General features: G+C 55.1%; 226 protein-coding genes, 3 tRNA genes and 4 rRNA genes (2 of these 233 cut by a window edge). 155 read left to right on the top strand and 78 right to left on the bottom strand.

All coding sequences use genetic code 11. The features are described 5' to 3' along the window. From ftsY to BMF08_RS04240, 8 genes are all read left to right on the top strand, one after another. Nucleotides 1-616 carry the final stretch of a signal recognition particle-docking protein FtsY gene (gene ftsY / locus BMF08_RS04275; protein ID WP_072571181.1) on the top strand. The gene continues 803 nt to the left of window position 1, outside the view, so 616 of the gene's 1,419 nt are visible here — the last part of the coding sequence; its start codon lies off the left edge, out of view; it ends in the stop codon at nt 614-616. Nucleotides 617-618: 2 nt separating this feature from the next. Then, the gene (gene ftsE, locus BMF08_RS04270) at nt 619-1,287 is read left to right on the top strand and encodes a cell division ATP-binding protein FtsE (RefSeq protein ID WP_072571182.1); all 669 of its coding nucleotides are present in this window, start codon (nt 619-621) and stop codon (nt 1,285-1,287) included. Beyond that, nucleotides 1,280-2,335, top strand: a complete 1,056-nt coding sequence (gene ftsX, locus BMF08_RS04265) for a permease-like cell division protein FtsX (protein WP_072571183.1) — start codon at nt 1,280-1,282, stop codon at nt 2,333-2,335. Before ftsE ends, ftsX begins: the two co-directional genes overlap by 8 nt. A gap of 267 nt (nt 2,336-2,602) precedes the next feature. After that, a complete protein-coding gene (gene rpoH, locus BMF08_RS04260) occupies nt 2,603-3,457 on the top strand; it encodes an RNA polymerase sigma factor RpoH (RefSeq protein ID WP_072571184.1) in 855 nt (284 codons plus the stop codon). Between the two features lie 153 nt (nt 3,458-3,610). Then, the gene (locus tag BMF08_RS04255; RefSeq protein WP_072571185.1) at nt 3,611-4,876 is read left to right on the top strand and encodes a 4-aminobutyrate--2-oxoglutarate transaminase; all 1,266 of its coding nucleotides are present in this window, start codon (nt 3,611-3,613) and stop codon (nt 4,874-4,876) included. 145 nt (nt 4,877-5,021) lie between these two features. Further along, nucleotides 5,022-6,125 (top strand): branched-chain amino acid ABC transporter substrate-binding protein, encoded by a 1,104-nt coding sequence (locus BMF08_RS04250; protein ID WP_158684875.1) that lies wholly within the window; start codon nt 5,022-5,024, stop codon nt 6,123-6,125. 145 nt (nt 6,126-6,270) lie between these two features. Next, nucleotides 6,271-6,501, top strand: a complete 231-nt coding sequence (locus BMF08_RS04245; protein ID WP_072571186.1) for a TA system antitoxin ParD family protein — start codon at nt 6,271-6,273, stop codon at nt 6,499-6,501. Further along, complete coding sequence (locus BMF08_RS04240; RefSeq protein ID WP_072571187.1) at nt 6,476-6,805, top strand: type II toxin-antitoxin system RelE/ParE family toxin; 330 nt, start codon at nt 6,476-6,478, stop codon at nt 6,803-6,805. The genes BMF08_RS04245 and BMF08_RS04240 overlap by 26 nt, the downstream gene beginning before the upstream one ends. Nucleotides 6,806-6,834: 29 nt before the next feature. Here the strand turns inward: BMF08_RS04240 and panM are convergent, their stop codons facing one another. Beyond that, nucleotides 6,835-7,218 (bottom strand): aspartate 1-decarboxylase autocleavage activator PanM, encoded by a 384-nt coding sequence (gene panM, locus BMF08_RS04235; RefSeq protein WP_072571188.1) that lies wholly within the window; start codon nt 7,216-7,218, stop codon nt 6,835-6,837. Nucleotides 7,219-7,699: 481 nt separating this feature from the next. Between panM and livK the strand changes: the two genes are divergently transcribed. The 10 genes from livK to ugpQ all read left to right on the top strand — a co-directional run bounded on the left by livK (nt 7,700) and on the right by ugpQ (nt 17,707). Continuing rightward, complete coding sequence (livK, locus tag BMF08_RS04230; RefSeq protein ID WP_072571189.1) at nt 7,700-8,809, top strand: high-affinity branched-chain amino acid ABC transporter substrate-binding protein LivK; 1,110 nt, start codon at nt 7,700-7,702, stop codon at nt 8,807-8,809. A 47-nt stretch (nt 8,810-8,856) separates the two neighbouring features. After that, nucleotides 8,857-9,783: a high-affinity branched-chain amino acid ABC transporter permease LivH gene (gene livH, locus BMF08_RS04225; protein WP_072571190.1), complete on the top strand. Its 927-nt coding sequence runs from the start codon at nt 8,857-8,859 to the stop codon at nt 9,781-9,783. Next, nucleotides 9,780-11,060 carry a branched chain amino acid ABC transporter permease LivM gene (gene livM / locus BMF08_RS04220; RefSeq protein WP_072571191.1) on the top strand — a complete coding sequence of 427 codons (1,281 nt, stop codon included), beginning with the start codon at nt 9,780-9,782 and terminating at the stop codon, nt 11,058-11,060. The genes livH and livM overlap by 4 nt, the downstream gene beginning before the upstream one ends. After that, nucleotides 11,057-11,824, top strand: coding sequence for a high-affinity branched-chain amino acid ABC transporter ATP-binding protein LivG (livG, locus tag BMF08_RS04215; protein WP_072571192.1), 768 nt, complete (start codon nt 11,057-11,059; stop codon nt 11,822-11,824). The genes livM and livG overlap by 4 nt, the downstream gene beginning before the upstream one ends. 1 nt (nt 11,825) lies before the next feature. Further along, the gene (gene livF / locus BMF08_RS04210; RefSeq protein WP_072571193.1) at nt 11,826-12,539 is read left to right on the top strand and encodes a high-affinity branched-chain amino acid ABC transporter ATP-binding protein LivF; all 714 of its coding nucleotides are present in this window, start codon (nt 11,826-11,828) and stop codon (nt 12,537-12,539) included. Between the two features lie 200 nt (nt 12,540-12,739). Next, nucleotides 12,740-14,056: a sn-glycerol-3-phosphate ABC transporter substrate-binding protein UgpB gene (gene ugpB / locus BMF08_RS04205; protein WP_072571194.1), complete on the top strand. Its 1,317-nt coding sequence runs from the start codon at nt 12,740-12,742 to the stop codon at nt 14,054-14,056. A gap of 109 nt (nt 14,057-14,165) precedes the next feature. Further along, nucleotides 14,166-15,053, top strand: coding sequence for a sn-glycerol-3-phosphate ABC transporter permease UgpA (gene ugpA, locus BMF08_RS04200; RefSeq protein ID WP_072571195.1), 888 nt, complete (start codon nt 14,166-14,168; stop codon nt 15,051-15,053). After that, nucleotides 15,050-15,895, top strand: coding sequence for a sn-glycerol-3-phosphate ABC transporter permease UgpE (gene ugpE, locus BMF08_RS04195; RefSeq protein ID WP_072571196.1), 846 nt, complete (start codon nt 15,050-15,052; stop codon nt 15,893-15,895). Before ugpA ends, ugpE begins: the two co-directional genes overlap by 4 nt. Nucleotide 15,896: 1 nt before the next feature. After that, a complete protein-coding gene (locus BMF08_RS04190; RefSeq protein ID WP_072571197.1) occupies nt 15,897-16,970 on the top strand; it encodes a sn-glycerol-3-phosphate import ATP-binding protein UgpC in 1,074 nt (357 codons plus the stop codon). After that, nucleotides 16,967-17,707: a glycerophosphodiester phosphodiesterase gene (gene ugpQ / locus BMF08_RS04185; protein ID WP_072571198.1), complete on the top strand. Its 741-nt coding sequence runs from the start codon at nt 16,967-16,969 to the stop codon at nt 17,705-17,707. The genes BMF08_RS04190 and ugpQ overlap by 4 nt, the downstream gene beginning before the upstream one ends. Here the strand turns inward: ugpQ and BMF08_RS04180 are convergent. Continuing rightward, entirely contained in the window at nt 17,704-18,144 is a 441-nt protein-coding gene (locus BMF08_RS04180) for a DUF2756 family protein (RefSeq protein WP_072571199.1), read from the bottom strand. The genes ugpQ and BMF08_RS04180 overlap by 4 nt on opposite strands. Before the next feature lie 124 nt (nt 18,145-18,268). Here BMF08_RS04180 and ggt point away from each other — a divergent pair, with 124 nt between their 5' ends. Continuing rightward, nucleotides 18,269-20,014: a gamma-glutamyltransferase gene (gene ggt, locus BMF08_RS04175; RefSeq protein WP_442778381.1), complete on the top strand. Its 1,746-nt coding sequence runs from the start codon at nt 18,269-18,271 to the stop codon at nt 20,012-20,014. 99 nt (nt 20,015-20,113) lie between these two features. Here the strand turns inward: ggt and yhhY are convergent, their stop codons facing one another. Both yhhY and BMF08_RS04165 read right to left on the bottom strand, forming a co-directional pair. Further along, nucleotides 20,114-20,602 (bottom strand): N-acetyltransferase, encoded by a 489-nt coding sequence (yhhY, locus tag BMF08_RS04170; RefSeq protein WP_072571201.1) that lies wholly within the window; start codon nt 20,600-20,602, stop codon nt 20,114-20,116. Nucleotides 20,603-20,679: 77 nt separating this feature from the next. After that, the gene (locus tag BMF08_RS04165) at nt 20,680-21,462 is read right to left on the bottom strand and encodes a DeoR/GlpR family DNA-binding transcription regulator (protein ID WP_072571202.1); all 783 of its coding nucleotides are present in this window, start codon (nt 21,460-21,462) and stop codon (nt 20,680-20,682) included. A 309-nt stretch (nt 21,463-21,771) separates the two neighbouring features. Here BMF08_RS04165 and BMF08_RS04160 point away from each other — a divergent pair, with 309 nt between their 5' ends. The 7 genes from BMF08_RS04160 to gntK all read left to right on the top strand — a co-directional run bounded on the left by BMF08_RS04160 (nt 21,772) and on the right by gntK (nt 29,942). Beyond that, entirely contained in the window at nt 21,772-23,181 is a 1,410-nt protein-coding gene (locus tag BMF08_RS04160) for a PTS transporter subunit EIIC (RefSeq protein WP_072571203.1), read from the top strand. A 70-nt stretch (nt 23,182-23,251) separates the two neighbouring features. Beyond that, the gene (locus BMF08_RS04155; RefSeq protein WP_072571204.1) at nt 23,252-24,694 is read left to right on the top strand and encodes a M81 family metallopeptidase; all 1,443 of its coding nucleotides are present in this window, start codon (nt 23,252-23,254) and stop codon (nt 24,692-24,694) included. 38 nt (nt 24,695-24,732) lie between these two features. Continuing rightward, the gene (locus tag BMF08_RS04150; protein ID WP_072571205.1) at nt 24,733-26,151 is read left to right on the top strand and encodes a M24 family metallopeptidase; all 1,419 of its coding nucleotides are present in this window, start codon (nt 24,733-24,735) and stop codon (nt 26,149-26,151) included. 178 nt (nt 26,152-26,329) lie between these two features. Further along, complete coding sequence (locus tag BMF08_RS04145) at nt 26,330-27,367, top strand: oxidoreductase (protein ID WP_072571206.1); 1,038 nt, start codon at nt 26,330-26,332, stop codon at nt 27,365-27,367. Between the two features lie 122 nt (nt 27,368-27,489). Next, nucleotides 27,490-28,185 carry a pirin family protein gene (locus tag BMF08_RS04140; RefSeq protein WP_072571207.1) on the top strand — a complete coding sequence of 232 codons (696 nt, stop codon included), beginning with the start codon at nt 27,490-27,492 and terminating at the stop codon, nt 28,183-28,185. 102 nt (nt 28,186-28,287) lie between these two features. Beyond that, nucleotides 28,288-29,283, top strand: a complete 996-nt coding sequence (gene gntR, locus BMF08_RS04135) for a gluconate operon transcriptional repressor GntR (protein ID WP_072571208.1) — start codon at nt 28,288-28,290, stop codon at nt 29,281-29,283. 137 nt (nt 29,284-29,420) lie between these two features. Beyond that, nucleotides 29,421-29,942, top strand: coding sequence for a gluconokinase (gene gntK / locus BMF08_RS04130; RefSeq protein ID WP_072571209.1), 522 nt, complete (start codon nt 29,421-29,423; stop codon nt 29,940-29,942). A 67-nt stretch (nt 29,943-30,009) separates the two neighbouring features. Here gntK and BMF08_RS04125 read toward each other — a convergent pair whose 3' ends face one another. Beyond that, the gene (locus BMF08_RS04125; RefSeq protein WP_072571210.1) at nt 30,010-30,603 is read right to left on the bottom strand and encodes a YhgN family NAAT transporter; all 594 of its coding nucleotides are present in this window, start codon (nt 30,601-30,603) and stop codon (nt 30,010-30,012) included. A 176-nt stretch (nt 30,604-30,779) separates the two neighbouring features. On the opposite strand from BMF08_RS04125, the gene asd reads away from it, so the two are divergent. The 6 genes from asd to glgP all read left to right on the top strand — a co-directional run bounded on the left by asd (nt 30,780) and on the right by glgP (nt 41,571). Beyond that, a complete protein-coding gene (gene asd, locus BMF08_RS04120; RefSeq protein ID WP_072571211.1) occupies nt 30,780-31,886 on the top strand; it encodes an aspartate-semialdehyde dehydrogenase in 1,107 nt (368 codons plus the stop codon). Between the two features lie 239 nt (nt 31,887-32,125). Then, the gene (gene glgB / locus BMF08_RS04115; protein WP_072571212.1) at nt 32,126-34,312 is read left to right on the top strand and encodes a 1,4-alpha-glucan branching enzyme; all 2,187 of its coding nucleotides are present in this window, start codon (nt 32,126-32,128) and stop codon (nt 34,310-34,312) included. Beyond that, the gene (glgX, locus tag BMF08_RS04110) at nt 34,309-36,285 is read left to right on the top strand and encodes a glycogen debranching protein GlgX (protein WP_072571213.1); all 1,977 of its coding nucleotides are present in this window, start codon (nt 34,309-34,311) and stop codon (nt 36,283-36,285) included. The genes glgB and glgX overlap by 4 nt, the downstream gene beginning before the upstream one ends. A 14-nt stretch (nt 36,286-36,299) precedes the next feature. After that, complete coding sequence (glgC, locus tag BMF08_RS04105; protein ID WP_072571214.1) at nt 36,300-37,583, top strand: glucose-1-phosphate adenylyltransferase; 1,284 nt, start codon at nt 36,300-36,302, stop codon at nt 37,581-37,583. 88 nt (nt 37,584-37,671) lie between these two features. After that, nucleotides 37,672-39,105 carry a glycogen synthase GlgA gene (gene glgA, locus BMF08_RS04100; protein WP_072571215.1) on the top strand — a complete coding sequence of 478 codons (1,434 nt, stop codon included), beginning with the start codon at nt 37,672-37,674 and terminating at the stop codon, nt 39,103-39,105. Nucleotides 39,106-39,123: 18 nt separating this feature from the next. Beyond that, a complete protein-coding gene (gene glgP / locus BMF08_RS04095) occupies nt 39,124-41,571 on the top strand; it encodes a glycogen phosphorylase (protein ID WP_072571216.1) in 2,448 nt (815 codons plus the stop codon). A 39-nt stretch (nt 41,572-41,610) separates the two neighbouring features. Here glgP and glpD read toward each other — a convergent pair whose 3' ends face one another. After that, nucleotides 41,611-43,116: a glycerol-3-phosphate dehydrogenase gene (gene glpD / locus BMF08_RS04090; protein WP_072571217.1), complete on the bottom strand. Its 1,506-nt coding sequence runs from the start codon at nt 43,114-43,116 to the stop codon at nt 41,611-41,613. A 205-nt stretch (nt 43,117-43,321) separates the two neighbouring features. Here glpD and glpE point away from each other — a divergent pair, with 205 nt between their 5' ends. The 3 genes from glpE to BMF08_RS04075 are packed head-to-tail and all read left to right on the top strand — an operon-like array spanning nt 43,322 to nt 45,302. Beyond that, nucleotides 43,322-43,651: a thiosulfate sulfurtransferase GlpE gene (gene glpE / locus BMF08_RS04085; protein ID WP_072571218.1), complete on the top strand. Its 330-nt coding sequence runs from the start codon at nt 43,322-43,324 to the stop codon at nt 43,649-43,651. 44 nt (nt 43,652-43,695) lie between these two features. Continuing rightward, nucleotides 43,696-44,526: a rhomboid family intramembrane serine protease GlpG gene (gene glpG, locus BMF08_RS04080; RefSeq protein WP_072571219.1), complete on the top strand. Its 831-nt coding sequence runs from the start codon at nt 43,696-43,698 to the stop codon at nt 44,524-44,526. 17 nt (nt 44,527-44,543) lie between these two features. Next, nucleotides 44,544-45,302 carry a DeoR/GlpR family transcriptional regulator gene (locus BMF08_RS04075; protein ID WP_072571220.1) on the top strand — a complete coding sequence of 253 codons (759 nt, stop codon included), beginning with the start codon at nt 44,544-44,546 and terminating at the stop codon, nt 45,300-45,302. 11 nt (nt 45,303-45,313) lie between these two features. On the opposite strand, the gene malT is transcribed toward BMF08_RS04075, so the two are convergent. After that, nucleotides 45,314-48,019, bottom strand: a complete 2,706-nt coding sequence (gene malT, locus BMF08_RS04070) for an HTH-type transcriptional regulator MalT (protein WP_072571300.1) — start codon at nt 48,017-48,019, stop codon at nt 45,314-45,316. 588 nt (nt 48,020-48,607) lie between these two features. Between malT and malP the strand changes: the two genes are divergently transcribed. Together malP and malQ are read left to right on the top strand one after the other, a co-directional pair. After that, nucleotides 48,608-50,998, top strand: a complete 2,391-nt coding sequence (gene malP / locus BMF08_RS04065) for a maltodextrin phosphorylase (protein WP_072571221.1) — start codon at nt 48,608-48,610, stop codon at nt 50,996-50,998. 8 nt (nt 50,999-51,006) lie between these two features. Then, on the top strand, nt 51,007-53,094 hold the full coding sequence (gene malQ, locus BMF08_RS04060; RefSeq protein ID WP_072571222.1) for a 4-alpha-glucanotransferase: 2,088 nt from the start codon (nt 51,007-51,009) through the stop codon (nt 53,092-53,094). A 46-nt stretch (nt 53,095-53,140) separates the two neighbouring features. On the opposite strand, the gene gntT is transcribed toward malQ, so the two are convergent. From gntT to gntX, 3 genes are all read right to left on the bottom strand, one after another. Then, nucleotides 53,141-54,457, bottom strand: a complete 1,317-nt coding sequence (gene gntT, locus BMF08_RS04055; RefSeq protein WP_072571223.1) for a gluconate transporter — start codon at nt 54,455-54,457, stop codon at nt 53,141-53,143. A gap of 391 nt (nt 54,458-54,848) precedes the next feature. Beyond that, nucleotides 54,849-55,424 carry a Fe-S biogenesis protein NfuA gene (nfuA, locus tag BMF08_RS04050; protein ID WP_072571224.1) on the bottom strand — a complete coding sequence of 192 codons (576 nt, stop codon included), beginning with the start codon at nt 55,422-55,424 and terminating at the stop codon, nt 54,849-54,851. Nucleotides 55,425-55,482: 58 nt separating this feature from the next. Beyond that, nucleotides 55,483-56,166: a DNA utilization protein GntX gene (gene gntX, locus BMF08_RS04045; RefSeq protein WP_072571225.1), complete on the bottom strand. Its 684-nt coding sequence runs from the start codon at nt 56,164-56,166 to the stop codon at nt 55,483-55,485. 37 nt (nt 56,167-56,203) lie between these two features. On the opposite strand from gntX, the gene bioH reads away from it, so the two are divergent. Together bioH and BMF08_RS04035 are read left to right on the top strand one after the other, a co-directional pair. Then, nucleotides 56,204-56,977 (top strand): pimeloyl-ACP methyl ester esterase BioH, encoded by a 774-nt coding sequence (bioH, locus tag BMF08_RS04040; protein ID WP_072571226.1) that lies wholly within the window; start codon nt 56,204-56,206, stop codon nt 56,975-56,977. Between the two features lie 118 nt (nt 56,978-57,095). Next, a complete protein-coding gene (locus BMF08_RS04035; RefSeq protein WP_072571227.1) occupies nt 57,096-57,365 on the top strand; it encodes a YdgH/BhsA/McbA-like domain containing protein in 270 nt (89 codons plus the stop codon). Nucleotides 57,366-57,398: 33 nt separating this feature from the next. Here the strand turns inward: BMF08_RS04035 and feoC are convergent, their stop codons facing one another. The 5 genes from feoC to greB all read right to left on the bottom strand — a co-directional run bounded on the left by feoC (nt 57,399) and on the right by greB (nt 63,476). After that, on the bottom strand, nt 57,399-57,635 hold the full coding sequence (feoC, locus tag BMF08_RS04030; RefSeq protein ID WP_072571228.1) for a [Fe-S]-dependent transcriptional repressor FeoC: 237 nt from the start codon (nt 57,633-57,635) through the stop codon (nt 57,399-57,401). A gap of 11 nt (nt 57,636-57,646) precedes the next feature. Beyond that, on the bottom strand, nt 57,647-59,968 hold the full coding sequence (gene feoB, locus BMF08_RS04025) for a Fe(2+) transporter permease subunit FeoB (RefSeq protein ID WP_072571229.1): 2,322 nt from the start codon (nt 59,966-59,968) through the stop codon (nt 57,647-57,649). Nucleotides 59,969-60,000: 32 nt separating this feature from the next. Continuing rightward, nucleotides 60,001-60,228 (bottom strand): ferrous iron transporter A, encoded by a 228-nt coding sequence (feoA, locus tag BMF08_RS04020; protein WP_072571230.1) that lies wholly within the window; start codon nt 60,226-60,228, stop codon nt 60,001-60,003. Between the two features lie 342 nt (nt 60,229-60,570). Next, nucleotides 60,571-62,904 carry a Tex family protein gene (locus BMF08_RS04015; RefSeq protein WP_072571231.1) on the bottom strand — a complete coding sequence of 778 codons (2,334 nt, stop codon included), beginning with the start codon at nt 62,902-62,904 and terminating at the stop codon, nt 60,571-60,573. A 98-nt stretch (nt 62,905-63,002) separates the two neighbouring features. Continuing rightward, nucleotides 63,003-63,476 (bottom strand): transcription elongation factor GreB, encoded by a 474-nt coding sequence (gene greB, locus BMF08_RS04010; protein WP_072571232.1) that lies wholly within the window; start codon nt 63,474-63,476, stop codon nt 63,003-63,005. Between the two features lie 160 nt (nt 63,477-63,636). On the opposite strand from greB, the gene ompR reads away from it, so the two are divergent. Next, nucleotides 63,637-64,356: an osmolarity response regulator transcription factor OmpR gene (gene ompR, locus BMF08_RS04005; protein WP_006177890.1), complete on the top strand. Its 720-nt coding sequence runs from the start codon at nt 63,637-63,639 to the stop codon at nt 64,354-64,356. After that, nucleotides 64,353-65,705 carry a two-component system sensor histidine kinase EnvZ gene (gene envZ, locus BMF08_RS04000; protein ID WP_072571233.1) on the top strand — a complete coding sequence of 451 codons (1,353 nt, stop codon included), beginning with the start codon at nt 64,353-64,355 and terminating at the stop codon, nt 65,703-65,705. The genes ompR and envZ overlap by 4 nt, the downstream gene beginning before the upstream one ends. Before the next feature lie 58 nt (nt 65,706-65,763). Here envZ and pckA read toward each other — a convergent pair whose 3' ends face one another. The 5 genes from pckA to BMF08_RS03975 form a co-directional block, all read right to left on the bottom strand. Then, the gene (pckA, locus tag BMF08_RS03995) at nt 65,764-67,383 is read right to left on the bottom strand and encodes a phosphoenolpyruvate carboxykinase (ATP) (protein ID WP_072571234.1); all 1,620 of its coding nucleotides are present in this window, start codon (nt 67,381-67,383) and stop codon (nt 65,764-65,766) included. A gap of 303 nt (nt 67,384-67,686) precedes the next feature. Further along, the gene (hslO, locus tag BMF08_RS03990) at nt 67,687-68,565 is read right to left on the bottom strand and encodes an Hsp33 family molecular chaperone HslO (RefSeq protein WP_072571235.1); all 879 of its coding nucleotides are present in this window, start codon (nt 68,563-68,565) and stop codon (nt 67,687-67,689) included. 24 nt (nt 68,566-68,589) lie between these two features. Then, on the bottom strand, nt 68,590-68,991 hold the full coding sequence (gene hslR / locus BMF08_RS03985) for a ribosome-associated heat shock protein Hsp15 (protein WP_072571236.1): 402 nt from the start codon (nt 68,989-68,991) through the stop codon (nt 68,590-68,592). Continuing rightward, nucleotides 68,988-69,671, bottom strand: a complete 684-nt coding sequence (yrfG, locus tag BMF08_RS03980; protein ID WP_072571237.1) for a GMP/IMP nucleotidase — start codon at nt 69,669-69,671, stop codon at nt 68,988-68,990. The genes hslR and yrfG overlap by 4 nt, the downstream gene beginning before the upstream one ends. Nucleotides 69,672-69,734: 63 nt before the next feature. Continuing rightward, nucleotides 69,735-71,870 (bottom strand): intracellular growth attenuator family protein, encoded by a 2,136-nt coding sequence (locus tag BMF08_RS03975; protein WP_072571238.1) that lies wholly within the window; start codon nt 71,868-71,870, stop codon nt 69,735-69,737. Between the two features lie 321 nt (nt 71,871-72,191). Here BMF08_RS03975 and nudE point away from each other — a divergent pair, with 321 nt between their 5' ends. Further along, nucleotides 72,192-72,752, top strand: a complete 561-nt coding sequence (nudE, locus tag BMF08_RS03970; RefSeq protein ID WP_072571239.1) for an ADP compounds hydrolase NudE — start codon at nt 72,192-72,194, stop codon at nt 72,750-72,752. A gap of 37 nt (nt 72,753-72,789) precedes the next feature. Here the strand turns inward: nudE and mrcA are convergent, their stop codons facing one another. Then, nucleotides 72,790-75,342 carry a peptidoglycan glycosyltransferase/peptidoglycan DD-transpeptidase MrcA gene (gene mrcA, locus BMF08_RS03965; RefSeq protein WP_072571240.1) on the bottom strand — a complete coding sequence of 851 codons (2,553 nt, stop codon included), beginning with the start codon at nt 75,340-75,342 and terminating at the stop codon, nt 72,790-72,792. A gap of 120 nt (nt 75,343-75,462) precedes the next feature. On the opposite strand from mrcA, the gene BMF08_RS03960 reads away from it, so the two are divergent. The 12 genes from BMF08_RS03960 (at nt 75,463) to trpS (ending at nt 85,572) form a co-directional block, all read left to right on the top strand. After that, nucleotides 75,463-76,245, top strand: coding sequence for a DNA utilization protein HofM (locus BMF08_RS03960; RefSeq protein WP_072571301.1), 783 nt, complete (start codon nt 75,463-75,465; stop codon nt 76,243-76,245). 2 nt (nt 76,246-76,247) lie between these two features. Continuing rightward, nucleotides 76,248-76,784 carry a PilN domain-containing protein gene (locus BMF08_RS03955; protein WP_072571241.1) on the top strand — a complete coding sequence of 179 codons (537 nt, stop codon included), beginning with the start codon at nt 76,248-76,250 and terminating at the stop codon, nt 76,782-76,784. Continuing rightward, complete coding sequence (locus tag BMF08_RS21125) at nt 76,768-77,229, top strand: HofO family protein (protein ID WP_072571242.1); 462 nt, start codon at nt 76,768-76,770, stop codon at nt 77,227-77,229. Before BMF08_RS03955 ends, BMF08_RS21125 begins: the two co-directional genes overlap by 17 nt. Further along, the gene (locus tag BMF08_RS21310; RefSeq protein ID WP_072571243.1) at nt 77,219-77,674 is read left to right on the top strand and encodes a HofP DNA utilization family protein; all 456 of its coding nucleotides are present in this window, start codon (nt 77,219-77,221) and stop codon (nt 77,672-77,674) included. Before BMF08_RS21125 ends, BMF08_RS21310 begins: the two co-directional genes overlap by 11 nt. After that, on the top strand, nt 77,559-78,779 hold the full coding sequence (gene hofQ / locus BMF08_RS03945) for a DNA uptake porin HofQ (protein WP_234007210.1): 1,221 nt from the start codon (nt 77,559-77,561) through the stop codon (nt 78,777-78,779). Before BMF08_RS21310 ends, hofQ begins: the two co-directional genes overlap by 116 nt. A gap of 352 nt (nt 78,780-79,131) precedes the next feature. Beyond that, nucleotides 79,132-79,653, top strand: coding sequence for a shikimate kinase AroK (gene aroK / locus BMF08_RS03935; RefSeq protein ID WP_072571245.1), 522 nt, complete (start codon nt 79,132-79,134; stop codon nt 79,651-79,653). Nucleotides 79,654-79,707: 54 nt separating this feature from the next. After that, nucleotides 79,708-80,796, top strand: coding sequence for a 3-dehydroquinate synthase (aroB, locus tag BMF08_RS03930; protein WP_072571246.1), 1,089 nt, complete (start codon nt 79,708-79,710; stop codon nt 80,794-80,796). A gap of 90 nt (nt 80,797-80,886) precedes the next feature. Next, complete coding sequence (damX, locus tag BMF08_RS03925) at nt 80,887-82,224, top strand: cell division protein DamX (RefSeq protein ID WP_072571247.1); 1,338 nt, start codon at nt 80,887-80,889, stop codon at nt 82,222-82,224. Between the two features lie 67 nt (nt 82,225-82,291). After that, complete coding sequence (gene dam, locus BMF08_RS03920; protein ID WP_072571248.1) at nt 82,292-83,104, top strand: adenine-specific DNA-methyltransferase; 813 nt, start codon at nt 82,292-82,294, stop codon at nt 83,102-83,104. A gap of 39 nt (nt 83,105-83,143) precedes the next feature. Continuing rightward, the gene (rpe, locus tag BMF08_RS03915; protein ID WP_072571249.1) at nt 83,144-83,821 is read left to right on the top strand and encodes a ribulose-phosphate 3-epimerase; all 678 of its coding nucleotides are present in this window, start codon (nt 83,144-83,146) and stop codon (nt 83,819-83,821) included. Continuing rightward, a complete protein-coding gene (gph, locus tag BMF08_RS03910) occupies nt 83,814-84,575 on the top strand; it encodes a phosphoglycolate phosphatase (protein ID WP_072571250.1) in 762 nt (253 codons plus the stop codon). The genes rpe and gph overlap by 8 nt, the downstream gene beginning before the upstream one ends. Beyond that, nucleotides 84,568-85,572, top strand: a complete 1,005-nt coding sequence (trpS, locus tag BMF08_RS03905) for a tryptophan--tRNA ligase (RefSeq protein ID WP_072571251.1) — start codon at nt 84,568-84,570, stop codon at nt 85,570-85,572. The genes gph and trpS overlap by 8 nt, the downstream gene beginning before the upstream one ends. A 69-nt stretch (nt 85,573-85,641) precedes the next feature. Here the strand turns inward: trpS and BMF08_RS03900 are convergent, their stop codons facing one another. The 6 genes from BMF08_RS03900 to tsgA all read right to left on the bottom strand — a co-directional run bounded on the left by BMF08_RS03900 (nt 85,642) and on the right by tsgA (nt 92,681). Then, nucleotides 85,642-85,812 carry a YhfL family protein gene (locus BMF08_RS03900; RefSeq protein WP_072571302.1) on the bottom strand — a complete coding sequence of 57 codons (171 nt, stop codon included), beginning with the start codon at nt 85,810-85,812 and terminating at the stop codon, nt 85,642-85,644. Nucleotides 85,813-86,011: 199 nt separating this feature from the next. Next, complete coding sequence (gene cysG / locus BMF08_RS03895) at nt 86,012-87,385, bottom strand: siroheme synthase CysG (protein ID WP_072571252.1); 1,374 nt, start codon at nt 87,383-87,385, stop codon at nt 86,012-86,014. 18 nt (nt 87,386-87,403) lie between these two features. Continuing rightward, nucleotides 87,404-88,210 carry a nitrite transporter NirC gene (gene nirC / locus BMF08_RS03890; protein ID WP_072571253.1) on the bottom strand — a complete coding sequence of 269 codons (807 nt, stop codon included), beginning with the start codon at nt 88,208-88,210 and terminating at the stop codon, nt 87,404-87,406. A 115-nt stretch (nt 88,211-88,325) separates the two neighbouring features. Next, nucleotides 88,326-88,652 carry a nitrite reductase small subunit NirD gene (gene nirD / locus BMF08_RS03885; RefSeq protein ID WP_072571254.1) on the bottom strand — a complete coding sequence of 109 codons (327 nt, stop codon included), beginning with the start codon at nt 88,650-88,652 and terminating at the stop codon, nt 88,326-88,328. After that, nucleotides 88,649-91,192: a nitrite reductase large subunit NirB gene (gene nirB / locus BMF08_RS03880; protein ID WP_072571255.1), complete on the bottom strand. Its 2,544-nt coding sequence runs from the start codon at nt 91,190-91,192 to the stop codon at nt 88,649-88,651. The genes nirD and nirB overlap by 4 nt, the downstream gene beginning before the upstream one ends. Before the next feature lie 304 nt (nt 91,193-91,496). After that, entirely contained in the window at nt 91,497-92,681 is a 1,185-nt protein-coding gene (gene tsgA, locus BMF08_RS03875; RefSeq protein WP_072571256.1) for an MFS transporter TsgA, read from the bottom strand. 279 nt (nt 92,682-92,960) lie between these two features. Here tsgA and ppiA point away from each other — a divergent pair, with 279 nt between their 5' ends. The 5 genes from ppiA to argD all read left to right on the top strand — a co-directional run bounded on the left by ppiA (nt 92,961) and on the right by argD (nt 96,383). Then, nucleotides 92,961-93,533 (top strand): peptidylprolyl isomerase A, encoded by a 573-nt coding sequence (gene ppiA, locus BMF08_RS03870; protein ID WP_072571257.1) that lies wholly within the window; start codon nt 92,961-92,963, stop codon nt 93,531-93,533. A 105-nt stretch (nt 93,534-93,638) separates the two neighbouring features. Then, nucleotides 93,639-93,809, top strand: coding sequence for a YhfG family protein (locus BMF08_RS03865; protein ID WP_072571258.1), 171 nt, complete (start codon nt 93,639-93,641; stop codon nt 93,807-93,809). Continuing rightward, on the top strand, nt 93,799-94,401 hold the full coding sequence (locus BMF08_RS03860) for a putative adenosine monophosphate-protein transferase Fic (protein WP_072571259.1): 603 nt from the start codon (nt 93,799-93,801) through the stop codon (nt 94,399-94,401). Before BMF08_RS03865 ends, BMF08_RS03860 begins: the two co-directional genes overlap by 11 nt. Before the next feature lie 111 nt (nt 94,402-94,512). After that, nucleotides 94,513-95,076, top strand: coding sequence for an aminodeoxychorismate synthase component 2 (gene pabA / locus BMF08_RS03855; protein ID WP_072571260.1), 564 nt, complete (start codon nt 94,513-94,515; stop codon nt 95,074-95,076). A gap of 86 nt (nt 95,077-95,162) precedes the next feature. Beyond that, nucleotides 95,163-96,383: a bifunctional acetylornithine/succinyldiaminopimelate transaminase gene (gene argD / locus BMF08_RS03850; RefSeq protein ID WP_072571261.1), complete on the top strand. Its 1,221-nt coding sequence runs from the start codon at nt 95,163-95,165 to the stop codon at nt 96,381-96,383. A gap of 77 nt (nt 96,384-96,460) precedes the next feature. On the opposite strand, the gene BMF08_RS03845 is transcribed toward argD, so the two are convergent. Together BMF08_RS03845 and crp are read right to left on the bottom strand one after the other, a co-directional pair. Further along, on the bottom strand, nt 96,461-98,545 hold the full coding sequence (locus BMF08_RS03845; RefSeq protein WP_072571262.1) for a YccS/YhfK family putative transporter: 2,085 nt from the start codon (nt 98,543-98,545) through the stop codon (nt 96,461-96,463). 53 nt (nt 98,546-98,598) lie between these two features. Further along, a complete protein-coding gene (gene crp, locus BMF08_RS03840; protein WP_000242758.1) occupies nt 98,599-99,231 on the bottom strand; it encodes a cAMP-activated global transcriptional regulator CRP in 633 nt (210 codons plus the stop codon). A 305-nt stretch (nt 99,232-99,536) separates the two neighbouring features. On the opposite strand from crp, the gene BMF08_RS03835 reads away from it, so the two are divergent. Beyond that, nucleotides 99,537-99,941 (top strand): OsmC family protein, encoded by a 405-nt coding sequence (locus BMF08_RS03835; protein WP_072571263.1) that lies wholly within the window; start codon nt 99,537-99,539, stop codon nt 99,939-99,941. A 122-nt stretch (nt 99,942-100,063) separates the two neighbouring features. Here BMF08_RS03835 and BMF08_RS03830 read toward each other — a convergent pair whose 3' ends face one another. Genes BMF08_RS03830 through BMF08_RS03820 form a run of 3 tightly spaced genes read right to left on the bottom strand, consistent with a single transcriptional unit; the run spans nt 100,064 to nt 102,192 of the window. After that, on the bottom strand, nt 100,064-100,933 hold the full coding sequence (locus BMF08_RS03830) for a phosphoribulokinase (RefSeq protein ID WP_072571264.1): 870 nt from the start codon (nt 100,931-100,933) through the stop codon (nt 100,064-100,066). A gap of 23 nt (nt 100,934-100,956) precedes the next feature. Further along, nucleotides 100,957-101,175: a YheU family protein gene (locus BMF08_RS03825; protein WP_072571265.1), complete on the bottom strand. Its 219-nt coding sequence runs from the start codon at nt 101,173-101,175 to the stop codon at nt 100,957-100,959. Next, nucleotides 101,176-102,192: a hydrolase gene (locus BMF08_RS03820; protein ID WP_072571266.1), complete on the bottom strand. Its 1,017-nt coding sequence runs from the start codon at nt 102,190-102,192 to the stop codon at nt 101,176-101,178. Nucleotides 102,193-102,464: 272 nt separating this feature from the next. Between BMF08_RS03820 and mdcA the strand changes: the two genes are divergently transcribed. The 8 genes from mdcA (at nt 102,465) to mdcH (ending at nt 109,528) form a co-directional block, all read left to right on the top strand. Next, entirely contained in the window at nt 102,465-104,120 is a 1,656-nt protein-coding gene (mdcA, locus tag BMF08_RS03815; RefSeq protein ID WP_072571267.1) for a malonate decarboxylase subunit alpha, read from the top strand. Next, nucleotides 104,120-104,980, top strand: a complete 861-nt coding sequence (locus BMF08_RS03810) for a triphosphoribosyl-dephospho-CoA synthase (RefSeq protein WP_072571268.1) — start codon at nt 104,120-104,122, stop codon at nt 104,978-104,980. The genes mdcA and BMF08_RS03810 overlap by 1 nt, the downstream gene beginning before the upstream one ends. Before the next feature lie 9 nt (nt 104,981-104,989). Then, nucleotides 104,990-105,289: a malonate decarboxylase acyl carrier protein gene (gene mdcC / locus BMF08_RS03805; protein ID WP_072571269.1), complete on the top strand. Its 300-nt coding sequence runs from the start codon at nt 104,990-104,992 to the stop codon at nt 105,287-105,289. After that, entirely contained in the window at nt 105,282-106,118 is an 837-nt protein-coding gene (locus tag BMF08_RS03800; RefSeq protein WP_072571270.1) for a biotin-independent malonate decarboxylase subunit beta, read from the top strand. The genes mdcC and BMF08_RS03800 overlap by 8 nt, the downstream gene beginning before the upstream one ends. Then, entirely contained in the window at nt 106,115-106,915 is an 801-nt protein-coding gene (mdcE, locus tag BMF08_RS03795) for a biotin-independent malonate decarboxylase subunit gamma (RefSeq protein ID WP_072571271.1), read from the top strand. The genes BMF08_RS03800 and mdcE overlap by 4 nt, the downstream gene beginning before the upstream one ends. A 127-nt stretch (nt 106,916-107,042) precedes the next feature. Further along, nucleotides 107,043-108,002 carry an AEC family transporter gene (locus BMF08_RS03790; protein WP_072571272.1) on the top strand — a complete coding sequence of 320 codons (960 nt, stop codon included), beginning with the start codon at nt 107,043-107,045 and terminating at the stop codon, nt 108,000-108,002. Nucleotides 108,003-108,005: 3 nt separating this feature from the next. Continuing rightward, entirely contained in the window at nt 108,006-108,626 is a 621-nt protein-coding gene (locus BMF08_RS03785; RefSeq protein ID WP_072571273.1) for a malonate decarboxylase holo-ACP synthase, read from the top strand. Then, nucleotides 108,626-109,528: a malonate decarboxylase subunit epsilon gene (gene mdcH / locus BMF08_RS03780; protein ID WP_072571274.1), complete on the top strand. Its 903-nt coding sequence runs from the start codon at nt 108,626-108,628 to the stop codon at nt 109,526-109,528. The genes BMF08_RS03785 and mdcH overlap by 1 nt, the downstream gene beginning before the upstream one ends. 151 nt (nt 109,529-109,679) lie before the next feature. Here the strand turns inward: mdcH and BMF08_RS03775 are convergent, their stop codons facing one another. Both BMF08_RS03775 and BMF08_RS03770 read right to left on the bottom strand, forming a co-directional pair. After that, a complete protein-coding gene (locus tag BMF08_RS03775) occupies nt 109,680-110,615 on the bottom strand; it encodes a LysR family transcriptional regulator (protein WP_072571275.1) in 936 nt (311 codons plus the stop codon). Between the two features lie 2 nt (nt 110,616-110,617). Beyond that, nucleotides 110,618-112,522, bottom strand: coding sequence for an ABC transporter ATP-binding protein (locus BMF08_RS03770; RefSeq protein WP_072571276.1), 1,905 nt, complete (start codon nt 112,520-112,522; stop codon nt 110,618-110,620). Nucleotides 112,523-112,673: 151 nt separating this feature from the next. On the opposite strand from BMF08_RS03770, the gene kefG reads away from it, so the two are divergent. The 4 genes from kefG to slyD all read left to right on the top strand — a co-directional run bounded on the left by kefG (nt 112,674) and on the right by slyD (nt 115,925). Then, nucleotides 112,674-113,225, top strand: a complete 552-nt coding sequence (gene kefG / locus BMF08_RS03765) for a glutathione-regulated potassium-efflux system ancillary protein KefG (protein WP_072571303.1) — start codon at nt 112,674-112,676, stop codon at nt 113,223-113,225. Beyond that, nucleotides 113,225-115,030, top strand: coding sequence for a glutathione-regulated potassium-efflux system protein KefB (gene kefB, locus BMF08_RS03760; protein WP_072571277.1), 1,806 nt, complete (start codon nt 113,225-113,227; stop codon nt 115,028-115,030). The genes kefG and kefB overlap by 1 nt, the downstream gene beginning before the upstream one ends. Nucleotides 115,031-115,039: 9 nt before the next feature. Next, a complete protein-coding gene (locus tag BMF08_RS03755) occupies nt 115,040-115,240 on the top strand; it encodes a YheV family putative zinc ribbon protein (RefSeq protein ID WP_072571278.1) in 201 nt (66 codons plus the stop codon). Nucleotides 115,241-115,334: 94 nt separating this feature from the next. Further along, the gene (gene slyD, locus BMF08_RS03750) at nt 115,335-115,925 is read left to right on the top strand and encodes a peptidylprolyl isomerase (protein ID WP_072571279.1); all 591 of its coding nucleotides are present in this window, start codon (nt 115,335-115,337) and stop codon (nt 115,923-115,925) included. Between the two features lie 61 nt (nt 115,926-115,986). Here slyD and BMF08_RS03745 read toward each other — a convergent pair whose 3' ends face one another. Continuing rightward, nucleotides 115,987-116,205, bottom strand: a complete 219-nt coding sequence (locus BMF08_RS03745) for a protein SlyX (RefSeq protein WP_072571280.1) — start codon at nt 116,203-116,205, stop codon at nt 115,987-115,989. A 229-nt stretch (nt 116,206-116,434) separates the two neighbouring features. Between BMF08_RS03745 and fkpA the strand changes: the two genes are divergently transcribed. From fkpA to bfr, 13 genes are all read left to right on the top strand, one after another. Then, nucleotides 116,435-117,256, top strand: a complete 822-nt coding sequence (gene fkpA, locus BMF08_RS03740) for an FKBP-type peptidyl-prolyl cis-trans isomerase (RefSeq protein WP_072571281.1) — start codon at nt 116,435-116,437, stop codon at nt 117,254-117,256. A gap of 210 nt (nt 117,257-117,466) precedes the next feature. Then, nucleotides 117,467-118,189, top strand: a complete 723-nt coding sequence (locus tag BMF08_RS03735) for a helix-turn-helix transcriptional regulator (RefSeq protein ID WP_072571282.1) — start codon at nt 117,467-117,469, stop codon at nt 118,187-118,189. Beyond that, a complete protein-coding gene (gene tusD / locus BMF08_RS03730; RefSeq protein ID WP_072571283.1) occupies nt 118,189-118,575 on the top strand; it encodes a sulfurtransferase complex subunit TusD in 387 nt (128 codons plus the stop codon). The genes BMF08_RS03735 and tusD overlap by 1 nt, the downstream gene beginning before the upstream one ends. After that, entirely contained in the window at nt 118,575-118,934 is a 360-nt protein-coding gene (gene tusC / locus BMF08_RS03725) for a sulfurtransferase complex subunit TusC (RefSeq protein WP_072571284.1), read from the top strand. The genes tusD and tusC overlap by 1 nt, the downstream gene beginning before the upstream one ends. 7 nt (nt 118,935-118,941) lie before the next feature. Continuing rightward, nucleotides 118,942-119,229 (top strand): sulfurtransferase complex subunit TusB, encoded by a 288-nt coding sequence (tusB, locus tag BMF08_RS03720; protein WP_072571285.1) that lies wholly within the window; start codon nt 118,942-118,944, stop codon nt 119,227-119,229. Between the two features lie 123 nt (nt 119,230-119,352). Next, entirely contained in the window at nt 119,353-119,727 is a 375-nt protein-coding gene (gene rpsL / locus BMF08_RS03715) for a 30S ribosomal protein S12 (protein ID WP_003023654.1), read from the top strand. Between the two features lie 95 nt (nt 119,728-119,822). After that, the gene (rpsG, locus tag BMF08_RS03710; protein ID WP_072571286.1) at nt 119,823-120,293 is read left to right on the top strand and encodes a 30S ribosomal protein S7; all 471 of its coding nucleotides are present in this window, start codon (nt 119,823-119,825) and stop codon (nt 120,291-120,293) included. A gap of 94 nt (nt 120,294-120,387) precedes the next feature. Further along, the gene (gene fusA / locus BMF08_RS03705; protein ID WP_072571287.1) at nt 120,388-122,502 is read left to right on the top strand and encodes an elongation factor G; all 2,115 of its coding nucleotides are present in this window, start codon (nt 120,388-120,390) and stop codon (nt 122,500-122,502) included. Between the two features lie 70 nt (nt 122,503-122,572). After that, nucleotides 122,573-123,757 carry an elongation factor Tu gene (gene tuf, locus BMF08_RS03700; RefSeq protein ID WP_105310573.1) on the top strand — a complete coding sequence of 395 codons (1,185 nt, stop codon included), beginning with the start codon at nt 122,573-122,575 and terminating at the stop codon, nt 123,755-123,757. Nucleotides 123,758-124,196: 439 nt separating this feature from the next. Further along, nucleotides 124,197-126,428 (top strand): glycosyl hydrolase family 18 protein, encoded by a 2,232-nt coding sequence (locus BMF08_RS03695; RefSeq protein ID WP_072571592.1) that lies wholly within the window; start codon nt 124,197-124,199, stop codon nt 126,426-126,428. 140 nt (nt 126,429-126,568) lie between these two features. Further along, entirely contained in the window at nt 126,569-126,763 is a 195-nt protein-coding gene (bfd, locus tag BMF08_RS03685; protein WP_072571590.1) for a bacterioferritin-associated ferredoxin, read from the top strand. Between the two features lie 462 nt (nt 126,764-127,225). Further along, nucleotides 127,226-129,511 carry a glycoside hydrolase family 18 protein gene (locus BMF08_RS03680; RefSeq protein WP_072571589.1) on the top strand — a complete coding sequence of 762 codons (2,286 nt, stop codon included), beginning with the start codon at nt 127,226-127,228 and terminating at the stop codon, nt 129,509-129,511. Nucleotides 129,512-129,625: 114 nt separating this feature from the next. Further along, on the top strand, nt 129,626-130,099 hold the full coding sequence (gene bfr, locus BMF08_RS03675; RefSeq protein WP_072571588.1) for a bacterioferritin: 474 nt from the start codon (nt 129,626-129,628) through the stop codon (nt 130,097-130,099). 38 nt (nt 130,100-130,137) lie between these two features. Here bfr and BMF08_RS03670 read toward each other — a convergent pair whose 3' ends face one another. Genes BMF08_RS03670 through BMF08_RS03615 form a run of 12 tightly spaced genes read right to left on the bottom strand, consistent with a single transcriptional unit; the run spans nt 130,138 to nt 140,884 of the window. Then, nucleotides 130,138-130,917 carry a prepilin peptidase gene (locus BMF08_RS03670; protein WP_072571587.1) on the bottom strand — a complete coding sequence of 260 codons (780 nt, stop codon included), beginning with the start codon at nt 130,915-130,917 and terminating at the stop codon, nt 130,138-130,140. Then, on the bottom strand, nt 130,910-131,377 hold the full coding sequence (gspM, locus tag BMF08_RS03665) for a type II secretion system protein GspM (RefSeq protein WP_072571586.1): 468 nt from the start codon (nt 131,375-131,377) through the stop codon (nt 130,910-130,912). The genes BMF08_RS03670 and gspM overlap by 8 nt, the downstream gene beginning before the upstream one ends. Continuing rightward, a complete protein-coding gene (gspL, locus tag BMF08_RS03660; RefSeq protein ID WP_072571585.1) occupies nt 131,374-132,492 on the bottom strand; it encodes a type II secretion system protein GspL in 1,119 nt (372 codons plus the stop codon). The genes gspM and gspL overlap by 4 nt, the downstream gene beginning before the upstream one ends. 13 nt (nt 132,493-132,505) lie before the next feature. Then, on the bottom strand, nt 132,506-133,492 hold the full coding sequence (gspK, locus tag BMF08_RS03655) for a type II secretion system minor pseudopilin GspK (RefSeq protein ID WP_072571584.1): 987 nt from the start codon (nt 133,490-133,492) through the stop codon (nt 132,506-132,508). Next, nucleotides 133,489-134,058, bottom strand: a complete 570-nt coding sequence (locus BMF08_RS03650; protein ID WP_072571583.1) for a type II secretion system protein GspJ — start codon at nt 134,056-134,058, stop codon at nt 133,489-133,491. The genes gspK and BMF08_RS03650 overlap by 4 nt, the downstream gene beginning before the upstream one ends. Continuing rightward, entirely contained in the window at nt 134,042-134,425 is a 384-nt protein-coding gene (gspI, locus tag BMF08_RS03645; protein WP_072571582.1) for a type II secretion system minor pseudopilin GspI, read from the bottom strand. The genes BMF08_RS03650 and gspI overlap by 17 nt, the downstream gene beginning before the upstream one ends. Next, a complete protein-coding gene (gene gspH / locus BMF08_RS03640) occupies nt 134,422-134,910 on the bottom strand; it encodes a type II secretion system minor pseudopilin GspH (RefSeq protein ID WP_072571581.1) in 489 nt (162 codons plus the stop codon). Before gspH ends, gspI begins: the two co-directional genes overlap by 4 nt. A 2-nt stretch (nt 134,911-134,912) precedes the next feature. After that, on the bottom strand, nt 134,913-135,356 hold the full coding sequence (gene gspG, locus BMF08_RS03635) for a type II secretion system major pseudopilin GspG (protein WP_072571580.1): 444 nt from the start codon (nt 135,354-135,356) through the stop codon (nt 134,913-134,915). An 11-nt stretch (nt 135,357-135,367) separates the two neighbouring features. Next, nucleotides 135,368-136,579, bottom strand: coding sequence for a type II secretion system inner membrane protein GspF (gspF, locus tag BMF08_RS03630; protein ID WP_072571579.1), 1,212 nt, complete (start codon nt 136,577-136,579; stop codon nt 135,368-135,370). Continuing rightward, nucleotides 136,576-138,075 carry a type II secretion system ATPase GspE gene (gene gspE / locus BMF08_RS03625; RefSeq protein ID WP_072571578.1) on the bottom strand — a complete coding sequence of 500 codons (1,500 nt, stop codon included), beginning with the start codon at nt 138,073-138,075 and terminating at the stop codon, nt 136,576-136,578. Before gspE ends, gspF begins: the two co-directional genes overlap by 4 nt. Before the next feature lie 12 nt (nt 138,076-138,087). Further along, on the bottom strand, nt 138,088-140,091 hold the full coding sequence (gspD, locus tag BMF08_RS03620) for a type II secretion system secretin GspD (RefSeq protein WP_072571577.1): 2,004 nt from the start codon (nt 140,089-140,091) through the stop codon (nt 138,088-138,090). After that, on the bottom strand, nt 140,069-140,884 hold the full coding sequence (locus BMF08_RS03615; RefSeq protein ID WP_072571576.1) for a type II secretion system protein N: 816 nt from the start codon (nt 140,882-140,884) through the stop codon (nt 140,069-140,071). Before BMF08_RS03615 ends, gspD begins: the two co-directional genes overlap by 23 nt. Before the next feature lie 254 nt (nt 140,885-141,138). On the opposite strand from BMF08_RS03615, the gene BMF08_RS03610 reads away from it, so the two are divergent. From BMF08_RS03610 to BMF08_RS03455, 32 genes are all read left to right on the top strand, one after another. Beyond that, nucleotides 141,139-142,524 (top strand): peptidoglycan-binding protein, encoded by a 1,386-nt coding sequence (locus tag BMF08_RS03610; RefSeq protein ID WP_234007209.1) that lies wholly within the window; start codon nt 141,139-141,141, stop codon nt 142,522-142,524. Then, nucleotides 142,521-142,967: a hypothetical protein gene (locus BMF08_RS03605; RefSeq protein WP_083581001.1), complete on the top strand. Its 447-nt coding sequence runs from the start codon at nt 142,521-142,523 to the stop codon at nt 142,965-142,967. Before BMF08_RS03610 ends, BMF08_RS03605 begins: the two co-directional genes overlap by 4 nt. 240 nt (nt 142,968-143,207) lie before the next feature. After that, entirely contained in the window at nt 143,208-143,519 is a 312-nt protein-coding gene (rpsJ, locus tag BMF08_RS03600; protein ID WP_001181005.1) for a 30S ribosomal protein S10, read from the top strand. A gap of 32 nt (nt 143,520-143,551) precedes the next feature. Next, entirely contained in the window at nt 143,552-144,181 is a 630-nt protein-coding gene (gene rplC / locus BMF08_RS03595; protein WP_072571574.1) for a 50S ribosomal protein L3, read from the top strand. Nucleotides 144,182-144,191: 10 nt separating this feature from the next. Continuing rightward, a complete protein-coding gene (gene rplD / locus BMF08_RS03590; protein WP_072571573.1) occupies nt 144,192-144,797 on the top strand; it encodes a 50S ribosomal protein L4 in 606 nt (201 codons plus the stop codon). Beyond that, the gene (gene rplW, locus BMF08_RS03585; RefSeq protein WP_072571572.1) at nt 144,794-145,096 is read left to right on the top strand and encodes a 50S ribosomal protein L23; all 303 of its coding nucleotides are present in this window, start codon (nt 144,794-144,796) and stop codon (nt 145,094-145,096) included. The genes rplD and rplW overlap by 4 nt, the downstream gene beginning before the upstream one ends. A gap of 17 nt (nt 145,097-145,113) precedes the next feature. Next, complete coding sequence (rplB, locus tag BMF08_RS03580; RefSeq protein ID WP_000301869.1) at nt 145,114-145,935, top strand: 50S ribosomal protein L2; 822 nt, start codon at nt 145,114-145,116, stop codon at nt 145,933-145,935. Between the two features lie 16 nt (nt 145,936-145,951). Beyond that, nucleotides 145,952-146,230: a 30S ribosomal protein S19 gene (gene rpsS / locus BMF08_RS03575; RefSeq protein WP_001138115.1), complete on the top strand. Its 279-nt coding sequence runs from the start codon at nt 145,952-145,954 to the stop codon at nt 146,228-146,230. 13 nt (nt 146,231-146,243) lie between these two features. Further along, the gene (gene rplV / locus BMF08_RS03570) at nt 146,244-146,576 is read left to right on the top strand and encodes a 50S ribosomal protein L22 (RefSeq protein WP_002919773.1); all 333 of its coding nucleotides are present in this window, start codon (nt 146,244-146,246) and stop codon (nt 146,574-146,576) included. Nucleotides 146,577-146,593: 17 nt separating this feature from the next. Beyond that, nucleotides 146,594-147,295: a 30S ribosomal protein S3 gene (gene rpsC, locus BMF08_RS03565; protein WP_000529945.1), complete on the top strand. Its 702-nt coding sequence runs from the start codon at nt 146,594-146,596 to the stop codon at nt 147,293-147,295. 12 nt (nt 147,296-147,307) lie between these two features. Beyond that, the gene (rplP, locus tag BMF08_RS03560) at nt 147,308-147,718 is read left to right on the top strand and encodes a 50S ribosomal protein L16 (RefSeq protein WP_015962145.1); all 411 of its coding nucleotides are present in this window, start codon (nt 147,308-147,310) and stop codon (nt 147,716-147,718) included. Next, a complete protein-coding gene (gene rpmC / locus BMF08_RS03555) occupies nt 147,718-147,909 on the top strand; it encodes a 50S ribosomal protein L29 (RefSeq protein WP_000644742.1) in 192 nt (63 codons plus the stop codon). Before rplP ends, rpmC begins: the two co-directional genes overlap by 1 nt. Continuing rightward, nucleotides 147,909-148,163 (top strand): 30S ribosomal protein S17, encoded by a 255-nt coding sequence (gene rpsQ / locus BMF08_RS03550; RefSeq protein ID WP_017460070.1) that lies wholly within the window; start codon nt 147,909-147,911, stop codon nt 148,161-148,163. Before rpmC ends, rpsQ begins: the two co-directional genes overlap by 1 nt. Nucleotides 148,164-148,326: 163 nt before the next feature. After that, complete coding sequence (rplN, locus tag BMF08_RS03545) at nt 148,327-148,698, top strand: 50S ribosomal protein L14 (protein WP_015960712.1); 372 nt, start codon at nt 148,327-148,329, stop codon at nt 148,696-148,698. Between the two features lie 10 nt (nt 148,699-148,708). Beyond that, on the top strand, nt 148,709-149,023 hold the full coding sequence (gene rplX / locus BMF08_RS03540) for a 50S ribosomal protein L24 (protein WP_003031122.1): 315 nt from the start codon (nt 148,709-148,711) through the stop codon (nt 149,021-149,023). A 14-nt stretch (nt 149,024-149,037) separates the two neighbouring features. Then, on the top strand, nt 149,038-149,577 hold the full coding sequence (gene rplE, locus BMF08_RS03535; protein WP_072571571.1) for a 50S ribosomal protein L5: 540 nt from the start codon (nt 149,038-149,040) through the stop codon (nt 149,575-149,577). 14 nt (nt 149,578-149,591) lie between these two features. Further along, entirely contained in the window at nt 149,592-149,897 is a 306-nt protein-coding gene (gene rpsN / locus BMF08_RS03530) for a 30S ribosomal protein S14 (RefSeq protein WP_039076814.1), read from the top strand. A gap of 33 nt (nt 149,898-149,930) precedes the next feature. Continuing rightward, the gene (rpsH, locus tag BMF08_RS03525) at nt 149,931-150,323 is read left to right on the top strand and encodes a 30S ribosomal protein S8 (protein ID WP_072571570.1); all 393 of its coding nucleotides are present in this window, start codon (nt 149,931-149,933) and stop codon (nt 150,321-150,323) included. Nucleotides 150,324-150,335: 12 nt separating this feature from the next. Further along, complete coding sequence (gene rplF / locus BMF08_RS03520) at nt 150,336-150,869, top strand: 50S ribosomal protein L6 (protein WP_072571569.1); 534 nt, start codon at nt 150,336-150,338, stop codon at nt 150,867-150,869. Between the two features lie 9 nt (nt 150,870-150,878). Next, nucleotides 150,879-151,232 (top strand): 50S ribosomal protein L18, encoded by a 354-nt coding sequence (gene rplR / locus BMF08_RS03515; RefSeq protein WP_000358960.1) that lies wholly within the window; start codon nt 150,879-150,881, stop codon nt 151,230-151,232. A gap of 14 nt (nt 151,233-151,246) precedes the next feature. Then, nucleotides 151,247-151,747, top strand: a complete 501-nt coding sequence (gene rpsE / locus BMF08_RS03510; RefSeq protein WP_002438697.1) for a 30S ribosomal protein S5 — start codon at nt 151,247-151,249, stop codon at nt 151,745-151,747. A gap of 6 nt (nt 151,748-151,753) precedes the next feature. Continuing rightward, entirely contained in the window at nt 151,754-151,933 is a 180-nt protein-coding gene (gene rpmD / locus BMF08_RS03505; protein WP_001140434.1) for a 50S ribosomal protein L30, read from the top strand. A 3-nt stretch (nt 151,934-151,936) separates the two neighbouring features. Next, nucleotides 151,937-152,371: a 50S ribosomal protein L15 gene (rplO, locus tag BMF08_RS03500; RefSeq protein WP_072571568.1), complete on the top strand. Its 435-nt coding sequence runs from the start codon at nt 151,937-151,939 to the stop codon at nt 152,369-152,371. 7 nt (nt 152,372-152,378) lie between these two features. Beyond that, nucleotides 152,379-153,710 carry a preprotein translocase subunit SecY gene (gene secY / locus BMF08_RS03495; RefSeq protein ID WP_072571567.1) on the top strand — a complete coding sequence of 444 codons (1,332 nt, stop codon included), beginning with the start codon at nt 152,379-152,381 and terminating at the stop codon, nt 153,708-153,710. Nucleotides 153,711-153,740: 30 nt separating this feature from the next. Next, nucleotides 153,741-153,857, top strand: coding sequence for a 50S ribosomal protein L36 (gene rpmJ, locus BMF08_RS03490; RefSeq protein ID WP_000868187.1), 117 nt, complete (start codon nt 153,741-153,743; stop codon nt 153,855-153,857). 146 nt (nt 153,858-154,003) lie between these two features. Beyond that, the gene (gene rpsM / locus BMF08_RS03485) at nt 154,004-154,360 is read left to right on the top strand and encodes a 30S ribosomal protein S13 (protein ID WP_042396003.1); all 357 of its coding nucleotides are present in this window, start codon (nt 154,004-154,006) and stop codon (nt 154,358-154,360) included. Nucleotides 154,361-154,376: 16 nt separating this feature from the next. Then, a complete protein-coding gene (gene rpsK, locus BMF08_RS03480; protein ID WP_034899652.1) occupies nt 154,377-154,766 on the top strand; it encodes a 30S ribosomal protein S11 in 390 nt (129 codons plus the stop codon). A 31-nt stretch (nt 154,767-154,797) separates the two neighbouring features. Continuing rightward, nucleotides 154,798-155,418 (top strand): 30S ribosomal protein S4, encoded by a 621-nt coding sequence (rpsD, locus tag BMF08_RS03475; RefSeq protein WP_002438686.1) that lies wholly within the window; start codon nt 154,798-154,800, stop codon nt 155,416-155,418. A 25-nt stretch (nt 155,419-155,443) separates the two neighbouring features. After that, nucleotides 155,444-156,433: a DNA-directed RNA polymerase subunit alpha gene (locus tag BMF08_RS03470; RefSeq protein ID WP_002438685.1), complete on the top strand. Its 990-nt coding sequence runs from the start codon at nt 155,444-155,446 to the stop codon at nt 156,431-156,433. Between the two features lie 40 nt (nt 156,434-156,473). Further along, nucleotides 156,474-156,860: a 50S ribosomal protein L17 gene (rplQ, locus tag BMF08_RS03465; RefSeq protein WP_004106324.1), complete on the top strand. Its 387-nt coding sequence runs from the start codon at nt 156,474-156,476 to the stop codon at nt 156,858-156,860. A gap of 162 nt (nt 156,861-157,022) precedes the next feature. After that, nucleotides 157,023-157,454, top strand: coding sequence for a Zn(2+)-responsive transcriptional regulator (zntR, locus tag BMF08_RS03460; RefSeq protein ID WP_072571566.1), 432 nt, complete (start codon nt 157,023-157,025; stop codon nt 157,452-157,454). A gap of 50 nt (nt 157,455-157,504) precedes the next feature. Beyond that, on the top strand, nt 157,505-157,723 hold the full coding sequence (locus BMF08_RS03455; protein WP_072571565.1) for an alternative ribosome-rescue factor A: 219 nt from the start codon (nt 157,505-157,507) through the stop codon (nt 157,721-157,723). On the opposite strand, the gene mscL is transcribed toward BMF08_RS03455, so the two are convergent. From mscL to def, 5 genes are all read right to left on the bottom strand, one after another. Further along, a complete protein-coding gene (gene mscL, locus BMF08_RS03450; RefSeq protein WP_072571564.1) occupies nt 157,720-158,139 on the bottom strand; it encodes a large-conductance mechanosensitive channel protein MscL in 420 nt (139 codons plus the stop codon). The two genes, BMF08_RS03455 and mscL, sit on opposite strands and share 4 nt — an antisense overlap. A gap of 148 nt (nt 158,140-158,287) precedes the next feature. Then, complete coding sequence (gene trkA, locus BMF08_RS03445; RefSeq protein WP_072571563.1) at nt 158,288-159,664, bottom strand: Trk system potassium transporter TrkA; 1,377 nt, start codon at nt 159,662-159,664, stop codon at nt 158,288-158,290. Nucleotides 159,665-159,686: 22 nt separating this feature from the next. Next, entirely contained in the window at nt 159,687-160,976 is a 1,290-nt protein-coding gene (rsmB, locus tag BMF08_RS03440; protein ID WP_072571562.1) for a 16S rRNA (cytosine(967)-C(5))-methyltransferase RsmB, read from the bottom strand. A 51-nt stretch (nt 160,977-161,027) separates the two neighbouring features. Beyond that, a complete protein-coding gene (gene fmt, locus BMF08_RS03435) occupies nt 161,028-161,975 on the bottom strand; it encodes a methionyl-tRNA formyltransferase (protein WP_072571561.1) in 948 nt (315 codons plus the stop codon). A gap of 14 nt (nt 161,976-161,989) precedes the next feature. Then, a complete protein-coding gene (gene def, locus BMF08_RS03430) occupies nt 161,990-162,499 on the bottom strand; it encodes a peptide deformylase (protein ID WP_072571560.1) in 510 nt (169 codons plus the stop codon). 128 nt (nt 162,500-162,627) lie between these two features. On the opposite strand from def, the gene dprA reads away from it, so the two are divergent. The 6 genes from dprA to BMF08_RS03400 are packed head-to-tail and all read left to right on the top strand — an operon-like array spanning nt 162,628 to nt 166,420. Further along, nucleotides 162,628-163,752 (top strand): DNA-protecting protein DprA, encoded by a 1,125-nt coding sequence (gene dprA, locus BMF08_RS03425; protein WP_072571559.1) that lies wholly within the window; start codon nt 162,628-162,630, stop codon nt 163,750-163,752. After that, nucleotides 163,724-164,197 (top strand): DUF494 family protein Smg, encoded by a 474-nt coding sequence (gene smg / locus BMF08_RS03420; RefSeq protein ID WP_072571558.1) that lies wholly within the window; start codon nt 163,724-163,726, stop codon nt 164,195-164,197. Before dprA ends, smg begins: the two co-directional genes overlap by 29 nt. 27 nt (nt 164,198-164,224) lie before the next feature. Continuing rightward, entirely contained in the window at nt 164,225-164,782 is a 558-nt protein-coding gene (locus tag BMF08_RS03415) for a DNA topoisomerase family protein (RefSeq protein ID WP_072571557.1), read from the top strand. After that, a complete protein-coding gene (gene tsaC / locus BMF08_RS03410; RefSeq protein WP_072571556.1) occupies nt 164,772-165,344 on the top strand; it encodes an L-threonylcarbamoyladenylate synthase type 1 TsaC in 573 nt (190 codons plus the stop codon). Before BMF08_RS03415 ends, tsaC begins: the two co-directional genes overlap by 11 nt. A gap of 3 nt (nt 165,345-165,347) precedes the next feature. Beyond that, nucleotides 165,348-166,166, top strand: a complete 819-nt coding sequence (gene aroE, locus BMF08_RS03405) for a shikimate dehydrogenase (RefSeq protein ID WP_072571555.1) — start codon at nt 165,348-165,350, stop codon at nt 166,164-166,166. Beyond that, entirely contained in the window at nt 166,163-166,420 is a 258-nt protein-coding gene (locus BMF08_RS03400) for a DUF1488 domain-containing protein (protein WP_072571554.1), read from the top strand. Before aroE ends, BMF08_RS03400 begins: the two co-directional genes overlap by 4 nt. Here the strand turns inward: BMF08_RS03400 and BMF08_RS03395 are convergent. Then, nucleotides 166,396-166,950 carry a gamma carbonic anhydrase family protein gene (locus BMF08_RS03395; protein WP_072571553.1) on the bottom strand — a complete coding sequence of 185 codons (555 nt, stop codon included), beginning with the start codon at nt 166,948-166,950 and terminating at the stop codon, nt 166,396-166,398. The genes BMF08_RS03400 and BMF08_RS03395 overlap by 25 nt on opposite strands. A gap of 483 nt (nt 166,951-167,433) precedes the next feature. On the opposite strand from BMF08_RS03395, the gene BMF08_RS03390 reads away from it, so the two are divergent. The 7 genes from BMF08_RS03390 to rrf (BMF08_RS03360) all read left to right on the top strand — a co-directional run bounded on the left by BMF08_RS03390 (nt 167,434) and on the right by rrf (BMF08_RS03360) (nt 172,937). Next, nucleotides 167,434-168,973 (top strand): 16S ribosomal RNA (locus tag BMF08_RS03390). Between the two features lie 71 nt (nt 168,974-169,044). Next, nucleotides 169,045-169,121: transfer RNA gene (locus tag BMF08_RS03385), tRNA-Ile, on the top strand. Between the two features lie 72 nt (nt 169,122-169,193). After that, nucleotides 169,194-169,269: transfer RNA gene (locus tag BMF08_RS03380), tRNA-Ala, on the top strand. 198 nt (nt 169,270-169,467) lie between these two features. Next, nucleotides 169,468-172,374, top strand: a 23S ribosomal RNA gene (locus tag BMF08_RS03375). Nucleotides 172,375-172,573: 199 nt separating this feature from the next. Then, nucleotides 172,574-172,689 (top strand): 5S ribosomal RNA (gene rrf / locus BMF08_RS03370). A 14-nt stretch (nt 172,690-172,703) separates the two neighbouring features. Further along, nucleotides 172,704-172,779 (top strand) — tRNA-Thr (locus tag BMF08_RS03365). Nucleotides 172,780-172,821: 42 nt separating this feature from the next. Next, nucleotides 172,822-172,937: ribosomal RNA gene (gene rrf, locus BMF08_RS03360) — 5S ribosomal RNA — on the top strand. Together the 16S, 23S and 5S rRNA genes with 3 tRNA genes alongside form the textbook arrangement of a ribosomal RNA operon. Nucleotides 172,938-173,051: 114 nt before the next feature. Here rrf (BMF08_RS03360) and BMF08_RS03355 read toward each other — a convergent pair. The 6 genes from BMF08_RS03355 to BMF08_RS03330 all read right to left on the bottom strand — a co-directional run bounded on the left by BMF08_RS03355 (nt 173,052) and on the right by BMF08_RS03330 (nt 178,637). Next, entirely contained in the window at nt 173,052-173,810 is a 759-nt protein-coding gene (locus BMF08_RS03355; RefSeq protein WP_072569509.1) for an amino acid ABC transporter ATP-binding protein, read from the bottom strand. A gap of 8 nt (nt 173,811-173,818) precedes the next feature. After that, entirely contained in the window at nt 173,819-174,922 is a 1,104-nt protein-coding gene (locus tag BMF08_RS03350; protein WP_072569510.1) for an amino acid ABC transporter permease, read from the bottom strand. Nucleotides 174,923-174,931: 9 nt separating this feature from the next. Further along, nucleotides 174,932-176,113 (bottom strand): amino acid ABC transporter permease, encoded by a 1,182-nt coding sequence (locus tag BMF08_RS03345; protein WP_072569511.1) that lies wholly within the window; start codon nt 176,111-176,113, stop codon nt 174,932-174,934. A gap of 81 nt (nt 176,114-176,194) precedes the next feature. Continuing rightward, on the bottom strand, nt 176,195-177,220 hold the full coding sequence (locus tag BMF08_RS03340; protein WP_072569512.1) for an amino acid ABC transporter substrate-binding protein: 1,026 nt from the start codon (nt 177,218-177,220) through the stop codon (nt 176,195-176,197). A gap of 385 nt (nt 177,221-177,605) precedes the next feature. Next, nucleotides 177,606-177,827 (bottom strand): hypothetical protein, encoded by a 222-nt coding sequence (locus BMF08_RS03335; RefSeq protein WP_072569513.1) that lies wholly within the window; start codon nt 177,825-177,827, stop codon nt 177,606-177,608. A gap of 129 nt (nt 177,828-177,956) precedes the next feature. Then, entirely contained in the window at nt 177,957-178,637 is a 681-nt protein-coding gene (locus tag BMF08_RS03330; RefSeq protein ID WP_072569514.1) for a TetR family transcriptional regulator, read from the bottom strand. A gap of 221 nt (nt 178,638-178,858) precedes the next feature. Here BMF08_RS03330 and BMF08_RS03325 point away from each other — a divergent pair, with 221 nt between their 5' ends. The 3 genes from BMF08_RS03325 (at nt 178,859) to BMF08_RS03315 (ending at nt 186,509) form a co-directional block, all read left to right on the top strand. Continuing rightward, nucleotides 178,859-181,960, top strand: coding sequence for an efflux RND transporter permease subunit (locus BMF08_RS03325; protein WP_072569515.1), 3,102 nt, complete (start codon nt 178,859-178,861; stop codon nt 181,958-181,960). Between the two features lie 243 nt (nt 181,961-182,203). Beyond that, entirely contained in the window at nt 182,204-183,349 is a 1,146-nt protein-coding gene (locus tag BMF08_RS03320) for an efflux RND transporter periplasmic adaptor subunit (protein ID WP_072569516.1), read from the top strand. Between the two features lie 46 nt (nt 183,350-183,395). Further along, nucleotides 183,396-186,509 (top strand): efflux RND transporter permease subunit, encoded by a 3,114-nt coding sequence (locus BMF08_RS03315; RefSeq protein WP_072569517.1) that lies wholly within the window; start codon nt 183,396-183,398, stop codon nt 186,507-186,509. 41 nt (nt 186,510-186,550) lie between these two features. Here the strand turns inward: BMF08_RS03315 and BMF08_RS03310 are convergent, their stop codons facing one another. The 13 genes from BMF08_RS03310 to msrP all read right to left on the bottom strand — a co-directional run bounded on the left by BMF08_RS03310 (nt 186,551) and on the right by msrP (nt 198,457). Continuing rightward, complete coding sequence (locus BMF08_RS03310) at nt 186,551-188,611, bottom strand: putative bifunctional diguanylate cyclase/phosphodiesterase (protein ID WP_072569518.1); 2,061 nt, start codon at nt 188,609-188,611, stop codon at nt 186,551-186,553. 159 nt (nt 188,612-188,770) lie between these two features. Continuing rightward, on the bottom strand, nt 188,771-188,935 hold the full coding sequence (locus BMF08_RS03305; protein WP_072569519.1) for a DUF2556 family protein: 165 nt from the start codon (nt 188,933-188,935) through the stop codon (nt 188,771-188,773). A gap of 164 nt (nt 188,936-189,099) precedes the next feature. Then, nucleotides 189,100-189,396, bottom strand: coding sequence for a DNA-binding transcriptional regulator Fis (fis, locus tag BMF08_RS03300; RefSeq protein WP_003855228.1), 297 nt, complete (start codon nt 189,394-189,396; stop codon nt 189,100-189,102). Between the two features lie 25 nt (nt 189,397-189,421). Then, nucleotides 189,422-190,387, bottom strand: a complete 966-nt coding sequence (dusB, locus tag BMF08_RS03295; protein WP_072569520.1) for a tRNA dihydrouridine synthase DusB — start codon at nt 190,385-190,387, stop codon at nt 189,422-189,424. Nucleotides 190,388-190,740: 353 nt separating this feature from the next. After that, on the bottom strand, nt 190,741-191,481 hold the full coding sequence (locus tag BMF08_RS03290) for a carbonic anhydrase (RefSeq protein WP_072569521.1): 741 nt from the start codon (nt 191,479-191,481) through the stop codon (nt 190,741-190,743). A gap of 157 nt (nt 191,482-191,638) precedes the next feature. Continuing rightward, complete coding sequence (gene prmA, locus BMF08_RS03285; protein ID WP_072569522.1) at nt 191,639-192,520, bottom strand: 50S ribosomal protein L11 methyltransferase; 882 nt, start codon at nt 192,518-192,520, stop codon at nt 191,639-191,641. Between the two features lie 11 nt (nt 192,521-192,531). Further along, entirely contained in the window at nt 192,532-193,983 is a 1,452-nt protein-coding gene (gene panF / locus BMF08_RS03280) for a sodium/pantothenate symporter (RefSeq protein ID WP_072569523.1), read from the bottom strand. After that, the gene (locus tag BMF08_RS03275) at nt 193,973-194,215 is read right to left on the bottom strand and encodes a YhdT family protein (RefSeq protein WP_072569524.1); all 243 of its coding nucleotides are present in this window, start codon (nt 194,213-194,215) and stop codon (nt 193,973-193,975) included. The genes panF and BMF08_RS03275 overlap by 11 nt, the downstream gene beginning before the upstream one ends. 101 nt (nt 194,216-194,316) lie before the next feature. Continuing rightward, nucleotides 194,317-195,666: an acetyl-CoA carboxylase biotin carboxylase subunit gene (gene accC / locus BMF08_RS03270; RefSeq protein ID WP_072569525.1), complete on the bottom strand. Its 1,350-nt coding sequence runs from the start codon at nt 195,664-195,666 to the stop codon at nt 194,317-194,319. A gap of 10 nt (nt 195,667-195,676) precedes the next feature. After that, nucleotides 195,677-196,147 carry an acetyl-CoA carboxylase biotin carboxyl carrier protein gene (accB, locus tag BMF08_RS03265; RefSeq protein ID WP_072569526.1) on the bottom strand — a complete coding sequence of 157 codons (471 nt, stop codon included), beginning with the start codon at nt 196,145-196,147 and terminating at the stop codon, nt 195,677-195,679. A 21-nt stretch (nt 196,148-196,168) separates the two neighbouring features. Then, nucleotides 196,169-196,621: a type II 3-dehydroquinate dehydratase gene (aroQ, locus tag BMF08_RS03255; protein WP_072569527.1), complete on the bottom strand. Its 453-nt coding sequence runs from the start codon at nt 196,619-196,621 to the stop codon at nt 196,169-196,171. Between the two features lie 234 nt (nt 196,622-196,855). Beyond that, a complete protein-coding gene (gene msrQ, locus BMF08_RS03250; RefSeq protein ID WP_072569528.1) occupies nt 196,856-197,455 on the bottom strand; it encodes a protein-methionine-sulfoxide reductase heme-binding subunit MsrQ in 600 nt (199 codons plus the stop codon). After that, a complete protein-coding gene (gene msrP / locus BMF08_RS03245; protein ID WP_072569529.1) occupies nt 197,456-198,457 on the bottom strand; it encodes a protein-methionine-sulfoxide reductase catalytic subunit MsrP in 1,002 nt (333 codons plus the stop codon). A 182-nt stretch (nt 198,458-198,639) separates the two neighbouring features. Between msrP and csrD the strand changes: the two genes are divergently transcribed. From csrD to tldD, 8 genes are all read left to right on the top strand, one after another. Beyond that, entirely contained in the window at nt 198,640-200,580 is a 1,941-nt protein-coding gene (gene csrD, locus BMF08_RS03240; protein ID WP_072569530.1) for an RNase E specificity factor CsrD, read from the top strand. Nucleotides 200,581-200,887: 307 nt separating this feature from the next. Then, complete coding sequence (gene mreB, locus BMF08_RS03235) at nt 200,888-201,931, top strand: rod shape-determining protein MreB (protein WP_006818047.1); 1,044 nt, start codon at nt 200,888-200,890, stop codon at nt 201,929-201,931. Between the two features lie 68 nt (nt 201,932-201,999). After that, nucleotides 202,000-202,995, top strand: a complete 996-nt coding sequence (mreC, locus tag BMF08_RS03230; RefSeq protein WP_072569531.1) for a rod shape-determining protein MreC — start codon at nt 202,000-202,002, stop codon at nt 202,993-202,995. Continuing rightward, nucleotides 202,995-203,483: a rod shape-determining protein MreD gene (gene mreD, locus BMF08_RS03225; protein WP_072569532.1), complete on the top strand. Its 489-nt coding sequence runs from the start codon at nt 202,995-202,997 to the stop codon at nt 203,481-203,483. Before mreC ends, mreD begins: the two co-directional genes overlap by 1 nt. 9 nt (nt 203,484-203,492) lie before the next feature. Beyond that, a complete protein-coding gene (locus BMF08_RS03220; RefSeq protein WP_072569533.1) occupies nt 203,493-204,086 on the top strand; it encodes a Maf family protein in 594 nt (197 codons plus the stop codon). Beyond that, nucleotides 204,076-205,545: a ribonuclease G gene (gene rng / locus BMF08_RS03215; RefSeq protein WP_072569534.1), complete on the top strand. Its 1,470-nt coding sequence runs from the start codon at nt 204,076-204,078 to the stop codon at nt 205,543-205,545. The genes BMF08_RS03220 and rng overlap by 11 nt, the downstream gene beginning before the upstream one ends. Before the next feature lie 58 nt (nt 205,546-205,603). Beyond that, the gene (gene yhdP / locus BMF08_RS03210) at nt 205,604-209,398 is read left to right on the top strand and encodes an AsmA2 domain-containing protein YhdP (RefSeq protein WP_072569535.1); all 3,795 of its coding nucleotides are present in this window, start codon (nt 205,604-205,606) and stop codon (nt 209,396-209,398) included. 81 nt (nt 209,399-209,479) lie between these two features. Continuing rightward, nucleotides 209,480-210,928: a metalloprotease TldD gene (gene tldD, locus BMF08_RS03205; RefSeq protein WP_072569536.1), complete on the top strand. Its 1,449-nt coding sequence runs from the start codon at nt 209,480-209,482 to the stop codon at nt 210,926-210,928. Between the two features lie 47 nt (nt 210,929-210,975). Here tldD and aaeR read toward each other — a convergent pair whose 3' ends face one another. Further along, a complete protein-coding gene (gene aaeR / locus BMF08_RS03200) occupies nt 210,976-211,905 on the bottom strand; it encodes an HTH-type transcriptional activator AaeR (RefSeq protein WP_072569537.1) in 930 nt (309 codons plus the stop codon). A 177-nt stretch (nt 211,906-212,082) separates the two neighbouring features. On the opposite strand from aaeR, the gene aaeX reads away from it, so the two are divergent. The 5 genes from aaeX (at nt 212,083) to BMF08_RS03175 (ending at nt 217,060) form a co-directional block, all read left to right on the top strand. Beyond that, nucleotides 212,083-212,286 carry a p-hydroxybenzoic acid efflux pump operon protein AaeX gene (aaeX, locus tag BMF08_RS03195; RefSeq protein WP_072569538.1) on the top strand — a complete coding sequence of 68 codons (204 nt, stop codon included), beginning with the start codon at nt 212,083-212,085 and terminating at the stop codon, nt 212,284-212,286. Nucleotides 212,287-212,293: 7 nt separating this feature from the next. Then, nucleotides 212,294-213,226, top strand: a complete 933-nt coding sequence (gene aaeA / locus BMF08_RS03190; RefSeq protein ID WP_072569539.1) for a p-hydroxybenzoic acid efflux pump subunit AaeA — start codon at nt 212,294-212,296, stop codon at nt 213,224-213,226. A 5-nt stretch (nt 213,227-213,231) separates the two neighbouring features. Then, nucleotides 213,232-215,199: a p-hydroxybenzoic acid efflux pump subunit AaeB gene (gene aaeB / locus BMF08_RS03185; RefSeq protein ID WP_072570126.1), complete on the top strand. Its 1,968-nt coding sequence runs from the start codon at nt 213,232-213,234 to the stop codon at nt 215,197-215,199. 84 nt (nt 215,200-215,283) lie between these two features. Next, nucleotides 215,284-216,738 (top strand): NAD-dependent succinate-semialdehyde dehydrogenase, encoded by a 1,455-nt coding sequence (locus tag BMF08_RS03180; protein WP_072569540.1) that lies wholly within the window; start codon nt 215,284-215,286, stop codon nt 216,736-216,738. Nucleotides 216,739-216,784: 46 nt separating this feature from the next. Continuing rightward, nucleotides 216,785-217,060 carry a barstar family protein gene (locus tag BMF08_RS03175; RefSeq protein WP_072569541.1) on the top strand — a complete coding sequence of 92 codons (276 nt, stop codon included), beginning with the start codon at nt 216,785-216,787 and terminating at the stop codon, nt 217,058-217,060. A gap of 52 nt (nt 217,061-217,112) precedes the next feature. Here the strand turns inward: BMF08_RS03175 and yhcN are convergent, their stop codons facing one another. Both yhcN and argR read right to left on the bottom strand, forming a co-directional pair. Beyond that, a complete protein-coding gene (gene yhcN / locus BMF08_RS03170; protein ID WP_072569542.1) occupies nt 217,113-217,376 on the bottom strand; it encodes a peroxide/acid stress response protein YhcN in 264 nt (87 codons plus the stop codon). Nucleotides 217,377-217,745: 369 nt separating this feature from the next. Continuing rightward, nucleotides 217,746-218,216, bottom strand: coding sequence for a transcriptional regulator ArgR (argR, locus tag BMF08_RS03165; protein ID WP_072569543.1), 471 nt, complete (start codon nt 218,214-218,216; stop codon nt 217,746-217,748). Between the two features lie 417 nt (nt 218,217-218,633). On the opposite strand from argR, the gene mdh reads away from it, so the two are divergent. After that, on the top strand, nt 218,634-219,572 hold the full coding sequence (gene mdh, locus BMF08_RS03155) for a malate dehydrogenase (RefSeq protein WP_072569544.1): 939 nt from the start codon (nt 218,634-218,636) through the stop codon (nt 219,570-219,572). A 61-nt stretch (nt 219,573-219,633) separates the two neighbouring features. Here the strand turns inward: mdh and degS are convergent, their stop codons facing one another. The 3 genes from degS to zapG form a co-directional block, all read right to left on the bottom strand. Then, nucleotides 219,634-220,701 (bottom strand): outer membrane-stress sensor serine endopeptidase DegS, encoded by a 1,068-nt coding sequence (degS, locus tag BMF08_RS03150; RefSeq protein WP_072569545.1) that lies wholly within the window; start codon nt 220,699-220,701, stop codon nt 219,634-219,636. 89 nt (nt 220,702-220,790) lie between these two features. Beyond that, entirely contained in the window at nt 220,791-222,161 is a 1,371-nt protein-coding gene (degQ, locus tag BMF08_RS03145; RefSeq protein ID WP_072569546.1) for a serine endoprotease DegQ, read from the bottom strand. A 171-nt stretch (nt 222,162-222,332) separates the two neighbouring features. Continuing rightward, nucleotides 222,333-222,731 (bottom strand): Z-ring associated protein ZapG, encoded by a 399-nt coding sequence (gene zapG, locus BMF08_RS03140; protein WP_072570127.1) that lies wholly within the window; start codon nt 222,729-222,731, stop codon nt 222,333-222,335. 193 nt (nt 222,732-222,924) lie between these two features. Between zapG and zapE the strand changes: the two genes are divergently transcribed. The 8 genes from zapE to BMF08_RS03090 form a co-directional block, all read left to right on the top strand. Further along, nucleotides 222,925-224,049, top strand: coding sequence for a cell division protein ZapE (zapE, locus tag BMF08_RS03135; protein WP_072569547.1), 1,125 nt, complete (start codon nt 222,925-222,927; stop codon nt 224,047-224,049). 244 nt (nt 224,050-224,293) lie between these two features. After that, nucleotides 224,294-224,722, top strand: a complete 429-nt coding sequence (gene rplM / locus BMF08_RS03125) for a 50S ribosomal protein L13 (protein WP_017374839.1) — start codon at nt 224,294-224,296, stop codon at nt 224,720-224,722. 14 nt (nt 224,723-224,736) lie between these two features. After that, the gene (gene rpsI / locus BMF08_RS03120) at nt 224,737-225,129 is read left to right on the top strand and encodes a 30S ribosomal protein S9 (RefSeq protein WP_003025138.1); all 393 of its coding nucleotides are present in this window, start codon (nt 224,737-224,739) and stop codon (nt 225,127-225,129) included. Between the two features lie 313 nt (nt 225,130-225,442). Further along, nucleotides 225,443-226,081, top strand: coding sequence for a stringent starvation protein SspA (gene sspA / locus BMF08_RS03110; protein ID WP_072569548.1), 639 nt, complete (start codon nt 225,443-225,445; stop codon nt 226,079-226,081). Nucleotides 226,082-226,086: 5 nt separating this feature from the next. Next, nucleotides 226,087-226,584 carry a ClpXP protease specificity-enhancing factor gene (gene sspB, locus BMF08_RS03105; RefSeq protein WP_072569549.1) on the top strand — a complete coding sequence of 166 codons (498 nt, stop codon included), beginning with the start codon at nt 226,087-226,089 and terminating at the stop codon, nt 226,582-226,584. A gap of 123 nt (nt 226,585-226,707) precedes the next feature. Beyond that, complete coding sequence (nanR, locus tag BMF08_RS03100; protein ID WP_072570128.1) at nt 226,708-227,490, top strand: transcriptional regulator NanR; 783 nt, start codon at nt 226,708-226,710, stop codon at nt 227,488-227,490. A gap of 148 nt (nt 227,491-227,638) precedes the next feature. Then, nucleotides 227,639-228,532: an N-acetylneuraminate lyase gene (gene nanA, locus BMF08_RS03095; RefSeq protein WP_072569550.1), complete on the top strand. Its 894-nt coding sequence runs from the start codon at nt 227,639-227,641 to the stop codon at nt 228,530-228,532. 65 nt (nt 228,533-228,597) lie between these two features. Beyond that, on the top strand, nt 228,598-230,073 hold the 5' portion of the coding sequence (locus tag BMF08_RS03090) for an MFS transporter (RefSeq protein ID WP_072569551.1). The gene runs 24 nt beyond the window's last position; 1,476 of the gene's 1,500 nt are visible here — the first part of the coding sequence; it begins with the start codon at nt 228,598-228,600; the stop codon falls past the right edge of the window.

The following is a 230,073-nucleotide window of genomic DNA, read 5'->3' as shown; positions in this document are numbered from 1 at the left end:
ATTTGTTATTCTGATGGTTGGCGTTAACGGCGTGGGTAAAACCACCACCATCGGCAAGCTGGCGCGTCAGTTTGAGCAGCAGGGCAAATCGGTGATGCTGGCGGCAGGGGATACCTTCCGTGCGGCAGCGGTGGAACAGCTTCAGGTATGGGGCCAGCGTAACAACATTCCGGTGATCGCCCAGCACACCGGTGCGGACTCCGCCTCGGTGATTTTCGATGCCATCCAGGCGGCGAAATCCCGTAAGGTGGATGTGCTGATCGCCGATACCGCAGGGCGCTTGCAGAATAAAGCGCACCTGATGGAAGAGCTGAAGAAAATTGTCCGCGTGATGAAAAAGCTCGATGTCGACGCGCCGCATGAAGTGATGCTGACCATCGACGCCAGCACCGGACAAAATGCGGTAAGCCAGGCCAGACTGTTCCACGAAGCCGTCGGGCTGACCGGGATCACCCTGACCAAACTTGATGGTACCGCCAAAGGCGGCGTGATCTTCTCGGTAGCCGACCAGTTCGGTATTCCGATCCGCTATATCGGTACCGGCGAACGTATTGAAGACTTACGTCCGTTTAATGCGGGCGATTTTATAGAGGCACTTTTTGCCCGAGAGGATTAACAATGATTCGCTTTGAACATGTCAGCAAGGCTTATCTCGGCGGGAGACAGGCGTTGCAGGGGGTGACATTCCACCTGCAACCGGGCGAGATGGCGTTTCTGACCGGCCACTCCGGCGCAGGTAAAAGTACGCTGTTAAAGCTGATCTGCGGTATCGAGCGGCCAAGCGCCGGGAAAATCTGGTTTTCCGGGCATGAGATCAGCCGTCTGAAAAACCGCGAAGTGCCGTTTCTGCGTCGGCAGATCGGCATGATTTTTCAGGATCACCATCTGTTAATGGACCGTACGGTCTTTGACAACGTGGCGATCCCGCTGATTATCGCCGGGGCCAGCGGTGAAGACATTCGTCGTCGCGTATCGGCGGCGCTGGATAAAGTCGGGCTGCTCGACAAAGCGAAAAACTTTCCCATTCAGCTTTCCGGCGGTGAACAGCAGCGCGTGGGCATTGCCCGTGCGGTAGTGAACAAACCTGCGGTGCTGCTGGCGGACGAACCGACCGGTAACCTGGACGACGCGCTGTCGGAAGGGATTTTGCGTCTGTTTGAAGAATTCAACCGCGTTGGGGTAACGGTACTGATGGCCACGCACGACATGAGTCTGATTGCGCGCCGCTCGTACCGCATGCTGAGTCTGAGCGACGGTCATTTGCATGGAGGCCTGACGGGTGAATAAACGCGACGCAGTCAATCAAATCCGCCAGTTCGGCAATAAACTGGACCGCTTCCGTAAACCGGGACAGGGCAGCGGCGGCAACCGTGGCGGTTCCGGCCGCAGCAAAACGCCGCCGAAGCCTGGCTCGCGCAAGACCAACGTTTTTAATGAACAGATGCGCTACGCCTGGCAGGGCGCGGTGCAGGATCTGAAAAGCAAACCGCTGGCGACTCTGCTGACGGTGATGGTGATCGCCATCTCCCTGACGCTGCCGAGCGTCTGCTATATGGTGTACAAAAACGTTCACCAGGCCTCATCGCAGTATTACCCGTCGCCGCAAATTACCGTCTACTTCGATAAGACACTGGACGACGGCGCCGCGCAGCAGGTGGTCGGGCAGTTGCAGGCGGAACAGGGCGTCGAGAAGGTGAACTACCTGTCGCGGGAAGACGCGCTGGGCGAGTTCCGCAACTGGTCAGGCTTTGGCGGCGCGCTGGATATGCTGGAAGAAAACCCACTGCCCGCTGTGGCGGTCGTGGTGCCGAAAATCGACTTCCAGAATACCGAATCGCTGAATACCCTGCGCGACCGTATCACCCGCATTAACGGCATTGATGAAGTGCGGATGGACGACAGCTGGTTTGCGCGTCTGGCTGCGCTCACCGGGCTGGTGGGCCGCGTGTCTGTGATGATCGGCATTCTGATGGTGGCGGCGGTATTTCTCGTCATCGGTAACAGCGTGCGTCTGAGCATTTTCTCCCGTCGCGACAGCATCAACGTGCAGAAACTGATCGGCGCAACGGATGGCTTTATTCTACGTCCGTTCCTCTACGGCGGGGCGCTGCTCGGCTTTAGCGGGGCATTCCTGTCGCTCATTCTGTCGGAGATCCTGGTGATGCGGCTGTCATCGGCGGTGACGGAAGTGGCGAAGATTTTCGGCACCCAGTTTGAGCTAAGCGGCCTCTCATTTGACGAGTGTTTATTACTGCTGCTGGTGTGCTCAATGATTGGCTGGCTGGCCGCGTGGCTGGCAACGGTGCAACATTTACGTCACTTTACCCCCGACTAAAAATTCTCTGATATACTCTTTCCCTGCTGCATCGGATGTCTGTTAGCAGGGAAAGAGTCCCTGATCTCTCTTTTCTCCTGCTTAGCCTTTATCATAGTAATGTCACATTTTGTGCGTAATCTATTCACAACGTTGCATGGAACTTGTGGATAAAATCACTGTCTGATAAAAGTGTGGATGATATTCTCGCTGCTCATAAGCGCTGGCATGTTTGTTGCCTGAAGGGGACAAGCCGCCGCCAGTAAGAAGTACATTGAGAGGATTTGAATGACCAAAGAAATGCAAACTTTAGCTTTAGCCCCTGTTGGTAACCTGGAATCTTATATCCGGGCTGCGAACGCATGGCCGATGTTGACGGCTGATGAAGAGCGGGAGCTTGCTGAAAAGCTGCATTACCAGGGTTCACTGGAAGCAGCTAAAACGCTGATCCTGTCGCACCTGCGCTTTGTTGTTCATATTGCTCGTAACTACTCGGGCTATGGCCTTCCGCAGGCAGACCTGATTCAGGAAGGTAATATCGGCCTGATGAAAGCTGTGCGCCGCTTCAATCCGGAAGTGGGTGTGCGTCTGGTCTCTTTCGCCGTGCACTGGATCAAAGCCGAAATTCACGAATACGTGCTGCGTAACTGGCGTATTGTGAAGGTCGCCACCACTAAAGCGCAGCGTAAGCTGTTCTTTAACCTGCGTAAAACCAAGCAGCGTCTGGGCTGGTTTAATCAGGACGAAGTGGAAATGGTCGCCCGCGAGCTGGGTGTTTCCAGTAAAGACGTGCGTGAGATGGAATCCCGTATGGCCGCCCAGGACATGACCTTTGACATGTCGTCGGACGATGAATCCGACAGCCAGCCAATGGCGCCGGTACTCTATCTCCAGGATAAAACCTCTAACTTTGCCGACGGCATTGAAGACGATAACTGGGAAGAGCAGGCCGCGAACAAACTGACCGATGCGATGCAGGGTCTCGACGAGCGTAGCCAGGCGATCATTCGCGCCCGCTGGCTGGACGAAGACAACAAGTCTACATTGCAGGAACTGGCCGACCGCTATGGTGTTTCCGCTGAGCGTGTGCGCCAGCTGGAAAAGAACGCCATGAAAAAACTGCGTATCGCCATCGAAGCCTGATCTCCGCAAACCGCTTTTTGTGGTTTGACGTCAAAGACCCCTGGATGAAAGTCCGGGGGTTTTGTTTTTTTACGCCTGCTCTGGCGATTTTTTACCCTGTGGCAAACACTTACAGATGCGCATTTCGTGTTTATGGCATCTCAGGGGGTCAGGGTGAAAAATAACGAACTCAATGAAAGACGTTTACAGGCCACGCCGCGCGGCATTGGCGTGATGTGTAATTTTTATGCGGATAAAGCCGAAAACGCCACGCTGTGGGACGTGGAAGGCAACGAGGTGATCGACTTCGCCGCGGGCATTGCCGTGCTCAATACCGGGCATCGTCATCCGAAAGTGATGGCCGCCGTGGAAAAACAGCTGCACGCCTTTACGCACACGGCGTATCAAATCGTGCCCTATGAGAGTTACGTCGCGCTGGCGGAAAAAATCAACGCGCGCGTGCCAGTCGCAGGGCCTGCCAAAACCGCCTTTTTCTCGACCGGCGCTGAAGCGGTGGAAAACGCGGTGAAAATCGCCCGCGCGTACACTCGCAGGCCGGGTCTTATCACCTTTGGCGGCGGCTTTCATGGCCGCACCTATATGACGATGGCGATGACCGGCAAAGTCGCGCCCTACAAAATCGGCTTCGGTCCCTTCCCCGGATCGGTGTTTCACGCGCAGTACCCTAATACGCTGCATGGCGTGAGTACAGCCGATGCGCTGAACAGCCTTGAGCGTATTTTCAAAGCAGACATCGCGCCGGATCAGGTGGCGGCCATCGTGCTGGAGCCGGTGCAGGGTGAGGGCGGATTTGTCATCGCACCGGATGATTTCATGCAGGGACTGCGCGCCCTGTGTGATACCCACGGCATTCTCTTGATTGCCGACGAAGTGCAGACCGGCTTTGCCCGTACCGGCAAACTTTTTGCCATGGAGCATTTCAGCGTCAAACCCGATCTCATCACCATGGCGAAAAGCCTCGCCGGTGGGCTGCCGCTGTCGGCGGTAGCGGGACGCGCAGAGGTGATGGACGCGCCTGCGCCGGGCGGGCTGGGCGGCACCTATGCCGGAAACCCGCTGGCAGTGGCGGCAGCCCTGGCGGTGCTGGAGGTGATCGACGAAGAAAACCTGTGCCAGCGCGCGGCCCAACTGGGACAGCATCTGGTGGAAGTGCTGGAAAAAGCCAGAGCGGAGTGCCCGCAGATTGCCGGGATCCGCGCGCTGGGTTCCATGGTGGCGGTGGAGTTCGCCGATCCGCACAGCGGCGAGCCGTCGCCGGAATTTACCCGTCAGGTACAGGCGCGGGCGCTGGAGGCCGGACTGCTGCTGCTCAACTGCGGCGTGTACGGCAACGTGATACGTTTCCTCTATCCGCTGACCATTCCGGAAGCGCAGTTCCGGCAGGCGCTGGATATTATTCACGCGTCGCTAACCCGGTAAAAATGTTGTTACATATTCTGAAAAATGGGGTATGTTTTAGCAGAGTATGCTGCTAAAGCACGGGCGGCAGACCAATAATCGAAATAAAGTGCTGAACAACAACATCACAACGAATGTAATAACCACAATAATGGGGATTCTCAGGATGAAAATGAAGGGTAAAGCGTTACTGGCAGGATGTATCGCGCTGGCAATGAGCAACGTCGCATTCGCGAAAGACATTAAAGTTGCGGTGGTGGGCGCGATGTCCGGCCCGGTAGCGCAGTATGGCGACCAGGAATTTACCGGCGCGAAACAGGCGATCGAAGACATCAACGCCAAAGGCGGTATCAAAGGCGACAAGCTGGTTGCGGTACAGTACGACGATGCCTGTGACCCGAAACAAGCCGTTGCCGTTGCCAACAAAGTGGTTAACGACGGTATCAAATACGTGATCGGCCACCTGTGTTCCTCCTCTACCCAGCCAGCGTCTGACATTTATGAAGACGAAGGCATTCTGATGATCACGCCAGCTGCCACCGCGCCGGAACTGACCGCACGCGGCTATAACATGCTGCTGCGCACCACCGGTCTGGACTCTGACCAGGGCCCGACGGCTGCAAAATACATTCTGGAAAAAGTGAAGCCGCAGCGTATCGCCGTGATCCATGACAAACAGCAATACGGTGAAGGCCTGGCGCGTGCCGTGCAGGAAAACCTGAAGAAAGGCAACGCGAACGTGGTGTTCTTCGACGGTCTGACTGCGGGTGAGAAAGACTTCTCCACGCTGGTGGCGCGTCTGAAGAAAGAGAATATCGACTTCGTTTACTACGGTGGCTACCACCCGGAAATGGGGCAGATCCTGCGCCAGGCGCGTGCTGCCGGTCTGAAAACCCAGTTTATGGGCCCGGAAGGCGTGGCGAACGTCTCCCTGTCTAACATTGCCGGTGAATCTGCCGAAGGTATGCTGGTTACCAAGCCGAAGAACTACGATCAGCTGCCGGTGAACAAACCTATTGTTGACGCGATCAAAGCGAAGAAACAGGATCCGAGCGGTGCATTCGTATGGACCACCTACGCGGCGCTGCAATCCCTGAAAGCGGGGCTGGAGCATTCAGAAGATCCGGCAGAGATCGCCAAATACCTGAAAGCCAACTCTGTGGAAACCGTAATGGGGCCACTGAGCTGGGATGAGAAGGGCGACCTGAAAGGGTTTGAGTTCGGCGTGTTCACCTGGCATGCGAACGGTACGGCGACTGACGCGAAATAAGAAAACCGTCAAATACCATCCTTCCTGTAAACCCGCTGCGGCGGGTTTTTTCATTTGATTGCGTTACGCGACAAAATGTCGCAAACTTGAGATGTTTAAAAAAACCATTGTTCCAAAACGATGGCCACAAAACTGGAGTACCGATATGGCAATTAGCATCCGGCTGGATGATGATTTTGTTGAAAAAGTGAAGGTTCATGCCGACGCGCAGAGCCGTAGCGTGCCGAAGCAAATTGAACACTGGGCAAAAATAGGACGCATTGCGGAAGCGAATCCTGAAATGTCCTGGGCGCTTATTAACGAAATCCTGCTGGCTAAATCAGAAATCGACAACGGACACGTCACCAAATATGTGCGCAAAAAAGACAGGACCTGAAATTGAGGTATATCAGTCACGTCGTTTTGAAAAGAAATTTGCCGCGCTGACTGAACAGGAACAGAAAGATGTCGATGAGCAAATCGAACTGATCCTGGACGATCCAGAACTTGGCGAACGCAAGAAAGGGGATCTCAGTTTCCTGCGCGTACATAAGTTCAGAATGAATAACCAGCTGTACCTGTTAGGTTACAGCTGGATTGAAGGAAAGCTGGAGCTGTATCTTCTAAGCATTGGCTCCCACGAAAATTTTTATGACGAGCAGAAACGTCATCGCAAAGCCGATCTGAAGCTCATCGTATAGTCTGCTTCCCCTTGCGCCGGTGAGGGGATTTACCGCTTCTGCCAGCCGTCCGCGCGGGCGCTGAAACCTGCCGACTGCATAAACGCATCCATCACCGTTTTATCTTCGACCGCAATATCAGACATCCACCAGACGCTGATCTCCGGGTGTGCGCGCAGCACTTCCTCCAGCAAATACTTGCCCACGCCACGGCGGCGGGTGACGTCGCGTACGCGCAGCGAATCCAGCGCTCCGTCTTTGCCGCTTAAGGTGACGCGCACCGCAGCCAGCAGACGATCGTTAAACCGTGCGGCATAGATGCAGTGGCTGTCGTCAACCGCCAGGGAGTCCGGGGAGTACTCCGGCCAGATTTTGCCTAAATCGATATGATCCTGTTCGCTGAATGTGTTCAGACGGATGATAGTCAGTTTCATTTACTGCGGGTCCAGATCGTCAAGTGAGGGTGCAGTGTACTCAATTTTTGCGCTCAGGCGCTTTCACTTTTTAAATCCATTCATCAGGCGATTACTTCTGACTCAGCCGTCAGAGTAGTTTTAAACGTCAGGGATCGAAAAATAAGCAGTATTTTAACCTGACAGGCAGTGATTTATTCCACGCTTTGTACCATTATTTTATGCTGGCAAGGGCACTTTTTTTGTTTATCTCTGAATAAATACAGAATATTATCTGTTCTTAATCGCCTGAAAAATAGGGAATTTAGTGTGGTTTTCAGTAAAAAACTACGCTAAACCATTAAAGGCACAGGTAAAAATAGCATTGTGCATTAAATCGTCAGCGTTATTTTTAACCATTAACAAACAAATTTTATACACAATTATTATGAGCCGCCGCGGGGTCTTCCTTCGCCGGTGGCCAGACGTGTAAACACGACATCACGAATGGGGATTTTCAGGTATGAACAGGAACGCGAAGACGTTGATCGCGGGGATGATCGCACTGGCGATGTCGCAAACCGCTATTGCTGCCGATATTAAGGTAGCGGTGGTCGGGGCGATGTCCGGTCCGGTTGCCCAGTGGGGCGATATGGAATTCAACGGTGCCCGTCAGGCCATCAAAGATATTAACGCCAAAGGCGGTATCAAAGGCGACAAGCTGGTCGCGGTGGAATATGACGACGCCTGCGATCCAAAACAAGCGGTGGCGGTGGCCAACAAAATCGTTAATGACGGTATTCAGTATGTTATCGGTCATCTCTGCTCATCATCCACCCAGCCCGCGTCGGACATTTATGAAGACGAAGGCATCCTGATGATTTCGCCGGGCGCCACCAATCCCGAACTGACACAGCGCGGCTATCAGCACATTATGCGTACCGCAGGCCTGGACTCCTCACAAGGGCCGACCGCCGCAAAATACATTCTGGAAAAGGTGAAGCCGCAACGCATCGCCATTATTCATGACAAGCAGCAATACGGCGAAGGTCTGGCGCGCTCGGTGCAGGACGGCCTGAAAAAAGGCGGCGCGAATGTGGTCTTCTTTGACGGTATTACCGCCGGTGAGAAAGATTTCTCCGCGCTGATCGCCCGTCTGCAAAAAGAAAATATCGACTTCGTGTATTACGGCGGCTACTACCCTGAAATGGGGCAGATGCTGCGCCAGGCGCGCGCAAGCGGTCTGAAAGTACAGTTTATGGGACCGGAAGGCGTGGGCAATTCGTCGCTGTCGAATATCGCGGGCGAGGCGGGCGAAGGCATGCTGGTGACGATGCCAAAACGCTATGACCAGGATCCGGCAAACAGCGCTATCGTTTCCGCGCTGAAAGCCGATAAAAAAGATCCGTCCGGCCCGTACGTATGGATCACCTATGCCGCTGTGCAGTCGCTGGCGACCGCGCTGGAACGTACCGGCAGCGATGAGCCATTAGCGCTGGCAAAAGATTTAAAAGCAAACGGTGCTAAGACCGTGATTGGGCCGCTGAACTGGGATGAGAAAGGCGATCTGAAGGGATTTGAATTTGGCGTCTTCCAGTGGCACGCCGACGGTTCATCCTCGGTAGCCAGATAACACTCCCACCGCCCGGCACTGTCGGGCGGGAATAAAAAGGTTTCCCTATGTCCGAGCAGTTTCTCTACTTCATGCAGCAGATGTTTAACGGCGTTACGCTGGGAAGCACCTACGCGCTTATTGCCATCGGTTACACCATGGTTTACGGCATTATCGGCATGATCAACTTCGCCCACGGCGAGGTGTATATGATCGGCAGTTATGTCTCCTTTATGATCATCGCCGCGCTGATGATGATGGGCATCGACAGCAGCTGGCTGCTGGTGGCCGCCGGCTTTGTCGGGGCGATTGTCATCGCCAGCGCCTACGGCTGGAGTATCGAACGGGTGGCCTATCGCCCGGTGCGCAGCTCCAAGCGCCTGATTGCGCTGATCTCCGCCATCGGGATGTCCATCTTCCTGCAAAACTACGTCAGCCTGACGGAAGGGTCGCGCGATGTGGCGCTGCCAAGCCTGTTTAACGGCCAGTGGGTGGTGGGCAGCAGTGAAAACTTCTCCGCGTCCATTACCACCATGCAACTGGTGATCTGGGTGGTGACTTTCGTCGCCATGCTGGCGCTGACGCTCTTTATTCGCTACTCCCGCATGGGCCGCGCCTGTCGCGCCTGTGCCGAAGATCTGAAGATGGCGAGCCTGCTCGGCATCAACACCGACCGCGTGATCGCCCTGACCTTTGTCATCGGCGCGGCGATGGCGGCGGTGGCGGGCGTCCTGCTCGGTCAGTTCTACGGCGTAATCAACCCGTACATCGGCTTTATGGCCGGGATGAAAGCCTTTACGGCGGCGGTGCTGGGCGGTATCGGCAGCATTCCGGGCGCGATGATCGGCGGCCTCATTCTGGGCGTCGCGGAATCGCTCTCTTCGGCGTACCTGAGCACGGAATATAAAGATGTGGTGTCCTTCGCGCTGCTGATTGGCGTGCTGCTGGTGATGCCGACCGGGATCCTCGGCCGTCCGGAGGTAGAGAAAGTATGAAACCGATGCATTTTGCGATGGCGCTGCTGTCGGCGGCGATGTTCTTCGTACTGGCTGGCGTCTTTATGGGCGTGCAGCTGCAGCTGGACGGCACCAAACTGGTGGTCGGACACGCGGCGGATATCCGCTGGCAGTGGGTGTTTGTCGGCACCGCAGTGGTCTTTTTCTTCCAGCTGCTGCGTCCGGTATTCCAGAAAAGCATGAAGGGCATCTCCGGCCCGAAGTTCGTGCTGCCGGCCATTGATGGCTCCACGGTAAAACAGAAACTGTTCCTGCTGGCGTTGCTGGTGCTGGCAGTGGCCTGGCCGTTTATGGTGTCGCGCGGCACGGTGGATATCGCCACCCTGACCATGATTTACATCATTCTCGGTCTGGGGCTGAACGTGGTGGTGGGGCTGTCCGGCCTGCTGGTGCTGGGCTACGGCGGCTTCTACGCCATTGGCGCGTACACCTTCGCGCTGCTCAACCACTATTACGGCCTCGGCTTCTGGACCTGCCTGCCGCTGGCAGGGCTGGTATCGGCGGCGGCAGGTTTCCTGCTCGGCTTCCCGGTGCTGCGTCTGCGCGGCGACTATCTGGCGATTGTCACCCTCGGCTTCGGCGAAATTGTGCGTATTCTGCTGCTCAACAACACCGAAGTGACCGGCGGGCCAAACGGTATCAGCCAGATCCCAAAACCGACGCTCTTTGGTCTGGAGTTCAGCCGTACGGCCCGTGAAGGCGGCTGGGATACCTTCAGCAACTTCTTCAACGTGAAATACGATCCAAGCGACCGCGTGGTGTTCCTCTACCTGGTGGCGCTGCTGCTGGTGGTGCTGAGCCTGTTCGTCATTAACCGTCTGCTGCGTATGCCGCTGGGCCGCGCGTGGGAAGCGCTGCGCGAAGATGAAATCGCCTGCCGTTCTCTGGGCCTGAATCCGACCCGCATCAAGCTGACCGCGTTCACCATCAGCGCCGCCTTTGCCGGTTTTGCCGGTACGCTGTTTGCTGCGCGTCAGGGCTTTGTCAGCCCGGAATCCTTCACCTTTGCGGAATCCGCCTTTGTGCTGGCGATTGTGGTGCTCGGCGGCATGGGCTCGCAGTTCGCGGTGATCCTGGCGGCTATCCTGCTGGTCGTCTCCCGTGAATTAATGCGTGATTTCAATGAATACAGCATGTTAATGCTCGGTGGCCTGATGGTGCTGATGATGATCTGGCGTCCGCAGGGCCTGCTGCCCATGACCCGTCCACAGCTGAAACTGAAAACCGGGGAAGCCGCGAAAGGAGAGCAGGCATGAGTCAGCCTTTATTGTCCGTTAATGGCCTGATGATGCGCTTCGGCGGTCTGCTGGCGGTGAATAACGTCTCGCTGGATCTGCATCCGCAGGAAATTGTGTCGCTGATTGGGCCGAACGGCGCGGGTAAAACCACGGTGTTCAACTGCCTGACTGGCTTTTATAAGCCGACCGGCGGCACCATCATGCTGCGCGATCAGCATCTGGAAGGTCTGCCGGGCCAGCAGATTGCCCGTATGGGCGTGGTGCGCACTTTCCAGCACGTGCGCCTGTTCCGCGAAATGACGGTGATCGAAAACCTGCTGGTGGCGCAGCATCAGCAGCTGAAAACCGGTCTGTTTTCCGGCCTGCTGAAAACCCCGGCCTTCCGTCGCGCGCAGACTGAAGCCTTGGATCGCGCCGCCACCTGGCTTGATCGCATTGGTTTGTTAGCACACGCTAACCGCCAGGCGAGTAACCTGGCGTACGGCGATCAACGTCGTCTGGAGATCGCCCGCTGCATGGTGACGCAGCCGGAGATCCTGATGCTCGACGAACCCGCGGCCGGTCTGAACCCGAAAGAAACCAAAGAGCTGGACGAGCTGATTGTCGAGCTGCGTAATCATCACAACACCACCATCCTGCTGATTGAACACGACATGAAGCTGGTGATGGGTATTTCCGACCGCATCTACGTGGTGAACCAGGGCACGCCGCTGGCCAACGGGACGCCGGAGCAAATTCGTCATAACCCGGATGTTATCCGTGCCTATTTAGGTGAGGCATAAGATGGAAAAAGTCATGTTGTCCTTTGACAAAGTAAGTGCCCACTACGGCAAGATTCAGGCGCTGCACGACGTGAGCCTGAATATCAGGCAGGGGGAAATCGTCACCCTGATTGGGGCCAACGGCGCGGGTAAAACCACGCTGCTGGGCACGCTGTGCGGCGATCCGCGCGCCACCAGCGGGCGTGTGACCTTCGACGGGAAAGACATTACCGACTGGCAGACCGCGAAAATCATGCGGGAAGCGGTGGCAATTGTGCCGGAAGGGCGTCGCGTCTTCTCCCGCATGACGGTGGATGAAAACCTGGCGATGGGCGGTTTCTTTGCCGACCGCGAGCAGTTCCAGACCCGTATTAAGCGCGTCTACGAGCTGTTTCCGCGTCTGTATGAGCGCCGTATTCAGCGTGCGGGCACCATGTCCGGCGGGGAACAGCAGATGCTGGCGATTGGCCGCGCGCTGATGAGTCAGCCGCGTCTGCTGCTGCTGGATGAGCCATCGCTCGGTCTTGCGCCGATCATCATCCAGCAAATCTTCGACACCATCGAACAGCTGCGTCAGGAAGGGATGACCATTTTCCTGGTCGAGCAGAACGCCAACCAGGCGCTGAAGCTCGCCGATCGCGGCTACGTGCTGGAAAACGGTCACGTGGTGCTGGAAGATACCGGCGACGCGCTGCTGGCGAACGAAGCAGTACGCAGCGCCTATCTGGGCGGTTAAGTTTTATCAGGCCCGGCAACCTCCGCCGGGCCTACACATTACCTTCACCTGATCATCATCTGCCTATCATCTCCCTGACCCCTGACTGTCACCGTTTTGTAATTAAAAGGTTATTTTTCTGTCATTCGCGCGTGTCATGTTACCTCGCGAGCATAAAACGCGTGTTTTCGCGCATCCGGCACAACAAGAGAGATAACCGAATGACTTCGTTACGACATACAGCTTTAGGACTGGCGATAAGCCTGGCATTTGCAGGTCAGGCGATGGCAGTCACCACTATTCCGTTCTGGCACTCCATGGAAGGTCAGTTAGGTAAAGAAGTTGAATCCCTGGCGCAACGTTTTAATGACACCCATCCGGATTACAAAATTGTGCCGGTGTACAAAGGCAACTACGAGCAGAGCCTGAGCGCGGGTATCGCGGCTTTCCGTACCGGTAATGCGCCAGCTTTGTTACAGGTGTATGAAGTAGGCACCGCCACTATGATGGCGTCGAAAGCCATTAAACCGGTGTACGAAGTGTTCAGCGATGCGGGCATCAAGTTTGATGAAACGCAGTTCGTGCCGACGGTTGCCGGTTACTACACCGATTCAAAAACCGGGCACCTGCTGTCCCAGCCGTTCAACAGCTCCACGCCGGTGCTGTATTACAACAAAGACGCCTTTAAGAAAGCCGGTTTAGATCCGGAGCAGCCGCCGAAAACCTGGCAGGACCTGGCCGCCTATACCGCAAAACTGAAAGCGGCAGGCATGAAATGTGGTTACGCCAGCGGCTGGCAGGGCTGGATCCAGATTGAAAATTTCAGCGCCTGGCATGGTCTGCCGGTCGCCAGCAAAAACAACGGCTTTGACGGCACCGACGCGGTACTGGAATTCAACAAGCCGGAGCAGGTGAAACACATCGCCCTGCTGGCCGATCTGAACAAGAAAGGCGACTTCAGCTACTTTGGCCGCAAGGATGAGTCCACCGAGAAGTTCTATAACGGCGACTGCGCTATTACCACTGCCTCTTCCGGTTCGCTGGCGGATATCCGTCACTACGCCAAATTCAACTACGGTGTCGGCATGATGCCGTATGACGCCGATGTGAAAGGCGCGCCGCAAAACGCCATTATCGGCGGGGCCAGCCTGTGGGTGATGCAGGGTAAAGACAAGCCGACTTACACCGGCGTGGCGCAGTTCCTGGAATTCCTGGCGAAGCCTGAAAATGCGGCTGAATGGCACCAGAAAACCGGCTATCTGCCGATCACCACCGCTGCCTATAACCTGACGCGCGAGCAGGGCTTCTACGATAAAAACCCGGGCGCGGATACCGCAACCCGTCAGATGCTGAACAAGCCGCCGTTGCCGTTCACCAAAGGCCTGCGTCTGGGCAACATGCCGCAGATCCGCACCATTGTGGATGAAGAGCTGGAATCAGTGTGGACCGGCAAGAAAACCCCGCAGCAGGCGCTGGATTCCGCCGTTGAGCGCGGTAATCAGCTGCTGCGCCGCTTCGAGCAGTCGACGAAGTCTTAATGTTTTCATGCCGGATGGCGCTGCGCTTATCCGGCCTACAAGTGGCATTTAGCCTGTAGGCCGGGTAAGGCGAAGCCGCCACCCGGCGCTGTTCAGGAATCCAATCCCCATGTCATCATCCCGTCCGGTATTCCGTTCGCGCTGGCTGCCTTATGCGCTGGTCGCCCCGCAGCTGATTATCACCATCATTTTCTTTATCTGGCCTGCGGGCGAAGCGCTGTGGTACTCGGTACAGAGCGTCGATCCCTTCGGGCTGTCCAGCCAGTTCGTCGGCATGGACAACTTCGTCGCCCTGTTTCATGACAGTTATTACCTCGACTCCTTCTGGACCACCATCAAGTTCAGCGGCATGGTCACCTTCTGGGGATTGCTGAGTTCATTATTCTTCGCCGCGCTGGTGGACTATGTGATCCGCGCCAGCCGCCTGTACCAGACGCTGATGCTGCTGCCTTATGCCGTCGCGCCGGCCATCGCCGCCGTGCTGTGGATCTTCTTATTCAACCCTGGCCGCGGGCTGATCACCCATGCGCTGGAAGCGGTGGGATACAACTGGAACCATGCGCAGAACAGCGGACAGGCGATGTTCCTTGTGGTGTTCGCCTCCATCTGGAAGCAGATCAGCTACAACTTTCTGTTCTTTTTCGCCGCGCTGCAATCAATCCCCCGCTCGCTGGTAGAGGCTGCCGCCATTGACGGCGCCGGGCCGGTGCGTCGCTTCTTCCAGCTGTCGTTACCGCTGATTGCGCCGGTGAGCTTTTTCCTGCTGGTGGTGAATCTGGTATATGCCTTCTTCGATACCTTCCCGGTGATCGACGCCGCGACGGCGGGCGGGCCGGTACAGGCCACCACGACGCTGATCTACAAAATTTACCGCGAAGGCTTCGCCGGACTGGATCTCTCGGCCTCTGCCGCGCAATCGGTGGTGCTGATGCTGCTGGTCATCGGGCTGACCGTCGTGCAGTTCCGCTATGTGGAAAGTAAGGTGCGCTACCAATGATCGAGAACCGCCGCGGGCTGACGATCTTCAGCCATGTCATGTTGATCCTCGGGATCGCCGCCATTCTGTTTCCGCTGTACGTGGCCTTTGTCGCCGCCACGCTGAATAACCAGCAGGTGTTTGAAACGCCGATGACGCTGATCCCCGGCACACATCTGCTGGAAAATATCCGCACCATCTGGCGGGAAGGCGTGGGGGCGAACAGCGCGCCCTTCGGACTGATGCTGCTGAACAGCTTTATCATGGCGTTCAGCATTACGGTCGGCAAAATCGTGGTGTCGATGCTCTCCGCTTTCGCCATCGTCTGGTTCCGCTTTCCCCTGCGTAACCTGTTCTTCTGGATGATTTTTATCACCCTGATGCTGCCCGTTGAAGTGCGTATTTTTCCGACGGTGGAAGTGATCGCCCGGCTGGATATGCTCGACAGCTATACCGGCCTGACGCTGCCGCTGATGGCCTCGGCAACCGCCACCTTCCTGTTTCGCCAGTTCTTTATGACGCTGCCCGACGAGCTGATCGAAGCCGCGCGCATTGATGGCGCATCCCCGATGCGCTTTTTCCGCGACATCGTGCTGCCGCTGTCGAAAACCAATCTGGCGGCGCTGTTTGTCATCACCTTTATCTATGGCTGGAACCAGTATCTGTGGCCGCTGCTGATTGTCAGCGATGTGAACCTCGGCACAGCGGTGGCGGGCATCAAGGGGATGATCGCCACGGGAGAGGGCACCACGCAGTGGAACCACGTTATGGCCGCGATGTTGCTGACGCTCATCCCGCCGGTCGTCATTGTTTTAGCCATGCAGCGTGCCTTTGTGCGTGGTTTAGTTGATAGCGAGAAATAAGATGGCAGGTCTGAAATTACAGGCAGTAACCAAAAGCTGGGATAACGGCAAAACGCAGATTATTCAGCCGCTGACGCTGGACGTGTCGGACGGTGAATTTATTGTCATGGTCGGGCCGTCCGGCTGTGGTAAATCCACGCTGCTGCGTATGGTGGCGGGTCTGGAGCGGGTGTCCAGCGGCGACGTGTGGATCGATCGCCAGCGCGTGACCGAGCTGGAGCCTGTCGATCGCGGTATTGCCATGGTGTTCCAGAACTACGCGCTTTATCCGCACATGAGCGTGGAAGAAAACATGGCCTGGGGCCTGAAAATTCGCGGCATGGGCAAAGCGCACATCGCCGAGCGGGTAAAGGACGCCGCGCGTATTCTGGAGCTGGACGGCCTGCTCAAACGCCGTCCGCGCGAACTGTCCGGCGGGCAGCGTCAGCGTGTGGCGATGGGCCGCGCCATTGTGCGCGATCCGGCGGTCTTCCTGTTTGATGAACCGCTCTCCAACCTCGATGCCAAACTGCGCGTGCAGATGCGCCTTGAGCTGCAACAGCTGCACCGTCGCCTGAAAACCACCTCACTGTACGTCACCCACGATCAGGTGGAAGCCATGACGCTGGCCCAGCGCGTGATGGTGATGAACAAAGGCGTGGCGGAGCAAATCGGCACGCCGGTAGAAGTGTACGAGAAGCCCGCCAGCCGCTTTGTGGCGAGCTTTATCGGCAGCCCGGCGATGAACCTGCTGGAAGGGCGCATCAGCACCAGCGGCACCCATTTTGATCTCGACAGCGGCATGTCGCTGCCGATTAACTGGGTTTACCGTGGCTATACCGGTCGCAAAATGACGCTGGGTATCCGCCCGGAACATATTACGCTAAGCTCACAATCCGCAGGCGGGATCCCGCTGGTGATGGACACGCTGGAAATGCTCGGCGCTGACAACCTGGCCCACGGGCGCTGGGGCGAACAGAAAATGGTGGTCCGTCTGCCGCATCATGAACGTCCTGCACCTGGCAGCACGCTGTGGCTGCATTTCGCGGAAAACCATCTGCACCTTTTCGACGGTGACACAGGACAACGAGTATGAGCAACTGGCCCTATCCCCACATTGTCGCGCATCGCGGCGGCGGCAAACTGGCCCCGGAAAATACCCTGGCCGCCATTGATACCGGCGCGCGCTTCGGCCACACCATGATTGAATTTGACGTGAAATTGTCGCAGGACGGGCAGATCTTCCTGCTGCATGACGACAATCTTGAGCGCACCAGCAACGGCTGGGGCGTGGCGGGCAGGCTGCCGTGGAGCGATCTGTTACAGGTAGACGCGGGAAGCTGGTTCAGCCGCGATTTTACAGGCGAACCCCTGCCGTTGCTGTCGCAGGTGGCGCAGCGCTGCCGCGAGCACGGCATGATGGCGAACATTGAGATCAAACCGACCACCGGCACCGGCCCGCTGACCGGCAAAACCGTGGCGCTGGCGGCACGTGAACTCTGGGCGGACATGACGCCGCCGCTGTTATCATCATTTGATATTGATGCGCTGGAAGCGGCGCAAGAGGCCGTGCCTGAGCTGCCGCGCGGGTTGCTGCTGGATGAGTGGCGGGATGACTGGCGGGCGCTGACGACACAGCTTGGTTGCGTCTCCATCCATCTGAATCATCGCCTGCTGGATGAAGCCCGCATTGCCGCGCTGAAAGACGCCGGGCTGCGTATCCTGGTTTACACCGTCAACAAACCCGGGCGCGCCGCTGAACTGCTGCGCGCCGGGGTGGATTCAATCTGTACCGACAGCATCGACATTATCGGCCCGAACTTTCAGCCTTAAGGACTGATGGTTTTCAGCGGGATATTCGGCTGCGGCGTGCTGCCGGTGTTCTGATTCAGCATGCTGCCGTTCGTCTGCTGCGGCAGCATGTGCTGCTGCGTATTCAGCGAGGCATCGCTGTTATTTAGCATCCCGCCATTGCTGTTTGGCAGCGGCTGCTGGCGCGGCAGCGTCGGTTCGCCCGGCTGGGACTGGATGATCCGCTGCGAGTTGTTATTAATCTGCGATTCCAGATGCTGCTGCTGAATACGGGTCTGCGACTGTAACTGCTGATTCAGCATGCCTTTTTGCTGTGACTGCTGGTTAAGCATCTGCGTCTGCATCCGCTGCTGCGACGGGATCTGATAGTCCGGCAGATTCGGGTTATTCATGGTATTAAGCGGCTGTGCGAAAGCGCCAAACGGCAATAATGCCGCCAGAATCAGGTAGGGTTTCATCATCATCTCCTCTCATGGGGAATAGCTTAAGTTTACTTGCTCTCCGGCAAAACGATGATTTTTTAAGAGTAGTGAACCAGGCTTAAGCGGGGCCTGTTGCTCATATCTCTGGAGAACCGCGATGATGAAACAGAATGTTGTGCGTTGGGTGGCCGTCGCCGCTCTGATGGCAGGGGGATGTTTTGGCGTGGCTGCTGCACCTCCGCCGCCACCGCCGCCGGTGTCATACGGCGTGGAAGCAGATGTCTTCCATCCGGTGCAGGCGAAAGAGGGCATGGTGGCGTCTGTGGATGCGGCAGCGACCCGCGTCGGCGTCGATATTCTTAAGCAGGGCGGTAACGCCGTGGATGCCGCCGTGGCGGTAGGTTATGCGCTGGCGGTTACCCATCCGCAGGCGGGCAATCTGGGCGGCGGCGGGTTTATGCTGCTGCGTACCAAAGACGGGCAGACCACCGCCATCGACTTCCGCGAAATGGCGCCGGCCCAGGCATCGCGCGATATGTTCTTAGACGATCAGGGTAATCCCGACAGTAAAAAATCCCTTACCTCACATTTAGCGACCGGCACGCCGGGCACGGTGGCGGGCTTCTCGCTGGCGCTGGAAAAATACGGCACGCTGCCGCTGAACAAAGTGGTGCAGCCTGCCATCAAACTCGCCAGGCAGGGCTTTACCGTTAACGACGCGCTGGCGGAAGATCTGAAAACCTACGGCAGCGAAGTGTTGCCCAACTATGAAAATAGTAAAGCAATCTTCTGGAAAAACGGTGAGCCGCTGAAAAAAGGCGACAAACTGGTGCAGGCTAATCTGGCTAAAAGCCTGGAGATGATCGCCGAAAAAGGCCCGGAAGCCTTCTACAAAGGCGCGATTGCCGATCAGATCGCCCAGGAGATGAGTAAAAACGGCGGCCTGATCACCAAAGAGGATCTGGCTGCCTATAAAGCCGTTGAGCGCACGCCCATTAGCGGCACCTATCGCGGTTATGAGGTGTTCTCCATGCCGCCGCCGTCCTCCGGCGGGATCCACATCGTGCAGATCCTGAATATCCTCGAAAACTTCGATCTGGCGAAATATGGCTTTGGCAGCGCCGATGCCATGCAGGTGATGGCAGAAGCGGAAAAATATGCTTATGCCGATCGCTCGGAATATTTAGGCGACCCGGATTTTGTGAAGGTGCCGTGGCAGGCGCTGACCAATAAGGAATATGCCAAATCCATCGCCCAGCAGATCGATGTGACAAAGGCGAAGCCGTCGAGCCAGATCCGCCCGGGCAAGCTCGCGCCTTACGAAAGTAATCAGACCACGCATTTCTCGGTAGTGGATAAAGACGGGAACGCCGTCTCAGTCACTTACACCCTGAACACTACGTTCGGAACGGGCATTGTGGCAGGGAATACCGGTATCCTGCTGAATAACGAAATGGATGATTTCTCGGCTAAACCGGGCGTACCTAACGTTTACGGGCTGGTGGGCGGCGATGCGAACGCCGTGGGGCCGGGCAAACGTCCACTGTCGTCGATGTCGCCCACTATCGTGGTAAAAGACGGTAAAACCTGGCTGGTCACCGGCAGTCCGGGAGGCAGCCGTATTATCACGACCGTGCTGCAAATGGTGGTCAACAGCATTGATTTTGGGATGAACGTCGCCGAAGCAACCAACGCGCCGCGCTTCCATCATCAGTGGTTGCCGGACGAGCTGCGCGTGGAAAAAGGCTTCAGCCCGGATACGCTGAAACTGCTGGAACAAAAAGGGCAGAAAGTCGCCGTGAAAGAGGCGATGGGCAGTACGCAGAGCATTATGATCGCCCCTGACGGTATGCGATACGGCGCATCAGATCCGCGCTCGGTGGATGATCTGACGGCGGGGTATTAACTTTTATGCCCCTCACCCCGGCCCTCTCCCGTGGGGAGAGGGGGAGTATGGCATCGGTTTATGCCCTCTCCCCTGGGGAGAGGGGCAGGGTGAGGGGCGCTATTTCATCCGCGCCATAAACAGCGCATCGATATATTCGCCGTTACGCAGCGCATATTTTTTGCCGGTGCCTTCGGTTTCAAATCCGTATTTACGATACAGCGCCAGCGCAGGCGCATTATCGACAAAGACCGTCAATTCGATACGTTCAATACGCAGCCAGTTGTCGCACAGGTTGACCATCTCACGCAGTAACGCGCTGCCGACGCCGCGGTTGCGGAAATCGGGCGATACGCTGATGCCAAAGGTCGCCACGTGACTGCGGCGCGGGTTCTGCTCGACGCTCAGCGCCAGATGGCCTGTAACAATACCGTCAATACAGGCCACCAGATGGCGACGACCCGGCTGTGGTTTTAGTCGCTCCTGCCACATTTCCATAGAAGGATGCGGAATTTGTAGCGTGTCGTGATACACCTCCGGCTGGGCATTCAACTGGCGTAATGCTTCGGCGTCGTCCGGTTGTACGTGGCGGATCACAATATCGCTCATTCCTTTTTCTCCTGTGGGTGAATTATCCCCTTTAACATCAGGTACTCCGCAATGTGCGTCAACTGCCATTTTTGTGACTAAACCGGGAAGTTACTCAAACCAGGGGCCGAAATAATCCGGGTAATGTTGGAGATGGCGCGAAAGAGCGGCGCATTTTCATCGAGATCGGTAACAATCAAATCAACGTCATTCAAATCAGAGGCTTTATGCAAATGCGTTAAACCAAACTTTGTCTGGTCAGCAACGACGATAACCTGCTGTGCCTGACGCATTATCGCTTTTTTTGTATAAGCATCTTCTTCATTTGGCAGGGTGATCCCTGAATTCAGATCGATGCCCTCGGTGCCAATAAATACAATATCAAAATTAAATTGCTTAATATAATCAACAGCCTGTAAGCCTAAAAACCCCTGAGATAAACTGCGATATTTCCCCGGTATAACATGGAGGTCTATCGATTCGTATTTAGAAAGCGCATTCATTGCAAGCAGCGAGTTGGTATAAAAAGTACAGTTTTCGGTACGGAAAATTTCCTTTGCCACGGCGAGGGTCGTGGTTCCCGTTTCGATAAATACTGAGCTTCCCGGCTTCACCAGTTGCTTACACCAGCCAGCAATGCATTTTTTAGCGTCGGGATTTGCTTCTTCTTTGAGGGACATCGGGTACTCAGAGGCGTTCCTTTCACAGGTGATAGCACCACCGTAAATCAACTGTATTGCACCGGTACTCGCCAGCGCTTTAAAATCCCGATTGATAGTCATCGTCGAAACATTCAGCTTGCGGGCTAAATCCTGCGTGTTCACCTCACCATTAACCTTAATGGTTTCAAGAATATAGATTTGCCGTTTGGTTTGTTTCATCAAACTTTCTCTCAAAGGTATTATCAGCGCGCTAATGCTAATTAAATACAGATAAAACAAGAAATTACACTTGTTTATAGACATCCGGCAAGCATAAACCCCTCAGGTTCGTTATTTCTGCTGCTCATCTGTGAGGTAGAGCACAGTTGGGTGTTATTTTGATAATTTTGCGTGATCTGCTGCTCACTTAGTGATCAAAGTATAACATAAAGCAACATTTTATGTTTATTGTGTTGCCTTGTAACAAAGTGCATAGCCTAAAGAAGCTTTTATTATCCAATCTTATAACTCTCGCAAGGAGGGAGTGTTATGGGGAAATATACGGAAATGTCCAGACTTGCCATAGGGCATCTTGGTGGAAATGAAAATATTAGTCATGTAACCCATTGTGCGACCAGACTTCGCATAGATGTTATAAAAAGAAGTCATGTAAATTCTGACGCAATAAAAAACCTACCGGATTGCGCAGGCGTCATCATTAAAGATAAGCAAATCCAGATTATCATCGGGCCAAATGTGAATGATGCCTGGCATGATTTTGTTGCGGTTTCTGGGTGGAAGGAGAGTGCAGGCGAGCGGGGCAGTAATGACGTAGAGGAAGATGGCCCACGTAATGCCGCCTGGTATCTGAATAAGTTCGGAAACTTTGTTTCGCCCATTTTCATGCCTGTGGTACCAGCAATGATTGTCGGCGGTATGATCCTTGCGATACGTAATCTGCTAATGAACTATTTTGGTATGGATATCAATAGCGGAACGGCAAACGTATTACTGGCGATATTTCAGGCTGGCTTTACCTTTCTGCCAGTTTATATTGGTTATACTCTCGCATCGCAACTGAAAATGCAGCCTATTATGGGCGCATTTTTAGGGGCGGTATTGCTGACGGAAAGGATAAATGATGTTGCTGGCCTGAATTTTCTTGGGATACCGATCCCGCAGATTGATTACGGTTCAGCCATTTTGCCGATTATTCTCGGTGTTTTCTTCATGTACTATGTTGATAAAGTGCTGAAGAAAATCATTCCCGAAGCCGTTATCTACTTTGTAAAACCCCTGCTGACAATGTTTATCGTAGTACCAGTACAGCTAATCATACTGGGGCCTCTGGGGACTTACTTAAGCGGTGCGATAGGTGATTTCTGTATCTGGTTAGGCGATGCCGTGGGTTTCCTTTCGCAACCTATTCTGGCTGCGGTTTATCCGTATATGGTGATGCTCGGCATCGATAAAGCTATCTCTCCCATTTCTGTTCACCTAATCGCAACCGTTGGCTTCAACTCGGTTACCGGGACCATGGGGTTTATCTCGAATATTTGTATCGGCGCGACCGCTCTGGGAGTTGCCAGCAGTATTAAAAACAATAAAGCCCAGAAAGGTATGATCGCCTCCTTTGCCGTAACGGCGCTGTGTGGTGTCACCGAACCTGCATTTTATGGCAGCTTGCTGATGCGACCCAAAGTACTTATTGGTACCGCCGTGGGGGCAGTGAGTGGTGGGGTTATTGCTGGCCTGATGGGGCTTCGCTCTTTCGTTGAAGGTGGATGCCCTGGTCTATTAACGTTTTTATTCTTTGTTGATAAAAGTGGGAGCCTGCATTACGTAATAATTGCCGCAATTGTTGCTGTCGTGGCGATACTGGTATCGTTTTTTGCCACCAGAATCATTTTATCATTAGATAATAAAAATTTGCTTAGCCACCGGACTGTATCTGAATAAGTGCGATGCACCACACATTTTAAATAGGTGAAAGTGATTTCTTATATCCGGATAAATAAGGACTATAAAAATGAAAGTACTCGTTGGCCATTTCATGACGGAGTCAAATGCAAATATTCCGCTTAAGAATAAAATCAGCGATTTTCTTTTATCATTCGGCGATGAATGTATTGAAAGAATGCATGTGGGAACTGTTTTCGCTGAAGCAGGTATTGAATTAATTCCGGCGGTCTATGCTGATGCAGGCTCGTCGGGCGTCATAACCAAAGAGGCATTCGACTACATTGAACATTGTTTCCTGGACGCGACGCGCAACCACTTGCATGAAATTGACGGCATTTATCTGATGTTGCATGGTGCCAGCCAGGTTGAAGGCCTTGGCTCAGGCGATCATCATATCCTGAAGAAAATCCGTGAAATTGTTGGCGATTATATGCCTGTTGCCGTGGTATGCGATCCTCATGGTAATTTATGTGCGGATTATGTGAATGCCACCACCCTGATCCGCAGCTACAGAGAGTCACCCCATACAGATAGCCTTGATACCGCTAAACAGGTGGCGTCAATGCTCTGTAACCTCCTCAGAGAGCGTCAGAATATTCACTCTGTCTATCGTAAACTGCCTCTAATTCTGGGCGGCGAACAAAGCGTCTCATCCGACGAACCTGTCAAAAGTATCAATCACTATATGAATGAATTGGAAAATGATCCACGGATCATGAGCGTCAGCTGGCATCCAGGCTATATACGCCATGATACGGATGTCGCCGGGTGTGGGATCGTTGTGGTACCCGCTACGGCAGAGGATCAATCTTATGCTGAAGAGATAGCCGATCAACTGGCAGATTATGTGTGGAATAAACGGCATGAATTTCATTATACCGGATTAACCGCGCAGCCTGATGAAGCTTTAAAAATGGCACTGGCGTTTAAAGATAAACCGGTATTTATTACGGATTCCGGGGATAACACGACATCCGGTGCTACCGGATGGAATACTTATATTCTGCGCCAGTTTTTAGAGGTCGGCGATCTGACTAAAAAAGTATTGTTTGCCAACATTTGCGATCCGCAAACTTATCAGCAACTTAGTCAGCTGGGAATAGGTGAAGAAGCGCATATTAACCTTGGCGTCGATTATGATGAGATGTCCAAAAGCGTTGGTCTTGACGTTACGGTTAAGGCCCGTGGCGAGCTACGCGGTTATATGCTTCATCCTCATGAGGCCTGCTATGGATACAGTGTTACCGTCTCAGTAAAAGGAAGACCTGTTGATATTGTGGTAGCCAGCACCCGGCAAACGATGGCAGAGCAACATCAGTTTACTGGCGCAGGGCTTGACTGGGATGAATATGACATCATTGTCGTTAAGCAAGGCTATATTTTTCCCGAGCTTAAAGAAAAAGGGAAATTATGTGTGATGTCCCTTACCCCCGGCGCGACGCCTCAGAATACACGCGCCATCCCTTTCAAAAGAATTATGCGCCCCATGTTTCCGATCGATGATATTTGACATATTGCTTTGCACGGTGATTGGTAAAAGAGGTTAAGATGAAAAAATATGACATAAGGCTTAAAAAAATCCGGCCACCCGAGAAAGATTGCGCAGGCACGCCTGTGGCACTCACGGATGAAACCATCCAGCACAGAAAAAACAAAATACTGACCATGATGAAGCAACGTGGCCTTGAGCAGTTGGTGATCTATGGTGACGTGGAACATTGCGGGAATTTCGAGTACCTCACCGGTTTTTTTACCCGCTTTGAAGAGGCGCTGATGGTTATTAACGTCGATGGTGAAATAACCCTGGTGCTCGGCAATGAAAATCTCAACAAAGTCAGTAAGGCGCGCGTCAAGGCCAGGGCAGTGCATTTATCTCATTTTTCACTGCCTAATCAACCCAACAGAAACGATAAATCGATTAAAGAATTACTTATTGAAGCCGGTATTCGTGAGAATGCGCGCACCGGTTTAGTTGGCTGGAAGATGTTTACCGATGGTTCAGCGATCGATAAAAAGATTTATGATTTGCCTTCTTTTATCGTCGATACCATTCGCAACATCGTCGGCAATGAAGCCTGTTTGACCAATGAAATCGATTTATTTATCGGCGAAAACGGTGTCAGAACGGTAAACAATGCTAACGAAATCGCGCACTATGAATATGGTGCGGCGTTAGCCTCCGATTGTATTCTGGATGCGATGAACGCGCTGGCTCCTGGCGTTACCGAGCAGGAATTAGGCGATCGTCTGGTGCGTTCAGGTCAGCATACAAACATTGTCACCATCGCTGCCAGCGGGCCGCGCTTTATAAAAGGTAACCTGTTTCCTGGCGAGAACACGGTGAAATATGGCGATACGATTTCATTGACCGTAGGCTATCGCGGCGGCGCTTCCAGTCGCGCCGGATATGCCGTAAACGGTTCTAATCTCTTATCAACCGGGGCGGAAAATTATCTGGACGCGATCGCCCGACCCTATTTTGCGGCCTATGTTCACTGGCTGGAAGCGATCACCGTAGGTATGCGCGGCGGGGAACTGTTTGATCGTATCGACGCGATATTACCACGGGAAAAATATCACTGGTCGCTTTGTCCGGGGCACCTGACCGCTGAAGAAGAGTGGATGTCTTCTCCCATTTACGAAGGCTCTCAGCAAACATTGCAGAGCGGAATGATCCTGCAAATTGACATCATTCCTTCCATCCCCAATCTTGGCGGCGTTTCTGCGGAAAGCACCGTACTGCTGGCAGACAAACAGTTGCAACGGGAAATTGAGTTTCAGTACCCACAGCTATGGCAGCGGATGCAACGGCGCAGGCATTATCTTATCGAAACACTGGGCATCAACCTGTCCGCGGACATCTTACCGATGTGCAGTACAGTTGCTTATTTGCGCCCCTGGTTGCTGGACCATGACACCGCCTTTGTCTGCCATTTTTTGCAAAAAGGGGTAGACAAGTGCGAATGATAATGATTATTATTGCCATGCGTTCAGGGGGACCGCTACGGTAAACCTGAAAGCACGACATTGCTCACATTGCTTCCAGTATTATCTTAGCCAGCCGCGTGCTGGCTTTTTTTTTGCCATGTTGTCACCCCGGCATTTGCGCTATGGTTATGAAAGTAACCTTAAAAAGGACGATACCATGACCCTGCATTGCGCATTTATTGGATTTGGCAAAAGCACCACCCGCTATCACCTTCCGTACGTTCTCAACCGCAAAGACACCTGGCATGTGGCGCATATTTTCCGCCGTCATGCGAAACCGGAAGAGCAGCAGCCGCAGTATCAGCATATCCATTTCACCAGCGATCTGGACGAGGTATTAGGGGATCCGCAGGTAAAACTGGTGGTGGTCTGCACCCATGCCGACAGCCATTTTGAGTACGCGAAACGCGCGCTGGAAGCCGGTAAAAACGTACTGGTAGAGAAGCCATTCACGCCGACGCTGGCCGAAGCAAAAACCTTATTTGAACTGGCGAGAAGCAAAGGTCTGACCGTTACGCCGTACCAGAATCGTCGCTTTGATTCCTGCTTCCTGACGGCGAAAAAAGCCATCGAGAGCGGCAAACTGGGGGATATTGTCGAAATCGAAAGCCATTTCGATTACTTCCGTCCGGTGGCGGAAACCAAACCCGGCCTGCCGCAGGATGGCATGTTTTACGGGCTTGGCGTGCACACCATGGATCAGATCATCTCGCTGTTTGGCCGCCCGGATCATGTCTCCTATGACATCCGCAGCCTGCGTAACAAAGCCAACCCGGATGATACCTACGAAGCGCAGCTGTTTTACGGCGACCTGAAAGCCATCGTCAAAACCAGCCACTATGTGAAGATCGACTACCCGAAATTTATCGTCCACGGCACCAAAGGCTCGTTTGTTAAATACGGTATCGATCAGCAGGAAACCAGTCTGAAGGCCAATATCATGCCGGGCGAGGCGGGCTTTGCCGCCGACGATAGCATCGCCACGCTGGAGTACGTTAATGACGCTGGTGAAACCGTGCGTGAAGAGTGGCCTGCGGAAACCGGCGACTATGGCCGGGTCTATGATGCGCTCTACGCCACCATCACTGAGGGGCAGCCGAATTACGTCAAGGAATCTGAAGTAATGACCAACCTCGAGATCCTGGAGCGCGGCTTTGAGCAGGCCTCGCCATCCACCGTAACCCTCGCTAAATAAGCGGATTTGGCTCCTCTGCACTTGTTCACTTTTTTTGAACAGAGGAGTCAATTTTCACCCACTATCATCCCGAATCGATTACGTCCACACTTACTCCATCGAAAACAGACGGGGTGAAAAAAATGATTTTCTTACGCAAAGCAAACGAACGTGGTCATGCAAATCATGGCTGGCTGGACTCCTGGCACACTTTCTCTTTCGCCGATTATTACGATCCGAACTTTATGGGATTCTCTGCGCTGCGCGTCATTAACGATGACGTGATCGACGCAGGCCAGGGCTTCGGAACGCACCCGCACAAAGACATGGAAATTTTGACCTACGTGCTGGAAGGGGCGGTTGAGCACCAGGACAGCATGGGGAATAAAGAGCAGGTTCCGGCTGGTGAATTCCAGATCATGAGCGCCGGTACCGGCGTGCGTCACTCGGAATACAACCCGAGCGCCACCGACAAGCTGCACCTGTATCAAATCTGGATCATTCCGGAAAAAACCGGCATCACGCCGCGCTACGAACAGCGCCGCTTTGACGCCGCCCAGGGCCGCCAGCTGGTGCTGTCGCCGGATGCCCGTGACGGTTCCCTGAAGGTGAATCAGGATATGGAACTGTCCCGCTGGGCGCTGCTGAAAGATGAGCAGTCGGTTTACCAGGTGGCTGCAGAACGCCGCATCTGGATCCAGGTGGTGAAAGGTGAAGTGTCCATCAACGGCACCAAAGCCACCACGGCGGATGGTCTGGCAATCTGGGATGAGCAGGCGCTCTCCATCCATGCCGACAGCGACAGCGAAATTCTGCTGTTTGACCTGCCGCCTGTTTGATCCCGCTTAAATAAATAACACAACCTCCCCGTATCTGCGGGGAGGTTGTCTGCTGTCCGTGATAAACTGGAGCAATGTTTTCCCGTTTATCACACAGGCACGATGAAAAAGAAAAGACCCGTACTTCAGGACGTTGCAGATCGCGTTGGCGTGACCAAAATGACCGTCAGCCGGTTCCTGCGTAACCCGGAGCAAGTCTCCGTCGCGTTACGCGGCAAAATCGCTGCTGCGCTTGATGAACTGGGTTACATTCCCAATCGCGCCCCGGATATTCTCTCCAATGCCACCAGCCGCGCCATTGGCGTGCTGCTGCCTTCTTTGACCAACCAGGTTTTTGCCGAAGTGCTGCGCGGTATTGAAAGCGTCACCGATGCGAACGGCTATCAGACCATGCTGGCGCACTACGGCTATAAACCGGAGCTGGAAGAAGAGCGGCTGGAATCGATGTTTTCCTGGAATATCGACGGGCTGATCCTCACCGAGCGCAGCCACACGCCGCGTACGCTGAAAATGATCGAAGTGGCGGGCATCCCGGTGGTGGAGCTGATGGACAGCAAATCTCCGTGCCTGGATATTGCCGTCGGTTTTGATAACCTGGAAGCGGCGCGCCAGATGACGGCGGAAATCATCAGCCGCGGGCATCGCCACGTCGCCTATCTGGGTGCACGTCTGGATGAACGTACTATCATCAAACAGCGGGGGTATGAACAGGCCATGCGTGAAGCCGGTCTGACGCCTTACAGCGTGATGGTGGAGCAATCCTCATCTTACACCGCCGGGATTGAACTGATGCGCCAGGCGCGTCGTGAATATCCGCAGCTCGACGGCATTTTTTGTACCAATGACGATCTGGCCGTCGGCGCCGCCTTTGAATGTCAGCGTCTGGGGTTAACCATTCCCGGCGACATGGCGATTGCGGGTTTTCACGGCCACGACATCGGGCAGGTAATGGAGCCGCGTCTGGCCAGCGTCCTGACGCCGCGCGAACGTATGGGCCGCATCGGGGCTGAGCGCCTGCTGGCGCGTATTCGTGGCGAAACCGTGACGCCGAAAATGTTAGATTTGGGTTTTACCCTGTCGCCGGGCGGTTCCATTTAGTCTGACAAATTTGAAGTGGCTCACATTTATTCACTTCTGGCGCGAATGGATATTGCTTCTCCGCATCCCCGGCATGAAAATGTTACCGATAACTGTTACCCGTAACAATTGACCTCAGCACGAGTGGGAGCAACGCCTTGAGTACGACAAATCTTGATCACCATGTCTATGTCCTGATGGGCGTATCGGGCAGCGGTAAATCCGCCGTCGCCAGCGAAGTGGCGCACCAGATCCAGGCCGCCTTCCTCGATGGCGATTTCCTGCATCCGCGCAGCAACATCATGAAAATGGCTGCCGGCGATCCGCTGAATGACGACGACCGCAAGCCGTGGCTACAGGCGCTTAACGACGCCGCTTTTGCCATGCAGCGCACTAATAAAGTGTCGCTGATCGTCTGCTCGGCGCTGAAAAAGCGCTATCGCGATCTGCTGCGTGACGGTAACCCGAATCTTTCTTTTATTTACCTGAAGGGCGAATTTGACGTGATCGAAACCCGCCTGAAGGCGCGTAAAGGCCACTTCTTTAAAACCCAGATGCTGGTGACGCAGTTTGATGCCCTTGAAGAGCCGGGCAGCGACGAGCAGGACGTGCTGGTGGTGGATATCGATCAGCCGCTGGACGGCGTGGTCGCCAGCACCATTGCGGTGATTAAGCAGTAACGCCGGGAAGTGAAACAGGTAACATCGTAAGACGCCGGGAAGGGCACAAGCCTGCCCGGCTTTTTTATTAGCTTTTCATCCACGCGCGGATGCCGTCCAGGAACATCTGGGTGGCGAGCATCACCAGGATTAGCCCCATCAGGCGCTCCAGCGCGTTCACGCCTTTATCCCCCAGCAGACGCAGGAATAATGACGACTGCAACAGAATCGCCACGGTGCCGCCCCAGGCCAGCAGCAGGGCGATGACCAGATGCCCCATCTGATTCGGATACTGATGCGATAACAGCATCAGCGTGGCGAGCAGCGTCGGGCCTGCCACCAGCGGGATGGCGAGCGGCACGATAAACGGCTCTTCGCCCGCAGGCAGCCCGTGGCTGCCGCCGGTCGGGCTGGGAAAAATCATCTTAATGGCGATTAAAAACAGAATGATGCCGCCCGAAATCGACACGGTTTCAGCGCGCAGATTCAGGAATGACAGGATCTTCTCGCCGGCAAACAGAAAAATCAGCATCAAAAGCAGGGCGATCAGCAGCTCGCGGATCATAATGGCCCGGCGGCGCTTCGGCTCCGTGTGCTTGAGCACCGACATAAAAATAGGCAGGTTGCCGAGTGGATCCATAATCAGGATCAACAGCACCGCGGCGGAGATGATTTCGTTCATTTAATACTTTCCCTAATACTCGCCCCAGATTTTTTGCCTATAAGCTCTATTTCTGACGACGTCGCTATCATTGATTAATTTCACTTGCGACTTTAGCTGCATTTTGTAAGGTGAAGGGACGCCAGTCGGAAACTGGTTCGCACACACAGCACACACCTTCGCAGGAAAAATACGCTATGAAAAATGTTGGTTTTATCGGCTGGCGCGGAATGGTCGGCTCCGTACTCATGCAACGCATGGTAGAAGAGCGCGATTTCGACGCCATTCGCCCGGTTTTCTTTTCAACGTCCCAGCTGGGTCAGGCCGCGCCGACATTCGGTAGCACACCGGCTGGCACGCTCCAGGATGCGTATGATCTGGAGGCGTTGAAGGCACTCGACATCATTGTCACCTGCCAGGGCGGCGATTATACCAACGAAATCTATCCAAAGCTTCGTGAAAGCGGCTGGCAGGGTTACTGGATCGATGCCGCCTCGTCGCTGCGTATGAAAGACGATGCCATCATCATTCTGGATCCGGTCAACCAGGACGTGATTACCCGCGGCCTGAACGAGGGCGTAAAAACCTTCGTCGGCGGTAACTGCACTGTCAGCCTGATGCTGATGTCCCTCGGCGGCCTGTTCGCCCAGGATCTGGTGGAGTGGGTGTCGGTGGCAACTTACCAGGCGGCTTCCGGCGGCGGCGCGCGCCATATGCGTGAACTGTTAACGCAAATGGGCCAGCTGCATCACCACGTCTCTGACGAGCTGGCTAACCCGGCGTCGGCCATTCTTGATATCGAACGCAAAGTGACGGCGCTCAGCCGCAGCGGCGAGCTGGCGGTGGACAACTTCGGCGTGCCGCTGGCGGGCAGTCTGATCCCGTGGATCGACAAACAGCTCGATAACGGCCAGAGCCGCGAAGAGTGGAAAGGCCAGGCGGAGACCAACAAAATTCTGCGTACCTCGTCCGTGATTCCGGTCGACGGTCTGTGCGTGCGCGTCGGCGCGCTGCGCTGCCACAGCCAGGCTTTCACCATTAAACTGAAGAAAGATGTGTCCATTCCCACAGTTGAAGAGATGCTGGCGGCGCATAATGAGTGGGCGAAAGTGGTGCCTAACGACCGCGACATCACTATGCGTGAACTGACCCCGGCAGCGGTTACCGGTACGCTGACCACGCCAGTCGGTCGTCTGCGTAAGCTCAACATGGGGCCGGAATATCTCTCTGCCTTTACCGTCGGCGATCAGCTGTTGTGGGGCGCCGCAGAGCCGTTACGGCGCATGCTGCGCCAGCTGGCGTAAGACTTATATTCAGAGCGGAGGTGCGGTGTCACCTCCTTTTTTTTGCGTATTACATGGAGGAAACGCGAATGTTTCAAATAAGTCGGGAGATAAACGTAGTGTTGGCTATGCTTTAAGTTGGGCGTAGTCCCGGCGGAAGTGAAAGCTGCCGGTACGCCATTCAGGCCAAAAAAGTGCCGCCATCCGTGGTCAGTTCACGGCTGAACGCTATGGCACACATATAAAAGGATGAAGAAACCATGTCCAGTCTTGTCGATAGAGACGTGATTAACGCGCTAATTGCAGGCCACTTTGCGGATCCCTTTTCCGTACTCGGCATGCATTACACCGATGCCGGGCTGGAAGTCCGCGCATTGCTCCCTGACGCCACCGAAGTTTGGGTGATAGAAACCAAGACCGGGCGCAAGCTCGCCAGGCTTGAATGCCTCGATTCGCGCGGCTTTTTCGCCGGCGTTATTCAGCGTCGCAAAAATCCTTTCCGCTATCAGCTTGCCGTCGTCTGGCACGGTCAGGAAAACCTGATTGATGACCCGTATCGCTTCGGCCCGCTGATCCAGGATCTGGATGTCTGGCTGCTGTCGGAAGGCACCCACCTGCGTCCGTACGAAACCCTCGGCGCGCACGCCGATACCATGGATGGCGTGACCGGGACGAAATTCTCCGTCTGGGCGCCGAATGCCCGCCGCGTCTCGGTTGTCGGCCAGTTCAACTACTGGGATGGCCGTCGCCACCCGATGCGTCTGCGTAAAGAATCCGGCATCTGGGAACTGTTTATCCCCGGCGCACACAACGGTCAGCTGTATAAATACGAACTGCTCGACGCCAACGGCAATCTGCGCATCAAAGCCGACCCTTATGCCTTCGAAGCGCAAATGCGCCCGGAAACCGCCTCGGTGATCTGCGGCCTGCCGGAAAAAGTGGAGCAGAGCGAAGAGCGTAAACGCGCTAATGACTTCGATGCGCCTATCTCCATTTATGAAGTGCATCTGGGTTCCTGGCGTCGCCACACGGACAACAATTTCTGGCTCAGCTACCGCGATCTGGCGGATCAGCTGGTGCCGTACGCCAAATGGATGGGCTTCACCCATCTGGAACTGCTGCCGATCAACGAGCATCCTTTCGACGGTAGCTGGGGCTATCAGCCGACCGGCTTGTACGCGCCGACCCGCCGTTTCGGTACCCGCGATGACTTCCGCTATTTCATCAATGCCGCGCACGCCGCAGGCTTAAGCGTGATCCTCGACTGGGTGCCGGGCCATTTCCCGGAAGATGATTTTGGACTGGCCGAATTTGACGGTACCGACCTGTATGAGCACAGCGATCCGCGCGAAGGCTATCATCAGGACTGGAACACGCTGATTTATAACTATGGTCGCCGCGAAGTCAGCAACTACCTGATCGGCAACGCCCTGTACTGGGTTGAGCGCTTCGGCATTGACGCCCTGCGCGTGGATGCCGTGGCATCAATGATTTATCGTGACTACAGCCGTAAAGAAGGGGAGTGGATCCCTAACGAATACGGCGGCCGCGAAAATCTCGAAGCTATCGAGTTCCTGCGTAAAACTAACCGCGTACTGGGCGAACTGGTGCCTGGCGCGGTCAGCATGGCGGAAGAGTCCACCGACTTCCCTGGCGTCTCACGACCGTCGGATAACGGCGGGCTGGGGTTCTGGTACAAGTGGAATCTGGGCTGGATGCACGACACGCTGGATTACTTCAAGCTGGATCCCATCTACCGTCAGCATCACCACCATAATCTCACCTTCGGCATGCTGTACAACTACACCGAAAACTTCGTGCTACCGCTGTCGCACGATGAAGTGGTGCACGGTAAAAAATCCATTCTGGATCGTATGCCGGGAGATGCGTGGCAGAAGTTCGCCAATCTGCGTGCCTACTATGGCTGGATGTGGGCTTTCCCCGGCAAAAAGCTGCTGTTTATGGGCAATGAATTTGCGCAGGGGCGTGAGTGGAACCACGACAGTAGCCTCGACTGGCATCTGCTGGAAGGCGGCGACAACTGGCACCACGGCGTGCAGCGTCTGGTTCGCGATCTCAACCACACCTATCGTCATCATAAAGCGCTGCATGAGCTGGATTTTGATGGCTACGGCTTCGAATGGCTGGTGGTGGATGACAGAGAGCGCTCGGTATTTGTTTTTGTACGCCGCGATAAAGCGGGCAACGAAATTATCGTCGCCAGCAACTTCACGCCGGTGCCGCGTCCGGGTTACCGTTTCGGCATCAATCAGCCCGGCAAATGGCGCGAAATCCTCAATACTGACTCGATGCACTACCACGGCAGCAATGCCGGGAACGGCGGCGCGGTACAGAGCGAGCAGATTGGCAGCCATGGCCGTGAGCATTCACTGTGCCTGACCTTACCTCCACTCTCCACTATCTGGCTGGTGCGGGAGGGAGAATGACCATACTCACGGCAGGGAAGCCTGAGCCGCTCGGCGCGCATGTCGTCGACGGCGGCGTCAACTTCACGCTGTTTTCCGCCCATGCGGAGCGCGTGGAGCTGTGCGTGTTTGACCAGGAAGGGAATGAGCAACGTTATGACCTGCCCGCCCGCAGCGGCGATGTCTGGCACGGTTTTCTGGCGGGCGCGCGCGCCGGCCTGCGCTATGGCTACCGTGTTCACGGCCCCTGGGCGCCGGAGCACGGACATCGCTTTAATCCGGCAAAAGTGCTGATCGACCCCTGCGCCCGTCGCGTTGACGGAGAACTGTTGGACGATGCGCTGTTCCACGGTGGTTACGAGCGACCCGATCCCCATGACAACGCCGCCATCGCGCTGAAAAGCGTGGTGGTTAAAGACGTTTTTGACTGGGAAGACGACGCGCCGCCGCGCACGCCCTGGGGCAACAGCGTGATTTACGAAGCGCATGTAAAAGGGCTGACGTATCTGCATCCGGATATTCCGCAAGCCGAGCGCGGTACCTACAAAGCGCTCCGCCATCCGGCCATGATCGCTTACTTCAAACGCCTCGGCATTACGGCGCTCGAACTGTTACCCATCGCGCAGTTTGCCAGCGAGCCGCGCCTGCAACAGCTCGGCCTGAGCAATTACTGGGGCTACAACCCGCTGGCGATGTTTGCGCTCGATCCGCGCTATGCCGTTGATCCGGAACGTGCGCGGCAGGAGTTTTGCGAGACGGTAAAAGCGCTGCATCAGGCTGGCATTGAAGTCATCCTTGACGTGGTGCTTAACCACAGCGCTGAAATTGATCTTGATGGTCCGACCTTCTCCCTGCGCGGAATCGATAACCGTAGCTATTATTGGGTAAGGGGAGATGGTGATTACGAAAACTGGACGGGTTGCGGCAACACGCTAAATTTAAACTTGCCAGCCACCGTGGAGTACGCCGTTCAGTGTCTGCGCTACTGGGTGGAAACCTTCCATATTGACGGTTTTCGCTTTGATCTGGCCCCGGTCATGGGGCGCACGCCGGGCTACACGCCCCATGCGCCGCTGTTCGAGGCCATTGCAGCCGATCCGCTGCTCAGCGCGGTGAAGCTGATTGCAGAGCCCTGGGACGTAGGGGCGGGGGGGTATCAGGTGGGGAATTTTCCGCCGTTGTTTGCGGAGTGGAACGATCATTTCCGCGATGCCGCGCGCCGTTTCTGGCTGGCAAAAGATCTCTCCCTCGGAGAGTTTGCCCGCCGGTTTGCCGGATCCAGCGATGTGTTTAAACAACGGGGTCGCGCGCCTGGCGCGTCGGTCAACCTGATCACCGCGCATGACGGTTTTACCCTGCATGACTGCGTTTGTTTCAATCAGAAACACAACGAGGCGAACGGCGAGGAAAACCGCGACGGGACTAACAATAACCATAGTAATAACCATGGTATAGAAGGATTAGGCGGCTCTCTACATGTGACTGAACGGCGTCGGGATAGTGTCCATGCCCTGCTGACCACGCTGCTCCTGTCTCAGGGAACGCCTATGCTGCTGGCCGGTGATGAACAGGGGCACAGCCAGCATGGCAATAACAATGCGTATTGCCAGGATAACGCGCTGACGTGGCTGGACTGGCGTCAGGCAAATGACGGGCTGATCACTTTCACTGCGGCGCTCATTGCCTTGCGTCAGCAGATCCCGGCGTTAACCCTGAACGCCTGGTGGGAAGAGGGTGACGGCAACGTGCAATGGCTGAACAAAGACGCTCAGCCATTACGTCCTGAGGAGTGGGCGCAAGGCACGGGTCGAATGCAGATCCTGCTGTCGGAGCGTTATTTAATCACGCTCAACAACACGGACGACGTAGCGCAAATCGTTTTACCCGATGGGGAATGGCGTGCTGTTCCCCCATTTGCCGGTGAGGATAATCCGGTTGTAATGGCTGTCTGGCATGGGCCCGCGCACGGAATTTGCGTTTTCAAACGGTCTTAAAAAAGGAGTTCATCATGGTTAGATTAGATAAAAACGATCCGCTAATGTTAGCGCGCCAGCTCCCATTAAAATCGGTTGCCCTGATTCTTGCAGGGGGGCGTGGTACGCGTCTGAAGGACTTAACCACTACCCGGGCGAAGCCTGCGGTGCACTTTGGTGGCAAGTTCCGCATTATCGACTTCGCGTTGTCCAACTGCATTAACTCCGGCATCCGCCGGATTGGCGTTATCACTCAGTATCAGTCGCATACGCTGGTGCAGCACATCCAGCGCGGCTGGTCGTTCTTTAGCGAAGAGATGAACGAGTTCGTCGATCTCCTGCCTGCCCAGCAGCGCGTACACGGTGAAAACTGGTATCGCGGCACAGCGGACGCGGTGACGCAGAACCTCGACATCATTCGTCGCTATAACGCGGAATACATCGTGATCCTCGCGGGCGACCACATCTACAAGCAGGACTACTCGCGCATGCTCATTGATCATGTGGAGAAAGGTGCGCGTTGCACCGTGGCCTGTCTGCCGGTGCCGATTGCCGAAGCCACCGCCTTTGGGGTGATGGCGGTCGATGAAAATGAAAAAGTGGTCGCTTTCGTCGAGAAGCCGGAAAACCCGCCCGCGATGCCAAACGATCCGACACGGGCGCTCGCCAGTATGGGCATCTATATTTTTGATGCTGACTATCTGTTTGAGCTGCTGGAAGAAGATGATGCGGACGACACCTCCAGTCACGACTTTGGTAAAGACATCATTCCGAAGCTGACGAAAGCGGGCATGGCGTACGCGCACCCGTTCCCGTTATCCAGCGTGCAGTCCGATCCGAATGCCGAGCCGTACTGGCGCGATGTCGGGACGCTGGAAGCCTACTGGAAAGCGAACCTGGATCTGGCCTCGGTTACGCCAGAACTGGATATGTACGATCAGAACTGGCCAATCCGTACCCATATGGAGCCGCTGCCGCCAGCGAAATTTGTGCAGGACCGTTCCGGCAGCCACGGTATGACGCTGAACTCCCTGGTATCGGGCGGCTGCATCATCTCTGGCTCCGTTGTGGTGCAATCGGTTCTTTTCCCCCGCGTGCGGGTGAACTCATTTTGTAATATCGACTCATCCGTTCTGTTACCAGACGTATGGGTAGGGCGTTCCTGTCGCCTGCGCCGGTGCATCATCGATCGCGCCTGTCAGATACCGGAAGGCATGGTAATCGGCGAAAACGCGGAAGAAGACGCGCGCCGGTTTTACCGTTCAGAAGAAGGCATTGTGTTAGTCACGCGGGAAATGTTGAATAAACTCAAAGGCTAACAGCATCAAGAATAACCTTGCGCGGAAGGGGTCCGCGCGCTGTTTTACCGAACCCGCAAACAGGCGGCGGTAATTAACAGGAGCGAGAATGCAGGTTTTACATGTATGTTCTGAAATGTTCCCGCTGCTTAAGACGGGCGGTCTGGCAGATGTCCTTGGCGCGTTACCCGCGGCGCAAATCGCCGGTGGAGTAGATACACGCGTCCTTTTGCCTGCTTTTCCAGATATTCGACGGGGCATTACCGATGCACGAGTGGTGAGTCGACGCGACACTTTTGCCGGTCCATTCACTTTACTTTTTGGTCATTATAACGGCGTGGGGATTTACCTGATTGATGCGCCGCACCTTTATGACCGCCCAGGGAGCCCGTATCACGATACCAATCTTTTTGCTTACACCGACAACGTGTTGCGCTTTGCGCTGCTGGGTTGGGTAGGCAGTGAAATGGCCTGTGGTCTCGATCCGTTCTGGCATCCTGACATCGTGCATGCCCATGACTGGCATGCAGGTCTGGCACCGGCGTACCTCGCGGCGCGCGGCCGTCCGGCGAAATCGGTGTTTACTGTGCACAACCTGGCCTATCAGGGCATGTTTTATGCACATCATATGGATGAGATCGAATTACCATCATCATTCTTTAATGTTCATGGTGTCGAATTCAACGGTCAGATCTCGTTCCTGAAGGCTGGTCTGTACTACGCCGATCATATTACGGCGGTCAGCCCGACCTACGCGCGCGAGATCACCGAGCCGCAGTTTGGCTGCGGTATGGAAGGCCTGCTGCGTCAGCGGCATCTGGAAGGGCGTCTTTCCGGCATTCTGAACGGGGTAGATGAGAAAATCTGGAGCCCGGATAACGATCTGCTTCTCGCGGCGCGATATGATCGCGATTCGCTGGAGGAGAAAGCCGAAAACAAACGCCAGCTGCAGGTGGCGATGGGTCTGAAGGTGAATGACAAAGTGCCGCTGTTTGCGGTGGTCAGTCGCCTCACCAGCCAGAAAGGGCTGGATCTGGTGCTGGAAGCGTTGCCGGGCCTGCTGGAGCAGGGCGGGCAACTGGCATTACTGGGGGCAGGCGATCCAGTATTGCAGGAAGGCTTCCTTGCGGCGGCGGCGGAACATCCGGGCCAGGTTGGGGTGCAGATCGGCTATCACGAAGCCTTCTCGCATCGCATCATGGGGGGAGCCGATGTGATTCTGGTGCCAAGCCGATTTGAGCCGTGCGGGCTGACTCAGCTCTACGGCCTGAAATACGGCACTCTGCCACTGGTACGTCGTACCGGCGGTCTGGCGGATACCGTTTCAGACAGCTCACTGGAAAACCTGGCGGACGGCATCGCCAGCGGATTTGTCTTTGAAGACAGTAATGCCTGGTCGCTGTTACGTGCGATAAGGCGTGCTTTCGTGTTGTGGTCTCGTCCGTCGCTGTGGCGCTTCGTGCAGCGTCAGGCAATGGGTATGGATTTCAGCTGGCAGGTAGCGGCGCAGTCCTACCGGGATCTGTACAACCGGGTGAAATAATTTCCAGGAATCGCTCATATGAATGCACCTTTTACGTATGCATCACCCACGCTGAGCGTCGAGGCGCTCAAGCACTCGATCGCCTATAAGCTGATGTTCACCATCGGCAAGGATCCGGTGATCGCCAATAAACACGAATGGCTGAACGCCACGCTGTTCGCCGTGCGTGATCGTCTGGTGGAACGCTGGCTGCGCTCCAACCGTGCGCAGCTGTCCCAGGAAACCCGGCAGGTTTACTACCTGTCGATGGAGTTTCTGATTGGCCGCACGCTCTCCAACGCCATGTTGTCATTAGGTATTTACGACGACGTAAAAAACGCCCTTGAAGAGATGGGGCTGGATCTGGAAGAGCTGATCGACGAAGAAAACGACCCCGGTTTAGGTAACGGCGGTCTGGGACGCCTGGCGGCCTGCTTCCTGGATTCGCTGGCGACCCTCGCCCTGCCGGGGCGTGGCTACGGTATCCGCTACGACTACGGCATGTTCAAACAGAACATCGTCGACGGACGCCAGAAAGAGTCGCCGGACTACTGGCTGGAATACGGTAACCCGTGGGAATTCAAGCGCCACAACACGCGCTATAAAGTGCGTTTTGGTGGACGTGTTCAGCTGGAAGGGAAAAAATCCCGCTGGCTGGAAACGGAAGAAATTCTGGCGGTGGCTTACGATCAGATCATCCCTGGCTACGACACCGACGCGACCAACACGCTGCGTCTGTGGAACGCCCAGGCGAGTAGCGCGATTAACCTCGGTAAATTCAACCAGGGTGACTATTTTGCCGCGGTGGAAGATAAAAACCACTCGGAAAACGTCTCCCGCGTGCTCTATCCGGACGACTCCACCTATTCCGGGCGCGAACTGCGCTTACGGCAGGAGTATTTCCTGGTGTCGGCGACGGTGCAGGACATCCTCAATCGTCACTACATGCTGCACAAAACCTACGCCAATCTGGCGGACAAAATCGCCATTCACCTCAACGATACGCATCCGGTGCTCGGTATTCCTGAGCTGATGCGTCTGCTGATGGATGAGCATAAGTTTTCCTGGGATGATGCTTTCGAAGTGACCTGCCAGGTGTTCTCCTACACCAACCACACGCTGATGAGCGAAGCGCTGGAAACCTGGCCGGTGGATATGCTCGGCAAGATCCTGCCGCGTCATCTGCAAATCATCTTTGAAATCAACGACTACTTCCTGAAGACCGTGCAGGATCAGTATCCGAATGACACCGGCCTGCTGAGCCGCGTGTCCATCATCGACGAATCCAACGGTCGCCGTGTCCGCATGGCGTGGCTGGCGGTGGTGGCAAGCCATAAAGTGAATGGCGTGTCCGAACTGCACTCCAACCTGATGGTGCAGTCGCTGTTTGCTGATTTCGCGAAGATCTTCCCGACCCGCTTCACCAACGTCACAAACGGCGTCACGCCGCGACGCTGGCTGGCGCTGGCGAACCCGCCGCTGTCTGAAGTGCTGGACGAAAATATTGGCCGCACCTGGCGTACCGATTTGAGTCAGTTGCAGGAGCTTGAGCAGCACATTGATTTCCCGGCGGTCAACCAGGCAGTGCGTCAGGCGAAGCTGGAGAACAAAAAGCGTCTGGCGATCATGATTGCCCAGCAGCTGAACGTGGTGGTCAATCCAAAAGCCCTGTTCGACGTGCAGATCAAGCGTATCCATGAATACAAACGTCAGTTGATGAACGTGCTGCATGTGATTGCGCGCTACAACCGCATCAAGGCCGATCCTGAGGCGAACTGGGTGCCGCGCGTTAACATCTTCGCCGGTAAAGCGGCGTCAGCCTATTACATGGCGAAGCACATTATTCATCTCATCAATGATGTTGCCAAAGTGGTGAATAACGATCCGCAGATCGGCGACAAACTGAAAGTGGTGTTCATCCCCAACTACAGCGTCAGTTTGGCGCAGATGATCATTCCGGCCGCCGATCTCTCTGAGCAGATTTCGCTGGCCGGGACGGAGGCATCCGGCACCAGTAACATGAAATTCGCCCTGAACGGCGCGCTGACCATCGGCACGCTGGATGGCGCGAACGTTGAGATGCGGGAACACGTTGGCGAAGAGAATATCTTTATCTTCGGTAACACGGCGGATGAAGTGGAAGAGCTGCGCCGTCAGGGTTACAAACCGCGTGATTACTACGAGCAGGATGAAGAGCTGCGCGACGTGCTGACGCAGATCGCCACCGGCGTATTCAGCCCGGAAGAGCCGGGCCGTTACCGCGATCTGGTGGATTCACTGATTAACTTCGGCGATCACTATCAGGTGCTGGCGGATTTCCGCAGCTATGTGGATTGTCAGGAGCGTGTGGACGAGCTGTATCGTCATCCGGAAGAGTGGACCATTAAAGCGATGCATAATATCGCGGCGATGGGCTATTTCTCCTCGGACCGCACCATCCAGGAGTACGCCGACAAGATCTGGCATATCGATCCGGTACGGCTGTAAATCAGTACGATAAACGGGGCCTGAAGGCCCCGTTTTTTATTATGATGCTAACGACAGTTCGCGTTTGCCGTGGCGCGTCAGCCACTGCGCAATGCGCGACTGCTGCTCAGCATTGAGCCACATCCCCTGCTTGGTACGACGCCAGATGGCATCGTCCAGGCGACGCACCCATTCGTGCTCGACCAGGTAACGCAGTTCCGCTTCGTAAAACTCATGCCCGAAATCTTCGCCCAGATCGGCCAATGAACTCGCGCCGCCGAGGATCAGTTCGCTGTTGCTGCCGTAAGTGCGCGCATAGTGACGCGCCATCTGCTCGCTGATAAACGGATAGCGACGACGCAGTTTAGCCGCGTAGTCATCGCGATCGCCCTGCAGATCGCCGCCCGGCAGCACGCAGTCTTTCGTCCACGCCGGGCCAATGTCTTTATAGTAAGTCGACAGTTTTTCCATCGCGTGTTCTGCCAGCTTACGGTAGGTCGTCAGCTTGCCGCCGAATACCGACAGCAACGGCGCTTTGCCGTTTTCGTCGTGAATATCCAGCGTGTAATCGCGGGTGATCGCCTGCGGCGAATCGGATTCGTCATCGCACAGCGGACGTACACCAGAGTAAGTCCAGACGATATCGTCGCGCGCCAGCTGCTTTTTAAAGTGCGCGTTATAGACCTTCAGCAGGTAGTTGATTTCGCTTTCGTCGATCTCAACCTTTTTCGGATCGCCCTGGTATTCCACATCGGTGGTGCCAATGATGGAAAACTCATCCATCCACGGAATGACAAACACAATGCGTTTATCTTCGTTTTGCAGGATGTAAGCCTGTTTCTGGGTATGCACGCGCGGCACGACAATGTGGCTGCCTTTGATCAGGCGGATACCGTACGGTGACGGCAGCTCCATCCCTTCGTCGAAGAACTGTTTCACCCACGGGCCGGTGGCGTTCACCAGACCGCGCGCCTGCCAGGTGTATTTCTCACCGGTATCAACGTCTTCCGCTTCCACCACCCACAGGCCATTAACGCGTTTTGCGGAGGTGGCGCGGGTGCGGGTCATCACTTCGCCGCCTTTGCGCACGACCATTTGCGCATTCGCCAGTACCAGACGCGCATCGTCCACCCAGCAGTCAGAATATTCGAAACCGCGCACGATTTCGGGTTTCATTACGGATTCTGCGCCAAAACGCAAACCGGCAGATGCGGGCAGGCTGGTACGTTTACCCAGATGATCGTACATAAACAGACCAATGCGGATCATCCACGCCGGACGCAGATGCGGGCGGTGTGGCAGACGAAAACGCATCGGGAAGGCAATGTGCGGCGCCATTTTCAGCAGCACTTCACGTTCTGCCAGGGCTTCGCTCACCAGGCGGAACTCGTAGTGTTCAAGGTAGCGCAGGCCGCCGTGGATCAATTTAGAACTCGCTGACGAGGTGGCGCAGGCAAGATCCTGCGCTTCCAGCATGAGCACAGATAAACCCCGCCCTGCGGCGTCTGCCGCGATACCGGCACCATTGATGCCCCCGCCTATCACAATCAGATCTTTGGTTTCCATGTTCGCCTCATGCACTTTCGTAAAAGCTCAAAAATGTTCGTTATCGCTCATGATAGCAAAGGAATGGCGCATTGGTAACATCAAAAAAACAATTTAGAGTGATATGCATAACATAATGGCGTTTACCTGCCGTGAAGACGTAAACTTGTCGCTAAGATGTGGGGCCAGCGTACCCGCCAGAATTTGCACAACGAAAGAGAGCACCATGGATCAATTTGAATGTATTAATGTGGAAGAAACCCATCAGAAGCTGCAGCAAAAGCAGGCGGTGCTGGTGGATATTCGCGATCCGCAAAGTTTCGCCATGGGTCACACGCCTGGCGCGTTCCATCTGACGAACGATACGCTCAGCGCCTTTATGCAGGAACACGACTACGACACGCCGGTGATGGTGATGTGCTATCACGGCAACAGCAGCAAGGGCGCGGCCCAGTATCTGCTGCAACAGGGCTTTGATCAGGTCTACAGCGTCGATGGCGGGTTTGACGCCTGGCACCGCCATTTTCCTGGCGAGGTGGCGCACGGATCGCTTTAAACCTTTATACTGTCCTCTTTTATGTGGAATAAGTGCAGCCAGCGATGTTGATGATCACCTCTTTTACCAACCCGCGTATCGCCCAGGCGTTTGTTGATTACATGCAAACGCAGGGCATCACCCTGACGATCCAGCATCACGCTACCACCGACGTCTGGCTGGCGGATGAAAGCCAGGCTGAACGCGTTCACGCGGAACTGGCGCGCTTTTTAGAAAACCCCGGCGATCCTCGTTACCTGGCGGCAAGCTGGACGTCAGGCCAGACCAACAGCGGCCTGCATTATCAGCGCTACCCATTTCTGGCCACGCTGCGCCAGCGGGCCGGGCCCTTTACCCTGGCGCTGGCGGCGATCTGTGTTCTGGTATTTATCATCATGAACGTCGTGGGCGATGAGCCGGTTATGGCCTGGCTTGCCTGGCCTTACGATCCCTCCCTGCGCTTTGACGTCTGGCGTTATTTCAGCCACGCGGTGATGCATTTTTCCGTGCTGCACATTCTGTTTAACCTGCTGTGGTGGTGGTATCTCGGCGGCGCGGTGGAAAAGCGACTCGGCAGCGGCAAGCTGATTGTCATCACCATCATCAGCGCCCTGCTGAGCGGTTTCATACAACATAAATTCAGCGGCCCGTGGTTTGGCGGTCTGTCCGGCGTGGTCTATGCGCTGATGGGCTACGTCTGGCTGCGGGGCGAGCGCGATCCGCAAAGCGGAATTAATTTGCCGCGCGGCTTGATAGCCTTCGCCTTAGTGTGGTTAATTGCCGGTTGGTTTGATCTGTTCGGCATGTCCATCGCCAATGGCGCCCATGTCACCGGTCTGGTTGTCGGTCTCGCCATGGCGTTTGTCGATACGCAAAATGTGCGAAAACGAACATAAATTTTCCAGGATATTTCATGAAGCAGACACAACGCCACGATGCCATTATCGAACTGGTGAAAAAGCAGGGGTACGTCAGTACCGAGGAGCTGGTGGAGCAATTCTCCGTGAGCCCGCAGACGATCCGTCGCGATCTGAATGACCTTGCCGATCAGAATATGATCCTGCGCCATCACGGCGGCGCGGCGTTGCCGTCCAGCTCGGTGAATACCCCGTGGCACGATCGTAAAGCCACGCAAACCGCCGAAAAAGAGCGTATTGCCCGCAAAGTGGCAAGCCAGATCCCCAACGGCGCAACATTATTTATTGATATTGGCACGACGCCGGAAGCGGTGGCGCATGCGTTACTGGAGCACAGCAATCTGCGGGTGGTAACCAATAACCTGAACGTGGCCAACACGCTAAAAACGAAAGAAGACTTCCGCATTATTCTGGCCGGGGGCGAGTTGCGCAGCCGGGACGGCGGGATTATTGGCGAAGCCACGCTGGATTTTATCTCCCAGTTCCGTCTCGATTTCGGCATCCTGGGGATCAGCGGTATTGATACCGACGGTTCGCTGCTGGAGTTTGATTACCACGAAGTGCGCACCAAGCGGGCGATCATTGAAAACTCTCGCCACGTCATGCTGGTGGTCGATCATTCCAAGTTTGGTCGTAACGCGATGGTGAATATGGGTAGCATCAGCATGGTGAATGCCGTGTACACCGACGTGATGCCGCCCGCCGGTGTCCTGCAGGTCATCAAGGATCATAATATTCAGCTTGAGCTGTGCTAGCGAAACGGGGCTTATACCCCGTATCCCATCATCTTCAATAGCTGCTGCGCGTGCTGCACCGCATCCTGACGGTGCGCCACGCCGAGCTTCTGATACAGATTACGAATGTGCGTTTTGATGGTGGTGGCCGCCACCGCCAGCTCACCAGCAATCTGTTCATTGCTGTAGCCGGAATAGATCAGCCCTAAAACCTGCCATTCCCGCTGGGTCAGCGGACTGGTACGGATCAGCTCCGGCACTTCCGGGTGATTGAGCAGGCGCTCCACAAAGCCTTCATCGAAATGCGCGAACTTGTGGCGATGATGCTGGTTAATGTCGCGAAGTATGCGTTGGGCGCGATGCCCTTCCAGTTCCGGCAGGGCGTTAAGCTGGATCAGCTGGCGCAGTTGCTGCGCCATCGCTTCCCCTTCAATCACAAAGTGGCTGATAAAGCCGGTGCGGTTAGCCAGCGTCAGCGCTTCCATCAGCACCCGCTGCGCATCGCTTTTACGTCCCGCCTGCCAGTAAAGCTGGTTCAGCAGCAGCAGGTTGCGATTCAGATCGCTCATCAGCCGCAGACTGCGCGCGTTTTCGTTTAACTCTTCCAGCACCATCTCCGCCGGATCGAAATCACCGAGCAGGATCTGCGCGCGGGCGATGTTGCGCCACTGGCTTTGCAGGAAATGGTTATCGGCGAATTCCGGCTTCGGCGTCTGGCGCAGCCACTGGGCTGCGGCATTTTTGTCGCCAATCATCTGCCAGTAAATCACCCGTACTTTATCGGCGTTGGATACCCAGTCGCTGTGATACTGGCCGTTACCGAGCAGGTTTTCCAGACGGTTAAGATGGCTGCGGGCGTTGTCCAGATCGCCGCGCGCCAGAGAGTTCTGCACCAGCAGCGCCAGACACTGCATCTGCTGCTGCGGCTGGTAGGCGGCGAGTACGTTCAGCCCTTCGCGGGCGGCGGCTTCCGATTCATCCAGACGCGCCCACGCCCACAGCAGTTGCGCGCGGATGCGCAGTAAAAACTCGTGCAGCGGCAACTGCTCAAGATGCTGCTCGCGGATCAGCGCAAAGGCTTTTTCCTGCGTTTCCCAGGCGGCCTGTAAAAAGCCCTGGGCGAACAGAATTTCGCTCTGCTGGATGAGGCTCCACAGCGCGTAATGCCAGACGTCGTGGCGACGCGCCATCTGCTCGGTCTGCTGCATCACCGCCAGCGAGTTGGTCAGCTGTCCTTTGCAATGCAGCACTTCACCGTGTACCGAGGTGGCGACGATACGGCTGTAGTAATTCGCCAGCGGCAGCTCTTCCAGCGCCACGGTCGACAGGCGCTCGGCTTCGGCGGGATCGCCGGCGTTAATCGCCACCTGCGCGCGCAGGGCGTTGAAATCACCGTGCAGGGAGCGATCCATTTCCATGTCCATCTCCTGCTCGGCGCGGGCCAGCAGGGTGTTCACTTCGCTGTAGCGGTACTGGCTTTGCATCAGCCACGCCTGAAGCAGCACCAGGCGCGGATTCTCCAGCAGGCTTTCCCAGGGCAGCGCTTTCAGGGATTCTTCCAGCAGCGCCAGTTCGCTGTGGTTAAACAGCCCCCAGGCGTGATGCAGCAGGATGTCGCGCAGCATGTTGCCATCGCCCGCGGCCAGCGCGTGATGAATGGCTTCGCTGGGGAAGCCCTGCGCCATCCAGCTTTCCGCCGCCGCGCGGTGGATCTCCGGCAGCTCGGTCGCCAGCTCCCACTGACAGCGCTGACGCAGGAAGTTACCGAACAGCGGGTGATAGCTGAACCATTCACCGGAATCATCCATCCGTTGCAGAAAAAGGCCCTGACGTTCGATCTCTTCCAGGCGCATCTGCCCGTTTTCTTCGCCCGTAACACGCACAATCAGCGCGTCGTTCATCGAGCGCAGCAGGGAACTTTTCAGCAACAAATGACGGGTACTGAGATCGATATTATCCAGCACTTCATCCACCAGATAATCGGAAAGATGGCTGGCATTGATCCCCGCGAGGCGGCGCGCGGACTGGTGCGCGGCATGGTTATTCTGGCGGGCGGAGAGGGCGATGAGCTGTAGCGCGGTGGCCCAGCCGGCCACATCGTCGCACAGGCGGCTGCTCTCTGCCGGTTCAATGGGGGATTCCAGGCGACAATCAAAAAACTGCTTGGCTTCCTGATGGGTAAAGGCCAGATGCTGACTGCCGATTTCCAGCAGTTGATCGCGTACGCGCAGGTTGGCGATACCCAGTTGCGGCAGATTACGCGACAGCACCACCAGTGTCAGGCATTCCGGCTGATGGCGCAGGAAAAAGCGCATGGCGTCGTGGATCACCGGATTAGTGACCAGGTGGTAATCATCAATCACCAGATAGAGTGGGCGATCCCAGTCCGCCAGCTCGATAAACAGCTGGGCAAACAGCGACGACAGGCTGGCGTACTGGCCTTTCTGGGCAATGGCTTCGCTGGTGACGCAGTGGCCGTGGGTGGCCTGCTGCACCGCCGCCATCAAATAGCTGGCAAAGCGCTCCTGCTGATTGTCCCCCTCATCAAGAGAAAACCATCCGAGATCGCTTTTCCCTGCGGCCCACTGCGAAATCAGGGTCGTTTTTCCATAACCGGCAGGACTTGTCACCAGCGCCAGGCGAAAATTGTTGGCGCCCGCAAGTTTAGCCAGCAATCGGTCGCGCACCACTGTGTGGTCAAGGCGAACCGGGCGACTTAATTTAGACGGAATCAACATAGTCATCACTTCACTGTGAGGTAACGGGAAAGGCGATTTTTTTTGCGCTTCGTAATTAATAAAGAATACGTTCGGCCAGAATGACATGTATTGCAAGTTATGTCCGAATTTGACCGCGCTTAATTTGCACTGTGTCACAATTCCATAACCTTTATGAATATTACCTCCGACAGCCAGCCATGGCGCATGAACACTGAATCGGCGATAAAGCGCGCAAACGAAAAAATGCGCTTTTTTGACTCGCAGCGAATTTAAATATTATGAAAATCGATGTCAGCTTATGTCTGCCAGAAATAGCCGTGACGCGGTTTAAATTTTCAGCAAAATAATAAATTTTTCGCATTGTATTTACCCGCAGCAGATAATTCCCATGAAACGACATTTCAATTTTTTGAGCATGTTCCGGGTTATCGGCGAATGACCACGGCAGAATGCCCGCATACAAGGATGCTAAGTGGCCGCGATCACACTTTTCGCTCCTCCCCGCTACTCCTCCCTTTCTAATCCCTGGCAGGATGAGGTAGCCGAAACGGGAGCCAGGCACACTAGCACTAATGTTGTTTTTTACTTACAGGATCCGAGTTCCCTATGTCACAGCCCACATTTAACACAGCACAATTCGAAGCGGCCCTGACGCGTCAGTGGCAGCGTTTTGGTCTTAATGCCGCAGACCAGATGACCCGGCAGCAGTGGTGGCACGCGGTCAGCGGCGCGCTGGCGGAATTACTGCCGGTACAGGCAGAAGCCCCGGCCAAAAACCAGCGCCACGTGAACTACATCTCAATGGAATTTCTGATTGGCCGCCTGACCGGCAACAACCTGCTCAACCTCGGCTGGTATCAGGAGGTGAGCGATGTGCTTCAAACCCATAACGTCAACCTGACGGATTTGCTGGAAGAAGAGATCGATCCGGCGCTGGGCAACGGTGGGCTGGGGCGTCTCGCTGCCTGCTTCCTTGACTCCATGGCGACGGTGGGCCAGGCGGCGACTGGTTATGGCCTGAACTACCAGTACGGCCTGTTCCGCCAGTCTTTTGCTGACGGGCAGCAGCAGGAAGCGCCGGACGACTGGCATCGCGGCAGCTATCCGTGGTTCCGTCACAATGCCGCGCTGGATGTGCATGTGGGCATCGGCGGCAAAATCAGCAAAGACGGCCACTGGACGCCAGCCTTCAATCTTATCGGCGAAGCCTGGGATCTGCCGGTGCTCGGCTACCGCAACAGCGTCGCGCAGCCGCTGCGCCTGTGGCTGGCAAAACATGCCCATCCGTTCGATCTCACCCGTTTTAACAACGGCGATTTCCTGCGTGCCGAACAGCAGGGCATCGACGCCGAAAAACTGACCAAAGTGCTCTACCCGAACGACAACCATCTGGCGGGCAAAAAGCTGCGCCTGATGCAGCAGTATTTCCAGTGCGCCTGTTCGGTGGCGGATATTCTGCGCCGTCATCACCTCGCCGGGCGTACCATTGCGCAGTTGCCGGACTTCGAAGTGATCCAGCTTAACGACACGCACCCGACCATCGCCATTCCGGAGCTGCTGCGCGTGTTGATCGACGAACACCAGCTCAGCTGGGACGACGCCTGGGCGATCGCCGGCAAAACCTTCGCCTACACCAACCATACCCTGATGCCGGAAGCGCTGGAGTGCTGGGATGAGAAGCTGGTGAAAGCGCTGCTGCCGCGCCATATGCAGATCATCAACACCATCAATAACCGCTTTAAATCGCAGGTGGAGCAAACCTGGCCGGGGGACAAAGACGTCTGGGCGAAGCTGGCGGTGGTGCATAACAAACAGGTGCGCATGGCGAATCTGTGCGTGGTGAGCGGCTTTGCCGTCAACGGCGTGGCGGCGCTGCACTCGGATCTGGTTGTCAAAGATCTGTTCCCGGAATATCACCAGCTGTGGCCGAATAAATTCCACAATGTGACCAACGGCATCACACCGCGCCGCTGGATCAAACAGTGCAACCCGGCGCTGGCCGCGCTGCTCGACACGACGCTGAAAACCGAATGGGCCAACGATCTCGACCAGCTTCAGGGCCTGGAAAAATATGCCGACGACGCGGCGTTCCGCGCGCAGTACCGCGATATCAAACGGGCCAACAAAGTGCGTCTGGCAAGCTATGTGAAAGCGCGCACCGGCATTGAGATCAATCCGGAGGCCATTTTTGATATTCAGATCAAACGTCTGCACGAGTACAAACGTCAGCACCTCAATCTGCTGCATATTCTGGCGCTGTACAAAGAGATCCGCGAAAACCCGACCGCCGACCGCGTGCCGCGCGTCTTCCTGTTTGGCGCGAAAGCCGCGCCGGGCTACTACCTGGCGAAAAACATCATCTTCGCCATCAACAAAGTGGCGGAAGCGGTCAACAACGATCCCCGTGTCGGCGACAAACTGAAAGTGGTATTCCTGCCGGATTACTGCGTGTCGGCAGCGGAAATGCTCATCCCGGCGGCGGATGTTTCCGAGCAGATTTCCACCGCGGGCAAAGAGGCCTCCGGCACCGGCAATATGAAGCTGGCGCTCAACGGCGCGCTCACTGTCGGTACGCTTGATGGCGCAAATGTCGAAATTGCCGAGCAGGTTGGCGACGATAACATCTTTATCTTCGGCCATACTGTTGAACAGGTGAAGGCGCTGAAGGCCAAAGGCTACGATCCGCTGAAGTGGCGCAAAAAAGACAAAGTGCTGGATGCGGTGCTCAAAGAGCTGGAAAACGGCGTCTACAGCGATGGCGATAAACACGCCTTCGATCAGATGCTGCACAGCATGGGCAAGCAGGGCGGCGACCCGTATCTGGTGATGGCCGACTTCATCGCCTATGTCGACGCGCAAAAACAAGTGGACGTCCTGTACCGCGATCAGGACGCCTGGACGCGAGCCGCTATTCTGAATACTGCCCGCTGCGGCATGTTCAGTTCGGATCGCTCCATCCGTGATTATCAGACCCGTATCTGGCAGGCCAAACGTTAAGGAAAGCCATGGAAAGCAAACGACTTGATGCCGCCGCGCTGGCGGCGGGGATCAGCCCTCATTACATCAATGCTCACGGTAAACCGCAGTCTATTGGTGCGGAAACTAAACAACGTTTGCTGGACGCCATGCATCGCCCGGCCGCCCCGAAAAAGGGGGCGGTTCCGCCTGTGCCGCCGGTGAAGATCTTTACCCACGGCAAAAAAATGCCGCTGCCTGTTGAAGGCAGCGGGGAATTCAGCTGGCGGCTGATCACCGAAGAGGGCCGGGAGTACACCGGCCAGGCCACCGGCGGTAAAGCGCTCAATCTGCCGGCAAAGCTGCCGGAGGGCTATCACACGCTTGAGATCGGTAAGGCGAAACAGCAATGGCAGTGTCGGGTGATAGTCGCGCCGAAGCGCTGCTATGAACCGCAGGCGTTACACGAAGGGAAAAAACTGTGGGGCGCCTGCGTGCAACTCTACACCCTGCGTTCGGAAAAAAACTGGGGGATCGGCGATTTTGGCGATCTGAAGGCCATGCTGGTGGATGTGGCGAAGCGGGGCGGCTCTTTTATCGGTCTGAACCCGATCCACGCGCTCTACCCGGCTAACCCGGAAAGCGCCAGTCCGTACAGCCCGTCATCCCGCCGCTGGCTGAATATCGTCTATATCGACGTGAACGCCGTGGAGGATTTCCAGCGCAGCAAAGAAGCGCAGAAATGGTGGAAACTGGCCTCCACGCAGGATGCGCTGCGCGCTGCGCGCGACGCCGAATACGTGGATTACGCGACCGTTACCGCGTTGAAAATTGCCGCGCTGCGTCTGGCATGGAAAGGCTTTGCCGCCCGTAAAGACAGCGATGCGCAGAAAGTGGCGTTCAACGACTTTGTTACGCAGGAAGGCGAGAGCCTGTACTGGCAGGCGGCGTTTGACGCGCTGCACGCGCAGCAGGTGAAAGAAGATGAGATGCGCTGGGGCTGGCCGGCATGGCCGGAAGGCTATCAGCGTACCGACAGTCCGGAAGTGAAGCAGTTCTGCGAAGAGTACGCCGACGAAGTACAGTTTTACCTGTGGCTACAGTGGCTGGCCTGCGAGCAGTTTGCGCAGTGCTGGGAAACCAGCCAGGGCTTCGCCATGCCGATTGGCCTGTACCGCGATCTGGCAGTGGGCGTGGCGGAAGGCGGCGCGGAAACCTGGTGCGATCGTGAACTTTACTGCCTGAAAGCGTCCGTCGGCGCACCGCCTGACATTCTTGGTCCGCTCGGCCAGAACTGGGGACTGCCGCCGATGGATCCGCACGTCATGACGGCGCGCGGCTACGAGCCTTTTATCCAGCTCTTGCGTGCGAACATGAAAAGCTGCGGCGCGCTGCGTATCGATCATGTGATGTCGATGCTGCGCCTGTGGTGGATCCCGTACGGCGAAACCGCCGATCAGGGGGCGTACGTGCAGTATCCGGTGGATGATTTGCTGTCGATCCTCGCCCTGGAAAGCAAGCGCCACCAGTGCATGGTGATTGGCGAAGACTTGGGGACGGTGCCGGTGGAGATTGTCAGCAAGCTGCGCGACGGCGGCATCTACTCCTACAAGGTGCTCTATTTCGAGAACAGCGAAAACGTCTTCCTGCCACCGCAAAAATGGCCGGAACAGTCGATGGCCGTGGCGACCACTCACGATCTGCCAACGCTGCGCGGCTACTGGGAAGCCGGTGATTTAACCCTGGGCAAAACCCTGGGACTGTATCCGGACGAAGAGGTGCTGCGCGGTCTGTACCAGGATCGCGAGCGGGCGAAACAGGGTCTGCTGGAGGCGCTGCACAAGCAGGGTTGTCTGCCGAAACGTGCCGGGCACAAGGCCTCACGTATGGCGATGACCAGTACGCTGAACCGCGGAATGCAGCGTTATATCGCCGATTCCAACAGCGCGCTGCTCGGCTTGCAGCCGGAAGACTGGCTGGGTATGGCCGCGCCGGTAAATATTCCGGGTACCAGTTCTCAGTACAAAAACTGGCGGCGCAAGCTGAATACCACTCTTGAGAAGATGTTTGCCGATGACGGCGTGAACAGGCTGATTAAGGATCTGGACAGAAGGCGTAAAACGGCAGGGAAGAAGTAAGTATTACATTGCCCCTCTCCGTCCGGAGAGGGGCAATAGACAGCCGTTAAATCACCGTAGCCAGCAGCAGACAACCCACCAGACCACAGACCGAAATAATGGTCTCCAGCGCCGACCATGACTTCATGGTTTCACCGATAGTCAGGTTGAAGTACTCCTTGAACAGCCAGAAACCCGGATCGTTCACGTGGGAGAAAATCACGCTACCGGAACCCACGGCGATAACCATCAGCTCAGGGCTGACGCCGGTGGTGGCGATCAGCGGTGCAGCGATGCCGCCAGCCGTGATCGCCGCAACCGTTGCAGAACCCAGCGCAATACGCAGTACTGCGGCAATCGACCAGGCCATAAAGATCGGCGATAAGTTAGTGGAGTGCATCATCGCGGCAATGTATTTATCCACGCCGCTGTCGACCAGCACCTGTTTGAACGCGCCGCCGCCGCCGATGATCAGCAGCATCATGGCGATGATTTTAATGGAAGAAGTGATGGTATCGGTCACGTCATCCATTGAACGGCCACGGTTCAGGCCGAAGGTGAAGATGGCGATCAGCACGGCAATCAGCGTGGCCATAACCGGGTCGCCGAAGAATTCAGCGTAAGGCAGCAGCGCATGGCCTTTCGGCAGCACCATTTCTGCAATCGCACGGCCCGCCATCAGGATCACCGGTACCAGAGAGGTCCAGACGCTGACGCCAAAGCTCGGCATTTCGGCTTCGCTGAAGGTTTTCGCGTTGTACAGGCCTTCCGGGATCGGTTTATCAATATTTTTCAGGAAACGGGCATACACCGGGCCTGCCAGGATCACCGTCGGGATCGCCAGCAGCGTACCGTAGAGCAGGGTTTTACCCATATCGGCGTGGAAGATAGTGGCGATAGCGGTCGGGCCCGGGTGCGGCGGCAGGAAGCCGTGCGTTACGGAAAGCGCTGCCGCCATCGGCACGCCGACGTAAAGCAGCGGCACGCGCGCTTTTGCGGCGATGGTGAACACCAGCGGCAGCAACAGCACGAAGCCCACTTCATAGAACAGGGCGAAACCGACGGTAAAACCGGTTAATACCACTGCCCACTGAATGTATTTCTGACCAAATTTGTCGATAAGCGTGGTGGCAATGCGCTGCGCCCCACCGCAGTCTGCGAGCAGTTTGCCGAGCATAGCGCCGAAGCCCATGATCAGCGCAAGGCTGCCGAGCGTACCGCCGACACCCGCTTTAATGGAGGCGATCACTTTGTCTACTGGCATGCCCTGCATCAGTCCGACGGCGAGCGCCACCAGGATCAGGGCAATAAATCCGTTCAGTTTAAAACGGATCATTAACAACAGTAACAAGACAACACCGATAGCAACGATGACTAATGGCATGATTTACCTGGCCTTTAATTTGTTATGGGTAACGTTAAACACCTTACTGGCGTTACCAATTATCCCGCAGGGGGAACAGAGAACGCATCGCACTGCCCCGGCTTGCTTTTAGATTTGAACAAAAGTTTAGCTGGCCGTTTGGGGTTAATGCAGTACTGGCGCGAATGATACGGGTAACATATAAGGAATGAGAATGACCCTGGCGGTTTAAATGTGAGAATTGCGAGGTGGGTCAAATTCTGGGGAAAAGGATGTTAAATTTTTGGTGGCGGGTTGCCGGGTGGCGCTGCGCTTATGAAGCCTGTAGGCCCGGTAAGCGGAGCGCCACCGGGCGGGGAACGTATTAACACGTAGGCCCGGTAAGCGAAGCGCCACCGGGCGGGGGAGTGCATCAGTAGTAGGAGTGTTCGCCGCGCTGGTGTTCGGTCAGATCGCGCACGCCTTTCAGTTCCGGGAACTCGTTCAGCAGCTGCTTCTCGATCCCTTCTTTCAGAGTCACATCGACCATCGAACAGCCGTTACAACCGCCGCCGAACTGCAGAATGGCATAGCCTTCTTCAGTAATTTCCATCAGCGTAACGCGGCCACCGTGACCGGCCAGCTGCGGGTTAACCTGCGACTGGATCATGTAATCGACGCGCTCCATCAGCGGCGCATCATCAGACACTTTACGCATTTTGGCGTTCGGGGCTTTCAGCGTCAGCTGTGAACCCAGCTGATCGGTAACGAAATCGATCTCCGCATCATCCAGATACGGCGCGCTCAACTCATCGACATACGCCGTCAGCAGGTCAAATTTCAGGGCGGTGTCAGAAGCTTCCACTGCGTCCGGCGGGCAGTAAGAGACGCCACATTCAGCGTTTGGGGTACCCGGATTGATCACAAATACGCGGATTTGTGTTCCTTCTTCCTGATTTGCCAGCAGTTTGGCAAAGTGCGCTTGTGCAGCGTCGGAAATATGGATCATAGCAATGGCCTAATAGTTGACTATTTTACCTGGTTATAATACGCCCATCATCGAGGCTCTACAAGGTTCGACACAGGCACCATACCTGAACAGTCGCCGCGCCGCCCCGTAAAAGCAGCTGAGCAATCTCTGCGACGGTGCTGCCGGTAGTGACGACATCATCCACGATAGCGATATGGAGTCCGCGCACCGGTAATTCAAGGCGAAAGGCATGACGCAGATTATGTTTCCGCCGTCTGGCGCTGAGCTGATGCTGAACGGGCGTGGCGCGAACGCGTATCAGCGCCGTGCTGTCCCAGGCGCAGGTCAGCCAGCGGGCGAGCGGGCGGCAGAGCAGATCGCTCTGGTTAAATCCTCTGCGCCACCGGCGGCGGCGGTGAAGGGGCACGCTGATCAGTCTGTCGGGCCAGGGCGATCCCCGCTCACGATGGGCGCGGGCAACGGCCAACAGCAACAGACGCGCCAGCGCCCGGGCCACTTCCGGCTGGCGGGAGAACTTCAGCCGGTGGATCAACGAACTGAGCGGCGGCACATAGTCGTTTACCATCACCAGTTGCTGCCAGGGCGGCGGTTTTTGCAGGCAACGCCCGCACGGCAGGCCGGAAAGCGCCGCTGGTAAACCGCACTGCGGGCAGACGGTCTGCGTGATAAACAGCGCACGGCAGCACACCGAACAGATGCCCCAGGACGCGAGCGCCAGCGGCATTCGGCATAGCCAGCATAAGCCAGGCACTGATAGCATAGATCCCCTCCCTGTTGATGAAAGAGAAGCCTAACTGATGAATGACCTGTGGTGGGAAACCAAAGGCGAAGGAAAGTGTCATCTTGTGCTGCTGCACGGATGGGGACTGAATGCGCAGGTATGGGATTGCATAACGGCGGAACTCGTGCCGCATTTTACGCTGCATCTGGTGGATCTGCCGGGATACGGTCGCAGCAGCGGCTTTGGCGCGCTGACTCTTCAGCAGATGACAGAGGCGGTGCTGGCTCGCGCGCCGGACAGCGCCATCTGGCTGGGCTGGAGTCTGGGCGGGCTGGTGGCAAGCCAGGCGGCGCTCAGCGCCCCGCAGCGTGTTCAGGCGCTGGTAACGGTCGCGTCTTCCCCTTGCTTCTGCGCCGAAGATGACTGGCCGGGTATCAAGCCTGAGGTGCTGTCCGGCTTTCAGCGTCAGCTGAGCGAGGATTTTCAACGCACCGTGGAACGTTTCCTGGCGCTGCAAACCCTGGGCACCGAAACGGCCCGTGCAGATGCCCGCAAACTGAAAAGCGCCGTGCTGGCGCTGCCGATGCCAGGCGAAACCGTGCTTAACGGCGGGCTGGAGATCCTCAAAACCGCCGATCTGCGCGCGCCGCTGGCTTCGCTGAAGCAGCCTTTCCTGCGCCTGTACGGTCGGCTTGATGGCCTGGTGCCACGCAAAATCGTGGCGAGGCTGGACGAGGCGTGGCCCGCCAGCCAGTCGGTGATCTTCCCGAAAGCCGCCCATGCGCCCTTTATTTCTCACCCGGAAGACTTTTGTCAGGCGCTGCTCGATTTTAAGGCCTCGCTGGCGTGATCCCTCTCCGGCGTGTGGCGAAATAGTCAACTGGCGTTAATACTTAAGGATGTCACTGCGGCTTTGTTGGTGAAAAGCGTAATGACCTAAGAACCACAACCTTAAAGGAGTTAAGCCTATGAAACTTGCTACCGGTATTGTCGCGTCTCTGGTTATTGGATCGCTGTCATTTGGCGTGCTTGCAGCAGAAGAGTTGCAGAAAGATAAAGTCAAAGAGATGAACCTGACCAAAATTGGCACAGTGACCACCTCTGACACCACTGCGCCGATGGATGCGAAAGCGGAAATCGTGAAGAAAGCCGATGAGCTGGGCGGGAAATATTATGTTGTGACCAGCGGTGATAAAACGGGCAAAGACATCCACGCTACCGCAGACGTGTATAAATAACAGCAGCAGGCGGATCCCCGATCCGCCTGTCTGTCAGCCAGGCATCCACCACTCCCGCAGACAGGCTTTTCCTTCCGGACACTGACGGCACTGCCCGCTCAGACAGCCGCCGGACTCTTCCTGAACGCGCCGGACTTTTCCCAGCGCCTCCATCCGGCTCAGCATCGCTTCCACCATCGACAGCGGTGTATGCAGCGCAGCGCTCAGGGCGCTGGCCTCCATTTTGCCGTGCAGGGCCAGCATATCGCGGATCTCAAACAGTGAGGCCATGGCGTGTCTCCTTAGTGACAGTCGCTGCCGGTGCTGGCTTCGCAGCAGCGGGCAAGCTGTTTACGCGTCGCCAGCAGATCGACGTTCACCCGGCTTCTGGCGCGACGCAGGCCGCCAATCACCAGCACGTTAAACAGGATCACCGCGAGGATGCAGACCAGGCTATAGTGCGGGTGCTGGCTAAAGGTGGTCGTCTGATAAAACACCGTTGAGAGCGAATAAGCGATATTCAGCCCCCAGAGGATCGAGAAGCCCATCCAGCCGCGGCTCGCTTCGCGAGCGATGGCCCCCATCACCGAAATACAGGGGATGTAGAGCAGCACGAAGATCAGATAGCTGTAGGCGGCGGCAGGGCTGCCAAACTTCTCGCTCATCACGCCCATGGTGCCGGTGGCCATTTCGCCGTCGCCTTTGCTGGCTTCGATCGGATTAGCCAGCGTGCTCAGGCTTAAGGTTTCCACCAGGCTTTGCCAGGTTTCTTGCGCGGCGCCCAGCAGTTCGTCCGTCAGGCTGAACTGCGCGGCATCAAAGGGCGCGTCCTGAATGTTTTCGGCGGTGTAGAGGGTGTTTAATGTCCCGACCACCACTTCTTTTGCCATCGCGCCGGTAAACAGGCCGACGGTGGCCTGCCAGTGATCGCCCTGCACGCCGATAGGTTCCAGCAGCGGCGTGAACACGCGGCTGACTGAGGCGAGCGCCGAATCGTTAATACTGGTAGCCGCCTGGCCGCCGAGGGTGAAGCTGTTCAGGGCGCTGAGGAAAATACTGACCACCACAATCACCTTACCCGCGCGCAGCACAAAGCCTTTCAGACGCTGCCAGGTTTGCAGCAGCAGGCTTTTCAGATGCGGGACGTGATACACCGGTAGCTCCATCACAAAAGGCGAGGCTTCGCCGCGCATAATGGTGTGCTTGAGCATCAGGCCGGTGAGAATAGCCATCACGATCCCCAGCACATAGAGCGAGAACACCGCCAGCGCACCCTGCTGCCCGAAGAAGGCTGAGGCGAACACCGCGAAGATCGCCAGCCGCGCGCCGCAGGACATAAAGGGTGCCATCATGATGGTCATCAGGCGCTCACGCGGCGCATCCAGCGTGCGGGCGCCCATTACCGACGGCACATTACAGCCAAAGCCGACAATCAGCGGCACAAAGGATTTGCCCGGTAGCCCCAGCGACTGCATCAGGCGATCCATCACAAAGGCCGCGCGCGCCATGTAGCCGGAGTCTTCAAGGAATGACAGAAACAGGTACATCATGCCGATCTGCGGCACCAGCGGCAGCACGGTGTTGATACCGCCGCCCAGCCCCTGGGCAAGGAAAATGGTCAGCCAGTCCGGGAAATGCAGCGTGTAACCAATCCACTGAATACCGTGAATGAAAATGGCCACGGAACCGGCGTCAAAGATCGGCGCCAGCGCGCCGCCGATGTTAATGGCCAGCACAAACATCACGTACATCACCAGCAGGAAGATCGGCAGCCCGAGCAGACGGTTGAGGACGATCTTATCCATGGCGGCGGTAAAGCGCCCCGGCTCCGCCGTTAACGTGTTGCTCACCGCATCGCAAATGGCCGCGATGGTCTGGTAACGGGCGTCGGCGATGTGCAGGGCAGGATCGTCCATCTCCTCTTTCAGACGCGCCAGCGCCTGCGGCAGATGCTGCGCCGCATCGCCCGCGTAGCCGCGGCTGTAGATATCGCCTTCCAGCATCTGCAACGCCAGCCAGCGACGCTGTTGTTCCGGCATCTGTGTATCCATGGTTTCCGCCAGCATGGCGGCTTCCCGCAGCAGGGGACGCGCATAATGCACCAGGCTGATAGCCTGATTCTGCTGGTGGCGGTCAATCGCCAGCTTAAGGGCGTCGATGCCGCGCCCGCGCGTTGATACCAGCGGCACCACCGGGCAACCCAGGCGGGCGGACAGGGCATCGATGTCGATGCGGATCTGCTGTTTCTCGGCAATGTCGAGCATGTTAAGCGCCACGATGCAGGGAATGCCCAGCTCCAGCAGCTGTAGCGTCAGGTAGAGATTACGCTCCAGATTTGACGCATCCACCACGTTGATCAGCATGTCCGCCTCGCCGCTCAGAATGTAGTGGCAGGCGATCTGTTCATCGAGGGAGGTTTGCGATGAAATGGTGGTCAGAGAATAGGTGCCAGGCAGATCCACCAGGGTTACCGCGTGGTCAGTGGTGGAGAACAGCCCTTCTTTACGCTCCACCGTGACGCCCGCCCAGTTACCGACACGCTGACGCGCGCCGGTAAGCTGATTAAATAAAGTTGTCTTGCCGGAATTAGGATTGCCAATTAAACCGAGGGTTAATTTTTTCATAGTATTGCTGCGCTCTGTGAGTCAGTCGCTTATTAACGGGATACCGCTTCCACTTCTAATAACGCCAGATCTTTTTTTCGTAATACCAGGCTGACCCGACGGGTTTCAATATGTACAGGGTCACCGAAGGGCGCGACGCGCACCACGTTAAATGACGAGCCCGGCAGCATGCCAAGCGAAAGCAGTTTCTGACGGTAAGCCGCGCTGATTTCAGGGGCGAAACCGGTAATTTTCCACGCGCTGTCAGGTGAGAATGCCATAAGGACCTACTTAATTTTGCAAATCAGGGTAGTGTGCCGGGCGTCGTCAACATTCAGGAAAAGCGGAATAAGCGACCCCGGCGTCGGTGACAAAATAATCAACTGAAAGAATGGTAATGAGAATGGTTTTTATCATCAACGGATAAAATGTGTGTGAATGTTATATTGACGATTAATATGCGGGACTTTTGATTTAGCTCAAAAATAAGCGCGGAAATGATTTTAGTTAAATGGAACCAGAATTAACGCATTGTGTTAATAATGTGAAAAATAGTGATCTGTTAAGTTTTATTAATTATTTAAAGTTAATTCCCTCTCCCGCAGGAGAGGGCGAAAAAAAGATTAACGTTTTTTACCCATGGCCGCCGCCAGCGCATCCATCATCGCGCTGTTGCCGGATGGCTGAGCATCACGACCGCGTGGTTTTGCCGCCCCGCGCGCTGCCGGGCGGCTGGCCTGTTCGCGCTGCGGGCCACTGCCGCGACGGGAACTGGTTTCGCCTGGCTGTTCGTCAAGACGCATGGTCAGGGCGATACGTTTTCGCGGCAGATCGACTTCCATCACCTTCACTTTGACGATATCACCGGCTTTCACCACGCTGTGCGGATCGTCGACAAACTTGTTGGACAGCGAGGAGATATGCACCAGGCCGTCCTGATGCACGCCGATGTCCACGAATGCGCCAAAGTTGGTGACGTTGGTCACCGCGCCTTCAAGGATCATGCCTGGCAGCAGGTCGTTCATGGTTTCCACGCCCTCGGCGAAGGTCGCGGTTTTGAATTCCGGACGCGGATCGCGGCCTGGTTTTTCCAGCTCTTTGATGATGTCGGTCACCGTCGGCACGCCGAAACGCTCATCGGTGAAGTCCGAGGCTTTCAGCTGACGCAGCTCGTTGCCGTTACCCATCAGATCGCGCAATGACTGCTCTGTGGCGGCCAGAATGCGCTCCACCACCGGATAGGCTTCCGGGTGCACCGTTGACGCATCCAGCGGGTTATCGCCGTGGTTAATACGCAGGAAGCCCGCGCACTGCTCGAAGGCTTTCGGCCCCAAACGGCTCACCTTCAGCAACTGCTGGCGGTTCTGGAACTGCCCGTTCTCATCGCGCCAGGCGACAATATTCTGCGCCATCATGCGGGTTAAACCCGCCACGCGGGTTAACAGCGGTACGGAGGCGGTATTCAGATCGACGCCCACGGCGTTTACGCAGTCTTCCACCACCGCATCGAGCTTACGCGCCAGCTGTGACTGGCTGACGTCGTGCTGGTACTGGCCGACGCCGATGGATTTCGGATCGATTTTCACCAGCTCCGCCAGCGGATCCTGTAAACGACGGGCGATAGACACCGCGCCACGGATGGAGACATCCAGATCCGGGAACTCCAGCGCCGCCAGTTCTGAGGCGGAATAGACGGATGCGCCCGCTTCGCTGACGATCACTTTTTGCGCCGTGACTTTCGGGAACTGCTTTTGCACGTCGAGGAAGAAGCGCTCGGTTTCGCGGGAAGCGGTACCGTTACCGATGGCCACCAGCTCAACGTTATGTTTTTCGCACAGCGTGGCGACCACTACCGCCGCTTTCGCAGCCTGGCCGGTGTGCGGATAGATGGTGTCGGTCGCCACCAGCTTGCCGGTGCCGTCAACCACCGCCACTTTCACGCCGGTGCGCAGGCCGGGATCGAGACCCATGGTGGCGCGCAGACCCGCAGGGGCCGCCATCAGCAGATCGTGCAGGTTACGGGCGAACACGTTAATGGCTTCGTCTTCGGCGCGCTCACGCACGGTGCCCATTAATTCCGTTTCGAGGTGCATCAGCACCTTGATGCGCCACGTCCAGCTCACCACGCCACGCCGCCAGCTGTCGGCAGGGGCGTTGTTCAGGCGCAGGCCGAGATGGTCGATGATAATCTGTTCGCAATGGCTCTCTTTGGGCGGCTCATCAAACTGCGGATCGGCGTTCAGCGCCAGTTGCAGAATGCCTTCATTGCGGCCACGGAACATCGCCAGCGCTCGGTGTGACGGCACGCTGCTAATAGGTTCGTGATGATCGAAATAGTCGCGGAATTTCGCGCCTTCTTCCTCTTTGCCGCTAATCACCGTCGCCACCAGGTGCGCGTTCTTCCACAGGTAGTCACGCACTTTCGCCAGCAGCGCCGCGTCTTCCGCAAAGCGCTCCATCAGAATATAACGCGCGCCATCCAGCGCGGCTTTGGTGTCAGCCACGCCTTTATCCGCATCGACGAATTTCGCGGCTTCAGTTTCCGGGTGATGGGACGGATCCTTCCACAGCAGATCGGCGAGCGGTTCGAGTCCCGCTTCAATGGCGATTTGCCCGCGCGTACGTCGCTTAGGCTTATAGGGCAGATAGAGATCTTCGAGTTCGGTTTTGCTCAGCGTACTGTTGATGGCCCCGGCCAGCTCGTCGGTCAGCTTGCCCTGTTCGCCGATGGATTTGAGGATCGCCTGGCGTCTCTCTTCCAGTTCGCGCAGGTAGCCAAGACGGGTTTCGAGCTGACGTAATTGCGTGTCGTCCAGACCGCCGGTGACTTCTTTACGATAACGTGCAATGAACGGCACGGTGTTCCCTTCATCAAGCAGGCGAACGGCAGATTCTACCTGTTCAGCTCTCGCCTGAAGTTCACCCGCAATAATGCGGCAGAGCGAATTATTCATCATTTCAATATCATCTTCTGAGCAAAAACAGCCGATAGTTATACGGATTGAGGCAGCAAAATGCCAGCCGTAACGGGCGGCTTAGGGATTATTCTGGCGGGCTATTTTACATAGGTGATCTCATTCACATACCAGGTGGCTTCACCGCCCGGCGTCTGCACCACGGCGACGTCGCCAACCTCTTTCTTCAGCAGCGCGCGCGCCATCGGCGAGTCGATGGAGATGTAATCCTTTTGACCAAAAATTTCATCGTAGCCGACAATGCGGAAACGGCGGGTATCGCCCTCGTCGTTCTCAATTTCCACCCAGGCGCCAAAAAAGACTTTGCCTTCCTGCTGCGGGGAGTAATCTACGATACGCAGATTTTCGAGGCATTTAGTGAGATAGCGCACCCGGCGGTCGATCTCGCGCAGCCGTTTCTTATTATACTGGTAGTCGGCGTTTTCACTGCGGTCGCCCAGACTTGCCGCCCAGGTCACTTTTTTGGTGACTTCGGGGCGCTCCTGACGCCAGAGATAATCCATTTCCTGCTTGAGTTTGTCGTAACCCTCACGGGTAATCAGGGGCGTTTTCATTTTCCATGCCTTATTCTGTGAGCAAATGTACAGATAACTTGCTGTTAAATATGCTTTGTAACAATTTCGACTAGAATTCATACCAGAATTAACTGGTGGTGGGCGCACACTTTTTTAGAATACGCTTTCAAGATTGTCCGAACCTTTGGGAGTACAAACAATGCAAGAGAATTATAAGATTCTGGTCGTCGATGACGATATGCGCCTGCGTGCGCTGCTTGAACGTTATCTCACCGAGCAAGGCTTCCAGGTTCGCAGCGTCGCCAACGCAGAACAGATGGATCGCCTGTTAACCCGTGAATCCTTCCACCTGATGGTGCTCGACTTAATGTTACCTGGTGAAGATGGTTTGTCCATCTGCCGCCGTCTGCGTAGCCAGAGCAACCCGATGCCGATCATTATGGTCACGGCGAAAGGTGAAGAAGTTGACCGTATCGTGGGCCTCGAAATTGGCGCTGACGACTACATTCCGAAACCCTTCAACCCGCGCGAGCTGCTGGCCCGTATCCGCGCCGTGCTGCGTCGTCAGGCGAATGAGCTGCCGGGCGCGCCCTCTCAGGAAGAAGCGGTTATCGCCTTTGGTAAGTTTAAGCTTAACCTCGGCACCCGCGAAATGTTCCGCGAAGATGAGCCGATGCCGCTGACCAGCGGTGAATTTGCCGTGCTGAAAGCGCTGGTCAGTCATCCGCGCGAGCCGCTGTCCCGCGATAAGCTGATGAACCTGGCCCGTGGCCGCGAATACTCCGCGATGGAGCGTTCCATCGACGTACAGATCTCCCGCCTGCGCCGCATGGTGGAAGAGGATCCGGCGCACCCGCGCTATATTCAGACCGTCTGGGGTCTGGGCTACGTCTTTGTGCCGGACGGCGCTAAAGCATGAGGCGAATGCGCTTCTCGCCGCGAAGCTCGTTTGCCCGCACGCTGTTACTGATCGTCACCCTGCTGTTCGTCAGCCTGGTGACGACCTATCTGGTGGTGCTGAACTTCGCGATCCTGCCGAGCCTCCAGCAGTTTAATAAGGTCCTCGCTTACGAAGTCCGTATGCTGATGACCGATAAACTGCAACTGGAGGACGGCACGCAACTGGTGGTTCCCCCTGCGTTTCGCCGGGAGATCTACCGCGAACTGGGCATTTCGCTCTACTCCAACGAGGCCGCTGAAGACGCGGGCCTGCGTTGGGCGCAACACTACGAATTCTTAAGCCATCAGATGGCGCAGCAGCTGGGCGGCCCGACGGAAGTGCGCGTCGAGGTCAACAAAAGCTCGCCCGTCGTGTGGCTCAAAACCTGGCTGTCGCCCAATATCTGGGTGCGCGTACCGCTCACGGAAATTCATCAGGGCGATTTCTCCCCGCTGTTCCGCTATACGCTGGCTATTATGCTGATGGCGATAGGCGGCGCATGGCTGTTTATCCGTATCCAGAACCGGCCGCTGGTGGATCTGGAACATGCCGCGCTTAAAGTGGGGAAAGGGCAAATTCCGCAGCCGCTGCGCGAATATGGCGCGTCTGAGGTGCGCTCCGTGACCCGCGCCTTCAACCAGATGGCGGCGGGCGTAAAACAGCTGGCCGATGACCGTACGCTGTTAATGGCGGGCGTCAGCCACGATCTGCGTACGCCGCTGACCCGCATTCGCCTCGCCACGGAAATGATGGCCGAAGAAGACGGCTATCTCGCGGAATCCATCAATAAAGACATCGAAGAGTGCAACGCCATTATCGAGCAGTTTATTGATTACCTGCGTACCGGCCAGGAAATGCCGATGGAGATCGCCGATCTCAATTCGGTACTGGGCGAAGTGGTGGCGGCTGAAAGCGGCTATGAGCGTGAAATCGAAACGGCGATGCACCCGGATGAGATCCTGGTGCGTATGCATCCGCTCTCCATTAAGCGTGCCGTGGCGAATATGGTGGTTAACGCCGCCCGCTATGGCAACGGCTGGATCAAAGTCAGCAGCGGTACCGAGCCGCATCGCGCCTGGTTCCAGGTGGAGGACGACGGTCCGGGGATCAAACCGGAGCAGCGTAAGCACCTGTTCCAGCCTTTTGTGCGGGGCGACAGCGCGCGCAGCACCAGCGGTACAGGCTTAGGCCTGGCGATTGTGCAGCGTATTGTCGATAACCATAACGGTCTGCTGGAGCTGGGCACGAGCGAGCGGGGCGGGTTATGCATACGCGCCTGGCTGCCGGTTCCGGTGACGCGTGTCGCAAGTCAGGTGAAAGAGAGTTAAGCGCGATGAAACGGTAGGCCCGGCAGGCAACGCGCCGCCGGGCAGCTAACAGGCAGGATTACAGCTTCGGCCCGGCACTCACCAGCGCCGCACCCGCCGGGGTATCGGTATACTTCTCGAAATTACTGATAAACAGTTTCGCCAGCGCTTCGGCTTTCTCCTGCCACTGTTCCGGTGACGCATAAGTATTGCGCGGATCGAGGATCGCGGTGTCCACGCCCGGCAACGTCGTCGGGATCGCCAGATTAAACATCGGCAGCGTAAAGGTTTCCGCCTGATCCAGCGAACCATTCAGAATGGCGTCAATAATGGCGCGCGTATCTTTAATGGAGATGCGCTTGCCGGTGCCGTTCCAGCCGGTATTCACCAGATAAGCCTGCGCGCCCGCCGCCTGCATGCGTTTCACCAGCACTTCGGCGTACTGCGTCGGGTGCAGCGACAGGAAAGCCGCGCCAAAGCAGGCGGAGAAGGTCGGGGTCGGCTCGGTGACGCCGCGCTCGGTGCCCGCCAGCTTGGCGGTGAAACCCGACAGGAAATGGTACTGCGTCTGGTTAGCCGACAGCCGCGACACCGGCGGCAGCACGCCGAAAGCATCGGCGGTGAGGAAGATCACCTTGGTGGCATGTCCGGCTTTGGACACCGGCTTGACGATATTATCAATGTGATAGATCGGGTAAGAGACGCGGGTGTTCTCGGTTTTGGAACCATCGTCATAATCGACAGAGCCGTCTGCGCGCACGGTGACGTTTTCCAGCAGCGCATCGCGGCGAATGGCGTGAAAAATATCCGGCTCGGCCTCTTCGGACAGCTTGATCGTCTTGGCGTAGCAGCCGCCTTCGAAGTTAAACACGCCGTCATCATCCCAGCCGTGTTCGTCATCGCCGATCAGACGGCGTTTCGGATCGGTGGAGAGGGTGGTTTTACCGGTGCCGGACAGACCAAAGAACACCGCCACATCGCCTTTTTCACCGACGTTTGCCGAACAGTGCATGGAAGCGATACCCTTCAGCGGCAGCAGGTAGTTCATGATCGAGAACATCCCTTTTTTCATTTCGCCGCCGTACCAGGTGCCGCCGATCAGCTGAATGCGTTCGGTCAGATTAAAGGCCACGAAATTCTCGGAGTTCAGACCCTGCTCTTTCCACTGTGGGTTAGTGCACTTCGCGCCGTTCATGACGATAAAGTCCGGCGTAAAGCCCGCCAGCTCTTCTTCCGTCGGGCGGATAAACATGTTTTTGACGAAATGGGCCTGCCAGGCGACTTCGGTAATAAAGCGCACCGACAGACGGGTGTCAGCGTTCGCGCCGCAAAAGGCATCAACAATAAACAGCCGCTTGCCGGAGAGTTGACGGGTAACCAGGCCTTTCAGATGCTGCCAGGTTTCCGGGGAGAGCGGTTTATTGTCGTTCTTGCCTTTGCCTTTATCGGACCACCACACGGTATCGCGGGTGGTGTCATCGCGAACAATGTATTTATCCTTCGGCGAACGGCCGGTGAAAATACCGGTGTCGACGGCGATAGCACCAGAATTTGTCAGCACACCGCGCTCGTATCCTTCCAGATCTGGATTGAGCTCTTCCTGATACAGCGTGTCGTAATCAGGGTTGTGGACAATATTCTTAACGTCGTGGATACCATAAGCCTCGAGATCCTGCGGGGTTAAATCGTTAACGCGCATGTCACTACTCCTTAGCTAAATGTACTACCTGAGATTGTAGGGTTGTTATAGGGGTTTTAACCGCGACGGGGCTCATAGATTTACGTATCAGGAAAATCTCACTATATAGGGTTACACCCGTCACCTGGCGAGACGAATTATGGATGTTTTGCTTTGAGTCAGGGAGGAAACGTTACGCAATCGGGCTTTTTTAGAGGATTAGTCGGCGGCTTTGTGAGTGTAATCGCATTCATGAAAGGAAATTACGTAACTGTTTCATGAAGATTTAAGGCGCGCCGCCGGGCGGCGACGCGCGAGTCAGGATTAATGCACCTGCGGATCCGCAGGGGAGGCGTTATTGCGGATTTCCGCAATATCCATCGAATTGAACAGATAGTGATTACCGCAGTAATCGCAGTGCATGTCGATTTCGCCTTCTTCCGCCAGGATGCTGTCGATTTCTTCATCCGGCAGGGTACGCAGCGCCCCGGCGCAACGCTCGCGGGAGCAGGTGCACTTAAACACCACGTCCTGCGGATCGTAGAGGGTCACTTCCTCTTCGTGGTACAGACGCCACAGCACGTCGTTGGCGGGCAGCGTGGTCAGCTCTTCCAGCTTGATGGTATCGGTCAGCGTCGCCAGATGTTCGAAGTCATTGGCCTGGGTATCCTGCGCCGGCAGGACCTGCAACAGCATACCGCCCGCCGCCGCTTTACCGTCGACCACGCCGGTGCGAATGAACAGACGCGTCGGCAGCTGCTCAGAACGCATGAAGTAATCTTCCAGGCATTCGGCCAGCGTATCGCCTTCCAGACCGACAACGCCCTGATAGCGTTCGCCTTCTTCCGGCGCAATGGTGATCACCAGATAACCGTTGCCGATAAGGGTTTTCAGATCGGCATTGTCAGGCACGTCGCCCTGCACGCGCGCGACGCCGCGCATTTCCTGGCGGTTGTTGCCATTGATCACGGCGAGGCTCATCGGGCCATCGCCCTGCAACTGCACGGTGATATCACCGGCGAATTTCAGGGTGGCAGTCAGTAAACTTGTCGCGACCAGCAACTCACCGAGGATCATTTTCACCGGCTGCGGGTAATCATGATTTTCAAGGATATGTTGCAGGCTCCCGGATACCGTCACCAGTTCGCCGCGAACGGCATAGTTTTCAAACAGGTAGCGGTGCAATTGGTCGTGTTGGGCCATAGTCATCTCGTCTTAGGGTGAAGATTACTCTTTTTCACCGAATTTAAATTTTATCAGGTCGCGGCGTTCTTTCTTATCCGGACGGCGATCGGGGTGCGGCATGGTGAGCGCGTTAAGTTTACGGGCCTCGGCCATTTTCTCGCGTTTTTCAACGCTTTCCGCCGTTTCTTCATACAACGCCACCGCCTCACTCGCCGGACGGCGTTGTTCGGTAATGGCGCTCACCACTACCGTGCGTTCGTCATTTCCCTGACGCAGCGTCAGCATGGCATTCAGCTCAACAATCTTACTCGGTTTGGTGCGCTGTCCGTTGTAGTGCACTTTGCCGCCTTCGATCATCTCACGTGCCAGCGCGCGGGTTTTGTAAAAGCGTGCCGCCCAGAGCCATTTATCAAGGCGGACCTGCTGTGCGGGTTTCTCTTTCATCGCGTCTCCTTCACGCCGAGCGCGGGGATCAAACGGCGGTAGTCATTCAGCCCCGGATGGCGCTGATATTGCTTTTCAGCGATCCCGGAATCCGGATTCGTAATGCCGAGGCAGTAGCGAATACCGAATTGTGCCGCCGCATCAAGGATGGGTTCGCTGTCATCCACAAACAGGGTGCGTTCCGGATCAAGCCCGGTCTCCTGCTGTACGGCTTGCCATAATCGCTGATCCTCTTTCGGATAGCTAAATGTGTGGGTGGAAAGTAATAAATCAAGGTGTGAACCCAGGCCCGTATGCTCAAGCTTCACCGCCAGGTTATGCGGGTGCGCATTGGTCAGTAAAATACGGCGTTTACCACAGGCTTTCAGCGCATCCAGAAACGGCACGGTGTCTTCACGCAATACCGCCCGCGCGCCCTGCGCGGTGGTCATGGCGCAAATATCCAGCCCGAGGCGTTCACTCCAGTAATCCAGACAGTACCAGTTTAGCGTATGCTGCACGGCATGATATTGCTGGCCGATATACGCCTGCGCTTCCTGCGGCGTGATGCCCCGCTGTGCGGCATAGGTTTCCGGCACCAGTTTTTGCCAGAAATAGTTATCAAACGCCAGATCGAGCAGGGTGCCGTCCATGTCCAGCAAAACGGTATCCACGTTTTGCCAGTCAATATCAATATGCATAGAACACTCCGGACAGAAGGAAAATTCGGCGCGGGCTGCAACCAAAGCCCGCGCCGAATATTATCAGATAATGTTGTCCGGGGCGGAGATCAGCGTCGGGTTGAAGCAGCTGTCATAGTACTGCTGAATGTCGGCCAGGCGGGTGCGATGGCGCTGATAGCGGCGCAGGGCCTGAATGCCGTTATACAGGCTGCAAAGGATCAGCGCCGCCAGCAGCAGGGTGGTCGCGGCATAACGCCACAGTCCGGCGCTGTCGGGCATACGGTGCAGGCTGATGTGGCGGGTGCCGTTGGCGTCGGTATAAATATTGGTGATGATCCCTTCGGCGCTGAACGGCGTCTGCATCAGCATTTGCGCCAGCCGCTGAAACTCTCCCCACTGATCCTGCGCCGGATAGTCATACAGCGCGACAGGCGGCCACGGCTGATCCACCAGCTCGCTGCCTTCATCGCTGGCAATCACAAAGCCGCCAGGCGCCGGGCTGTTCAGCGCCTGCGCTGCACGAGCGGTTTCACGGGTAATAAAGGGCGCGGTGGAGGTGTCCACCAGATTATCCAGCGATTCGGCGCTGACCGGGCGCAGCAGCACGTTCACGCCGCTGAGTTTACCGGTGCTGGCGCGACGGGTCAGCGCCTCCCAGTCTTTGGTATTGCCGAGGTTAACCAGCGCGTTTTTAAGACGCAGACACTCATCTTCGGCGGCGCACAGATCCTGGGTTTTCAGCACGATATCGGCAAAATCATCCAGCAACACCATGCCGGATTTTTCTATGGCCGAACGCAGCGCGGCGCTGACGCGGGAATCTTCTTCTGTCTGGGGATGCAGCTGGCGGTTAACCGCCTGAATCAGCGCGCTGGCTTTATTAACGGTATCGGATTCCGGCAGCGGCAGGGGCGGCGCATCGTTCCAGATAATCTGCGAGCAGTCGAACGGTGTAAACGGCGACTTTTGCTGGGCGTTCCAGTTGCCTGACGCATGGATGCTGCACATACCGGTGCCGCGCAGGCTCAGGGTATCTCCCACGCGCACCGCCGCCTTTTCCAGCTCGTTCACGCTGGTCGCTTCAATGGTCTGCGCGCCTTTCATCCATGACACGGTAAATTTGATGGGCATATCCAGCGGCACCCAGACCAGCAGCATCACCAGCACGATCAGCGCGCCTGCCGCGATAATGGCGCTGCGCAGCCAGTGCTGAACCGGGAAATGCGTGGCTTCGTCATGCAGGGATAAAAAGCGCCCCTGGCGCACTACATGGCGGTCGAGATAAATATCAATGTCCGTCTGCTGGCCTAAGTCCTGCGCGATATAGGGCTGCCAGTGCGGCGGATAAATCAGATCGATAATGCCGAGGGAAATATTATTGATCTGCTCCTGATCGTTCTCACCAAACAGCCCCCAGCGCTTTGGCGTGCCGCGCAGGCAGTGGATCTCACGTAACGTATTTTTTGCCGGCGGCGCGAATAATCCCCACAGGCCTGCGGCCAGCAGCATGATTGCCCCGCCTGCCATCCACGGCACAAAAACGTTAGGCGTGACCAGGCAGAAGAAAAATAACAGGAAAGAGGCGCTGATCAGCAGGGCTTCCCGCAGCCCGTCCGGGCGGCTCAGGGCATACTCTTCCCGCGTTTGCTGGCGAATATTCAGCAGTTCTATCTGCTCGCTCTCTTCGCCACGAATGGAAGCCTGAGTGGAGGTTTGCACTTCCAGCGAGTAGCCGCGCGTCTCCTGGATGTATTCGCTCAGGGTATGGCCGTTGAGGGAAATGACCAGCGGGAGGGTGTCGGTGTGGATCAGTTCCACCGCGTTTTCATCGGTGATGTACTGTTCCCAGAACGGCGGCAAATGAACTTCTACCGCATCAAGGTAGTAGCGCCATTTATTGAGATCGTCAGTGTTGATGCCGTATCGGGTGATCGCGTGCGTCACGGAAAAAACCGTGTTGCTTTGCGTATTTAACGCCATCGCCACCGGCGGCGTGGTCGCACCGGTCGGGCCGGGGACATCCAGGATACGGGATAGCGAATCGAGGTAACTTTCAACCGCGCTGCGCTCATCGGCGGTTAATTTACGCGTGGCGGCATCAGCAAAAACCTGAAGATTTGGTAGCCGGTAGAGGCGCTTCGTCCGTCGCCTGAAAAACCACCATGCAAGAAGTGCGCAGGCAAGGCAGGCAGCGAAAAAAATCAAAATGGTGCTCATACTTTCCCCATCTTACTTTTTTTACAGAGGTGTGGTCAGTAGCACCCTTTCCAAAAAAAACGTCATCACATGGCTGGTTTCGGGCAAGTATAAAACTGAATTCTTTTAAGCGCATACCAGCGCGCAGGATAGTAACAAAACACGCGCTGCATGCAATATCAGCAAATTCCTAATCTCAATTCAAGCTCTTGACTTTTTTAATGAAATGATGAATGTACTAGTTGACGTTACAAATATGTAAATTGAGCGCGAATGCCGTTGCCCAAACTGCTCGCTATACCGCACAATAAACAGAGTTTTCACTGTAAAGACCCCATCATAATGAGTAAATCATTGCAAAAACCCACCATTCTTAACGTCGAAACCGTCGCTAAATCACGGTTATTTAACGTTGAAAGCGTGGATCTGGAATTCAGCAACGGCGAGCGTCGTGTTTATGAGCGCATGCGCCCGTCAACGCGCGAAGCCGTAATGATTGTGCCCATCGTCGATGACCATCTGATTTTGATCCGTGAATATGCCGTGGGGATCGAAGCCTATGAACTGGGCTTTTCGAAAGGGCTTATCGATCCGGGCGAAAGCGTGTATGAAGCCGCGAACCGCGAGTTAAAAGAGGAAGTGGGTTTTGGCGCGCATAACCTGACGTTTCTGAAGAAACTGAGCATGGCCCCGTCCTATTTCTCCAGCAAAATGAATATCGTGGTGGCAGAAGATCTCTATCCGGAGTCGCTGCAAGGGGATGAGCCTGAACCGCTGCCGCAGGTGCGCTGGCCGCTGGCCCATCTGATGGATCTGCTTGAAGATCCCGATTTCAATGAAGCACGCAATGTCAGCGCGCTTTTCCTGGTGCGGGAATGGCTGAAAGGGCAGGGCAGGCTGTAGTTTTATGGCCCTCTCCCGGCGGGAGAGGGCTTTAGGATCAGAACAGTTCGTGCGTCTCGCCGTTATCAATAATCGTCGTTCCCACCTCATGTACCGCCTGCTGTGTCGGCTGCGTACCTTCGATGAAATACTCCTGACGACTGTTGCCGCCGTTGGCCAACTGACCGGTGCTGCGGTCGATATTGACGGTTACAATGCCCGGCGGCGGCGTCAGCGGTTCTTCCGGTACGCCTTCCAGCGCGTGTTTCATAAAGGCATCCCAGGCAGGCTGGGCGCTCTTCGCACCGCCTTCATAGCCTGAGATCTGATCTTTAATCGCCCCCGAGGCGGTGGTGCGCCCCAGATCCCGGCGATGGTCGTCAAAGCCGATCCATACCGAGGTGACCGCGCCAGGGCCGTAGCCGGAGAACCACGCATCTTTCGAGCTGTTGGTGGTACCGGTTTTGCCGCCGATATCATTACGTTTCAGATCGCGGCCCGCACGCCAGCCGGTGCCCTGCCAGCCCGGTTCGCCAAAGATATTGCTGTTCAGCGCGCTTTTGATTAAGAACGCCAGCGGAGTATTGATGACGTGCGGCGCGTACTCCTGCGCCCCGGTTTGCGCCACCAGCGCCTGATTAGCCTGTCCCAGCTGCGGCATCGGTACGACGGCGTTCTGCTGCTCCTGCGAGCGGGCGACGTCTTCCACGTCTTTGTTCTCCAGCACGCCGGATTTCTGCGTTTCGCCGTAAATAACCGGAATATCGCAATCCGCACAGGCGATCTTCGGACGGGCTTCAAAGAGTACGCCGCCCTGATCGTTTTCGATCTTGCTGATGAAATACGGATCCACCAGGAAGCCGCCGTTCGCCATCACCGCATAACCGCGCGCCACCTGAAGCGGCGTAAAGGACGCCGATCCCAGTGCCAGCGATTCGGTATGCACGATGTTCTGCGCCGGGAAGCCGAAGCGCTGCAAATACTCTGCCGCGTAATCCACGCCCATGGCGCGCATCGCACGCACCATCACCACGTTTTTCGACTGGCCCAGGCCCTGACGCAAACGGATCGGCCCGGCGTATTCCGCAGGGGAGTTCTTCGGCTGCCAGTCAGAGCCTGCGCCCGCATCCCAGCGGGAAATCGGCACGTCGTTGAGAATACTCGCCAGCGTCAGCCCTTTGTCCATCGCCGCCGTGTAGAGGAATGGCTTGATGTTTGAGCCCACCTGACGCAGCGCCTGGGTGGCGCGGTTAAATTTGCTCTGATTGAAATCGAAGCCGCCGACCAGCGCTATCACCGCGCCGTTTTGCGGGTTGATGGACACCAACGCCGAGTTGACGTCCGGCACCTGCGCCAGCCACCAGGCATCCTCAACCTGACGCACCCAGATTTGCTGTCCGGCCTGCACCACATCGGTGACTTTGCGCGGCGTAGCGCCCTGCGCGGTATCCGAACGGTAAGGACGCGCCCAGCGCATGCCTTCCATACGCAGCGACACTGAGGTGCCATCTGCCAGCATTGCCGTCGCTTCCTGCAGGCTGGTGCCCGTGACCACGGCAGGCAACAGCGGCCCGTAGGTCGGCAGCGCTTTTAACGTGCGGGTGATTTTCTGGGTATCCCATGCGCTTTCACCCAGCTTCCATAACACGTTCGACGGGCCGCGATAGCCGTGGCGCATGTCGTAATCCAGCACGTTGTTACGTACCGCCTGCTGAGCGGCCTGCTGCATCTGACGCGTGATTGTAGTGTAAACGCGGTAGCCATCTTCATAGGCTTTCTCGCCATAGCGGGACACCATCTCCTGGCGCACCATCTCTGACAGATAAGGCGCTGAGAAGGCGATTTCCGGCGCGTGATAATTGGCGTCAATCGCCTCGCCGCGCGCCTGATCGTACTCCGTCTGCGAGATATACCCTTCGCTGAGCATACGCGACAGCACCACATTTCGACGGCTGGTCGCACGTTCCAGCGAGTAGAGCGGGTTGAAGGTCGACGGCGCTTTGGGCAGACCGGCGATCACGGCGATTTCGCTCAGCGTCAGCTGATCGACTGACTTACCGAAATAAACCTGCGCGGCAGAGCCCACGCCGTAGGCGCGGTAACCGAGGTAAATTTTGTTGAGATAAAGTTCGAGGATCTCGTCTTTATTCATCAGCTGTTCGATGCGGATGGCGAGAAACACTTCCTTTATTTTACGCATCAGGGTGCGTTCGGGGCTCAAGTAGAAGTTTCGCGCCAGCTGCTGCGTGATGGTGCTCGCGCCCTGCGAGGCATGACCGGAGAAAAGCGCCACGCTTGCCGCACGGAAAATCCCCACGGGATCGACACCATGATGCTCATAAAAACGGCTGTCTTCTGTCGCAATAAACGCTTTCACCATCACCGGCGGGATCTGGTTTAAGGTCAGCGGGATGCGCCGTTTTTCACCGTACTGAGCGATAAGCTCGCCGTCAGCGCTGTAAACCTGCATCGGGATTTGCAAACGCACATCTCTGAGCGTGGCGACATCAGGGAGTTGCGGCTCAACATATTTGTATAAGCCATAGATCGAGCCTGCTCCCAGCAGAATGCAACAGACTGCAAGGATCAATAAATACTTTACGAACTTCACCGGAGATTTCCCATTTAGTTTTATCTGGGCAGTTTATAAACAACCGCGCGGTAGTATAAAGGCAAGCCTGATGCATTGATAGGGTCGTCACTTTGGCGACCGATAAGGAGATCGCTGATGATGGCATTCGGGCACTGGCAAATAGGACTGCATATTCAACAGAGTGGCGTGTATGGCGTTGCGCTGATCCGCGAAAAGACGCAGTGGGCGCTACGCCGCTGGTGGCAGGTGCCGCTGGCCGACGATGTCGTCGTCGACGGGCAAATCCGGCAGTTCGATGTGCTTTCACAGACGCTGTTGCCCTGGAGCAAAACGCTGCCGCGCCGCCACCATATCCGGCTCGCTTTTCCGGCGGGACGTACCCTGCAAAAGACCTTTCCCCGTCCGGCGATGCGCCTTGGCGAACGCGAACGGCTGTCGTGGATGACGGGAAGCCTCGCGCGGGAACTGGACATGGCGGGGGAAGATTTACGCTTCGACTACAGTGAAGACACGCTGCAGGACGCCTACCGCGTGACGGCGGCGCAACAAAAAGAGATTGCCGACGTGCTTGAACTGGCGCGGTCGCTGCGTCTGCACGTTGCCGCCATCACGCCTGATGCCTGCGCCCTGCAACGGCTGATCCCGCTGCTCGCGCCGCCTGCCCGCTGGCTGATTTGGCGCGATCCCGGCCAGTGGCTGTGGGCCACGCGGGAGCGCTGGGGACGATATCCGGCGCAGGGCATTGATTCGCCGCAAGCGCTGGCGCTTAAGCTGGGCCTGGAGCCAGCGCTGGGGCAGGTGTGCGAAGCGGCGGCGGGCTTTGATGCCTGGTGCGCTGTGGCCCATCGCCAGCCGCCTTTACCGGTAAACGGCGACGCCTGGGCGATCGCCATTGGCCTGGCGCTGGGTGAGGCGCGCTGAGCATGTACATGGTCAATCTTCTGCCCTGGCGTTTACAGCGTCAGCGGCGACGCAATCGCTTCTGGTGCGCGGTCTATACCGCTACCGTGCTGATCCTGCTGCTGGTGACGCTGGCCGGACGACAGGGTATCCAGGCGGAGCAGCGGATTAACTTTCTTATAGAGGACGCCGACGCCACGCTGTTTGCGGCGCTGAGCCAACGCCACGCAGAGCGGACACAGGCGCAGCAGCGCTGGCAGCAGCAGGCGAAACGCTTACAGCAGCGTGCAGCAACGCGGGAATGGCAACGCAGCCTGACGCAGCTGGCAGAACAGATGCCGGATAAGGCCTGGCTGACGCAGTTGCGCTATCAGCAGGGAAAACTTGCACTGGCAGGCGTCGCCGCCTCGCTTGCGGCCTTATCCCGGCTCGACGATGCGCTCGGCCAGATCCCCGGCTTTCATCCCGGTACTGCCGGGGCGACCACCCGCGATGCGCAGGGCCGCTGGCAGTTTCAGCACCAATTAATTGAGGACGCAGCCCATGCAGCGGTGCCTTGATTTCTGGTACGGCTTAACCGGGCGGGGCCGGGTGGCGCTGTGGCTGATGCTGACGTGTGGCCTTGCCGTCTGCCTGTGGTGGATAGCCATTCGCCCGCCGGAAAACAGGCTGGCGCAACTGAAGAGCGATCGCGCCGCCCGGCAACTGACGTTACGCCAGCATTATCTGAAAACGTACGCGCTGCGCCCGCCGGAGGGGCTGACGGAAAGCGAGCCTGCGCGGGCTTTTTCGCCCCTTGATTTTGCGCCCCCGCACGCCACCCTGACGCGCTGGCAGCCCGCCCTGCATGGCGGTGAGCTGGAACTGGCGGCGCAGTGGGCGCAGGCGGTTGCGACTTTTGCACGCCTGGCGGAGTACGACATGGTGGTCCGGGGTTTTACGCTGGAGCCGGAAGGCGGGCAGTTACGCTTCACTCTGCAACTGGAGGCGGCCAATGATCCTTAAACGCTGGATGCTGGCGGCGACCGCTTTGATCTCGCTTACCGGGATGCGGGATCCATTTTTGCCGCCGCCGGACCTTTGTCAGACGGCGCAGCTGACCCAATGGCGCTATCAGGGCTATGTCGCGATGCGGGGGCGCGCCATGGGCATCCTGCGCGATGGCAGCGGCAAATGGCTGCGGGTGAGCACGGGCGATCGCTTACCGACCGGATGGCAGGTGGGAGAGATCACAGACCTCGAGATGCAAATTTTTACCGCGGCAGACTGCGAGCCGCAGCAGTGGCGCTGGACACGACAGGGAGATCAGCATGAAACAATGGACAGGAATAATCATGATGTGCAGCATCCTGACCGCAAGGGCGGAAGCGCCGAAGCCGGTCACGCTGATGGTGGACGACGTGCCGGTAGTGCAGGTGCTGCAAAGCCTGGCGCAGCAGGAGAAGCATAACCTGGTGGTCTCGCCCGATGTCAGCGGTACGCTCTCGCTGCATCTTATTAATGTGCCCTGGAAACAGGCGCTGGAAACAGTTATCGCCAGCACGGGTCTGACCATGCAGCGGCAGGGCACTATTCTGCATGTGCATTCACAGGCCTGGCAGCAGCAAAAACAGGCCAGTCTGGATGCCGGGCGGGAAAAGCAGCGGCTGAACCTGCCGCTGCAGGACCAGAGCATCGTACTGCGCTATGCCGATGCGGGCGAGCTGGCCGCTGCGGGTGAGAAGCTGCTCAGCGCCAGAGGCACGGTGACGGTAGACAAACGTACCAATCGCCTTCTTGTGCGTGATAATGCCGACACGCTCCGTACCTTTACCCGCTGGGTTGAGCAAATGGATCTGCCGGTGGCGCAGGTAGAGCTTGAAGCGCACATCGTGACTATTAATGAAAAAAGCCTGCGCGAACTGGGCGTGAAATGGGATCTGGCCGAAGCGCCCGCCGATGCGGTGGCAAAAGTCGGTCATATGACGGCCTTAAGCGGCGATCTGTCGGTGGCCAACGCCACCACGCGGGTCGGTTTTAATATCGGGCGCATCGACGGGCGGATGCTGGGCATTGAGCTGTCGGCGCTGGAGCAGGAGCAGAAGCTCGATATCATCGCCAGCCCGCGTCTGCTGGCGTCCCATTTGCAACCCGCCAGCATCAAACAGGGCAGCGAGATCCCCTACCAGGTGTCCAGCGGCGACAGCGGCGCCACCTCGGTTGAATTTAAAGAAGCGGTACTCGGCATGGAAGTCACCCCCACGGTGCTGCCGGATGGGCGAGTGCGTCTGAAGCTGCATATCAGCCAGAACATGCCCGGACAGGTCCTGCAGCAGGCGGATGGCGAAACCCTGGCTATCGATAAACAGGAAATCGAAACGCAGGTCGAAGTCAAAAGCGGCGACACGCTGGCGCTGGGCGGCATTTTTCAGCATAAAAAGAAAACCGCCCGCGATAAGGTCCCTTTACTTGCCAGCGTCCCCTGGCTGGGACAGCTGTTTCGTCATGACGGAAAAGATAATGAAAGGCGGGAACTGGTGGTGTTTATCACCCCCCGGCTGGTGCCGCTGCGTTAGCGACAGGTGGCCGCCATGCCGCGGAAACGTTGCCTGCGGGTGGCAACAATGGTGCGTATGATATGCAAGAAAGTTGATGGTTTTTGCACTGAACTGAACTCAGGTGTTTGACGTGGGAGATGAATTAGCTTACAAGGAGTACCGATTTGAGCGTCAGATAGTCCTGACACACCTCAATTGACCTCTGTGAAGGATTGGTGATTTATTCAGTTGCCAAACAAGCCGGAGTATTGAGATAATTTTCAGTCTGATTCTCGAACTCACCATATGAGGTTTCAGTTCATGTCCTGCGGCGTTGTGTGTCTGCGAAGCGGGTTTATCATTAACGAATAGTCTTAGTAGTACCGAAAAAATGGCAGAGAAACGCAATATCTTTCTGGTTGGGCCTATGGGTGCCGGCAAAAGCACTATTGGGCGTCAGTTAGCTCAACAACTCAATATGGAATTTTACGATTCTGATCAAGAGATTGAGAAACGAACCGGAGCTGATGTGGGCTGGGTCTTCGATGTAGAAGGTGAAGATGGTTTCCGCGATCGCGAAGAAAAAGTCATCAATGAGCTGACTGAAAAACAGGGTATTGTGCTGGCAACTGGCGGCGGCTCTGTGAAATCACGCGAAACCCGTAATCGTCTCTCCGCCCGTGGCGTAGTGGTTTATCTGGAAACCACTATCGAAAAGCAATTAGCTCGTACTCAACGTGACAAAAAACGCCCACTGTTACAAGTGGATACACCACCGCGTGAAGTACTGGAAGCGCTGGCGAACGAACGCAATCCGCTGTACGAAGAGATTGCCGACGTCACCATTCGCACCGACGACCAGAGCGCTAAAGTGGTCGCAAACCAGATTATTAATATGCTGGAAAGCAACTGATTTCTGGCTAAACGTAACCCCTCGGGTTTTAGCAACTAAGGTGGATGTCGCGTCATGGAGAGGATAAACGTCACTCTCGGGGAACGTAGTTACCCTATCACCATCGCGGCTGGCTTGTTTAACGATCCAGCTTCCTTCTTGCCTCTGAAGTCCGGTGATCAGGTAATGCTGGTCACTAACGAGACACTGGCTCCGCTGTATCTCGATAAGATCCGCCGTGTTCTTGAACAGGCGGGCGTCAAGGTAGATAGCGTTGTTCTGCCTGACGGCGAGCAATATAAAAGCCTGGCAGTGCTCGACACGGTCTTCACCGCCTTGTTGCAAAAACCTCATGGCCGCGACACGACGCTGGTCGCCCTGGGCGGCGGTGTGGTGGGCGATCTCACCGGGTTTGCGGCAGCCAGCTATCAGCGCGGCGTCCGCTTCATTCAGGTGCCGACCACGCTGCTTTCGCAGGTCGACTCCTCCGTTGGCGGCAAAACGGCGGTAAACCATCCTCTTGGCAAAAACATGATTGGCGCGTTCTACCAGCCCGCTTCGGTGGTGGTGGATCTCGACTGCTTATCTACTTTGCCTGCGCGTGAACTCTCCTCTGGTCTGGCTGAAGTCATTAAATATGGCATCATTCTCGACCGCGAATTCTTTATCTGGCTGGAAGACAATCTGGATGCATTGCTGCGTCTGGACGGGCCGGCAATGGCGTACTGTATTCGCCGCTGCTGCGAGTTAAAAGCCGAAGTTGTGGCGGCTGACGAGCGCGAAACCGGCTTACGTGCTTTACTGAACCTGGGGCACACCTTTGGTCATGCTATCGAAGCTGAAATGGGCTACGGTAACTGGCTGCATGGTGAGGCGGTTGCTGCGGGTATGGTGATGGCGGCGCGCGTGGCTGAACGCCTCGGGCAGTTCGACCAGCAGGATACACAACGTATTATTACGCTGCTCAAGCGTGCCGGCCTTCCGGTCAACGGCCCGCAAGAGATGTCCCGCGAGGCTTATCTGCCTCATATGATGCGTGACAAGAAAGTGCTGGCGGGCGAGATGCGTTTAGTGCTCCCGCTTGCCATAGGTAAAAGTGAAGTTCGCGGCGGCGTTCCGCATGATGTTGTACTTGACGCCATTGCGGATTGCCAGCAAGCGTAACAATTAGAAAGGTCTGGCCGCGCCAGCCGTGGCGTTTTAACTTCGGGCGATATGCACGTGGTAAGCATAAGCCTATGAGTGGGGTGTTAAATGGATGAATACAAACCAGAAGACGAGCTGAAACCCGATCCCAGCGATCGTCGTACTGGTCGTTCCCGTCAATCTTCTGATCGTGACAGTGAACCGCAAATCAATTTTGATGATGTCGATCTGGAAGCAGACGACCGTCGGCCTTCGCGATCCCGTAAACCCCGTGAAGACGAGGAGTACGAGGAGTATCCGGAAGAAGACGCGTCTGTGGATGAGCCGCGCGAAGTGCGCCGTCCGCGCAATCGTAAAAAAGCCGCCGCCGCGAAACCCGCTTCTCGTCAGTACATGATGATTGGCCTGGGGATCCTGGTGCTGTTGCTGCTAATCGTCGGTATCGGCTCCGCGCTGAAATCGCCGGTGAGCAAAAACAATGGCGAGCAAACGGCGTCCACTGAGAAAAATATCGATCTGGCTGGCAGCAGTACTACCAACAATGCCGCCGACCAGGCTAACGCCACGCAGCCTGCGCCAGGCGCCACCTCTGCGGAGCAGACGGCTGGCAACCAGCAGGACGTTTCCCTGCCGCCGATTTCTTCGACCCCGACGCAGGCGCAAACTGCCGCTACGCCGGAAGGCCAGCAGCGTGTGGAAGTGCAGGGCGACCTGAACAATGCGCTGACCCAGCCGCAAAATCAGGATCAGCTCAATAACGTGGCGGTTAACTCCACGCTGCCGACGGAACCGGCGACCGTGGCTCCGCTGCGTAACGGCGCTGCCGCACCGCGTCAGACCACCGACACGGCGGAACGTCAGACGACCCCGCGCACCACCGAGCGCAAGCAGGCGGTGATCGAGCCGAAATCGCAAAGCAAACCGCAGAGTAAACCGCAGGCTACGCAGACCGCGCCAAAAGCCGTGCCGGTTCAGCCGAAGCGTACGGAAACGGTGATTGCCGCACCGGCGAAAACGCCGGCAACCAACACGGCACCGAAAGCGACCGCCAGCGTACCGGCTAAACCTGCCGCGCCTGCGGCGACAGCCACCACCACGGCCCCGGCAGCGACCACGCCAGCGAAATCCGCAGCGCCAGCCGCCACCGCGGGTGGTACCACGGGTAATGTGGGCGCGTTAAAATCCGCGCCGTCAGGACACTACACGTTGCAGTTGAGCAGTTCTTCCAACTCCAACAACCTGAACGCCTGGGCGAAAAAAGAGAATCTGAAAAACTACGTGGTTTATCAGACCTCCCGCAACGGTCAGCCGTGGTATGTGCTGGTGAGCGGTGTGTATGCCTCTAAAGAAGAAGCCAAACGCGCCGTGGCAACGCTGCCAGCCGATGTGCAGGCGAAAAACCCATGGGCGAAGCCAGTGCACCAGGTGCAGGCCGATCTCAAATAATGATTAAAGCGCAGGTTGCTGTCGGAGCTTTCTCCACAGCCGGAGAAGGTGTAATTAGTCAGTCAGCATGAAAAAGAATCGCGCTTTTCTGAAATGGGCAGGGGGCAAGTACCCCCTGCTCGACGATATCAAAAAGCACTTGCCGGAAGGCGAGTGCCTGATTGAGCCGTTTGTAGGTGCCGGGTCGGTATTTCTTAATACCGACTTTTCTCGTTATATCCTTGCCGACATTAACAGCGATCTGATTAACCTCTACGACATCGTGAAGACCCGTACCGATGAGTATGTGCAGAGCGCGCGTGAACTCTTTGTTCCGCAAACCAATCAGGCTGAGGTGTATTACCAGCTGCGCGCTGAGTTTAACCAGTGCCACGATACGCTTCGTCGCGCAGTCCTGTTCCTGTATCTGAATCGTCATGGCTACAATGGTCTGTGCCGCTACAATTTACGCGGCGAGTTCAATGTGCCTTTTGGTCGCTACAAGAAGCCCTACTTCCCGGAAGCAGAGCTGTACCATTTCGCCGAGAAAGCGCAGAACGCGTTTTTCTACTGTGAAACCTATGCCGACAGCATGGCGCGCGCCACCAAAGATTCGGTGGTGTACTGCGATCCGCCTTACGCGCCGCTGACCTCCACCGCGAATTTTACCGCTTATCACACTAACAGCTTCAGCCTGGAACAGCAGGCGCATCTGGCGCAGTTGGCGGAAAATCTGAAGAAAGAGCAGATCACGGTGCTGATCTCTAATCACGATACGTCGTTAACCCGTGAATGGTACAGTCAGGCGGAGATGCATTTGTTAAAAGTGCGGCGCAGCATAAGCAGTAATGGCGGCACACGTAAAAAGGTGGACGAACTGCTGGCTCTGTATCGCCCATGAGCCGTTTCGCCCGCCGCTAAAACCTCTAAGGAGATGCGGATGAAACAGTATTTAATAGCCCCTTCGATTCTGTCGGCTGATTTTGCCCGCCTGGGTGAAGATACCGCGAAAGCGCTGGCTGCCGGTGGTGATGTGGTGCATTTTGACGTGATGGATAACCATTATGTGCCGAACCTGACCATGGGTCCGATGGTGCTGAAATCCCTGCGCAATTACGGCATTACCGCCCCGATTGACGTGCATCTGATGGTAAAACCGGTCGACAGACTGGTGCCGGATTTTGCCGCGGCGGGCGCCAGCATAATCACCTTTCATCCTGAAGCGTCCGAGCACGTGGACCGCACGCTGCAACTGATCAAAGAACACGGCTGTAAAGCCGGGCTGGTGTTGAATCCGGCCACCTCCCTGAACTACCTCGATTATGTGATGGACAAGCTGGACGTGATCCTGCTGATGTCCGTCAACCCCGGCTTTGGCGGTCAGTCATTTATTCCGCACACGCTGGATAAGCTGCGCGAAGTGCGTCGCCGCATTGACGCTTCCGGCCGGGATATTCGTCTGGAAGTGGACGGCGGCGTGAAGGCGAGCAATATCCGCGATATCGCCGCTGCCGGTGCTGACATGTTTGTGGCAGGCTCAGCCATTTTTGACAAGCCAGACTATAAGCAGGTGATTGATGAAATGCGCAGTGAACTCGCAAAGGTCGGTCATGAATAAGATGCAGGATATTCGTGGCGTGGCATTCGATCTCGACGGCACGCTGGTTGACAGCGCGCCGGGCTTAACCCATGCGGTGGACATGGCGCTCTACGCGCTGGAACTGCCGCAGGCGGGGGAAGAGCGTGTGATCACCTGGATTGGCAACGGCGCTGATGTGCTGATGCAGCGGGCGCTGAACTGGGCCCGTCAGGAGCGCGCGGCTTTACGCTCATCAATGGGTAAACCTGCCGTTGACCAGGCCGATATTCCGGAAGAAGAGCAGGTGCGCATGCTGCGTAAACTGTTCGATCGTTATTATGCCGACGTGGTGGAAGAGGGCAGTTTCCTGTTCCCTGGCGTTGAACAGACGCTGGCCGCCCTACAGGCGCAGGGCCTGCCGCTGGCGCTGGTCACTAACAAACCGACGCCATTTGTCGCGCCGCTGCTGGAGGCGCTTAATATTGCCCGTTTCTTCAGCGTGGTCATCGGCGGCGATGACGTGAAAAACAAAAAACCGCACCCGGAGCCGCTTCTGCTGGTGGCGGAAAAGCTGGGCATCGAACCGCAGGCGTTGCTCTTTGTCGGCGATTCCCGCAATGATATTCTGGCGGCACGTGCCGCAGGCTGTTGCTCTGTTGGCCTGACTTACGGCTACAACTACGGTGAAGCCATTACGCTTAGCGAGCCGGATCACGTGTTCGACCGCTTTAACGATTTACTGCCCGTGCTCGGGCTCCCGCACAGCGAGGATCAGGAAGAAAATCATGACTAAGCCCATCGTATTTAGTGGCGCACAGCCTTCAGGTGAACTGACCATCGGTAACTATATGGGTGCGCTGCGTCAGTGGGTAGGTATGCAGGATGATTACCACTGCATTTACTGCATCGTTGACCTGCATGCCATCACCGCCCGCCAGGATCCTGAAAAGCTGCGTAAAGCTACGCTCGATACTCTGGCGCTCTATCTGGCGTGCGGCATCGATCCGGAAAAAAGCACCATCTTCGTACAGTCCCACGTGCCGGAGCACGCGCAGCTGGGCTGGGCGCTGAACTGCTACACCTATTTTGGCGAGCTGAGCCGCATGACCCAGTTCAAAGATAAATCAGCGCGCTATTCCGAAAACATCAACGCCGGTCTGTTTGATTACCCGGTGCTGATGGCCGCCGATATTCTGCTCTATCAGACCAACCAGGTGCCGGTGGGTGAAGATCAGAAGCAGCACCTTGAGCTGAGCCGCGATATTGCGCAGCGCTTCAACGCCATCTACGGCGACGTCTTTAAAGTGCCGGAACCTTTTATTCCGAAATCCGGCGCGCGCGTGATGTCCCTGCTTGAGCCGACGAAAAAAATGTCCAAGTCCGATGATAACCGCAACAACGTTATCGGCCTGCTGGAAGATCCGAAGTCGGTCGTGAAGAAAATCAAACGTGCGGTAACCGACTCCGACGAACCGGCAGTCGTGCGCTATGACGTGCAGAACAAAGCGGGCGTTTCTAACCTGCTGGACATTCTCTCTGCCGTGACCGGTAAGAGCATCCCGGAACTGGAGCAGCATTTCGAAGGCAAAATGTATGGCCACCTGAAGGGCGAAGTGGCGGACGCGGTATCCGCTATGCTGACTGAGCTACAGGAACGCTATCACCGCTACCGCAATGACGAAGCCTTCCTGCAAAAAATCATGCGCGAAGGGGCGGAGAAAGCCAGCGCCCATGCCGCCGTGACGCTGAAAAAAGTGTACGAAGCCATTGGTTTTGTCGCGAAGCCGTAACGCATTCGTTCAGAAAAAAACCGGGAAATTCCCGGTTTTTTTGTATCGGTGCAAGAGTGATTCAGACCCTTACTGTGCTGCCGCCGGGCCGCAGCCGCCGATGATTTTAGAAACAGAAATGGCCGGATGCAGCAGGTAGTCGTAGCTGCAATTGTTGGCTTTGTTCTGCACGTGACCTGTACAGGCGGAGAGGGTAGTAACAGCTGCAATCAGCGCAGTGATTTTAATAATCTTCTTCATTCGATCTTCCTTGTTATTCATAGTCATCAGCATGTTTTTCATAATTGACGTGGATAATTGCAGAGCGCAATATTTCCACGGTCAATTTTAACTGCATGATTATATTGAATTTTAAGGGGATCTCTTAGTCCGGAGCCGGACTGGTAACGTGGACAGAAAAATGAATAAAGCCAGACGGCGCTGGCTTTATCTGAAGATATCAATGATTTGAGAACCAGTTAAGCTTATCGCGCAGGGCGACCACGCGACCGACAATAATCAGCGCCGGGCTTGCTACCTGGGTTGCCAGTTCCCCCAGTTCATTGAGCGAACCGCTAACCACTCGCTGCTTAACCGAAGTACCGTTTTCCACCAGCGCCACCGGCATATCGCTTTCCATGCCGTGGGCGATCAGCTGCGCCTGGATAGTCGCGGCCTGATTCAGCCCCATGTAAAACACCAGCGTCTGTTTTTCGGCGGCAAGGTTGGCCCAGTCCAGTTCCCCGCCGGTTTTCAGATGGCCGGTGATCAACCGCACGCTCTGGGCATAATCACGGTGGGTCAGCGGAATGCCAGAATAGGCTGAACATCCGGATGCCGCCGTGATCCCCGGAACTACCGAGAAGGGAATGCCCGCATGACACAGGGTTTCCAGCTCTTCGCCGCCACGTCCGAAGATAAAGGGATCGCCGCCTTTCAGACGCACGACGCGTTTACCGGACTGCGCGGCGCGCAGCAGGATTTGGTTAATCTCTTCCTGCGGCACGCAGTGGTAACCGGCGCGTTTACCGACGAAAATGCGGTCGGCGTCGCGGCGCACCAGATTCATAATGTCGTCGGAGACCAGGCGGTCGTACACCACTACATCCGCCTGCTGGATCTGCTGCAGGCCTTTTAAGGTCAGCAGCCCGGCATCGCCCGGCCCTGCGCCCACCAGCACCACTTCGCCGCGTTTATCCAGCGGCTCGTTCAGCAGCTGTTCGGTGACGTCGCTGATGGCCTGAGTATCGTCGTTGGCGAGCGACTGGGCGAGGCGATCGTTGACAAAGAATTTTTCCCAGAAACGGCGGCGCTCGCCCACGTTATCAAAGTGGGTTTTCACGCGATCGCGCAGTTTACCCGCGTAGCCCGCAAGCTGCCCGAGATGCTGCGGCAGCACGGCTTCGAGTTTTTCACGCAGCAGACGGGCCAGCACGGGGGAGGTGCCGCCCGAGGAGACCGCCACCATCAGCGGCGAACGGTCAATAATGGACGGCATGATAAAACTGGCTTCTTTCGGCGCATCCACCACGTTGCAGAAAATACGCCGCGCTTCGGCGGCATCGCTGACGCGCTGATTGACGTCGTTATCGTCGGTGGCGGCAATCACCAGCCAGGTGGTGTCGAGCAGCGCTTCATTAAAATCGCCCTGCGCCAGCGTTAACATGCCTTCGTTTGCCCAGACGGTAAACTGCGGCGAAAAGGCCAGCGCATTAACGGTGAGCCGCGCACCGGCTTCCATCAACAGTCGGGCTTTACGTTCTGCGACATCGCCACCGCCGACCAGCAGGCAGTCACGACCGCGTAATTGACAAAAGATGGGAAGATGGTGCACGACATTACCTCATTATTTTTATTGGCCCAGGGTTTCCGTGAGCGTCGCTTTCGCCGGTACCGGGCGTTCAGCACGAGGAGTAGCATACCAATAACCCAGTCCCATAAATACGGCACCAGATAAAGTATTGCCCAGGGTTACCCACAAGAGGTTATGACCAATTCCGGAGAGGGTATAGGCTTCGCTGTGATGCCCAAACCAGGAAAGGGCGAACAGCGTCATATTGGCAACGGAGTGCTCGTAACCGGAGGCGATAAACGCCAGCAGGCACCACCAGATAGCGAGGAATTTTGCCGCGCCTTCTGTGCGTACCGCCATCCAGATCGCCAGACAAACCAGCCAGTTACACAGTGCGCCTTTAAAGAACAGTACGCCTGCGGGCGCGGTGGTTTTCGCCAGCGCCGCGGTATGAACCAGACTGGTATCCAGCGGTAACAGGCTGCCGCCGCCCCAGTTATAGAGCAGCGCGACGAACACCGAGCCAATCAGGTTGCCGAGCCAGGTTTGCGGCAGAATAGTCCACATCTGACCGTGGCTGATGGTGCCTGCTTTGACGCCGAAGGTCAGAAACATGGTGTGACCGGTGAATAATTCAGAACCGGCAATAATCACCAGCGTTAACGCAATCCCGAAGGTCGCGCCCATCACCAGCGGACGAACGCTGGGGTCAAGCAGATTACCGAGGGTAAAGATGAGGATAATACCCAGCCCCACGTAAGCGCCCGCCATAGCGGAGCTGATCCAGAAGCCGAGCGGATTTTGCGCCGAGAGCCGGGCAATTCGCGCCGCGTTCGCGGCACATTTATTGATAGTGTCGGTAAACATGTTGATTATCCTTTAACACGTCATCCTTTGGGATGCCGCAAAAATGATGTTGTGTGAAAAATTAAAAAGAAAATAAAAATTTAAAAAAGGGGAGGCGTTGCGCCTCCCTGAATGCTTAACAGCGTACCTGCACTTCGCCATCCTTCACCCGCGCGTCAAAATGCGCGACCGAGTGGCTTTCATCCTCCATGCACAGCCCGTCCCGCAGACGGAAACGCTGTTTTTTCAGCGGGCTGGCGACCCACAGCTCGCCGTTGTGCTCGGCAATCAGGCCGCGCGACAGCACGCTCGCTTCAAAAAACGGGTCGATATTGCTGATGGCAAAAACTTCCTCGTCCTGACGCGGGCGAAAAATCGCCACCTGCTGATCGTTCACCAGCGCGCAAACGCCGGTCTGCGGAATGATGTCAGCGATGTTGCAGATAGTGTTCCACTGGCTCATACGGTTTCCTCCACCATGGTCACCGGGATACGCTCATAAGGCGTGGCCGGGCGATGCTGTTGACGTTCCGGGACGATCTGCACGTTCGGATCGCGCTGCGGGCTGTTAATGAAGTGTTTGAAGCGCACCTGCGCCTGCGGATCGTTGACGGTTTCGGTCCACTCGCAGACCACCGCCTCGCGCAGACGGGTCATTTCGGCTTCCAGCTGCGCGTTCAGGCCCAGCTTGTCGTCAATGATCACGCTCTTCAGGTAATCAATGCCGCCTTCCATATTTTCCAGCCATGGCGCGGTACGGGTCAGCTTGTCGGCGGTGCGGATGTAGAACATCATGAAGCGGTCGAGGTATTTCACCAGCGTATCGCGATCAAGATCCGCCGCCAGCAGGTCGGCGTGGCGTGGTTTCATACCGCCGTTACCGCAGACGTACAGGTTCCAGCCTTTATCGGTGGCGATGATGCCCACGTCTTTACCCTGCGCTTCCGCACATTCACGGGTACAGCCGGACACGCCAAACTTCATTTTGTGCGGGGTGCGGATGCCTTTGTAGCGGTTTTCCAGCTCGACGCCGAAGCCCACGCTGTCGCCCACGCCGTAACGGCACCAGGTGGAGCCGACGCAGGTTTTCGCCATACGCAGCGCTTTGGCATAGGCATGACCGGTTTCGAAGCCCGCCTCGATAAGCTGACGCCAGATTTCCGGCAGGTCATCTTTCTGCGCCCCGAACAGGCCGATACGCTGAGAGCCGGTGATTTTGGTGTACAGGTTAAATTCGCGGGCGATACGGCCGACTTCCATCAGCCCTTCCGGGGTGATTTCGCCGCCAGCAGAGCGCGGGATCACCGAGTAGGTGCCGTCTTTCTGGATATTCGCCAGGAAGTTGTCGTTGGTATCCTGCAAAGGCGTGTGCTGCGGTTTCAATACGTACTCATTCCAGCAGGAGGCCAGCAGCGAGCCGACGGTCGGTTTACAGACTTCACAGCCGTAGCCTTTACCGTATTTGTGCAGCAGTTCGTCGAAGGTTTTGATGCCTTCCACGCGGATCAGGTGGTACAGCTCCTGACGGGAAAACGCAAAGTGTTCGCACAGGTTATGGTTAACTTCAATACCCTGTTTCGCCAGCTCAGCGTTCAGCACCTGGGTGACCAGCGGGATACAACCGCCGCAGCCGGTACCGGCTTTGGTTTCCGCTTTCAGCGCCGCCACGGTATGGCAGCCTTTGTTGATGGCGGAAATCAGCATGCCTTTGGTGACGTCGAAGCAGGAGCAGATTTGCGCGCTGTCCGGCAGTTTATCCACGCCGATTGACGGTTTGCCGCTGCCTGCGTGGGCGGGCAGGATCAGCGCGTCCGGGTTTTCCGGCAGTTCAATGGCGTTCAGCACCAGTTGTTGCAGGTTGCCGAAGTCGCTGGTGTCGCCCACCAGCACCGCGCCGAGCAGGGTTTTATTGTCCGGGCTGACGATCAGGCGTTTATAGACTTCTTTGCTTTCGTCGAGGTACACGTAGCTGCGCGCGCCCGGCGTACGGCCATGCGCATCGCCGATACCGCCTACGTCCACGCCGAGCAGTTTCAGCTTGGCGCTGAGGTCGGCGCCTTCAAAGGCGTTGGTGTTGCCGAGGATATGGTCAACGGCAACCTGCGCCATTTTGTAGCCCGGCGCGACCAGACCGTATACGCGGTTATTCCAGCTGGCGCATTCGCCGATGGCGTAGATGTCCGGGTCGGAAGTCTGGCAGGTGTCGTTAATCACGATACCGCCGCGTGCCGCGACTGCCAGGCCGCACTGGGTAGCCAGTTTGTCGCGCGGGCGAATACCGGTGGAGAAGACGATAAAGTCGATTTCCAGATCGCTGCCGTCGGCGAAGCGCATGGTTTTGCGGCCTTCAACGCCTTCCTGCACGATCTCCTGGGTGTTTTTGCTGGTGTGCACGCGCACGCCCATGCTTTCAATTTTACGGCGCAGCTGTTCGCCGCCCATCTGATCAAGCTGTTCCGCCATCAGCATTGGCGCGAACTCGATAACATGCGTTTCAACGCCGAGGTTTTTCAGCGCGCCTGCGGCTTCCAGACCGAGCAGACCGCCGCCGACCACCGCGCCGCGACGGCTGCGACGGGCGCAGGCTTCGATGGCGTTCAGATCTTCAATGGTGCGGTAAACAAAACAGTCCTGCGTGTCAGAACCTTTGATGGGCGGGATCCACGGGTAGGAGCCGGTCGCCATGATCAGTTTATCGTAATAGACCGTGCGGCCTGCGCTGGAGTGGATCACTTTTTCCTGGCGGTTAATGGTGATAGCGCGCTCGCCGACCAGCACCTTAACGCCGTGCTTCTCGTAAAATCCTTCCCGCACCAGCGACAGCTCTTCAGCGGTATGGTGAGAGAAGTAGGAAGACAGGTGAACGCGATCGTAGGCTTTACGGGGTTCTTCACAAAAAATGGTAATGTCGAACTGGCTGGCATCCGCTTTATCGAGAAGATCCTCAACAAAGCGGTGGCCGACCATGCCGTTACCGATTATAGCGAGTTTGACTTTGCTCATTTTTGCCTCGATTTCTTTTCTATTACTGCCTACCTTAACGATTCAGCAATGGCGTTTATTGATGCAAATCAATTACACCTTTAACTACTCCTTAATGAGTAGATGACTGATTTCAGGGGATTTTTCTAAGTTGAGGAAATGTCAGGCTTTTCAGAGTTGAGGAAAATCTGAGCAAAAAACAGGGTTTTTAAGAAAACGACCTACTCCTTAAGATCAGGAGGTCATTTACAGGGATGGAGTAGTGTTTTTATGCGGGGAAGTACAGCAAAAAATGCCCCTTCCCGGCAGGAAAGGGGCGCAGAGATTAGTGTGCAGTTGCCGTTGCGCCATGCTGGCGATGACGGGTAACGAAGCCCAGCGCAAAGCACATCACGAAGACTACCGCGTACAGCCCGTTGGCGGTGAACAGTGCCGCCTGCGGGCCGCTACTGGCAACAATCGGGCCGGTGACGATGAAGGTCAGCATGGTGCCGATGGTGCCGCAGGTCAGAATAAAGTTAACCAGCTTCGGCGACGCCACTTTCGTCTGTTGCGAGCCGAGCGTGATGATGGTGGTGTAGATCGCGCTGGAGAAGAAGCCCAGTGCCATGATAAACCACGCCATATGGTCGGTAGCGCTGGTGATGAACAGGTACATCAGTACCGCCGCCAGGCCTGCCAGAATGGTCAGAATGCGCTGCAGATCGAAGAAGCGCAGGATGAAGCTGAACGCCCACATGCCGACCATGTACGACATCCAGAAATCACTCACCAGTTTGCCCTGAGCGCTGACGTCCATGCCCATGCCTTTCACGTATTCCGGAACCCAGGCGATAAAGCCCAGCTGACCCAGGATGTAGCACATGGCCGCGATGGACAGGAACAGCACGCCGATGCCCCATTTTTCTTTCACTACCGGCTTGTCGCCCGGTGCCGCATGTTTGCCCAGCGCCGGGAATTCACAACCAATGGTCAGAATAAAGATAGCGACGTACACCAGGCCGATACAGGCGTAAACCCAGTACCATTCGATGCTGCGCGCCAGCAGGTAAGCGGCGACCATCGGGAAAATCATCCCGGCCATGCTGAAGAAGGAGTCGGTGAACAGCAGGCGCGAACCACGCTGGCGGCCTTCATACATCTGCGTGACCAGGAAAGTACCAATCGACATGGTGATGCCGCTGACCAGACCGAGCACGAACATGGCGGCGGAGAACAGCGCCAGGCTGTGGGTCAGCATCAGTCCGGCAACGGCCAGAATCATCAGCACAAAACCAAAGCGCAGCTGCGTTTTCAGCGGCACGATTTCCATCAGCCAGGCGTTCAGGAAGATAGAGATTAAGATCCCGGCGTTCAGGAAGGTGAAGGTGTTACTCATACTGGATACCGGCAGATTAAAGTATTCTGCGATATTTCCCATCACCATTCCGGTGACGATCACCAACGCGCCGGTAAGGGCGTAGGAGAAGAAGCTGATCCATGTGAGCTTGATACGGTTGCTGTTAGTCATGTCTGGCCTGTGCATATAAGTGTAAAGCGCGTTGACAGCGCTGTGAACGGGCAGATTTTATGCAATAAAGTGATACATTTAAATCTTTAATAATGAATATGAAACTTATTGCAGTATTTATTATGAGATCGCTCACACTTTAGGCCGCTATTTATCATAAATTTGTGAGGTTACAACTGTTTCAATTTCGTAAAATTAGGTAAAAGGCTGGCCTGTGAGCTATCGCCTCTTTAGAATCTATCCACTCGCTCTTTTACCGCTCTATGTTTAGGAATTCTCATGGTTAAAATGACTCTGGCGGCTGTCGCAGCTGTATTTGCTCTTTCTGCAATTTCCCCCGCTGCGCTGGCAGCAAAAGGTGATCCCCATGTTCTGTTGACCACGTCTGCCGGTAACATCGAACTGGAGCTGAACAGCCAGAAAGCCCCGGTGTCCGTGCAAAACTTCCTCGACTATGTGAACAGTGGTTTTTATAACAACACCACCTTCCACCGCGTGATCCCGGGCTTTATGGTGCAGGGCGGCGGTTTCAACGAGCAGATGCAGCAGAAACAGCCCAATCCGCCGATCAAAAACGAAGCGGATAACGGCCTGCGTAATACCCGCGGCACTATCTCAATGGCGCGCACCGCGGATAAAGACAGCGCGACCAGCCAGTTTTTCTTAAACGTAGCGGATAACGCCTTCCTCGATCACGGTCAGCGCGATTTCGGCTATGCGGTATTCGGTAAAGTTGTGAAAGGTATGGATGTGGCGGACAAGATTTCTCAGGTGCAGACGCACGATGTCGGCCCTTACCAGAATGTGCCAACCAAACCTGTTGTGATCCTTTCCGCGAAAGTCCTGCCGTAACATTTTGCACGGGTTTTGCGGCCCGTGCTCCTCTTCGCTCCCCTGCGCAACGCCGGATTGCCGCTTATACTTGTGGCTCATGGGCGACAACAACAGGGAGGCGTCATGGCTAAAAAACTCACCGACCGGCAAAAATCCCGTCTCTGGGAACAGCAGCGTAACGTCAATTTCCAGGCCAGCAGACGGCTTGAAGGCGTCGAGTGTGAAGAGATCAAACTGAGCGCCGACGAAGCGAACGTGCGCATTGAAGCGTTAAGGGGGAACCATGAGCGATAAGTTTGGCGACGGGCGCGATCCCTATCTTTACCCCGGCCTCAATGTGATGCGCAATAAGCTCGGCATTCGTCAGACACAGCGTCTGGAAGAAGCGGCGTATCAGTTTACCGCGCTGCGCGCCGCCACCCTGCCGTTAGGCACGGATACCCCCGGCCTGCCGCACCTGTGCGCCATTCACCGCCATCTGTATCAGGATATTTTTGACTGGGCGGGCGATATTCGCGAAGTGGACATCTATCAGGGCGACACGCGTTTCTGCCATTTCGATTACATCGAAAAAGAGGGCAACGCCCTGATGCAGGAGCTGGAAGTGGAAAACTGGTTGCAGGGTCTTGAGAAAGACGCTTTCACCGAACGCCTTGCGCACTATTATTGCGAAATCAACGTGCTGCACCCGTTCCGCATCGGCAACGGTATTGCCCAGCGTATTTTCTTCGAGCAGTTGGCGATCCACGCCGGTTACATGCTGGACTGGCGCGGCATCAAGCCGGATGCCTGGAGCCAGGCGAATCAGAGCGGCGCAATGGGCGATCTCTCTGCACTGACCAAAATCTTTAGCAAGGTGGTCAGTGAAGCGAAAGAGGCAGAGTAAGCCAACGCCCGGCGGATCGGTATTTTTTGCAGGCCCGGCAAGCCTGCGCCGCCGGGCAATAAAACAGGTACACTACCCCCATCGCATTTTTTGACTGAAAGATCCCGCACCATGATCCTGCTTATCGACAACTACGACTCTTTTACCTGGAACCTCTACCAGTACTTTTGCGAGCTGGGCGCGCAGGTGGAAGTCAGGCGCAATGACGTTATTAGCCTTGCCGATATCGACAGCCTGTCACCGGACAAAATCGTGATCTCCCCCGGTCCCTGTACGCCGGACGAATCTGGCGTGTCGCTGGAGGTGATCCGCCATTACGCCGGCAAGCTGCCGGTGCTGGGCGTGTGTCTGGGACATCAGGCGATTGCGCAGGTGTTTGGCGCGCGCATTGTGCGGGCGCAAAAAGTGATGCACGGCAAAACCTCGCCGGTCACCCATACGGGGAAGGGCGTGTTTCAGGGGCTGAATAATCCGTTAACCGTTACCCGCTATCATTCGCTGGTGATCGAACCCGCCTCGCTGCCCGACTGCTTTGACGTCACCGCCTGGAGCGATACGCAGGAAATAATGGGCATCCGCCACCGGGAGTGGGATCTGGAAGGCGTGCAGTTTCATCCGGAAAGCATCCTCAGCGAACAGGGGCATGAACTGCTGGCTAATTTCCTGTCGCGATGATTTTTTGTTGCCTTGTTGTGATTTTTTATGCATATTTTGTGCTTATATTTTCATAATTAATACAGCACAAAACGGATGGGCGTGACATGGCAACTGAACAAAACGCAATTACGCGCGCAACATTTGACGAAGTAATTCTGCCGATTTATGCACCTGCTGAATTCATTCCGGTAAAAGGGAAGGGCAGCCGCGTGTGGGATCAGCAGGGTAAAGAGTACGTTGATTTTGCGGGCGGTATTGCCGTTACGGCGCTCGGTCATTGCCATCCGGCGCTGGTTGAGGCGTTAAAAACCCAGGGGGAAACCCTGTGGCACACCAGCAACGTCTTTACCAACGAACCGGCCCTGCGCCTGGGCCGTAAAATGATTGAGGCCACCTTTGCCGAGCGCGTGCTCTTTATGAACTCCGGCACCGAAGCTAATGAAACGGCCTTCAAACTGGCGCGCTACTACGCCTCCACCCGTCACAGCCCCTATAAAACGAAAATCATCGCCTTCCACAATGCTTTCCATGGACGGTCGCTGTTTACCGTGTCGGTGGGCGGACAGCCGAAATATTCCGATGGCTTCGGGCCGAAACCGGCGGACATCATCCATGTGCCCTTTAACGATCTGCACGCGGTCAAAGCGGTGATGGACGATCACACCTGCGCGGTCGTCGTGGAGCCGATCCAGGGCGAGGGCGGCGTTACGGCGGCGACTCCGGAATTTCTGCAAGGGCTGCGCGAGCTGTGCGATGAACATCAGGCGCTGCTGGTATTTGATGAAGTGCAGTGCGGCATGGGCCGCAGCGGTGAACTCTTTGCCTATATGCACTACGGCGTGACGCCGGATATTCTCACCAGCGCCAAAGCGCTGGGCGGCGGCTTCCCGGTCAGCGCCATGCTGACCACCCAGGAGATCGCCAGCGCGTTTCATGTTGGCTCCCATGGATCCACCTACGGCGGCAACCCGCTGGCCTGCGCGGTAGCGGGCGCGGCCTTCGATATTATCAATACGCCGGAAGTGTTGCAGGGGGTGAACGAAAAACGCCAGCGCTTTGTTAAACATCTTCAACAGATCGATGAGCAGTATGACCTGTTCAGCGATATTCGCGGTATGGGTCTGCTGATTGGCGCAGAACTGAAGCCGCAATACCGTGGTCGCGCCCGTGATTTCCTGTATGCGGCCGCCAGCGAAGGGGTGATGGTGCTGAACGCCGGGCCGGACGTGATGCGTTTTGCGCCGTCGCTGGTGGTGGAAGAGAGCGACATCGACGAGGGCATGGCACGTTTTGCGCAGGCCGTCGCGAAAATCGTCCACGGTTAACCCTGTTGCCCGGCGGCGCTGTGCTTGCAGACTTAGGCTCGTAGGCCGGGTAAGCGAAAGCGCCACCCGGCAAATTTCTAATGCTTCCGCTTTCCTGTCCGCATCAGCCAGATGCCGTGATGCGGGCGCTGACGCCATGCCACCGACGAAATGGTGTGCATGGTGTTCAGATGCCCGATAACACGTTGCAGATGCTGTTCCAGCGTGCTCATCGGGCCCTGGGTTAAGGTCTCCGGCGCTTCCAGAATATTGGCATCCCCCGACCCTGCCGGCCCGTCATATTCCAGGCGCTGCTGGCAACGCTGAAGCGCAATTTCACAGGATTCCAGATAACGTTGCGCCAGATCCGGCGTCAGCATGGTGTGCTCGCGCGCCAGGGTGGTCATCGCGTTAATGTGCTCGACGATAAACTGGCTGTGCGTCACCCAGAGTTTCATATCTTCCAGGTAATGAGTGTTAAAGCCCGGCTCCTGCATTGCCTGATTGAGCGAGTTAAACAGCGTATTGTGTGCCTGATTGACGCGCATGCGCTGGTACGCCAGCGGCGTGGGCTGCGGATCGTCGCTGAGGATCAGGCGGATGGCCTCCTGGTCCGCCTCCAGCGCGTCGTGGGCGTTCTGCCGCAACAGCCCGCTCTGCCACTGCGGCCACAGCCAGACCATGCCGCCAAAGGCGATCAGACAGCCAATCAGCGTATCGATAAGCCTGGCGACGATAAACTGGTCGCCGCTCAGCGTCAGCAGCTGTAACGAATACACCGCGGTGATGGTGAAGCCCACCGTCGCCCAGCCATAATTCTTGCGGATGATCAGATAGCTAATCAGCGTCACCACCAGCATACCGAGCAGCGTATAGCCTTCCGGCACGTGAAAGTGCAGCGTGATACCGGCAATAATCAGCCCCGCCATAGTCCCCGCCGCCCGGTGCTGAATACGCACCCGCGTTGCGCCGTAGCCGTTTTGCGTCACCAGCAGTACCGTCATCAGGATCCAGTAGGGCTTGGGCAGATGCAGCGCGATCCCCATCAGGCTGGCGATGGCGAGCATCACGGCAATGCGCGCCGCATTGCGCAGCGCCGGGGATTTAAACGACAGATAGCTTTTGAGCGCCGGGATCAGCGGCTGGCGGCGCTGTTTATCCTCCATCAGATCGCGCACATACAGCGGGCGCTGGGTGCGCAGTACTCTGGCGATACGGCTGAAGTGCCAGGCGCAGAACTGGCCGACCGGGTTATCCGGATGCTGACGGGCGATTTTTTCCAGCGCGCCGACCTGCTTATCCATATTAAAGCGCACAGGAAAACGGTGATAGAGAATGTCGTCCGCCAGCACCCGCAGCCGGGCGGCGACCACCTGCGCGTTCCAGCGGATCACCGCTTCGGCGTGACTCTGCTCCACCAGTTTTTGCACTTCCTGGGGCTGATGCAGGCTGACGGAAATATGCTCCTGCAGGTCCAGCGCCACCTGAAACGCCCGCAGCAGGCGCTTGTAATCGTTATGCTGATTAGCGGCGAGCATGTGCATTTGCTGGTAACACTGGCTGATCAGATCCACGGCTTTCTGCTGACGCGCCAGCAGCGGCGGCAGGGCTTTTTCCGGATCCGCATGCTGGGTCAGCAGACTGTATTTAGCTTCGCAGTACTCCGCCAGCTGGCGGTAGAGCAGGCTTAAGGATTCGCGCAGCGGCTGTTCGCGCCACATCCAGAACCACAGCCAGTTAAACAGCCCGTACCACAGCGTGCCGGAGGCATAAATCAGCAGCGGCTCCCATACCGGCATATTTCCGGCAAGGCTTAAGGTAAAGATGGCGGCGATAAGCGACGCCGGCAGCAGGCGCGCGTGCAGGGCGCTGATCTCTGCCGTGACGCCAAGCAGCAGCGCCAGCCCGCCGAGGATCAGCGGCAGGGCGATGTTCTCCGCCAGCAATAGCTGCACCGCCAGGCTACAGCCCGCAAACAGCGAGCCGCCCACGATCAGGCGTTTGAAAAAGCGTTTATGGGGGGTATCGAGCCCGGCAATGTTGCAGCAGGCAGGAACGAGAGAGAACAGCAGCCCCTGTTGCAGGTGCCCGAAGGCGAGGCCGATGGCCACAGGGAGACACAACACCAGCGTTTGTCGCAGGGCGTAGTTAATTTCCGGGTGATAGATCAGCCTGCGCCACATGAGAATGCAAACAAAAACGGCGTCTCGCAGATGCAATACGCCGTTTGAGGGGCTTAGCGGGTTCCGTAAACCACGATGGTTTTACCGTGCGCAGAGATCAGGTTTTGATCTTCCAGCATCTTCAGAATGCGACCGACGGTTTCACGGGAGCAGCCAACGATCTGACCGATCTCCTGACGGGTAATTTTAATTTGCATACCGTCCGGGTGGGTCATGGCGTCCGGCTGTTTGGCCAGGTTCAGCAGCGTCTGCGCGATGCGGCCAGTCACGTCGAGGAAGGCGAGGTTACCCACTTTCTCGGACGTCACCTGCAGGCGGCGCGCCATCTGGGAAGACAGGCGCATCAGAATATCCGGGTTCACCTGGATAAGCTGACGGAATTTTTTGTACGAGATTTCTGCCACTTCACAAGCGGTTTTAGCACGTACCCAGGCACTGCGCTCCTGACCTTCTTCAAACAGGCCCAGTTCACCGATAAAATCTCCCTGGTTGAGGTAAGAGAGGATCATCTCTTTACCTTCTTCATCCTTGATGAGCACTGCCACTGAGCCTTTAACGATGTAATACAACGTTTCCGCTTTTTCACCCTGGTGAATCAGCGTGCTCTTCGACGGGTACTTATGAATATGGCAATGAGACAAGAACCATTCGAGAGTCGGGTCTGTTTGCGGTTTGCCAAGCACCATGCGCGGTTATCCTCTGTTATAAGCTGGCTCCAGAGCCAGGATGAACACTCTGCCTCTGGGGTTGCAATCATATGCTTCCCTGTTCCCGGGAAGTGGCCGTTCGAAAATCCAGCCTTTAATGTTTGATGTCGTCTGCATACATGTGCAACGTCAATGTATCACTGTAGCAGCCAGAATGTTTTAGCATAGCTTTTGCTGTGTGTCTCCTGGTGTCTCGCTTCAGCATGATGCAGGTCGCCTTCCGTTGCGAGAATTGTTATGTGCGCGTAATCTGAAGGGAAATTTACCGCGCCGGAGCGAATAAAATGCAAGCAAGAGTCAAATGGGTAGAAGGTTTAACGTTCCTGGGCGAGTCTGCTTCAGGCCACCAGATCCTGATGGACGGCAACTCAGGCGATAAAGCGCCAAGCCCGATGGAGATGGTGTTGATGGCCGCCGGGGGATGCAGCGCCATTGACGTGGTATCCATTCTGCAAAAAGGGCGTCACGATGTGACGGATTGCGAAGTCAAACTGACCTCCGAGCGCCGTGAAGAGGCGCCGCGTCTGTTCACGCACATCAATCTGCACTTTATCGTCACCGGCAAAGCGCTGAAAGAAGCGGCGGTAGCCCGCGCGGTGGATCTGTCGGCAGAGAAGTATTGTTCGGTGGCGCTGATGCTGGAAAAAGCCGCCACTATCACCCATTCGTTTGAGGTGATTGAGGGGTGATTTTTGGTGCACGTCAGGTGGCGCTGCGCTAACCCTGCCGGATGGCGCTACGCTTATCCGGCCTACAAAAGCTTAATCTGTAGGCCGGATAAGGCGTTCACGCCGCCATCCGGCACAAAAAATCACTCGATTTTCTTGCCTTCCATCAGCCGCTGCACCAGCGGCAGCATGATCAGCTCCATCGCCAGCCCCATTTTTCCGCCCGGCACCACTAATGTATTGATGTGGGAAATGAATGAGCCCTGCAACATCGCCAGCAGCCAGGGAAAATCGATGCCTTCCAGATTACGGAAATGGATCACCACAAAGCTTTCGTCCAGCGACGGGATCGCTTTCGCGGCGAAGGGGTTGGAAGTATCCACGGTCGGCACGCGCTGGAAGTTAATGTGCGTGCGGGAAAACTGCGGCGTAATAAAGTTGATGTAGTCTTCCATCGACCGCACCACCGAATCCATCACCGTTTCCCGTGAATGCCCGCGCTCGCTGGTATCGCGCACCAGCTTCTGGATCCACTCCAGGTTAATGATCGGCACCACGCCGACCAGCAGATCCACATGGCGCGACACGTCCTGCTGTGGCGTCACCACGCCGCCGTGCAGCCCTTCATAAAACAGCACGTCGGTAGGTTCAGGCAACGGTTGCCACGGTGTGAAGGTGCCCGGCACCTGATTCCACGGCACTGCCTCATCGTAGGTATGGAGATATTTACGTGACTGGCCGGTGCCGGTCAGCCCGTACTCGATAAACGTCTGCTCCAGCAGCCCGAAGTCATTTGCTTCCGGGCCGAAATAGCTGATATGCCGTCCGGCATCGCGCGCTTTACGGATCGCCATGTCCATTTCCGGGCGCGTGTAACGGTGAAAGCTGTCGCCTTCCACTTCTGCGGCGCGCAGATCCAGTTGCGCGAAAATCTTACGAAACGCGAGGCTGGTGGTGGTGGTTCCGGCTCCGCTGGAACCCGTTACGGCAATCACCGGATGTTTGGCAGACATAGCAACGCTCCCTAAAACTGGTTTTATTCGCGAAACTGCTTCTTCGGCATGATGTTCACCGTTTCATGCAGTTCAGACCACACCAGCACCGCTTCTCCGGTTTGCAGCTGGCGCTTAACGTCGGCGACCTTTTGTTCAAGTGAACGCTCATGTTCACCATAATCGGTGCCTTCACGCAAGACAAAGCTCTCGATCAGGCTGTCGAGCGTCTCTGTTGCCAGATCCTGCCAGGGGATAATCATTTACGCCTCCAGATATGTTGTCAGCCAGTCGGGAATGCGCTTTTCCAGCCACATTTCCGGGCGGCGCAGCGTCCCGCCCACAAAGCCCACGTGCCCGCCGTGTTCCGTCAACTGATACTCCACGTTGGGCGGTAAATAACCCGCCGCCGGAATAACATTATGATCCATAAACGGATCGTCTTTGGCATGAATGATAAGCGTCGGCTTGCGAATCTTCGGCAACACCGGCATGGCGCTGCACTGACGATAATAGTCGATGGCGTCGGTAAAGCCGTGGATACGGGCGGTGATCAGATCGTCAAAATCCCGGATGCGGCGCATACGACGCAGGCGGGTAAGATCAACCGGCAGTGAATCCGGATACGCCTTCAGCTTGCGCATCGCGTTGCCCTTTAACAGGTTCAGCAAATAGTGCTGATAAAAGCGCGAAAAGCCTTTATCCATATGATAGCTACAGGCTTCCAGCACCAGCGGAGCCGATACGATCACCGCAGCATTGAGCGGCAGATCGGGTTCATTTTTGCCCAGCAGACAGCCGAGCATATTACCGCCGAGGGAAAAACCCACCGCTGCCGTGGGCGCTGCGCCAAACTCACGCTGTAACCAGTGTAAAAACCAGGTGCCGTCTTCCGTTTCCCCGGAGTGGTAAATGCGCTTCAGACGATTGGGTTCGCCACTACAGCCGCGAAAGTGCATCACCACGCCGAGCCAGCCGCGCGCGCGGGCGGCGTTGATCAAACCGTGGGCGTACGGGCTGTGCAGGCTGCCTTCCAGACCGTGAAACACCACCAGCCTGGGCTTATGTTTGGCCACATGCGGATCTTCGCTCCAGGCGAGATCGACAAAATCGCCATCCGGCAGCTCAAGGCGCTGCCACTGGGGCGTGAACTGGAGCCGACGGCGAATGAGGCGCGGCAGCATGGTTTGCAGGTGGGGATTGGCTGCGCCGGCCAGTGGGCGAAATGCAAGGCTGTCAGCGGCAGTATCCGGGATCTCTAAGGGCGTTATTTGAGCCATAATCGTGCGATGTGTTCTTAAAAGTCTGCCGACTACTATACCTGTTAAACCCCGCTGCTGCGGATGAAATTGCGTTTCCGGCCCTGATGCGTTGCCTGCCATAGATACTTTTTGCGTTGCTTTTCCTGATCTCCATCACAGATTGTCACTTTGATTATTACTCTCAGGCTAATGATTAAGCACAGGGCTTAATTGATGACTTTCTCACCAGAGCGCACACTTAGTGCAGTGTTAAGCAAATCAAAATGATGTGCTGAATCAGGAGGTTAATAATGTTATCTGGGCAAACGCCTGCACGGGTATGGAACACACGACGTACCGAGAAACAGCGTCGTCTGGCTTCTGTCCCGGTAGAAGGCAAAGTGCTGCCGACCGACGACCTGGTCGCCATGCTGGAAAAACTTATCGCACCCGGCGACAAAGTGGTGCTGGAAGGCAATAACCAAAAACAGGCGGATTTTCTTTCCCGCTCCCTTGCGCAAGTCAGCCCGCAAAAAGTGCACGATCTGCACATGATCATGCCAAGCGTTGGCCGCAGCGAACACCTCGATATTTTTGAAAAGGGCATCGCCCGTAAGCTCGACTTCTCGTTCTCCGGTACGCAAAGCCTGCGCATTTCGCAGCTGCTGGAAGACGGTCAACTGGAAATCGGCGCGATCCACACTTACATCGAACTCTATTCCCGTCTTTATGTCGATCTGTCGCCGAACGTCGCGCTGATCGCCGGCTACAAAGCTGACCGCAAAGGTAACCTTTACACCGGGCCGAGCACTGAAGACACTCCTGCGCTGGTCGAAGCCGCAGCGTTCCGTGACGGCATCGTCATCGCCCAGGTTAACGAACTGGTGGATGACGAATGCGATTTACCGCGTGTCGACATCCCCGGCTCCTGGATCGACTACGTGGTGGTAGCGGACAAACCGTTCTTTATCGAACCGCTATTTACCCGCGATCCGCGCCTCATCAAACAGGAACACATCCTGATGGCGATGATGGCGATCAAAGGCATTTACGCCGAACACCAGGTGCAGTCGCTGAACCACGGTATCGGCTTTAATACCGCTGCCATCGAACTGCTGCTGCCCACCTACGGCGAACAGCTGGGGCTGAAAGGCAAAATCTGTAAACACTGGACGCTGAACCCGCACCCGACGCTGATCCCGGCGATCGAAAGCGGTTGGGTGGAGAGTGTGCACTGCTTCGGTGGTGAACTGGGGATGGAAGAGTATATCCGCGCCCGTCCGGACATTTTCTTTACCGGCGCCGACGGCTCCATGCGCTCCAACCGCGCGTTCTGCCAGCTGGCAGGGCAGTACGCGGTGGATATGTTTATCGGTTCGACCTTACAGGTTGATGGTTTCGCCAACTCCTCGACCGTAACCCGCGGTCGTCTGTCCGGCTTCGGCGGCGCGCCAAACATGGGGCACGATCCGCACGGTCGGCGTCATGCCACCCCGGCGTGGCTCAACATGATCACTGAACCCGACCCAATGCAGCGCGGTAAAAAACTGGTGGTGCAGATGGTGGAAACCTTCCAGGCAGGGTCAAAACCGACCTTCGTGGAAAAACTCGATGCCATCGACGTGGCGAAAGCTTCCGGCATGCCACTCGCCCCGGTCATGATTTATGGCGATGACGTGACGCACGTACTGACGGAAGAAGGTATCGCTTACCTCTACCGTGCCGAAAGCATGGAAGAGCGTCGCGCGATGGTCGCCGCCGTTGCCGGGATCACCGATATCGGTCTTGGCGTGGACGCGAAACGCGTCGCCGACCTGCGCCGCAGCGGCAAAGTGGTTTATCCGGAAGATATTGGCATTCGCCGCACCGACGCCACCCGTTCGTTGCTGGCCGCCGGTAGCGTGGCGGATCTGGTGGAATGGTCTGACGGTCTTTATAACCCGCCTGCAAAATTCCGGAGCTGGTAATGAAACATCTGCCACAGATTGAAGCTTGCGGAGGTGCCGAATGGCTGGCGCGAACCGCCACCCAGTGTCTGATTGACGAAGCACGGTTAAGCCCGAAGCCCGGTCTGGTGGACAGTCGGGGGAATGGGGCGCACCACGACCTGACGCTGGCGCTGATGGAGCGTTCCGCGCGTAGCCTGACCCCTACGTTTCATGCCCTGGCGCAACAAAGCTGGCAACGTCCGGCAGACATTGCGCTACGACAAACTATCGGGCGACTGGGTCGCGAAGGCGAACAGCAGATGATGGCTGCCACCGGCGGCGTGAATACGCACCGTGGCGCGATCTGGGCGCTGGGCCTGCTGGTCAGCGCGGCAGCGATGCTGGGCGGCGCGGGCACTGCGGAGGACATTGCAAATGTCGCCGCACAGCTGGCGCAACTGCCGGACGCCGCCGCCCCGAAAGTCTTCAGCAAGGGCCTGCGCGCCACCCATCGTTATCGGGTACCCGGCGCACGTGAAGAAGCGCAGCAGGGTTTTCCGCACATCGTCCAACTGGCATTGCCGCAGTTGCAAGCCAGCCGTAAACGCGGCGGCACTGAAACCCAGGCGCGGCTTGATGCGCTGATGGCGATCATGACCTCGCTCAGCGATACCTGCGTGCTGAACCGCGCCGGGATGACCGGGCTGGAAACCATGCGTGACGGCGCAAAAGCCGTGCTGTCAGCCGGCGGAACGGCGCAGCCTGCGGGCCAGCGCGCGCTGGCGCGACTTGACGCGCAGATGCTGGCGCTTAACGCCTCGCCGGGCGGTGCGGCTGATTTACTCGCCGCCACGCTGCTGCTCGACCGTATCGCGACCTTGCCTTATTTATCTGATTAAGAGGATGTTATGGAACACATTACGATCTCTTTGCCTGCCAGCCGCACCTTGAGCGGTAAAGCGCTGGCAGGCGTCGTTGGCTCCGGGGATATGGAGGTGCTTTTCACCGCCGACCAGGAGCAGACGCTCACCGTTGATATCACCACTTCCGTGGACAACAGCCGCGGACGCTGGGAAGCGCTGTTTAACCGTCTCACCCTGGCGGGCAGCCTGCCGTCCGGCAAGCTGGTGATCCACGATTTTGGTGCGACGCCTGGCGTGGCGCGCATTCGTATCGAACAGGTTTTTGAGGGGGTGAGCCATGCGTGATGACCGCAGTTTTATCGAATTAAAAGCGCGTGAACGCGCCCGCACGCTGCTGGACGACGGCAGCTACCGTGAATTGCTGGATCCCTTTGAAGGCATTATTTCCCCGTGGCTTGGGCCGCAGGGCATCGTGCCGCAGGCCGATGACGGCATGGTGGTGGCGAAAGGCACCATTAATGGCCAGCCTGCGGTGGTGATCGCCATCGAAGGCACCTTCCAGGGCGGCAGCATGGGGGAAGTGTCCGGCGCGAAAATGGCAGCGGCGCTGGAGCTGGCGGCGGAAGATAACCGCAACGGCATCCCGACCCAGGCGGTACTGTGCCTCGAAACCGGCGGCGTGCGTTTACAGGAAGCCAATCTGGGGCTGGCGGCGATTGCCGATATTCATGCCGCCATTGTCGATCTGCGCCGTTATACGCCGGTTATCGGCATTGTGGCCGGTACCGTGGGCTGCTTTGGCGGGATGTCCATTGCTGCCGCGCTGTGCAGCTATTTAATCGTCACCCGCGAGGCGCGCCTCGGTCTTAACGGTCCGCAGGTCATTGAGCAGGAAGCGGGGATTGAAGAGTATGACTCCCGCGACCGTCCGTTTATCTGGAGCATGACCGGCGGGGAAGTCCGCTATCAGAGCGGGCTGGTGGATGCGCTGGTTGGCGACGGGGTGAATGCGGTGAAAGGCGCGATGAACGACTTTATCGCCAAAGGCGTACCGGAAAAACACCGCACCGATAACTACCAGTGGTATCTGGATCGTCTCACCCAGTTCGACACCCGCAAACAGGCGGATGCCGAACAGATCAAAGCGCTCTTTGCCGGGGAGGAAAAAGCATGAATACGACAGTAAGCCGTGGCGCATTATGGCTTGAAAAACTGGCGCCCAACGCACCACGTTTGAGCGGGTTATGCCCGTCGGTCCAGGTGGCTGACGGTGAAATTAACGGTGAAGCGGCACGCTTTATCGCCGTGGTCCCGGATACGCATAACCACTATCCCCGCGCGGCAAACGGTGAAGTCGGTCTGCTGGAAGGCTGGACGCTGGCGAAAGTGGTTAGCGAAACCATCGCCGCCGACGCCGGTAAAAGCGTTAAACGCCCGATCGTGGCGGTGATTGACGTACCGAGTCAGGCCTATGGCCGCCGGGAAGAAGGTTTTGGCATTCATCAGGCGCTGGCCGGTGCGGCAGGGGCTTATGCCAATGCCCGTCTGGCAGGTCACCCGGTGATTGGCCTTATCGTTGGTAAAGCCATGTCCGGTGCGTTTCTGGCGCACGGCTACCAGGCGAACCGTCTGATTGCCTTCAACGACAACGGCGTGCTGATCCACGCGATGGGTAAAGAGTCTGCCGCGCGTATCACGCTGCGTACCGTTGACGCGCTGGAAAAACTGGCGGCGACCATTCCGCCAATGGCGTATGACATCAGTAATTACGCCACGCTGGGGCTGCTGGATCATCTGCTGAACATCAGCAATCCGGAAGCGCCTTCCGATGCCGATCTGGCGGAGGTGAATACCACCCTGCAACAGGCCATTCACGACGCACGTCAGGACACCACGCTTAAAAACCGTCTTGGTGCCGACAACCGTCGCAGCTCGTCACTCGTGCGGGAGCGCATGCGCGCAAGCTGGTAAGAAGTAAAAAAGACCTGCCGGAATGACCGCCCCGTGGGCACATACGCTGTGCCCATGAGGAAGCGTGCATCTGAAAAATAACAAACATCGCGTCAGTGCTATTTCCTTGTTTATCTATAGGTGATTTATGACTTACGTAATTGTTCATGCTCTCGCACCGATTTTTGTGATTATGCTACTGGGATTCTGGGCCGGTAAGGCCGGAATGGTGGATAACAAAAATGTTTCCCTGCTTAATATTTTCGTGATGGATTTTGCCCTGCCCGCCGCGCTGTTCAGCGCCACGGTGCAGACGCCGTGGGACGGTATTGTCGCCCAGTCGCCGCTGATCGTGGTGCTGACGCTGGCGATGTGGATCACCTACGCCATCATCTATTTCCTCGCCACCAGCGTCTTTAAAAAATCGCCGCAGGATGCTGCTGTGCTGACCCTGACCGTTGCCCTGCCGAACTATGCGGCGCTGGGCCTGCCGATCCTGGGCAGCGTGCTGGGTGAAACCTCGTCTACCTCACTCTCCGTGGCGGTATCCATTGCCTGCGGTTCCGTGCTGATGACGCCGTTCTGCCTGCTGATCCTTGAACGTGAAAAAGCGCGTGCGGAAGGCGGTAACAGCGGTTCAACCCTGGCGATGCTGCCGGTGCTGATGTGGCGGTCGATTAAAAAACCTATCGTCATGGGCCCGCTGTTAGGGGTGATTTTATCCGCCATCGGTATTCATATGCCGGATCTGGTGCTGGCGGCCATTAAACCGCTGGGCCTGTCCGCCACTGCGGCGGCGCTGTTCCTGACCGGCGTGATCCTCTCGGCGCGTAAACTGCAAATCAACACCATGGTTATTACCTCGACCATCGCTAAACTGCTGATCCAGCCAGCCATTGCCTGGGGGATCGTGCTGGCGTTAGGCCTGTCCGGCCCGGTTGCCATTACCGCTATCCTGATGATCGCGCTTTCGGCCGGTTTCTTCGGCGTGGTCTTCGGTAACCGCTTTGGCGTACAGTCGCCGGATGCCGAAGCCGTGCTGTTGTTAAGCTCTGTGCTGTGTATTCTGTCTCTGCCGCTGTTTATCTCGCTGACATCAGGAATGTAAAACATGACTTCATCATCATTGCGACCGCACGATCTTCTCTGGCTGGCTGACCGCAGCGCCCTGCAGGGGGTGACGGAATCCTGGGTGGATACGGTCTGGCATGCGGGGTTGCCGGTAGTGGTGCGGCGTGATGTTGATGAGCAGGGGCGCATCCCGGTGGGGGTGCGCGGTCTGCGCCGCGACCAGCGTGCGCCAGGCTGGGTGGATGCGCAGCAGGTTGTGCGCGTTGTCACCCCCGAACAGCTGACCGACGCCCGGGCGCTGGTCAGCTCGCCCTTTATCTCCGCGCCACCCGTTCAGGTGGCGTTTCAGCTGGCGCAGCATGGGTGGCCGTGGGTCTGGGGGATCACCGGCAGCGTCGGCTATGCGCTGGCGACCGGCATCCCGGTGATCCATGCCGCAAGCGATCTGGATCTGCTGATCCGCGCCCCGCAGCCGCTGTCGCACGATGCGCTGATACAGTGGCAGCAACGGCTGGACACCGCCCTGTGCCGCGCCGATACGCAGGTGGAGACGCCATCCGGCGGATTCGCGCTCAATGAGTGGCTGCGTGACGGTCAGGCACTGCTCAAAACCCGTCAGGGACCGCGTCTGGTTAGCGATCTCTGGCGCAGGGAGGACTAATGAAAATTCTGTTTACCTTTCCCGGCCAGGGAACGCAGCATCCCGGCATGTTGCAACAGCTGCCCGGTACGGCGCTTGCAGAAGCGCGTGAAGTGCTGGGCGCGGAAGTCGATACCCTGGATATGCCTGAAGCGCTGGAGCATACCCGCGCGGTGCAGCTGTCGCTGTTGATCGCCGGTGTCGCCTGGGCGCGGGAACTGCAACGGCAGGGCGTGGAGCCAGATATCGTCAGCGGCCTGTCGATCGGCGCGTACCCGGCGGCGGTGGTGGCCGGTGCGCTGGCTTTTGACGATGCGCTGCGGCTGGTGGCCCTGCGCGGCGATTTGATGGAGCAGGCGTACCCGCACGGTTACGGACTGACAGCCATCATGGGTCTGACGCTGCCGCAGGTCGAAGCAATAAGCGAAGGCAGCCAGACCTGGATCGCCAACCTGAATGCGGAAACGCAGATTGTGATCGCCGGTCGTGATGAAGAGATGGCGCAGGTGGCGGAAAAAGCGCTGGCGAAAGGGGCCAGCAAGGCGAAGCGTCTGGCTGTCAGCGTGCCGTCGCACTGTGAACTGCTGACCCGTCCGGCGGAAAAACTGGCACAGGCCTTTGCCGGGGTGAGTTTGTCCCGTCCGGCGTGCGCTTACCTGAGCGGCAGTACCGGACGCGTGCTGTGGCAGCCGGAGAAAATCGCCGACGATCTGGCGATGAACATGGCGCGTACCGTACGCTGGCAGGAGGCGGTGATTTCCGCCAATGAGCGTGAAGCGCGGCTGGCCATCGAGATGCCACCGGGCGGTATTCTCACCTGTTTAACGCGGCAGGCGGCCTGGGAAGGGGAGTCCATTTCGCTGGAGCGCAGCGGCGTTGATGTGGCGCTGCACCTGGCGAAACGTCTGCGGGAGCAGCGATAACGCATTGCCCGGCGGCGCAGGCTTGCCGGGCCTACAACGACATAGCTTGCAGATCGCGTAGGCCGGGTCAGGCGCAGCCGCCACCCGGCAAAAGGGTCCGTCATAAAATTATGCAGGTCAGATAAGCGAAGCGCCACCCGACAGGTTCAACTCAGCCACCCGGTTCCTGCAAACTGCGGGCGTACATGCGGCCTTCGGCGGCGAGCGCCAGCAGATTCGGATCGTGCTCGCGGTTGCGAGGAAAGACGATGGCGATCAACTGCTGCATCTGGTACGGCTCGGCGAGCTTTAACAGCTGCACCGAGTTTTCATACACTTTCTTCATGCGGCCCGGCATCAGGGTAAAACCAACGCCTGCCTGCACCAGACTCAGCATCGAGAAAATGTCGTTTACGCGCGTAACGATCTCCGGCTCAAAACCGGCAATGTGAAAGGCTTCCTGAAAGCCTGCGTAGGTGGCGAAACCTTCCGCCAGCGAGACAAATTTTTGCTGGCGGTAATCGCGTAAATCGGCAGGTGCTGACATGTTGAGCGTGGCCGACGCGGGCGCGGCGAGGAAAATATCATCGTGAAACAGCGGCAACACTTCGAGGCTGTTGCGATCGATTTGCGCCTCTGACAGCGAAATGATAATCGCGTCCAGCTCCCCGGCGTCCAGCATGTGCAGCAGGGTTTCGTTAGAACCCATGGTCAGCGCCATCTCCAGCTCCGGCCGGCGCAGCTTCATGCCCATGATCAGACGCGGCACGGTTTCCAGCGTCAGCGAGTAGAGCGTGCCGACACGCAGCCGCCCCTGGCCGACGCCTGCTTCTTTGCGCGCCTCTTCCAGACCACGCGTCATCAGTTGCGTGACTTCCTGACAATACTCCAGCAGCGTCCAGGCCGCGGGCAGCGGCATCAGGGTGCGACCTTTATGCACGAACAGTGGGCAGCGCACGTTTTCTTCCAGCGTATGCAGCGCGCGATGTACGCTCACGCCGCTTAACGCCAGCGCTTCTGCGGTGCGGGCAATGTTCCCCTTTTCCATAAAGGTCATGAAAATGGCGAGCTTGCGAAACGTGATCTCACTGAGGATGTCGTGGCTCATGGTCAGTCGCTTTGCAGCATAGCCTCCAGCTGTTCCTGGGCGTCCAGCCATGCCATTTCACACTCTTCAAGCCCGGCTTTCGCGCTGGCCTGCGCCTGTAAACAGGCGGTGAGTTCGGCTTTGCGGCTCTGGTCGTACAGCCCGCTGTCGCTCAGTTTTTCTTCCGCCGCGGCCTGCTGTGCCTGGAACTTCTCCATCTCTTTTTCCAGACGGGCGATCTCTTTGCGCAGCGGCTGCGTCTGGGTGCGCAGTTCCGCTTCGCGGCGCTTCTGATCTTTACGCGACTGGGCGCTGTTGGCGTTCTCTTTCGCGCCTTCGGCAGGCTGGTTTTCCAGTTTCTGGATGTCGCTCAGCCACTGCTGATAGTCTTCCAGATCGCCGTCGAAGGCCTCGACTTTACCGCCGTGCACCAGATAAAACTCATCGGTGGTGGAGCGTAACAGGTGACGATCGTGCGACACCACCACCAGCGCGCCTTCGAATTCGATCAGCGCTTCGGTGAGCGCCTGGCGCATATCCAGATCCAGGTGGTTGGTCGGTTCATCGAGCAGCAGCAGGTTAGGGCGCTGCCAGACGATGAGCGCCAGCACCAGACGGGCTTTTTCGCCGCCGGAGAAGCGGCCGGTCACTTCACTGACTTTATCGCCCTGGAAACCGAAGCCGCCGAGGTAATCGCGCAGCTTCTGCTCCAGCTCCTGCGGCGCAATGCGCGCCAGGTGCTGGATTGGGGATTCATCCGCGCGTAAAAATTCCAGCTGATGCTGGGCGAAGTAACCCAGCTTGATACCTTTCGCCAGACCAATCTCACCGCTTACCGGGTTTAGCTCGCCCGCCAGTAATTTGATCAGCGTCGATTTACCCGCGCCGTTACGCCCCAGCAGACCGATGCGCGAACCGGGAACCAGGTTGAGCTTGATGGAATCAAGAATGGTGCGATCGCCATAACCGGCGCTGACCTTTTCCATTTTCAGCAACGGATTCGGCAGGCTTTCAGGGGCGCGGAAGCTGAAGTGGAACGGGTTATCCACGTGCGCCGGGGCGATAAGCTCCATGCGCTCCAGCATTTTCACGCGGCTTTGCGCCTGTTTGGCTTTGCTGGCTTTGGCTTTGAAACGATCGATAAAGCTTTGCAGATGCGCCACCCGCGCCTGCTGGCTTTCGTAAGTGGCCTGTTGCTGGGCAAGGCGCGTCGCGCGCTGGCGCTCGAAGGCGCTGTAGTTGCCGGTGTATTCGAACATGTTTTGCTGTTCGATATGGATAATTTTGTCCACCACCGGATCGAGGAAATCACGGTCGTGAGAAATCAAAATCAGCGTGCCCTGATAGCTTTTCAGCCATTTCTCCAGCCAGATCACCGCGTCGAGATCAAGGTGGTTGGTGGGTTCATCGAGCAGCAGTAAATCGGAACGGCAAATCAGCGCCTGCGCCAGGTTTAGACGCATACGCCAGCCGCCGGAGAAGTCGCTCACCGGGCGCTCAAGCTGTTCATTTGAAAAACCGAGGCCGTGCAGCAGGCTGGACGCGCGGGAGCGGATGGTCCAGGCGTCGATGGCGTCGAGCTTGCCGTGCACCGTGGCAATCGCGTGCCCATCGTTACGTTCGTTAGCGGCGTTGAGCTCAGCTTCAAACTGCCGGTACTGGCGGTCGCCGTCAATCACGTAATCCAGCGCGGGTTCGCTCAGCGCCGGGGTTTCCTGATTAACCCACGCCAGCTGCCAGTTTGCCGGATAGGTGAAGCTGCCGCCGTCGGCGCTGAGTTCATTTTTTAACAGCGCCAGCAGCGTGGATTTCCCGCAGCCGTTTTTTCCCACCAGTCCGACCTTCTGGCCGGGATTGATGGTGGCAGTGGCATTGTCCAGCAGGACGCGTACGCCGCGACGAATTTGTAACGAGGAGAAAACAATCATAGAGCGCCGTTATGTTCCGACTATATTAATTTGTCATTATGATATTTTAGGGTAGTGGGCAATGTGCCGCACCGGGGCGCCATGGTAGCCCAAAACGAAGCCTGGACACAAAATCATTAGAATGACGTGCACGACGCCCGGGAGGGGAATGATGCCACCAACAGCGAAAGTATTGCTGTTATATGCCCATCCGGAATCCGGAGATTCGGTCGCCAACCGGCTCTTACTTAAACCGGCAACGCAACTCAGTAATGTCACCGTGCATGATCTCTATGCGCATTACCCTGATTTCTTTATTGATATTCCCCATGAGCAGGCGCTGCTGCGCGAGCATGATGTGATCGTGTTTCAGCATCCCCTCTATACCTATAGCTGTCCGGCGCTGCTGAAAGAGTGGCTGGATCGCGTACTGAGCCGCGGCTTTGCCAGCGGGCCGGGGGGAAATCAACTGGCGGGAAAGTACTGGCGTAGCGTCATTACGACCGGTGAGCCGGAGAGTGCTTACCGCTATGACGCCCTTAACCGCTATCCGATGAGCGATATTCTGCGCCCCTTCGAACTGACGGCGGCCATGTGCAAAATGCACTGGCTTACGCCGATGATTATCTATCATGCGCGTCGGCAACCGCCGGAGGAGCTGGCGAGCCATGCCAGAGCTTACGGTGACTGGCTGGCGGCGCCTGTCGCCACAGGAGGCCTGTGATGGAAGGTTCCGATCTGTTACTGGCAGGCGTGCTGTTCCTGTTTGCCGCCGTGGCGGCGGTACCGCTGGCGGCGAGACTGGGCATCGGCGCGGTGCTGGGTTATCTGCTGGCGGGGATTGCCATCGGGCCGTGGGGCCTCGGGTTTATCAGCGATGTGGATGAAATTCTGCATTTCTCCGAGCTTGGCGTGGTGTTCCTGATGTTTATCATCGGCCTGGAGCTGAACCCGTCCAAACTGTGGCAACTGCGGCAATCGATTTTCGGTATCGGGGCGGCGCAGGTGTTGCTGAGCGCGGCGATCCTCGCCGGGCTGCTGATGTTGACGGAGTTTTCGTGGCAGGCGGCGGTGATCGGCGGCCTGGGGCTGGCGATGTCCTCAACGGCCATGGCGTTGCAGTTGATGCGCGATAAAGGCATGAACCGCAACGAAGGCGGCCAGCTCGGATTCTCGGTGTTGCTGTTCCAGGATCTGGCTGTGATCCCGGCGCTGGCGCTGGCGCCGCTGCTGGCGGGTAACGCCGATGAACATCTGGACTGGATGAAAATCGGCATGAAAGTGCTGGCCTTCGGCGGGATGCTGGTGGGCGGTCGTTATCTGCTGCGTCCGGTGTTTCGTTATATTGCCGGTTCCGGCGTGCGGGAGGTGTTTACCGCCGCCACGCTGTTGCTGGTGCTGGGTTCGGCGCTATTTATGGACGCTCTCGGGCTGTCGATGGCGCTGGGCACTTTTATCGCCGGGGTGCTGCTGGCGGAAAGCGAGTACCGTCATGAGCTGGAAATGGCTATCGATCCCTTTAAGGGGCTGCTGCTGGGGCTGTTTTTTATCTCCGTCGGCATGTCGCTCAATTTAGGCATTCTTTATACCCATCTGCTGTGGGTGCTGGTCAGCGTCATTGTGCTGGTGGTGGTGAAAGGGCTGGTGCTGTACGGCCTGGCGCGCCTGTACGGACTGCGGCGTTCCGAGCGGATGCAGTTTGCCGGGGTGCTCAGCCAGGGCGGGGAGTTTGCTTTTGTGCTCTTTTCGGCGGCGTCATCCCAAAGATTGTTCCACAATGATCAGATGGCCCTGCTACTGGTGACGGTGACGCTGTCGATGATGACCACGCCGCTGGTGATGAAAATCGTCGATAAACAGCTGTCACGGCACTTTAACGGCCCGGAAGATGAGGACGAAGCGCCGTGGGTAGAGGATGATAAGCCGCAGGTGATTGTTGTCGGCTTTGGGCGTTTCGGTCAGGTGATCGGGCGTCTGCTGATGGCGAACAAAATGCGCATCACGGTGCTGGAGCGGGATATCAGCGCAGTCAACCTGATGCGAAAATACGGCTACAAAGTCTATTACGGCGATGCCACTCAGGTGGAGCTGCTGCGCTCGGCGGGCGCGGAGGCGGCGAAGTCTATCGTCATCACCTGTAATGAGCCGGAAGACACCATGAAGCTGGTGGAAATCTGCCAGCAGCACTTCCCGCATCTGGCGATCCTCGCCCGTGCGCGTGGCCGTGTGGAAGCGCATGAACTGTTACAGGCGGGCGTGACGCAGTTCTCCCGCGAAACCTTCTCCAGTGCGCTGGAGCTGGGACGCAAGGCGCTGATTACGCTGGGCGTGCATCCCCATCAGGCCCAGCGCGCGCAGCTGCACTTCCGCCGTCTGGATATGCGCATGTTGCGCGAACTGATGCCGGTGCATACTGATACGGCCCAAATCTCCCGCGTCCGGGAAGCGCGCCGCGAGCTGGAAGAGATTTTCCAGCGCGAGATGCAGCAGGAGCGGCGGCAGTTTGACGGCTGGGATGAATTCGAGTGAGGCAAAATTATGACAATACGTAAACGCTTTATCGCCGGTGCGAAATGCCCGGCCTGCCAGGCGCAGGATACGCTGGCCATGTGGCGGGAAAATAATGTTGATGTCGTTGAGTGTGTTAAGTGCGGTCATCAGATGCGCGAAGCGGATAAAGAAGCCCGCGAGCATGTTCGCAAAGAAGAGCAAGTGATCGGCATTTTTCATCCGGACTAGCGATATACCCCAGCTTTTTTTATGCTTAAGGGTACACAGGGGCAGAATTCCGTTACAATCTGCGCCAGCAATTTTCCCACGCTCAGGAGATATCATGAAAGTAGCAAAAGACCTGGTGGTCAGCCTGGCCTATCAGGTACGTACAGAAGACGGTGTATTGGTTGATGAGTCTCCGGTGAGTGCGCCGCTGGACTACCTGCACGGTCACGGTTCCCTGATCTCTGGTCTGGAAACCGCGCTGGAAGGTCACGAACCTGGCGACAAATTTGATGTAGCTGTTACCGCAAACGAAGCTTACGGTCAGTACGACGACAATCTGGTACAGCGCGTACCGAAAGATGTCTTCATGGGCGTTGACGAGCTGCAGGTTGGCATGCGTTTCCTGGCTGAAACTGACCAGGGTCCGGTACCGGTTGAAATCACTGAAGTGGAAGACGATCACGTTGTGGTTGACGGTAACCATATGCTGGCCGGTCAGAACCTGAAGTTCAACGTTGAAGTGGTTGCCATTCGTGAAGCAACGGCAGAAGAACTGGCTCACGGCCACGTTCACGGTGCCCACGATCATCATCACGACCATGAACACGGTGACGGTTGCTGCGGCGGCCATGGCCACGATCACGGTCATGACCACGACCACGGTAAAGGTGGTTGCGGCGGTCACGGCGGCTGCGGTTGCCACTAATGCGTTAGCGCTCCGGCGCTGTACGATCAAAAAAGCGGGATCTTCCCGCTTTTTTTACGCCTTAATAGTGGGGCGGCGGCGTCTCTTCTGACTGGGACGCGATGTGCGATGGCTGGCTGGCTTTGAGTTTGTCTGCCATCAAACGCAGATGCTCGCGCATTTTCGCCATCTCCAGTTCATGGGCGGTGACCGTGAGGTTGAGTTCTTCAATGGTTATTTCCTGAAAAGCCAGACGACTTTCCAGTTCTGCCAGTCGCGCTTCCAGCGTCATTTCCTGCATCATTCACCTCTTTTGTCGTCGTTGTTATCGGGCCAGGCGGCGGGCGGATTCTACTGAAGTTTACGCCCTCGCGCAGCAACCGGACGTCCTGAAGAAACTAATTTAAACAAAAATAGTCTCAAAAGAAGCGATTATCGGGGAAGTCCATATGTTGATTTTCTCCGCAACGTTTTATAGTACGCTTCTTAATAAGTTAACAAGGGGGATCCCCCCGGCCCTGGAGAAATGGATGAAATCACTGTTAAAAGTAACGCTGCTGGCAACGACGATGGCTGTCGCATTGAATGCTCCGCTGACCTTCGCTGCGGATACCGCTGCGAAAGCCGCACCTGCGGCAGACAGCAAGTCTGCATTCAAAAATGATGACCAGAAATCGGCTTATGCGCTTGGCGCATCGCTGGGTCGTTACATGGAAAACTCCCTGAAAGAACAGGAAAAACTGGGTATCAAGCTGGATAAAGATCAGCTGATCGCGGGTGTTCAGGACGCCTTTGCTGATAAGAGCAAATTGTCCGATCAGGAAATTGAACAGACCTTACAGGCTTTCGAAACGCGTGTGAAATCTTCTGCTCAGGCGAAGATGGACAAAGACGCAGCAGATAACGAAAACAAAGGTAAAGCTTACCGCGACACCTTTGCTAAAGAGAAAGGCGTGAAAACCTCCTCTACCGGCCTGCTTTACAAAGTAGAGAAAGAAGGCACCGGCGATGCGCCGAAAGACAGCGACACCGTAGTCGTGAACTACAAAGGTACGCTGATCGACGGTAAAGAGTTCGACAACTCCTACACCCGTGGCGAGCCGCTGTCATTCCGTCTGGACGGCGTGATCCCAGGCTGGACTGAAGGCCTGAAAAACATCAAGAAAGGCGGCAAAATCAAGCTGGTTATCCCACCGGCGCTGGCTTACGGTAAAAACGGCGTTCCGGGTATCCCGGCTAACTCCACCTTGGTCTTTGATGTTGAGCTGTTAGACATCAAACCAGCACCGAAAGCGGAAGCGCAGGCGGAAGCCGCACCGGCTGAAAAAGCAGCTGACGCGGATAAGAAGTAAGCACGCTGAAAGCCGCCGCCTGAATGGGCGGCGGTTTTTTATTGCAGGGCCGATATATACTCTACCTGACGCGTCTGTGTCCTACAGCGCCGCGGAGTTAATTAACGCTGGCAAGCATTGCCCGCGCTGTATTAACTTAGTTGTCCGTGTAAATGATGAGCCTGCCCTGAAAAGTTAACGACAGGCTCCTGAAAAGGAGTGTTTTTTTTCATGTCCAGGTCGCTATTAACCAACGAAACCAGTGAGCTTGATTTGCTGGATCAACGTCCCTTCGATCAGACTGACTTCGATATCCTCAAATCCTACGAAGCGGTAGTGGACGGGTTAGCGATGCTCATTGGCTCCCACTGTGAAATTGTATTGCACTCGTTGCAGGATCTTAAATGCTCCGCCATTCGCATTGCTAACGGTGAACACACCGGCCGCAAAATCGGATCGCCGATCACCGATCTTGCCCTGCGTATGCTGCATGACATGACCGGTGCGGATAGCAGCGTCTCCAAATGCTATTTTACGCGCGCCAAAAGCGGCGTACTGATGAAGTCTGAAACTATCGCCATCCGCAACCGTAACCAGCGGGTTATCGGTTTGCTGTGTATCAACATGAATCTCGATGTGCCGTTCTCACAGATTATGAGCACCTTTGTGCCGCCGGAAACGCCGGACGTCAGTTCGTCCGTTAACTTCGCCTCCTCGGTGGAAGATCTGGTCACGCAAACGCTGGAGTTCACCATCGAAGAAGTTAACGCCGATCGCAACGTCTCTAATAACGCAAAAAATCGTCAGATCGTTTTGAATCTTTACGAAAAAGGCATTTTCGATATCAAGGACGCCATTAATCAGGTGGCAGACCGTCTGAACATCTCCAAGCACACGGTTTATCTCTATATTCGCCAGTTCAAAAGCGGCGATTTCCTGGGGCAAGAGAAGTAATGCGTTTCGCCATTCTCGTCACAGGCCCTGCCTATGGCACGCAGCAGGCCAGCAGCGCGTGGCAGTTTGCCCGGGCGGTGCTGGCTGCCGGTCATGAACTGGTCAGCGTGTTTTTCTATCGTGAAGGCGTTTATAACGCCAATCAGCTTACTGCCCCGGCCAGCGATGAATTCGATCTGGTGCGTGCCTGGCAACAGTTGCAGACGGAGCATCAGGTGGCGCTGCATATCTGCGTGGCGGCCGCGCTGCGTCGTGGCGTGACGGACGAAACCGAAGCCCGCCGTCTGGGACTGTCCGGCGCGAATTTACAGCCGGGCTTTGTGCTGAGCGGCCTGGGCTCGCTGGCAGAAGCCGCGCTGACCTGCGATCGAATGGTGCAATTCTGATGAAATCTGTCGCTTTTGTGTTTAAGACTGCGCCGCACGGCTCAGCGGCAGGACGGGAAGGGCTGGATGCGCTGCTGGCGATGTCGGCGCTGACTGAAGAGATCGGCGTCTTTTTTATCGGCGATGGCGTATTCCAGTTGCTGAAAGAACAGCAGCCCGCTGCGATCCTGGCGCGTGACTACATCGCCACCTTCAAGGTGCTGCCATTATATGACATCGAACAGTGCTGGCTGTGCGCGGCCTCGCTACGGGAGCGGGGCTTATCCGCCTCCACGCCGCTGATCCTGGACGCACAGGCGCTTGAACCGGATACGCTGCGTGCCCGGCTCAATGATTTTGATGTGGTTATGACGTTCTGAGGCCCTTATGCTGCATACCTTGCACCACTCTCCCTGGCAGTGTGATATGACCATGCTACTGCGTACCATGCAGGCCGGGGACGATCTCTTACTTTTGTCCGACGGGGTAGTTGCTGGCATTGAAGGCGGGCATTACCTTGATTTACTGCTGGCCGCCCCCATATCGGTTCATGCGCTCAACGAAGACGTCGTCGCGCGCGGCCTTTCTGGTCAAATTTCGAACAATATTGCCAGGGTTAGCTATACTGAATTCGTCAGCCTGACGGTAAAACATGCCGTTCAGATGTCCTGGTAGTGTGGATCGCTGTATATTTCTTGACACCTTTTCAGCACAGCTCTAAAATTCTGCGTCCTCATATTGTATGAGGTCGATTTATTACGTGTTTACGAAGCAAAAGCTAAAACCAGGAGCTATTTAATGGCAACAGTTAACCAGCTGGTACGCAAACCACGCGCTCGCAAAGTTGCAAAAAGCAACGTGCCTGCGCTGGAAGCATGCCCGCAAAAACGTGGTGTATGTACTCGTGTGTACACTACTACCCCGAAAAAACCGAACTCCGCACTGCGTAAAGTTTGCCGTGTTCGTCTGACAAACGGTTTTGAAGTGACTTCCTACATCGGTGGTGAAGGTCACAACCTGCAGGAGCACTCCGTGATCCTGATCCGTGGCGGTCGTGTAAAAGACCTCCCGGGTGTTCGTTACCACACCGTTCGTGGTGCGCTCGACTGCTCCGGCGTTAAAGACCGTAAGCAATCACGCTCCAAGTATGGCGTGAAACGTCCTAAGGCTTAATGGTTCTCCGTTAAGTAAGGCCAAACGTTTTATATTAATGTCAAACTAAACTCTTTGAGTTTTGGACAATCCTGAATTAACAACGGAGTATTTCCATGCCACGTCGTCGCGTCATTGGTCAGCGTAAAATTCTGCCGGATCCTAAGTTCGGATCAGAACTGCTGGCTAAATTTGTAAATATCCTGATGGTAGATGGTAAAAAATCTACTGCAGAATCCATCGTCTACACTGCTCTTGAGACCCTGGCTCAACGTAGCGGTAAAGGCCACCTGGAAGCGTTCGAAGTTGCTCTCGAAAACGTGCGTCCGACTGTAGAAGTTAAGTCCCGTCGCGTTGGTGGTTCAACTTATCAGGTTCCAGTTGAAGTACGTCCGGTTCGTCGCAATGCTCTGGCAATGCGTTGGATCGTTGAAGCTGCTCGTAAACGCGGTGATAAATCCATGGCTCTCCGCCTGGCGAACGAACTTTCTGATGCTGCAGAGAACAAAGGTACTGCAGTTAAGAAACGTGAAGACGTTCACCGTATGGCAGAAGCCAACAAGGCGTTCGCACACTACCGTTGGTAATCCCTTCGGAGTATTAGTCACCAGGCGGGCGCTTCATAAAAGCTGCCCGCTTTGGGCTACTTAAATTGAACGCCAAAGGCAATAGAGGAATCAAATGGCTCGTACAACACCCATTGCACGCTACCGTAACATCGGTATCAGTGCGCACATCGACGCCGGTAAAACCACTACTACCGAACGTATTCTGTTCTACACCGGTGTAAACCATAAAATCGGTGAAGTTCATGACGGCGCAGCAACTATGGACTGGATGGAACAGGAGCAGGAGCGTGGTATCACCATTACCTCCGCTGCGACTACCGCATTCTGGTCTGGTATGGCGAAGCAGTATGAACCGCATCGCGTAAACATCATCGACACCCCGGGCCACGTTGACTTCACCATCGAAGTAGAACGTTCCATGCGTGTTCTTGACGGTGCTGTAATGGTTTACTGCGCAGTTGGTGGTGTTCAGCCGCAGTCTGAAACCGTATGGCGTCAGGCAAACAAATATAAAGTTCCGCGTATTGCGTTCGTTAACAAAATGGACCGCATGGGCGCTAACTTCCTGAAAGTTGTTGGTCAGATCAAATCCCGTCTGGGCGCGAACCCGGTTCCGCTGCAGCTGGCGATTGGTGCTGAAGAAGGCTTCACCGGCGTTATCGACCTGGTGAAAATGAAAGCCATCAACTGGAACGATGCCGACCAGGGCGTGACCTTCGAATACGAAGACATCCCTGCGGACATGGCTGACCTGGCTGAAGAATGGCACCAGAATCTGATCGAATCTGCTGCTGAAGCTTCTGAAGAGCTGATGGAAAAATACCTGGGCGGCGAAGAGCTGACCGAGGAAGAAATCAAATCTGCTCTGCGTCAGCGCGTTCTGAACAACGAAATCATCCTGGTAACCTGTGGTTCTGCATTTAAGAACAAAGGTGTTCAGGCGATGCTGGATGCGGTAATTGATTACCTGCCAGCACCGACAGACGTACCGGCAATTAACGGTATGCTGGACGACGGTAAAGACACGCCGGCTGAGCGTCACGCAAGTGATGACGAGCCGTTCGCTGCTCTGGCGTTCAAAATTGCTACCGACCCGTTCGTGGGTAACCTGACCTTCTTCCGCGTGTACTCTGGCGTGGTTAACTCCGGTGATACCGTAGTGAACTCCGTTAAAGCTGCTCGTGAGCGTTTTGGCCGTATCGTTCAGATGCACGCTAACAAACGTGAAGAGATCAAAGAAGTTCGCGCGGGCGACATTGCTGCGGCAATCGGTCTGAAAGACGTGACTACTGGTGATACCCTGTGTGATCCGGAGCATCCGATCATTCTGGAACGTATGGAATTCCCGGAGCCGGTAATCTCCATCGCCGTAGAACCGAAAACCAAAGCTGACCAGGAAAAAATGGGTCTGGCTCTGGGCCGTCTGGCTAAAGAAGACCCGTCTTTCCGCGTATGGACTGACGAAGAATCTAACCAGACTATCATCGCTGGTATGGGTGAACTTCACCTGGACATCATCGTTGACCGTATGAAGCGTGAGTTCAACGTTGAAGCTAACGTGGGTAAACCTCAGGTTGCTTACCGCGAAGCGATTCGCGCGAAAGTTACCGACATTGAAGGTAAACACGCTAAGCAGTCTGGTGGTCGTGGTCAGTACGGTCACGTTGTGATCGACATGTACCCGCTGGAGCCGGGCTCAAATCCGAAAGGTTATGAGTTCATCAACGACATTAAAGGTGGTGTGATTCCTGGCGAATATATCCCGGCCGTTGATAAAGGTATCCAGGAGCAGCTGAAGTCTGGTCCGCTGGCTGGTTATCCGGTAGTAGATCTGGGCGTGCGTCTGCACTTCGGTTCTTACCATGACGTTGACTCCTCTGAACTGGCGTTTAAACTGGCTGCGTCTATCGCCTTTAAAGATGGCTTTAAGAAAGCAAAACCTGTTCTGCTTGAGCCAATCATGAAGGTTGAAGTAGAAACGCCGGAAGAGAACACTGGTGACGTCATCGGTGACTTGAGCCGTCGTCGTGGTATGCTGCGCGGTCAGGAATCTGACGTGACTGGCGTTAAGATCCACGCTGAAGTTCCGCTGTCTGAAATGTTCGGATATGCGACTCAGCTGCGTTCTCTGACCAAAGGTCGTGCATCATACACGATGGAATTCCTGAAGTATGATGATGCCCCGAACAACGTTGCTCAGGCCGTAATTGAAGCCCGCGGCAAATAAGCCCAGGTTTTAAAACATTGATCCCGTGCTCCCTCCTTGAGGGGGGAGCACTATAGTAAGGAATATAGCCGTGTCTAAAGAAAAATTTGAACGTACAAAACCGCACGTTAACGTGGGCACCATCGGCCACGTTGACCACGGTAAAACTACTCTGACCGCTGCAATCACTACCGTTCTGGCTAAAACCTACGGTGGTTCTGCTCGTGCATTCGACCAGATCGATAACGCGCCGGAAGAAAAAGCTCGTGGTATCACCATCAACACTTCCCACGTTGAATACGACACCCCGACTCGCCACTACGCACACGTAGACTGCCCGGGCCACGCCGACTATGTTAAAAACATGATCACCGGTGCTGCTCAGATGGATGGCGCAATCCTGGTTGTTGCTGCGACTGACGGCCCGATGCCGCAGACCCGTGAGCACATCCTGCTGGGTCGCCAGGTAGGCGTTCCGTTCATCATCGTGTTCCTGAACAAATGCGACATGGTTGATGACGAAGAGCTGCTGGAACTGGTAGAGATGGAAGTTCGTGAACTGCTGTCTCAGTACGATTTCCCGGGCGACGACACCCCGATCGTACGTGGTTCTGCACTGAAAGCGCTGGAAGGCGAAGCACAGTGGGAAGAGAAAATCATCGAACTGGCTGGCTACCTGGATTCTTACATCCCGGAACCAGAGCGTGCGATTGACAAGCCGTTCCTGCTGCCTATCGAAGACGTATTCTCCATCTCCGGCCGTGGTACTGTAGTAACCGGTCGTGTAGAGCGCGGTATCGTTAAAGTGGGCGAAGAAGTTGAAATCGTTGGTATCAAAGATACTGCGAAATCAACCTGTACTGGCGTTGAAATGTTCCGCAAACTGCTGGACGAAGGCCGTGCTGGTGAGAACGTAGGTGTTCTGCTGCGTGGTATCAAACGTGAAGAAATCGAACGTGGTCAGGTACTGGCTAAGCCGGGTTCCATCAAGCCGCACACCAAATTCGAATCTGAAGTTTACATTCTGTCCAAAGATGAAGGCGGCCGTCATACTCCGTTCTTCAAAGGCTACCGTCCGCAGTTCTACTTCCGTACAACTGACGTGACTGGCACCATCGAACTGCCGGAAGGCGTTGAGATGGTAATGCCGGGCGACAACATCAAAATGGTTGTTACCCTGATCCACCCGATCGCGATGGACGACGGTCTGCGTTTCGCAATCCGTGAAGGCGGCCGTACCGTTGGCGCGGGCGTTGTTGCTAAAGTTCTGGGCTAATTGCCGCTGAACTTAACCTTTCGGGGTTAATGTGACATGAATGCCAGCCACTTATGTGGCTGGCATTTTTTTTTCCTGTTTATTGGCTGTTTTAATCCCTCTCATCCCTTTACGGCGCGTTTAACAACGGCGCTTAATATAAATAATCAAATTTTTGTATATTATTTTCTTTTGTAATAAATAAACTATTCTTCCAGCTGATGCTTTTATTGTGTGCGTTAACGCTTAGGCGAAAATGATAAATATCGCAAATATCAAATTAAGGAAAACCTTAATATTTATTATTAATATCTTAATTTTAAAGGAAAGGTTAATTGATCCCTTGAGTAAACACTGAAACAATAAAAGTGAGAGTATGAGGTCCTGAATTTTTTATTACTACTTTCACCAAAAAGTATTAAGTATGAGTTTCATGAATATATTAAAGAGGGATTTTACCATGCATTTTAAAAAGCATACCCTGGCGCTATTAATGGCGCTGGCATGTACCCCCTTCGCCGCATCTGCGGGTACACTAACCGCGAACGATCAAACGAATACCATTAGCGGACTTGACGCCAGCCAGATGTTATCTAAGGACAATGGAAATACCTGGCTGGCGTACAGCACCGAGAATCAGAATAACTTCCCGGGTAATGTCGTGGTCATGGTGGCCGTAAAAGACGACAAGGTAATTAATTCTCAGACCTATGATCCATCCCAGTCTTACCCTACAGCAGGCACGGTGGTTCGTTACAATGGTTATTACTGGACCAGCCAGTGGTGGGTAAATCCAGGTGAAATGCCCGGCAGCAATAGCGTATGGCTGCAGGGTAAGGAAGTGAAAATCAATACTCTGGCGACCTTTACCTTCACGCCTTATACCGGCCAGGCAGCCGTGGATTTTCAGAATGAGCAAAAAGGGAAAGTGGCTGCACAACGAAAAGTCTATGGTTACTTCCCGGAGTGGGGCGTGTATGACGCGCATAAGAACTTTACCCCGGATAAAATTGATTATACTGGCATTACGCACCTGAATTATGGCTTTGCGGTGGTTAAGCAGGGCGTTGTAGTGACACATGACACCGAAAAAGGGCCTGGTTTGATGCGCGAGCTGGATCAGCGCACGGAGCTGGCGGGCGTAACCAATATTCTCTCCGTGGGTGGTTGGAACAACTCCGAAGAGGGCCAGTTTGAAGCTGCAACCGCCACTGATGCAGGTATCGAAAAGCTGGCTAACAGCATTGTCTCTTACATGATGACCTGGGGATTTGATGGCGTTGATATCGACTGGGAGTACCCGGATACCGACGCCGAGAAAACCCAGTTCACCAGGCTGATTAAGTCCCTGCGCACTAAACTGGACGCCGAGGGTGTAAAAGAAGATCGCTACTATCAGCTTTCTGCCGCGGTAACGGCAAACCACAATAAGATCCAGTATATCAATCCGGCTGAGACGGTACCGCTGCTTGATTCGGTTAACGTCATGTCTTATGACTTCCATAGCGCATTTGATCCGATCACTGGCCACAACTCACCGTTGTTCGCCAACAGCAAGGATGCCGATCTGGAATTCAACTCAGCATCGGCAATGACCGCCTACAGCACCACCTGGAAAGTGCCTAAATCTAAACTGATGATGGGACTGGCCTGGTATGGACGTGGTTGGGGCAACGTGGAACCCACCGAAATTGTGAAGGGGTTGCCAGGGTTGTTTGCGCCGGGCACGGCTACTATACATGGCCAGTGGGATGACAACGGACAGTACACTGGTACCAACCCATGGTATTACCTGAAAGGTCTGGTGAATAACGGTCAGTATACCCGTTATTGGGATCCTGAATCGCGAGTGCCTTATTTGTACAATAGTGCAACTAAAGAGTTTTTGACTTACGACGATCCGCAGTCAATCCGGGAAAAAGTTGATTACATCAATCAGGAAGGCTACGGCGGCGCTATTGTCTGGGATCTGAGCGGCGATACGCCGGAGCATGAACTGGGCAACATTGTGAAAGAGATCATCACGACGCCTGCGCGTGATCCGGATCTGAAAGGGTTGTTTGTCACCCTGTTTGATAATCAACAGCGTGTCGTTATCAACCTCGATGCGTCTAAGTTGTCTCCTGGTAATGCCTACCGTGTGGAAGTTGACGGGCAGTATCTCTTCTCCACGGAAGGGGCAACAGCTTACTACTCATATCGCTACAACTACGGTAAAGAGGTGTCTTTACGCACAGGTAATGCGGCTTATATCCTGCACCCCGGGGCCAAAATCACTGTTAAACGTACTCAGCCTAACCCAGCCGTCATCGGCGAGCTGATCGTTACCGAAGATATGCTGCAAGGAAATAATCCGGTTGTTAACGACGGCGACGTTAAATCCTTGAAAGTTATCCAGGAAAATAATATTCCCTACGTTCTTGTCGAGTTTGCAAAAGATAAGCTGAAGAGTGCCGACGGCTCATCTTATATTGCGAAAGTTATCGATGATGACAAGAAAAAAGGGAATTACATTTTCAGTTGCGACAATGGTTCCTGTTTTTACAGTTCCGTCAGTGATAAGGGCGACACTATGGTTGTGAAATCAGATGAGCGGGATATCTCCGTAGGCGAAACTGTGGTGGTTGAGCGTACCTCCCCGAATCCGGCGACCATTGCAAAAATTGTCGTTACTGCCGATATGCTGAAATAACAGCTTGTATAAAATGTTATGCCGCCTGCTTGCAGGCGGCTTTTTTACGTTGTGCCCTGTTCCATACCACCCTCTTTTCTGGCATTGAAATCATAACCATTCTCATTTACAATCTGGGTAGATTTTGAACGGGAGTGCATATGTACATTTGTCTGTGTAATGGCGTGAGCGATAAAAAGATCCGTCAGGCGGTACGCCAGTTTAGTCCTCAGTCATTTCAGCAATTGAGGAAGTTCATACCGGTTGGCAATCAGTGCGGGAAGTGCGTACGTGCGGCGCGTGAAATCATGGAAGATGAGCTGATGAAGCAACCTGAGTTTAAAGAAATCGCCTGAGTTCCTGTCACTACTGCGAAGCTGCCTGTTGCAAATTACCGTCTGCAGACAGCGTCGTGCTATGTCCCTCTGTTTAGCCTTTCTCTTATCCCCTGCAATCGTATTACCGTTCTAATAAGAAATAACTTATTTGGACATTACATTTAGTAAATTAAAAATTCTTTTTGTTGCTTAATTTATATAATTTCCCATTTCGTTAATATTTCATCCGAAAAATAAATTATATGTCATTTCTTGCTGAATAATGCTTTTTATTGTTTTTAAGAATAAATTCCGGGCTAATTTCCTATTTGCTGGTATTGCAGGCCTATTTTGTAGGCCCGTTGCTTCGGGAGTGCTATAACGTTGCTGATAGTGAAAAGTGTAACTGCTGGCACTACTTCATTGCGTCTGACTCTGTATATCACTATCACTGTTTTCAATGAATCGACAGAACGGACAACAATATTAAAGGAACTTATTATGCACCTTAATAAAATTATGGGCGCACTGTTGCTTGCAACAGTGGGTTTCCCATTTGCAGCATCGGCTGCAACATTAATCGCTAACGATCAGACTAATACCATCACAGGCCTGGATGCCAGTCAGATGCTTTCGAAAGACAACGGCGCCACCTGGATTGCTTACCAGAATGAAAATCAAGATAACTTTCCGGGCAATGTGACCGTTACCGTCGCGGTAAAAGACGATAAGGTCATTGAGACGCCAATATACGATCCGAGCCAGTCTTACCCGACGACCGGAACAGTTGTTCGCTATGACAACCACTACTGGACCAGTAAGTGGTGGGTAAATCCTGGTGAATATCCGGGTGTTGACAGCGTCTGGGAGAGAGGTACTGAGATAAATATCCAAACGCTGGGTATATTCGACTTTACGCCTTATACCGGTCAGGCGGCGATTGATTTCCAAAACGAACAGAAAGCGAAAGTTGCCGGACAACGTAAAATTTACGGCTATTTCCCGGAATGGGGTGTCTATGACGCGCACCGTAATTTTACGCCGGACAAAATTGATTACAGTAAGATCACCCACCTGAATTACGGCTTTGGTATTGTGAAAAATGGTGAAGTCATCACCCATGATACTGAGCAAGGTCCCGGTCTGATGAGAGATCTGGATAAGCGTACCGAAGCCGCAGGCGTCACCAATATTATTTCTGTCGGGGGCTGGAATAACTCGCTGGAAGGAGAATTTGAAACCGCGACCGCCACGGATGCTGGTGTCGAGAAGCTGGCTAATAGCATTGTCAATTATATGCTGACCTGGGGCTTTGACGGGGTGGATGTTGACTGGGAATATCCGGATACCGAAGCGGATAAAAGCCAGTTTACTAAACTGATTAAGTCGTTGCGCAGCAAACTCGACGATCAGGGCATTAAAGATGATAAATATTATCAGCTTTCCGCAGCTGTTACCGCCAGCCACAGTAAGATGCAGTATATCAATCTGGCGGAAAACACGGCGCTGCTCGATTCTGTCAACGTTATGGCCTATGACTTCCACGGCTCATTCGATCCGATCACCGGTCATAACGCGCCGCTTCATGCCAACAGCAAAGATGAAGATCAGAAATTCAATACCGCGTCTGCAATGACGGAATATGCCACTACCTGGCAAGTGCCAAAGAATAAACTGATGATGGGTATCCCCTGGTATGGACGCGGCTGGGGCAACGTGGAGCCGACCGAAATAGTGAAAGGCCTGCCGGGTCTGTTTGCACCGGGTACCGCGACTGTTCATGGCGCGTGGGATGATGATGGTCAGTTTACGGGTACTAACCCCTGGTATCGCCTGAAAGAGATGTTAGCCAGCGGCGATTATACGCGTTACTGGGATCCGGAAGCGATGGTGCCTTATCTGTATAGCAGCAAAACCAAAGAGTTTTTTACCTATGACGATCCTCAGTCGGTGCGCGAGAAAGTTAATTACATTAAGCAGCAGCAATTTGGTGGCGCTATCGTCTGGGATCTGAGCGGCGATACTGAAACGCACGAGCTGGGCAACATTGTCGCCGATGTCATTAAGGAGGACGTCGCTCCGAACATTACTCATTTTCAGTTGGGCCGGGTTATTCCAAACAGTGCAGATGCAGGGTTCAAATGGACAATGAGCCGCGATTTTTATGAAAATAAAAAACTGCGATTCACGATGCCGACCCCGACCGATCACAGTAACTATGTCGCTATCATTAACGTGAAAGGGAGTAAGAATTACTGTGAGAGTGAGAATAAACCCGATAGCGATACGGTTGTTTTCTGCCTGAATACAGGGGTATTCACTGAGCCAGGAGTAGTGGCAAAACTCGTTGATGATAATGACCCGAGCAATGTTTACGCCTCTCTGGAGGTGACTCAGGAACAACTGAATACAGCGGAGAGCAGCGATATCGTTGATACCTACATTAAAAATATCAACGGCAAACTGGAATATAGTGTGATCGCTGACATAAGCCTCGTCCATAGTCGGCAATATCTCAACATGTATATCGATCATAAAGATCAAACTGGTAAGGTGACGGGATCGACTTTCGTAGGATCGTTTTACAAAATGGATCAAGTCAATACGGGGACCTCGGCGGCCATGCTAGGGGACTTGCGCAATAATCGATACTTAAGCGCTACCAGTGAGAATCCAAAAGCGGGCGATGAATATGTCTTTGCGCTTGCAGATGGCTCTCAACCCGATTCTGCCCGCCTGAAGGTGCTGACAAGCATGACGGTCACACCTCAGATGCTGCAAAAATAAGAGTATAAGTCTTAACAACCAGAGCCTGCTTAACCGCAGGCTCAGCCGTTTGCATAGCGCAATTTTTCGACGTTCTACTACGCTTGTAGGTAGTGGAAGCGGAGGAACGATAAAATGAAAGGTGATGTTAAGATAATAAATTATCTCAATAAATTATTGGGAAACGAGCTTGTCGCAATCAACCAGTATTTCTTACATGCACGCATGTTTAAAAACTGGGGCCTCAAACGTCTTAATGACGTCGAATACCATGAATCCATTGATGAAATGAAACACGCCGATAAATATATTGAGCGTATTTTGTTCCTTGAAGGGATCCCCAATCTCCAGGACCTGGGCAAACTCAACATTGGTGAAGATGTTGAAGAGATGCTGCGTTCCGATCTTGCGCTTGAATTAGATGGGGCGAAGGATCTGCGCGAAGCCATTGCCTGGGCGGACAGCGTTCATGACTATGTCAGCCGTGACATGATGATTGAAATTCTGGCCGATGAAGAAGGGCATATCGACTGGCTGGAAACGGAACTGGATCTCATCCAGAAAATGGGCATTCAGAATTACCTGCAGGCCCAGATCCGCGAAGAGTAAGCATTATCCACAGAGCGGCGACAGTTCGCCGCTCTGCTTCAGTATATTTCCCACCCCAACAACTGTGCGCTGAAAATAACCCATCCCGCCAGCCCCAGCCAGGGACCGAAGGCGATTTGTGGAACCTGCGTACCCCGCGTCAGGCGCAGCGCCATCCAGCAGACAATCCCCATCAGTGACGCGCCCAGCAGCACCGTCGGTAACGCCTGCCAGCCACTCCAGGCTCCCAGCGCCCCCAGCAATTTCGCATCCCCAAGTCCCAGCCCTTCTTTACCGGTTATCAGCCGGTATATCCACCACACCAGCCACAGCGAAAGGTAGCCTGCCACCGCGCCGAACAGCCCATCCGTTAAGGTGTTCTGCTGATACAGCGCATGATAAAGCATACCGAGCCAGATCAACGGCTGCGTCAGCCGGTCCGGCAGCAAGTACGTGCGGGCATCGATTTGCGCCAGCGCCAGTACAAACCAGAACAGCAGCATCACGGCAAAGGCATCGGCATGGTCCGGGAACAGCGCGGCAATCAGCGCGAAAGCGACGCCGCAGGTCAGTTCGGTCAGAGGATAGCGAGCGGAGATGGGCTGCCGGCAGTCCCGGCAGCGGCCATGCAGCAACAGCCAGCCGAGCAGCGGAATGTTATCCACGTACCTTATGCGGTGCTGACAATGCGGGCAGTGCGAGGGCGGCCAGGCGATATGCCAGTTTGCCGGGCAGTCGTTCTCCATCATCAGCGGCAGACGGTAAACCACCACATTCATAACGCTGCCGGTAAGTAACCCTACCAGCGCCAGCATTGCGACGTACGTTTCGTTAATCATGCGTGCCTGCCTGAGCGAATTCGAGTGTTGCAATGGTGATGCTGTCCGGCGCGCTGCCTGCGCTGAACGCTAATCGAGATACCTGCAAACCCCGGTTTTGCATCTCATCCAGCCAGCTGAAAAATGCGCTGCTGCTGGCAGCGGAAAGCGCGACGGTAAAACGACCGGGCGTGGCTGGCGTCACCACCACGTTCAGACCCGCCTGCGCCGCGCTGTGCTGTATCAGCGTCGGGACGTCACCGGTCAGCAGCTGGCTGCCCACCAGTCCGCTGCGCTGTGCGGCCTCGCTCACCCACTGGATCTCGCTTTTCAGCCGGGCGTATTCCTGCTGTTGTTGCAGGATGGCTTTGTTCAGCGGCTGTAGTACGCCGTACCAGAACGCCAGCAGCAGGCTGAACAGCGCGAGCAGCATCAGGCTGCGTTTTTCGCCAGCGCTTCTTGATTGCCAGAAAGAATTCATTTGCGCTCCTTTAAGCTGATCTTCACACCGTCCGGTTGTTGCAGAACGGTATATTCACCGGCGGCCTGGGCCATAAATCCGCTGAGCTGTCCGGCATCGTTCGCGTTGAGGATCGCCTCAAAACGGTGAGTATCGAGATCGTAACTGACATGGCTTAGCGTCAGCCCCGGCCAGGGCTGTAACTTTTCCTGAAGCTGCGTCAGCAACGTCAGCACGTCCGGATGACGGTTTTTAACGGAGGAGGCGAAGAAAAATTTGAAGTTATTACTGCGATCCTCGCCGGGAAAATAGCGGCTCCACAGCGTCCGTCCTTCGGATACCAGCGCCTGTTTTTGCTGATGCAACTGCCAGAGCGTCAGCCCTTTCAGACCGAAAAAGAGCGCCATTGCCAGGCCTGTCATTACCGCTGCGCCATATTTCAGCGCGCGTGGCGCCTGTCTCACAGGCCGGGCCGGGCGAAACGCGCCCTGAATGAGGTTAACCGCAGGCAGGGTGTCAGCGTCGTACCAGTGTCCGGGCTCCTGAATATATTCAACCGCGGTGTGCTCCACCGGAAATGGGCTGGCGCTCACGACAGGCATCTCCGGGCAGGAGCTGAGCAAATGACCTAGCAGCGCCTCGTCCAGCACGCCCGTTTTCCAGGCGTCGTAACGGATCATCCACCGCGACGCCTCCTGACTCAGACTCCAGCCGTTCGCCACATGAGGCAGCCAGAAACCATCCGGCACCATATGGGTGAGCGTCACGCCCGCCACCGAGAACGCCGCCAGCATCTCCGCGAGGGCGCGCCGGGCGATCCCCGCCAGATGCAGCGTATTCTCTTCCCGGCAGAGTACCGTCCACAGCAGATCGTCGGCGTTGCCGGTTACGCTGTCTTCCACCAGCCAGCTCAGGGTTTGCGGCGTAATTTTGTAATTTGCAGCAGGAAGTTCGGCGCGGCGAAAACAGAGGTATTCCGGCGACAGCAACAGGCAGACGGTATCGGCGGGCGGCAGATGCGCCAGCGCGCCCGGCTGAAGATAGTCCTCCAGTTCGTGAAGCGTCGGCGCGGGTGTTTCACCGGCAATGCACCACACCAGTTTTCCTGGTAAAGGGCGTAAGATAATTTTCTGCACGAGGTAAATCCTTTTAATGCCCGACCGCCGCGCGTCGGCGGGCGGTGATAAAGAGTTGCGACTTTTTCGTATCAAATTCCAGATCGCTGATCGTGCCGCTGCGGCTCTCCCCCTGATCCACGATGGTTTCCAGCCGGAAATACTGGCTGGTGGTGGCAGCGATATTTTTAAACGCCTCCAGTTCTTCCTTGCGTCCCGGAAAGGATTTTTCGATGGATGCTTTCAGCGCGGCAATGCTCGTCCAGCCCTGACGCTTCTGTTTATCAAACAGGGCGCGAATGTCGCTGACCTGCACGGCGTTATTCAGCATCGCCGCCAGCAGAGGCGCATCTTTACGCGTCAGAGTGCTGATGTTGATCTTCAGCTCATCGTTCGGCAGCGCACACGTAAAAGGGATGAGCTGCTGGTACAGCGCAGGCGTCATACCTTTGATCTGACGGAGTTCGCTTACCGAATACAGGCGGCGTCCGCCGATGGTATGGGGATCGCCACTGGTGCGGTAATAGTCGTTTTCCGCACCGGCACGGCGCGGCGTTTCATCGCTGTCGATATAATCAGCAATGGCGTCGATAAGCGCTTCGGCTGGTGCGCCGGTCACGCCAAGATTGGCGAGCAGGGCGGTAAAGACCTGTACGCTGGCGGGCACGTCCGCCATGATGTCAGTGGGCGCATTCACCAGCGCATTGATGTTAAAGCAGGCCTGGCGGTCAGTCAGTTGCCAGTTGATGGTCTCGCCGCTGGCAAGCGACAGCCGCTGTGGCTGCGCCCACAGCTGATCGCGCGTCAGCAGTTTGGCGTTATCGCGCAGATCCTGCGCAAGCGTCAGCATCGCCTGATGCTCAGCCAGTCCTAGCAGCCAGTTCTGCTGCAACTGTTGCCGCGTATAACCGGTGCGCTTGATATTGATCTGATAGCGCAGCGTCATTTCACTGGCCAGCGCGGCCATGATTGCCAGGATCATCAACACCACCAGCAGCGCCACGCCTTTTTGCGATCTCATGGCGTGCCTCCGTTGCGGCGGTTTTCCGGCAGCAGAAGCAGGCGCGTGATCGTGCCTGACCCGTTGATATTGATTTCGGCTTCAATCGCCCTCGGGTATTCCCCGGGCGGAAGCGTGGTCACCACGGCATCCTTAAGGTAATAACGCAGGGTAAAGGCGTTCACGTCCGTCAACATGGGCTGCGTGATGGACGGCTGCTCATCCTCCGGATAGCGCCAGATGGCGCGGTAAAGGGAGTGATTTTTAAGCGACCACTCTACGCGCTGCAGATCCGGCGCGCAGCAGATGTCCGGCATGTCATTGTTGCTGGCGGTGGTGAGCATCAGACGGCTTTTTTCGCCCTCCGGCGGCATCAGCGGCACGATCTGCCAGACATCTTTATCCAGCAGATTGACCGCGCGAACCAGGGTCGCAAAACGTTGCTGATGCTGTTTCGTCACCTCATTGCTGTTTACCGTTGCCCTCAGTAACTGGCCGGTGAGCAGGCTGAGCACCGCAAAGAGCGCAATCGCCAGCAGCACTTCCAGCAGCGTGAAGCCGGTCTGTGCTTTAGCGTGTCGGGGCATCGGCGGCTCCTTTCTCTGCGGGCACATAGCGGCGGAGCCGCATTTTCTGCCCGTTATCAATAGAAACTTCCGCCGTTAATAGCTGCATACCCGGCACGTCCGATGCCGACGCCGTTAGCGTCCATGTCCAGCTTCGTTGGCCCATCTGGCTTTTACCCTGCGCGGTTGCGGCCAGCGGTGTGGCGGATAGCTGCTGCTTTTTCAGCACATTATCGGCAACCCAACTGGCGAACACCTGCTCTTCCATCTTGGAGGTGGCGGCGATTTGCCCGCTCAGGCTGTTGATCAGCGTCAGCGAGACGGAGGCGAAGATCACCAGCGCCAACAGCACTTCCAGCAGGGTCATGCCGGACTGCTGGCGGCTCATGGTGTTGCTCCACTGCTGAATTGCAACGGCAGGCCGCCGGTGCTGGTCAGAGTAAAGAGTACTGCCTGGCTTTGCCGATCCTGGATTTGCAGCGTAAAGGGCGTGATTTCGCCGTCCGGACGGATAAGGATTTGCGGCGTCCCGGCGGCCTGTCTGGCCAGAGAGGCGGGCGAGAGCGTGACCCGCCAGCTGTCGTGCCAGTCGCCTTCGGTCGCCAGCCGGAAATAGTTTTCAGGGGGCTGCCAGCGGTTACGTACTGGCGTCACAATGCGCCAGCCCCGTTCACGGATCTCAATACCCGCGCTGCGGTCTTCCATGGTTGACCAGTCAGCGGTGTATTCCATCAGCGCCGCCAGTTGCTCACCGGCGGTGATGGCTTTTTTGCGATCGTCGTCGCTCACCATCATCACCAGCGTGGCGCTTAACGCCAGCAGCGTCAGCACCAGTAATATTTCCAGCAGGGTAAATCCTTTTACCGCCTTCATGGTCAGGGCTTCGCTTTATCCATTTCCCAGTTATTAATGTCATCCTGGGTGCCCGCTTCACCGTCAACGCCCGCAGAGATAATGTCGTAATCCCCGTGCTCGCCAGGGCTGACCAGCAGATAATCATTTCCCCAGGGATCCTGCGGCAGGCGTTTGATATAGCCGGAGGTGTTGTAATTTTCCGGGATCGGCGAGCTGGTGGGCTTTTCAACCAGCGCTTTCAGCCCCTGAGCCGTTACCGGGTAGCGATGGTTGTCGAGCTTGTACATATCCAGCGCGTTTTCCAGCGCCACAATGTCGCTGATGGCTTTCTGCTTATCGGCGCGCTCTTTATTACCCATTAAGTTAGGCACCACCAGGCTTGCCAGCACGCCAAGAATAACGATAACTACCATCAGTTCGAGCAGGGTAAACCCCTGCTGCCGTTTCTGAGACTCTGTGTTCATATTGCTTTTCCTTAAGTCACTAATGAATTGAGTTGTAAGATTGGTTGCAACACCGAGACGATAATGAACAGTACAATCATCGCCATGGTGATAATCAGCCCTGGCTCAAACAGTGCCAGCGCCAGCGCGATGCGGTTTTGCAATAAGGTTTCCTGCTGTTCGGCGGCGCGGGCCATCAGCTCGCTGAGCTGGCCACTCTTCTCGCCGGAGGCGATCATATAGAGCATCATCGGCGGAAAGAGATCGCATTTATCCAGCGCCAGGTGAAAACCCGATCCCTGACGCACACGGTCGGCGGCGTCGCGCAGTCGGGCCTGGATCTCACGATTGTTAATGCCCTCTGCCGACAGACTCATACCTTCCAGCAGCGGCACGCCGCTGGTATGCAAAATGCTTAAGGTGTACAGATAACGGGCGCAGTGCACGGCGCGCAGTAGCCCCCGGCTGAGCCGGAAAGCCAGCAGCCAGCGGTCGAACTGATGACGTTTGCCGGGTCTGGTAAGCCAGTGGCGGAATAACAGCAGCGCGACCACCAGCGCCGCCAGCAAAAAGGGGCCAAAATCGCGAAGCGCATCGCTGATCGTAAGGAGTGCGCGCGTGGACAGCGGTAACTGCTGTTTCATATGCAGAAACTGCTCCACGACTTTAGGTACCACCGTGGTCAGCAAAATGGTCACCACGATCACCGCGACGCTGGTCAGCATGGTGGGATACACCAGCGCCTGGATGAGCTTACTGCGCATTTTTTGCCGCAGCTCGTTATAGTCCGCGAGTTTTTCCAGCACCGTGCCGAGCTGGCCGCTTTTTTCGCCGGCTTTGACCAGCGTGCGGTAAATGGTGTCGAAAATACGCGGCCAGGCGGCCAGCGCATCGGAAAGCGTGTGCCCGGCGAGAATATGCTCGCGCAGATCGGTCAGGATATGGTTGAGCTTGCTGTTCTGGTTCTGACGGCCAATAACGGCCAGCGCTTCCTCCAGCGGCAGGGAGGCGCTGGCGAGGGTGGCCAGCTGGCGGGTAAAAAGCGCCAGTTCGTTGCCGCTCAGCCGCAGCCGCGCGGTTTTTGTCGGGGGGGTAAACCATGACACCGACTTTTTTTCCCGCAGCGTCAACGGGTAAAGCCCCTGAGCGCGCAGCGTGTCACGGGCCTCTTTACTGCTGGCCGCGCTTAAAGTTCCATGGCGGGTCACGCCGCTGGCATCCATTGCCTGCCACTGAAATTTCATTGCAGTTCTTCCTGCGCTGAGGTGACGCGCATGACTTCTTCAATGGTCGTTTCACCGGCAAGGGCGCGCAGCAGACCGTTTTCCCGCAGGCTGCGGCTTTGCTGGCGCAGGCACTGCTCCAGCGCATGTTCGTCGGCATCACGATGAATAATGCTGCGCATATGCTTATCCACTACCATGATCTCGTGGATCGCCAGTCGCCCCTGGTAACCTGAACCCCGACAGTCGCTACAGCCCACCGCCTGCCAGCAATGGGTGGCATCCGGGGCGAGGGTACGCAACAGGGCTTTTAGCTCCCCGGGCAGGGCGGTTTGCGTGCGACAGGAAGGGCACAACCGGCGCACCAGACGCTGGGCAATCACGCCGGAGAGGGAGGACGACAGCAGAAACGGCTCCACGCCCATATCGCGCAGGCGCGTGATCGCCCCGCAGGCGCTGTTAGTGTGCAGCGTCGATAAGACCAGGTGGCCGGTCAGGGAGGCCTGCACCGCAATCTGCGCGGTTTCCATATCGCGGATCTCACCCACCATCACCACGTCCGGATCCTGACGCAGAATGGCGCGTAAGCCGCGGGCAAAAGACATGTCCACGCGGCTGTTCACCTGCGTCTGGCCGATGCCTTCCAGCTCGTATTCAATAGGATCTTCCACGGTCAGGATATTGCGCTGGGGGGAGTTCAGCTCAGAAAGCACCGCGTACAGCGTGGTGCTTTTACCCGAACCGGTCGGGCCGGTCACCAGGATGATGCCGTGCGGCTGCCGCACCAGAAAATGCAGGCGCTGCGCATCGCCGGCGGTCAGCCCCATCGTGTCCAGCGACAGCCGTAAATTGTTTTTATCCAGCAGGCGCAGCACGGCGCGCTCGCCGTACTGCGAGGGCAGCGTCGAGACACGCACATCGATATTTTTACGCCCGAGGCGCAGGGAGATGCGGCCGTCCTGCGGCAGGCGTTTTTCCGCAATATCCAGACGCGCCATCACTTTAATACGTGAAATCAGCAGCGGCGCGAGTTTTTTGCCCGGCTGCAACACCGGCTTCAGGATGCCGTCAACGCGAAAGCGCACCACCAGCGATTTCTCGAAGGTTTCGATATGAATATCCGACGCGCCTTCTTTTACCGCCTCGTGAAGAATGGCGTTGATCAGGCGGATCACCGGCGCGTCATTTTCATCGCTAAGCAAGTCCGCATTATCCGGCAGCTCTTCGCTCAGCGTCGCCAGATCGACATCCTGATCGAGATCTTCGGCAATCTGCCGCGAGTCCCCGGTGCCGTTGCGGAACAGCGGCTCCAGATAGTCCTCAAACTGTGCAGGCTCCAGACGCGTGAATCGGACACGGTCGGGCAGGGCGTAGCGGGCTTCCAGTAAGATTTCCAGCGGCGTATCGGTACGGCAGACCAGTTGATCGCCGGCCACTGCCACGCCCTGTTTTTGCACCTGCGCATAGCTCACCGGCAGCGGTTGTCCTGGCGGGATGCGTTTCCATAAATCAGCCATGTTGCGAACCCCCTATTCCCTGAAAGGATTGCGTGCTGACGGGCCGGGCGCGGGCGCCAGATCCTCATCCATCTCTTTCAGCATCGGGCGCTCGTCATCATCGACTTTGATCAACGCGCTGGTGGACTTATCGATACGCTGCTTTTGCATATCGCGGTAGCGGGTGTATTTGTCTTTCGACAGCGAACGGTACACCTCATCATCGCGAATAATGGTCGGGCGGATAAAGACCATCAGATTGCGTTTGGCGCTGTCGGTGGAGGTATAGCGGAACAGCTGGCCTATAAGCGGAATGTCCCCCAGCAGCGGCACCTTGGAGACCTGCTCTTTGGCGGACTCATCCAGCAGCCCACCCAGCACCACGGTTTCACCGCTTTTCACCAGCACGGCGTTTTGTATGGTGCGGGTATTGAACGTGGGGCCGAGGGAGCTGGCGTTACCGGATGAGCTGTCAACGCTGGACACCTCCTGCTCGATCTCCATCAGGACGGCGTCGCCTTCGTTGACCTGCGGTGTCACTTTCAGTTTAGTACCGACAGTTTTACGCTCAACGGTGTTAAAGACGTTATCGCCGGAGGTGGTTTGCGAGCCGGAAAGAACAGGGACATCCTGGCCTACGTTAAAGGACGCTTCTTTGTTATCGAGGGTGACGATACTGGGAGTGGCGAGAATATCGTTCTTGTTATCAGACGCCAGCGCGGTGAGCAGCACGCTCCAGTCGCCCTCGAAAAAGCCCGTCGCCAGCCCGTTAAAACTGCTCAGCGCGCTGGAGATAGCGTTATCGCTGCTCATGGAACCGCTTTCTTTAAACTGGCGCGCGCCCTGGGAAGCATCAAAAATTGGCAGCCCGGTCTGGGTAAATTGTTGACCGCCAACATTGTTATTCGCCCACTGCACGCCCAGGTTCAGCCCTTTGCCATCCTGTACTTCAACGATGATCGCCTCAACCAGCACCTGCGCGCGGCGAATGTCCAGCCGCGCGATCACCTTTTCCAGCTCCTGGAGGGTGCTTTGATCGGCGGTAATAACGATTGAGTTGGTCTGTTCATCGGCAGTAATGGAGACATCGCTGGGGCCCGATGACACGCTCTGCGGCGAGGACTGTTTGTCTTCAGACAGCTTTGCCGAGACGCCGGTCAGCACCTCGACAATTTTGCTGGCTTTTGCATACTGCAGATAGAAAACGCGAGTGTTGCCGAGGTTGGTCTGCTCAATATCCAGCTTGTAGACCAGGGATTTCAGACGCTGGCGCACGTTGTCTGGCCCGCTGATGAGCAGGGCGTTGGTACGTTTGTCGGCGACGACTTTCGGCAACAGGATCTGCGTCGGGTTTTCTTTTGATTCTTCGCGTAGCAGGTTGTTGATCACTTCCGAGAGATCGACCGCCGAGGCGTAACGCAGCTTCACCAGTTCCCGCTCCTGTGTGCCAATCACATCCACCCGCTTCACCACTTCAAGAATGCGGTTAACCATAGTGGCTTTGCCGGTCACCAGCAGCACGTTCGAGGGATCGTAATGCACCACGTTACCGATGCCGCCGCCCTCCATCATCTGGCGTAATAGCGGAGCAAGATCGCGCGCAGGCACGTTTTTTAACGATACCACGCGGGTGATAAACTCATCGCCCACTGCTGGCTGCGAGGACTCCTGCAGTACGCCGGGCGCGGTTTTAAGCGCAGCGGAACGCACCACCTTCAGCAAGCCGTTATCCAGCGTAACCACGGTATAACCGTAGATATCCAGTACGCTGAGGAAGAACTGGTAATACTCCGCCTCATTGAAGTTATCAAAGCTGCGGACCGAGATACTTCCCTGGACGGAGGGATCGACCAGAATGGTTTTGCCGATTTGCTTACTGACTGAAGAGATAAAATCCCTGATGTCGGCATTTTTGAAGTTTGCAGAGTACTGCGCCGCCACCGATGAAGGGGCACTGCAACAAAGTTGTAAGGCCAGCATCCATGCGGCAGTTCGTGTCATTCCCTTGAGCAATTTAGTTATCCTTATTATTGTCATCCGCGTCCGTTGACACGTTGACCAGTTCTTCCTGTCCATCGCGCAGCACGGTGAATTGCGCGGTGCGTAATGAGGCCAGCGCCTGAATGGCCGCTTCTGCGGAATCTTTGCGCGTCAGGCTGTAGCTGTTCATCTTAATCGCCAGATCCCCGGGCTTGAGTCCCGCCGTAAGGGATCCGGCGGCGTCGGTACGCATATTCAACCTGATGCCCTGTAAAGCGTCCTGCTGATAAACCAGATTGGTAATCAGGAGATCGCCGAGATAAACCGTGCCAGTTTCCGAAGCCGCTGACGATAACGATGTCGATAATGATAATTCGGGTGAATCATTCAAAATAAAATTTTGTGGCTCACCGTTATTATTAATGGTTACGCTGTTGCTGTCGATCGAGGAAATAAAGACGCCGGGAAGATCTTCTATATAATCACCAAAATTATATATTTCTGTTTTGTTATTCACCGTAATAATGGCCTGGGAGCGATTTCTTAAGGTGCTGGCGATGACACCATTAACAATGAGATTGAGCGGCGTGCTTTGGTGTTGTCTGGGGTTATCACTATTTTTCGGCAAGGCCTCGGTATTCTGCGGCATGTTCATTGGCAGGCTGAATGCGGCCATGCGCCGCGAAACGCCTGCGGGCTCATCTTGCGGAGTAAATTTACGGGACAATTGCGCGTAATCATACACGGAATAAATAATAAGTATCGCGGATAAGCAAACCAGCAGTCCGCATAATACGGTCTGTCTTTGTTGTTTAATAGCGCCAGCCAGTTGCTGAATTCTTGTATCCATGAGTCTGCGTACTTATCCTGAAGAAGCTGAATATGGTATAGTCTTTAAATATCGTATTCAACCTCATCATATTTAATGATGATTGTAGTGAAATAACTGTACGATTCTTCTTATATTCTGTGGTGATAATATTAACGGCTCTGATGGATGACCTTTTATAAATGAGCAGTACAGAACGTCTATCGACGTTATATCCTTTTTCAGGATATGAATTAATTAAAACCTTTATTGTTCAGGAGCTGCGGTCTGGCAGTGTGGGCCTGTTGTATGGTGCGCCCGGATGTGGAAAATCGACGCTGGCGCACCAACTCGCGGCGGGTTACCCCGGACACGCCTGCGTCTGGCGGGCTGGTGGCGAAGCGTACCGTTGCCGGATGATGCCCGCCGCGCCCGTTAATGCAGAGCCTGTTGCGATAACGCAGTTCTGGCAGCACGCGATGTCAGCGGTGCCGGAGGCCGACCAACCTGTACTGTTCATTATTGATAATGCGGATGTGCTGAGCCGTCACCTGCCGGTGCTGATACATGATTTCCGTCAGCTGGCAGCGTCCCGGCAGGCAGGCGTCAGCCTGCTGTTGGCAGGCAGCAAGGCGTTAATGCGTCACCGGAAAATCAAATCACAAATCGATTTTCCGATCGGCATGCCTCTGCCCGACAGTGACGAAACCCATGCATTTATGCTTCACCAGATGAATGAGGGGGAAGTGGTAAGTCTGCGCCGGGCGTTTACCGATCGGGCAGCAAACGCGGCGCGAGGCAACCTTGCACTGCTCAGCCGTATAGCCAGATCGGCATATCAGCTGGCGCTTGCAGGCCAGATGACCACGCTGACAGCGCGACAGGAAGGGCAATTACTGAATCTGCTGGCGCCGCAACGCAGCGCGGCACGCTGTGGCAGCCTGCTGGCGCTATACGCCGGGCTGGCATTCACCGTTGGCTGGCTGAGTGTCGATACGCTAAAACCGGCGCTTCCTGTTCCGGGCTGGATGATGATCCCCACAGAAGAAAAAGAGCCGGTCGTTGATATCACCGATAGCGGAACCCACATGCGCGACGCCATGCAACAGCTGTTCAGCACCTGGGGCTATGACGTCCTCCCTGAAGAGGCCTGGTGCGATCAGGCCGGACGCGCAGAACTTGCCTGCGAAAGTGGCAAAGCGAGCCTGAACGATCTGGCCGGGCGTGAGCTGCCGTGGATGGCGCAGTTACGCATAAATAAAGGATTACATGCGGTGGTGATGCGCATGTCGGACACTGAACTTGATCTGCTGATTGCCGGTAAGACGTGGACAGTGCGGCGCGACTGGTTTACAGCGCACTGGGACGGAAACTATGTGCTGATGGAAAAGCAGACGCCGGACGGAAAAATCACGGTTTCCGATAAAAGCTCGCCGGAAAGTATCGTCTGGCTGGATGCGTTACTCAGCCGGGCGCTCAACGTGCCGGTCGACAAGCAAGGTGAATGGACGCCAGCGCTCACCGAGAAAGTGAAGCTCTTCCAGCAACGGGAAAATCTCAGGCAGGATGGCAAACCGGGAAAACGCACGCTGATCCGTTTACAGCAAGCGCTGGGCGAGGCGCCGCAGCTTATTAATGAAAGTACGTCAGATACAGTAGCAATAAAGGAAAGCGCGAAATGATGCGGATCTTCAGGGCTTACCAGGCGCAAAATGGGGACAAAGGCGCCGTCACGCTGAAAGCAACACCAGACGAGCGCAGGCGCCATGGTCTGCGGGCAGGGGGCTGGGCACTATGGATCATCCTGATGCTGGCGTGCGGCTATTACGGGCACGTCATCGGGCAGCGGTTCTTACCTGAGATCTCAGACCGCGCTGCATATGAACCAGCCCGTAACTACTGGCTTTCCGATGTGCATTATGTGTTTAAAAAGAAACCGTTGCCTGCCCGCATTGAGATTGAAACCGATGAAGCAGAAGAAGAGGGGATAATGGCCGATGAACTGCTGTCCAGCGATGAGGATGCGGCTTTGGACGACGAGCGCGAGGACACCGCAAGCGACCATGACGCATTGCGGCTGCGCGTCCGGCAAGCGCTGAAAGAGGTGCAGGGTGAAGAACAGTGACGGGGCCGCGAATATCGTGCAATTTTGAAGCGTAAGACCTTGCATCCGGGCCATGTATAAGTATAATACGCCGGCTTGTCGTAATTGACGGCTGGTTCAATATGAACCCTGGCAGCGCTTTTGGCTACCAAACAATGTTCCCAATCGGGGAACTCTGTAAGAACGGTTACACTCTCCCATCAATCGTAATGGGTATGAGGAGTAGCTATTTGTCTATAAAATAATTGGAGCTCTGGTCTCATGCAGAACCAAAGAATCCGTATCCGTCTTAAAGCGTTTGATCATCGTCTGATCGATCAATCAACCGCGGAAATCGTCGAGACTGCCAAGCGCACTGGTGCGCAGGTCCGTGGTCCGATCCCGCTGCCGACCCGCAAAGAGCGCTTTACCGTTCTGATCTCTCCGCACGTTAACAAAGATGCGCGCGATCAGTACGAAATTCGCACTCACAAGCGTCTGGTTGACATCGTTGAGCCAACCGAGAAAACCGTTGATGCTCTGATGCGTCTGGACCTGGCTGCCGGTGTAGACGTGCAGATCAGCCTGGGTTAATCAGGTCATCGAGCGATTGAGAGGTTGATACAATGATTGGTTTAGTCGGTAAAAAAGTGGGTATGACCCGCATCTTCACTGAAGATGGCGTCTCTATCCCAGTAACCGTAATCGAAGTAGAAGCAAACCGCGTGACTCAGGTTAAAGACCTGGCTAACGACGGCTACCGTGCTGTTCAGGTAACCACCGGTGCTAAAAAAGCTAACCGCGTCACCAAGCCTGAAGCGGGTCACTTCGCTAAAGCTGGCGTAGAAGCTGGCCGTGGTCTGTGGGAATTCCGTCTTGCTGACGGTGAAGAATTCTCTGTAGGCCAGGACATTAGCGTTGAGCTGTTTGCTGAAGTTAAAAAAGTTGACGTAACCGGTACCTCTAAAGGTAAAGGTTTTGCTGGTACCGTTAAGCGCTGGAACTTCCGTACCCAGGACGCTACCCACGGTAACTCCTTGTCTCACCGCGTTCCGGGTTCTATCGGTCAGAACCAGACTCCGGGCAAAGTGTTCAAAGGCAAGAAAATGGCAGGTCAGCTGGGTAACGAACGTGTAACTGTTCAGAGCCTGGACGTAGTACGCGTTGACGCTGAGCGCAACCTGCTGCTGGTTAAAGGTGCTGTCCCGGGTGCAACCGGTAGCGACCTGATCGTTAAACCAGCTGTGAAGGCGTGAGGAGATAGCAATGGAATTAGTATTGAAAGACGCGCAGAGCGCGCTGACTGTTTCCGAAACTACCTTCGGTCGTGATTTCAACGAAGCGCTGGTACACCAGGTTGTAGTTGCTTACGCAGCTGGGGCTCGTCAGGGTACTCGTGCTCAGAAGACCCGTGCTGAAGTAACCGGTTCTGGTAAAAAACCGTGGCGTCAGAAAGGTACTGGCCGTGCGCGTTCTGGTTCTGTTAAGAGCCCGATCTGGCGTTCCGGTGGCGTAACCTTCGCTGCGCGTCCGCAGGACCACAGTCAAAAAGTTAACAAAAAGATGTACCGCGGCGCGCTGAAAAGCATTCTGTCCGAACTGGTACGTCAGGATCGTCTGATCGTTGTCGAGCAGTTCTCTGTAGAAGCGCCTAAAACTAAGCTGCTGGCTCAGAAACTGAAAGACATGGCTCTGGAAGATGTGCTGATCATCACCGGTGAGCTGGACGAGAACCTGTTCCTGGCCGCACGTAACCTGCACAAGGTTGACGTACGTGACGCAGCAGGTATCGACCCGGTTAGCCTGATCGCCTTCGACAAAGTCGTAATGACTGCTGATGCTGTTAAGCAAGTTGAGGAGATGCTGGCATGATTCGTGAAGAACGTCTGCTGAAGGTGCTTCGTGCGCCGCACGTTTCTGAAAAAGCGTCTACTGCGATGGAAAAAACCAATACCATCGTTCTCAAAGTTGGTAAAGACGCGACCAAAGCAGAAATCAAAGCTGCTGTGCAGAAACTGTTTGAAGTCGAAGTCGAAGTCGTTAACACCCTGGTAGTTAAAGGGAAAGTTAAACGTCACGGACAGCGTATCGGTCGTCGTAGCGACTGGAAAAAAGCTTACGTCACCCTGAAAGAAGGCCAGAACCTGGACTTCGTTGGCGGCGCTGAGTAAGTCGGAGGAGTAATACAATGGCAGTTGTTAAGTGTAAACCGACATCTCCGGGTCGTCGCCACGTTGTTAAAGTGGTTAACCCTGAGCTGCATAAGGGCAAACCTTTTGCTCCGCTGGTTGAAAAAAACAGCAAATCCGGTGGTCGTAACAACAATGGTCGCATCACCACTCGTCACATCGGTGGCGGCCATAAGCAGGCTTATCGTATTGTTGACTTCAAACGCAACAAAGACGGTATCCCGGCTGTTGTTGAACGTCTTGAGTACGATCCGAACCGCTCCGCGAACATCGCGCTGGTTCTGTACAAAGACGGCGAACGCCGTTACATCCTGGCCCCTAAAGGCCTGAAAGCTGGCGACCAGATTCAGTCTGGCGTTGATGCTGCTATCAAAGCGGGTAACACCCTGCCGATGCGCAATATCCCGGTTGGTTCTACCGTTCATAACGTAGAAATGAAACCAGGTAAAGGCGGTCAGCTGGCGCGTTCTGCTGGTACCTATGTTCAGATCGTTGCTCGTGATGGTGCTTATGTCACCCTGCGTCTGCGTTCTGGCGAAATGCGCAAAGTTGAAGCTGACTGCCGCGCAACTCTGGGCGAAGTTGGCAATGCTGAGCATATGCTGCGCGTTCTGGGTAAAGCAGGTGCTGCACGCTGGCGTGGTGTTCGTCCTACCGTTCGCGGTACGGCGATGAACCCGGTAGATCACCCACATGGTGGTGGTGAAGGTCGTAACTTTGGTAAGCACCCGGTAACTCCGTGGGGCGTTCAGACCAAAGGTAAGAAGACCCGCAGCAACAAGCGTACTGATAAATTTATCGTACGTCGCCGTAGCAAATAATATTAGAGGATAAGCCATGCCACGTTCTCTCAAGAAAGGTCCTTTTATTGACCTGCACTTGCTGAAGAAGGTAGAGAAAGCGGTGGAAAGCGGTGACAAGAAGCCCCTGCGCACTTGGTCCCGTCGTTCAACGATCTTTCCAAACATGATCGGTTTGACCATCGCTGTCCATAATGGTCGTCAGCACGTTCCGGTATTTGTTTCCGACGAAATGGTCGGTCACAAACTGGGTGAATTTGCACCGACACGTACTTATCGCGGTCACGCGGCTGATAAAAAAGCCAAGAAGAAATAAGTAGGAGGAAGAGATGGAAACTTTAGCTCAACATCGCCACGCTCGTTCTTCTGCTCAAAAGGTTCGCCTGGTGGCAGACCTGATCCGCGGTAAGAAAGTGTCGCAGGCCCTGGACATTTTGACCTACACCAACAAGAAAGCGGCTGTACTGGTCAAGAAGGTTCTGGAATCTGCCATTGCTAACGCTGAACACAACGATGGCGCTGACATTGACGATCTGAAAGTTGCGAAAATTTTCGTAGACGAAGGCCCAAGCATGAAGCGCATTATGCCGCGTGCGAAAGGTCGTGCAGATCGCATCCTGAAGCGCACCAGCCACATTACTGTGGTTGTGTCCGATCGCTGAGACTCTGGAGACTAGCAATGGGTCAGAAAGTACATCCTAATGGTATTCGCCTGGGTATTGTAAAACCATGGAACTCTACCTGGTTTGCGAACACCAAAGAATTCGCTGACAACCTGGACAGCGATTTTAAAGTTCGTCAGTACCTTACTAAGGAACTGGCGAAGGCGTCCGTATCTCGTATCGTTATCGAGCGTCCGGCTAAGAGCATCCGTGTGACTATTCACACTGCTCGCCCGGGTATCGTTATCGGTAAGAAAGGCGAAGACGTCGAAAAACTGCGTAAGGTCGTAGCGGATATCGCTGGCGTTCCTGCACAGATCAATATCGCCGAAGTCCGTAAACCGGAACTGGACGCTAAATTGGTTGCTGACAGCATCACTTCACAGCTGGAACGTCGCGTTATGTTCCGTCGTGCTATGAAGCGTGCTGTACAGAACGCAATGCGTCTGGGCGCTAAAGGTATCAAAGTTGAAGTTAGCGGCCGTCTGGGCGGCGCGGAAATCGCACGTACCGAATGGTACCGTGAAGGTCGCGTTCCGCTGCACACTCTGCGTGCTGACATCGACTACAACACCTCTGAAGCGCACACCACTTATGGTGTAATCGGCGTTAAAGTGTGGATCTTCAAAGGTGAGATCCTGGGTGGTATGGCTGCTGTTGAACAACCGGAAAAACCGGCTGCTCAACCTAAAAAGCAGCAGCGTAAAGGCCGGAAATAAGGAGCGTCGCTGATGTTACAACCAAAGCGTACAAAATTCCGTAAAGTGCACAAAGGCCGCAACCGTGGTCTGGCGCAGGGTACGGATGTTAGCTTCGGCACTTTCGGTCTGAAAGCTGTTGGCCGTGGTCGTCTGACTGCACGTCAGATCGAAGCAGCACGTCGTGCTATGACCCGTGCAGTTAAGCGTCAAGGTAAGATCTGGATCCGTGTATTCCCGGACAAACCGATCACCGAAAAGCCGCTCGAAGTGCGTATGGGTAAAGGTAAAGGTAACGTGGAGTATTGGGTTGCCTTGATTCAGCCAGGTAAAGTCCTGTACGAAATGGACGGTGTGTCTGAAGAGCTGGCCCGTGAAGCATTCAAGCTGGCAGCAGCGAAACTGCCGATTAAAACCACCTTTGTAACTAAGACGGTGATGTAATGAAAGCAAAAGAGCTGCGTGAGAAGAGTGTTGAAGAGCTGAACACCGAGCTGCTGAACCTGCTGCGTGAGCAGTTCAACCTGCGTATGCAGGCAGCCAGTGGCCAGCTGCAACAGTCTCACCTGTTGAAGCAAGTGCGTCGTGATGTCGCACGCGTTAAGACTTTACTGACTGAGAAGGCGGGTGCGTAATGACCGATAAAATCCGTACTCTGCAAGGTCGCGTTGTTAGCGATAAAATGGAGAAATCCATCGTTGTTGCTATCGAACGTTTTGTGAAACACCCGATCTACGGTAAATTCATCAAGCGTACGACCAAACTGCACGTACATGACGAGAACAACGAATGCGGTACTGGTGACGTGGTTGAAATCCGCGAATGCCGTCCGCTGTCCAAGACTAAGTCCTGGACGCTGGTTCGCGTTGTAGAGAAAGCGATTCTGTAATACAGTACGCGTTCTCAACGATAAACGGTCCAGAAATGGGCCGTTTATTTTTTCTACCCATATCTAAGAAGCGGTGTTATAATGCCGCGCCCCCGATATGGGGCTTTTTAACGACCCGAGATTTGGGTCCCAAAGTAGTAGTTGACATTAGCGGAGCACTGAAATGATCCAAGAACAGACTATGCTGACCGTCGCCGACAACTCCGGTGCACGTCGCGTAATGTGTATCAAGGTTCTGGGTGGCTCGCACCGTCGCTACGCAGGCGTAGGCGACATCATCAAGATCACCATCAAAGAAGCAATTCCGCGTGGTAAGGTCAAAAAAGGTGATGTGCTGAAGGCGGTAGTGGTGCGCACCAGGAAGGGTGTTCGTCGCCCGGACGGTTCTGTCATTCGCTTCGATGGTAATGCATGCGTTATTTTAAACAATAACAGTGAGCAGCCTATCGGTACGCGTATTTTTGGGCCGGTAACTCGTGAACTTCGTACTGAAAAGTTCATGAAAATTATCTCTCTGGCACCAGAAGTACTCTAAGGAGCGAATCATGGCAGCTAAAATCCGTCGTGATGACGAAGTTATCGTGTTAACCGGTAAAGATAAAGGTAAGCGCGGTAAAGTAAAAAATGTCCTGTCTTCCGGCAAGGTCATCGTTGAAGGTATCAACCTGGTTAAGAAACACCAGAAGCCGGTTCCGGCTCTGAACCAACCAGGCGGCATCGTAGAGAAAGAAGCAGCTATTCAGATCTCTAACCTTGCTATCTTCAATGCGGCAACCGGCAAGGCTGACCGTGTAGGCTTTAGATTCGAAGACGGCAAAAAAGTCCGTTTCTTCAAGTCTAACAGCGAAACTATCAAGTAATTTGGAGTAGTACGATGGCGAAACTGCATGATTACTACAAAGACGAAGTAGTTAAAAAACTCATGACTGAGTTTAGCTACAATTCTGTCATGCAAGTCCCTCGGGTCGAGAAGATCACCCTGAACATGGGTGTTGGTGAAGCGATCGCTGACAAGAAACTGCTGGATAACGCAGCAGCTGACCTGGCAGCAATCTCCGGTCAAAAACCGTTTATCACCAAAGCACGCAAATCTGTTGCAGGCTTCAAAATCCGTCAGGGCTATCCGATCGGCTGTAAAGTAACTCTGCGTGGCGAACGCATGTGGGAGTTCTTTGAGCGCCTGATCACTATTGCTGTACCGCGTATCCGTGACTTCCGTGGCTTGTCCGCTAAGTCTTTCGACGGTCGTGGTAACTACAGCATGGGTGTCCGTGAGCAGATCATCTTCCCAGAAATCGATTACGACAAAGTCGATCGCGTCCGTGGTTTGGATATTACCATTACCACTACTGCGAAATCTGATGAAGAAGGCCGTGCTCTGCTGGCTGCCTTTGACTTCCCGTTCCGCAAGTAAGGTAGGGTTACTGAATGGCTAAGCAATCAATGAAAGCACGCGAAGTAAAACGCGTAGCTTTAGCTGATAAATTCTTCGCTAAACGCGCTGAACTGAAAGCTATCATCTCTGATGTGAACGCAACCGACGAAGATCGTTGGAATGCAGTTCTGAAGCTGCAGACTCTGCCGCGTGATTCCAGCCCGTCTCGTCAGCGTAACCGCTGCCGTCAAACTGGTCGTCCGCACGCTTTCCTGCGGAAGTTCGGGTTGAGCCGTATTAAGGTCCGTGAAGCCGCTATGCGCGGTGAAATTCCGGGTCTGAAAAAGGCTAGCTGGTAATTGTCACCAATTGAATCACGGGAGTAAAGACAGATGAGCATGCAAGATCCGATCGCGGATATGCTGACCCGTATCCGTAACGGTCAGGCCGCGAACAAAGTTGCGGTCACCATGCCTTCCTCCAAGCTGAAAGTGGCAATCGCCAACGTGCTGAAGGAAGAAGGTTTTATTGAAGAATTTAAAGTTGAAGGCGACACCAAGCCGGAACTGGAACTGACTCTTAAGTATTTCCAGGGTAAAGCTGTTGTAGAAAGCATTCAGCGTGTCAGCCGCCCAGGTCTGCGCATCTATAAGAAAAAAGATGAGCTGCCGAAGGTTATGGCCGGCATGGGTATCGCAGTTGTTTCTACCTCTAAAGGTGTTATGACTGATCGTGCAGCGCGCCAGGCTGGTCTTGGTGGCGAAATTATCTGCTACGTAGCCTAATCGGAGGAAAAAATGTCTCGTGTTGCTAAAGCACCGGTCGTTGTTCCTGCCGGCGTTGATGTAAAAATCAACGGTCAGGTTATTACGATCAAAGGTAAAAACGGCGAGCTGACTCGTACTCTCAACGATGCTGTTGAAGTGAATCATGCAGATAATGCTCTGACCTTCGGTCCGCGTGCTGGTTTCGTGGATGGATGGGCTCAGGCTGGTACCGCGCGTGCCCTGCTGAACTCAATGGTTATCGGTGTTACCGAAGGCTTCACTAAGAAGCTGCAGCTGGTTGGTGTAGGTTATCGCGCAGCGGTTAAAGGCAATGCAGTAAACCTGTCTCTGGGTTTCTCGCATCCTGTAGACCATCAGCTGCCAGCGGGGATCACCGCAGAATGTCCGACTCAGACTGAAATCGTGCTGAAAGGCGCTGATAAACAGCTGATCGGTCAGGTTGCAGCGGATCTGCGCGCCTACCGTCGTCCTGAGCCTTATAAAGGCAAGGGTGTTCGTTACGCCGACGAAGTCGTGCGTACCAAAGAGGCTAAGAAGAAGTAAGGTAACACTATGGATAAGAAATCTGCTCGTATCCGTCGTGCGACCCGCGCACGCCGCAAGCTCCAGGAGCTGGGTGCAACTCGCCTGGTGGTACATCGTACCCCGCGTCATATTTACGCACAGGTAATTGCACCGAACGGTTCTGAAGTTCTGGTAGCTGCTTCTACTGTAGAAAAAGCTATCGCTGAACAATTGAAGTACACCGGTAACAAAGACGCTGCTGCAGCTGTGGGTAAAGCTGTTGCCGAACGCGCTCTGGAAAAAGGCATCAAAGATGTTTCCTTTGACCGTTCCGGGTTCCAATATCATGGTCGTGTCCAGGCACTGGCAGATGCTGCCCGTGAAGCTGGCCTTCAGTTCTAAGGTAGAGGTGTAAGATGGCTCACATCGAAAAACAGGCTGGCGAACTGCAGGAAAAGCTGATCGCGGTTAACCGCGTATCTAAAACCGTTAAAGGTGGTCGTATTTTCTCCTTCACAGCTCTGACTGTTGTTGGCGATGGTAACGGTCGCGTTGGTTTTGGTTACGGTAAAGCGCGTGAAGTTCCAGCAGCGATCCAGAAAGCGATGGAAAAAGCCCGTCGCAATATGATTAACGTCGCGCTGAACCACGGCACCCTGCAGCACCCGGTTAAAGGTGTTCACACGGGTTCTCGTGTATTCATGCAGCCGGCTTCAGAAGGTACCGGTATTATTGCCGGTGGTGCAATGCGCGCCGTTCTGGAAGTCGCTGGAGTTCATAACGTTCTGGCTAAAGCATATGGTTCCACCAACCCGATCAACGTGGTTCGTGCAACTATTGATGGCCTGGAAAATATGAATTCTCCAGAAATGGTCGCTGCCAAGCGTGGTAAATCCGTTGAAGAAATTCTGGGGTAATTGACCATGGCAAAGACTATTAAAATCACTCAAACCCGCAGTGCAATCGGTCGTCTGCCGAAACACAAGGCAACGCTGCTTGGCCTGGGTCTGCGTCGTATTGGTCATACCGTTGAGCGCGAGGATACTCCCGCTGTTCGTGGTATGGTCAACGCGGTTTCCTTCATGGTTAAAGTTGAGGAGTAAGAGATGCGTTTAAATACTCTGTCTCCGGCCGAAGGCTCTAAGAAGGCGGGTAAACGCCTTGGTCGTGGTATCGGTTCTGGCCTCGGTAAAACCGGCGGTCGTGGTCACAAAGGTCAGAACTCTCGTTCTGGTGGTGGCGTACGTCGTGGTTTCGAGGGTGGTCAGATGCCTCTGTACCGTCGTCTGCCGAAGTTCGGCTTCACTTCTCGTAAAGCGATGATCACGGCAGAAGTTCGTCTGTCCGATCTGGCTAAAGTAGAAGGCGGCGTTGTAGACCTGAATACGCTGAAAGCAGCAAACATTATCGGTATCCAGATCGAGTTCGCGAAAGTGATCCTGGCTGGTGAAGTTTCAACTCCGGTAACTGTTCGTGGCCTGCGTGTTTCTAAGGGCGCTCGTGCTGCTATCGAAGCTGCTGGCGGTAAAATCGAGGAATAAGTAGCAGATGGCTAAACAACCGGGATTAGATTTTCAAAGTGCCAAAGGTGGCTTAGGCGAGCTGAAACGCAGACTGCTGTTTGTAATCGGCGCGCTGATTGTGTTCCGCATTGGCTCTTTCATTCCGATCCCTGGTATTGATGCCACTGTACTTGCCAAACTGCTTGAACAACAGCGAGGCACCATCATTGAAATGTTTAACATGTTCTCTGGTGGTGCACTCAGCCGTGCTTCAATCTTTGCTCTGGGTATCATGCCGTATATTTCGGCGTCGATTATTATCCAGCTGTTGACGGTCGTTCACCCGACCCTCGCAGAAATGAAGAAAGAAGGGGAGTCTGGTCGTCGTAAGATCAGCCAGTACACCCGCTACGGTACTCTGGTGTTGGCGATATTCCAGTCGATCGGTATTGCTACCGGTCTGCCGAATATGCCTGGTATGCAAGGTCTGGTAATCAATCCAGGCTTTGCATTCTATTTCGCTGCTGTTGTAAGTCTGGTCACAGGAACCATGTTCCTGATGTGGCTCGGCGAACAGATCACTGAACGCGGTATCGGTAACGGTATCTCAATCATTATCTTCGCTGGTATCGTTGCGGGACTCCCGCCAGCCATTGCCCATACGATCGAGCAAGCGCGTCAAGGCGACCTGCACTTCCTCCTGTTGCTGTTGGTTGCAGTATTAGTATTTGCAGTGACGTTCTTTGTTGTTTTCGTTGAACGTGGTCAACGCCGCATTGTGGTAAACTACGCGAAACGTCAGCAGGGTCGTCGTGTCTATGCTGCACAGAGCACACATTTACCGTTGAAAGTGAATATGGCAGGGGTTATCCCGGCAATCTTCGCTTCCAGCATTATTCTGTTCCCGGCGACCATCGCGTCATGGTTCGGGGGCGGTACCGGTTGGAACTGGCTGACAACAATTTCGCTGTATTTGCAGCCAGGGCAACCGCTTTATGTGTTACTCTATGCGTCTGCAATCATCTTCTTCTGTTTCTTCTATACGGCGTTGGTTTTCAACCCGCGAGAAACAGCAGATAACCTGAAGAAGTCCGGTGCATTTGTACCAGGAATTCGTCCGGGAGAGCAAACGGCGAAGTATATCGATAAAGTAATGACACGTCTGACCCTGGTCGGCGCGCTCTATATTACTTTTATCTGCCTGATCCCGGAGTTCATGCGTGACGCAATGAAAGTACCGTTCTACTTTGGTGGGACCTCACTGCTTATCGTTGTTGTTGTGATTATGGACTTTATGGCTCAAGTGCAAACTCTGATGATGTCCAGTCAGTACGAGTCTGCATTGAAGAAGGCGAACCTTAAAGGCTATGGCCGCTAAAGGTCGCTCGAGAAGTTACGGAGAGTAAAAATGAAAGTTCGTGCTTCCGTCAAGAAATTATGCCGTAACTGCAAAATCGTTAAGCGTGATGGCGTCATCCGCGTGATTTGCAGTGCCGAGCCGAAGCATAAACAGCGCCAAGGCTGATTAATTCGCATATTTTTCTTGCAAAGTTGGGTTGAGCTGGCTAGATTAGCCAGCCAATCTTTTGTATGTCTGTGCGTATCCATTTGAGTATCCTGAAAACGGGCTTTTCAGCATGGTGCGTACATATTAAATAGTAGGAGTGCATAGTGGCCCGTATAGCAGGCATTAACATTCCTGATCAAAAACACGCTGTGATCGCGTTAACCTCGATCTACGGTGTCGGCAAGACCCGTTCTAAAGCCATTCTGGCTTCTGCGGGTATCGCTGAAGATGTTAAGATCAGTGAGCTGTCTGAAGAACAAATCGACACGCTGCGTGACGAAGTTGCCAAATTTGTCGTTGAAGGTGATCTGCGCCGTGAAGTTAGCATGAGCATCAAGCGCCTGATGGATCTTGGTTGCTACCGCGGTTTGCGTCATCGTCGTGGTCTGCCTGTGCGCGGTCAGCGTACTAAGACCAACGCACGTACCCGTAAGGGTCCGCGCAAACCGATCAAGAAATAATCGGGGTGATTGAATAATGGCAAAGGCACCAGTTCGTGCACGTAAGCGTGTAAGAAAACAAGTCTCTGACGGCGTGGCTCATGTCCATGCTTCTTTCAACAACACAATCGTTACTATTACTGATCGTCAGGGTAACGCTTTGGGTTGGGCAACAGCCGGTGGTTCCGGTTTCCGTGGTTCTCGCAAATCCACTCCGTTTGCAGCTCAGGTTGCAGCTGAGCGTTGCGCTGACGCCGTGAAAGAATACGGTATCAAGAATCTGGAAGTTATGGTCAAGGGACCGGGTCCGGGTCGCGAATCTACCATTCGTGCTCTGAACGCCGCTGGTTTCCGCATCACTAATATTACTGATGTGACTCCGATCCCTCACAACGGTTGTCGTCCGCCGAAAAAACGTCGCGTATAACGCTCGTTTTTAGGAATGTTGGAGAAAGAAAATGGCAAGATATTTGGGTCCTAAGCTCAAGCTGAGCCGTCGCGAGGGCACAGACCTGTTCCTGAAGTCTGGCGTTCGCGCGATTGATACCAAGTGTAAGATTGAACAAGCTCCTGGCCAGCACGGTGCGCGTAAACCGCGTCTGTCTGACTATGGTGTACAGTTGCGTGAAAAGCAAAAAGTTCGCCGTATCTACGGTGTGCTTGAGCGTCAGTTCCGTAACTACTATAAAGAAGCAGCACGTCTGAAAGGCAACACCGGTGAAAACCTGTTGGCTCTGCTGGAAGGTCGTCTGGACAACGTTGTATACCGTATGGGCTTCGGCGCCACTCGTGCTGAAGCACGTCAGCTGGTTAGCCACAAGGCTATCATGGTAAACGGTCGTGTTGTTAACATCGCTTCTTATCAGGTTAGCCCGAATGATGTGGTTAGTATCCGTGAGAAAGCGAAAAAGCAATCTCGCGTGAAAGCCGCTCTGGAGCTGGCTGAGCAGCGTGAAAAGCCAACCTGGCTGGAAGTTGATGGTGGCAAGATGGAAGGTACGTTTAAGCGTAAGCCTGAGCGTTCTGATCTGTCTGCGGACATTAACGAACACCTGATCGTCGAGCTTTACTCCAAGTAAAGCTTAGTACCAAAGAGAGGACACAATGCAGGGTTCTGTGACAGAGTTTCTAAAACCGCGCCTGGTAGATATCGAGCAAGTGAGTTCGACGCACGCCAAGGTGACCCTTGAGCCTTTAGAGCGTGGCTTTGGCCATACTCTGGGTAACGCACTGCGCCGTATTCTGCTCTCATCGATGCCGGGTTGCGCGGTGACCGAAGTTGAGATTGATGGTGTACTTCATGAGTACAGCACCAAAGAGGGTGTTCAGGAGGATATCCTGGAAATCCTGCTCAACCTGAAAGGGCTGGCGGTGAGAGTTCAAGGTAAAGATGAAGTTATTCTTACCCTGAATAAATCTGGCATTGGCCCTGTGACTGCAGCCGACATTACCCATGATGGTGATGTCGAAATCGTCAAGCCGCAGCACGTGATCTGCCACCTGACCGATGAGAACGCGTCTATTAGCATGCGTATCAAAGTTCAGCGCGGTCGTGGTTATGTGCCGGCTTCTGCCCGAATTCATTCGGAAGAAGATGAGCGCCCAATCGGCCGTCTGCTGGTCGACGCATGTTACAGCCCTGTAGAGCGTATTGCCTACAATGTTGAAGCAGCGCGTGTAGAACAGCGTACCGACCTGGACAAGCTGGTCATCGAAATGGAAACCAACGGCACAATCGATCCTGAAGAGGCGATTCGTCGTGCGGCAACCATCCTGGCAGAACAACTGGAAGCTTTCGTTGACTTACGTGATGTACGTCAGCCGGAAGTGAAAGAAGAGAAACCAGAATTCGATCCGATCCTGCTGCGCCCTGTTGACGATCTGGAATTGACTGTCCGCTCTGCTAACTGCCTCAAAGCAGAAGCTATCCACTATATCGGTGATCTGGTACAGCGTACCGAGGTTGAGCTGCTTAAAACGCCTAACCTTGGTAAAAAATCTCTTACTGAGATTAAAGACGTGCTGGCTTCCCGTGGTTTGTCTCTGGGCATGCGCCTGGAAAACTGGCCACCGGCAAGCATCGCTGACGAGTAACCGGATCACAGGTTAAGGTTTTACTGAGAAGGATAAGGTCATGCGCCATCGTAAGAGTGGTCGTCAACTGAACCGCAACAGCAGCCATCGCCAGGCTATGTTCCGCAACATGGCAGGTTCACTGGTTCGTCATGAGATCATCAAGACGACCCTGCCTAAAGCGAAAGAGCTGCGTCGCGTAGTTGAGCCGCTGATTACTCTTGCCAAGACTGATAGCGTAGCTAATCGTCGTCTGGCATTCGCCCGTACTCGTGATAACGAGATCGTGGCAAAACTGTTTAACGAGCTGGGCCCGCGTTTTGCGAGCCGCGCCGGTGGTTACACTCGCATTATGAAGTGTGGCTTCCGTGCAGGCGACAACGCGCCGATGGCATACATCGAGCTGGTTGATCGCTCTGAATCGAAAGCAGAAGCTGCTGCAGAGTAATCTGCAGTAATATAGAAAAACCCGCTTCGGCGGGTTTTTTTATTTCCGTCCCGCCCCCTTAATCACCCCTCCCTTTAATGCCTTCACAAATGCCTTTATGATTTTATTCGTTACCCTGTGCGGGTATGCTTAAAATTTGCCATAACTGCATGAGGAGCTCTTATGTATCGCATTGGAGAACTGGCCAGACTGGCTGAGGTGACCCCTGATACCATCCGTTATTATGAAAAGCAGCAAATGATGGATCACGAAGTGCGCACCCAGGGCGGTTTTCGCCTTTATACCGATAACGATCTTCAGCGTCTGAAGTTTATACGTCATGCCCGGCAACTGGGATTCACCCTGGAGTCGATTCGGGAGCTTTTGTCGATACGCGTTGATCCTGAGCACCACACCTGCCAGGAATCAAAAAGTATCGTACAAGCCAGGCTAAGCGAAGTTGAAGAGCGGATAGAAGAGTTACAAACTATGCGGCGCTCTTTGCAGCGACTAAACGATGCCTGCTGCGGTACTGCCCATAGCAGCATCTATTGTTCGATCCTTGAAGCCCTGGAGCAGGGAAGTGGCAGTAAAACTGAGGCAGTTGATCTTTAGCAAAGTCAGATCTACACTCGCCACGTTTTATATAACATTCCGGAGAAAATATGAGTCGCTATCAGCACCAGAAAGGGCAGATTAACGATAACGCCCTGGAAGCATTACTCCATGATCCGCTGTTTCGTCAGCGTATTGAGAAAAACAAGAAAGGCAAAGGCAGTTATCTGCGAAAAGCGAAACATGCAAAACGGAGTGGTCAGGAGGCCAGTGGCAAGAGAGTGAAGCACTTTTTTGCCACTGGCCTTCTTGTTTCCGTCGTCTGTTAAAGACCGGGACGGCTGTTTTGCTCTTTCAGTAAATCACGGATTTCCGTTAACAGTACTTCTTCTTTGGAAGGCGCAGGCGGTGCTTTTGGCTCTTCCTCTTTCTTCCGATGAAGTCTATTGATCAGTTTGATCGCCAGGAAAATAGCGAACGCCACGATCAGAAAATCAAAAATATTCTGAATAAACACGCCGTAATGCATCACTACCGCAGGAATATCGCCCTGCGCTTCACGTAGCGTAAATGCAAACTGTTTAAAATCAATCCCGCCAATCAACAGGCCCAGGGGTGGCATGATGATGTCAGCCACCAGAGAAGAGACAATTTTACCGAATGCCGCACCAATGATGACACCCACTGCCAGGTCGATTACATTCCCGCGCATCGCAAACGCGCGAAACTCTTTTAACATGCTCATTTTATTCTCCTTATCACCGCAGACCCACCTAAGTCTAACAAAGCTCACTTTATTTTCCATGTAAGCAGGACAATTGAGTTAAATTACTAATCCTTTGTAAATGAAGGGATTAAATAAAAAAGGCGCTATTTTTAGCGCCTTTAAAAGATTACAGGAAGAAGGGACTGGGCTGGAATAGTCTTTCAACGTCAGAAATAAACTTCTTATCTGTCAGGAACATAATAACGTGATCGCCCTGCTCAATGCGTAAATTGTCATTAGCGATCATGACATCATTGCCGCGCACGACCGCGCCAATAATGGTACCGGGAGGAAGTTTAATATCATCGATCACTCTGCCCACCACGCGAGATGTACTTTCGTCACCGTGCGCCACGGCTTCAATGGCTTCAGCCACGCCGCGACGTAGTGAGGAGACGCCGACAATATCGGCTTTACGGACGTGACTGAGCAGGGCAGAGATAGTGGCTTCCTGCGGTGAGATCGCAATGTCGATCACACTACCCTGTACCAGATCCACATAGGCGCGGCGCTGGATCAATACCATCACTTTTTTCGCCCCCATGCGTTTTGCCAGCATGGCAGACATGATATTTGCTTCATCATCGTTGGTGACGGCAATAAAGAGATCCACCTGATCGATATGCTCTTCCGCCAGCAACTCCTGATCCGACGCATCACCATAGAAGACGATGGTGTTTTGCAGCTTTTCCGCCAGCTCAGCGGCGCGCTTTTGATCGCGCTCGATCAGTTTCACGCTGTAGTCTTTTTCCAGCTGACGCGCGAGACCCGCCCCCACATTGCCACCACCAACCAGCATGATGCGTTTGTAAGGCTTTTCAAGACGCTGAAGCTCACTCATTACCGCGCGTATATGCTGCGAAGCGGCGATAAAGAAGACCTCATCACCTGCTTCAACGATGGTTGATCCCTGCGGCCTGATAGGACGGTCATGACGAAAAATTGCCGCGACACGCGTATCGATATGCGGCATGTGTTCGCGCATGGTGGACAACGCATTGCCGACCAGCGGCCCGCCATAATAAGCTTTCACCACCGCCAGGCTGACCTTGCCTTCGGCAAAATTCACGACCTGCAACGCACCCGGATATTCGATCAGACGGTGAATGCTGTCGATGACCAGTTGCTCAGGAGCAATCAGGTGATCGATAGGAACCGCCTCGGTGTGAAAGAGCTTATCTGCATCGCGGATATAATCAGGTGAACGAATACGCGCGATGCGGTTAGGCGTATTGAAGAGGGAATAAGCGACCTGGCAGGCAACCATGTTGGTTTCATCAGAGCTGGTCACAGCGACGAGCATATCGGCATCATCGGCCCCTGCTTCTCGCAGAACACGCGGATGTGAGCCATGACCCTGTACCACGCGCAGATCAAACTTGTCCTGCAGGTTATGCAGCCTGTCACCGTTAATATCAACAATAGTAATATCGTTGTTCTCACCGACCAGGTTTTCTGCCAGCGTGCCGCCAACCTGTCCGGCACCCAGAATGATAATCTTCATCAGTTGCGGCCCGTCATTTCAGTCACTGTTTGATTAGCTTAGCGTAATAGAAGCCATCGCCGTCTTCCAGACCCGGCAGATTCTGCTTGCCAGGATTGTCCGGCGTGCCGGTAACGCTGAGTTTTGCATCAGGCGTACGTGCCAGGAACGCGGCGATTTGCTGACTGTTCTCTTCCGGCAATACGGAACAAGTCGCGTAGACCAGCGTGCCGCCAGGCTTAAGGTGCGGCCAGATGGCATCCAGGATCTCCGACTGTAACTGAGCGAGTTCGGCAATATCACGATCGCGACGCAGCCACTTAATATCAGGATGACGGCGGATAACCCCTGTCGCCGAGCACGGCGCATCCAGCAGGATACGATCAAACTGCTGCTCACCGCACCACTGGGCCGGGAAACGCCCGTCGCCCTGTTTCACCTGCGCTTTCATGCCCAGACGTTTCAGGTTGTCGTAAACGCGCGACAGGCGTTTTTCATCGACATCAACCGCCAGCACCTGAGCATCAGGCGCCACTTCAAGAATATGCGTCGTTTTGCCGCCAGGCGCCGCGCACAGATCGAGAATGTGCTCACCGTTTTCAGGCTCAAGAAAAGTCATGCATCCCTGGGCCGACGCATCCTGTACGGTCACCCAGCCTTCTTCGAAGCCTGGCAGAGTATGAACAGGGGCAGGGGACTCAAGACGCACCGCATCCGGATAGTCTGGATGCGTAAAACCTTGCTGCCCTGTTTCTTCCAGTAAGGCCAGCCAGGCATCGCGTGAGTGGTGATTGCGATTCACGCGCAGCCACATCGGTGGACGCTGGTTATTTGCTTCGACAATGGCTTCCCACTGCCGCGGATACGCTTTACGCAGGCGGGTCAGCAACCACTCCGGATGGAGAAAGCGGCTCTCGCTGGAAGCGAATTCGGCCAGCAACGTTTCCTGCTGACGCTGGAACTGACGCAGCACGCCGTTAATCAGGCCTTTTAGCTGTGGTCTTTTTATCGCCACGGCCCCTTCAACGGTTTCCGCAAGCGCGGCATGCGGCGGGATCCGGGTATGCAGGAGCTGGTAAAACCCTACCATGATCAGATAATGAATGGTGCGTTGCTTTCCGGTCATCGGGCGTGACATCAATTTATTGATCAGCCACTCCATCTGCGACAGGGTACGCAGAACGCCAAAACACAGCTCCTGAAGCAGGGCTTTATCTTTATCGGATACTTTTTGCTGTAACAGTGGCAGGACATTGCTGAGGGACTGGCCTTTTTCAACGACCTGTTCGATAGCCTGGGCTGCCATGCTGCGTAAATTAATATTTTTTTTCATAGCCACAAAATAAAAATGCCCGGTAACCCCGGGCTTGAGACGTGATGCTCGTCAGGCAAGACGATGTCCGGGAACAAACCATTCCCGGCGGGAGTTGAGCAGGTCTTGCGCGCTCATTGCTTTTTTACCGGCCGGTTGCAGCGATTCTATATTCAGAATACCGTCGCCCGTAGCGACCTGGATGCCCTGTTTAGTGGCGTCCACAATTGTGCCCGGCCCGGCGGTAGTCTCAGAATGGATAACTGACGCTTTCCAGATTTTCAGCGGCTGGCCGTCGATTTCAAGCCAGCTCATCGGCCATGGATTGAATGCGCGGATACAGCGCTCAAGTTGCACGGCAGGCAGGGACCAGTCCATGCGAGCTTCCTCTTTGCTGAGTTTCTCCGCATAGGTTACCTGCGCTTCATCCTGTACCTGCGGTTGGGCTGTGCCACCCGCCAGCTGTGCAAGGGTTTCAATCAGGCCGGCAGGCCCTAACTCTGCAAGCTTATCGTACAGCGTCGCGCTGGTATCTTCGGCCGTGATTGGGCAGACAAGCTTATGCAGCATATCGCCCGTATCCAGGCCGACGTCCATTTGCATGATCGTGACGCCGGTTTCCGCATCGCCTGCCCAAAGCGCGCGCTGAATAGGCGCCGCTCCGCGCCAGCGGGGAAGCAATGAACCGTGAACGTTAATGCAGCCCAGACGGGGCATATCCAGCACAGCTTTGGGCAGAATCAGACCATAGGCCACTACAACCATCACATCTGCGTGTAAGTCGGCGACCAGGTGCTGATTTTCCTGCGGACGTAAAGACGCTGGCTGAAACACTGGTAAACCGTTCTCTTCCGCCAGCACTTTTACCGGGCTCGGCATCAGCTTTTTGCCGCGTCCGGCCGGGCGATCCGGTTGGGTAAATACGCCAACGACGTTATGTCCGGATGACAACAGCGCGTCAAGATGACGCGCTGCAAAGTCAGGTGTACCCGCAAAAATAATACGTAGTGAATCTGACACGTTGATTCTTATCCTTAAGCCCGTGCGTTCAGGCGGTCGAGTTTCTCAACTTTCTGACGTATACGTTTTTGCTTCAGCGGCGACAGGTAATCGATAAACAGCTTACCGACCAGGTGATCCATTTCATGCTGAATACAGATCGCCAGCAGGCCATCCGCTTCCAGCTCAAACGGCTTACCGTCTCTGTCGAGCGCGCGAATTTTTACTTTCTCTGCACGCGGCACCAGAGCGCGTTGCTCCGGGATCGACAGGCAGCCTTCCTCAATACCGGTTTCGCCACTTTTTTCCAGCAGTTCCGGATTGATCAACACCAGGCGACCATCGCGATTCTCGGAGACGTCAATAACGATAATGCGCTGATGAATATCAACCTGCGTTGCGGCGAGGCCAATACCCTCTTCGGCATACATGGTATCGAACATATCATCAACGATACGCTGAATGTCTGCATTCACTTCTTTTACCGGTTCAGCGACTTTGCGAAGACGCTCGTCCGGGATATGTAACACGTGCAAAACTGCCATAAATTTCCAGAGTTGTGTTCAGGAGTAGAAAAGATTATTCCTCCTATTCTAGACAAATCCCCCTCTGATTGACAGCATCAGTGACCAATCGCAAAGATTGCTGAGGCTGCCTGTGGCAAGGGGAAAGGATGACTCTGACAGAGATTTGGTTGCGCCTGATTTACGTAGGGGATCTGTATGGCGACAAGATGCTTAACGTCGCGCAATCTTTATTGCAGAACCCGGATATCACGACCTCGACATTAAGCCACGCTGGACTGACCCCACAGCAGATCGCAAAATTTCAGGCGCTGGCTGCGGGTGAAATTGAACGCAGCCTGGCGTGGCTTACGGCTCCCGACCACCATCTGTTGCTGGCCACTGATGCCGCTTACCCGCCGCAGCTAAGAGCCATCAGCGATTATCCCGGCGCGCTCTTTGTCGAAGGGGATATCGGCGTACTGAAGTCGCAGCAACTGGGTGTCGTCGGTAGTCGGGCCCACTCATGGTATGGCGAGCGATGGGGCCGTCAGTTCTGTGAACAGCTTGTGCGTTATGGCGTGACCATTACCAGTGGTCTGGCTCTGGGAATCGACAGCATTGCCCATCGCGCAGCGCTTAACGGCAAAGGTAAAACGGTGGCGGTACTGGGAAACGGTTTACACAGCGTTTATCCAAAGCGGCATCGCGCGCTTGCCGACGGCATCCTTAATGCTGGCGGCGCGCTGGTTTCAGAGTTCCCTTTATCTGCGGTGCCCTGGCCGGGGAACTTCCCGCGACGAAACCGCATTATTAGTGGACTAAGCCGCGGCGTGCTGGTGGTGGAAGCGGCGCTGAAAAGCGGTTCGCTGGTCACGGCACGTTGCGCGCTGGATCAGGGACGTGAGGTTTTTGCTCTGCCAGGCCCATTGGGCAACCCTGGCTGTGAAGGACCGCATAGTCTTATCAGGCAGGGGGCAATGCTGGTGACATCGCCTGAGGAGATTCTGGAAAGTTTGCAATATGGGCTACATTGGGTGCCAGATCACAGCGATAAGCTAATTAATTCTTCAGAACCGGATAACGCGGCATTGCCATTTCCTGAGCTCCTGGCTAACGTAGGAGATGAGGTAACACCTGTTGACGTCGTCGCTGAACGTGCCGGCCAACCTGTGCCAGTGATTGTGGCTCAGCTACTCGAACTGGAGTTAGCAGGATGGATCGCAGTTGTACCCGGCGGCTATGTCCGATTAAGGAGGGCAAGCCATGTTCGACGTACTAATGTATTTGTTTGAGACTTACATCCACAACGAAGCTGAATTGCGCGTGGATCAGGATAAACTGGAGTCAGATCTGACAGACGCTGGTTTTGATCGTGAGGACATCTACAACGCGTTATTGTGGCTGGAAAAGCTGGCTGATTATCAGGAAGGCCTCGCCGAACCGATGCAGCTCGCTTCAGACCCACTCTCTGTTCGTATTTATACTGCAGAAGAGTGTGAGAGGCTGGATGCCAGTTGCCGGGGATTCTTGTTATTCCTGGAGCAGATTCAGGTGCTAAACCTCGAAACGCGGGAAATGGTCATTGAACGCGTGCTGGCGCTGGATACCGCAGAGTTCGATCTGGAAGATCTAAAATGGGTCATTCTGATGGTACTGTTTAATATCCCCGGATGTGAAAACGCCTATCAGCAGATGGAAGAATTACTCTTTGAAGTGAATGAAGGTATGCTGCACTAAATCATCGTTGCAGCAGCAAGAGTTGTTATGGCCAAATCAGCACTGTTCTCGGTGCCTAATCAGGAGCCCTGTCCACAATGCGGGGCTCAGCTTGTTATTCGTTCCGGGAAGCACGGACCTTTCCTTGGGTGTTCCCTGTATCCGGAATGCGATTTTGTTCGTCCGCTAAAAAACCAGGCTGACGGTCATATCGTTAAAGTTCTGGAGGGGCAGCTTTGTCCTGTATGTGGCGCTGAGCTGGTGCTGCGTCAGGGGCGCTACGGCATGTTTATCGGCTGTAGTCAGTATCCCACTTGCGAACATACCGAACTGATCGATAAACCTGATGATACTGCCATTACCTGCCCGCAGTGTCAGACGGGGCATCTGGTTCAGCGTCGTTCCCGTTACGGCAAAACTTTCTACTCCTGCGATGGTTATCCTGACTGTCAGTTCGTTATCAATTTTAAACCGATAGCTGGCGAGTGTCCTGTCTGCCAGTATCCGTTACTCATCGAAAAGAAAACCGCGCAGGGCGTTAAACGCTTTTGCGCCAGTAAACAATGTGGAAAGCCGGTTCCGGCGGAATTAAACAGTGAAGAATAACCTGCAATCAGATCGCATCGCTGACGCGGTGGCGGTACTGAATAATAAAGAAGTCATCGCTTATCCTACAGAGGCTGTTTTTGGTGTCGGCTGCGATCCTGATAGTGAGATCGCAGTCCAGCGTCTGCTTGAGTTAAAACAACGCCCGGTGGAAAAAGGGTTGATCCTTATCGCGGCGAATTTCGAACAGCTTAAACCCTACATCGACGACAGCGCCCTGAATGAATCGCAGCGTGAGGCCGTCTTTGCCAGCTGGCCAGGTCCGGTGACATTCGTATTCCCGGCGCGACCCACGACGCCGCGCTGGTTAACCGGCCGTTTTGATACGCTGGCTGTACGCGTTACCAATCATCCGCTGGTGGTGGCCTTATGCGAGGCCTACGGCAAACCGCTGGTTTCGACCAGCGCTAATCTGACGGGCTTACCGCCGTGCCGTACAACAGAAGAAGTACGCGCCCAGTTCGGTGATCATTTTCCGGTGGTGGAGGGCGAAACTGGCGGGCGTCAGAACCCTTCAGAAATACGTGACGCGCTGACCGGCGAGCGCTTCCGACAGGGGTAATATATGGAAAGCTATGCGGTATTCGGTAACCCGATCGCCCACAGTAAGTCTCCGTTTATTCATCAACAATTTGCGCAGCAGCTGCAAATTGATCACCCTTATGGTCGTGTGCTGGCGCCAGCAGATGATTTTGTGAATACCCTGAATGCGTTTTTTGCGGCGGGGGGGAAGGGGGCTAACATCACGGTCCCCTTTAAAGAAGAGGCGTTTGCCCGGGCCGATGAACTGACAGAGCGCGCAGCGCTGGCAGGGGCAGTGAATACCCTCAAGCGGCTGGAGGATGGCCGTTTGCTGGGGGATAACACCGATGGTACGGGCTTGCTGAGCGATCTTGAGCGGCTGGGCTTCATTAAGCCTGGTTTCCGTATTTTGCTGACAGGCGCAGGCGGCGCTGCCCGTGGGGTTCTTCTCCCTTTACTGTCTCTGGATTGCCAGGTAACCATCACTAACCGTACTTTTGCGCGGGCTGAGGCGCTGGCAAACGTCTTCATGCATACCGGCAGCGTCAAGGCGGTGGCAATGGATCAACTACGGGATCATGAATTTGATCTGATCATTAATGCGACATCCAGTGGCATTAGCGGCGAGATCCCCGCGATCCCGGAATCGCTGGTTCATCCGCATCTGTACTGTTATGACATGTTCTATCAGAAAGGAAATACGCCGTTTTTGAACTGGTGTGAGCATCATGGCGCAAAACAGTGCGCAGATGGAGTGGGTATGCTGGTGGCGCAGGCTGCTCATGCTGTTCTGTTATGGCACGGGGTGTTACCGGAAACTGAAGCGGTGATTAATCAGCTGAAGCAGGAAATAGCGCAATGAATCAGGCCATCCAGTTTCCGGATCGCGAAGAGTGGCATGCAGAATTGCAGGCGGTATGCTTTCCCGTGCTGGTAAATGGTATGCAGCTTACCTGCGCAATAAAGGGCAGCTCGCTGGCGTATCGTTTTAAAGGCGATACGCCGGAACAGTGGTTGCATAATTTTCAGGCTAACCGCTGGGATATTGAAGAAGAAGCTGAACAGCTGATCCACGATCAGCAAGAAGACGATCAGGGCTGGATCTGGTTACCCTGAGCCAGATAGTCGTCTTTCCATTTGACGTAGTTATTAGCTGAATATTGCAGTCCTTCGATTTCCGCCTCAGTTAAGGGGCGGATCTGTTTAACCGGACTGCCCAGATAGAGATAACCCGTTTCGAGCCGTTTGTTTTGCGGCACCAGGCTACCTGCCCCAATCATCACATCATCTTCCACAACAACGCCATCCAACAGAATCGATCCCATGCCGACCAGAACGCGATTGCCAATGGTGCACCCATGTAACATCACTTTATGCCCGACGGTGACGTCTTCGCCAATAGTCAGCGGATTACCCGCCGGGTTATAAGCAGACTTGTGCGTGACATGCAGCACGCTGCCGTCCTGAATATTAGTGCGTGCGCCTATCTCGACATGGTTCACGTCACCACGGATCGCGACAAGCGGCCAAATCCCCACATCATCAGCCATGCGGACGTCGCCAATGACGACGCTGGTGGCATCGATCATCACGCGTTGTCCCACTTTTGGGAAAAGATCCTTATAAGGACGTAAGACAGCAGACATATATACCTCAGTACTTGCGAAGGATAATGATGACTTTGGGTCCATTATTCGCACGGCGCAAGCCTTTTACACCTCAAAATTTGCGCAGATCGAACAGGATCACAGCGATAAGAGTGAAAAATCAGCACTCAGAAAAAAAGATCCAAAAAAGGCTTGTGCAAAAAAATGGGATCCCTATAATGCGCCTCCACTGACACGGAACAACGGCTTACAGGCCAGCGGGTCAGGAGGCCTCCTCCGGGAAGGCCGCCAGAGAAAAGCGAAAATAAACGCTTGACTCTGAGGGAGGAAAGCGTAATATACGCCACCTCGCGACACAGCGCTAAAGCGCGTCGCAACTGCTCTTTAACAATTTATCAGACAATCTGTGTGGGCACTCAAGGACATGGATTCTTAAACGTCTTCGGACGCTAAATGAATACCAAGTCTCTGGAGTGAACATACGTAATTCATTACGAAGTTTAATTCACGAGCATCAAACTTAAATTGAAGAGTTTGATCATGGCTCAGATTGAACGCTGGCGGCAGGCCTAACACATGCAAGTCGAGCGGTAGCACAGAGAGCTTGCTCTCGGGTGACGAGCGGCGGACGGGTGAGTAATGTCTGGGAAACTGCCTGATGGAGGGGGATAACTACTGGAAACGGTAGCTAATACCGCATAACGTCGCAAGACCAAAGAGGGGGACCTTCGGGCCTCTTGCCATCAGATGTGCCCAGATGGGATTAGCTAGTAGGTGGGGTAACGGCTCACCTAGGCGACGATCCCTAGCTGGTCTGAGAGGATGACCAGCCACACTGGAACTGAGACACGGTCCAGACTCCTACGGGAGGCAGCAGTGGGGAATATTGCACAATGGGCGCAAGCCTGATGCAGCCATGCCGCGTGTATGAAGAAGGCCTTCGGGTTGTAAAGTACTTTCAGCGGGGAGGAAGGTGTTGTGGTTAATAACCACAGCAATTGACGTTACCCGCAGAAGAAGCACCGGCTAACTCCGTGCCAGCAGCCGCGGTAATACGGAGGGTGCAAGCGTTAATCGGAATTACTGGGCGTAAAGCGCACGCAGGCGGTCTGTCAAGTCGGATGTGAAATCCCCGGGCTCAACCTGGGAACTGCATCCGAAACTGGCAGGCTTGAGTCTTGTAGAGGGGGGTAGAATTCCAGGTGTAGCGGTGAAATGCGTAGAGATCTGGAGGAATACCGGTGGCGAAGGCGGCCCCCTGGACAAAGACTGACGCTCAGGTGCGAAAGCGTGGGGAGCAAACAGGATTAGATACCCTGGTAGTCCACGCTGTAAACGATGTCGACTTGGAGGTTGTGCCCTTGAGGCGTGGCTTCCGGAGCTAACGCGTTAAGTCGACCGCCTGGGGAGTACGGCCGCAAGGTTAAAACTCAAATGAATTGACGGGGGCCCGCACAAGCGGTGGAGCATGTGGTTTAATTCGATGCAACGCGAAGAACCTTACCTACTCTTGACATCCAGAGAACTTAGCAGAGATGCTTTGGTGCCTTCGGGAACTCTGAGACAGGTGCTGCATGGCTGTCGTCAGCTCGTGTTGTGAAATGTTGGGTTAAGTCCCGCAACGAGCGCAACCCTTATCCTTTGTTGCCAGCGGTCCGGCCGGGAACTCAAAGGAGACTGCCAGTGATAAACTGGAGGAAGGTGGGGATGACGTCAAGTCATCATGGCCCTTACGAGTAGGGCTACACACGTGCTACAATGGCATATACAAAGAGAAGCGACCTCGCGAGAGCAAGCGGACCTCATAAAGTATGTCGTAGTCCGGATCGGAGTCTGCAACTCGACTCCGTGAAGTCGGAATCGCTAGTAATCGTGGATCAGAATGCCACGGTGAATACGTTCCCGGGCCTTGTACACACCGCCCGTCACACCATGGGAGTGGGTTGCAAAAGAAGTAGGTAGCTTAACCTTCGGGAGGGCGCTTACCACTTTGTGATTCATGACTGGGGTGAAGTCGTAACAAGGTAACCGTAGGGGAACCTGCGGTTGGATCACCTCCTTACCTGAAAGAACCTGCCTTGCAGTGCTCACACAGATTGTCTGATAGAAAATAAAGCAGTAAGAAATCTCTGCAGGCTTGTAGCTCAGGTGGTTAGAGCGCACCCCTGATAAGGGTGAGGTCGGTGGTTCAAGTCCACTCAGGCCTACCAAATTCCTCCTGATACTGCGTTGCAAAACGCCCTGTCTCAGAAAGAATACCGGTAACGAGATTTGCATACGATGGGGTTATAGCTCAGCTGGGAGAGCGCCTGCCTTGCACGCAGGAGGTCTGCGGTTCGATCCCGCATAGCTCCACCATCCTTTACTGCTGAAAACAAGAAAACTTCAGAGTGTACCTGAAAAGGTGCGCTGCGAAGTTTTGCTCTTTAAAAATCTGGATCAAGCTGAAAATTGAAACGACACGCTGTTTCTTTTCTCCGTAACAAGAAAAGAAAAATGGCGTGTTCGAGTCTCTCAAATTTTTGCAATCAGAAGTGAAACATCTTCGGGTTGTGAGGTTAAGCGACTAAGCGTACACGGTGGATGCCCTGGCAGTCAGAGGCGATGAAGGGCGTGCTAATCTGCGATAAGCGCCGGTAAGGTGATATGAACCGTTATAACCGGCGATACCCGAATGGGGAAACCCAGTGCAATCCGTTGCACTATCATGTCATGAATACATAGTGGCATGAGGCGAACCGGGGGAACTGAAACATCTAAGTACCCCGAGGAAAAGAAATCAACCGAGATTCCCCCAGTAGCGGCGAGCGAACGGGGAGGAGCCCAGAACCTGAATCAGCATGTGTGTTAGTGGAAGCGTCTGGAAAGTCGCAGGGTACAGGGTGATACTCCCGTACACAAAAATGCACATGTTGTGAGTTCGAAGAGTAGGGCGGGACACGTGGTATCCTGTCTGAATATGGGGGGACCATCCTCCAAGGCTAAATACTCCTGACTGACCGATAGTGAACCAGTACCGTGAGGGAAAGGCGAAAAGAACCCCGGCGAGGGGAGTGAAACAGAACCTGAAACCGTGTACGTACAAGCAGTGGGAGCCTCTTTATGGGGTGACTGCGTACCTTTTGTATAATGGGTCAGCGACTTATATTCTGTAGCAAGGTTAACCGTATAGGGGAGCCGAAGGGAAACCGAGTCTTAACTGGGCGTTAAGTTGCAGGGTATAGACCCGAAACCCGGTGATCTAGCCATGGGCAGGTTGAAGGTTGGGTAACACTAACTGGAGGACCGAACCGACTAATGTTGAAAAATTAGCGGATGACTTGTGGCTGGGGGTGAAAGGCCAATCAAACCGGGAGATAGCTGGTTCTCCCCGAAAGCTATTTAGGTAGCGCCTCGTGAATTCATCTTCGGGGGTAGAGCACTGTTTCGGCTAGGGGGTCATCCCGACTTACCAACCCGATGCAAACTGCGAATACCGAAGAATGTTATCACGGGAGACACACGGCGGGTGCTAACGTCCGTCGTGAAGAGGGAAACAACCCAGACCGCCAGCTAAGGTCCCAAAGTCATGGTTAAGTGGGAAACGATGTGGGAAGGCACAGACAGCCAGGATGTTGGCTTAGAAGCAGCCATCATTTAAAGAAAGCGTAATAGCTCACTGGTCGAGTCGGCCTGCGCGGAAGATGTAACGGGGCTAAACCATGCACCGAAGCTGCGGCAGCGACACTATGTGTTGTTGGGTAGGGGAGCGTTCTGTAAGCCGTTGAAGGTGGACTGTGAGGTCTGCTGGAGGTATCAGAAGTGCGAATGCTGACATAAGTAACGATAAAGCGGGTGAAAAACCCGCTCGCCGGAAGACCAAGGGTTCCTGTCCAACGTTAATCGGGGCAGGGTGAGTCGACCCCTAAGGCGAGGCCGAAAGGCGTAGTCGATGGGAAACAGGTTAATATTCCTGTACTCGGTGTTACTGCGAAGGGGGGACGGAGAAGGCTATGTTGGCCGGGCGACGGTTGTCCCGGTTTAAGCGTGTAGGTGGAGCAATTAGGTAAATCCGGTTGCTTATTAACACTGAGGCGTGATGACGAGGCACTACGGTGCTGAAGTGACAAATGCCCTGCTTCCAGGAAAAGCCTCTAAGCATCAGGTAACACAGAATCGTACCCCAAACCGACACAGGTGGTCAGGTAGAGAATACCAAGGCGCTTGAGAGAACTCGGGTGAAGGAACTAGGCAAAATGGTGCCGTAACTTCGGGAGAAGGCACGCTGGTGCGTAGGTGAAGCGACTTGCTCGCGGAGCTGAAACCAGTCGAAGATACCAGCTGGCTGCAACTGTTTATTAAAAACACAGCACTGTGCAAACACGAAAGTGGACGTATACGGTGTGACGCCTGCCCGGTGCCGGAAGGTTAATTGATGGGGTTAGCGGCAACGCGAAGCTCTTGATCGAAGCCCCGGTAAACGGCGGCCGTAACTATAACGGTCCTAAGGTAGCGAAATTCCTTGTCGGGTAAGTTCCGACCTGCACGAATGGCGTAATGATGGCCAGGCTGTCTCCACCCGAGACTCAGTGAAATTGAAATCGCTGTGAAGATGCAGTGTACCCGCGGCAAGACGGAAAGACCCCGTGAACCTTTACTATAGCTTGACACTGAACACTGGTCCTTGATGTGTAGGATAGGTGGGAGGCTTTGAAGCGTGGACGCCAGTCTGCGTGGAGCCATCCTTGAAATACCACCCTTTAATGGCTGGTGTTCTAACGTGGACCCGTTACCCGGGTTGCGGACAGTGTCTGGTGGGTAGTTTGACTGGGGCGGTCTCCTCCTAAAGCGTAACGGAGGAGCACGAAGGTTAGCTAATCCTGGTCGGACATCAGGAGGTTAGTGCAATGGCATAAGCTAGCTTGACTGCGAGCGTGACGGCGCGAGCAGGTGCGAAAGCAGGTCATAGTGATCCGGTGGTTCTGAATGGAAGGGCCATCGCTCAACGGATAAAAGGTACTCCGGGGATAACAGGCTGATACCGCCCAAGAGTTCATATCGACGGCGGTGTTTGGCACCTCGATGTCGGCTCATCACATCCTGGGGCTGAAGTAGGTCCCAAGGGTATGGCTGTTCGCCATTTAAAGTGGTACGCGAGCTGGGTTTAGAACGTCGTGAGACAGTTCGGTCCCTATCTGCCGTGGGCGCTGGAGAATTGAGGGGGGCTGCTCCTAGTACGAGAGGACCGGAGTGGACGCATCACTGGTGTTCGGGTTGTCATGCCAATGGCATTGCCCGGTAGCTAAATGCGGAAGAGATAAGTGCTGAAAGCATCTAAGCACGAAACTTGCCCCGAGATGAGTTCTCCCTGACCCTTTAAGGGTCCTGAAGGAACGTTGAAGACGACGACGTTGATAGGCCGGGTGTGTAAGCGCAGCGATGCGTTGAGCTAACCGGTACTAATGAACCGTGAGGCTTAACCTTACAACGCCGAAGATGTTTTGGCGGATTTGAGAGATTTTCAGCTTAGACCAGATAAAGTAAAGTGCGCAATAGTTTGCGCAGCAGCAAGGCGGCAGGCCGAAGGAAAGGAAGGAGCATACTGAAGTATGTGACTGACTTTACGAGGACAGCCAACGCCGCTGATGCGATAAAATATTGCGTACAGAGCACAAAGAATTTGCCTGGCGGCACTAGCGCGGCGGTCCCACCTGACCCCATGCCGAACTCAGAAGTGAAACGCCGTAGCGCCGATGGTAGTGTGGGGTCTCCCCATGCGAGAGTAGGGAACTGCCAGGCATCAAATTAAGCGTGCTGATATGGCTCAGTTGGTAGAGCGCACCCTTGGTAAGGGTGAGGTCCCCAGTTCGACTCTGGGTATCAGCACCACTTTTAAAGCGGTTAATAGTTCGGCACTTAGAAAAGAATTTGCCTGGCGACACTAGCGCGGCGGTCCCACCTGACCCCATGCCGAACTCAGAAGTGAAACGCCGTAGCGCCGATGGTAGTGTGGGGTCTCCCCATGCGAGAGTAGGGAATTGCCAGGCATCAAATAAAGCAAAAAGCCCAGTCGAAAGACTGGGCTTTTTGCTATGGATCTTTTCTGGAAATAACCGCAAAGCCTGGCGCGGCGGCTGGGCTTTGCGGTTATAGAAGCCAGATTAATGAATAACCTGCGACAAAAATGCTCTTGTACGTTCTGATTTGGGGTTGGCAAAGAAGGTTTCTGGCGGTGCCTGTTCAACGATTTCACCACGATCCATAAAGATCACGCGATCCGCTACGGTACGGGCAAAGCCCATCTCATGGGTCACGCAGAGCATGGTCATACCCGACTCGGCAAGGCCAATCATCGTATCCAGCACCTCTTTCACCATCTCCGGGTCGAGCGCAGAAGTCGGTTCGTCGAACAGCATGATTTTCGGTTTCATACACAGCGAACGAGCAATGGCTACGCGCTGTTGCTGCCCGCCGGAAATCTGCCCCGGAAATTTATGGGCATGTTCAGCAATACGCACGCGTTCAAGATAATGCATCGCCAGTGCTTCCGCTTCCTTCTTCGGCATTTTACGCACCCAGATCGGTGCCAGCGTGCAGTTCTGTAAAACCGTCAGATGCGGGAACAGGTTGAAATGCTGGAACACCATGCCCACTTCCTGACGCACCTTTTCGATATTACGGATGTCCTCGTTAAGCTCAATCCCATCCACCACAATCCGGCCTTGCTGATGCTCTTCCAGATGGTTGATACAGCGGATCGTGGTGGATTTCCCTGAACCCGACGGCCCGCAGAGGACAATACGTTCACCCTGTTTGACCTCAAGGTTGATATTTTTCAGCACGTGAAACTGCCCGTACCATTTATTCACAGTGTCGAGCGTAATCATCGCATCGTCAGACTGCATAATCATATTACTCATGGTTTTCCTCAGTGCGCTGTACGCCCGGTGTTGAAACGCTTCTCCAGATGCTGGCTGTAGCGTGACATGCTAAAACAGAAAATCCAGTAAACCAGCGCGGCAAAGACATAGCCCTCGGTCGACATGCCAAGCCATGCCGGATCGACCGTGGCCTGCTGCACGCTGCTGAACAGATCAAAAAGCCCGATGATGATCACCAGACTGGTATCTTTAAATAGCGCGATAATGGTATTAACCAGACCCGGGATCACCAGTTTCAGCGCCTGGGGCAATATGACCAGCCCCTGTGTTTTCCAGTAACCAAGGGCCAGCGATTCCGCCGCTTCATACTGACCCTTCGGCAATGCCTGAAGCCCGCCGCGTACCACTTCCGCCACATAAGCCGACTGAAAAAGCACCACGCCAACCAGCGCACGGATGAGCTTATCTATGCTTGTTCCTTCAGACATAAACAGCGGCAGCATTACTGACGACATAAACAGCACGGTAATCAGCGGCACGCCACGCCAGAACTCGATAAATATCACCGACAGGATCCGCACCACTGGCATTTTTGAACGCCGCCCCAAGGCCAGTAAGATGCCCAACGGCAAAGCACCGGCGATACCGACCGCGGCGATGATTAGCGTCAGCGTTAATCCGCCCCATTGACGGGTTTCCACCCGCTCAAGCCCTAAAAATCCTCCATACAACAACCACCACACCACGACCGGATAGATAACTGCCCAGCAGGCGATATAACGGCCACGCCTGGGCAGTGTTTTCAAAAACATCGGCGCGATAGAGAGCAGACCAAAGATTAAGGCAACATTGATCCGCCAGCGCTGCTCATGGGGGTAAAGGCCATACATAAACTGCCCAAACCGCTGATGGATAAATACCCAGCAGGCGCCTTCCTTCGTACAATCCGCGCGGGTCGTTCCCACCCAGTTTGCCTGGAATAACACCCAGTTAAGCAATGGCGGGATCAGCTCCCACATCAGCCACAGGCAGAACAGCGTCAGCAGTGTGTTTGACCAGCTGGAGAAAAGGTTCTTACGTACCCAAAGTAAATAATGCCCCGTCCCGGTACTGACCGGACGCGGCGAGTGAGACACAATAGCTTTTGTCATCACGGATCCTTAGCGTTCAATCAGCGCAATGCGGCGGTTATAGATATTCATCAGCAACGAAATACCGAGACTGATAATCAGGTATACCGACATAGTGATGGCGATAGTTTCAATTGCCTGGCCTGTCTGGTTCAGGACGGTTCCCGCGAAAAGCGACACCATGTCCGGATAACCAATCGCCGCCGCCAGAGATGAGTTTTTGACGATATTAAGATACTGGCTGGTTAATGGCGGGATGATCACACGCAGCGCCTGCGGGATGATCACCTGGCGTAGCGTTACCGGATGCGGCAGGCCAAGCGAACGCGCCGCTTCGTGCTGCCCGTGCGGTACTGACTGAATACCCGCGCGGATAATCTCGGCAATAAAGGCGGAGGTATAGACTGACAGGGCCAGCGTCAATGCTGCCAGTTCCGGGATCAGCGCCATTCCGCCACGGAAGTTAAAACCGCGCAGTTCCGGCACATCCCAGTGCAGGGCCGCCCCGAAAATCATGTGCGCCAGCAGTGGCAATGCGATGAAAAGACCAAGTGCAACCGGCCATGTGCGGCGTAGTTGCCCGGTTTTGATCTGATGCGTTTTATTAAAGCGGAACAGGCCAACCGACAGGACAACTGCCAGCGCGACTGCCGCGATAAAAGCCAGCAGCCCTTCACCTGTTTGCGGCGCGGGAATATAGAGACCACGATTGCTCAAAAACGCCAGGTCGAACGCGCTTACCGCCTGGCGTGGCCCCGGAAGATTACGCAGTACCGCAAAGTACCAGAAGAAGATCTGTAATAACGGCGGAATATTGCGGAACGTCTCGATGTAAATAGTCGACAGTTTACGCAGCAGCCAGTTTTCCGACAGTCGTGCAAGCCCCAGAAAGAAGCCCAGAAATGAGGCAAAAACAATGCATAGCGCCGATACCAGCAGCGTATTAAGCAAACCGACCAGGAACACCCGGCCATAAGTATCGCCCTGCTCATAATCGATAAGATGCTGAACAATGCCGAAACCGGCGCTGCGATCGAGGAAGGCAAAACCTGACGTGATGCCACGGTTGCTCAGATTGGTAACGGTATTGTGTATCAGGTAAATAGCCACGCCGACGACAGCCAGCACGGCGATAATCTGAAACAGCCAGGCGCGAACCGCAGGGTTGGAGAAGGAAAACGATCCTTTAACGGTTGGGCGGCGATGGGACATAAGAAAACCTCGGTAGCCATGACTCTGGACCGGACACCGCAAAGGCGGTGTCCGTTACTGCAAAATACAAAATGTCAGGTCTTAACGTACTGGCGGAGCGTACTGAATACCGCCGTTATTCCAGAGGTTGTTCTGACCACGTTTGATTTTCAGTGGGCTTTCAGAACCCACATTACGTTCGAACACTTCCGCATAGTTACCGACTTTCTTGATGATGTTATAAGCCCATTTGTTATCAAGCTTCAGATCCTTGCCGTAATCACCCTCTTTGCCCAGCAGATGCGCCATATCAGGCGTGGCCGGATTCGCCGCTTTCTCATCGACGTTTTTAGAGGTAACACCCATCTCTTCCGCATTCAGCATGGCGAACAGCGTCCAGCGCACAATGGAGAACCACTCATCATCACCGCGGCGAACCACCGGGCCCAGCGGCTCTTTAGAAATCACTTCCGGCAGAACAATCCACTCGCCCGGCGTGCTCAGCTTAATGCGCAGCGCATAGAGCTGAGACTGGTCGGAGGCCAGCGTATCGCAACGACCTGATTCCAGCGCCTTGGCGGATTCATCAGAACGGTCAAAGGTCACCGGCGTATAGTTCATTTTGTTGGATTTGAAATAATCCGCCACGTTCAGCTCGGTGTCTGTACCTGCCTGAATACAGACGGTGGCACCATCCAGCTCTTTGGCGCTTTTAAGGCCCGCTTTGTTGTGGGTCAGGAAGCCGATACCGTCATAGTAGGTGACGCCGGTAAAGGACATTCCCATGCCTGCATCACGGGAGGAGGTCCAGGTCGTATTACGGGAGAGTACATCCACTTCACCCGACTGCAACGCAGTGAAGCGCTCTTTTGCCGTCAGCGGGGTATATTTTACTTTTGTATCATCGCCGAAAACGGCAGCCGCAACGCCACGGCACACATCCACATCAATACCGCTAAATTTACCGTTGGCGTCTGCATAAGAGAAACCCGGCAACCCGTCACTAATACCGCACTGCACAAAACCTTTTTTCTTTACTGCATCCAGAGTGGCACCAGCATGGGCCTGATTAGCAACAGCAAACAGCGCACCGGCAGCGGCCAGGCTGGCGATCATCATCTTTTTCATAATGCATCCTGTGTGGCGAAATTATCGTTATATGAAGGCGTCCGGGAAACGCCTGAAACCTGTCTGTGGCTTTGGCCATACTTTGTAAAGCAAAGGTAGTGCCAGGTTTTACGTGCGAAAAGAATTAATGCAGAACGCCCGTAATAAGGAGAGTGTAGACAGGGAAAAATAAAATCAGCGCACTGGATTGGTGCGAAATTAAAACCTGTGCCACAAATCAGAGCAAAATAAATTCATAGCAGACGAACCATTGGTGGGATGAATCATTTATACAGGAAAGGGGGAAGAAAATAATGACCCAAAGTAAGAGATAATTTTAACAATGTTGATGGATTGCACCGGACGGGAGCAAAAGCAGGCGTACACCGGCACGCCTGCGAGAAGATTATTTGGTGAGAGCGACGATACCCAGGGTCACGCCAGCAATGGCCGCAGCGCCGCCTGCGATAGCGCCTGCCGTTTCCCAGTTATCCTGCGTGGTGCCTTTCATGCAGGTATTAGTGTGCACCAGGCGGCCCTGATCGTCATAGACGGGGACACAAGGGGAATCGTGAGCACACCCGGCCAGTACGGAAGACAACAGTGCAATGGCAATTAATTTTTTCATGATCACAATTACCTCTTTTGTGTGAATGCGTTCATTCTACCACTGGTTAGCACGCCTTCCTGCGGCTGGAGTTTTACAAAGCATGTCGAATGTAAAAAGCGTGGAGATAAAGCCGCCAGAATGGTGAGATTATGGAGAAATAGAGGATGTGCGCAGGGACAATGATGTACATGAGTGATGGTTTACCGGCGCAGAGGGCGTAAGGCGAAGCGATGCCAGCAGTCCGTCCACCAGCGACGGAGCCAGTCTGTCGAGATCAAAGCTTTTGTCCGTCATGAGCCAGTTTTTGATGATACCGCTCAGGTAGGCCTGAATAATAATCATCGCCAGGTCTATATTACAGTTCAGAAACCCTGGGTTTTCTTTTAAGCATTTATTCAACATCTGCAAAACATGTTCATGATTAAACAACAGACGCTCGCGTATCTCTGTTTCTGATGTCAGCTCTTTTGTAAACTCGCATTTATGGTAAAGAATTTCCACCAGCGCCTGTTCCAGCGGATCCTGAGCAATCAGCCGTAAACCTTCTATTAGTGATTGTCGTAATATTATTTCGGCAGATGCGTCCGAATGTAACTTCATTTTATCGGCTATTTTATCCCTCACAGGTAATTGTTCTTGCCAGATAGCGTTAAATAATTGTGATTTATTTTCAAAGTGCCAGTAAATAGCGCCGCGTGTTACTTGCGCTGCATGGGCTATATCATCCAGCGATGTGCCAGAGAATCCTTGTTGAGAAAAGGTTAAAATGGCGGTGTCAATTAATAATTGCCGTGTTTTTAAGGCATCCTCTTTCGTTCTTTTTGCCATGAATAATAACTATGCTGAATGATGGGTTACATTTGCTAAATGAAATTTCCGCAAAAAATTGAATTTGTATCCTTGCATTTTTCTACTATTCATTCAACATGTCGAGGCTATTTTTATTGCCGTCCTCTTTATATTCATCGCATAAATATAAAGAGGGATGTTTTTATTTTAGTGCTGACGCGGGTCGGTGAATGCGAACAGATATAAGGTGAACCGCTACCATGGCTAAGTTCTTTATTGATAGGCCTATATTCGCCTGGGTGCTGGCGATTATTTTAATGCTGGCTGGTGCGCTGGCGGTCATCAACCTTCCGGTTGCACAATATCCTACGATCGCACCGCCTGCTATCGCTATTAATGCCACTTATCCCGGCGCTGATGCGCAAACGGTCCAGGATACCGTTACCCAGGTGATAGAACAAAATATGAATGGCCTGGATAACCTGATGTATATGTCGTCCACCAGCGATTCTGCCGGCAGCGTGTCCGTCACCTTAACCTTTAAATCCGGCACCGATGCCGATATCGCCCAGGTTCAGGTCCAGAACAAACTGCAACTTGCTATGCCATTATTGCCCCAGGAAGTGCAGCAACAGGGGATAAACGTTAAGAAATCAAGCAGCACCTTTTTGATGGTAATGGGTTTTATCTCAGAAGACGGCAGCATGACGCAGGATGATATTGCCGATTTTATCTCGTCAAATATTAAGGATCCCGTTAGCCGTACTGAAGGGGTGGGCGACGTGCAGCTATTCGGCGCGCAATATGCAATGCGCATCTGGCTTGATCCGAACAAACTGAATGAATATCAGTTGACTACTGTCGATGTGGTCGATCAGATCAAAGCCCAGAATAGCCAGATTGCCGCAGGCCAGCTGGGCGGCACGCCATCCGTGGCCAATCAGCAGATTAACGCCTCGATCATTGCCCAGACGCGTCTGCGTACGCCGGAGCAGTTTGGCCGTATTACGTTAAAAGTCCTCTCCAACGGCGCACGGGTACAGCTCAAAGACGTCGCACGCATCGAGCTGGGCGGCGAGAACTACAACGTTATCGCCCGGTATAACGGTAAACCGTCAGCGGGTCTGGGCATCAAACTCGCAACGGGCGCTAACGCGCTGGACGCCGCCGATGCGGTGAAACAGCAGATGGCCCACCTGCAACCCTACTTTCCTCACGGCCTGAAACTGGTTTACAGCTACGACACCACCCCCTTTATTAAGATCTCCATCCGGGAAGTCTTCAAAACGCTGTTTGAAGCCATCGTGCTGGTGTTTCTTGTCATGTATCTGTTTTTGCAGAATCTGCGGGCCACGCTCATTCCTACTATTGCGGTGCCCGTGGTGTTACTGGGGACCTTTGCCATACTGGCGGCGTTCGGCTATTCGATTAACACGCTGACCATGTTTGGCATGGTGTTAGCCATCGGCCTGCTGGTGGACGACGCTATCGTGGTGGTGGAAAACGTAGAGCGCGTGATGGTCGATGAAGGATTGCCCCCCAAAGAGGCGACGCAGAAATCGATGGCGCAGATACAGGGCGCGCTGGTGGGCATCGCCATGGTGTTGTCGGCGGTATTCGTCCCGATGGCGTTTTTTGGCGGCTCAACCGGGGTGATCTACCGGCAATTCTCCATCACCATCGTTTCTGCCATGGCTCTGTCCGTGCTGGTGGCGCTCATTTTAACGCCCGCACTGTGCGCCACCCTGCTAAAACCCACTACCCACGGCACGACTAACCGGATGTTTGGCTGGTTCAACCGGCTGTTTGAACAAAGCACCCAGCACTACACCGGCAGCGTACAGAAACTGCTAAGCCGTACCGGCCGCTACATGGTGCTTTACCTGGTGATTGTCGTGGGCATGGCCTGTTTATTCCTGCGTTTGCCCACCTCTTTTTTACCCGAAGAGGATCAAGGGGTTTTCCTGACGATGGTCACGCTGCCCGCTGGCGCCGCCCAGGATCGCACGGAAAAAATCATGCAGGAAGTCACACGTTACTATCTGACGAATGAGAAAAATAACGTGGATTCTGTGTTTACGGTGACGGGCTTTGGGCTTAACGGTAAAGGGCAAAACAACGGCCTGGCTTTTATCCGTTTAACAGACTGGGCACAGCGTGAAGGCGAGGAAAACCGTGTTGAGGCGATAGTTGCGCGTGCCACGCATGCGTTTCGCAGTATCAAAGACGGGATGGTATTTGCGTTTAACCTTCCCGCCATTACCGAGCTGGGCACTGCTACCGGGTTCGACTTTGAACTGATCGATCAGGCGGGGCTGGGGCATGTGGAGTTGACCAAAGCGCGTAATGAACTGCTGAAAAAAGTCGCTCAGCGTCCGGATATGCTGGTGCGTACACGGCCTAATGGTCTGGAAGATATGCCGCAATTCAAACTGAATGTCGATCAGGAAAAAGCACAGGCGCTCGGTGTCTCGCTAACGGATATCAACAAGACCATTGCAACCGCACTGGGTAGCACTTACGTGAATGATTTCGTCGATAACGGCCGTGTGAAAAAAGTTTACGCACAGGCTGACGCGCCTTATCGCATGATGCCGGATGATATTAACCGCTGGTTTGTACGTAGCCGTAACGGCGAAATGGTGCCCTTTTCAAGTTTCACCAGCGCCAACTGGATCCAGGGATCGCCACGTCTGGAGCGCTACAACGGTTTGCCAGCGATGGAAATTCTGGGTGAGGCCGCGCCAGGTAAAAGCAGCGGTGAGGCCATGAAGATGATGGAGGCGTTCGCCGCAACGCTGCCCTCCGGGATTGGCTTCGACTGGACGGGGATGTCGTATCAGGAGCGCTTATCCGGCAATCAGGCCCCCGCGTTATATGCCATCTCACTGATGGTGGTATTCCTGTGTCTGGCGGCACTTTATGAAAGCTGGTCGATTCCATTTTCCGTCATGCTGGTTGTACCGCTCGGCGTGGTGGGCGCCTTGCTGGCGGCCAGTTGCCGTGGCCTGAGTAACGACGTCTATTTCCAGGTTGGCCTGCTGACCACCATTGGATTGTCGGCAAAGAATGCCATTTTGATCGTCGAGTTTGCCAGGGATTTGATGGATAAAGAGCACAAGAGCTTAATCGACGCCACGCTGGAGGCGGTAAAAATGCGTTTGCGCCCGATACTCATGACGTCACTGGCTTTTATCCTTGGCGTAATGCCGCTGGTGCTCAGTACAGGCGCAGGCAGCGGCGCACAAAACGCGGTTGGGACTGGCGTAATGGGCGGTATGGTATCCGCAACCCTGCTGGCAATATTTTTTGTGCCGGTATTTTTCGTGGTTATTCGCCGACGCTTTACCAGTAACCACTAAATATATTCACTGAAATTATTTATATAAATATTCTTATACAAGGCGTTTATATTTAAAAGGTGTTATCGCGTCGCAAAGGCGATATTTACCTCATGGCTTTAGTTTTAAGTGCCATTATTTGTGGCTTAGGATTCGACGTCATTTACATAAATAGTGAATTATTTGTAGGATACCCGACCCGCTGGTTTTATTTTTCTACCTGCTTTGCGGCTTATGCCGCGCATTGTGTTTTGAGGAACTGCAATGAATAAATTTGGTGAATGTATTCGCCTTTCATCAGTCATTATTATGTCAATCGGCTTACTTTGCGGTTGTAATGATAATGAAAACGCGCCAGCTAAAATGCCGGATCCCGAGGTCAGCGTCTGGCAGGTTAAAGCAGCCCCTCTGGCGGTGACGACAGAATTACCGGGACGAACCGAAGCATTTCGTATTGCAGAGGTGCGTCCGCAGGTGAGCGGAATTATTCTCAAACGTAATTTTGTTGAAGGCAACGATATTACCGCCGGGGACTCGCTGTATCAGATCGATCCGGCAACCTATCAGGCGGCCTTAGCAAGCGCGCAGGGCGAATTAGCGAAAGCCGAAGCCGCTGCAAGTATGGCGCACTTAACGGTCAAACGTTATGCGCCTCTGGTAGGGACGCAATACGTCAGCCGTCAGGAATATGACACCGCCGTTGCCAGCGCCCGGCAGGCAGACGCCAGCGTCCAGGCCGCAAAAGCCGCAGTAGAGACGGCGCGTATCAATCTGGCCTATACCCGTGTCAGTTCCCCCATCAGCGGCCGTATCGGTAAATCTGCCGTCACCGAAGGCGCGCTGGTAACCAACGGTCAGGCGACGGCGCTGGCCACGGTGCAGCAAATCGATCCAATCTATGTTGATGTCACGCAATCCAGCAGCGATTTTATGCGTCTGAAACAGGCGGTGGAACAGGGCAACCTGCGCAGACAGGATGGCAAAGCTGAGGTTGAACTGCTCACAGAGAACGGTCAGGTCTATCCGTTAAAGGGTACGCTGGAATTCTCAGATATTACCGTCGACCAGAGCACCGGCTCGATCACTATCCGCGCGGTTTTCCCCAATCCTGATCACAGCCTCCTTCCGGGAATGTTTGTGCGCGCACGCCTTGATGAAGGTGTTCAGCCAGAAGCTATTCTGGTGCCGCAGCAGAGCGTAACCCGTAATGCTCGCGGCGATGCCACCGTGATGCTGGTAAATGAAAAAAATCAGGCTGAGCAGCGCAACGTAGTTGCGACTCAGGCTATTGGCGATAAATGGCTCATTTCGGAGGGGCTGAAAGAGGGTGACAAGGTGATTGTCAGCGGCTTGCAGCGTGCCCGTCCTGGCACCCAAGTGACTATCGTGCCTGCTTCATCAGGTGAGTAAAAAACGCGTTGCAGTAATCGCGCTTACGCAGTGAGAGTCGTAAAAGATGTCGAAGTTTTTTATTGATCGTCCGATTTTTGCCTGGGTGCTGTCGATCATACTGATGATTGCGGGTGTACTGGCAATCATGCAATTACCTGTGGCGCAGTATCCAACCATTGCACCGCCTGCGATCGCAATCAGCGCCTCCTACCCGGGGGCCGATGCGCAAACGGTGCAGGATACCGTCACACAGGTTATTGAACAGAACATGAATGGCATCGATAACCTGATGTACATGTCCTCAACCAGCGATTCCGCAGGTGGCGTAACCATCACCCTGACCTTTAAATCAGGGACTGAAGCGGATATTGCTCAGGTTCAGGTGCAGAACAAGCTACAACTGGCGATGCCACTTTTGCCGCAGGAAGTGCAGCAGCAGGGGATCAGCGTTGAGAAAGCCAGTAGCAGTTTCCTGATGGTGGTGGGCTTTACCTCTGAAAACAAAAGCCTGAACCAGGACGATATTTCTGACTATGTCGCCTCTAACGTTAAAGATGCCATTAGCCGTACCAATGGCGTTGGCGACGTACAGCTTTTCGGTGCGCAGTATGCGATGCGTATCTGGCTGAATGTCGACATGCTCAATAAATATCGTATGACGCCGGTGGATGTTGTTAACCAGCTCAAAGTGCAAAACGATCAGATTGCCGCCGGGCAGTTGGGTGGAACGCCTTCTGTTCCTAATCAACAGCTCAACGCCTCCATCATTGCGCAAACGCGCCTGAAAGATCCGGAGCAATTTGGTAACGTGACGCTGCGCGTCAATGCGGACGGTTCGCAGGTTCGCCTGAGAGATGTGGCCCGCATTGAACTGGGCGGGGAAAACTATAACACCGTTACGAAAATCAACGGTCAGGATGCGGCGGCGATAGGTATTAAACTGGCGACAGGGGCAAACGCCCTTGATACCGCAAGCGCTATCAAGAACAAATTACAGGAGCTTGCTCCTTATTTTCCGCAGGGTATGCAGGTTGTTTATCCGTATGACACTACGCCCTTCGTGCAGATTTCCATTCACGGAGTGATCAAAACCCTGTTCGAAGCCATCATCCTGGTTTTCCTGGTGATGTACCTGTTCCTGCAAAATATCCGCGCCACGCTGATCCCGACCATCGCCGTGCCGGTTGTGTTGCTGGGCACCTTTGCCGTCCTCTCTGCTTTTGGCTATTCGATTAACACGCTCACCATGTTCGGGATGGTGCTGGCGATCGGCCTGCTGGTCGACGATGCCATTGTCGTCGTGGAGAACGTTGAGCGTGTGATGGTAGAAGATCACCTGCCGCCGAGAGAAGCCACCCAGAAATCAATGGAACAGATCCAGGGCGCGCTGGTGGGCATCGCCATGGTGCTGTCGGCGGTTTTCATTCCAATGGCATTTTTTGGCGGTTCAACGGGTGAAATTTATCGTCAGTTCTCGATCACTATCGTGTCAGCAATGGCCCTGTCGGTACTGGTTGCGCTGATTCTCACGCCGGCGTTATGCGCCACGCTGCTTAAGCCCGTCGATCCCCATGCCCATGGTGATAAAAAAGGCTTTTTCGGCTGGTTCAACCGTTTGTTTGAACGTTGCACCAGCCATTACACCGACAGCGTTGGCGGCATTATCAGAAGTACCGGGCGTTACCTGCTGGTGTATTTCCTGATTGTGGTGGGCATGGCGGTGCTGTTTTTACGCTTACCGACGTCCTTTCTGCCGGACGAAGATCAGGGCGTCTTTATGACCATGGTGCAACTGCCAGCCGGGGCAACCCAGGCACGTACGCAGAAGGTGCTCGATCAGGTGACCGATTACTACCTGAACGATGAAAAAGCGAACGTGAATTCGGTGCTGACGGTGAACGGTTTTAGTTTCAGCGGTCAGGGGCAGAACTCGGGAATTGCCTTTATCAGTCTTAAACCATGGGAAGAGCGTCCAGGTAAAGAAAACGCCGTAGAGGGCATTGTGGCACGCGCCACTAAAGCCTTCAGCCGTATTCAGGATGGCCAGGTGTTTCCCTTTAACCTGCCGCCGATTGTTGAACTTGGCACGGCGACAGGGTTTGACTTCGAGCTTATCGATCAGGCCAACCTTGGGCATGATGCGCTGACAAAAGCACGTAACCAGCTGATGGAAATGGTACAGCAGCATCCTGATAAACTGGTGCGCGTACGACCTAACGGACTTGAAGATACCCCGCAGTTCAAACTTGAAGTGGACATTGAAAAAGCCCAGGCCTTAGGTATCGATCTTTCTGATGTTAATCAGACGATCTCAATTGCGTTGGGGGGATCCTACGTTAATGACTTCATCGATCATGGACGCGTGAAAAAAGTCTACGTTCAGGCCGATGCGAAATTCCGTATGCTGCCGGGGGATATTAATAATCTCTACGTGCGCAGCAGCAACGGAGAAATGACGCCCTTCTCCTCATTTACCACCTCAAGTTGGGTTTACGGCTCGCCGCGGCTCGAACGCTTTAACGGTCTGCCATCTATGGAGATCCTGGGCGAGGCCGCCCCCGGCAAGAGTTCAGGTGACGCCATGCTGTTGATGGAACAAATGGCCTCCCGGCTGCCCGCCGGGATAGGTTACGACTGGACGGGTATGTCATATCAGGAACGTTTGTCCGGCAACCAGGCGCCCGCGTTATACGCTATTTCGCTGATCGTTGTCTTCCTGTGCCTGGCGGCACTCTATGAGAGCTGGTCAATCCCGTTTTCCGTCATGCTGGTGGTGCCGCTTGGCGTGATTGGCGCCTTGCTGGCGGCGATGATGCGCGGCATGAATAACGATGTCTATTTCCAGGTCGGCCTGTTAACCACTATTGGCCTGTCGGCGAAAAACGCCATTCTGATCGTGGAGTTTGCCAAAGATCTGATGGATAAAGAAGGCAAGGGCGTGATTGAAGCGACGCTGGACGCGGTGCGTATGCGTCTTCGTCCGATCCTGATGACCTCGCTGGCATTCATTCTGGGCGTCATGCCGCTGGTGATCAGCTCCGGCGCAGGCAGCGGTGCGCAAAACGCCGTGGGTACCGGGGTGCTGGGGGGGATGCTGACCGCCACGCTGCTGGCGATCTTCTTTGTGCCGGTATTCTTTGTGGTCGTACGGCAGTTTTTCACGAAAAAAGCCAGATAACGGCTAAGCGGCCCTGGCCTGGTTCACAGGCCGGGGCTTTTTTATTCGCCAGTACGACCCAACTGTGCGGCTTCCTGAGCGGAAACCGGCCTGCCGAGCAGAAAACCCTGCAGAGTGTTGCAGCCCAGTTCTGTCAGGAAGGTCTGCTGCGCCTCGGTTTCCACACCTTCTGCGACAATTTTCAGATCCAGCGTTTTCGCCAGCGCTACAATGGCTGAAACGATGGTCGCATCATCGCCGTCACCGTTAAGCTCCTTCACAAAAGCACGATCAATTTTGAGTTCGCAGGCGGGCAGACGTTTCAGATACAACAGGCTGGAGTAGCCGGTACCAAAATCATCAATGGACGCTTTGACTCCGGCATGCGTAAGCTCCGTCAGAATACGCACGCTCTCTTCCGGATTGCTCATCGCCGTGGTTTCGGTGACTTCAAGGATCAGATCCTCCGGCGCCACCTGATAGCGTTGCAGGCAGTCCATCACGTGTTCCACCAGTCCGGGTTGCTCGAATTGCAGGGTGGATAAATTGACCGCCATCGACCATGAGGTATTCCCCAAGAGATGCCATTCCCGCAGCTGCCGGCAGGCCTCATCGATCACCCAATTGCCGATAGGAATGATCAGCCCGGTCTTTTCGGCCAGTGGAAGAAATACGTCAGGGGTTAACAGACCGCGCTTACTATGCTGCCAGCGCAGAAGCGCTTCAAAGCCGACCACCGGTCCGGTGGGGGCATGGAATTTAGGCTGATAAACCAGACGTAGCTCGTTACGCTCCAGCGCCTGCCACAAATCATTGACCAGTTGTAACTGCGCCTGCGCCAGCGTATTCATTGACGGCTGGAAAAAATGATACCCGTTACGCCCCATGCGTTTAGTGTGATACATCGCCGCATCGGCATTGAACATCAACTCGCGCTCATTTTCACCATCGTGAGGAAAAAGAGCGATACCGACACTGAGTGTGACCACCATTTCATAGGGATCAAGAGTAAAAGGACGATCAACCGCCCGTACCAGTTCACTGGCAAGCGACGCGGCTTCGTCCGGCGCGCTGACTTCAGCCAGCAATACAAATTCATCGCCGCCAATACGCGCCAGGGTGTACTGGCCTTTAAGCGGATGCTTCAGGCGTTCGGTAACGGCGATCAGCAACCGATCCCCCACGTCGTGACCATAGGCATCGTTCACCGCTTTAAAGCCGTCCAGATCCATAAACATCAGGGCAAAAAAGCTCCCTTCACGTCTCGCCTTGCGGATCGCCTGATCCAGACGGTCTTCCAGCAATACGCGGTTAGGTAAACGGGTCAACGTATCATGGAGCGCCAGTTGCGCAAGCTCGCGGTTGGCCTCTGCAAGCGATAAGGCAAGCAGAGAAGTGCGCGCCTGTAGTCGTGCATCCAGCATCGAGACCAGCAGCGTGATCCCCAGAATGGAAAGTGCGACAACGCTGACAAGAACCGCCAGCCAGTTGCCGTTAACGCCATCATGCATCATCGGGTGCTGATGCGGGAAAATCGCCGCCCGCATGCCGGTATAGTGCATCCCGGCAATGGCCAGCCCCATCAGAATGGCAGCGCCCGCGCGCATTTGCGCAACCTGTGCCGCTTCATGGCGCAAACGGAAAGTCAGCCACAGGGCAGCCCAGGAGGCGACAAACGCAATCACCAGCGACAGGACAACCCAGCGCATATCCCAGACGATCGCCGGTGAAACCTGTAACGCCGCCATACCGGTATAGTGCATGGCGGAGATGCCCGCGCCCATCACCAGCGAACCCGGGAGTAAACGACGCTGATGCAGGTTGGGTTTGCTTACCAGCCACAGCGCAAACAGGGAGGCACTAAAGGCGATCAGCATTGACAGGGCGGTCATGCCGGGGGCGTAGTTCATGTGCATGGTGAGTTCCATCGACAGCATGCCGATGAAGTGCATCGCCCAGATGCCGATCCCCATGGAGAAACTCCCGCCGATAAGCCACACCCATGCGGTTTTGCCCTGGCTGCTGGTCACGCGTCCTGCCATATTAAGTGCGGTATACGCGGCGAGAATGGCCACGACAAAAGAAATTACAACCAGGACATGGTCGTATTGGCTTACCAGCATGATGTCATCAACTCGTTTACGCTAAGGCGTCGTATTTTGTCTACAGAACAGGCGGAAAGGGCGAGACATTATCATTGTCTGCAAAGGGCGCAAAGGGATTTAAATCCATGATATTAAGAGGGGATAACGACAGTTTCGCTTAAAATCGCCGACGATCAATTACTCCAGCTCGGAACAGTTCACCAGCTTTAACGGATTAACGGAGTTCATGTTGCGGCATTTATCCACTTCAGTGGTGACCAGCTCAACCCAGAACATTAACAGCCCGTCAAACAGGAAAACGGTGACGGCAAATACAATCAGCCAGCCATATTTACGCAACATATTGTTTGTTCACTCTTTCGCCGATTTGGTGCTGGAAATATACACGAAATCCCGGCTAATGAAAGAATGACAAGCAGGGTTTTTTACCGCTGTTTCAGGCAATAAAAAAGGCGCTTCCCCATGCCGGTAAGCGCCTTTTTAAACAAGCAATCAACTGATTAGTATCAGTTCATGCCGTATTTTTTCAATTTCTTACGCAGAGTGCCACGGTTGATGCCCATCATCAGAGCAGCGCGCGTTTGGTTACCGCGGGTGTATTGCATCACCATGTCCAACAATGGCTGTTCAACTTCAGCCAATACCAGCTCATACAGATCACTCACATCCTGACCATTCAGTTGAGCAAAATAGTTCTTCAGTGCCTGTTTTACCGAGTCACGCAGAGGTTTTTGAGTTACCTGGTCCTGAGAGTTAACGGTAGAAACGGTCAGTACGTCAGAATTTACGCGTTGTTCGAACATAGTTCTGTCAGCTCTTTATTTCTGTTTACGCAAAATTTTCGAAGTATGCCTCCAACGCCTCCAGCTGTTCGCTGGCGTCTTCAATGGCGTTGAATGTGCGCCGAAACTGGTCATCTGGAGCGTGCTCCTGGAGATACCAGGATACGTGTTTCCGCGCAATTCGATAACCCTTTGCCTGACCGTAAAAGTCGTGCAGTTCCCGAATATGCGCACAAAGCAAGCGCTTCACCTCTGCCAGAGGCAGGGGAGGAAGCAGCTCCCCAGTGTCCAGATAGTGCTGGATTTCCCGAAAGATCCAGGGTCTTCCCTGAGCCGCGCGACCTATCATCAGAGCATCAGCCCCTGTATAGTCGAGCACAGCTCTGGCTTTAAGCGGGTCAGTAATGTCGCCATTCGCGATAATCGGAATGGAAACTTTCTGCTTAACTGCCCGAATACTGCTGTATTCCGCGTCTCCGTTGAACAAACAGGCGCGAGTGCGTCCATGAATGGTCAGAGCCTGGATACCACAATCTTCAGCCAGTTGGGCAATTTCTACGCAGTTACGGTGTTCTGGCGCCCAACCCGTGCGAATCTTGAGCGTAACAGGAACGTCCACAGCCGCTACCACCGCAGTCAGGATAGACTTCACCAGATCTGGATGCTGCAAAAGGGCTGAACCTGCCAGCTTGCGATTCACCTTTTTAGCCGGGCAACCCATATTAATATCAATAATCTGGGCACCGCTTTCCACGTTGATACGTGCGGCTTCCGCCATTTCTTCAGGTACGCTACCAGCGATCTGCACTGTACGAATACCCGGCTCATCAATGTGCACCATACGTAAGCGTGATTTATCACTTTCCCAGACCTGAGGGTTAGATGACATCATCTCGGATACGGTAAGTCCCGCTCCCATCTCGTAGCACAACGTCCTGAATGGCCTGTCAGTGATGCCAGCCATTGGCGCTGCGATCAGGCGATTTCTGAGCTGGTGGTGTCCGATTCGCATGAGTTAAGAAATGACCATACTGTGACTGCAAGGCGGCGTATATTACGCATTTTTTGCACGAGATGAAAGGCCAAACTTTGAACAATCCACTGTTGCAGATCATTGAATCCGCTATTCATATTGGATTTATCAATAAATTATCATGCGAATCATTGAGTTATGTTAATAGTAATAATTCATGACGTAACTAAAATTCCTTAAATACAGTGAATTTTGCCGCTAAAAAACGGCGGGTTATCTGGTAACTTGCTGTTTTTATAGACACTTCAACTCCAGTAATGCGATCTACCTCTCGTTTTTTTCTGCTCATAAAAGCATCGTTACGCGGTACGGGTTCACGCAATAGTGTGTCGTTATTCGATGATCACCCGACCGTGTCCCGGCTGTACGGGACGATTATTTTCATGAGGTAAAACGCGGGTCAGCGTCTTCAGTTGTTCCTCTGAAAGCGAAAGCGGCTCTTTCATAACCAGCCAGCGCACGCCTTCCGTACAGGGCGGCGTGGTGAGCGATCCGCTATAGCGATAGTACGTTGTGCGTGCAGGCAGCAGTTTTTTGATGTCGACATCCTGAGTAAGCGCCACGCTCTCGTCCGCCTCGCGCGGCATTTCATACCACAGCTTCTGGAGTTCATTGTTTGGCTTCCCGGTGGTAAACATGACGGCCACGACCGCCGTCTCACCTTGCGCGTTCTGGTGCACCAGATGCATCTCCAGCGGGTAATGCTTACCACCAACCGTATTTTCCGACGGCGCATGGAAATGCAGTTGCCGGAGCAGGAACAGCTCGCCGTCTATTTTCACGCTGTTTTTGTTACCGTCGGCAAAGTTGGCCATCACCGTAAAGCCTTCATGGCTGAGGCTTATCGGGCTTTGCGGATAACGTGGTTTTAGCGGCATAAGACGGGTTTTCATGACCGCTGTAATATCGACAGGCGACTGGTTCATCCCTTTGCTGCACATAAAATAGTCCGGATTCAGTTCTCCCCAGTACGCCGGGGCGCTTTCTCCTTCATAACTCCATTCGTTTGCGGTGGCGCAGGTCGACAGCAGACCCAGCGCTAATAAAGTCACGCCGCGTAATCCGGTGCTCATAATATTCATCCTATGAATAGTTAATCCCAAAAAAGATATTAATTTTCAATGAATTGAAAGGAAAATTATAAGCTTATTGGCGGCTGAATAAACGACAAAAAATGGGGCAGGCAGGAGAAAAGCGCAACGCAGCAGAAAACTGCGTTGCGGCAGGGACTTATTTTTTACGACCGGTAATGCGGCACCACTCTTCTTTTTCCACGACGGGATCAAGCGAGAACAGATCGGCATAGGCATCACAAACGCTTTCCGCCTGGCTGGCCAGAATACCGGAAAGGCCCAGCAGACCGCCTTCAACAGGCAGTACGCTGATCAGCGGCGCCAGTTCACGCAGCGGGCCGGCGAGGATATTCGCCACCACCACATCGGCTTTCATGGTCGCTGGCTGGTCCTGCGGCAGGTACAGCTCCAGACGATCGGCCACGCCATTACGTTCGGCGTTATCACGGCTGGCCTGAATGGCCTGCGGATCGATGTCGATACCAATGGCTTTCGCCGCGCCCAGTTTCAGCGCCGCAATGGCGAGGATGCCGGAGCCGCAACCAAAATCGATCACCGTTTTACCGGTCAGATCCAGGCCATCCAGCCATTGCAGACACAGCGAGGTCGTAGGGTGAGTGCCGGTACCAAAAGCCAGGCCCGGATCCAGCATCACATTGACGGCGTTCACGTCCGGGACATCGCGCCAGCTCGGGCAGATCCACAGGCGCTCACCGAAACGCATCGGGTGGAAGTTTTCCATCCACTCGCGTTCCCAGTCTTTATCTTCCAGCTGTTCAATTTTGTGCGCAAAACCCGCGCCCAGCAGCGGATGCAACGCAAGCAGTGATACCACCTCGTTCATGTCCGTTTCGGCATCAAACAGGCCGATGACGTCCGTGTCACCCCACAGGCGGGTTTCGCCCGGCAGCGGCTCAAACACCGGCGTATCGTGCGTGTCCTGGAAGGTGATAGAGACGGCGCCAGCTTCGAGCAGCGCATCGCTCAGCGCTTCGGCATTCGCCCCGGTTGTATTCAGTTTCAGTTGGATCCACGGCATGGCAAAACTCTTTATTTATCAGATGTAATAACGTGACCTTCCGCAACCGGGCGACCAAACAGGTTCCCGATCAGAAACGCCAGCAAACTCAGTAACAGCGACGGAACAATCGGGTGGAAGCCCAGATATTGTATTTTAAACGTCGCCAGCACGGCATAGAGCACACCGCCCACAATCATCGCGCTAAGCGCCCCGGCCGCATTGGCCCGCTCCCAGTAGAGGCCCAGCACCAGCGGCCACAGGAATACGGCTTCCAGCCCGCCAAAGGCCAGCAGGTTAAGCCAGATGATCATCTCTGGTGGACGCCAGGCCGCCAGCAACAGCAAGACGCCAAGGATCAGCGTGATCGCCGAGGACATTTTCTTCAGCCGCTTTTCATTATTGATCTGCGCCGGATAGAGATTCAGGTAGAGATCTTTAATGATCGTAGCGGAACTTTGCAGCAACTGTGCGTTGATCGTCGACATGATCGCCGCCATTGGTGCCGCAAGGAAGATCCCCGCCGCAAAGGGCGGCAACACTTTCATCATCAGCGTTGGGATCACCAGGTCCGGCACGATCAGATCGGGGATCACCGCCCGGCCCAGTGCGCCCGCCAGATGCATGCCCAGCATCAGGATCGCCACCACAATGGTGCCGATGATCATACCGCGATGCACCGCTTTGCTGTCTTTATAGGAAATGCAGCGCACCGCCGTATGCGGCAGGCCGATCACCCCAAAGCATACCAGCACCCAAAACGAGGTCATAAAGGTAGGGGTGAGAATATCCTCAGCGCCATGAGGGGACACCAGTTTCGGATCGAGGCGTTGCAGCGTATCGACGGCGTTACCCAGTCCGCCAGCGGCATGCACCACGCCGACCAGTAGCACGATAGTGCCAATCAGCATCACCATGCCCTGGAGGGTATCGTTGAGCACGCTGGCGCGGAAACCGCCGTAGGCGGTATAGAGCGCAATGCTGACGCCAAAAATCAGCAGCCCGGTTTCGTAAGGAATACCGGCCGCCGTTTCCAGCAGACGCGCGCCGCCGATAAACTGCACCGCCATCGCGCCCACAAAGGCGACCAGCAGGCTGATACTGGCCAGCCATACCAGCAGGCGGCTCTGATAGCGGCCAAACAGCATATCGTTGAGCGTCACGGCGTTATAACGACGCGCGAGGATCGCGAATTTTTTGCCCAGAATACCCAGCGACAGCCAGACGGCAGGCAACTGGATCATCGCCAGCAGCACCCAGCCGAGACCATATTTGTAAGCCGCCCCCGGCCCGCCAATAAATGAACTGGCGCTAATGTAGGTGGCGGTCAGCGTCATTGCCAGCACGATCCCGCCCATGGAGCGGCTGCCGAGAAAATACTCGTTAAGGAATGAGCCGGCGGCGCGCTTGCGCATGGCATAGACCGACAGGCCAAAAACCACCAGCAAATAGGCGACCAGTGGCAGAATGACTTCAAGCTGCATCGTCGTCCTCCAGGGAAATATCCCGGTAGATAAATTTCACCATCGCCCAGCACAGCAGGATAAATACCAGCGGCAGCAGCAGACAGGACATTTCAAACCAGTGTGGCAGTCCGGTGAACCCGGTCATATCTCCCGGTAAGTAAGCGGTCACTAACCAGGCGGCGAGATAAAGCAGCGTAAGCCAGAGCGCCCAGCGGGCCTCTTTGTGCGCCTGAACGAAACGTGTATCCATTATCGTCCCTCGGGGATCAGAAAGGCGGGGATTGTACCGCAAGAGCGAAAAAGAGAATAAAAAAAAGGCCGGAAATCCGGCCTTTTGCTGCGAGCGCTTAATTACTTCTCATGAAGACCGAGCTTCTTCTCCAGATAGTGGATGTTGGTGCCACCGTGCTGGAAGTTCTCGTCATTCATGATGCGGGTTTGCAGATCAACGTTGGTTTTAATGCCGTCGATGATTAGCTCCTGCAACGCATTTTTCATGCGGGCAATGGCCACGTCGCGGGTTTCACCGAAGCAGATCAGCTTACCGATCATGGAGTCATAATACGGCGGTACGGTATAACCGGCGTAAATATGCGATTCCCAGCGCACGCCAAAACCGCCTGGCGCATGGAAACGGGTGATTTTGCCCGGGCTTGGCAGGAAGGTGTTCGGATCTTCGGCGTTAATACGGCACTCGACCGCATGACCCTGAACCCTGACGTCTTCCTGTTTGATGGACAGCGGCTGACCTGCGGCAATGCGCAGCTGCTCTTTGATCAGATCCACACCGGTGATCATCTCTGTTACCGGATGTTCAACCTGAATACGGGTGTTCATCTCAATGAAGTAGAACTCGCCGTTTTCGAACAGGAACTCGAAAGTACCCGCGCCACGGTAGCCAATGTCAATACAGGCTTTGGAGCAGCGTTCGCCGATGAATTTACGCAGTTCCGGGGTAATGCCCGGCGCTGGCGCTTCTTCAACGACTTTCTGGTGGCGACGCTGCATGGAGCAGTCACGCTCGGCCAGATAAATGGCGTTACCCTGACCATCTGCCAGCACCTGAATTTCGATGTGGCGAGGGTTTTCCAGGTATTTTTCCATGTACACCATGTCGTTGCTGAATGCCGCTTTCGCTTCAGCTTTGGTCATGGAGATGGATTGCGCCAGTTCGGCATCACCGCGTACCACGCGCATACCGCGACCGCCGCCGCCGCCGGACGCCTTGATGATCACCGGGTAGCCAATGCGTTTAGCATGGGCACGGTTAGCATCCATATCGTCGCCGAGCGGGCCGTCAGAGCCTGGTACGGTCGGCACGCCTGCTTTCTTCATCGCGGTGATCGCCGACACTTTGTCGCCCATCAGACGAATAGTGTCAGCTTTCGGGCCGATAAAGATAAAGCCAGAGCGCTCAACCTGCTCAGCAAAGTTGGCATTCTCTGAAAGGAAGCCATAACCCGGGTGAATCGCTGCCGCGCCGGTGATTTCAGCCGCGCTGATGATCGCCGGAATATTCAGGTAGCTTTTTACGGACGGTGCCGGACCGATACAGACCGTTTCGTCCGCCAGTAATACGTGTTTTAAATCGCGATCCGCTGTTGAGTGCACGGCGACAGTCTTGATGCCCAGTTCTTTACAGGCACGCAGAATACGCAGAGCAATCTCGCCGCGGTTGGCAATGACAATTTTATCCAGCATGTTCGCCTCGTTATTCGATGACGACCAGAGGCTCGTCAAATTCTACCGGTTGGCCGCTTTCTACCAGAATGGCTTTCACCACGCCGGATTTGTCAGCTTCGATCTGGTTCATCATTTTCATGGCTTCAACGATGCACAGGGTGTCGCCCGCATTCACTTTCTGGCCCACTTCGATGAACGCTTTTGCGTCCGGGCTTGGGGTGCGGTAGAACGTCCCGACCATCGGGGAACGTACGATGTGGCCACTGATTTCTGCTGCTGCCGGCGCTTCCATTGTTGGGGTGGCGGCAGGTGCAACAGCGTTAGCCAGGGCTGGCTGTTGCATCATCGGTGCGGCATAAGCCTGCTGCATCATGGGATAACCCACGTTTGGCGCAGCACGGCTGATACGAACAGACTCTTCGCCTTCAGAAATTTCCAGTTCGGAGATGCCTGATTCTTCAACCAGCTCGATCAGTTTTTTAATCTTACGAATATCCATGAGTGGGTTCCGTACTCTTGTTTAGTGTGATTGTGACAGGCGTTTTACCGCCGTCTGTAAAGCGTATGAATAACCGTCAGCGCCAAATCCGCAGATGACGCCAGCAGCGATATCGGAGAGATAGGAGTGATGGCGGAACGGCTCACGCGCATGCACGTTGCTCAGGTGGATCTCGATAAACGGGATACTCACGGCGAGCAGGGCATCACGCAGGGCAACGCTGGTGTGCGTAAACGCGGCCGGATTGATCAGGATATAGTCGACATTGTCTTTAGCCTGATGAATGCGGTCGATGAGTGCATACTCCGCGTTGGACTGTAAATGCGAAAGAGACACGTTGAGCGCTTCGGCTTCCTGGCTTAAAGAAGTAACAATTTCGTTAAGCGTCAGGGTACCGTACTTCTCCGGCTCGCGCGTTCCCAGCATATTCAGATTAGGGCCGTTTAAGAGCAAAATGTGCAACTTGTCCACCATTGTGCTGCTATCTCCTGCAATACTTCGGTAAAAAACAAAATATACCTTCATTGCCCGGTTGTCACCTTTTCAGAGTCCTAAAAACCCTGTCGGCAAAACCAAAGTCGCACATTATAACGATTTCGTAGCATTTGGCAGCTAAATACTGGTCTTATCAGGGAAGATTATCAACCGCTATCCAGGAAATGACAGCGGATGACAGAAGAACTGCGGGAAAGTGCACAGAACCGTGCACTATTGCCACCATTGACGGAACTTCTTGTAACGCCACGCCAAAAGCACCAGCGCGGCTACCGCATAGAGTACCGGCTGCGGGGATAATACCTTCACCGACCACAGATAATGAATGGGCGCGAGGATCGCCACAAGATAAACGAAATTGTGCAGACGTTGCCAGTTTCTGCCCAATTTTCGCATCATGGCCTGTGTGGAGGTCAGCGCCATCGCCAGCAGGATCAGCCAGCTGATACCGCCGAGCGTCAGATAAGGACGGGATATCAGCTCCTGGCCCAGCAGACCAAGATTATTAATCCCCAGCTCCAGCATGACGTAACTCACCAGATGCAGACTGGCCCAGGTAAAACACCAAAGCCCCAGCAGGCGGCGGGTGCGGATCAGCAACGGTTGTCTGGCGTAACGCGCCAGCGGCGTTACCAGCAGCGAGCCGAGCAGAAACTTTAACGCCATCCTGCCGGTAAAATGCTGAATATCTTTCGCCGGATCGGCGCTGAACCAGCCCTGGCTCGCCGCCCAGAACAGCCAGAGCAGCGGCAACAGTCCGGCAAGATGCAGTACACATTTCAGCCCCGTCACCTGTTTCGCCGTCAGACGCATTTAAAAATTCTCCCGCAAATCCATGCCCTTATAGAGCGACGCGACTTCATCGGCATAGCCATTAAACAGCAGCGTCGGCTGACGATTCACGTCCAGCACGCCGCCGGAACCAATAAAGCGTTCAGTGGCCTGCGACCAGCGCGGATGATCGACATGCGGGTTCACATTGGCAAAAAAGCCATATTCATTGGGTGCCGAAAGATTCCAGGTAGTGGGAGGACGCTCACGGGTCAGTTTGATGCTGACAATGGATTTAATGCCTTTAAAGCCATATTTCCATGGCACGGTCAGACGTACCGGCGCACCGTTTTGCGGCGGCAGCGCTTTACCGTACACGCCGACGGTTAACAGGGTCAGCGGATGCATGGCTTCATCAATACGCAGCCCTTCAACATAGGGATATTTCAGGCCGCCGCCGATAAAGCGATCTTTCTGGCCGGGCATCTCGTCCGGGGAATATAAAGTTTCAAACGCCACGTATTTTGCGTTGCTGGTGGGCTCCACCAGCGCGAGTAGCTTATGCAGCGGGAAGCCGATCCACGGCACCACCATCGACCAGGCCTCCACGCAGCGCATGCGGTAAATTCGCTCCTCAAGGGGGAAGCGCGTGGTCAGCGCATCGTGATCGAGGGTCAGCGGCTTTGCCACTTCGCCGCTGATGGTGAGCGTCCAGGGATCGGTTTTCATGCTGCCGGCGTTAGCCGCCGGATCGGCCTTATCGAGACCAAATTCGTAAAAATTGTTGTAACCCGTGACTTTTTCTTCAGGCGTCAGAGAAAGTTTACTCTGCCATTCATCAGGTTTATTAAAGTTCAGCGGTTTCCCGGCGGGGGCTTTTGGCCGGTCATTGCCCTTAAACCAGCTGAGCAGATCGGCCTGCGCCGCAGAGGAAAGAGAAAGGGCGGTAGCGCTGATGCCCAGCGTTTTTAATACCTGACGCCGTTGCAGCATAAATACCGATTCTGCCGTGACATCTGCTTCTGTTAGTTTTCGTGGTTTCATCTCATCCTCCGTCTGCTTTATATAAGCATGACGGATGAGTTGCGCCAGCGCGAGTGTGTTACCAAAATTTGCCTGCTCACTTTTGTTTGATAGTATCCCGTTTCCTGCTGCAAGTTAGCGCTTACTCTACACTATGTCATGACGGCACAAAGCGCCCTTCAACCAACGGAGTTAACTCAGGGATGCGATTAACGACGAAATTTTCAGCCTTTGTCACTCTGCTTACCGGGCTGGCAATATTTGTCACCCTGCTAGGTTGTTCCTTCAGCTTTTACTCTGCCATTCAGAACAAACTCAGCAACCGGGTGCAGTCGGTGGCCGCCATTATTGATAGCCGTCTCGTCTCAACGCCGGTAAATGTTCTCAGCGCCCAACTTAATGAAATCATGGTGCCGGTGGATATTGCGCGCATCGTTATCCGGCAGGGCGATCATACGCTGGTCAATCAGACCGCCAAAGATGTCTATCGTCCGCAGGGCAGCACCACGCAATACCGTGAAATCACCATCCATTCGCTGAAAAATCCAGGTACGACCATTTCAATGACTTACCAGGATCCGATGGTGAACTATTTTCATTCCCTGCTGGCGACCGCGCCCTTAACCCTCGCCATCGGTTTTATGGTGATCATTATTTTTCTGGCGGTGCGCTGGCTACGCCGCCAGCTCGCCGGACAGGAGCTGCTGGAAAACCGCTCAGTAAAAATCCTCAACGGGGAGCGCGGGCCGCAGGTGCGCGGAAACGTGCATGAATGGCCGTCGCGCACCAGCAGCGCGCTGGATGTGCTGCTGACGGAGATCCAGACGGCGGCGGATCAGCGCAGCCATATGGATACCCTGATCCGCGCGTACGTTGCCCAGGACACCAAAACCGGGCTCAGCAACCGGTTGTTCTTTGATAACCAGCTGGCAACGCTGCTGGACGATCAGGAAAACGTCGGGACGCACGGCGTGGTCATGCTGATCCGCCTGCCGGATTTTGATTCACTGCGCGATAAATGGGGCGCAGCCGCCACCGAAGACAACCTGTTTGTGCTCATTAATTTGCTTTCCACCTTTATGCTGCGCTATCCCGGCGCGCTGCTGGCCCGCTATCAGCGCAATGACTTTGCCGTATTACTCTCGCACCGCACGCTGAAAGAGTCAGAAAGTATCGCCGCCCAGTTGCTGAAATCGGTGGACGCGCTGCCGCCGTCAAAAATGCTCGACCGGGATGACATGATCCACATTGGCATTTGCGCCTGGCGCGGCGGGCAATCCACCGAACAGGTGATGGAACACGCTGAAGCGGCCACGCGTAACGCCGTATTGCAGGGCGGCAACAGCTGGGCGGTGTGGGATGATACGCTGCCGGAAAAAGGGCGCGGCAATGTCCGCTGGCGAACGCTGATCGAACAGATGCTCAGCCGCGGCGGCCCGCGCTTTTACCAGAAACCCGCGGTAACCCGCGACGGGCGCGTGCATCACCGGGAGCTGATGTGCCGCATTTTTGATGGCGATCAGGAGGTCATTCCGGCGGAATATATGCCGATGGTGTTGCAGTTCGGACTGGCGGAGGAGTATGACCGTCAGCAGATCACCCGGTTGATCCCTTTCCTGCGTTTCTGGCCGGAAGAGAGCCTGGCGATGCCCATCACGGTGGAGGCGCTGATCCGCCCCCAGTTCCAGCGCTGGTTGCGCGATACCCTGATGCAATGTGAAAAATCACAACGTAAACGGATTATTATTGAACTTGCAGAGGCAGATGTTTGTCAACACATCAGCCGTTTACAACCTGTCGTGCGATTAATGACCGCATTAGGCGCGCGAATAGTGGTCGCTCAGGCGGGTTTGACGCTGGTCAGCACCAGCTGGATCAAGGCGCTGGATGTGGAACTGCTGAAGCTCCATCCGAGCCTGGTGCGTAACATTGAGAAGCGCACCGAAAACCAGTTGTTGGTACAGAGTCTGGTGGAGGCCTGCAAAGGAACGCAAACGCGCGTTTTCGCCACCGGCATCCGTACTAAAGGGGAATGGCAGACCCTGATTGAACGCGGAGTGGCAGGCGGACAGGGGGATTTTTTTGCAGCCTCGATGCCGCTTGACACCGAAGTAAAAAAATATTCACAAAGATACTCTGTTTGACCTGCCGTTTAACGTTATTTCACGTAGAATAACGCGCGCTGTATCTTGTGGGGGTGTGCATGTCTGCCCGCCAGTTCGTGCAGTAAAAAAGCCAGTGAATGACCTTAGACTGGTTGCAAAGTGATAGCGAGGAACGCTGCGGTCTCTATCTGTCCTGAAGGAGTCAGGTCGATTTGTAACTCAAGGACACAAACTGCACTAATTTTCACCGTAGCCGTCGATTTTTGCGCCTTGTCGCTGCTGCGTGTGGTTGGTAAAGTAAGCGGATTTTATTCTTCCGCCCCAGCTTTCAGGATTATCCCTCAGTATGTTGAAAAAATTTCGTGGCATGTTTTCCAATGACTTGTCCATTGACCTGGGTACCGCGAATACCCTTATTTATGTAAAAGGACAAGGCATCGTATTGAATGAGCCTTCTGTTGTGGCTATTCGTCAGGATCGTGCTGGTTCCCCGAAAAGCGTCGCTGCGGTAGGTCATGAAGCTAAACAGATGCTTGGCCGTACGCCAGGAAACATTGCGGCTATTCGCCCGATGAAAGACGGCGTTATCGCTGACTTCTTCGTGACGGAAAAAATGCTGCAGCACTTTATCAAACAGGTGCACAGCAACAGCTTTATGCGTCCAAGCCCGCGCGTGCTGGTGTGTGTGCCGGTTGGCGCAACCCAGGTTGAGCGTCGTGCTATCCGCGAATCCGCGCAAGGCGCAGGCGCCCGTGAAGTCTTTCTGATTGAAGAGCCGATGGCTGCCGCAATTGGTGCAGGCCTGCCGGTTTCAGAAGCGACGGGTTCCATGGTGGTGGATATTGGTGGCGGTACCACAGAGGTGGCCGTTATCTCCCTGAACGGCGTGGTCTACTCCTCTTCTGTGCGTATCGGCGGCGACCGCTTCGATGAAGCCATCATTAATTATGTGCGTCGTAACTACGGCTCGCTGATTGGTGAAGCAACGGCCGAGCGTATCAAACATGAAATCGGTTCTGCTTACCCGGGTGACGAAGTGCGCGAAATCGAAGTGCGCGGTCGTAACCTGGCGGAAGGCGTGCCGCGCGGCTTTACCCTGAACTCTAACGAAATCCTCGAAGCGCTGCAGGAACCGCTGACGGGTATCGTCAGCGCGGTCATGGTTGCGCTGGAACAGTGTCCGCCGGAACTGGCTTCTGACATCTCCGAGCGCGGTATGGTATTGACCGGTGGTGGCGCGTTGCTGCGTAACCTTGACCGCCTGTTAATGGAAGAGACAGGTATTCCTGTCGTAGTTGCAGAAGATCCACTGACCTGCGTCGCGCGTGGCGGCGGCAAGGCGCTGGAAATGATCGACATGCACGGCGGCGATTTGTTCAGCGAAGAATAGTCGGTGTCAGATCCGGGGCGGCGCTATTGCCGCTTCGGTTCTGGCCGGCCTGAGAATACGCATAGCCTATGAAGCCAATTTTTAGCCGTGGCCCGTCGCTACAGATTCGCCTTATTCTGGCGGTGCTGGTTGCGCTTGGTGTCATTATCGCCGACAGCCGCCTGGGTGCGTTCAGTCAGATCCGAACGTACATGGATACCGCCGTCAGTCCTTTCTACTTTGTCTCTAACGGTCCCCGTGCCCTGCTCGACAGCGTATCGCAAACGCTGGCATCACGTGACCAGCTCGAACTTGAAAACCGGGCGCTGCGCCAGGAACTGCTGCTGAAAAACAGCGAACTGCTGATGCTGGGGCAGTACAAACAGGAGAACGCGCGTCTGCGCGAGCTGCTGGGCTCACCCCTGCGCCAGGATGAACAAAAAATGGTGACTCAGGTCATCTCGACGGTGAACGACCCTTACAGCGATCAGGTGGTTATCGATAAAGGCAGCGTGAACGGCGTCTACGAAGGCCAGCCGGTGATCAGCGATAAAGGCGTGGTCGGCCAGGTGGTGGCGGTGGCAAAACTTACCAGCCGCGTGCTGTTGATCTGCGATGCCACCCATGCGCTGCCTATCCAGGTCTTACGTAACGATATTCGCGTCATCGCGGCTGGTAACGGTTGTACCGACGACCTGCAACTGGAACACCTGCCCGCCAACACTGACATTCGTGTCGGCGACGTGCTGGTGACATCCGGTCTGGGCGGACGTTTCCCGGAAGGTTATCCGGTGGGCGTCGTCTCCTCCGTTAAGCTGGATACGCAACGTGCTTACACCGTGATCCAGGCGCGTCCGACGGCGGGTTTACAGCGTTTACGCTATTTGCTGCTGCTGTGGGGCGCGGATCGTAACGGGGCAAACCCGATGACGCCGGAAGACGTGCACCGCGTCGCGAACGAACGTCTGATGCAGATGATGCCCCAGGTATTGCCTGCCCCTGATTCGATGGGGCCGCCTGCGCCCGTGCCTGCACCGGCAACCGGGTTGCCGCAGTCTGCCGGTACAGCGCCGGGAGGACAATAGTGGGCAGTTATCGTAGCCAGGGACGCTGGGTGATCTGGCTCTCGTTTCTCATTGCGCTTTTATTGCAGATTATGCCCTGGCCGGATGACATCATTGTCTACCGGCCTAACTGGGTACTGCTAATCCTGCTCTACTGGATCCTCGCTTTACCGCACCGTGTGAATGTCGGTACAGGTTTAGCCGTGGGTGCCATACTGGATCTCATCAGCGGTTCGACGCTTGGCGTGCGGGCCCTGTCACTGAGCATTATCGCTTACCTCGTGGCGCTCAAATTCCAGCTTTTCCGTAACCTCGCGCTCTGGCAGCAGGCGCTGGTGGTGATGCTGCTTTCGCTTGCCACCGAGGTTATTGTGTTCTGGGCGGAATTCCTGGTGATCAACGTCTCCTTCAGGCCGGAAGTGTTCTGGAGCAGCGCGGTTAACGGTGTTCTCTGGCCATGGCTTTTCCTGCTGATGCGCAAAATACGCCAGCAGTTTGCGGTGCAATAAAAGGGTGTTATGACAGATCTCTATCTTGCTTCCGGCTCTCCCCGCCGTCAGGAATTGCTCACGCAACTGGGCGTCTCATTTGAACGTATTCTGCCCGGCACCGAAGAGTGCCGTCAGGCGCAGGAAAGCGCGCAGCAATATGTGACGCGTCTGGCACGGGAAAAAGCCCAGGCTGGCGTGGCGCAGGCAGCGCGGGATTTGCCAGTGCTCGGCGCTGACACCATTGTCATTTTAAATGGCGAAGTGCTGGAAAAACCGCAGGATACCTCTCATGCTGCTAAGATGTTGCATCAGCTTTCAGGGCAAACGCACCAGGTGATGACTGCCGTAGCGCTGGCCGATCGTCAGCACATTCTTGACTGTCTGGTAGTCACAGATGTGACATTCAGAGTACTCTCTGATGATGAGATCATGGCGTACATCGCCAGCGGCGAACCGATGGATAAAGCGGGCGGCTACGGGATCCAGGGACTGGGCGGCTGCTTTGTGCGACGGATTAACGGCAGTTACCACGCTGTGGTCGGCTTACCGCTGGTAGAAACCTATGAGTTGCTGAGCAATTTTAACGCACTGCGCGAGGGAAGGAATAAAGATGACGGCTGAATTGTTGGTAAACGTAACGCCTTCAGAAACACGCGTGGCGTACATTGATGGCGGCATTTTGCAGGAAATCCACATTGAGCGTGAAGCGCGGCGCGGAATAGTCGGCAATATCTACAAAGGTCGTGTGAGCCGTGTGCTGCCCGGTATGCAGGCGGCTTTTGTAGATATTGGTCTCGATAAGGCGGCGTTTCTACACGCCTCCGATATCATGCCGCATACCGAATGCGTGGCCGGGGAAGAGCAGAAAAACTTCACCGTGCGCGACATTTCAGAGCTGGTGCGTCAGGGGCAGGATCTGATGGTGCAGGTGGTGAAAGATCCCCTCGGCACCAAAGGCGCGCGTCTGACAACCGACATCACCCTGCCATCCCGTTACCTGGTGTTTATGCCGGGCGCGTCCCACGTTGGGGTATCCCAGCGTATTGAAAGCGAAACCGAGCGCGAGCGTTTAAAGCGCGTAGTGGCGGAATATTGCGATGAGCAGGGCGGTTTTATCATCCGTACCGCCGCAGAAGGCGTATGCGAAGAAGACCTGGCCTCCGATGCCGCCTACCTTAAACGCGTATGGACGAAAGTCATGGAGCGCAAAAAGCGCCCGCAGACGCGTTACCAGATGTATGGCGAACTGGCGCTGGCCCAGCGCGTGCTGCGCGATTTCGCCGACGCGCACCTCGATCGTATCCGCGTCGACTCCCGCCTGACCTTCGAAGCGTTGCTGGAATTCACCGCCGAATATATTCCGGAGATGACCAGCAAGCTTGAGCATTACAGCGGACGCCAGCCGATTTTCGATCTCTTTGACGTCGAAAACGAAATTCAGCGCGCGCTGGAGCGCAAGGTTGAACTGAAGTCCGGCGGCTATCTGATCATCGATCAAACGGAAGCGATGACCACCGTCGATATCAATACCGGGGCCTTTGTCGGCCACCGTAATCTTGACGACACCATTTTTAACACCAACACCGAAGCCACCCAGGCTATCGCCCGTCAGCTGCGGCTGCGCAACCTCGGCGGCATTATTATTATCGATTTCATCGACATGAATAATGAAGATCACCGCCGTCGCGTGCTGCATTCGCTGGAGCAGGCGCTCAGCAAGGATCGCGTAAAAACCAGCATCAACGGTTTCTCACAGCTCGGCCTGGTCGAGATGACCCGCAAACGCACCCGCGAAAGCGTCGAGCATGTGCTGTGCAACGAATGCCCGACCTGCCATGGTCGCGGGACGGTGAAAACCGTCGAAACCGTCTGCTATGAAATCATGCGCGAAATTGTCCGTGTGCATCATGCCTACGATTCCGATCGTTTCCTGGTCTATGCTTCTCCGGCGGTGGCCGAGGCGCTGAAAAGCGAAGAGTCCCACGCACTGGCGGAAGTCGAAATTTTTGTCGGCAAACAGGTCAAAGTGCAGATTGAACCGCTCTACAATCAAGAGCAGTTCGACGTAGTGATGATGTAATTCGTAGCATGCTGCGACACGATCAAGGCCTGTTGCGCGGGCTGACAAGGAGAGATGCGTGAGGCGACTGCCGGGGATATTGCTGCTGACTGTGGCGACATTGGTTGTCATCATTGCGCTGCTGGTGAGCGGCCTGCGCCTGATGCTGCCGCATCTGGACAGCTGGCGTCCGGCCATCCTCGCGAAAATCGAATCCTCCTCCGGCGTGCCGGTAGACGCAAAACAGGTTACCGCCAGCTGGCAAAACTTCGGCCCGACGCTGGACGTACGCGGCATCCACGCCGGTTTTAAAGACGGCGGCGAGGTGTCCATTGAGCGCGTCACCCTGGCGCTCGACGTCTGGCAAAGCCTGCTGCACCTGCGCTGGCAGTTCCGCGATCTCACCTTTTATCAGCTTCAGGTTCATACCAATACGCCCCTGCAACAGAGCAATGACAGCGAGGGCATGGAAACCAGCCGTCTGAGCGATCTGTTCCTCCGCCAGTTCGACCATTTCGATCTGCGCGACAGCCATATCAGTTTCCTGACGCCATCCGGACAGCGGGCCGAGCTGGCGGTGCCACAGCTGACGTGGCTTAACGGCAAAGCCCGTCACCGTGCCGAAGGCGAAGTCAGCCTCTCCAGCCTTACCGGACAACACGGCGTGATGAAAGTGCGTATGGATCTGCGTGACGACGAAGGGCTGCTCAACCATGGCCGCGTATGGCTACAGGCCGATGATATTGACGTCAAACCCTGGCTTGGCAAATGGATGCAGGATAACGTCGCCCTGCAAACCGCGCGCTTTAGCCTTGAGGGCTGGCTGACGCTGAGCAAAGGCGAAGTGTCGGGGGGCGATGTCTGGCTGAAAAAAGGCGGCGCCAGCTGGAAAGGCGATAGCCAGCCGCACCGTTTGTCAGTTGATAATCTGACGGCGCACGTCACCCGCCAGCAGCAGGGCTGGCAGTTCGATATTCCCGAAACCCGTATCACCATGGATGACAAGCCGTGGCCGAAAGGCGCGCTGTCGCTGGCCTGGGTTCCGGCGCAGGAAGTGGGCGGGGCGAAGGGCGTACGCAGCGACGAACTGCGCGTGCGCGCCAGCCATCTGGAACTGAACGGGCTGGACGGCCTGCTGCCCATTGCCGAAAAACTCTCGCCTGCGCTGGGCGAAATCTGGCGCGCCATGCAGCCGACCGGGCAAATCGAAAAGCTGGCGCTGGATATTCCCCTTCAGGCGACTGAAAAAACCCGCTTTCAGGCGAACTGGAACAATCTTGCCTGGCAGCAATGGAAAATGCTGCCGGGCGTCGAGCACTTTACCGGTACGCTCTCCGGCAGCGTGGACGACGGCAGGCTGACCGGCAGCGTCACCGATGCGAAAATGCCCTACAAAACGGTATTCCGCGCGCCGCTGGAAATCGAAAAGGGCGTCGCCACACTTAACTGGCTGAAAAATGACAAAGGTTTCCAGCTCGATGGTCGGCAGATTGATGTCAAAGGCACGGGCGTTCATGCGCGCGGCGATTTTCGTTATCTGCAACCTGCCGGAGATGAACCCTGGCTTGGCATTCTCGCCGGGATCAGCACCGATGATGCCGGACAGGCCTGGCGGTACTTCCCGGAAAACCTGATGGGTAAAGCGCTGGTGGATTACCTGAGCGGCGCAATCCAGGGCGGCCAGGTGGATAACGCCACCCTGGTGTACGGCGGTAATCCGCATCTGTTCCCCTATAAACATAACGAAGGCCAGTTCGAAGTGCTGGTGCCGCTGCGTAACGCCACCTTCGCGTTCCAGCCTGGCTGGCCGGCGCTTAAAAATCTCGATATGGAACTGGACTTCCTTAATGACGGCCTGTGGATGAGGACCGATGAGGTCAACCTTGGCGGTGTGAAAGGTCATAATCTGACGGCGGTGATCCCGGATTACCTGAAAGAAAAACTGCTGATCGATGCTGATATCAGCGGGCCAGGCAAAGCAGTGGGGCCCTATTTCAACGACACGCCGCTGAAAGATTCGCTGGGCGCCACGCTGGAAGAGCTTCAGCTTGATGGCGATGTAAGCGCTCGCTTACACCTCGATATTCCGCTGGATGGCGAAATGACGACCGCCAAAGGCGACGTGCGCCTGAATAATAACAGCCTGTTTATTAAGCCGCTGAACAGCACGCTGCATAATTTAAGCGGCCAGTTCAGCTTTGAGAACGGCAATCTGAAAAGCGAGCCGCTGACCGCCCGCTGGTTTAATCAGCCGCTTAACGTGAATTTCTCCACCACCGAGGGCGAAAAGGCCTATCAGGTGGCGGTAGATCTGAACGGTAACTGGCAGCCTGCGGGCATAGAGGCGCTGCCGAAACAGCTGCGCGATGCCGTCAGCGGTAGCGCCGCCTGGAATGGCAAAGTGGGCATCGAGCTGCCTTATCATGCCGGTGCGCGCTACAACGTGGATATCAAAGGCGACTTAAAAAATATCGCCAGCCGTCTGCCTTCGCCGCTGGAAAAAGCCGCCGGTCAGCCGTTGCCGTTAACGGTGAAAGTGGAAGGCGACCTGCGGCGTTTCGATCTGACGGGCAAAGCGGGCAGCGACAGCCATTTCAACAGCCGCTGGCTGCTGGGTAAAAAGCTGACCCTGGACCGCGCTATCTGGACGTCGGAAAGCCGGACGCTGCCGCCGCTGCCGGAAACCGCAGGCGTGGAGCTGAATCTGCCGCCGCTGGATGGCGCGCAGTGGATGGCGTTGCTCCAGCAGGGCGTGGCGAATAACGTCAGTAGCGCGACGGCCTTCCCGGAAAGCATTACCCTGCGTACCCCGGCGCTGACGCTCGGCGGGCAGCAATGGAACAACCTGAGCATCGTGAAGCAGCCGGTAGCGGGCGGTGCTAAAGTCGAAGCCCAGGGACGTGAAATCAATGCTACTGTCACGATGCTGGATAACGCTCCCTGGCAGGCGGCGATCCGCTATCTCTATTACAACCCGGCGGCGGCCGAGCGCGATCCGCTGTCGCCGACGACGCTGCTTACCAAACGGCAGATCGATTTCAGCGGCTGGCCTGATCTGCAATTACGCTGCGCGGAGTGCTGGTTCTGGGGACAAAAATACGGGCGGCTCGACGGCGATTTCACGATCAATGGCGACACCTTAACCCTGAAGAATGGTCTGCTGGACAGCGGCTTTGCCCGTCTGACGGCGAACGGCGAATGGGTCAACCGCGCCGGTGCCGAACGCACGTCGATTAAGGGCAGACTGAAGGGGGATAAGATCGACGCGGCGACCAATTTCTTTGGTGTTACCACGCCACTGCGGGAAGCGCCTTTTGACGTCGATTACGATTTGCACTGGCGTAATACGCCCTGGCAGCCGGAAGAGGCCTCCCTCAATGGTATTCTGCGCACCCGGCTGGGTAACGGCGAGATCGCGGATGTCAGCACCGGACGCGCCGGGCAGCTGCTGCGCCTGGTAAGTTTCGACGCGCTGCTGCGCAAGCTGCGGTTTGATTTCAGCGACACCTTCAGCGAAGGATTCTACTTTGACTCCATCCGCAGCACCGCCTGGATCAAAGATGGCGTGCTGCATACCGATGACACCCTGGTGGATGGCCTGGAAGCGGATATCGCCATGAAAGGATCGGTAGACCTGGTTCGCCGTAAACTCGACGTGGAAGCCGTGGTGGCGCCGGAAATCTCCGCTACCGTCGGCGTGGCGGCCGCTTTTGCGGTTAACCCCATCGTCGGCGCAGCGGTATTCGCCGCCAGTAAAGTGCTGGGGCCCTTGTGGAATAAAGTCTCCATCCTGCGCTACCAGATCACCGGCACCATGGATAAACCACAAATTAATGAAGTGCTGCGCCAGCCGCGTAGCCCGGCGAAGCAATGATTTGACGGGGGCGAGTAATTGCCTCACTCTCAATAGATATGATTTCTACCGCTAACCTGGCGGCAACCAAAGAGTAGCAACATGACGAGTTTGAATCTGGTTAGTGAACAATTGCTAACGGCGAATGGCCTGAATCATCAGGATCTGTTTTCCATTCTTGGCCAGCTGGCCGAGCGCCGTCTTGATTACGGCGATCTCTATTTCCAGTCGAGCTATCACGAGTCCTGGGTTTTAGAAGACAACATCATTAAAGACGGCTCGTATCACATCGACCAGGGCGTCGGCGTGCGGGCGGTAAGCGGTGAAAAAACGGGCTTTGCTTACGCCGATCAGATCAGCCTGCTGGCGCTGGAACAGAGCGCGCAGGCGGCACGCACTATCGTGCGCGACAGCGGCGACGGTAAAGTGAAAACCCTGGGCGCGGTGGAGTATGGCGCGCTCTATACCAGCGTCGATCCGCTGCAAAGCATGACCCGCGAAGAGAAGCTAGACATTCTGCGCCGCGTGAATGCGGTGGCCCGTGCCGCAGATAAGCGCGTACAGGAAGTGAATGCCAGCCTCACCGGTGTTTATGAACTGATCCTGGTGGCCGCGACTGACGGCACGCTGGCGGCGGATGTCCGTCCGCTGGTTCGTCTGTCGGTCAGCGTGCAGGTGGAAGATCAGGGCAAGCGCGAGCGTGGCTCAAGCGGCGGCGGCGGTCGTTTCGGCTATGAATGGTTCCTCGCCGATGCGGGCGGTGAAGTCCGTGCGGATGCGTGGGCGAAAGAAGCTGTGCGTATGGCGCTGGTTAATCTCTCCGCCGTGGCGGCCCCTGCCGGTACGCTGCCGGTGGTGCTGGGCGCGGGCTGGCCGGGCGTGCTGCTGCACGAAGCGGTCGGTCACGGTCTGGAAGGGGACTTCAACCGTCGCGGCACCTCCGTGTTCAGCGGACAGATGGGCCAGCTGGTGGCCTCCGAACTCTGTACCATCGTTGATGACGGCACGATGCACGATCGTCGCGGCTCGGTAGCAATTGATGATGAAGGTACGCCAGGCCAGTACAACGTGCTGATCGAGAAAGGCGTGCTGAAAGGCTATATGCAGGACAAGCTGAACGCCCGTCTGATGGGCGTCGCGCCAACCGGTAACGGCCGCCGCGAATCCTATGCCCATTTACCGATGCCGCGCATGACCAATACCTACATGCTGGCGGGGCAATCCACGCCGCAGGAGATTATTGAATCCGTCGAATACGGCATCTACGCGCCAAACTTTGGCGGCGGTCAGGTGGATATCACCTCCGGTAAATTCGTTTTCTCAACGTCCGAAGCTTATCTGATTGAAAACGGTAAAGTGACGACGCCGGTGAAAGGCGCCACGCTGATCGGCTCCGGTATCGAAGCCATGCAGCAGGTGTCGATGGTCGGTAACGATCTGCAACTCGACAGCGGCGTGGGCGTATGCGGTAAAGAAGGGCAGAGCCTGCCGGTCGGTGTGGGTCAGCCGACGCTGAAAGTGGATAACCTGACCGTAGGCGGTACGGCGTAATTTATTGCGTGAAATTGCCCGGCGGCGCTGCGCTTGCCGGGCCTACATCATTTCTCTTTCGCCCGTCCGCGCATCGCCTGAAACAGGTTCGCCACCTCAACAAAATAATCCGTCAGATAGTTAATACACACCTGCACCTTGAGCGGCAGCTTGTCCTTTTCGGTATAAAGGGCGTAAACCGGGCGTGGATCTGACTGGTAGCGCGGAAATAAGATCTCCAGCGTGCCGCGGTTGATCTCATCGATCACCCACATCAGCGGCACATAGGCCACTCCGGCCCCGGCGGTCAGCCAGCGGGTTAGCGTCATCGGATCGTTAGTGACAAAACGGCCCTGCGGGATCAGGCGCGTGGATAGCCCTTCAGGGGCGATCAGCTCGAATTCGTTATCCGGGCGCACGCTGTACTCCAGCCAGGAGTGATTGCTCAGATCGGCGGGTTTTTCAGGAATGCCGTACTGCGCCAGATAGCTTTTCGCGGCGCACACCACCATCGGCATCGCCCCCAGACGGCGGGAAAAAAGGCTCGAATCCTGCAATGCCCCCACGCGGATCACCACGTCCAGCCCGTCGGCAATAAGATCGGGGGCGGGGATCCCCGTCACCAGATTCACCGTCAGGCCGGGGTAATCCTTCAGCATCCGGGCAGTCATCCCGGCGAGGACATTTTGCGCCATGGTTGAAGAACAGCCGATGCGCAGCGTACCGATGGGCGTGTTATTAAAAGCGTAGAGCTGTTCATGCACGTCCTGTACTTCATGCAGCATCCGTCGGCAGCCCTGATAATAAATTTTACCGGCTTCGGTCAGCGCCAGGCTGCGGGTGCTGCGGTTAAGCAACTTCACTTGCAACTCATCTTCCAGCTTCGAGACGGTCTGGCTGATAGAGGAGACGCTCATATGCAGCTGTCGCGCGGCAGCGGTGAACGAACCCAGTTCGACGACGCGGGCAAACACCGACATGCGTTTTAATCGTTCCATTGTTCACTCTGGCTTAAAAGTGATTTAGATCACACTATATAGATGACAGCATAACAGTTACGCTAATATATAGTTAGCTGAATAATAGATACGTCACTCTCGCCTGGCCTTTCTGGCCCTAATCCCTGCGGTGACGTGAATAATAATTGTCTCCTGCATGCGTTAATCAAGGTCAACATGAGTCTGTTTCCCGTGGTCGTGGTGTTCGGTCTGTCGTTCCCACCGATATTCTTTGAGTTACTTATATCACTGGCGCTGTTCTGGCTGGTGCGCCGTCTGCTGCTCCCGACAGGTATCTATGACTTTGTCTGGCACCCGGCATTGTTTAATACAGCGCTATATTGCTGCTTATTTTATTTACTGACGCGCCTGTTCGACTGAGGTAGATGTGAAAACACTAACAAGAAATTTTACCCGTACCGCCATCACCGTGGTGATGGTTATTCTGGCATTCATCGCCATCTTTCGCGCATGGGTCTATTACACCGAATCGCCATGGACGCGTGACGCGCGTTTTAGTGCCGATGTGGTCGCCATCGCGCCGGATGTCGCGGGGCTGATCACCGATGTGAAGGTTCACGATAACCAGCTGGTGCAGAAAGACCAGGTGCTGTTCACCATCGACCGGCCGCGCTATCAAAAAGCCGTCGAAGAAGCCGAGGCTGACGTGGCGTACTACCGCGCGCTGGCAAGTGAAAAACGCCGCGAAGCCGGACGTCGTAATAAATTAGGCATCCAGGCGATGTCCCGCGAGGAGATCGAGCAGTCCAACAACGTCTTGCAGACGGTGATCCACCAGCAGGCGAAAGCGCAGGCGACGCTGGATCTGGCAAAACTCGATCTCGAACGTACCGTTATCCGCGCCCCGGCCGCAGGCTGGGTGACCAACCTGAACGTCTATACCGGGGAATTTATAACCCGCGGTTCGACGGCGGTGGCGCTGGTCAAACAAAATTCATTTTATGTACTCGCCTATATGGAAGAGACCAAGCTGGAAGGTGTGCGAACCGGCTATCGCGCCGAAATTACGCCGCTGGGCAGTAACCGGGTGCTTAAAGGCACGGTAGACAGCGTCGCCGCCGGGGTCACCAACGCCAGCAGCAGCCGTGACGCCAAAGGCATGGCGACCATTGACTCCAATCTTGAATGGGTCCGCCTGGCGCAACGCGTGCCGGTGCGTATTCGCCTGGACAATCAGAAAGAGAATGTCTGGCCCGCCGGGACCACGGCCACGGTGGTGATCACCGGTGAAAAAGACCGGGACGAAAGCCAGGACTCCTTCTTCCGTAAACTGGCTCATCGTCTGCGTGAGTTTGGTTAAGCATGATGGGCATTTTTTCCATCGCCACACAGCACATTCGCTTCGCCCTGAAACTGGCGTGCGCCATTGTGCTGGCGCTGTTCGTCGGCTTTCACTTCCAGCTTGAAACCCCACGCTGGGCAGTGCTGACGGCGGCGATCGTTGCCGCAGGCCCGGCGTTTGCGGCGGGGGGAGAACCTTACTCCGGGGCGATCCGTTACCGCGGCATGCTGCGTATTATCGGCACCTTTATCGGCTGCGTGGCGGCGCTGACCATCATTATTCTGATGATCCGCGCGCCGCTGCTGATGCTGGTGGTTTGCTGTATCTGGGCCGGATTTTGTACCTGGGTCTCCTCGCTGGTGCGTGTCGAAAACTCCTACGCCTGGGGACTGGCGGGTTATACGGCGCTGATCATCGTCATCACCATTCAGTACGAGCCATTACTCACGCCGCAGTTTGCGGTGGAGCGATGCAGTGAGATCGTACTGGGGATCGTTTGTGCCATCGTCGCCGATTTGCTGTTTTCACCCCGCTCCATCAAACAGGAGATCGACCGCGAACTCGACAGCCTGCTGGTGGCGCAATACCAGCTGATGCAGTTATGCATCGCGCATGGCAGCGGCGAAGAGATGGATAAAGCCTGGGGCGCGCTGGTGCGCCGTACCACGGCGCTGGAAGGGATGCGCAGCAACCTGAATATGGAATCCTCCCGCTGGGCGCGGGCGAACCGGCGGCTGAAAGTGATTAACACCCTGTCGCTGACGCTGATCACTCAGGCCTGTGAAACCTGGCTTATTCAGAACACCCGACCGGAAGCGGTGACCGACACCTTCCGCGAACTCTTTGCGGAGCCGGTAGAAACCGCGCAGGACGTACATAAACAGCTCAAGCGCATACGCCGGGTGATTATCTGGACCGGCGAACGCGACACGCCGGTGACGATTTACAGCTGGGTCGGGGCGGCAACGCGCTATCTGCTGCTCAGGCGCGGGGTGATCGGCAACACCAAAATCAGCGCCACGGAAGAAGAGGTGCTGGAAGGCGAAACTGTGGTTAAAGCCGGGTCCGCCGAGCGCCATCATGCGATGGTGAACTTCTGGCGCACCACGCTCTCCTGTATTCTCGGCACGCTGTTCTGGCTGTGGACGGGCTGGACCTCGGGTAACGGCGCGATGGTGATGATCGCGGTGGTGACCTCGCTGGCGATGCGCCTGCCTAACCCGCGCATGGTGGCGATTGATTTTGTGTACGGTACGCTGGCGGCCTTACCCCTGGGGGCGTTCTACTTCTTGGTGGTGATCCCCTCCACGCAGCAAAGCATGCTGTTGCTGTGCATCAGCCTTGCGGTGCTGGCCTTCTTTATCGGCATTGAAGTGCAGAAACGGCGGCTGGGATCCCTTGGCGCGCTGGCGAGCACCATCAATATTATTGTGCTGGATAACCCGATGACCTTTGAATTCAGCCGCTTTCTTGACAGCGCGCTGGGGCAGATTGTCGGCTGTATCCTGGCGTTCACGGTGATTGTGCTGGTGCGGGATAACTCCCGCGCACGTACCGGACGGATGCTGCTCAATCAGTTTATGTCCGCGGCGGTATCGTCCCTGACCACCAATACCGCCCGACGTAAAGAAAACCATCTGCCGGCGCTATATCAGCAGTTGTTTTTACTGCTGAGCAAATTTCCGGATGATGTCGCCAAATTCCGTCTGGCGCTGACGCTGATCATCGCCCACCAGCGCCTGCGTGACGCTCCGGTACCGGTGAACGCCGAGCTGTCGGCCTGGCATCGCCAGTTACGACGCACGGCGGATCAGGTGATGTCGGCCACCAGCGACCACAAACGGCGGCGCTACTTTACGCAGCTGCTGGGTGAGCTTGATGTGTATCAGGAGAAGCTGCACAGCTGCTCCGCGCCGGATCAGGTCACTCATCCTGTGAAGCGGCTGGTGGATATGCTCCACAAATATCAGCATGCGCTGACTGACAGTTAAGCCCACAAACCGACGCCAGAAGCGTCGGTTTTTTTATGGCTATACTTAACTTCATTGCCCGAAAACCGAGGCTCAGGAGGATATATGACAACGCAGGCACTTCAGGATCATGCGCTATTCCAGACAGGTTATTTTGTTGATGGAGTATGGAAAAAACTGGAAACGACCTTTGAGGTCACCAACCCGGCAACGGGCGAGGTCATAGCGAAAGTCGCGAAAGCCGGTAAGAAAGAGACGGAAGAGGCCATTGCCGCCGCCAGCCGTGCCTTTCCCGCCTGGCGCGCGAAAACCGCTAAAGAACGCTCTGCGATCCTCTATCGCTGGTATGAACTGATTATCGAGAATAAAAGCTGGCTGGGACAGCTGATGACCGCCGAACAGGGCAAACCACTGAAAGAAGCGGAAGGCGAAGTGGACTATGCCGCCAGCTTTATTCAATGGTTTGCTGAGCAGGCCAAGCGCGCCAACGGCGAAATCATCCCGCCTGCCAAAGCGGGCTCACGCATCTTTGCCACCCGCGAACCGGTGGGCGTAGTGGCGGCGATCACGCCATGGAACTTCCCGATGGCGATGCTGACCCGTAAGCTCGGCCCGGCGCTGGCGGCAGGCTGCACTGCTTTGATCAAACCTGCAAATAATACGCCGCTCAGCGCCTTTGCCCTGATCCAGCTGGCGAAAAAAGCCGGGGTGCCGGATGGCGTACTGAACGCCGTGGCAGGCACCACGGCGGAAATCAGCGACGCCATTATGGCCAGTCCGGAGGTGCGCAAAATCTCCTTTACCGGATCGACGGCGGTTGGCAAAACGCTGATGCGCAACGCGGCGGACACCATGAAAAAGGTGTCGATGGAGCTGGGCGGCAACGCGCCCTATATCGTCTTCGAAGATGCTGATATTGACGCGGCAGTGCAGGGGGCGATTGCCAATAAATTCCGTAACGCCGGGCAGGTGTGCGTCAGCGTTAACCGTTTTTATATCCATGAGTCAGTGTATGACACCTTTGTCAGCAAGCTGGCGAGCGCCGTCAGCGCTCTGAAAGTGGGTAATGGCGTGGAAGAGGGCGTGGTGGTCGGCCCGCTGATTGAACCTTCCGCAGTAGATAAGGTACGCGAACACGTCGAGGATGCCGTGGCGAAAGGCGCGAAAGTGCTGGCAGGCGGTAAAGCGCATGCGCTGGGCGGCAATTTCTGGGAGCCGACGGTACTGGGCGACTGTAGCGATGGCATGAAGCTGGCCGCCGAGGAAACGTTCGGGCCGCTGGCCGCCTGCTTCCGCTTTACCTCGGAAGAAGAGGTGATCCGCCGCGCCAACGATACGCCGTTCGGCCTTGCGGCCTATTTCTATACGCAAAATCTGGCGCGGGTATTCCGTGTCTCGCAGGCCATTGAAAGCGGCATGATTGGCGTCAACGAGTGTGCGGTTTCGACCGAGCTGGCCCCCTTCGGCGGCGTAAAAGAGTCAGGGCTGGGTCGCGAAGGCTCGGTGCTGGGGCTGGAAGAATTTATGGAAGTGAAAACCCTGCATCTGGGGGGATTATAAACATCAGCGGCGGCTCTCGCCGCCCGTGCGCGCGGGATGGCTGGCAATGAATACTATCTACACTTTTGATTTTGATGAGATTGAGGACCAGACGGATTTTTACCGTGAATTTGCGCGCGCCTTTAATATTGAGCGGGCAAAGGTGCACGATCTGGATTCTCTCTGGGATGTGGTGACAGGGGGCGCTTTACCCGTACCGCTGGAGATCGAGTTTCTGCATCTGGCGGATAAAGAGCGTCGGCGCTATGGCGCGCTGATCCTGCTATTTGATGAAGCAGAAGAAGAACTGGAAGGGGCGCTGCGCTTCAACGTGCGGGCCTGAAACAAAAAAGCCCCTGCAGGGCAGGGGCAATCATATAGCACTACGGAGGGAATTATTTATAGAGTTCAGCAGTGGCGTGCCAGCTGTCACCGGTACGTGCTTCGATAATGCGGTAAGAAGACGCACCTTCTTGCTGAGCTTTTTTATCCAGTGCGGCACGCATATCCATCGGAGAGGAGTTAACGCCACCGACGGAAACGGTACCGATTGACTGGCGGGCCTGTGCCTGATCGCTGCCGATAACGTTCGCGGCAGATGCGCCGAAGGACAGGACGGAAAGGATGCTCAGGGCGGCTACAGTGGTTTTGATTTTCATGTTGTTTACCTCGTCGAATTCTTTTACTGAAGGCCTTTCTTTGTGACCTTCATCACAGAATCAAGTATACACTAATCACGCGAATAATTAATACCATGCTAATGGTTTCAGTGTGGTTTTGGTTACAAAATTAACTCTTTTTATTCCTGAAAAGCATTAAAAATGGCGAATTTTTGTCACGCGCGGAAAGGATCAATATAAAAATCAGAGTGATAGATGATTTTGATTTTTTGTGCGGTTTTATTCACTGGGTGAATGTAATGGGACAGAAAATCGCACTTTCTGTTAAAGAAATGTGGGTGATAAATAGCGGAAAAGGGGAAAACCGCAGTGGTATCCCCCAATAGCTACCCGTTGATGAGGTGGTTTTTACAGCTCCTGCTCAAATAGCACAAGGATCGCTTCATACAGCTCTTTGACAGTAAAGCCGCTGGCCGGCGTGGTGAAAATCGTATCATCACCGGCGATGGTGCCGAGAATACCTTCCGACTTGCCTAAGGAGTCCAGCAGACGGGCAATCAGCTGCGCCGCGCCCGGACTGGTGTGAATAACCACTACTGCCGCGTTGTAATCAATATCCAGCACCAGGTTCTTCAGCGGGCTGGAAGTCGTCGGAACGCCCAGCTCGGCAGGCAGGCAGTACACCATCTCCATCTTCGCGTTGCGGGTGCGTACCGCACCAAATTTGGTCAGCATGCGCGAGACTTTAGACTGGTTGATGTTATCGAAACCCTGCTCCTGCAATGCGAGCACGATTTCACCCTGGGAGCTGAATTTTTCTTCTTTAAGCAGCGCTTTAAACGCTTTAATTAATTCTTCTTGTTTGGCCGAACTTCGCATAAGTCACCCGTGGAATGGCGAGAGAAACACCATTATTATGCATATAAATGAATTTTTATGCAAATTCTCAGCCTGATTAAAGGCTGAAATAATGTAATGAAAGGGCGGGATTTTATCAAAAAACGTTATCGATAAACATGCCTGCGTCACGTGTCTCTGATTTGGTTAAAAGTAAATTAAATGTTATCAAATTGATGTTGTTTTGAGGGCTTTAGTGGGTGTATTGTACCGCCACGGCTCGGTTGCTGACGCTATAAAGCCATGCAGTTTCCCCCAAAGGGCAACAGGAAGTGAATGATGCTAAAAGCGTGCGAGGCCGCATTCTTTTGTCATGGATATTGTTAACATTTACCGAAGTTTTAAAGGTCGCCAGCAACGGTTTCAACATATTTACCTTACCATAATAAGGAGTTTAGGATGAAAGTTGCAGTCCTCGGCGCGGCAGGTGGTATCGGCCAGGCGCTTGCCCTTCTTCTCAAGACCCAACTGCCTTCAGGCTCGGAACTCTCTCTGTACGACATCGCGCCGGTTACGCCAGGCGTGGCAGTTGATTTGAGTCATATCCCTACCGCTGTAAAAATTAAAGGTTTCTCCGGCGAAGACGCCACCCCTGCGCTGGAAGGCGCGGACGTGGTGCTGATCTCCGCAGGCGTTGCCCGTAAGCCAGGGATGGATCGCTCCGATCTGTTCAACGTTAACGCCGGTATCGTGAAGAATCTGGTCAGCCAGGTGGCGAAAACCTGTCCGGGCGCCTGTGTGGGTATCATCACCAACCCGGTAAACACCACCGTCGCTATCGCGGCAGAAGTGCTGAAAAAAGCCGGTGTTTACGACAAGAACAAACTGTTTGGCGTCACCACGCTGGACATCATCCGTTCCAACACCTTTGTTGCTGAGCTGAAAGGCAAGCAACCGGGTGAGGTGGAAGTGCCGGTTATCGGCGGACACTCTGGCGTGACCATTCTGCCGCTGCTGTCGCAGATCCCGGGCGTGAGCTTTACCGATCAGGAAGTGGCCGATCTGACCAAACGTATCCAGAACGCGGGTACTGAAGTGGTGGAAGCGAAGGCCGGTGGCGGTTCCGCTACGCTGTCGATGGGTCAGGCCGCTGCGCGCTTTGGTTTATCGCTGGTGCGTGCGCTGTCAGGTGAAAAAGGCGTGGTGGAATGCGCATATGTTGAAGGCGATGGCGAACACGCCCGCTTCTTCTCGCAGCCGCTGCTGCTGGGCAAAAATGGCGTGGAAGAGCGTCAGTCCATCGGCACACTGAGCGCCTTTGAACAAAGCGCGATGGAAGGCATGCTGGAAACGCTGAAAAAAGACATTCAGCTGGGCGAAGAGTTCGTTAACCAGTAACGGTCTGGGCAGTCTCTGCATGCTAAAAAGCCGGAATATTGTTCCGGCTTTTTTACGTCTGCTATGTAGTGGCGGGGTATTCCTGGATAGTGACCTTAAGGGACAGCTTCTTATCTTCGCGCATCACCTCAACCGGAATTTCTGAACCCGGGCGGATCTCCGCCACCTGATCCATAGTTTCCAGCGCCGATACCGCCGGTTTATTGTTCACCGAGATAATCACGTCGTTCACCTGGATCCCTGCGCGCGCCGCCGGACCGTCCGGCGCCACTTCGTTCACCACAATCCCCTGGATCTGATCGATGCCGCCACCCTGGGTATGCAGCGGGGCGATCTCTCTGCCGCTGATGCCGATGTAGCCGCGGATCACCCGACCGTCGCGGATCAGCTTATCCATAATTTTGGTCGCCAGCTGGAAGGGGATAGCAAAGCCGATACCTTCCGGCGTTTCGCCGTCGTTGCTCTTGTCAAAGGAGAGGGTGTTGATGCCCATTAATTCACCCAGCGAGTTAACCAGCGCGCCGCCGGAGTTGCCGTGGTTAATGGAGGCGTCAGTTTGCAGGAAGTTCTGCCGTCCTGACGGGTTCAGGCCAATACGACCGGTGGCGCTGACGATCCCCTGAGTAATGGTCTGCCCGAGGTTGTACGGGTTGCCGATCGCCATCACCACATCGCCGATATGCGGCATGCGTTTACGGTTGATGGGGATCACCGGCAGGCCGCCGGTGGCGTTGACTTTCAGCACCGCCAGATCGGTTAAGGCATCGGATCCAACCAGCAGGGCTTCAAACACCCGGCCATCCTGTAAGGCGACGATAATCTGGTCGGCGTCATTGATCACATGCTTGTTGGTAATGATGTAGCCGCGCTCGTCCATGATCACCCCTGACCCCAGGGTGCGGATCTCCAGCTGGTTATTGGCGGAGGCATTCACGCTGCGGTTATAGACGTTAACCACGGCAGGCGCGGCGCGACGTACCGCCTGGTTGTAGCTCACCGGCGTGTCGTCAGCGCTGTCAAATTTGGGCGTCGACAACGGACTAAACTGACGTAGAGAGGGCATAGCAGCCAGAAGAAGGCCACCAACAATCAAACCGATTGCAACGGAGCGTATGAGCTTTACAAACATGATGCAGGCGTCACCAGAGAGAGAATGGGCAGCATAGCATGAGTTATCCGGACATCACACGTGGGGATGATGTCCGGAACCACAAATAACTAACGTAATAATAAATAAAGCGTATCGTTACCGCGTACCACGTGCAGGGCGATGATATTCGGTTTCGCTTCCAGCACCTTGCGCATTTCCGCTATCGTCTGCACGCGGTCCCGGTTGACGCCAATAATCACATCATCTTTATGCAGGCCGGCCTGGGCGGCAGGACTGCTCTTTTCCACTTCAGAGATGGTGATCCCTTTGGTACCGTCTTTCAGCTGGCCGTCGTTTAAGGTCGCGCCCTGCAACGCCGGGGCGATCATTTCCGCGCTCGCTGAAGATGAGGTGCTTTTATCCAGCGTAACTTCCACGTCCTGCGGTTTACCGTCGCGCAACAGGCCCAGCTTCACTTTCGAGCCCGGCTCGGTGGTGGCGATGCGGGAGCGCAGCTCCGCAAAGCTGTTCAGCGGTTTTCCGTTGAGGCTGACAATCACATCGCCGGATTTGATCCCCGCTTTGGCCGAGCCGGAATTGGGCAGCACTTCGCTGACGAACGCGCCTCGCTGCACGTTGAGGTTAAAGGCTTTGGCAATATCCGCGCTCATTTCCATGCCTTTAATGCCCAGCAGTCCGCGCTTGATTTCACCGAACTGGATCAGCTGTTTGGCCAGCGTTTGCGCCATGTTGCTGGGAATGGCGAAACCGATCCCGACGCTACCGCCGCTGGGGGCAAGAATGGCGGTGTTAATGCCGATCAGCTCGCCGTTCAGGTTTAACAGCGCGCCGCCGGAGTTGCCGCGGTTGATGGAGGCGTCGGTCTGAATGAAGTTTTCCAGCCCTTCAAGATTCAGCCCGCTACGCCCGAGCGCTGAAACAATGCCTGAAGTGGCGGTCTGGCCGAGGCCAAAAGGGTTACCCACGGCGACGGCGAAATCGCCCACCCGCAGGCTGTCGGAATCAGCGACGGCGATTTGCGTCAGATTGGTGGCATTTTGCAGTTGCAGCAGGGCAATGTCGCTCTGGTCATCGCCGCCAATCAGTTTGGCTTCAAATTCACGGCCATCATTCAGCTGCACATTAATTTTCTGCGCCTGGTTGATGACATGATTATTGGTCAGCACATAACCTTTGGCGGCATCGATAATCACCCCGGAGCCGAGGCCTTCAAACGGCTGGGCTTGCTGATCCGGCGCGTCCTCACCAAAGAATTTCTTCAGTTCTTCCGGCACTTTGGGATTTTGCTGCACCGCGGTGCCTTCCACCTGCACGCTGACTACCGCAGGCAACACTTTTTCCAGCATCGGCGCGAGGCTTGGGATCGCGGCCTGACCCGGAACCTGTGACGGCAAGGCCGCCATCGTCTGTAACGGCGCGGCAAGCGCTAATCCAACACCTAACGCTAACGCACTCAATAGCTGGTTTTTTTTCTTCATTGATGCTGGCTCTCGTAACCTGAAGTGTAAGGAAAAACGCCCCAAAACAGAGGGATGTTATTGAAATTTTGCACGGGTAACAATGAGGACAATGACTAAATAATAGCTGTGATGGGAAAGAAGAGGCGGGCGCAACCTGCGCGCCCGTAAAAATTCTGGCTTAACAGTCGTTTAATCGCGTTTCTTCGCGCCGCGCAGCAGGCCTGACGCACCTTCTGAGTAGTCGCGCGGCATCTGTACCGGAGCCTGATCGTTACCCGCTTCCGATTCAGCAAGGCGATTGCGGAACGGATTCATCTCGGCGGACATTTCCGGCAGCAACTGGCTGGAGCTTTTCGCCATGTGCTGGTACAGCTGGCGATAATCATGGGCCATGTTATCGAGCAGCTCGGCGCTGTGGGCGAAATGTCCGACTAACTCCTCACGGTACTCTTCCAGCTCGGCCTTATTTTTTTCCAGCTCGTATTGCAGGGCCTGCTGGTTGCGTAACTTGCGATTACCGAAACGCATGGCTACAGCACCAATTACGATGCCGACGACTAAACCAATTAGCGCATATTCCCAGGTCATGAACATCTCCCGTTGTCTTGTGATTCCGTAGGGTGTTGGCAGGGAGGCTCCTCGCCTGTGCCTGATTATGCCACTATAACCGCTAATTCCGTATAAGTGGAATCCTGAGGCTGCATCGCGTAGTGTGGAACGGCCTTTTTTTCGTCAACCGTGAATTACGGCATACCGATACTCAAGGAATAACAATAACATCATGCAAAGTATTACCCCCACATCGCGATACCAGCAAGCCCTGGATGCGGGTACGCATCAGCCAGACGAGGTGCAGCGCGCGGCGGTTAACCGGCTGGACGCTATCTGGCAGCAACTCACGCAAACCCACACTACGCCTGCGCCACGCGGCGGCCTGATGGCGGCCTTCGGCAAACTGCTCGGTAAGAAAGAAGAATCGACAACCCCTCCCGTACGCGGCTTATATATGTGGGGCGGCGTCGGGCGCGGCAAAACCTGGCTGATGGATCTGTTTTTTCAGACTTTGCCTGGCACACGTAAACAGCGTCTGCACTTTCACCGCTTTATGCTGCGCGTTCATGAAGAGCTGACGGCGTTACAGGGAGAGAGCGATCCGCTGGAAATCATCGCCGATCGCTTTAAAGCCGAAACCGACGTGCTCTGCTTTGACGAGTTTTTTGTGTCGGACATAACCGACGCCATGCTGCTTGGCGGCCTGATGAAAGCGCTGTTCTCGCGCGGCATCACGCTGGTGGCGACCTCTAACATTCCACCGGATGAGCTTTACCGCAACGGCCTGCAACGCGCGCGCTTCCTGCCGGCGATTGAGGCTATCAAGGCAAACTGTGACGTGATGAACGTGGACGCGGGCGTCGATTACCGTCTGCGCACCCTGACGCAGGCGCATCTGTGGCTGTCACCCTTAAATGACGAGACGGCGCAGCAGATGGAAACGCTGTGGCTGGCGCTGGCAGGCGCGCCGCGCGAGCAGCGGCCAGCGCTTGAGATCAATCATCGCCCGCTGCAAACCCTGGGGGCGGAAAATCAGACGCTGGCAGTTTCCTTCACTACGCTGTGCGTCGAGGCGCGCAGTCAGCACGACTATATTGCGCTATCGCGTCTGTATCACACGGTGATGCTCTACGACGTGCCGGTGATGACGCCGCTGATGGAGAACGAAGCGCGGCGCTTTATCGCGCTGGTGGATGAATTCTACGAGCGGCACGTGAAGCTGGTGGTCAGCGCGCAAGCCCCGTTGCATGAGATTTATCAGGGTGAGCGGGTAAAATTTGAATTCCAGCGCTGCTTGTCCCGCTTACAGGAGATGCAAAGCGAGGAGTATCTGAAGCGCGAGCATCTGGCATAATCGCCTCCCCAGGCACGGCGCGGGGAAAAGTATCGTCGCAATCACAAAAAGGGGTCGATCTTTGTACCCGACTTCCCTATAATCTTGCGACCCCACGTTACGAGAAAGTTTTTTTCCCAAAACTTTTGTGTGCCGGCATAGGCTATTCGAAGGGGTAGGTTTGCTGGACAATGTCGTGTGAACCTCAACTGACTAAACGTTTGGGTGTTCACCAACGTGTAACTATTTATTGGGTAAGCTTTTAATGAAAACTTTTACAGCTAAACCAGAAACCGTAAAACGCGACTGGTATGTTGTTGACGCGACCGGTAAAACTCTGGGCCGTCTGGCTACCGAACTGGCTCGTCGCCTGCGCGGTAAGCATAAAGCGGAATACACTCCGCACGTAGATACTGGTGATTACATTATCGTTCTGAACGCAGAAAAAGTTGCCGTAACCGGTAACAAGCGTACTGACAAAATGTACTACCATCACACCGGCCACATCGGTGGTATCAAAGAAGCGACCTTTGAAGAGATGATTGCCCGCCGTCCTGAGCGTGTGATTGAAATCGCGGTTAAAGGCATGCTGCCAAAAGGCCCGCTGGGTCGTGCTATGTACCGTAAACTGAAAGTTTACGCGGGTAACGAGCACAACCACGCGGCACAGCAACCGCAAGTTCTGGACATCTAATCGGGATTATGGCAATGGCTGAAAATCAATACTACGGCACTGGTCGCCGCAAAAGTTCCGCAGCTCGCGTTTTCATCAAACCGGGCAGTGGCAAAATCGTTATCAACCAACGTTCTCTGGAACAGTACTTCGGTCGTGAAACTGCCCGCATGGTAGTTCGTCAGCCGCTGGAACTGGTCGACATGGTTGAGAAACTGGATCTGTACATCACTGTTAAAGGTGGTGGTATCTCTGGTCAGGCTGGTGCGATCCGTCACGGTATCACCCGCGCTCTGATGGAGTACGATGAGTCCCTGCGTGGCGAACTGCGTAAAGCTGGCTTCGTTACTCGTGATGCTCGTCAGGTTGAACGTAAGAAAGTCGGTCTGCGTAAAGCACGTCGTCGTCCTCAGTTCTCCAAACGTTAATCTGTTTCTGCTCAGGCAGAATACAGTTGGCGAAAAAACCCGCTCCGGCGGGTTTTTTTATGCCTGAAAATTTAGTTATCCACTGTAATAGCTTGATTCCTGCCTCTTTTTGAGCAATTGCGCAATACCCTCACCACAAAGCCCGCAAAATCTGGTAAACTATCATCCAATTTTGTGCCCAAATGCCGGGGATAGTTCATTTTTTGTTTAAATATTGAACAATGAAATGTACCCGGGTGGATAGATTACTTACATCTGGCGAGCCACGTTGTGGTTTGCAGCAGTAATATTCTGAATATACCTGGAGGTTTTCATGGCTGTCGCTGCCAACAAACGTTCGGTAATGACGCTGTTTTCTGGTCCTACTGACATCTATAGCCACCAAGTCCGCATCGTGCTGGCCGAGAAAGGTGTTAGTTTTGAAATTGAGCATGTGGAGAAGGATCATCCGCCTCAGGATCTGATTGACCTCAACCCGAATCAAAGCGTACCGACACTTGTAGATCGCGAGCTGACCCTGTGGGAATCTCGCATCATTATGGAATATCTGGATGAGCGTTTTCCGCATCCGCCGCTGATGCCGGTATACCCGGTTGCGCGTGGTGAAAGCCGCCTGTACATGCAGCGTATCGAAAAAGACTGGTACTCGCTGATGAACGTTGTCGTGAACAGCACCGGTGCTCAGGCGGATACCGCCCGTAAACAACTGCGTGAAGAGCTGCTGGCTATCGCGCCGGTATTTGGACAGAAGCCTTACTTCCTGAGCGATGAATTCAGCCTGGTCGATTGCTATCTGGCGCCGCTGTTATGGCGTCTGCCGCAGCTGGGGATCGAACTCAGCGGCGCAGGGGCTAAAGAGCTGAAAGGCTACATGACGCGCGTCTTTGAACGCGATTCCTTCCTCGCTTCACTGACAGAAGCCGAACGCGAAATGCGCCTTGGCCGGGGTTAATAAGCATGGAAATGTCACAACTGTCTCCACGCCGTCCGTATCTGCTGCGCGCATTCTATGAATGGTTGCTGGATAACCAGCTCACGCCGCATCTGGTGGTAGATGTGACCCTGGAAGGCGTGCGTGTGCCAATGGAATATGCTCGTGACGGGCAGATTGTGTTGAATATCGCGCCGCGTGCTGTCGGTAATCTGGAGCTGGCTAACGACGAAGTGCGTTTTAACGCGCGTTTCGGCGGGGTGCCGCGCCAGGTGTACGTCCCGCTGGCTGCCGTACTGGCAATTTATGCCCGTGAAAACGGCGCAGGCACCATGTTTGAGCCGGAAGCGGCGTATGACGGCGACGCCATTTCTCTCAATGACGATGACGAGACTACCACGCCTGAGGGTGAAACTGTCATGTCCGTTATCGACGGCGACAAGCCCGATAACAGTGATGACAACGATCCTGATGACGATCCGCCGCCGCGCGGTGGCCGTCCGGCATTACGCGTTGTGAAATAAACTGACAGGCCCCGACGGGCCTGTTTTTTTTGCCTTTGGTAACGCCATCCCGCACCAGGTGCGCCAGCCTGATATTCCTGTGTTATGATGAGCTTGCTGTCACACACTACTTATCCGGGCGCTATGAACGCATTTGATCCTGACTCCGACAACCCTGCTGAAAAGGTCGCGCGCACGCTGCGTCGTCGTCCGCTGGCGCGTAAAAAGCTCTCAGAGATGGTGGAAGAAGAGCTGGAGCAGATGATCCGCCGCCGTGAAGTGGCTGAGGGTGAACAGCTGCCGTCTGAACGTGAACTGATGGCGCTGTTCAACGTTGGCCGCCCGTCGGTACGCGAGGCGCTGGCCGCGCTGAAACGCAAAGGCCTGGTGCAGATCAGCAATGGCGAACGGGCGCGCGTATCACGCCCCTCAGCCGATACCATCGTCAGCGAACTCTCCGGCATGGCGAAAGACTTTCTCTCGCGCCCCGGCGGTATCGCCCATTTTGAACAGCTGCGTTTGTTCTTTGAATCAAGCCTGGTGCGTTACGCCGCCGAGCACGCCACCGACGCGCAGATTGAACAGCTCAGTAAAGCGCTGGAATGGAACAGCCAGACGCTGGACGACAACGCGCTTTTTATCCGCTCCGACGTCGAGTTTCACCGCGTGCTGGCGCAAATTCCCGGCAACCCTATTTTCAACGCCATTCATCTCTCCCTGCTTGACTGGCTGATCGCCGCGCGTCCGGCCGTACCGGAAAAAGAGCTGCATCAGCACAATAACGTCAGTTATCAGCAGCATATTGAGATCGTCAACGCCATCCGCCAGCGCGATCCGGATGCTGCCGATCGCGCCCTGCATACCCATCTGAACAGCGTTTTCGCCACCTGGCACGCCTTCGACAAAAAGAAAAAATCCCGCGCCTGATCCCGCATTGCCTTAACGATCCTCAAACGATCGTTTAGTGAGGCAGATCCCATTCCCTGCATTTGGGGACAAAATGTCGATTTTGTGTGCTGGTATAATAGGTATAAAGGTATATAGTCAGGCAATGATAACCCATCAGGAGAAGTTCATGTCTGTTCAGTTAAAAGGCGTTATGCCCGCCCTGTTAACCCCCTTCGACGCCAGCGAAAATCTGGATACCGAAAGCCTGCGCCGTCTGGTGCGTTTCAATATCAGTCAGGGCATTGATGGGCTGTACGTCGGCGGATCCACCGGCGAAGCCTTTGTCCAGAGCATTAAAGAACGTGAAGAAGTGCTGGAGATCGTGGCCGAAGAAGCGAAAGGCAAAATCACGCTGATTGCCCATGTCGGCACCGTCAGCACGCGGGAAACGCAACAGCTGGCGACAGCTGCCAGCCGTTACGGGTTTGACGCCGTCTCCGCCGTTACGCCCTTCTATTATCCTTTCAGCTTTGCCGAGCACTGTGACCATTACCGGGCGGCCATTGATGCTGCCGACGGTCTGCCGATGGTGGTTTACAACATCCCGGCGCTGAGCGGCGTGAAGCTGTCGCTCGATCAAATCAGTACCCTGGTCACGCTGCCGGGCGTCGGCGCGCTGAAACAAACCTCGGGCGATCTTTTTCAGATGGAGCAGATCCACCGCGCGCACCCGGATCTGGTGCTTTATAACGGCTATGACGAGATCTTCGCTTCCGGTCTGCTGGCGGGCGCGAATGGCGGTATTGGCAGCACCTATAACATTATGGGCTGGCGCTATATGGGGATTGTGCGCGCGCTGGCGGAAGGGGATATCGCCACCGCGCAACGTTTGCAGACCGAGTGTAATAAAGCGATCGATCTGCTGATCAAAGTGGGGGTTTTCCGCGGCCTGAAAACTATCCTGCACTACATGGACGTGCTGACGGTGCCGCTGTGCCGTAAACCCTTCGGCCCGGTTGATGAACAATACCTGCCAGAACTGAAAGCGCTGGCGGATCGGCTGCTTGCTGAGAAGTGCTAACCTGATGCCGGGCGGCAACAGGTCGGCCCGGCCATGAAAAACAGACCGAGCGTCGGGAGAATGTTATGACAATGCCTGCCCAGAGCATCCCGTGGTATCGCCATCTTAATCGCAGCCAGTGGCGGGCGTTCAGCGCCGCCTGGCTTGGCTATCTGCTGGATGGTTTTGATTTTGTATTAATCGCGCTGGTATTAACCGAGATCCAGGGCGAATTCGGCCTGACCACCGTTCAGGCAGCCAGCCTGATTTCCGCCGCCTTTATTTCCCGCTGGTTCGGCGGGCTGATGCTGGGGGCGATGGGGGACCGCTACGGTCGCCGCCTCGCCATGGTCACCAGCATCATTTTGTTTTCTGTCGGTACCCTGGCCTGCGGTTTCGCGCCGGGCTACACCACCATGTTTATCGCCCGTCTGGTGATCGGCATGGGGATGGCGGGTGAATACGGCTCCAGCGCCACCTACGTGATTGAAAGCTGGCCGAAGCAACTGCGCAATAAAGCCAGCGGCTTTTTGATCTCCGGTTTTTCCGTGGGCGCGGTGATCGCCGCTCAGGTTTACAGCCTGGTGGTGCCGGTATGGGGCTGGCGGGCGCTGTTCTTTATCGGCATCGTGCCGATCGTTTTCGCGCTCTGGCTGCGTAAAAATATTCCGGAAGCGGAAGACTGGCAGCAAAAACATGCCGGTAAAGCGCCGGTGCGTACTATGGTTGACATTCTCTACCGCGGCAAACTGCGCATTCTGAATATCCTGATGACAATAGCCGCCGCCAGCGCGCTCTGGTACTGCTTTGCCGCGCAAATGAAAAACGCCGCGCTGGTGATTGCCTTTGGTCTGCTGTGCGCGGCGATCTTTATCAGCTTTATGGTGCAAAGCAGCGGCAAACGGTGGCCGACGGGCGTGATGCTGATGGTGGTGGTGCTGTTTGCCTTCCTCTATTCATGGCCCATTCAGGCGCTGCTGCCGACGTACCTGAAAACCGAACTGGCTTACGATCCCTCCACCGTGGCGCGGGTGCTGTTCTTCAGTGGCTTTGGCGCGGCGGTGGGCTGCTGCGTGGGGGGCTTTCTCGGCGACTGGCTGGGCACGCGCAAAGCCTATGTTTACAGCCTGCTGGCCTCGCAGTTATTGATCATCCCGGTATTCGCTATTGGCGGCGCCAATGTCTGGGTGCTGGGCTTTTTACTCTTCTTCCAGCAGATGCTGGGGCAGGGGATCTCCGGGATCTTACCTAAGCTGATCGGCGGCTATTTCGATACCGATCAACGGGCGGCGGGGCTGGGCTTCACTTATAACGTGGGGGCGCTGGGCGGCGCGCTGGCGCCGATTATCGGCGCACTCTTCGCACAGAAAATGGAGCTGGGCACCGCGCTGGGATCGCTCTCTTTCAGCCTGACCTTTGTGGTGATCCTGCTGATTGGTCTTGATATGCCGTCCCGCGTACAGCGCTGGTTGCGGCCGGAAGCGCTGCGCACCCATGACGCCATCGATGGCAAACCCTTTAGCGGCGCAGTGACGCATAACGCGGACAAAAGCGACTTACTG

Origin of the sequence: Enterobacter sp. SA187 (genome assembly GCF_001888805.2) — a bacterium.
GTDB lineage: Bacteria > Pseudomonadota > Gammaproteobacteria > Enterobacterales > Enterobacteriaceae > Enterobacter_D.
Note: the sequence above shows the minus strand (reverse complement) of the source record. Positions and strands in the feature narration are given on the sequence as shown.

Coding starts and splice junctions, on each gene's coding strand:
- ftsE (WP_072571182.1), top strand. CDS start 619: ATGATTCGCTTTGAACATGTCAGCAAGGCTTATCTCGGCGGGAGACAG.
- rpoH (WP_072571184.1), top strand. CDS start 2,603: ATGACCAAAGAAATGCAAACTTTAGCTTTAGCCCCTGTTGGTAACCTG.
- BMF08_RS04250 (WP_158684875.1), top strand. CDS start 5,022: ATGAAAATGAAGGGTAAAGCGTTACTGGCAGGATGTATCGCGCTGGCA.
- BMF08_RS04245 (WP_072571186.1), top strand. CDS start 6,271: ATGGCAATTAGCATCCGGCTGGATGATGATTTTGTTGAAAAAGTGAAG.
- BMF08_RS04240 (WP_072571187.1), top strand. CDS start 6,476: ATGTGCGCAAAAAAGACAGGACCTGAAATTGAGGTATATCAGTCACGT.
- panM (WP_072571188.1), bottom strand. CDS start 7,218: ATGAAACTGACTATCATCCGTCTGAACACATTCAGCGAACAGGATCAT.
- livK (WP_072571189.1), top strand. CDS start 7,700: ATGAACAGGAACGCGAAGACGTTGATCGCGGGGATGATCGCACTGGCG.
- livH (WP_072571190.1), top strand. CDS start 8,857: ATGTCCGAGCAGTTTCTCTACTTCATGCAGCAGATGTTTAACGGCGTT.
- livM (WP_072571191.1), top strand. CDS start 9,780: ATGAAACCGATGCATTTTGCGATGGCGCTGCTGTCGGCGGCGATGTTC.
- livG (WP_072571192.1), top strand. CDS start 11,057: ATGAGTCAGCCTTTATTGTCCGTTAATGGCCTGATGATGCGCTTCGGC.
- livF (WP_072571193.1), top strand. CDS start 11,826: ATGGAAAAAGTCATGTTGTCCTTTGACAAAGTAAGTGCCCACTACGGC.
- ugpB (WP_072571194.1), top strand. CDS start 12,740: ATGACTTCGTTACGACATACAGCTTTAGGACTGGCGATAAGCCTGGCA.
- ugpA (WP_072571195.1), top strand. CDS start 14,166: ATGTCATCATCCCGTCCGGTATTCCGTTCGCGCTGGCTGCCTTATGCG.
- ugpE (WP_072571196.1), top strand. CDS start 15,050: ATGATCGAGAACCGCCGCGGGCTGACGATCTTCAGCCATGTCATGTTG.
- BMF08_RS04190 (WP_072571197.1), top strand. CDS start 15,897: ATGGCAGGTCTGAAATTACAGGCAGTAACCAAAAGCTGGGATAACGGC.
- ugpQ (WP_072571198.1), top strand. CDS start 16,967: ATGAGCAACTGGCCCTATCCCCACATTGTCGCGCATCGCGGCGGCGGC.
- BMF08_RS04180 (WP_072571199.1), bottom strand. CDS start 18,144: ATGAAACCCTACCTGATTCTGGCGGCATTATTGCCGTTTGGCGCTTTC.
- ggt (WP_442778381.1), top strand. CDS start 18,269: ATGAAACAGAATGTTGTGCGTTGGGTGGCCGTCGCCGCTCTGATGGCA.
- yhhY (WP_072571201.1), bottom strand. CDS start 20,602: ATGAGCGATATTGTGATCCGCCACGTACAACCGGACGACGCCGAAGCA.
- BMF08_RS04165 (WP_072571202.1), bottom strand. CDS start 21,462: ATGAAACAAACCAAACGGCAAATCTATATTCTTGAAACCATTAAGGTT.
- BMF08_RS04160 (WP_072571203.1), top strand. CDS start 21,772: ATGGGGAAATATACGGAAATGTCCAGACTTGCCATAGGGCATCTTGGT.
- BMF08_RS04155 (WP_072571204.1), top strand. CDS start 23,252: ATGAAAGTACTCGTTGGCCATTTCATGACGGAGTCAAATGCAAATATT.
- BMF08_RS04150 (WP_072571205.1), top strand. CDS start 24,733: ATGAAAAAATATGACATAAGGCTTAAAAAAATCCGGCCACCCGAGAAA.
- BMF08_RS04145 (WP_072571206.1), top strand. CDS start 26,330: ATGACCCTGCATTGCGCATTTATTGGATTTGGCAAAAGCACCACCCGC.
- BMF08_RS04140 (WP_072571207.1), top strand. CDS start 27,490: ATGATTTTCTTACGCAAAGCAAACGAACGTGGTCATGCAAATCATGGC.
- gntR (WP_072571208.1), top strand. CDS start 28,288: ATGAAAAAGAAAAGACCCGTACTTCAGGACGTTGCAGATCGCGTTGGC.
- BMF08_RS04125 (WP_072571210.1), bottom strand. CDS start 30,603: ATGAACGAAATCATCTCCGCCGCGGTGCTGTTGATCCTGATTATGGAT.
- asd (WP_072571211.1), top strand. CDS start 30,780: ATGAAAAATGTTGGTTTTATCGGCTGGCGCGGAATGGTCGGCTCCGTA.
- glgB (WP_072571212.1), top strand. CDS start 32,126: ATGTCCAGTCTTGTCGATAGAGACGTGATTAACGCGCTAATTGCAGGC.
- glgX (WP_072571213.1), top strand. CDS start 34,309: ATGACCATACTCACGGCAGGGAAGCCTGAGCCGCTCGGCGCGCATGTC.
- glgC (WP_072571214.1), top strand. CDS start 36,300: ATGGTTAGATTAGATAAAAACGATCCGCTAATGTTAGCGCGCCAGCTC.
- glgA (WP_072571215.1), top strand. CDS start 37,672: ATGCAGGTTTTACATGTATGTTCTGAAATGTTCCCGCTGCTTAAGACG.
- glgP (WP_072571216.1), top strand. CDS start 39,124: ATGAATGCACCTTTTACGTATGCATCACCCACGCTGAGCGTCGAGGCG.
- glpD (WP_072571217.1), bottom strand. CDS start 43,116: ATGGAAACCAAAGATCTGATTGTGATAGGCGGGGGCATCAATGGTGCC.
- glpE (WP_072571218.1), top strand. CDS start 43,322: ATGGATCAATTTGAATGTATTAATGTGGAAGAAACCCATCAGAAGCTG.
- glpG (WP_072571219.1), top strand. CDS start 43,696: ATGTTGATGATCACCTCTTTTACCAACCCGCGTATCGCCCAGGCGTTT.
- BMF08_RS04075 (WP_072571220.1), top strand. CDS start 44,544: ATGAAGCAGACACAACGCCACGATGCCATTATCGAACTGGTGAAAAAG.
- malT (WP_072571300.1), bottom strand. CDS start 48,019: ATGTTGATTCCGTCTAAATTAAGTCGCCCGGTTCGCCTTGACCACACA.
- malP (WP_072571221.1), top strand. CDS start 48,608: ATGTCACAGCCCACATTTAACACAGCACAATTCGAAGCGGCCCTGACG.
- malQ (WP_072571222.1), top strand. CDS start 51,007: ATGGAAAGCAAACGACTTGATGCCGCCGCGCTGGCGGCGGGGATCAGC.
- gntT (WP_072571223.1), bottom strand. CDS start 54,457: ATGCCATTAGTCATCGTTGCTATCGGTGTTGTCTTGTTACTGTTGTTA.
- nfuA (WP_072571224.1), bottom strand. CDS start 55,424: ATGATCCATATTTCCGACGCTGCACAAGCGCACTTTGCCAAACTGCTG.
- gntX (WP_072571225.1), bottom strand. CDS start 56,166: ATGCTATCAGTGCCTGGCTTATGCTGGCTATGCCGAATGCCGCTGGCG.
- bioH (WP_072571226.1), top strand. CDS start 56,204: ATGAATGACCTGTGGTGGGAAACCAAAGGCGAAGGAAAGTGTCATCTT.
- BMF08_RS04035 (WP_072571227.1), top strand. CDS start 57,096: ATGAAACTTGCTACCGGTATTGTCGCGTCTCTGGTTATTGGATCGCTG.
- feoC (WP_072571228.1), bottom strand. CDS start 57,635: ATGGCCTCACTGTTTGAGATCCGCGATATGCTGGCCCTGCACGGCAAA.
- feoB (WP_072571229.1), bottom strand. CDS start 59,968: ATGAAAAAATTAACCCTCGGTTTAATTGGCAATCCTAATTCCGGCAAG.
- feoA (WP_072571230.1), bottom strand. CDS start 60,228: ATGGCATTCTCACCTGACAGCGCGTGGAAAATTACCGGTTTCGCCCCT.
- BMF08_RS04015 (WP_072571231.1), bottom strand. CDS start 62,904: ATGATGAATAATTCGCTCTGCCGCATTATTGCGGGTGAACTTCAGGCG.
- greB (WP_072571232.1), bottom strand. CDS start 63,476: ATGAAAACGCCCCTGATTACCCGTGAGGGTTACGACAAACTCAAGCAG.
- ompR (WP_006177890.1), top strand. CDS start 63,637: ATGCAAGAGAATTATAAGATTCTGGTCGTCGATGACGATATGCGCCTG.
- envZ (WP_072571233.1), top strand. CDS start 64,353: ATGAGGCGAATGCGCTTCTCGCCGCGAAGCTCGTTTGCCCGCACGCTG.
- pckA (WP_072571234.1), bottom strand. CDS start 67,383: ATGCGCGTTAACGATTTAACCCCGCAGGATCTCGAGGCTTATGGTATC.
- hslO (WP_072571235.1), bottom strand. CDS start 68,565: ATGGCCCAACACGACCAATTGCACCGCTACCTGTTTGAAAACTATGCC.
- hslR (WP_072571236.1), bottom strand. CDS start 68,991: ATGAAAGAGAAACCCGCACAGCAGGTCCGCCTTGATAAATGGCTCTGG.
- yrfG (WP_072571237.1), bottom strand. CDS start 69,671: ATGCATATTGATATTGACTGGCAAAACGTGGATACCGTTTTGCTGGAC.
- BMF08_RS03975 (WP_072571238.1), bottom strand. CDS start 71,870: ATGAGCACCATTTTGATTTTTTTCGCTGCCTGCCTTGCCTGCGCACTT.
- nudE (WP_072571239.1), top strand. CDS start 72,192: ATGAGTAAATCATTGCAAAAACCCACCATTCTTAACGTCGAAACCGTC.
- BMF08_RS03960 (WP_072571301.1), top strand. CDS start 75,463: ATGGCATTCGGGCACTGGCAAATAGGACTGCATATTCAACAGAGTGGC.
- BMF08_RS03955 (WP_072571241.1), top strand. CDS start 76,248: ATGTACATGGTCAATCTTCTGCCCTGGCGTTTACAGCGTCAGCGGCGA.
- BMF08_RS21125 (WP_072571242.1), top strand. CDS start 76,768: ATGCAGCGGTGCCTTGATTTCTGGTACGGCTTAACCGGGCGGGGCCGG.
- BMF08_RS21310 (WP_072571243.1), top strand. CDS start 77,219: ATGATCCTTAAACGCTGGATGCTGGCGGCGACCGCTTTGATCTCGCTT.
- hofQ (WP_234007210.1), top strand. CDS start 77,559: ATGATGTGCAGCATCCTGACCGCAAGGGCGGAAGCGCCGAAGCCGGTC.
- aroK (WP_072571245.1), top strand. CDS start 79,132: ATGGCAGAGAAACGCAATATCTTTCTGGTTGGGCCTATGGGTGCCGGC.
- aroB (WP_072571246.1), top strand. CDS start 79,708: ATGGAGAGGATAAACGTCACTCTCGGGGAACGTAGTTACCCTATCACC.
- damX (WP_072571247.1), top strand. CDS start 80,887: ATGGATGAATACAAACCAGAAGACGAGCTGAAACCCGATCCCAGCGAT.
- dam (WP_072571248.1), top strand. CDS start 82,292: ATGAAAAAGAATCGCGCTTTTCTGAAATGGGCAGGGGGCAAGTACCCC.
- rpe (WP_072571249.1), top strand. CDS start 83,144: ATGAAACAGTATTTAATAGCCCCTTCGATTCTGTCGGCTGATTTTGCC.
- gph (WP_072571250.1), top strand. CDS start 83,814: ATGAATAAGATGCAGGATATTCGTGGCGTGGCATTCGATCTCGACGGC.
- trpS (WP_072571251.1), top strand. CDS start 84,568: ATGACTAAGCCCATCGTATTTAGTGGCGCACAGCCTTCAGGTGAACTG.
- BMF08_RS03900 (WP_072571302.1), bottom strand. CDS start 85,812: ATGAAGAAGATTATTAAAATCACTGCGCTGATTGCAGCTGTTACTACC.
- nirC (WP_072571253.1), bottom strand. CDS start 88,210: ATGTTTACCGACACTATCAATAAATGTGCCGCGAACGCGGCGCGAATT.
- nirD (WP_072571254.1), bottom strand. CDS start 88,652: ATGAGCCAGTGGAACACTATCTGCAACATCGCTGACATCATTCCGCAG.
- nirB (WP_072571255.1), bottom strand. CDS start 91,192: ATGAGCAAAGTCAAACTCGCTATAATCGGTAACGGCATGGTCGGCCAC.
- tsgA (WP_072571256.1), bottom strand. CDS start 92,681: ATGACTAACAGCAACCGTATCAAGCTCACATGGATCAGCTTCTTCTCC.
- ppiA (WP_072571257.1), top strand. CDS start 92,961: ATGGTTAAAATGACTCTGGCGGCTGTCGCAGCTGTATTTGCTCTTTCT.
- BMF08_RS03865 (WP_072571258.1), top strand. CDS start 93,639: ATGGCTAAAAAACTCACCGACCGGCAAAAATCCCGTCTCTGGGAACAG.
- BMF08_RS03860 (WP_072571259.1), top strand. CDS start 93,799: ATGAGCGATAAGTTTGGCGACGGGCGCGATCCCTATCTTTACCCCGGC.
- pabA (WP_072571260.1), top strand. CDS start 94,513: ATGATCCTGCTTATCGACAACTACGACTCTTTTACCTGGAACCTCTAC.
- argD (WP_072571261.1), top strand. CDS start 95,163: ATGGCAACTGAACAAAACGCAATTACGCGCGCAACATTTGACGAAGTA.
- BMF08_RS03845 (WP_072571262.1), bottom strand. CDS start 98,545: ATGTGGCGCAGGCTGATCTATCACCCGGAAATTAACTACGCCCTGCGA.
- crp (WP_000242758.1), bottom strand. CDS start 99,231: ATGGTGCTTGGCAAACCGCAAACAGACCCGACTCTCGAATGGTTCTTG.
- BMF08_RS03835 (WP_072571263.1), top strand. CDS start 99,537: ATGCAAGCAAGAGTCAAATGGGTAGAAGGTTTAACGTTCCTGGGCGAG.
- BMF08_RS03830 (WP_072571264.1), bottom strand. CDS start 100,933: ATGTCTGCCAAACATCCGGTGATTGCCGTAACGGGTTCCAGCGGAGCC.
- BMF08_RS03825 (WP_072571265.1), bottom strand. CDS start 101,175: ATGATTATCCCCTGGCAGGATCTGGCAACAGAGACGCTCGACAGCCTG.
- BMF08_RS03820 (WP_072571266.1), bottom strand. CDS start 102,192: ATGGCTCAAATAACGCCCTTAGAGATCCCGGATACTGCCGCTGACAGC.
- mdcA (WP_072571267.1), top strand. CDS start 102,465: ATGTTATCTGGGCAAACGCCTGCACGGGTATGGAACACACGACGTACC.
- BMF08_RS03810 (WP_072571268.1), top strand. CDS start 104,120: ATGAAACATCTGCCACAGATTGAAGCTTGCGGAGGTGCCGAATGGCTG.
- mdcC (WP_072571269.1), top strand. CDS start 104,990: ATGGAACACATTACGATCTCTTTGCCTGCCAGCCGCACCTTGAGCGGT.
- BMF08_RS03800 (WP_072571270.1), top strand. CDS start 105,282: ATGCGTGATGACCGCAGTTTTATCGAATTAAAAGCGCGTGAACGCGCC.
- mdcE (WP_072571271.1), top strand. CDS start 106,115: ATGAATACGACAGTAAGCCGTGGCGCATTATGGCTTGAAAAACTGGCG.
- BMF08_RS03790 (WP_072571272.1), top strand. CDS start 107,043: ATGACTTACGTAATTGTTCATGCTCTCGCACCGATTTTTGTGATTATG.
- BMF08_RS03785 (WP_072571273.1), top strand. CDS start 108,006: ATGACTTCATCATCATTGCGACCGCACGATCTTCTCTGGCTGGCTGAC.
- mdcH (WP_072571274.1), top strand. CDS start 108,626: ATGAAAATTCTGTTTACCTTTCCCGGCCAGGGAACGCAGCATCCCGGC.
- BMF08_RS03775 (WP_072571275.1), bottom strand. CDS start 110,615: ATGAGCCACGACATCCTCAGTGAGATCACGTTTCGCAAGCTCGCCATT.
- BMF08_RS03770 (WP_072571276.1), bottom strand. CDS start 112,522: ATGATTGTTTTCTCCTCGTTACAAATTCGTCGCGGCGTACGCGTCCTG.
- kefG (WP_072571303.1), top strand. CDS start 112,674: ATGCCACCAACAGCGAAAGTATTGCTGTTATATGCCCATCCGGAATCC.
- kefB (WP_072571277.1), top strand. CDS start 113,225: ATGGAAGGTTCCGATCTGTTACTGGCAGGCGTGCTGTTCCTGTTTGCC.
- BMF08_RS03755 (WP_072571278.1), top strand. CDS start 115,040: ATGACAATACGTAAACGCTTTATCGCCGGTGCGAAATGCCCGGCCTGC.
- slyD (WP_072571279.1), top strand. CDS start 115,335: ATGAAAGTAGCAAAAGACCTGGTGGTCAGCCTGGCCTATCAGGTACGT.
- BMF08_RS03745 (WP_072571280.1), bottom strand. CDS start 116,205: ATGCAGGAAATGACGCTGGAAGCGCGACTGGCAGAACTGGAAAGTCGT.
- fkpA (WP_072571281.1), top strand. CDS start 116,435: ATGAAATCACTGTTAAAAGTAACGCTGCTGGCAACGACGATGGCTGTC.
- BMF08_RS03735 (WP_072571282.1), top strand. CDS start 117,467: ATGTCCAGGTCGCTATTAACCAACGAAACCAGTGAGCTTGATTTGCTG.
- tusD (WP_072571283.1), top strand. CDS start 118,189: ATGCGTTTCGCCATTCTCGTCACAGGCCCTGCCTATGGCACGCAGCAG.
- tusC (WP_072571284.1), top strand. CDS start 118,575: ATGAAATCTGTCGCTTTTGTGTTTAAGACTGCGCCGCACGGCTCAGCG.
- tusB (WP_072571285.1), top strand. CDS start 118,942: ATGCTGCATACCTTGCACCACTCTCCCTGGCAGTGTGATATGACCATG.
- rpsL (WP_003023654.1), top strand. CDS start 119,353: ATGGCAACAGTTAACCAGCTGGTACGCAAACCACGCGCTCGCAAAGTT.
- rpsG (WP_072571286.1), top strand. CDS start 119,823: ATGCCACGTCGTCGCGTCATTGGTCAGCGTAAAATTCTGCCGGATCCT.
- fusA (WP_072571287.1), top strand. CDS start 120,388: ATGGCTCGTACAACACCCATTGCACGCTACCGTAACATCGGTATCAGT.
- BMF08_RS03695 (WP_072571592.1), top strand. CDS start 124,197: ATGCATTTTAAAAAGCATACCCTGGCGCTATTAATGGCGCTGGCATGT.
- bfd (WP_072571590.1), top strand. CDS start 126,569: ATGTACATTTGTCTGTGTAATGGCGTGAGCGATAAAAAGATCCGTCAG.
- BMF08_RS03680 (WP_072571589.1), top strand. CDS start 127,226: ATGCACCTTAATAAAATTATGGGCGCACTGTTGCTTGCAACAGTGGGT.
- bfr (WP_072571588.1), top strand. CDS start 129,626: ATGAAAGGTGATGTTAAGATAATAAATTATCTCAATAAATTATTGGGA.
- BMF08_RS03670 (WP_072571587.1), bottom strand. CDS start 130,917: ATGATTAACGAAACGTACGTCGCAATGCTGGCGCTGGTAGGGTTACTT.
- gspM (WP_072571586.1), bottom strand. CDS start 131,377: ATGAATTCTTTCTGGCAATCAAGAAGCGCTGGCGAAAAACGCAGCCTG.
- gspK (WP_072571584.1), bottom strand. CDS start 133,492: ATGAGATCGCAAAAAGGCGTGGCGCTGCTGGTGGTGTTGATGATCCTG.
- BMF08_RS03650 (WP_072571583.1), bottom strand. CDS start 134,058: ATGCCCCGACACGCTAAAGCACAGACCGGCTTCACGCTGCTGGAAGTG.
- gspI (WP_072571582.1), bottom strand. CDS start 134,425: ATGAGCCGCCAGCAGTCCGGCATGACCCTGCTGGAAGTGCTGTTGGCG.
- gspH (WP_072571581.1), bottom strand. CDS start 134,910: ATGAAGGCGGTAAAAGGATTTACCCTGCTGGAAATATTACTGGTGCTG.
- gspG (WP_072571580.1), bottom strand. CDS start 135,356: ATGAACACAGAGTCTCAGAAACGGCAGCAGGGGTTTACCCTGCTCGAA.
- gspF (WP_072571579.1), bottom strand. CDS start 136,579: ATGAAATTTCAGTGGCAGGCAATGGATGCCAGCGGCGTGACCCGCCAT.
- gspE (WP_072571578.1), bottom strand. CDS start 138,075: ATGGCTGATTTATGGAAACGCATCCCGCCAGGACAACCGCTGCCGGTG.
- gspD (WP_072571577.1), bottom strand. CDS start 140,091: ATGACAATAATAAGGATAACTAAATTGCTCAAGGGAATGACACGAACT.
- BMF08_RS03615 (WP_072571576.1), bottom strand. CDS start 140,884: ATGGATACAAGAATTCAGCAACTGGCTGGCGCTATTAAACAACAAAGA.
- BMF08_RS03605 (WP_083581001.1), top strand. CDS start 142,521: ATGATGCGGATCTTCAGGGCTTACCAGGCGCAAAATGGGGACAAAGGC.
- rpsJ (WP_001181005.1), top strand. CDS start 143,208: ATGCAGAACCAAAGAATCCGTATCCGTCTTAAAGCGTTTGATCATCGT.
- rplC (WP_072571574.1), top strand. CDS start 143,552: ATGATTGGTTTAGTCGGTAAAAAAGTGGGTATGACCCGCATCTTCACT.
- rplD (WP_072571573.1), top strand. CDS start 144,192: ATGGAATTAGTATTGAAAGACGCGCAGAGCGCGCTGACTGTTTCCGAA.
- rplW (WP_072571572.1), top strand. CDS start 144,794: ATGATTCGTGAAGAACGTCTGCTGAAGGTGCTTCGTGCGCCGCACGTT.
- rplB (WP_000301869.1), top strand. CDS start 145,114: ATGGCAGTTGTTAAGTGTAAACCGACATCTCCGGGTCGTCGCCACGTT.
- rpsS (WP_001138115.1), top strand. CDS start 145,952: ATGCCACGTTCTCTCAAGAAAGGTCCTTTTATTGACCTGCACTTGCTG.
- rplV (WP_002919773.1), top strand. CDS start 146,244: ATGGAAACTTTAGCTCAACATCGCCACGCTCGTTCTTCTGCTCAAAAG.
- rpsC (WP_000529945.1), top strand. CDS start 146,594: ATGGGTCAGAAAGTACATCCTAATGGTATTCGCCTGGGTATTGTAAAA.
- rplP (WP_015962145.1), top strand. CDS start 147,308: ATGTTACAACCAAAGCGTACAAAATTCCGTAAAGTGCACAAAGGCCGC.
- rpmC (WP_000644742.1), top strand. CDS start 147,718: ATGAAAGCAAAAGAGCTGCGTGAGAAGAGTGTTGAAGAGCTGAACACC.
- rpsQ (WP_017460070.1), top strand. CDS start 147,909: ATGACCGATAAAATCCGTACTCTGCAAGGTCGCGTTGTTAGCGATAAA.
- rplN (WP_015960712.1), top strand. CDS start 148,327: ATGATCCAAGAACAGACTATGCTGACCGTCGCCGACAACTCCGGTGCA.
- rplX (WP_003031122.1), top strand. CDS start 148,709: ATGGCAGCTAAAATCCGTCGTGATGACGAAGTTATCGTGTTAACCGGT.
- rplE (WP_072571571.1), top strand. CDS start 149,038: ATGGCGAAACTGCATGATTACTACAAAGACGAAGTAGTTAAAAAACTC.
- rpsN (WP_039076814.1), top strand. CDS start 149,592: ATGGCTAAGCAATCAATGAAAGCACGCGAAGTAAAACGCGTAGCTTTA.
- rpsH (WP_072571570.1), top strand. CDS start 149,931: ATGAGCATGCAAGATCCGATCGCGGATATGCTGACCCGTATCCGTAAC.
- rplF (WP_072571569.1), top strand. CDS start 150,336: ATGTCTCGTGTTGCTAAAGCACCGGTCGTTGTTCCTGCCGGCGTTGAT.
- rplR (WP_000358960.1), top strand. CDS start 150,879: ATGGATAAGAAATCTGCTCGTATCCGTCGTGCGACCCGCGCACGCCGC.
- rpsE (WP_002438697.1), top strand. CDS start 151,247: ATGGCTCACATCGAAAAACAGGCTGGCGAACTGCAGGAAAAGCTGATC.
- rpmD (WP_001140434.1), top strand. CDS start 151,754: ATGGCAAAGACTATTAAAATCACTCAAACCCGCAGTGCAATCGGTCGT.
- rplO (WP_072571568.1), top strand. CDS start 151,937: ATGCGTTTAAATACTCTGTCTCCGGCCGAAGGCTCTAAGAAGGCGGGT.
- secY (WP_072571567.1), top strand. CDS start 152,379: ATGGCTAAACAACCGGGATTAGATTTTCAAAGTGCCAAAGGTGGCTTA.
- rpmJ (WP_000868187.1), top strand. CDS start 153,741: ATGAAAGTTCGTGCTTCCGTCAAGAAATTATGCCGTAACTGCAAAATC.
- rpsK (WP_034899652.1), top strand. CDS start 154,377: ATGGCAAAGGCACCAGTTCGTGCACGTAAGCGTGTAAGAAAACAAGTC.
- rpsD (WP_002438686.1), top strand. CDS start 154,798: ATGGCAAGATATTTGGGTCCTAAGCTCAAGCTGAGCCGTCGCGAGGGC.
- BMF08_RS03470 (WP_002438685.1), top strand. CDS start 155,444: ATGCAGGGTTCTGTGACAGAGTTTCTAAAACCGCGCCTGGTAGATATC.
- rplQ (WP_004106324.1), top strand. CDS start 156,474: ATGCGCCATCGTAAGAGTGGTCGTCAACTGAACCGCAACAGCAGCCAT.
- zntR (WP_072571566.1), top strand. CDS start 157,023: ATGTATCGCATTGGAGAACTGGCCAGACTGGCTGAGGTGACCCCTGAT.
- BMF08_RS03455 (WP_072571565.1), top strand. CDS start 157,505: ATGAGTCGCTATCAGCACCAGAAAGGGCAGATTAACGATAACGCCCTG.
- mscL (WP_072571564.1), bottom strand. CDS start 158,139: ATGAGCATGTTAAAAGAGTTTCGCGCGTTTGCGATGCGCGGGAATGTA.
- trkA (WP_072571563.1), bottom strand. CDS start 159,664: ATGAAGATTATCATTCTGGGTGCCGGACAGGTTGGCGGCACGCTGGCA.
- rsmB (WP_072571562.1), bottom strand. CDS start 160,976: ATGAAAAAAAATATTAATTTACGCAGCATGGCAGCCCAGGCTATCGAA.
- def (WP_072571560.1), bottom strand. CDS start 162,499: ATGGCAGTTTTGCACGTGTTACATATCCCGGACGAGCGTCTTCGCAAA.
- dprA (WP_072571559.1), top strand. CDS start 162,628: ATGACTCTGACAGAGATTTGGTTGCGCCTGATTTACGTAGGGGATCTG.
- smg (WP_072571558.1), top strand. CDS start 163,724: ATGTTCGACGTACTAATGTATTTGTTTGAGACTTACATCCACAACGAA.
- BMF08_RS03415 (WP_072571557.1), top strand. CDS start 164,225: ATGGCCAAATCAGCACTGTTCTCGGTGCCTAATCAGGAGCCCTGTCCA.
- aroE (WP_072571555.1), top strand. CDS start 165,348: ATGGAAAGCTATGCGGTATTCGGTAACCCGATCGCCCACAGTAAGTCT.
- BMF08_RS03400 (WP_072571554.1), top strand. CDS start 166,163: ATGAATCAGGCCATCCAGTTTCCGGATCGCGAAGAGTGGCATGCAGAA.
- BMF08_RS03395 (WP_072571553.1), bottom strand. CDS start 166,950: ATGTCTGCTGTCTTACGTCCTTATAAGGATCTTTTCCCAAAAGTGGGA.
- BMF08_RS03355 (WP_072569509.1), bottom strand. CDS start 173,810: ATGAGTAATATGATTATGCAGTCTGACGATGCGATGATTACGCTCGAC.
- BMF08_RS03350 (WP_072569510.1), bottom strand. CDS start 174,922: ATGACAAAAGCTATTGTGTCTCACTCGCCGCGTCCGGTCAGTACCGGG.
- BMF08_RS03345 (WP_072569511.1), bottom strand. CDS start 176,113: ATGTCCCATCGCCGCCCAACCGTTAAAGGATCGTTTTCCTTCTCCAAC.
- BMF08_RS03340 (WP_072569512.1), bottom strand. CDS start 177,220: ATGAAAAAGATGATGATCGCCAGCCTGGCCGCTGCCGGTGCGCTGTTT.
- BMF08_RS03335 (WP_072569513.1), bottom strand. CDS start 177,827: ATGAAAAAATTAATTGCCATTGCACTGTTGTCTTCCGTACTGGCCGGG.
- BMF08_RS03330 (WP_072569514.1), bottom strand. CDS start 178,637: ATGGCAAAAAGAACGAAAGAGGATGCCTTAAAAACACGGCAATTATTA.
- BMF08_RS03325 (WP_072569515.1), top strand. CDS start 178,859: ATGGCTAAGTTCTTTATTGATAGGCCTATATTCGCCTGGGTGCTGGCG.
- BMF08_RS03320 (WP_072569516.1), top strand. CDS start 182,204: ATGAATAAATTTGGTGAATGTATTCGCCTTTCATCAGTCATTATTATG.
- BMF08_RS03315 (WP_072569517.1), top strand. CDS start 183,396: ATGTCGAAGTTTTTTATTGATCGTCCGATTTTTGCCTGGGTGCTGTCG.
- BMF08_RS03310 (WP_072569518.1), bottom strand. CDS start 188,611: ATGCTGGTAAGCCAATACGACCATGTCCTGGTTGTAATTTCTTTTGTC.
- BMF08_RS03305 (WP_072569519.1), bottom strand. CDS start 188,935: ATGTTGCGTAAATATGGCTGGCTGATTGTATTTGCCGTCACCGTTTTC.
- fis (WP_003855228.1), bottom strand. CDS start 189,396: ATGTTCGAACAACGCGTAAATTCTGACGTACTGACCGTTTCTACCGTT.
- dusB (WP_072569520.1), bottom strand. CDS start 190,387: ATGCGAATCGGACACCACCAGCTCAGAAATCGCCTGATCGCAGCGCCA.
- BMF08_RS03290 (WP_072569521.1), bottom strand. CDS start 191,481: ATGAGCACCGGATTACGCGGCGTGACTTTATTAGCGCTGGGTCTGCTG.
- prmA (WP_072569522.1), bottom strand. CDS start 192,520: ATGCCGTGGATCCAACTGAAACTGAATACAACCGGGGCGAATGCCGAA.
- panF (WP_072569523.1), bottom strand. CDS start 193,983: ATGCAGCTTGAAGTCATTCTGCCACTGGTCGCCTATTTGCTGGTGGTT.
- BMF08_RS03275 (WP_072569524.1), bottom strand. CDS start 194,215: ATGGATACACGTTTCGTTCAGGCGCACAAAGAGGCCCGCTGGGCGCTC.
- accC (WP_072569525.1), bottom strand. CDS start 195,666: ATGCTGGATAAAATTGTCATTGCCAACCGCGGCGAGATTGCTCTGCGT.
- accB (WP_072569526.1), bottom strand. CDS start 196,147: ATGGATATTCGTAAGATTAAAAAACTGATCGAGCTGGTTGAAGAATCA.
- aroQ (WP_072569527.1), bottom strand. CDS start 196,621: ATGGTGGACAAGTTGCACATTTTGCTCTTAAACGGCCCTAATCTGAAT.
- msrQ (WP_072569528.1), bottom strand. CDS start 197,455: ATGCGTCTGACGGCGAAACAGGTGACGGGGCTGAAATGTGTACTGCAT.
- msrP (WP_072569529.1), bottom strand. CDS start 198,457: ATGAAACCACGAAAACTAACAGAAGCAGATGTCACGGCAGAATCGGTA.
- csrD (WP_072569530.1), top strand. CDS start 198,640: ATGCGATTAACGACGAAATTTTCAGCCTTTGTCACTCTGCTTACCGGG.
- mreB (WP_006818047.1), top strand. CDS start 200,888: ATGTTGAAAAAATTTCGTGGCATGTTTTCCAATGACTTGTCCATTGAC.
- mreC (WP_072569531.1), top strand. CDS start 202,000: ATGAAGCCAATTTTTAGCCGTGGCCCGTCGCTACAGATTCGCCTTATT.
- BMF08_RS03220 (WP_072569533.1), top strand. CDS start 203,493: ATGACAGATCTCTATCTTGCTTCCGGCTCTCCCCGCCGTCAGGAATTG.
- rng (WP_072569534.1), top strand. CDS start 204,076: ATGACGGCTGAATTGTTGGTAAACGTAACGCCTTCAGAAACACGCGTG.
- tldD (WP_072569536.1), top strand. CDS start 209,480: ATGACGAGTTTGAATCTGGTTAGTGAACAATTGCTAACGGCGAATGGC.
- aaeR (WP_072569537.1), bottom strand. CDS start 211,905: ATGGAACGATTAAAACGCATGTCGGTGTTTGCCCGCGTCGTCGAACTG.
- aaeX (WP_072569538.1), top strand. CDS start 212,083: ATGAGTCTGTTTCCCGTGGTCGTGGTGTTCGGTCTGTCGTTCCCACCG.
- aaeB (WP_072570126.1), top strand. CDS start 213,232: ATGGGCATTTTTTCCATCGCCACACAGCACATTCGCTTCGCCCTGAAA.
- BMF08_RS03180 (WP_072569540.1), top strand. CDS start 215,284: ATGACAACGCAGGCACTTCAGGATCATGCGCTATTCCAGACAGGTTAT.
- BMF08_RS03175 (WP_072569541.1), top strand. CDS start 216,785: ATGAATACTATCTACACTTTTGATTTTGATGAGATTGAGGACCAGACG.
- yhcN (WP_072569542.1), bottom strand. CDS start 217,376: ATGAAAATCAAAACCACTGTAGCCGCCCTGAGCATCCTTTCCGTCCTG.
- argR (WP_072569543.1), bottom strand. CDS start 218,216: ATGCGAAGTTCGGCCAAACAAGAAGAATTAATTAAAGCGTTTAAAGCG.
- mdh (WP_072569544.1), top strand. CDS start 218,634: ATGAAAGTTGCAGTCCTCGGCGCGGCAGGTGGTATCGGCCAGGCGCTT.
- degS (WP_072569545.1), bottom strand. CDS start 220,701: ATGTTTGTAAAGCTCATACGCTCCGTTGCAATCGGTTTGATTGTTGGT.
- degQ (WP_072569546.1), bottom strand. CDS start 222,161: ATGAAGAAAAAAAACCAGCTATTGAGTGCGTTAGCGTTAGGTGTTGGA.
- zapG (WP_072570127.1), bottom strand. CDS start 222,731: ATGACCTGGGAATATGCGCTAATTGGTTTAGTCGTCGGCATCGTAATT.
- zapE (WP_072569547.1), top strand. CDS start 222,925: ATGCAAAGTATTACCCCCACATCGCGATACCAGCAAGCCCTGGATGCG.
- rplM (WP_017374839.1), top strand. CDS start 224,294: ATGAAAACTTTTACAGCTAAACCAGAAACCGTAAAACGCGACTGGTAT.
- rpsI (WP_003025138.1), top strand. CDS start 224,737: ATGGCTGAAAATCAATACTACGGCACTGGTCGCCGCAAAAGTTCCGCA.
- sspA (WP_072569548.1), top strand. CDS start 225,443: ATGGCTGTCGCTGCCAACAAACGTTCGGTAATGACGCTGTTTTCTGGT.
- sspB (WP_072569549.1), top strand. CDS start 226,087: ATGGAAATGTCACAACTGTCTCCACGCCGTCCGTATCTGCTGCGCGCA.
- nanR (WP_072570128.1), top strand. CDS start 226,708: ATGAACGCATTTGATCCTGACTCCGACAACCCTGCTGAAAAGGTCGCG.
- nanA (WP_072569550.1), top strand. CDS start 227,639: ATGTCTGTTCAGTTAAAAGGCGTTATGCCCGCCCTGTTAACCCCCTTC.